The following is a 230686-nucleotide window of genomic DNA, read 5'->3' on the forward strand; positions in this document are numbered from 1 at the left end:
TGATTCACACATTTGCGAATGCAAGCGCTTATCTGGATGACATGATTGCAACCAGATAGGATGCTGCTTGGAGCCAGGGCCGCCGTGGCTGCGCTCTGCCTTTTCCATCCACTTTGGATGACCTGGGCAATCATCATAGTTATAGCTAGCAATCTTGCGGCTAAATATTTCAATTAAGCCAGATGGCGTGCCTAATGGGTTGATTTCAGGGTCATCACGGAACGCTTGGTGTCTAACCCAAGGCTCGCCTGGGCCAAAATCAAAGTAACCACTTTGCCAAAAGGTATTGAAATCAGGCATGTCCCATTTTTTGGCATTATCTTTTTTGCAATCGTTATACAGCATGGCTAGCCATTGCATTTCATTCATGCCGCGAGTGTATTGCTTCTCTTTGTCTGGGCCTAACATGCGGGCAAAGCGCGTGAAGATTTCAAAATCAGATAAACTAGAATATAACGGCTCCACCATTTTCTTCATGGCTATCACGCCGCGATTGGCATAAGCGCCATAGATATCAATATCGTTGCGCTCAAAGGTGGTACAAGCGGGCAGAACTATGTCTGAAAAGCGTGAACCCGCGTTCCAGTTAGTGTCTATGGTAACCACGCATTTTAATTGGCGGTAGGCCTCTTTCATGCGGTTACGTTGCTGGTGGTGATTCCAAGGGTTACAGCCAGAAAACACCATCATTTTGACATCTGGCAGTTTTACTTTACTGCCATTGGCATCAATCACTTTGCCGGGTTCTAAAATGGAGTCAACCCAGCGCGCTACTGGGATAACACTAGAATAGCCTTTAAAGTCTTCACTTGGGTAAATTGGTGTCATACCTTCATCAAGGTTACGCGGGAACGCGCCTGGCATCGCTGCCCCTGATGACGGAATGCCTATGCCTGAATAATGGTGGCCATAGCTTATGCCGCCGCCAGGTAAGCCAATTTGACCTATCATGGTGGCAAGCACGGCTGACATCCAATACGGCTGCTCACCATGTTGCTGGCGCTGAATACACCAACCCACCATGATTTGCACTCGACCTGTGGTCATAATTTTGGCGAGTTCACGGATTTTATCCGGGCTAATGCCACAAATAGGACTCGCCCATTCCGGGGTCTTAGCCACGCCGTCTTGTTCGCCTGTGATATAAGGCAAAAACTCTTCAAAGCCTAAGCTGTAGCCTTCAATAAACTCTTTGTCATAGCTGTTATTAGTTACCATCTCATGGGCGATAGCCAGCATTAAGGGCACGTCAGTTTGCGGATTAACGTACTGGTGCTCACATTCAAGATAATTTTGAGTTTTGCTGACTACAGGATCTATGCTGATCACCCGAATCTTGCCGTCTTTAACTAATTGCTTAAGTTCAGCTAAGTAGGCATAAGATTCGTGGGTTTCAGTATTCCAACCGACCTGTAAGTTTTTATAAGGGTCGTTCGACCACAGAATAATGGTATCTGAGTGCTCTAAAATCAGCGACCACGAGGTGCCTTGGGCATACACTTCCGTCGAACCTAAAACGTAAGGCAAGATCACTTGCCCCGCACCAGTTGAGTAATCCCCTACCTTTTTAACAAAGTTGCCATGCATAGCCACGGCTCTTTGCATATGGCTGGTGCATGAGTGCAACTGACCTACCGCGCGCCAACCGGTTTGGCCTGCGTGCAAACCTGATGGTCCATATTGAGTTTGTACTTGATTCAATGCCTCAATAAACATCGACAAGGCTTTGTCCCAAGTGACGCGTACAAAACGAAAATCGCCGCGAGTATCTGGATTGGCGCCAAAACCACCGGTTAAATAATCGAGGCGCACCATAGGGTAGCGGGCGCGGGAATTGTTATAAACCAAGCCCTTAATGCCATTAATCATATCACTTGGGTATTTATCGTAATCAAAGGGTAATACCTTATCTATCACCCCATTTTTACGGCTAATTTTAAAGGCGCCAAAGTGTGAGCCTGTTACCAAGTAATCGCTTGAGCCTGCTTCGCCTGCAGCGGCTAGGGCTTCAAAGGGGGACAGTAGCGAGCTGCCAGCGATAGATACGCACGAGACAGATAACAACCCTTTCAGAAATTCTCTTCTATTCATCTTAGTTTCCTACTAGTGCTGAGCGCTTTTATCGAAGGTGGATGAATGCTCTTGCAGGTATTTCTGCACTAGAGCTGTAGTATCTTGATCCATATTCACAAACGCGAGCATGCCTTGGAACATTCCAGGCCAAGTGTTGGCATCGAAGTGGTTAGGTGCAGGTTGGGTATGACAAACACTGCATGAAGTATTGTAGGTTTCAGCGGCGTAGCTCCACAGCGGCGCATCACTAGTCAATAAGTAATCCTTGTCTGTCCACATATCCGCTTCAACGCGTTGCCAGGTTAAACCGGTTAATGGGTCGACTTTTTCTTCAAAGACTCTAACTAAGCCTTCTTTAGCCGCGGCATCTTTTGATAATTGTGCAGTTAAGATATTGACGCCGAAGTCAGCATAAATAACGCGGCCTAAACCAACACGCTTACGCCAGCCTTTAATGGCCACTTTAACGCGATTATCTTTGCTCTCTAAGATGTTCACTTCGGTCGCAATGTTAATTGTGCCTTGATCTTCTTTTGAGCTTGCATCGAGATATAAAGGCTTAGTGAGCGCTGTGTAGTAGTCAGCATTGACTTGCAGGCTAGTAACACCGCGGCCCACTTGGGCAATCAATTCAGGTGCTCTGGCAGTACCCATGTTAGGTAAGTTATGAGCAATACCCTTATGACAATCAATACAACTTTGATCGATTTCAGCCGCATGCTTCATCTGTTTTACGGCAAGTGGCGACATAGTGTCCCATTTCATCGATTTATATTGATGGCAGTTTTTACAAGCCAATGAATTAGTCATATCGAAACGCTTCCATTCGCGGGCTGCCATTTCTAAGCGTTTGTTCTCAAATTTTTCATCGGTATCTATGGTATTGACTAGCCAGCCAAATACTTCTTTTGAGGCTTCCATCTTACGACCAATTTTCTGGGTCCATTGATGGGGGACGTGGCAATCAGGGCAGGTGGCACGCACTCCTGAATGGTTCGACCAATGCACTGTGTTTTGTAATTCTTTATAGGGTTTTTGCATGCCATGACAGCTAATGCAAAATTCTTCGGTGTTGGTGTGTTCCAGTGCTGTGTTAAAACCTCCCCAGAACACTATGCCCATCACAAAAGAACACAGAATAATGGTACCTAACGATAAATATTTGGCTGGCGAGCTTAAGGTTCGCCACAGATTGCGTAACCACTTCATAGACATGTCCTCAATAATTTATTTTTTAAAATCTAGTGGCCTGGAATTCCGTAGAAAGTTTGATAAAACCAGATAAAGAAGCCATAGGCTGAAATCAGACCGATAGTCAGAAGTGGGAACAAGATCACTACGACAAATCCTAGGGCTTTAAGCTCGCCCCCTTTGGTTGTCTCGTCTTGGTTTTTGTTTGTGTTATTCATAAATAGGACTCTCCGAAGCAACAATTTTGGCCTTCATCAATAATAGACTAAGAATATGAACCCGAATGTTCAGTGCTATGAATGGATCACGTCTAAATATGAAAAGATGTGAACAGAAGCTTTAGATAACTAAAATGCTGAGGGGAGGCGAAAAACTGTTGGATATTGCTCACTTTTGTCTATTACTAGTTTTCCTAAAGTGAAAATCAAGTACACTGCCGCCAACCAAGGTCATGACGCTATTATTGCGATTTTAATGATGGTTGCAGGTCATAAGCCTTTTGGTTTGTGGATCTCTCACCCACAGTAATGTGGGGCTCTAACCTGCCATGGCCTAGGTCAATTGACCCAAATTAAGAGATCGTACAAGGATAATCATGAATAATTCCGCTCCAAATAACACACCTACACCAAGCTGGCTTGAACGCCAATTTAATATCACAGCGCGTGGAACCACGGTAAAACGTGAATTGATTGCTGGTTTAACGACCTTCCTCGCTATGGTCTACTCAATTATCGTAGTGCCGAAAATGTTAGGCGAAGCTGGATTTGACACCGGCGCGGTATTTATTGCTACCTGTTTAATTGCGGCGTTTGGCTCGCTCCTTATGGGGTTATGGGCCAATTTACCTATGGCCATTGGCTGCGCTATTTCACTGACTGCCTTTACCGCTTTTAGTTTAGTGATAGGCCAAGGCATGAGTATCGGAGTGACCTTAGGGGCGATATTTTTAACTGGGGTAACTTTTACTGTTATTTCAGTCACTGGCATACGGCAGTGGATTTTAACTAACTTGCCGGCTGGTATTGCTCATGGTACAGGGATTGGTATTGGTCTGTTCTTATTGCTGATTGCCGCTAACAGTGTCGGTTTAATCGTGGGTAATTCCGCGGGCTTACCAGTAAAGCTTGGAAACATTGACTCACTAGGTGTGATAGCTGCAATCGTAGGTTTAGCTGCGACCATAGGGCTTGAAAAGAAGCGCGTACCAGGCGGCATACTGTTAGTCATCGTAGTGTTATCTATTTTTGGGTTAATCTTTGATCCTAATGTGGCTTACCAAGGCTTTTTTGCCCTGCCTAATTTTACTAACGAGCATAGCTTAATAGGGCAATTAGATATTATGGGCGCGCTTAACCCTGTGATATTGCCGATAGTGTTGGCGTTAGTAATGACTGCAATTTTTGATGCCACAGGCACCATTCGCGCTGTTGCTGGCCAAGCCAAGTTACTTGATAGTAAAGATCAAATTATCGATGGTGATAAAGCCTTAACCTCAGATTCAGTAAGTACCATTTTTGCTAGTCTCGTTGGTGGCTCGCCAGCTGCCGTCTATATTGAATCGGCAGCAGGAACGGCAGCAGGTGGCAAAACTGGCTTGACCGCCACTGTGGTAGGCGTGTTATTTTTATTGATGATGTTCTTAGCGCCATTGAGCTATTTAGTGCCAGCCTACGCGACAGCGCCAGCCTTAATGTATGTTGGGCTGTTAATGCTATCTAATGTTAGCAAGCTTGATTTTACTGACAGCATAGATGCAATGGCAGGCTTAACCTGCGCCGTATTTATTGTGCTCAGCTGCAACATTGTCACTGGCATTATGCTTGGCTTTGTGACTTTAACCATAGGGCGCTTACTGGCGGGTGAGTGGCGCCGTTTAAATGTCGCGGTAATCACTATTACCGTCGGTCTTGCCATCTTCTACTTAGGTGGTTGGGCAATTTAACTCCCTCGATTTATTGTGCTGCTAAGCCTTGGTGATAAAGCTTTTCAGCACATCTTTCCACGTCAAAATCCCTACCAGTTGATTATCTCTAAGTACAGGCAAACAACCTATATTGCGCTCGACCAACAGGCTTGCCGCTTGGGCTAAGCTGCTGTCAGCCGTAATGGTTATCACTTTTCGACTCATGATTTGATGGACTCGTTTGTTGAGACACACAAGTTCACTGTCTTTAGCTAGCGGGTTATCAACGTTGGGATTGAGTGCGCGCAATAAGTCTCGCTCGGATACCAGACCAACTAACTGGTGATTCTCGACCACGGGCAAATGATGCAGCTTACTGTGATTAAATATGTCTTTGACTAAGCTAATTTTGTCATCCATTTCCACTGTGACTAGTCTATTACTCATCATGTGACTTACTTGCATATTTTCATCCTGAAAATAGGGATTAATCGCTATGATTAAACCAAAAACATTAATTAGTTCATAACTATACTATGGCTTTACTAAAAATGGGGAGTATGGAGGTATGGGCTAAGTGTAGCGGAGATAATGCAAAAATTGGCTGCCTAAATTACTCGTTGAGTTAATTTAGGCAGCCAAAATGACAGTTGATATTTATCTAAGACGATTTAGACGCACGACTTAAAAGAATAAGTGCGCCATACCTGCAATCACTGGCAGTGTGATTAAGGTACGCAAAATAAAGATCATAAACAGTTCAGCAAAGTTGACCGGAATCTTACTGCCTAACAGTAACGCGCCCACTTCACTCATATAAATCAGCTGAGTCACTGACATAGCGGCTATCACAAAGCGAGTCATATCGGATTCAATCGATGCTGCTAAAATCGATGGAATAAACATATCGGCAAAACCAACCACGATAGTTTTTGAGGCTTCAGCGGCTTCTGGAATCTGTAATAATTCTAAAAATGGGATGAATGGCATACCTAACCAAGTAAAGATAGGTGTGTATTCGGCCACAATTAATGCCAAGGTACCAATACCCATGACTACTGGCAGTACGCCAAAAATCATATCAACGGCATTTTTAACACCTTCATTAAGGAACTGTTTTACGCCGCCAGAGTTCTGAGCTCTTTGCATGGCTAAATCTAAGCCCCAGCCTAATAATGACTTATCGGTTGGTTTAAGTTCGGCGACTGAGCTTCTTGGCGTGCCATCAATATAAGCATCTTTCTTGCGTGATAACGGTGGCAGTCTTGGTACGATAATCGCCGCAGCAAGTCCGGCTAAACACACAGTTAAGTAGAAAGGAGCAAACATGTGGGCCAAATTCACCTGCGAGATGATGACCAATGAAAAGGTAATTGATACCGCAGAGAAAGTAGTACCAATTACGGCGGCTTCTCTTTGGGTATAAAACTTCTCTTCATATTGCTTAGTGGTCAATAAAATCCCGACACTGCCATCGCCTAACCATGATGTCATGCAATCAATGGCACTACGTCCTGGCAAGTTAAACAAAGGTCTCATGATTTTAGTAAGCAAGGCACCTAACAGTTCAAGTAAACCAAAGTTAAGCAGCAGCGGTAGCAGCATGCCGGCAAACAAAAACACGCAGAATAAAATCGGCAGTAAGTCATTAAGAACTAATGAGCCAGTACTGCCAGAAATAATGGCTTCTGGGCCGACTTTTAATAAGCTCATGACAATGAAGATAGCGCCTAAAATGCGCACTATGATCCAGAGTAAATGCACACTAAATAAGTCACGAATGAAGTGGTGACGCTCAAACCATTTAGGTTGCCATAATTTAAACAGCACACTAAATAACGCCGTCATACATACCACGACAGTAATTATGCTAGGTAACCATGCACCTAAGGCTGCGAGTAAGCCTTTAGCAATTACGGCGACAGGAATAGTAATGGCATCTTGATAACTCACAGGGATCATAAACAGCAAGATCCCGATGAAAGAAGGGACGATGAAGGTCAACATCGTCTTTAAGCTATATTTTTGTTGTTCTGTAGCCACGGCAGTAACCCTTAAAAAAGACTAAATACAATGCGGATATGCGTTAGATGTGCATCTTCATTCAGTCAGTAACTCAGTAAAAATAGACTGATAAATCCTTATCAACCTGCGTCGTGCTAAGGCTTTGGCTAGTAAATTTAGCGCAACCTCGATAGCGAATAATTATTGTCATAAAGTGACTAGATATATTTTACTTAAAAAAAGTTTGATGGCACTAATTAATTTTAATAATTTCACAATGTTAAGATAATGCGGGTCTAACCGCTCAAATAGTACTCTATTTGGTTGGCTGTAGTCTTGTGGCTTGTAGATTTATTGGGCAATAGGAGCCAAGTGCTGCCGTCGGGAGTCAGTATCAATGTAAATACTGACGCATAAATTTGAGTTAATCTTGCTTGGAAATGGACTTGCCATCAATTTAGCTGTGAATATTTAACGGTGAGAATTTAACTATGAGTACCGGTGTTTTTCAAAATACTGAACTTGAACTTGAACTTGGACTTGAACTTGAGCGCGGCTGATTGAGAACTTGAGCAGATTTGCGGCGTAGCATAGTAAGGTGCTTTTAGTGACTCCCAAGCAGGGATTAGACTTCAAATGAAAAAGGGCATAAATAAGCAAATCTACAGTGGCTTATTTATGCCTTTGGCTGCATCTACTACTGAACACTTGATAAATAGTGACTGCAATAGTGGCCTAATTAACGATGGATTAGCTGTTAGCTATAGATGCTTGCAGTGAAATACCTGGTTGTTTAAACCAAAATCCGTTGGAGTCTTGCGCTTGGCTTGCGATGCTCTCGCCGCGCATTAGCTTTTGCGCATCATTAAGGCCAGTCTCGCTATCAACTGATACTCTAAAATATTCAACGCCAAGGGCTTCAAGTTGCTGCCATTGGGCGGATAAATTACAGCGGCTGGCCGATTGGGTTTGAATGCCATTTAAGCGCAATAATTGTTGCTGCTCTTGGGTGGCGATATCTATGCCTTGCGGGTAATTGATGCACAAGGTTTGACAGTTATCCTTATTAACCCCAGCTTGCTTGGCGCTAAAACAGCGCGCGGAATGGGCTAAGGGTAAGTGACCTAACCCTAACACTTCAGCGCGTAAACTTGGCTGCGCGCTTAATGTATCCGTTAACCACTCCTTATCTAACTCATAAGGCATAACAAACCTTTGCATGCCAAAGCTTTGTAATAGCTTTAATGTCGCAGGGTTATAGTGATTAATTTCAGCACCTGCGATAAAACCGACCTTAGCTTGCCTTGCCATAGCAACGGCGGCCATATCGTTGGCTTCAATCATAAATTCGCCATTATCGATGATCTGTTTTAATTGGCTGAGTTCAGAACCCGCTTCCAACAAAGCTTGGGTAGTTAATACCACTTGCTTGCCACTGTCTTTTAAGTCGAGCGCCATGGCCCAATAATCTTTAAATTTTAATTGGCGTCTTTTGCTGCACACAGCTTCGCCTAAATACACTAATGATATGTTAGTGGTGGCGACGGCTTGATAAAAACGTTCAGTACGATTTTTGTCCCAGCAATAGAGTAAGGGACCGAGTGACACTTTCATGGTGGGCTCCATTATTGCCATTGCTTTTGATAAGCGCCAAGGGTAGTCACTTGACCTTCGGAGAGATGTGCGAGCACTTGATCCCACTTGGGCAGCACTTGATAGTGGCTTGGGTCAGTCAAATAGCTATCTATGGCTTGGCGCCAAGTTTTAGTGACTTGTGAAACATAGGCCGGGCTTCTCTGGCGGCCTTCAATCTTGAGTGAAGCAATCCCGGCTTGTGCCAATTGCGGCAATAATCGCAAGGTATTTAAGCTAATGGGCGCTTCTAACCAGTGCTCGGCATTGGCATGTTCGCTACTAAGGTAGCGGCCCTTGCATACGACGGGATAGCCTAAAGGCTCAGTCACCGGGGTATTATCAATTAAGACGCCATTAAGATGGGTAGTGCGTTGACCTTGCTGCTCTTGCCACTTGACACAATTTGCAGGCGAGCAACTGCCGCCGGTATTGGGGGATTGGCCTGTAACATAGGATGATAAATGGCAGCGGCCTTCCGCCATAATGCATAAACTGCCAAAGGCAAACACTTCTAAAGACACTGGGCTTGCTGCTGCCAAGGTTTTGATTTGCTTCATCGTCAGCACTCTTGGCAATACCACGCGTTCAATGTTGAACAATTCATGATAAAGCTCAATGCCAGCTAAGTTATTGACGCTGGCCTGCACAGATAAATGCAAGGGAATATACGGATAATGCTGGTGGGCATAATCGAGCAGCGACATATCCGCAATGATGAGGGCATCAACGCCATGATCGGCAGCAAAGTCTATGGTCTCAAGCCATTTATGCTCGGTTCCAGGCATAGAAAAAGTATTGATGGCCAGATGCAGTTTTTTATCTTGCTGCTTAACCAGTTGCACCGCTTGCTTAAATTGGTCCTGACTAAAATTAAGTCCAGCAAATGAGCGCGCATTGGTTTCATTCTTAAGGCCGATGTACACGGCATCGGCTCCGGCATGGAGAGCCGCTTTAAGCGAGGCAAGGTTGCCTGCAGGGCAAAGTAATTCCATGAAAACTCCAACGAGAGGTGAATAATCCACCTAATTAATAGGCTTGGGAGAAATGAAACTTAGTGTAAAAGGCTTTAACATTCAGATGTTTGATTTAAAACAGGAATACTTGTATTAAGCTCAGGTAAACTGCCTAGCTATTTAGTTTGGAGATCCCCTATGTTTGTCAGCGAGCAAGTTGCAAAGAGACTGTTATCTTTGGCTCCTAATGCCTTGTCATTACCGATGAAAGTCGTGCCATTTGCCCTTAAAGCCAAAATAATCGCGCGCTTATTATCGTTAAGCGTTAGTCGCCAGTTTAACCCGCAGGAATTATCTTTTTTGCGCAATCGACCTGTGGGCGTGACTGTACGCGACTTAGATCTTAACTTTGTGGTGACTTACCATGGCGATTTTACTATCCAGCAAAGTGGTGACGCGGATGTATTTTTTAGTGCTAACAGCCGTGAATTATTATTAATATTGGCCGCCAAAGAAGATCCTGACACTTTGTTTTTCCAGCAAAAATTATCAATGCAAGGCAACACTGAATATGGTTTAGCCGTGAAAAATTTATTGATGAGTTTAGAGCTGGACTCGCAGCCCATGGCATTGAAACAAGGGATTTTGGCGCTGACGGCAGTGTTGTTATCTCTAGAAGCGCAAGCTGGGATTGAACACGCGTATTTATAAAGGCATTAAGGGCGCTACATCATTTGGCGTTAAACTGAATGATTAACGCCAAACTATAAATTATTCAACGACTTTAGGGGTATGGCTTGCAGTCCCTTTCGCCGAGTGCAGTTGACGCAAATGCTGCTGCTCGCCTTTACGTTTAACCTTAGCGTCATCTATGACTATGATTTCTTCAATAACAACCAAACTTTTGACTTGTTCTACATGTCTGTCGTGCTGCTGCTGACCTTTACGCTTAACGTTTTCGGTGTGCGAAGTTTGCGGCGTTTGCTCATTAGCCAGTAAAGTACCGCTAATTAAAGTCGTTAATAACAATAAAGGCTTAGTGAATTTCGCCATGGGTGTCTCCAGTTCTCTCTAATAAAGTGAGGTTATTTTAGTGAATAAATACTTAATATGCTCACATTTTATTCCCTGCAAAAACTCACTGTTGCGGTAACATCAGCCGCTTACTGGTTGTTATCCGCACGCCATTGACTAAAACAATTAACACTAAAATAACTATTCCAACGGGGTCAATACTCGGTAATTGATTGAAAAATATTTGGTCAGCCAAGATAGTTAGCAGACATGTTGCACTTGATAGTAATAACGCCCACGCCAGCATTAGTCGACATTTCATAGCATTCCCGCTTAAATTAGCCCTTAACTCCTATGATTAATATTCGCACATTTGTGAGCAAGATCAATAAAATTAACCGTTGGCGCGAGCGAATTTGCTAATTATAGCTACAAAAAAAGCCCTCGAGAGGGCTTAGTTATGCAAAAAATCTGACTTAATGTTTACCAGTAATGCGGGCGTATTTGAGTAATAACTCATCTTGAGACTCAACGCGCGTTGAGTCTGGGTCGATGCAATCAATCGGGCACACAGATACACAAGTCGGTTTATCATAATGGCCAACGCATTCAGTGCAGAGGTCGGGATCTATCTCATAGATCTCCTCACCCATAGCAATGGCCTGATTCGGACACTCAGGCTCACACATATCACAGTTGATACAAGAGTCGTCGATGATTAATGCCATTACTCTTGGACCTTATGTGGATTACGAGTATCCATACCTTCAGGTAAATTGCGCAGTAATATGCCTTTTTCAATATCAAAATCATTCGGCACTGGCATATACACCATGTGTCCTGAACCTAACCCAGCCTCAACCGCTTCACCTTTACGGTTTAACAGACTATCTAAGGTTAAATTGATATTGCCTTGGGGTGTCATTAATTCAACGCTATCGCCAAGCACAAATTTGTTTTTCACATCGATTTCAGCCATGCCTTGATCGTTGCGTTTGCCCGTGAACTCACCGACAAATTGCTGGCTATCACTAATAGAGTGGCCATAGTCATAATTTTGATATTCATCATGCACGTGACGACGCAAGAAGCCTTCGGTATAACCGCGATGTGCTAAGCCTTCTAAGCGAGCCATTAAGCTGCCATCAAAGTTGCGACCAGCGCAGGCATCATCAATAGCTTGTCGATATAGCTGTGCTGTACGGGCAACATAATAGAAAGACTTAGTGCGGCCTTCAATTTTAAGTGAGTCGATACCCATCTTAGTCAAACGCTCTACGTGTTGAATTGCACGCAAGTCTTTTGAGTTCATGATGTAAGTGCCGTGCTCATCTTCAAACGCTGGCATATATTCGCCAGGGCGACCTGATTCTTGCAGCAGATACATGTTATCGCTTGGCTGACCTTCACCTAAGGTTGATGCTGGGTGAATGGCAACGATATCGCCGCTATCATCTTGCTTGGCATCATGGATGTCGTATTTCCAGCGGCAAGCATTAGTGCAAGTGCCTTGGTTAGGGTCACGCTTATTGATATAGCCAGATAATAAGCAGCGGCCTGAATACGCCATACATAAGGCGCCGTGCACGAATACTTCGAGCTCAATATCTGGGCAGCGTTGGCGAATTTCTTCAATTTCATCTAAAGACAATTCACGCGATAAGATCACGCGCTTAATGCCTTGGGTTTGCCAAAACTTAACCGATGCCCAGTTAATGGCATTGGCCTGCACTGATAAATGCACCACTTGATCAGGGAAGGCTTCTCTGGCCATCATAATCAAGCCAGGATCTGACATGATAATGGCGTCTGGCTTCATAGCCACAACAGGTTCCATGTCCTTGATATAAGTTTTCAGCTTGGCATTGTGAGGAGCAATGTTGCTCACCACATATAATTTTTTCCCTAACGAATGAGCTTCTTGAATGCCTTGAGCCAGGTTCTCCATCTTGAAGTCATTATTGCGAACTCTAAGGCTATATCTTGGTTGCCCTGCATAAACGGCGTCGGCTCCATAGGCGAAGGCGTAACGCATGTTTTTCAGTGTCCCGGCAGGGGACAAAAGTTCTGGTTTAAACATAATCACTCTCAATAGGGTTAGTGCTGGCGGATCTTGGACCCGAGAATATCAATAGTAGAGGGTTACAGGCATAAGCAAGCTAGTGACGACTGAAACTGAGGCTACTGTGATAGGGCGGGCATTTTACTCAATGATACTCCCTTGATGCAAATATAACACCGAAAGCTGAACGACTAAGGCGCAAGATAGCCGCGCCCGCGCTGCATTTGTTGTAAGTGTTGAGTGAATATTAATAAAATGCAGTCAATTGCTGAAATCTACTGCTTTATTGCTGATATAATTCAGGGAGGAAGCCGTAACAGAGGACGTTACATGTCGATTGAACAGCAACTATTAGTGCGGTTATTGCGCAAACTTAAAGATGATACTTTGGTGTTACCTACCTTGCCTGAAGTCGCAATGCGTGTCCAAGAAGTGACAGCGCGCAGTGATAGCAGCCTTAAACAAGTAGCGGAAGTGATAGGCCAAGATGCGGCAATTAGTGCCAGGCTTATCAAGATTGCTAATAGTGCTTTATATAGCCGCGGGCTGGCGGTGGATAATATTAACGGTGCGGTTAATCGTATTGGTTTACAACAAATTCGCGCTATTGCCACCTCAATCGCCATGGAACAGCTGTTTATTTCTACCAATGAAATGGTGTGGGAAGTGATGGATGAAGTCTGGCAAACCTCGATTAATGTGACAGCTGCATCTTGCGCCATTCTCCATCGGTATCAAAGTAAACATGGAAAACAAGGCTTTAATGTCGATACTATGACGTTAGCTGGGTTAGTCCACAATATTGGCGCTTTACCTATTTTGACCGAAGCTGAAGCCGATCCTGAGTTGTTTGATGATATTGATAAATTGCGCCAAGTGGTTAAGAAGTTACAAGGGCCGATAGGCCGTTCAGTACTGTCATCCTGGGAATTTTCTGAAGAAGTGATGGAAGTGGTCTCGCGTTGGTCAGATTTAAGTTACAACTCTAGCACTATCTCTTATATCGACTTTATCCGTGCTGGCGCATTTTATACTGGAGAATTGCGAGCAGGTGAGCAATTTAAGCAACGCATGGATGCTTATGTTGAACGAGGTTTACCTGTGAGCGAAGAGGAATTACAAGATGAAAGCTTTGTGCAATTATATGAATCTATTAAACAAAGCTATGAGTAAATCCTTGTGTGGATGATCCTGCCCTTAGTAGTGGTCATAGTGGCACTCATTGGATTGTGCTGGTTGCAATCTAACAAAAATACATACTATGGTGATTTAGTTGCTTTGCTTCATCGTAAATTGCAGCGTATTCCCAGCCAAACTCTGAGTCATACGCGTGAGTTTACCCAGGAAGATAACGAGTTACTGTTGCGTGTCGATGAGCTACTAAATAATCGCCATGAACTGCCAGGCATTGATAAGTTAACTGGGCTTACTAATCGTTTAGGCCTTAAACGTCATTTAATGACGCGTATGCCAATAATGACTGGCGTGTTGGTTTTACTCGATATTTACCGGTTTCGTTATGTTAATGATTTATTTGGTTTTGATTTTGGTGATCGTTTGATTAAGGCGTTCAGTGAGCGCTTAGCCAAGTTAACTAGCAACAGCGAAATCACAGCACGGCTTGATGGTGATGAGTTTTTAATTTACTTTAATCAGCCCATGGCGCTTGAAACCATTAAAGAATTACGCCATGACTTACAGCTGCCGTTTGCCATTAATGGCACTCCCATAGTATTAAAACTCCAGCTTGGCTACCTTGAATTATCTGAGCATCATCATGATGTGAGTGTGATGCTGCGTCGTCTTGATTTAACCTTAAAACAGGCGCGCGTCAGCCGCGATAAACTGTTCGTCTATCAAACTGGGATGGATCAATTACAACAACGCGAGTTGCAACTTATTCACGATTTACCTAAGGGATTAATCAGCAATGCTTGCTACTTGGTGTACCAGCCCAAGTGGGATTTACGGCAGCAATGCTGTAATCAGGTAGAGGCTTTATTGCGCTGGAACCATCCAGTGTTAGGCCAAGTATCGCCCGCTGAGTTTATTCCTTTAGCTGAATATACAGGCATGATTGAATTGATCAGTGAATGGGCGCTTGAGCAAGTGATATTGCAGCAACAACGCTGGCAGCAAACTGGGCTTGATGTGCAAGTGGCGGTTAACTTGTCCACTCGCGATCTGGATAACTTGAGCCTGTCCCAAGACTTATTGGTGAGCTTAGTTAAACGCGGGGTATCGCCGCGCCACATTATGATTGAAATCACCGAAAGTCATTTGATGGCCGATATTGATAAAACCTTAGAAGTCTTGAATCGCCTACGGGGCATTGGTGTGCAATTGGCCATCGATGACTTTGGTACTGGTTACTCTTCATTAGCCTATTTAAAGCATTTGCCAGTGGATGAAGTCAAAATCGATAGAGCTTTCTTGCAAGATGTTCTGTGTGACCCTCATGGCGCCGCCATTTTAGAAACCAGTATTCAATTGGCCAAACAATTGGGATTTGCGGTGACAGTGGAAGGGGTTGAAACTCAAGCGGTTTGGGACGTATTAGTCGATATGGGGGCGGATAAAATTCAAGGTCAATGGTTTAGCTCGCCACTTACTGCCGTAGAACTTGAAAGCTACTGGCAATCTTTGCAAACCAAAATGAAGATTTCTTGACTCTAAAATCTGGCTTTGAGACTATCTAGTCAATTCATTAGATTTTTCTCATAAATCTGATGTCTAGCCAAGATTAAGTACATTAAACCTCAAGTATTCAAGGTATTATTATGGCTGAAAAAATTGTAGAAGTAAGCACTCACATGGGCGCTGGCTGGAAAGTAACAGCGCAAGTGCGCGAGCATACCTTAGTGATTGACCAACCGACGGCAACTAACGAAGGCGCCAATCCTCTAGAAACCTTTTTATTCTCACTCGCTGGCTGTATTTCTGCCATTGCCAAAATGACAGCGCGCGATGAAAAAATTGATTTACGTGCCATCGACATTCAAGTGAAGGGCGTAATGAATCCAGCAGGTTTGTTAGGCCAAGCCACGGATGATCCGGTGGGCTTTAAACATATTAATATTGAAGCGGTTATTGATGCGGATTTAACTGATGCTGAAAAATCAGCATTTTTAGATAGAGTGTGTCATCGCTGCCCAGTGCATGACAACTTATTGCATCCAACCTTAGTGACTCATAGTGCGGTTGAAGCTTGAGGATTGAGGATTGAGGCGACAGCTTTATAGCTTAACCCGCGCGTTATTATTGCATGGCGACCTTAGGTCGCCATGTGTGTTTTAGATGGGTAGTCACTCAAGCCTGAATCTTAAGGTTTAATCTTCTTTGGCCACCACGCCTTACCCAATCGCAGCAAGATTAAACTGAGCGCCACCCAAGCGCAGCCAATTAAGGTATCAAACAAGCGCCAGCGGATAAGGTATTCATCTCCGCCTTGATTCAGCATGGCTAAGTCGACAATCACCAACACTATGATAGTGATGACGCAGCTAAAGGCGGCATAACTCTGACGTAAGCAAGTTGGCATTATGATGGCAAGCAGCATGACTAAGGCGACTAAGGCATTACTGGGTAGGCCAATAATAATCAAATAAGTGATGCCAACCCCAAGCAGGGTGCCAAGGATACGTTGACGCACTTTAATCCAAGTGCTGGCATCATTCACGTGCATGACAAATAATACGGTTAATCCTACCCAAGCCGCATGCTCGGCATGTAGCCACTGGGCTGATAGCATGGCAAGCAAAATGGTAATTGGTAACGTAAAGCCAAACAGCGGCCCGTTAGTGTCGCCCGCTAAGATATGATGCCATTCATCACTGGGTGACCACTCAGTGGCATCCGATGGCAGCAGCCATTGCTGCAACAAGGTTAATCCGAGCGCTAAAAATGCTCCAGCCAAATAGGCCATGGCAGTTGTCAAGGTCGCAGGTAATCCCATTTCAGCCAGTAATAGCGCCGCTGCGGTAAATTTCCCTAACAAACTTAAATAGGCTTGCTCGGCTGTGGGTTGGCCAGCTAAAAACCCTATGATGACAAGTGCTGCCATGGCGAGTTCTTTATGGCCCACTAATAATACCCCAAGCATGCCAGCCAAGATCATCAGCGACATACCGCCAACAATAGCAAGGGCTTGTCGTTGCGGGCGGCGGCGCGGATCTAAGCGTAAGGCAAACATGGCACCAAGCGCGACAAAGGCAAATTGCTCCATCTTAAGTTGATGGCCAAGCAGCAAAGGTAAGCCCATAGCTAAAGCAAAGACGCCGCCGCGGATCCACTCATCGTAATTTGGTCGAGTTAACACTAAAACCCCCTATGGTTAATGCGCCAGTATAGGAGGTGGACAGGGCTGTGCTGAGTAAAATCTAGCGGCATAGCAAAAATTTAATCTTGATGAATATGGTTAATGTGCAATTAAAGTAGCAGTGCAGCGGTAATAGGATGAAACTGCTGACTGGCATTAATGAGTGAGTGGGCCGTTAAACTTGGCACTCCATACACTTGAGTATCGGTCGCGTATTTATTGTGTATGTGAGTCAGCAAGCGATCAAAATCACCATCGCCAGACAGTAAAATCACTTGGTCAACCTGTGATGCCGCTTCCATGATATCGATAGTAATGCCGACATCCCAGTCCCCCTTAGCCGAACCATCACTGCGCTGAATAAAGGGTTTGAGCTTAACCTCAAAGCCAATATGTTTGAGCGCTTCTTGAAATTTTATTTGGCCGTCATTGCCGCTATCAATCGCATAGGCATAAGCAATATCAATTTGTCCTTGCGCGCTAATAAGCTGCCAGAAATGGCGGTAATTAAATTGCCGACCATAGGCCTCGCGGCAGGTGTAATAAATGTTTTGTACATCCACAAAAATGGCGATTTTTTTCAAGAAGGAAACTCTAAAAGGTAAAACCTAGTTTGACTATATCATATTCATGGTAGGTTCTGATTATCCTTACTATTTATGGATAAAAATCAACAAGCTTATGGCAGCGTTTGACCAGTACAGAATTAAGCGGCTCTTAATTCTTACTGTAATAGCTTCTTAATGTAACCTCTTAATGGGCAAGCCGATTTAGCTTGATGAGACGCGGCGCATACGCTGCTGTTTATATTGCTTAGCGGCTTTAGGAATAGGGGTCGCTTTGCCTGTTTCTAACCATTTTTTGAGGCGGTTGGCATCGGCAATATGGGTTAACTTGCCATGGGCATCAAGTACCACAAATGCAACTTGGCGTTTATCCATTTCAGTGCGCATTACTAAACAATGACCTGCGGCATTAGTAAAACCAGTTTTGGTTAAGTGCACATTCCAGCCCGCGTTTTTCACTAAGCGATTAGTGTTATTAAATACCAACTTATATCTTGGGCTAGTAAAAGAGACGGTTTTGTTTGGGGTTGAGCTTAATTTTCCTATCAAGGGATAGTGCTTACTGGCTTTCAATAGTCGCACTAAATCATTGGCGCTAGAGACGTTTTTAGGCGATAAACCTGTGGGTTCGACGTAGCGAGTGCTCTTCATTCCTAAGGCTTTTGCCTTTGCATTCATGGCCTTAATAAAGGCCTTATACCCACCAGGATAATGATGCGCTAAGCTAGCCGCGGCGCGATTTTCAGATGACATCATGGTCAGCAATAACATGTCACGGCGCGAGAGTACGCTGCCAATCTTCACTCGCGAATAAACCCCTTTCATCTCCTTGGTTTCTTTGATGTGGATATTGAGCTTTTCATCTAAATCTAATTTGGCATCTAACACCACTATGGCGGTCATTAACTTAGTGACCGAGGCAATGGGCATGACTAAATTGGGATTGCTGGAATAGAGCACTTCATTAGTATCAAGATCAACCAGCATAGCGCTCACCGAGGCGACTTCTTGCTGCGATTTCGGCGTGCTTTGCTTGCTTGCCGCCACACTTGGGCTTGCGACTAGCATGTTAAAAAATACCATTATGACTAGCATGCTAAGTGACCTAGCCAACCACGGTGAGAGCCATTGAGATGATAAACAAGGAGTGCGGTATGAGGTCATTATGAGTCAGCCATTAGCAAATGATTGAGATTCTAAAACTAAAGTATAAGGTAGCTTAATGTAAAAATCTGGTTAAACAAGAGGTTGGTGTAAAATAAATGTGTTAAACAACAGCTGCTAATGCACTGAAAGATAATGGTTATAACTACAGCTATAACACCTAAGTGTTAGTGGCTGCTTATGGCAAATGCTAGTACTGCTATACCTTTTTGGGTTAGCAATAACTAAAGTGCTTAAATTGTGCACTGGCGCGGGTTTGCTGGCTTGAATATGATTTGTGTGGGATTTGAAGGTTAATGTTGTTGGTGCGGAATTTTGTGGTGGATTCATTGTGTGTCTTTGTGAATTTTGTTAGTCTTTGTTTTTAGATATTGCATTTATAAAGTTGATTTTTAAGCTAAATGTCTTTTTATTGTTCACTGTTAACAGCGCGTCAGCTCAAATGTGATTAAGAGTGACGCTTTTCTTGCTGTAAAACACTAAGTCTTTTGATGGCATGTTAAGTTTGTGGAGTGATGTTTGCGTAACCTAAAGAATGAGATGGACTTCGACAATACTCGCGATGCGCGATTTGGTTACCATCAAAGTGAACAGCCAAAGGCCAGTGGGCCTAAGCCAGCTAAACCCCCAAAAAAAGCGGCGCGAACGTCCCGTAAGCGCAGTTATCTGGGCTTTTTGCTGTTCCTACTCTTGCTGGCACTCAGTGCGTTGGTTTTTTTTGAGGTAACAACCTCACATTATCAAAGCCAATTTATCCATAAATTCGCGACGCGATTGACTTATGAAGTGCAAGATAAGCCTAGTGATAATGTGATCTATCCAAGTTATGGTCCCTTTGATCATCGCCATGGTTACACTAAATTACCTGAATATTTAAAACGCTTGCATGAGCGTAATTTCCGCGTGACTTATCAAACTACGTTTTCGCCAGAGTTAATCCAATACACTCAGTTAGGATTCTTCCCGCCTTACCATGAAAAAGCCCAATCAGGGTTAACCTTAATGGATTGTAAACTCGATCAAGTCTACAGTTTTGCCTATCCAAAACGGGTTTATCAAGATGGCGAAACCATACCGCTGCAGGTCATTAATACTCTCCTCTTTATTGAAAATAGAGAATTATGGACAAGTGAACCGCACCTCAATCCTGTCATTGACTGGCCGCGATTTGTGGTCGCAGGCTTTAGTCAAATTGCTGAAATGATGGGCTTAAATGTCTCAACCGCAGGGGGCAGTACCTTAGCTACTCAAATTGAGAAGTTCCGTCATTCTGAGCATGGCCTTACTTCAAGCATTCAAGATAAGTTGCTGCAGATTGGTTCGGCCAGCGTGCGGGTCTATCAGCAAGGCGAAGAAACTGCGCCAGCGCGGGCGCGCATTGTGCAAGATTATTTAAATACAGTACCGTTATCATCTGCGCCTATTCATGGTGAAGTGCATGGCGTCGGCGATGGTTTATGGGCTTGGTTTGGCACGGATTTTAATCAGGCCAATGCCTTACTGTTACAAGAGCAAACACCTAGTAATGCCGCGGCGCGCGGGCAAGTGTTCCGGCAAATCGTGGCATTAATGATTGCTCAGCGCCGCCCATCGTATTACTTGCTCCATGGTCATGAAGATTTAGAGCGCCTTGTGGATAGCCATATTCGCTTGTTAGGCCGCGCCTCATTAGTTGAGTCTGAGTTAACCACAGTGGCACTTGAGCAACGCTTACAATTTAATGATTTTAAAAATAAGAAACGTCCGCAAATCACTACCGACAAAGGCGTTAACAGTATACGTATCCGCACTGGCAGTATGTTAAATACTAGCTTGTACGATCTTGATAGAACTGACCTTGATGTCTACAGCACCTTGCAAGGCGACTTACAGTTACAAGTCAGTCAATACTTAACTGGCTTAGCCAAGGCGCCTAATGCTGAAGCTGTGGGGCTGCTCGGTGAAAAATTGCTAACCCCAGGTCAGCTCAGTAACGTGGTCTACAGCTTTACCTTGTATGAGAGCACGCCTGAGGCTAATCAAGTACGGGTGCAAACCGATAGCTCTAATCAACCCTTTGATATTAATGAAAGCAGTAAGCTTGAATTGGGCTCAACCGCTAAATTACGGGTGCTGGCCACTTACTTAGATATAGTGGCAGAACTGCATGAGCGCTTAACCCCTATGGGGCGCAGTGCGCTCATGAACATAGAAATTGAAGCTAAAGACCGCATTACCCGTTGGGTGGTGGATTACTTATTAACGGCGCAAGATAAAAGCTTAACCGCCACCTTAAATGCGGCCATGCAGCGCCATTATTCGGCCTCGCCCAATGAACGCTTTTTTACTGGCGGCGGCTTACATGTGTTTAATAACTTTAAGCGTGAAGAAAACTCTAAAAACCCGACCATTTATGAGGCGCTGCAGCAATCAATCAACTTACCTTTTGTGCGTTTGATGCGTGAAATTGTCAATTACACTAGTAGTTTTCATAATGAAGGCAGCATAGCGCAACTGCTTAAAAACGATAAAGATCCACGCCGTGAAGAATACTTAAAGGCATTCTCCGCCCGTGAAGGCACAGTGTTTGTTAACCGTTTTTATCGTAAGTATAAAAAAATAGAACCAGCGCTGCGCTTTGAAACCTTGTTTGATGGTTTGCCTAAGGCTGAGCAGCAACTGGTGGCCGCTTATCGCTACTTATTACCCAATAACAGCCTAGAGCAATTTACCGCCTTTTTGGCGGAGCGTTTGCCTGAGAAGAAATATACTGAATCTAAGTTAAATGCACTGTACAACAAGTACGGCCCCGATAAGTTTAACTTGGCAGATCAAGGCTATATCACCCGCACACATCCGTTAGAGTTATGGGTGCTGACTTACCTTAATGAAAACCCTGAGGCAAAGCTTGCCGATGTAAGACAAGCCAGTCAGCCGAAATTGCAAGAAGTGTATCGCTGGCTATTTAAGACTCGCCATAAGAATGCCCGCGATGTGCGCGTGCAAGTAATGCTAGAAGTTGAGGCTTTCTTAGATATTCATCAGCGCTGGGTAAAAATGGGCTATCCGTTTGACTCTATGGTGCCATCGTTAGGTTCAGCCTTAGGATCATCGGGGGATAGACCGGCGGCCTTAGCGGAATTAATGGGAATTATTCAAAACGAAGGTAAGCGTTTACCCACAGTGCGTATCAAGCAATTGCATTTTGCCGATAACACTCCTTATGAAGTGAGCTTAGTGCATCAAAGTCAGCTTGAATTAGTGCCAGGTCAGCAAGTGATGCGCCCTGAAGTCGCCGCTAGCCTTAAAAATGCCCTGACTAACGTGGTTGAAAATGGAACTGGCCGGCGCTTAAAAGGTATCTTTAAGACCGAAAATGGTGAAATTATGCCTATTGGCGGCAAAACCGGTACTGGTGATAACCGCATTGTGACGCAAATGACCATGAGTAATAAGAAGGCTGCTACCGCCATGAACCGTACTGCGACCTTTGTGTTTTATCTTGGTGATAATTACTTTGGTACGCTAACCGCCTTTGTACCGGGCGCTAAAGCCGATGACTTTAGCTTTACCTCGGCGCTGCCGCTACAGGTGATGAAAGGTATGATGCCGATTTTAGCGCCTTATGTGCAGACTAAGGCATCTATGTGTGAAGTGTTTTAGTGGCCTTAAGATGTTTTAGCTCATAGCTAACAGACTCTTGCTACTACGCAGATGTCGCGCTATTAACCTTTAAAGACGGCCTCATGGCCGTTTTTTATTGATATCAATGTGCAGTAACGTAAAGCACTACTCAGTTAACTTGCCAACGTTAAGGCTTAACTTATGCGTCTGCTTATATGTTGGGTTTTATAACTAGTTAATATGGGCGGCTTAATAGTCTGATTGTTTGGCTTTGACGCAGATTAGACTATCGAGCTATCGAGCTATCGAGCTATCGAGCAATCGAGCTATCGACTGTTGCTGCCGACTTACTTTGATTGGCTATTTAAGCTTGATGTAAGACCTGCTTGAATAAGCTAAGGCCTATCGTCTTGGCGAAAAAAAGGGCCATTGCTGTGGCAATGACCCTGTGTAACCTTATGGTTTTAGCTAGTTAAGCCAGGCAAACCTCAGCCATGCTGATTAACTCTTATGAGTAACGGCATCTGCTGCTGGATTCGCTGCCGTTTGTGACTCAGCGGCTTTGTTAGCGGCTTGCGTTGCCATTGCCTGCGCAAGTTTAGCGGCAATAAATCCAGGTGAGTGGCTATGCACTGAGATTAAGCGGTACATGGCAGGGATAATTAATAAACTCACTAAGGTCGCAAAGGCCATACCAAAAAATACTACAGTGCCAACTGATATGCGGCTCTCCGCGCCAGCGCCTGTGCTGATAATCAGCGGAATAGCGCCCACTAACGTAGTGAAGGCTGTCATTAAAATTGGGCGTAAACGGCGGCTTGAGGCTTGAATTACAGCATCATCAATGGCAAGTCCCTTGTCTCTTAATTGGTTGGCAAATTCGACAATCAAAATACCGTTTTTGGTGACCATGCCAATCAGCATAATCATGCCAATTTGGCTATAAATATTAATGCCTTGGGAGGTAAACCACAGACCAAGGAAGCCACCAAACACCCCCATAGGTACAGTGAGCATAACCACTAACGGGTTAATAAAGCTTTCAAATTGCGCCGCCAGCACTAAGTAAGCGACTAATAACGCTAAACCAAACACTATTAAGATACTGCTTTGATTTTCTTTATAGTCTTTCGATTCACCGCTATAGCCAATGTTAATGTCGGCTGGCAATTGTTCTATGGCTTGTTTATCAAGAAAATCGAGCGCCTGACCTAAGGTGTAGCCTTCGGCTAAGTTTGCTTTTAGGGTGATGGATTTTTGCTTATTGCTGTGACTGAGTTTTTGCGCCGAAGCCACTTCATCGACCGCCACTAAGTTATTGAGTGAGACTAAATCACCAAATTGACTGCGCAAATAAATGCTATTAAGCGAATCGGCATTATTAAAACTGTTTTCACTGCCGCGCAAATAGACATCGTATTCTTCGCCGCGCTCCACAAAGGTGGTTTCTTTGCGGCCACCTAGCATAATTTCTAAGGTGTCGGCGATATCTTTCACACTGATGCCAAGCTCAGCGGCGCGTTGCTTATCTACCGTGACCATCAATTCAGGCGTGGTTTCGGCGTAATCTAAATCTATGCCTGTCATCATGCCGCTATCCATGGCTTGCTGTTGCAGCAATTGCGCCCAGTGATACAGCTCAGTGTAATCACTGCCGCCAATCACCAATTGCACGGCTTCACTCGATTGACCACGAAACCCAGGCATCATGGGCCAAACGCGCACATCGGGTATATCTTTAAGTGCACCCGCTATTACGCCTAAGGCTTGCTCGGCATGTAAGTCTCTGTCTTCCCAGTCTTCCAGTAACATGATGACAAAACCGGTTTGATCGCCAGCGCGGCCACCAAAGGCTGGGGCTTGCACGCTGAATGATCGCAAAATCCCTTGATCAAGTAGCGGCATTAAGCGGCCTTCGACTATGTCCATATTGGCGCTCATGCGGTTATAACTTGTGCCTTCAGCGCCTTTAACAAAGGCAAACACTACGCCTCTATCTTCCTTGGGCGCTAATTGCGAAGGCACTTGCTGAGCTAACAGCACGCTGCCCACTACGCATAAAATAATCACCAGCGGCGCGCCGTAGCGCCAACGTAAGCTATAGGCCAGCAGGCGCTGATAACTAAGCTCTAAGCGATCAAATGAGTGATTAATGCGCTGGGTCAGGCGATTGGGCGCGACATTGGCTTTAAGTAAATGGCTAGATAACACTGGGGTTAAGGTGAGGGCGATTAAGGATGAGAACATCACAGCTACCGCTAGCACCACCGAAAACTCAGTAAATAATAAACCAACCATGCCATCCATAAAGGAGATAGGTAAGAACACCATCACTAGCACTACTGTGGTGGCGATAACCGCAAAGCCCACTTCTCTGGTACCTTCAAAGGCGGCCACTAACGGTGGGCTGCCTTTTTCAATGTGATGGAAGATGTTTTCCACCACCACAATGGCATCATCCACCACTAAACCTATGGCTAAGATCAGTGCCATTAAGGTTAACAGGTTAATGGAATAGCCTAAGGCATAAGTGACGATAAAGGCAGATACCAGCGAGACTGGCACAGTCACCGCAGGGATTAAGGTGGCGCGCGCTTGCCCAATAAACAGATACAAGACCAAGACTACTAATAAACCTGTGACCACTAAGGTGGAATAGACTTCTTCAATGGAGCGCTTAATAAAGACAGTGCTGTCGTAATTGACGTTGAGCTCAGTACCAGCAGGCAAGTAGTTTTGCATGCGCTCAACTTCCGCCTTAACCTTTTGCGCCACGCTGAGTGGGTTCGCATCAGACTGCGCCACTATGCCTAAGCTTAAATTGACTACACCATCGCTTTTATAGGTAGAGTTTTCATTCTCTGCTCCTAAATAGACATTGGCGACATCTTTGAGATACACAGGCTCTTTACTGCTGGGGTTCACCCGCAGATATTCAAAATCGCTCGCGCTTTGATACAGCCTTTGGGTGCGCACCGACATTACGCTGGTATCATTGCGAACTTGGCCTGCGGGCGCTTCAATATTTTCGCGCTGCAGCGCCGCGCTAATATCACTTGGGGTAATGCCGCGCCCAGCCATTAACACTGGGTTTAACTGCACATACATGACTTGATATAAGGCGCCGGATAAGTTCACTGAACTCACGCCGCTAATGAGGTTAAATCTGTCTTCTAAGACGCGCTGGGCGTAATCCGTGAGCTGAGTTCTATCCATGACTTCAGAGCGCAAATTGACATAAATAGCAGGCTCTCCGGAGCCATTATCTTTAGAGACTATGGGGTCATCCGCTGATTCTGGTAGGCGCCTTTGGGCTCTTGCTACGGCATCTCTGACATCACTCACGCCTTCGGTGAGATCAGATCCAAGCTCAAAAATCACAGTAATGCGCGACATGCCATTACGAGTGACAGAGGTGATTTCATCTATGCCGCTAATGCCAGTGATTTCATCTTCAAGGGTTTGGGTAATTTGGTTTTCAATAATGCTGGCAGACGCACCTTTATAGGTGGTCATGACCGACACGACAGGGCTTTCAACGTCCGGCATTTCTCGCACAGCAAGTTTTGTGAGCGATACTAAGCCAAATACGCACAATAACAGTGATAGCACTATGGCAACCACAGGGCGCTTTACTGACACATCAGAAAGTAACATTAGCTCGCTCCATTCACTTGGGCGGCGCCCGCAATTGCATTTTGGCTGGCGGCGGTTACTGATTCATGCTCTGGGACTAATGCCTTAATCGATAAGCCGTCGCGCATATTAACTAAGCCTTGCACCACAATTTCATCGCCAACGTTAAGGCCTGATTCAATCAGAACCGAATCACCGACTCTATGACCTAATATCACTTCTTCGCGGCTCACTACTTGGTTGTCATTGACGACATACACAAAGCGCTTAGTACCTGAATATTCTAGTGCTTGCACTGGAATGACAGGCGCTGTAACCGGTGCAAAGGTCAGCAGCGCTTGCATCATCATGCCCGGCATTAATTGTTTGGCGGGATTGTTAAACTCAACCCGTAAGGTCAGGTTTAAAGTGTTGGCATTGATTCTTGGGTTGATGGCCTTAACTGTGCCAATAAATGCTTGCTGCGGCCAAGCAGCGCTGCTGGCCTGAATATTCATGCCTAGTGATAATTGTGATAAATACTTTTCAGGGACGGCAATATCAAGTTTTAAACGCGACAAGTTATCAATACTGACTAATTCAGCGCCAGCAGTCACCATTTTGCCGGGGCTGAAATCAATGAGGCCTGTGTGACCTGCAAATGGCGCGCGCAGATAATGATAATTGGCATTGCTCTTGGCGGCATCTAAGCGGGCGCTGGCAATGTCCACTTGAGCGTGCTGGGCATCAATTTCACTTTGGGTAATAGCATAGCTGCTGCTGAGCTTAATAAAGTCTCGCAGTTTGCGCTCTTCATCGTGCAATATGGCTTCTGCTTCTGCAACCGTAGCGCGGACGTGGCTATCTTCAAGAGTAATGAGTAAATCACCCGGTTTTACTGGCTGATTTTCAGCAATATGCACTTTATCTATTTTGCCGCTAATTTGCGGGGCTACCCACACAGATTCATAGGCTTCAAGTTTACCTATGAGTGAGAGTTGTTGCTCTAAACTCTGGCTCGACACAGTTGCTGTGATAACGGCTACCGGTTTTTTATTGGCTGCTGCCGCGGACATGCCACGTTTTTCAGCTCCTTGACCTTTAGCCGGCTGACTGTTAGCCAATAACGTATCCTTAGCATAATAAGTTATGCCTAAGGCTGTGATACCTAAGATTATTAGCAGCAGCGCAAGTGTATTTTTCTTCATGTGAGCCAGACTTCTCCTGAACAAAGCGTCCCCAACTATCGGGATTAAGTGACACTATTGTAAAGAAAATTGGCGCGCCATAGGGTAAAGCAATGTAAAGCAAATTGGGTTTTGTGGGTAAAGTGTGATCTTGATCGGCTAAATGAGTGGGTGGGCAAGGGTATTTGCTTACGTTCGTTGGCAATGTGTTTTTCGGTCGCAGTTTTTTGTCAGGGTGCCTTGCGCGGCTAATCTCTTAGCCTAGGCTCTTAGTCGAGGCAGATTTTGCTTATTTTATTAACAATAGTTAATGCTTGATGGTTAATGAATAAGTGGCCGACTGATGCTAACTAAACTCATTGATTTAACTTAGGTAGACGCAAGTTAGTCATAGTTAATAATAAGGCCAGCAAAATGCTGGCCTTATTTAATACTCTTGCTAGTTCAGTTAACTAATACAATGAATTACTTAGACATACGCTTGTACTTGAGGCGATGCGGTTCAACGATATCGGCGCCATAAGTGGCTTTTAACCAAGCTGAGTATTCGGTGTAGTTACCTTCGTAGAAGTTCACTTGGCCTTCATCGCGATAATCAAGAATATGAGTCGCGATTCTGTCAAGGAACCAACGGTCGTGCGAAATCACCATAGCGCAACCTGGGAATTCCAATAAAGCTTCTTCCAGTGCACGTAAGGTTTCAACGTCTAAGTCGTTGGTTGGTTCGTCGAGTAATAACACGTTACCGCCCGCTTGCAGCAGCTTAGCTAAATGCACGCGGTTACGTTCACCGCCCGACAAGGAGCCAATGATTTTTTGCTGATCGCCACCACGGAAGTTAAAGCGGCCGACATAAGCGCGGCTTGGAATTTCCATGTTGTTGATACGCATGATGTCTTGACCACCTGAGATTTCTTCCCAAATAGTGTTTTTGTCATTCATCGAATCACGGAACTGCTCAACCGAGGCTAACTGTACGGTTTCACCGAGTTCAATGGTGCCACTATCAGGGGTTTCTGCGCCAGATAACATCTTGAACAAGGTAGATTTACCGGCGCCGTTAGCACCGATAATGCCGACAATGGCGCCTTTAGGGACTGAGAATGATAAGTTATCAATCAAGACGCGATCGCCATAAGACTTAGTGAGGTTATTCACTTCAATCACCTTGTCGCCTAAGCGCGGTCCTGGTGGAATGAACAACTCATTGGTCTCGTTACGCTTTTGGTAATCGTTGGTGTTCAGTTCTTCAAAGCGGGCCATACGCGCCTTGCCTTTAGATTGACGACCTTTAGAACCTTGGCGTACCCATTCAAGTTCTTTAGCTATGGTTTTTTGACGAGCGCTTTCTGTGGCCGATTCTTGCTTCAAACGGGCATCTTTTTGCTCTAACCATGAAGAATAGTTGCCTTCCCACGGAATACCTTCACCGCGGTCCAGTTCTAAAATCCAGCCAGCAGCATTATCAAGGAAGTAACGGTCGTGGGTAATAGCGACCACAGTGCCCGTGTATTCTTGTAAGAAGTGCTCAAGCCAAGCGACAGATTCGGCGTCCAAGTGGTTGGTTGGTTCGTCTAGTAGTAGCATTTCTGGCTTTTCAAGCAGCAAGCGACAAATAGCTACGCGGCGACGTTCACCGCCCGATAATACTTCGATTTTTTCATCCCAATCAGGCAGACGCAGGGCATTGGCTGCGCGCTCTAAGATGTTATCTAAGTTATGGGCATCTTGCGCCTGAATGATAGCTTCAAGTTCACCTTGCTCTTTGGCTAAGGCATCAAAGTCAGCATCTGGTTCAGCATATAAGGCATAGACTTCATCAAGGCGAGTCAGGGCATTTTTGGCAACGGCTACGGCTTCTTCAACGGCTTCACGCACAGTTTGCGTTGGATCAAGCTTTGGCTCCTGCGGCAGATAACCAATCTTAAGCCCCGGCATTGGCCGCGCTTCACCTTCAATCTCAGTATCAATACCGGCCATGATGCGCAGTAAGGTTGACTTACCTGAGCCGTTAAGACCCAAAACACCAATCTTGGCGCCCGGGAAAAAGCTTAAGGAAATATCTTTTAGAATTTGCTTTTTCGGCGGCACAATCTTGCCGACTCTAAGCATGCTATACACAAATTGAGCCATGTAATTTCTCGGTTTTTTGATAATGGAGCGAGTTTACTAAATTGCCTCTTTTGCTGCCAGTAGCAAGGTGAGTTTGCGCTTAATTTAAGCGCTTGTGCAGTCATTATTAGCAAGTCTATTAGTCGTCATAGTTAATCGCATAGCCATTGGTGCTTGAGCAGCAATGGCTATGCTTACCTAAGGGGCAATTAACGCGGTCTTGATGAGGCTCATACGTTTAGGGTCTTGCTTATTCGCTGCGCTAAACAGCAAGCGCGTTTGCATGCTTTGGCTGTTAACTAAATAAAAGTCACCAGCATAAGTGTCGCTTTCTACATACACCACTAGATGCTTATTATCATTAGTGCGACTGGTGATGATGACAGGTGCGCCCTTAAATTTAGCCATTAAGGCTTGATGCAGTTGACTGTCTGGATTGGCAGGATTAAAGAAAATGTGTTGAGGAGCCACTGTCGTTTCTATTGGTGTTTTGGATTTTGATTGTTGAGTCGCTGGCGGCGCATCGATTCTGACGCCATACACTTGGTTGTCATGGATAAGCGCGTAAGTTGATGCTTTTAGCGCAGGTTGCAAAAGTTTTTCAGCTCCCGTTGGCACTAAATATTGGTATAAAGCTGGCGCTTGCTCTGCCTCACTTTTTACAGCGTACATATGCTGATTATCTTCACTAAAACCTAATGGCGTAAAACTATTGCCTGGATTGATAGCAAAGGGATGCCATTTTTCACCATAGCCTTGGCTGTAGAACACCTTGGTTTTACCATCATCGTCAATGCCAGAGACTAAGCGCGGATTACCCTGATGGTCGAGTACAAAAGTATTGTCATCAAGAGATGAGCGTTTAATGGTGCGCTCGCCGCCAGTATAGACATTGATTTTAGTGACTTCAGTGCTGTTGCCTAAGCGGGTGGATTCAGTTTTGGCAATTAAAATGTGCTCATCATCGGCGCTTAGGCGGGATAGCCAATGGGCTGAGTAGCCAGAAATGATAATGCCGTTTTGCGAGCGCTCACCAAATATCATTTGTCCTTGCCCGCCATCATAGTTAACGGCGTAAAGTTCACTAATCATGTGCGGCGCTATTTTTCCCGTGCGTTCATTAAGCTCTATTACTACTCGCTGTGGATTAACCCAGTGAAAGTTGCCGATTTGGCTATCTTTGGGGGCGAAGTGATAGATGGGCGTGAGGGTATCTGTGGCTAATATCGTGAGGTTTTTTTGATGCGTATCATCAATCAGCGCCGCTAAGTATTGGCCGTCAGGGGATATTTTTACGTTGTAGGCATGGGGGATATTGGCTAGCGGTTCTGCCGCGAAGGCATGGATGCTAAGTAGCATCAGAGACAATAACCTTAGCATCTAGTTTGCTCCTATTTTATTGTTTTTGTTATGTAGATCAGCTTGTTAATCAGCACTTTGGGTAAGCGTTAAGTTTTTTATCGACGATTGATGACGTTATACTTTGCATTCAGCTTGACAATCTTTTTCATGCAAACATTTCACATTTATTAAACTTATCATTGATTTATGCCTTTTTTCAATGATTGATTGCCTGAGGGTTTCCTACCTCTTTGGTCTTATTCGCTGATATCGCAGGCCAAAGAGTCGCATGTGATTGCTAGCCCGCATTTACCTATGATCAGCAATAGAAGCAGGTTATGTGCTGTAATGGTTAAAAATATTAATGCCTTGTTGCGCATTGGTGTCGCTTATCTTGTTGAAAGTCGTTAATATTTGCTGCCGAACCTTGTCGGTATGCAATAGGAATGCACCAAAGTGGGTAATCTTAGACGTAGCCGTTATCGCCCGATTTTCCTCTTAAGTTTGATTTTAATGCTTAACGCATGCGCCGCACCTTTGCTGTTAATGTCACCGCAAGGGCAATTGATGTGGGCGTTGTTTAAACCGTTAGTGGGGTTAGACCCTAATGATGTGGGCTTATTTGAGCAGCCTTTGATTAAAGATAGGATGCAAGCTTTACTGGGATCTCAGTATGAAAATACTATGCAGGTACTAAGCACAGCCACAGAAATTCAGCAGCAAGGGCCACTGTTTTATGTAATCGCCAATCACAGTCCTATTCCTGAATTTGCCGAGGAGGCTGGATTAGTGTGGAACGCAGATACCAATCAATTGGCGATTATGTTGGTGACAGGCGGCTCGCCGCAAATTATTGCAGAGCAACTGGTCGATAAAAAGATGGCTATCTTTGGCGGCGAACAAGTGGCGGGATTGGCGCCCATATGGCCAAGTGAATTAATGGGCTTTGCGGAACTCGCTGCGCCTAATTAAGGTCAATCGAGCTGATTGGCATTCATTGCCATTATTTAGGCCTTAGGGTGCCATCACGCTAAGGCCTGTACTTATTAGTACTATTGCTATTAAAACGACAGTTAATAGTTTTAATCTTTCGCCACTGCTTAAGTAAGCTGCCAACAGCACTTTTGCTGGTTTTACCAATGGTTTGCATCTGCTTAAAGCTTGGCGCCATGGCTTGCGTTTGTTCCAGCTCGTTAATCATCACCATCCACAATTTGGCTGTCATTTGCGCATCGGCTAAAGCGCGGTGAAATACGCCATCATTATCTATCCTTTTAAAACGTACTAAATCCCCAAGCTTATGGGTGGGCGCCTCAGGAATGAGACGGCGAGCAATGAGCATGGAGCAAGCAAATTGGCCAGAATAGCTATGATTTATCCGCTCAAATTCAGCATCTAAAAAACGTTTATCGAACGAAGCGTTATGGGCCACGAGATGGCTGTCTCCCATAAAGCGCGCAAATTCACTCATCACTACATCGCTTTGGGGCGCAGTGCTTAGCATAGCGTTAGTAATGCCGGTATAACCTTCAATAAAACTGCTAACGCGGCAACCTGGATTAATCAGTTGCTGAAAGGTATCAACAACCTCGCCGTTAACTAATTTAACGGCGCCAATTTCGATGGCGCGATCACCTAAATTGGGCGATAAGCCTGTGGTTTCAAAGTCGAGAACGATAACCGAATGAGCAGGTGTAGCTGGCATAACAAGGAACCCTGATGGTGTGCATAAGTGAATAACGCGCGCAGTATATACTGCAATTGCGGCTTAAGGTCAGTTTTCAGAACACAGCGTTCAGGGCTAATGCAAGTATTTTCATGCGCTTCGGTCTGGGATTGTGACCCATAGCAGAGTAAACTAGCCGCCATTCGAGACGTATCCTACCTAATACCAAAGTTCACTTTGCTGCCGGAGTCGCTAATGCTGAAGAAAGACATGAATATTGCTGATTATGATCCACAATTGTTCGCCGCAATCGAGAACGAGACTCGTCGCCAAGAAGAACATATTGAGCTGATTGCATCAGAAAATTACACCAGCCCACGAGTCATGGAAGCGCAAGGTTCGCAGCTGACTAACAAGTACGCCGAAGGTTACCCAGAAAAGCGTTATTACGGTGGTTGTGAGTACGTTGATATCGTTGAAACCTTAGCCATTGAGCGCGCGAAAGAGTTATTTGGTGCCACCTATGCAAACGTGCAGCCGCATTCTGGCTCACAAGCTAACAGCGCAGTGTACATGGCGCTGTTGCAACCGGGTGACACTGTTCTTGGCATGAACTTGGCCCATGGCGGTCATTTAACTCATGGCTCACCAGTTAACTTCTCTGGCAAGCTGTACAACATCATTCCTTACGGCATAGATGAAACTGGTCATATTGATTATGACGAGATGGAACGCATAGCGATTGAGAAAAAGCCAAAGATGATGATTGGCGGTTTCTCTGCTTATTCAGGCATTGTCGATTGGGCAAGAATGCGTGCCATTGCTGATAAAATTGGCGCTTACCTGTTTGTGGACATGGCGCACGTAGCAGGTTTAGTGGCCGCGGGTGTTTATCCAGACCCATTACCGCACGCTCATGTTGTGACATCAACCACTCATAAAACCTTAGCGGGTCCACGCGGCGGTATTATTTTATCAGCCGCTAACGATGAAGACCTGTATAAGAAGCTGAACTCAGCCGTATTCCCAGGTGGTCAAGGTGGCCCGTTAATGCATGTTATCGCGGGTAAAGCGGTCGCCTTTAAAGAAGCACTAGAGCCAGAGTTTAAAATCTATCAACAGCAAGTAGTGCAGAATGCTAAAGCCATGGTGGCCGTATTCCTTGAGCGTGGTTACAAAATCGTCTCTGGCGGCACTGATAACCACTTAATGCTGGTGGACTTGATTGATAAAGGCATTACCGGTAAAGAAGCCGATGCGGCTTTGGGTCACGCTAACATTACTGTTAACAAGAACTCAGTACCTAATGATCCGCGTTCACCGTTTGTGACCTCTGGAATTCGTATCGGTACGCCAGCTATTACTCGCCGCGGTTTTAAAGTAGATGAAGCCAAGTTGCTGACAGCTTGGATCTGTGATGTGCTCGATGACGTCAACGATTTAGCCAAAATTGAGCAAGTAAAGCAGCAGGTGCTTGAATTGTGCGCTAGGTTCCCAGTTTACGGTTAACCTTGGGGTTGAAATGCGATAGACTCTAATGGCCGCCTTTTGCGGCCATTTTTTGTTTGTCGCTATCTTGCCCGGAGGCAAAATGCATTGTCCTTTTTGCAGCGCTACAGAGACTAAAGTTATCGACTCGCGTTTGGTGGCCGACGGTCATCAAGTTCGCCGTCGCCGCGAATGTACGCTGTGCCATGAACGCTTTACCACCTTTGAAGGCGCCGAATTAGTCATGCCGCGCGTGATTAAACGCGATGGCAGTCGCCAGCCATTTGATGAAGAAAAACTGCGTGGTGGAATGCTCCGTGCCGTAGAAAAACGGCCAGTGTCTATGGATCAACTCGAACAAGCCCTGACCAAGATTAAATCGCAACTTAGAGCGACCGGTGAGCGCGAAGTAAAATCTGAAATGATAGGTAACTTGATGATGGACCAATTAATGGTACTGGATAAAGTTGCTTATATTCGTTTTGCCTCAGTGTACCGCGCGTTTGAAGATGTTTCAGAATTTGGCGAAGCCATCGCTAAATTACAAAAATAGTAAATAAGGTTAGCTCAGTGAATAATCCCTGGTCTTTGCAAGATGTCGCTTGTATGAATCGCGCCTTACTCTTAGCCGCTAAGGGACGCTATACCACAGCGCCTAACCCCAATGTGGGCTGCGTCATCAGTTTGCAAGGCCAGATTGTCGGTGAAGGTTATCATCAACGCGCCGGTGGCCCTCATGCTGAAGTATTTGCACTGCGTGAAGCCCAAGGTAAAACTCAAGGCGCTACAGCTTATGTGACCTTAGAGCCTTGCAGCCATTATGGCCGCACCCCGCCTTGCGCTTTAGCCTTAATTGAGGCCGGCGTTACGCGAGTCGTGATTGCTATGGTAGACCCTAATCCACAAGTTGCTGGTAAAGGCGTGGCCTTACTGGAGCAAGCTGGCATAAAGGTTGACATCGGCCTTGGGAGCGAGGCATCAAGGCAGTTAAATCTAGGCTTTTTGCACCGCATGGAAACAGGCCTTGCCCGAGTTAGTATTAAGCTTGCCGCCAGTTTAGATGGTAAAACTGCCTTAAGAAATGGCGTATCTAAATGGATCACAGGTCCTGAATCAAGGCGTGACGTGCAGCGCATGCGCGCTCGTCACGGGGCGCTGATTACTGGTATAGAAACTGTTTTAGCCGATGATCCAACGCTTACTGTGCGCCATCAAGAGTTAGGCGAATTAAGCAAGCATTTAGCGGCAGAAGATGTGATTCAACCTGTGCGCGTGGTACTCGACAGTCAAGCGCGCTTGCCCGCCAGCGCCCGTTTATTTAGTGCGCCAAGTCCGATAATTTTGGTGTCTGTGGCAGATTATGCTGATAGCACTAAGCAAAATTGGCCTGCACACGTCAGCCATTGGCGCTGTCATGGCGATGATGATGGCCGCATTAATTTGCGCCTCTTGATTGAAAAACTGAGCGTGCAGCACCATTCCATTATGATAGAAGCGGGCGCAACCTTAGCGGGCGCCTTTATTGACCAAGGTTTGGTCGATGAACTGGTGTTATATCAAGCCATTAAAATTTTAGGTAGTCAGGGACGCAATCTAGTCAATCTCTCTGATTACAGTTGTCTAGATGACACGCCGCGCTGCCAATTGCTCGATGAGCGCGCCATAGGTGCAGATAGACGCTTAACCTTAGGTTTCCTTTTAAAATCAGCCCATACAGGCGAGTAACTAAAGATGTTTACAGGAATTATTGAAGCGGTAGGGACGTTACGTCAGTTAAACCGCCGGGGTGATGATATTCGCCTCAATGTCGCCAGTGGTAAGCTTGATTTAAGCGATGTGAAATTAGGTGACAGCATTGCCACCAATGGTGTGTGTTTGACTGTAGTGGAATGCTTAAGCGATGGTTATGTTGCCGATATTTCAGCCGAAACCGTAAGTTTAACCGGCTTTGCCCATTATCAAGTAGGCACTAAGGTAAACCTTGAAAAAGCTGTTATGCCAACTACCCGCTTAGGCGGTCACATGGTCAGCGGCCATGTAGATGGCGTTGCCCGTGTGGTTGAGCGCAGCATTCGCGGCAAAGCGATTGAATTCTGGTTAGAAGCCCCCGCATCGTTAGCGCGTTATATTGCGCATAAAGGTTCAATTACCATTGATGGCGTGAGCTTAACTGTCAATGAAGTGATGGATGCCCGTTTTCGTTTGACGATTGTGCCGCATACTGCAGGTGAAACCACCTTAGTGAATTTGGCAGTAGGGGCGAGCGTTAATATAGAAGTGGATTTAGTGGCGCGCTATTTAGAGCGCTTGTTACAGGCTCCAGCCGAGGCATCCTCCTCTGGAGTGACCATGGAGTTACTGGCAAGATCGGGATTCATGCGCTAAGTCGCCCCATTTTGTTAAGTGCAGTCAATTCTTTATTTTATAAATACAAATAGGTCTTAACGATGGCGCTACACAGCATAGAAGAAATCATTGAAGATATCCGTCTTGGTAAAATGGTCATCCTTATGGATGATGAAGACAGAGAAAATGAAGGCGATTTGATTATGGCGGCCGAAAAGGTCACGCCACAAGCTATCAACTTTATGGCCACTTATGGCCGTGGTCTGATTTGCCAAACCATGACTAAGGCGCGTTGTCAGCAGTTAGATTTACCGTTAATGGTGACTAACAATAATGCTCAATTCTCGACCAACTTTACTGTGTCGATTGAAGCCGCCGAAGGCGTGACCACAGGCATTAGTGCCCACGATCGCGCTGTGACTGTATTAGCTGCTGTTGCTAAAGACGCTAAAGCCTCTGATCTAGTCCAACCTGGTCATATCTTCCCATTAATGGCCCAAGATGGCGGCGTATTAACCCGCGCTGGTCACACTGAAGCTGGTTGCGATTTAGCGCGCTTAGCGGGGCTTGAAGCCTCCGGCGTGATTGTTGAGATTTTAAATGACGATGGCACTATGGCGCGCCGCCCAGATTTAGAAATTTTCAGCGAAAAACACGGCATTAAAATCGGCACCATTGCCGATTTAATTGAGTATCGCAATAACACCGAAACCACAGTAGTGCGTGAAGCTAAGTGTCATTTGCCAACGCGTTTTGGTGAGTTTGAGATGGTGACTTTTCGCGACACTATTGATAACCAGCTGCACTTTGCCTTAATCAAGGGCGATGTATCAACTAACCCATTGGTACGCGTGCACTTACAAAACACCTTTAATGACGTGCTGTACTCTGAGCGCGATCAGTCGCGCAGCTGGCCATTAGATAAAGCCATGGCGCGAATTGCGGCTGAAGGTGGCGTGTTGGTATTGCTCGATGGGCAACAACACACCTCAGATCTGCTGGCTAAAGTGAAAGCCTTTGAAGCTGAAGATAAAGGTCAAGCTCAAGCCGCCGCTAAGTGGCAGGGTACGTCGCGCCGCGTGGGTATTGGTTCGCAAATCCTTGCCAACCTTGGCGTAACTCAGATGCGTTTATTGAGTTCACCTAAGAAATATCATTCGCTTTCAGGCTTTGGCTTAGAAGTTACCGAATACGTGGGTGAATAATCCCGCGTCGGAAAATCCATATTCCATTAAAATTGCATGATCAGGGCGCTATCCTCTGTGGTATGATGGCGTCACTTTTCGTCTCGGGTACGCACCGAGAATCGTGCTTTGCTAAATTTTAGGTAAGATAATGAACATAGTACAAGGTAATATCGAAGCGAAAAATGCCAAGGTGGCTATCGTTGTTTCTCGTTTTAATAGCTTTCTGGTTGAGAGTTTACTCGAGGGCGCAGTAGATACACTGAAGCGTTTCGGTCAGGTTCAGGAAGATAATATTACAGTGGTGCGTGTACCTGGTGCGTTTGAGTTGCCATTAGCGGCTCGTCGCGTTGCGGCCAGCGGTAAATTCGATGGCATCATCGCCTTAGGTGCGGTTATTCGTGGTGGCACACCACACTTTGATTTTGTTGCCGGTGAATGCAACAAAGGTCTAGCGCAAGTGTCATTAGAATTTGATGTACCGGTATCATTCGGTGTATTGACTACAGATACCATAGAGCAAGCTATTGAACGCTCTGGTACTAAAGCGGGCAACAAGGGTGGCGAAGCTGCTCTGGGTCTGCTGGAAATGGTCAATGTACTTCAAGAACTTGAACAACAGCTGTCATAGTAGGAAAAAACATGAAGCCTTCTGAGCGCCGTAAGGCCCGCCGTTTAGCGGTGCAGGCCATTTATTCATGGCAATTAAGTGGTAACAATATCGCCGATGTCGAGCATGAGTTTTTAACTGAGCAAGAATTGGGCGGTGTTGATGTTGCTTATTTCCGTGAGCTATTTGCTGGCGCGGCAACTAAATCAGGTCAGTTGGATGAGATTATCATCCCACACCTAGAGCGTCCTTTGGATGAAGTGTCTCCGGTTGAGAAAGCCATTTTGCGTTTAGCAACATATGAGCTGACTTTCCGTAAAGACGTGCCATACAAGGTTGTGATTAACGAAGCAATCGAACTGGCCAAGGCCTTCGGTGCGGAAGATGGTCATAAGTTTGTTAACGGCATCCTAGATAAATTGGTTGCTCGTAAATAAGAATAAAAACGGTATCTTCGGATACCGTTTCCTTTATCAGGAGCAGACAGTCTGCCTGTCTGATAGTCAGTGAAAGAATTCCAGCTCATAGAAAAGTATTTCCAAGGACGGGGACCGCTACGCAAAGACGTGGTGCTGGGCATAGGTGACGATTGCGCCTTGCTGAAACCTGCCATACGAAAATCCATTGCTATCTCTTGCGACACCTTAGTCGAAAACACCCACTTTTTCCCTGATATGCCGGCACAAGCCCTTGGCTATAAAGCCTTAGCGGTTAATTTGTCAGACTTAGCTGCCATGGGCGCCGAGCCTGCGTGGATGACGCTCGCCTTAACTTTGCCAGAAGTGGATGAAGCGTGGATAAAAGACTTTAGTGAAGGTTTTTTTGAAGCCGCCGATTACTACTCCATTGCGTTAGTCGGTGGGGACACCACTTGTGGTCCCAAATCTATTACAATAACAGTGCAAGGGCTAGTGCCAGAAGGCGCAGCATTAACCAGACAAGGCGCTAAAAACGGTGATTGGATCTATGTGACCGGCACCTTAGGTGATTCTGCCCTCGGTCTTGATATTATTCGCGGCGCCGTTGATGTGCGCCCTGAATATCGCCAAGCACTCATTACTCGTCATTATCATCCAACCCCAAGAGTGCTCGCCGGCCAGTCACTGCGCAATATTGCTACTAGTGCCATCGATATTTCTGATGGGTTACTCAGTGATATCGCCCATGTGCTTAAAGCCTCTAACTGCGGCGCAGAAATTGAAATTAATGATTTACCTATGTCGCAAGGGCTTAAAGATTGCGTTAGTGAAGAGCAAGCCCGCCACTACGCACTGTGCGGTGGCGAAGATTACGAGCTGCTATTTACTGTGCCCGAGAGTCAAAAGGGCGCTCTGCACATGGCCTTAACTCAGGCTGGGGTTCGATTTACCTGCATAGGTCAAATACGTTCCGGCAAAAAATTGAAATTAACACTCAATGGCGCGCCTTTTGAGGCAAGCTTCACTGGATTTGAGCATTTTAAATGAAATGGTTAGCGCAAGATCCCGCGTTAAAGAAATTATCCTTAAAAAACCCAGTGCACTTTTTGGCGTTGGGTTTTGGCTCTGGATTAGCCGCTAAGGCGCCTGGTACCTTTGGTACCTTAGCCGCCATTCCGGTATTTCTATTATTAGCGCCTTTAGGTTTATATGGCTATTTAGCCGTGACATTGGCTGTGATAATCGCAGGTATTTTTATTTGCGATCGCGCCGCTCACGATATGGATGTGCACGATCATGGCGCCATCGTTTGGGATGAAGTGGCCGGTCTACTCATTACCTTAATCGCCGTGCCAATGCAATGGCAGTGGATAGCGTTAGGCTTTGTGTTGTTTCGGGTGTTTGACATTATAAAGCCTTGGCCGATTCGCTGGCTTGATGCCAAAGTCGAAGGCGGTTTTGGCATTATGATTGATGATGTCGTTGCGGGTATTTTTGCCTTTATCTCATTGCAGCTGTGTATTTATTGGTTTGCTTAAGTGCTAGCGCCCCATAGTTAATGAAAGATGTCGCCGCTGGCGGCATTTTTTTTGCCACTTTTTTACTTACCTTATTGCTGATTACACTGGCTTAACGCTGATGGGGAAGGGAGTATTGCTTATTGCGGGATGAATAGTGGTAGCTATGAGCACTCGAAGCATGAGCTTTAAGATAAATGCCTGGTGAATATAGAGCTAATAAAAGAGAACCAGGCATTTATCGGCAGGATTATTTCAAGCGATTAAGTCGTGACTGACAATCATCCAGCAAATAATCACTGATCTCACGGTACATATCTTGGCATTGGCACTGTTCAAGCAATAACTTAATGGTGACCAGTGCATGCTCGCTGCCATTAATCTTTTCAGTTAGCAGACCAAAGTAAATTTGTTTTTCGGCATCTTTGCGTATGGTTAATGCCCCTACTTGATATACCACTTCACCGCCTTGAGCATGCCACTTGGAAACTCTGTCTAACGCAATTTCACAGGCATGATTGATTTCTATGTGTTGTCTCCAATCACACTCATTGGGGCTGTCTATCTGAGTTTCGCTACGGACTGTGTAATTAACAACGTGGGTAATAGCTGTCATAAGTCTTGCTCCTGCAATGATAGGTTCACACTCAGCATGGATCTTTAGCTGAACTGGGTCAATCTAAGTTTGGGTGTTTTTTACTATAGTAGACTCGCTTGCTGCTACTTCCCGCCGTAAATAGTTGCGCTGGGTAGCACCATTAGCCTCACTGAATGGCTTCAGTGAGGCTTACATCGCTTATAAGGCGTTAGTGAAGATTTGACAAATTTCGGCGTGGGTAGCCTGTTTAGGGTTAGTAAAACCACAAGCATCTTTCAGTGCGTTTTCAGCAAGGGTTGGAATATCATCGGCCTTAACGCCAAGCTCAGTTAAGCTCGCTGGAATATTAACGGCTTTGGCTAAGGTTTTTATTGCACTAATGGCGGCCTGCGCGCCCGCGCCTGCTGTCATGGTTTGAATATCGACACCCATGGCTTTAGCCACATCGGCTAAGCGCTCTGCTGCCACTTCGGCGTTATAGGCTTGCACATAAGGCAGTAACAAGGCGTTACACACTCCATGAGGTAAGTCATACATGCCGCCTAATTGATGCGCCATGGCATGCACATAACCTAAGCTGGCATTGTTAAAAGCCATGCCAGCTAAGAACTGGGCATAAGCCATTTGCTCACGTGCTGCAATATTCTGACCATCGTTAACGGCGGTTTCTAAATTGGCTGCAATCAGCTCAATGGCCTTAATCGCGCACGCATCAGTAATAGGGTTAGCGGCAATCGACACATAAGCTTCAACGGCGTGTGTGAGCGCGTCCATACCTGTAGCGGCAGTCAGTGCCGCAGGCTTTTTAAGCATCAACTCTGGGTCATTGACCGACAGCACAGGCGTAGTGTTTTTATCCACAATCGCCATTTTAATGTGGCGAATTTCATCTGTGATGATGCAGAAACGCGTCATTTCACTGGCTGTGCCCGCGGTGGTATTAATCGCAACCAGTGGCAACTGCGGCTTAGTTGATACGTCTACGCCTTCATAGTCCTTGATAGAGCCGCCATTGGTGGCCACTAAAGCAATACCTTTAGCGCAATCGTGAGGTGAGCCGCCGCCCAGAGAAATAACAAAGTCACATTGATATTTGTTGAGGAGGGCAAGACCCGCCTCCACATTACCCATGGTTGGGTTAGGTTGCACACCATCAAAAATGGTGGCTTGAATGTCTTTTTGATTGAGCTTGTCGGTTAATGTCGCAACTAAGCCAATACTCACTAACGGTTTGTCGGTAACTATTAGCGCGTGTTTGAATCCTAAGGTGCAGATATCACCAATCGCCTCATCGAGTGCGCCTTGACCTAATACGTTTACAGCAGGAATAAAAAATTTAGCAGCCATTATAGACCTCATTAAAGTAAGTAAATTTGCTACGTCATAGCTTTTAGCAAAACCATCACGTAGCAATATTTCCCATCTAGCCAATCCCTTATGTGATTAAACTAACAGCTTGGTCGCCCCCTTTAGTTGATGGTGCTCACAGTTTTTGGGGGAAGGAATATTAAGGTGAAGGTTTTTGTAACTAGGTAACAAAAATCCACTATTTGGTAGTGAGGTCACTAATTAGCGCTAGAGTGTGGTCGCCATGGGGCAAAAACTGCTGCAGTTTTTACTGCGTAGGCGGATGGCTTGGTCTCTGGTACAATTAGCGCTGTCTTTTTTTAACGAAAACCTCCATGAACTTTGCTGAACTTGGCTTAAATGCCGGCACGTTAGAACGTCTAGAATCCTTGAATTATCACACGCCGACCGATGTGCAGCGTGAAGCTGTGCCTGCTATTTTAGCGGGTAAAGATGTCATAGCTCAGGCGAGTACTGGCACAGGTAAAACCGCCGCATTTAGTTTGCCACTAGTGCAACGCTTAGTGACGGCTGCCAGTGAGCCTGAGCCGAGAGTATTAATCTTGGCGCCAACGCGAGAATTAGTCGCGCAGTTAGCGGAAAAGCTAGCGATTTACTCGGCCGGTAGCGGTCTTAACATCACCGCGCTTTATGGCGGCGCCAATATTCAGGTGCAGCGCAAACAATTAGCCTCTGGCTGCGATATTGTGATTGCAACCCCTGGGCGCTTATTTGATTTACTTGGCCAACAAGCCATTAGTCTTGATGCCATTGAATATTGGGTCATAGATGAAGCCGATCGCATGCTCGATATGGGCTTTGTTCCTGATGTTGAAAAGCTGTCACGCATCTTGCCAGGCAAGAGACAAACCTTGTTATTCTCAGCGACCTTTGATGATTCAGTGCAAGGCTTAGCGGCTAAAATTACTCACAATGCCGAGCAAATTGCACTGACCAGTCAGCGTGTGCCGAGTCTGTTAAGTCAGCAATTATTGTTACTGGCGTCATCGCGCAAAGCCGAATGGTTAGCTGAATACGTAGGTAAAAACAATCTACAGCAAGTGTTAGTGTTTACTAGCACTAAGCAAGCCGCTGATGATTTAGCTAAAGAACTCACCCTTGATGGCATTCGCACCCAAGCGTTTCATGGCGATAAGACCCAAGGCGCGAGAATGCGCGCACTTGAAGCCTTTAAAACCTTAAATTGCCGCGTATTGGTGGCCACTGACTTAGCCGCGCGCGGCTTAGATATTACTGCCTTGCCATTAGTGGTTAACTTTAGTTTGCCAGATAGCGCTGAAGATTTTATTCACCGCATTGGTCGCAGCGCCCGCGCAGGTCAAGCTGGTATGGCGATTACCTTAATTAGCCCATCTGAGCGTTTAGCTTGGCAAGAAGTGGCAGCACTGCTTGATGACGCGCCAGAAATGGTTACCCCAGAAGGCTATGCGCTCAATAAGGACAGTGTGCATATTCAGCATCAAGCCGCGCCAAACCCTGCGAAAAAAGTATTTCATCACCGCAAAAAACGCGCCGCGACTAACTCACAAGGCATTAAGCCTCATGGTAATAAGTCTGGCAGCAAGTTTAAAAATGATAAGCCTCAAGGCGGCAGAACCTCAGGTGGCGATAGCGGTCAGCAAGGTAATAGAAGCGGTAAATTTAGTCGCAATAATAAGCCGTCATCTAAGTAAGAGAGCCGTTATCAATGAGACCAATGGATATTGCCGCCGGTGAGCCGCTATTAAACGAGCCGATTAGTCGCTTGTTTTGGCGTTATAGCATACCCACCATTATGTCTATGCTAGTCACAGGTGTGTATGTGACCATAGATGGCATCTTTATTGGTCACTATTTAGGTGAGCAAGGGTTAGCTGCGTTAATGCTCGCTTACCCTGTGGGCGCTGTGCTCTATGCTATTGGCGCTATGGTAGGCATGGGGAGCGCCGCTTTAGTCTCCATCAACCTAGGCCAAGGCAATAAGGACAAGGCGCGCCATTTTGTGGGTAATGCCTTAAGCCTCTGCTTAATTGCTGGCTTAGTGATGGCGGTGTTTGGCAGTCTAGCTAGTCGCGACATTTTGATTTGGCTGGGCGCCGAAGGCGATATCTTAACGGGTGCTTATGACTACCTAGTGTGGTATTTCCTGCTTGGGGTGTTTCCTATACTGTCGCTGACCTTTACCTCGTTACTGCGTAATGATGGTCGCCCGGGCTTTGTTACTTGTGTGCTGATAGCGGGCGGTTTGCTCAATATCTTGCTAGATTGGCTGCTTATCGTGGTCTATCCCATGGGGTTAGCAGGCGCTGCCATTGCCACTATGCTGACTCAAGCCATGACAGGGCTTGTGTGTTTGCAGCACTTTTTCTCAAGCAAGACTGAGCTGCGCATCCGCTGGCACAAGCTGCGTTTAACCATAGATAATTGCCTTAATATCGCGCGGGTAGGATTTCCGAGCATGTTGATGACCTTGTATTTATCTGTGGTACTGACCTTACACAACATGGCGTTTTTATGGGTAGGCGGGCCCATTTTAGTGGCAGCCTATGGGGTGGTGAGTTACACCGAAGCTATCTTCTATTTAATCTTTGAAGGCATAGCGTTTGGTACACAACCTATCTTAAGTTATAACGCCGGTGCTGGTCGCTACGACAGGGTTAAACAAGCGCGCAAACTGGCCTTTAGCGTGACCTTAGCCACTGCCTTTATTGGTTTGTTGCTGATTTATGGTTTCCCGCAGGCTTTAGTGTATTTGTTTGCTGGCGATAATGAAGTCTTAACGCCCATTGCTGTTGAAGGTATGCGCTTGTATTTTTGGGGCTTGCCTATGGAAGGGTTATTGTTAGTGGGCGCAAGCTTCTTCCAAGCCATTAATTGCAGCCGCGAAGCCTCGATTTTGACGGCCAGTAAATTAGTGCTGATTGCTGTGCTTATTTATGGTTTAGCTTGGTCGTTAGGGGCTACCGGCGTGTGGTTAGCCATTCCTATTTGCTCATGCATTTTAGCTGTGTGGATGTGGTTTGCGATTAAGCGTCAAGATGGGCTGCATGCGTAAGACTAATGTGAGTGTTAATGGCAACTTGCCAGTGCATAAGTTTATAAAAACCTAATTTATCTACATGCAGCGCATAAAAAAACGCCCCAAGCTTTGGGGCGTTTTTATGAGTGCAATTGTAGTTACTCGCTTACACAGCTAAGGCTTACACTAAATAGACGTTCAAGCTGCAAGCGCCGTGGGCGCCAACTACTAAGGCTTGCTCGATATCCGCGGTCTTAGATGGTCCTGCAATAAACACCCCAAACTCACCGCTATTTAAGCTAATGCGTTCCATGGCGCTATGCATATTAGGCACTAAGGTATTGGCCTTAACCACTAATAACAGGTTTTCACAAATAAACGGTGTGACTCTGTGACCTTGTGGCTGCTTAACCCAAATGGCGCCGTTTTCGGCTACGGCTAGCTCACCACTTAAAATCGCATAATCAATATCTTGCAGTTCATGGGCTGTGGTTGGGATGTCACGGTTGCCAGGGATTTCTGAGCATAATGAAATCACTTGCTTACCTTCTGCGGTAAGCATTGCTACCTGCTCTTGAATTGCCGTCATGCCATCTTGGCTATGCAAGGTACCAGCTACTGTGGCTAGCGAGTTGGCAAATTGACCGACTAAGTCATCAATCCGAGCCGGCACATTAATGGTCGGCATGGCCACTGGGGTGGTCGCCGAGTGGGTTAATGCCTGTAAAATTTCCAGTTTGCTCGACATGACTTAGCTCCTATTGTTTTTGTACCAGCGCTCAAAGCTGGATTCTGGTGCAACTGGTAACTCACGATACTTGCCCCAAGCGCCTGAAAACGGCTTGAGCAAAGAGTGAGGTAAAATACGTAGTGAGGTTCTAGCAATACCCATAGAGGCGTTCAGTAAGGTTTCGCTCGCCATCAACTTACCTACTAATGGCATATAACTTGATTTGCCATAAGGTAGGGTGCCAGCCTCAGCTTTAAGGCGGCGATGATGATGAATGATCTTATCTAACGGCACCTTGGTTGGGCACACAAACGAGCAACTGCCGCATAAGGTACAAGCCCAAGGGATGGAGTTAGTGTCATCGTGCTGAGCGCCAACGGCTATGCCAATAGGGCCAGGAATGGTGTAGTTATAGCTAAAGCCACCACTGCGGCGATACACAGGGCAAGTGTTAAGACAGCCACCACAACGAATACACTTAAGCGATTCAGCTAAAATCTTATCTTTTAGCATGTCGCTGCGACCGTTATCCACGATAATGACGTGCATTTCGCCATTTTCTTGCGGGCCGCGGTAAAAACTTGAATAAGTCGTAATCGGCTGGCCAGTAGCATTACGTGCTAAGGTGCGCAGCAGTACGCCTGAGCTTGCAAGGTCAGGTAATACTTTATCAATACCCATGGAGTGCAATTGTAACTTGGGCAAGTTAGCACCCATATCGGCATTGCCTTCATTGGTACAGACAACCACAGCGCCTTGGTCAGCAATGGCCATATTTACGCCTGTCATGGCGGCATCGGCACTTAAAAATTGCTCACGTAAATGGGCTCTTGCGGCGCGGGTCAGGTAAGTTGGATCTGACGCACCTTTCTCTGTGCCAAGCTTTTCATGGAACAGCTCACCCACTTCTTCTTTTTTAAGATGAATGGCAGGCACGACAATGTGCGATGGCGGCTGCTTTTTCAGCTGAATAATGCGCTCACCTAAGTCAGTGTCGATAACTTCAATGCCGCGCTCTTCTAAATAGGGATTGAGGTGACATTCTTCTGTCAGCATTGACTTAGATTTCACCAGTTTTTTAACCTGATGCTTAGCTAAAATGCCGTGCACTATTTGGTTGTGCTCATGGCCATCTTTCGCCCAGTGCACTTGAATGCCATTGGCTAAACAGTTTTTTTCAAACTCTTCTAAATACTGGCCAAGGTTACTTAAGGTATGAAGTTTAATCTCGCTACCTAAGGTGCGCAGTTGCTCCCACTCAGGCAAGCTGCCCGCGGCGCGGTCGCGTTTTTCGCGCAGCATCCATAAGGCTTTAGAATGCCAATCGACTCTGGCTTCATCTTGGCAAAATTTAGCGGCACGCTCGGCATGAGTGAGCCCTTGGTCTGCATGTGTCATCGACATGGAATTCTCCTTACAGGGCCGCGTTCAGCACTTGGGCTATGTGGCGGGTTTGAATGAGTAAATGTTGGCGACGCATCATGCCATCAAGATGTAACAAGCAAGAAGGGTCAAAACCTACGGCATAGACAGCGCCAGTATCGGCGTGAGCTTGGGCTTTATCTTTGCCCATTTTGGCAGATACTGCGCCTTCATCGACCGCAAAGGTGCCACCAAAACCGCAGCACTCGTCATGGCGTTCTGGATAGACGATTTCAATGCCAGCAATTGGCGCTAACACAGCTTCAACTTTATTAAACTTAGGGCCCATAGATTCAGATGGGCTAGCTAAGTTGAGCATGCGAATACCATGGCAGCTTAATTGCAAACTGATCTTATGCGGGTAAGGGCGGGCAAATTGCTTGATAGGCGCGACATCGTGCAGAAATTCAGTTAACTCATACAGTTTATCAATTACAGCTTGCGCTTCAGGTGATGAGTCAAATTCATGGAAGTTTTCTTTGGCGGCCACAAGGCAAGAGGCAGCAGGGCAAACAATGGCATCGCACTCAACCCCTTTAAAGGCATTGAGTAATTTTAAGGTGGTTTTCTTAGCTTCGTCGTAACAGCCCGAGTTAGTCATAGGTTGACCGCAGCAGGTTTGGCCTTCGGGTAGGATCACTTGATGGCCTAATTTTTCAAGTAGTTCTAAGGTAGCTATCGCCACCTCTGGCATCATTTGATTGACTAAACAAGGTATAAACAGAGCAATTTTCATGGTCACATCCAGCATGTTGTGGCGATAACTCGCCTAGGTGTCTTGTGAACTCGAGTCGCGCGTGATTATTAAGAACTAAGCGTCTGCATATTAGCACTCGCTGACTCGCTAATTTATCGGTGTTAAATATAGCGTAAAACCTTACAAATAATAGTGTTGTTTTGGTAAAGAATCCTGGCTATTTTTGCAAAAATGAGAAAGCGGTAAGTCAATGAAATTAAAGTGATTTAATCTATGATTGGATGGTTTTTATAAAATTCACAACTAGAAAATATAAAAGTGAAACACAGGCGCTAGGGCCTGTGTTTCTTTATCACTTTAGTTGCTGTTTAGCGGGTACACTCTTCGAGTAAATAGGCTAAGTGGCGATAAGAAATACCACTGTGCTGGCTAAGTCCGACTTCACAGGTGCGGTTAGCGTAGTAACCTTCGCTGATGTCTTGCGGCAGTAACTTTTTGATATTGCGCAGGGCACTGGCATTGATTTCAGGTTTATACAGGCCTTTTTCGCCAGCATAACCGCAGCACTCAATTCCCTCTGGGCGCACAATTTCTTTGGCGCAGGCATTGGCTATGGCCAACATCTTATCTTCCATATGCATATGCTTAGCCGAGCAACCTAAATGCAGTGCGACTTGCGCTTTGGGCGTAACACTCAGCTTTGGCAGCAAGTTATCGTGCATAAACTCCACCATATCGATTAATTCGATATTAGGATTCCCTTGCAAGGTGCGCTTAGTGCAAGACAGAGCATCTATGATCACAGGTAATTTGCCTGAGCCTGAGATTTCACTCATGGCTTGGATGAGTTGCAAACGCTTAGCATCGGCATTTTTAAAATCACCCTTAGATTCCCACATTTGGCCGCAACATAAGTCTCGGGTATTGTCTGGAATAATGACGTTATAGCCACCGCGCTCCAGCAAGGTGATGATTACCTCTGACAAGCTGCGCTTATCTGTATCTTCTGGCGTCACGCCAAAGGTGCGACCGCCACAAGCGGGGAAATAGACTACGGTTTTTTGGTCGGCTTTTGGCATGCTAGGTGTAGCTATGCTGGCGCCTTTGGGGAAACTTGGGTTCCAGTAAGGCACTTCTTTAGTGACCATGCGCCCCACATTCATCAACCCTTGGGTAAATTTATCGCCTGTGAGCTTATGGATAGTGCCAAGGACATTAAAGCCAGTGCTTATCACTTGATTGACGACACCATAGTGCTTGGCTTGAAAATCTAACACTTTTTGCTCAGTGCTAGTGATGTAAGGCGTGCGCAGTTTACGCACCAATTGCCCCATTGCATTATCGACAGGGCAGGCGATAGTACACAGCTGACAAGCCGCGCAAGTATCCAGCACATCATATTTAGCGGCAGCGCGCATTTCAGCGGCGGCAGTTTTATCACCGCTTTGCTCTAAACGCTCGATTTCGCGTAAGGTGGCAATGCGTTGGCGCGGCGACATATTGAGCGCTGAAGTTGGGCAAGTTTTCTCACAAAAACCGCACTCGATACAGCGGTCAATATAATCATCCACCACAGGGCAAGGCTTAATGTTTTTGACATGCACTTGGCTGTCATCATTAAGAATTACCCCAGGGTTTAACAAACCTTCTGGGTCGAACAATTGCTTAATGTTTTTCATCAACACATAAGCATCATGGCCCCATTCCATTTCCACAAAGGGCGCGACCGCGCGGCCAGTGCCGTGCTCGGCTTTCATTGAGCCATCGTATGTATTAATCACCATATTGGCCACATCTTGCATAAAGTGATCAAAACGTTCGATATCGGCCGCTGAGGCAAAGGTCGGGGTGATAATAAAGTGGAAGTTACCCGCTAATGCATGGCCATAAATCACGCCTTCTGGGTAGCCGTGCTTATGGAATAATTCAGTTAAATCGCGAGCGGCAGCGGCTAAATGCTCAAGTTCAAACGCCACATCTTCGATAATGACAGAGGTGCCTTTGGGGCGAGCGCCACCAATAATAGGGAATAAGCCTGAGCGCATGGCCCAATATTTACCGTAAACCGCAGGATCGCGACTAAAGCTGATTGGGCGCTCAGTGTCGATATGCGCAAGCTTAGCAATCACATCAGCCGTATATTGGCTAAGGGTATCGGCGTCATTGGCGCGCGATTCAATCAACAAAATAGCGGCGCCGTCAGGCAAGTCGCTGAGCCACTCTGGCATGCCAGGCTTACCTGTGATGGACTTAATTGACGCCCAATCAAGTAACTCCACCGCAGCAACACTGTCACCGACTAATGGCGGCACAGCGCGGGCGGCATCTTCCATATTGAAAAATACGGCTAAGGCTGAAGCTTTACATAAAGCCTCATCAACTGTGTGATAAGTAACTTCTTCAACAAAGGCTAAGGTGCCCTCAGAGCCCACTATCAGATGATTGATAATATCGAACGGGTCATTAAAATCGATGAGCGCATTGAGGCTATAGCCAGTCGTGTTTTTAATGGCGTATTTCTTGCGGATACGGCTTGCGAGCTGAGTGTTAGTTTGCGTCATGTGCGCGAGCTCAGTTAACTGCTTCAGCAGTAAACCATGGCTTGCGGCAAAGGCGGCTTTTGAATGCGAGCAGCCCGTATCCAGCAGGGCGCCATCAGCAAACATTAGCTTGGCGGCCGCTATGGTTTGATAGCTGTTTTGCGCTGTGCCACAACACATGCCAGATGCATTGTTACACACTATGCCGCCCACTTTAGCTGAGGCTAAGGTGGCTGGATCTGGACCTATCTTTTTATTGAAAGGTTTAAGCTTGGCGTTGGCATCGGCGCCAATCACGGCGGCGCCGAGGCGTATTTGGGTCTTATCTTCATTGACTTCCATGGTACGAAAGCCATCAAATCCCAGCATTAATAAAATGCCGTCACCCACAGCTTGACCAGAAAGACTGGTACCTGCGGCTCTAAAGGTTACTGGAACCTTATACTCGCGGGCGGTGGCTAAGGTTGCTTGGACATCGGCTAAGGTATCGGCATGCACTACCCACTGCGGCACTATGCGAAAATAACTCGCATCGGTTGACCAGGCAAAACGGCGCACCGGGTCATTAGTGACCTTATCGCCGAGTACGCTGCGTAATGCATTGAAAATCACTTCAGAATTCATCAGTTGAAATATTTCCTGTAGAAGAGATAGTTAAATATGCGAGCCTAGGCTTAAGTTACTTTAGTTAAGTGCTTAAGTTAAGTGGCTTAATTTGAGTGGCTTAGACTCGCACATCATTTATTGTGTCTCGTTAAAAACCGCCCCAAATATACGCCAAGGTGCCAGCTACTAAAGCGTAGGCCAAGGCTACAGGCATGGTTTTACGAATAATTTCTGATTCACGCCCAGCCATACCCACAACCGTGGCAGCGGCAACGACGTTCATCACACACATCATGTTACCGGCGTTCGCGCCTATACCTTGCAAGGCTAAAATCATGGCGTGATTGGCGCCAATATTATCGGCAACACTGTATTGCAGCCCAGAGAACATCATGTTGGAGAAAGTAGCGCTGCCTGAGAGGAAGGCACCAAAAATACCGACGATAGGTGCCATCCAGCTCCATACCGCGCCCATGGAGTTAGCCAGTAAATCCGCCAGAGCCACAGGCATAGAAGCAAGGCCTGAGCTGTTTTCGCCTGAGTTCAAGAAGATTTTCACCATAGGCACAGAGGCACCAAGGGAAATAATGGTAGGCAGCATAGCTTTAGCTGAATCAGACACTGATTGCTTGATAGCGACTTTATTCATGTTAAACAGCCAGAAACCTAAGATACACACGGCCACAAAGAAAGCGCCTGGGGCATACAGGGTGGCAAAGCTTGCCTTAAGTTCTGTCCCTAACAGGCCGGTCCAATTAATGTTAAAGCCAGATAAGAAGCTCTTAATTGGCGCAACTGTGCGCGATAACACCAATAAGGCTGCCATCACTAAATACGGCGTCCATGCGGCAAGCTGTGAAAACTTGGCGGCTTTAAGCTCAGGTTTACCTGCGCTCGCGTTGGGCTCACCATCATTTTCAGCAAAATCAAACCAAGGGGTTGCTGGTAATAACCAGCCTTTTTTCGCCACTGGGATAACGAGCGCCATACCGATTAAGGCGCCAATCACAGATGGGAACTCAGGGCCGGCAAAATAGTTGATTAACCAGGCTGGTATTGTGAAGGACAGACCGGCGAACAGGGCAAACTTCCACACTTGTAAGCCTTCTTTAAACGACTTATTGCGCCCAAAAAAGCCGGTCAGCATAGCGGCCATGACCACAGGAATTAAAGTGCCGACAAACAAGTCTAAGGTGATCATGTGCATAGCAATGAACTGCGCATAATCATTAAAATTGCCGCCGTGCGCTGCAATTTGCTCGGCAGCCATGTTGACGCCGCCTTGGGTTAGGCCTTGCTCCATACCAAACAGCACAGGTAAACCAATGGCGCCAAAAGAGACTGAAGTTGAGTCAGCAATTAAAGCCACTACCGCGGCTGCGATTGGCGGAATGCCGAGCAGTACCAGTAATGGCGCGCCGATAGCAGCTGGGGTACCAAAACCGGCTGAGCCTTCAATAAAGGAGCCGAACAACCAACAAATAATTATCACCTGCACCCGCGCATCGGCGCTGATGTTAGTGAAACCTGCGCGTATAGTATCCATGGCGCCAGAATGTTTAAGGGTATTAAGTAAAAACACCGCGCCAAAAATAATTGAGAGCGGTGTTAATGCCGATAATAAGCCTTCAACTATGGAGGCAGATAAGAAGCCTACGTCCATTTTCCAAATAAAGACGGCGGCTAACGCAGTCAGTATTAATGAGATTGGCATAGCTTTAGAGGCGGGCATTCGCATTAACACTAAAAATAACATCACGCTTATCACAGGGGATAAACTGGCAAGTATTTGTAAAATCGTCATTTGGGTCTCAGTTTCTTGTTTATTGGTTTAATGCATAGTGAGCGCTGCCAGTATTAATAGGGTTACTTGCTCTGGCTTGGCTTGACATACTCTATTGTTTTATTAAGGCAAAATTGATCTAGATTAATTTCTTATGGGTTGATAATTAAAACATATGTAAAGTGTGATCATCCTCTAAATCGCCCCGGGAGGTAGCGCAAGATTTAGCGTTTGATGCCATAAATCGACCGTTAATTTACCTTTAATTATGAGCGCTGCATCATTAATAATTTATCACTCGTGATCGTTATCACTAAATTAGTGATAACGGTAAGTTAGGGAATATAACTAATTGATAATACGAATTAATATTATTGGTAAGTGAAAGGAAGATCGCAGGAAAGTCCCACCCAAACTGAGTCTCAGTAAAAGGTGAGTGATGGCTATATCAAGTGATGGTTATGTTAAGTGGATAGTTAAAGCAGGGCGGGTAATAAACATAACCACTAGCGCAAGCTAAGCAACTGATTCAATAGATGGCAGTGAACAGTCAACTTAAGCTAGCGCTTTAATGGCTATAGCGTTTATTGCAATTACACTCATTGTAATAACAGTAAGTGCAATAATATTCGGGGTTAGAACAGCTTGCTCCCCCAGCCTAATTTAGTGCGCAGTACATGAAAGTAATTATGATTGGTTGGGTGCACTAAGGTTAACTTCTCTGGGCTGCGCTTAATGATGATTTCATCCCCTGGCAGCACAGCTAAATGCACGTGGCCATCACAACTCACTTCGAGGTTATCGGCATTGTCAGGTGAGACTAATAACTTAATGGTACTGTTAGCATCCACCACAATCGGCCGGCAAGACAGGGTATGCGGGAACATAGGCACTAAGATCATCGCCTGTAAATTCGGGGTTAAAATGGCGCCGCCTGCCGATAATGAATAAGCCGTTGAACCTGTCGGCGTTGACACTATCATGCCATCCGCGCGTTGGCTGTACATGAACTGATCGTCGATATACACTTCAAATTCAATCATATGGGCAATTTTGCCCGGATGCAGTACTGCTTCATTGACCGCTGAATTACACGCCTTTAATTCATGATGGCGATACACTTTCGCTTCCAGCAAGAATCTTTGCTCGGTAATGAACTGGCCGTCTAATACTTCGGCTAATGAGGCTTCAAAATCATTGGGGGGTAAGTCGGTTAAAAAACCCAAATTGCCACGGTTAACGCCAATTACGCCAATATCAAAGCGCGCTAATACTCGAGCCGCCCCGAGCATATTGCCATCACCACCAACGACTATGGCAAGATCGCATTGTTTGCCAATCTCAACGATTTCAGCCGCTGTCACATGTTGGCCAACTTCCGCCGCCACTCGCTCTTCAACCAGCACACTATAGCCTTGGACAGTGAGCCAATGATGCAGTCGCTTTAATGTCTTGTTGGTGCCCGCATGATGGGGTTTACCGATTAGACCAATTGTTTTGAACTTGTTTTTCATAGAGTTTACGCGCTTTGTGGCCTTAGCCCTTGAAACGACAGAATTGATCCCCATAATAGGCTGTGAGTTTGCAGAAACAAAGCATTTTTGCTGGAGTTAGGAATGACCAACGAATCAAAACAGGCGCAAGCCGACAATGAAGAAGTGATTACTGAAGAAATGGTAATCAATCAGGAAGGCGCTGATGAGTCGAATTTAATTGACGAATTAACTCAGGCTAATTTTCGAGTTGAAGAGTTAGAGCAACAATTGCTTGCTGCTGAAGCTACTGTCGTTGAACAGAAAGATTCAGTCGTACGCGCTGCTGCTGAAGTTGACAATATTCGTCGCCGCTCAGCCGTTGAGGTAGAGAAAGCGCGTAAGTTTGCACTGGAAAAGTTCGTTTCTGAATTATTACCTGTGATTGACAACATGGAGCGCGCATTAGCTGCGGGCAATCCAGATGATGAAGCCACTAAGGCGATTCATGAAGGTGTTGAGCTGACCTTAAAAACCTTAACTTCGGCCGTGGCCAAGTTTGGTGTGGTGCAAGTCGACCCTATGGGTGAAGCGTTCAACCCTGAGCAACATCAAGCCATTGGCATGCAGCCAAGCACTGAATTTGCGGCTAACACCGTAATGATGGTGATGCAAAAAGGCTTTATGTTAAATGAGCGTTTATTGCGCCCAGCTATGGTCATGGTGTCACAAGGCTAAGCCCAAGGCATCAACCTAAGACATCACAGAGTTGAGTGAGTTAATTAAATTCCTCAACGGTTAGCGCCACAAAATTAGCGCAACAAAAAGGACAGCTTAAGCTGTCCTTTTTTATTTGCTTATTTAAGCGTTTTTTACACTTGAGCGCTTATTTGAGCGTGGCTATTTAATGCTTAAATAGCCTTAGACCTAAATGGCCATATACGCCTTGATTTGCGCTAACATGCCTACGCTATCAAGCTGTAAGTCATGCTTGATTTCATCAGGGCCACCATGCTTGATAAATTCATCCGGCAGGCCGATTTGCAGTACCGGTTTACCCACTTTGTGTTTAGCCAGTAATTCCAGCACGCCGCAGCCTGCCCCGCCCGCGATGGCATTTTCTTCAATAGTGACTAATACATCATGGCTGCGCGCAAGTTCAAGCACTAAGGCTTCATCTAAGGGCTTCACAAAGCGCATATCGGCCACACTGGCATCTAACTCATCTGCCACGATTAAGGCATCGGCTAAGGTTGTACCAAAGTTAATCAAAGCAATCTTCTGTCCTTGACGCACTAAGCGACCTTTACCAATTTCCATGGCTGTCATAGCTTCAACTTGCTCAGCACCGGTCGCACTGCCACGAGGATAGCGCACCGCACTTGGGCCATCTTGATAGCAGTAACCTGTGTACAGCATTTGGCGACATTCGTTTTCATCGCTTGGCGTCATGATCACCATGTTAGGGATGCAGCGCATAAACGAGATATCAAACGCCCCTTGATGGGTTGGGCCATCGGCGCCAACAATGCCACCGCGATCGATAGCAAACAGTACCGGCAATTGCTGCAAGGCAACATCGTGAATGAGCTGATCGTAACCGCGCTGCAAGAAAGTCGAGTAAATGGCAACTACGGGCTTATACCCTTCACAGGCAAAACCTGCGGCTAATGTCACCGCATGTTGCTCGGCAATGGCCGCATCAAAATACTGCTCAGGGAAGCGCTGTGAAAATTCCACCATACCTGAGCCTTCACGCATGGCAGGGGTAATGGCTAACACTTTTTCATCGGTGGCGGCAATATCACATAACCATTTACCAAACACTTGTGAAAAGGTTGGTAAACCTTGTTTAGTGGCCGGTTTTTTAAACTGACTTGGGTCAAATTTAGGCACAGCATGCCAGCCGATAGGGTCTTGCTCCGCTGGGGCGTAGCCTTTACCTTTTTTGGTCATAATATGCAGAATTTGCGGCCCTTTGAGGTTACGCATATTACGCATGGTTTCGACCATAGCATCGACATCATGGCCATCAATCGGGCCGATATAGTTAAACCCTAACTCTTCAAACAAGGTGCCAGGAACTACCATGCCTTTAAGGTGTTCTTCAGTGCGCTTAGCCATCTCTTTGATGACAGGCATACCTTTAAGCACCTTCTTACCACCTTCGCGTATGGTGGTATAAAAGCGGCCAGACATTAATTTAGCGAGATGATTGTTGAGGGCGCCAACGTTCTCTGATATCGACATTTCGTTATCATTGAGCACCACTAACATATCTTTATGTAAGTCACCGGCGTGGTTCATGGCTTCAAATACCATGCCGCCTGTCATGGCGCCATCGCCAATCACAGCCACGACTTTACGGCCAGCAGCTTCTTTATCCGCGATAACCGCCATAGCTGTTGCCGCACTGATAGAAGTGCCTGAGTGACCCACACTGAAGGTGTCGTATTCACTTTCTGGGCGCCATGGAAACGGATGCAATCCATTTTTTTGACGTATGGTGGGCATACGGTCACGGCGGCCAGTCAAAATCTTGTGCGGATAGGCCTGATGACCCACATCCCACACTAAACGATCAAACGGAGTGTTATACACGTAATGCAGCGCGACAGTTAATTCAACTGTCCCAAGGCCTGAGGCAAAGTGACCGCTAGAAATGCCCACGGATTTTAACAGAAACTCTCTGAGCTCATCTGCCAGTTGCGGTAACAATTCCTGAGGCAGTTTTCTCAGGTCTTCTGGGGTATCGGCTTGGGCCAATAATGGATATTGAGATATGTCCAGAGTCATAGTGAGATTCATTGTCTCTATGTTATGTTCTTCGCGCGATGATATATCGGGCGAAGTTGGCAAGAAGCTGGCTATTGTACGGTAACTTAGTCAGCGCTGATAGTGCATCCTGGATTAGCGCATCGGCGCATTGCTGCGCGCCGGCTAACCCTAAGAGCTTAGGATAAGTACTTTTATTGGCTTCAGTATCTGAGCCTTGGGGTTTACCCAGCTCTTCGGTCGTCGCCGTAATGTCTAAAATGTCATCGTGCACCTGAAACGCTAAGCCTACGGCATTGGCATAATCAAGTAAGGCCGCACTGGTGGCGTCATCGGCATCGGCGCAAATCAGTGCCATTTCAACGGCGCAGCGAATTAACGCGCCTGTCTTCATGGTATGCAGCTGCGTTAAGGTCTCAAGATCAATGGTGCGATTGGTAGAATTAAGATCTATGGCTTGACCGCCGCACATGCCTTGAAAACCAGATGCTTTGGCTAAACAGCGCACTAACGCCAATTGCTGCGCAGGACGCAGGGGTAAATCTTGGCGACTAATGATTTCAAACGCTAAGGTTTGCAGCGCATCGCCCGCTAAAATGGCATTGGCTTCATCAAAAGCAATATGCACCGTCGGTTGGCCGCGGCGTAAGTCATCATCATCCATGGCTGGTAAATCGTCATGAATGAGCGAGTAAGCATGAATACATTCAATGGCAGCGGCGCACGGGTCGAGTTTAGCTAAGTCGACATTAAGCATTTCGCCAACGCTGTAGACCAAAAATGGCCGAATGCGTTTGCCCCCTAACAGGGCTCCATGGGTCATGGCGGCTTGTAATGGCGCATCGATACTCGGCAAACCTGCCAAATGTTCAGTTAATTGCTCATCGATACGAGCTTGGTATTTTTCTATCGCAACAGCTAGCACGTTAGGCCTCATCACCATCAAAAGAACTGAGGGGAGCATTCCCGTCATTGGCCATCAGGATACTGACTTTTTGTTGGGCTTGATCCAACTTGTTTTGACTTTGACGAACTAAGGCAATGCCGCGTTCAAATTGCTTTAAAGCGTCATCGAGCGAGATCTCGCCTTGCTCAAGATTGGCAACAATTTGTTCAAGTTCAGCCAGCGATTGTTCAAAACTTAAATTTTCAGGTTTTTTAGCCACGTCAGTTTCCTCTGTTTTAGCGGGTGACAAGGTATAACAGGGCGGATATAGGGTCAAATCGAGTCATTGGATATTTGCACGAAAGCACGCTTTAGCTCTGATTTTTTTTAAGAAAAAGTAAAAAGTAGCTAAACTTGCTCCAAGGACTTCCGATATAACGATGACAGCGAATAGGGATTTTGCCGTGACTCATCATTATCACATGAATACTAGCCCTGTCGTAATAGCGCTATTAATGACAATTATACCCCTAGTGGTTAACAAACAGGGGACTTTTTGAGTTAGATGGCATGGAAAAAGCATGCGGATAACTTGATTTTAGGGCGTTAGTGCCAAGGGAATGGGGGAGAAACTGTGGATTTAGCAACGCTCATCGGCCTTATTGGCTCATTCGGTTTCATCATTATGTCCATGATACAAAGTGGCGGCATAGGAATGTTTATTGATATTCCTTCGGTAATGATTGTGTTTGGTGGGTCGTTTTTCGTCGTGATGATGAAATTTAATATGCGGGCTTTCTTTGGGGCTGGGGGCATTGCCGCCAAAGCCTTCTTCTTTAAAATTGATAAACCGGAAGACTTAATCGAGCAATCAGTCACCATGGCTGACGCTGCCCGTAAAGGCGGTTTTTTGGCGCTAGAAGAAGCGCAAATTAGTAATCCGTTTATGCAGCGCGGCGTCGATATGCTGGTGGATGGTCACGATGGCCAAGTAGTACGCTCCGCTCTTGAGAAAGATATTACCCTCACGGAAGAGCGCCATAAACTTGGCGTCAAAATATTTAGAGCTATCGCCGACGTAGGACCTGCCATGGGCATGATAGGTACCTTAGTCGGTTTAGTGGCCATGCTAGGTAACATGTCAGACCCTAAATCCATTGGACCTGCGATGGCGGTTGCTTTATTAACCACGCTTTATGGCGCCATGTTATCTAACATGTTCGCCATTCCCATTGCTGATAAGCTCGAAATACGCATGGCGGAAGAAGTCATGAACCGTAACTTGATTATGGATGCCGTGCTTGCCATTCAAGACGGACAAAACCCTAGGGTGATTGAAAGTTTCCTTAAGAATTACTTATCTGAGAAAAAACGTAAAGTTGATACCACGGGCGGAGAATAGCCATGGGTAAGTGCGTATGTCCACCGCCTGGAGCGCCGGGCTGGTTGGCGACATTTGCTGACCTGATGTCGCTGCTTATGTGCTTCTTCGTATTGCTGTTGTCATTTTCTGAAATGGATGTGATCAAATTTAAGCAGCTGGCAGGTTCGATGAAGTTCGCCTTTGGGGTGCAAAATAAAATTGACGTTAAAGATATTCCTAAAGGAACTTCTGTCATTGCCTTGGAGTTTCGCCCAGGACGCCCTGATCCCACGCCCATTGAAATAGTGACGCAACAAACCAATGAAATGACTGAACCTGTGCTCGATTTTCAAGCTGGTGAAGATGACAGTGCTGGTGGTATGCAGGAGCAGCAAGGTGAACAGCGCGGTGGGGAATCCGCTGCCAGTGGCCGCGAAACCGCTATGGATGTGACCCAAAGTAGCCAAGGCGAGAATCAGGCGCAACAAGAGCAAGTGAATAATGAAGCCAAGAAAATTGCCGAGAAATTAGAAAAAGAGATAGTTGATGGTGCCATTGAGGTGGAATCATTAGGCCAGCAAATTATTATCCGCATTCGCGAAAAAGGGGCGTTTGCCTCAGGCTCTGGCTTTATTCAACCTAAATTTAAACCTGTGGTGCAAAAAGTCGGTGAGATCTTAGTAGATATCCCTGGGATTATTACTGTCTCAGGCTATACCGATGATATGCAAATCAGTAACGAGCTCTATAGCTCTAACTGGGACTTATCCAGTAAGCGCGCTGTGGCTGTGGCTCATGAGTTTTCTAAAGTCAAAGGCTTTGAGCAAGGGCGGATGAAAGTGGTGGGTATGGCATCGACCAATCCATTGGTTGCCAATACCAGTGAAGAAAATCGCTCTAGAAATCGGCGGGTGGAAATCGGCATAGAGCAAGGCAAAGCCAAAGAGTCCGATGAAATTAGTGTGGCTAAATAAGCAGAGTAATGTGTGGGTAAATATAAACAAACAAGCCAGAGCACCAGTGCTCTGGCTTAATTTTTAGTGATAACTATGAAGAGACTGCGCCTTTTGCAGTGATTTTGTTATAATCCCCACATTGCCGTATAAAAGAGTTGTCTAGTCCCATGAAGTTTGTCGTTAAGATTTACCCAGAAATTATGATGAAGAGCAAGCCAGTGCGCATGCGCTTTATTAAGATGCTTGAAACCAATATCCGCAATGTATTGCGTCACATAGATGAAGGCGCCAAGGTGCAACGTCAATGGGATCGCATAGTTGTTATGGTGCCGCCGACTAAGCCTGAGCTGCTGGATGTGTTCGCTGAACGCTTAACTTGTATTCCAGGTATTGCCCATAGCTTGCAAGTGGCTGAGCACACTTTCACTACGGTTGATGATATTTATCAAATCGTACTGCCTATCTATCGCGAAGAACTGAAAGGTAAGACATTCTGCGTACGCGCTAAGCGTAATGGTCAGCATGAGTTCACCTCAAGCGAAGTGGAGCGTTATGTTGGCGGTGGCTTAAACCAGTTTACTGAAGCCCTGTGCGTTAAGCTTAAAGATCCTGACATGACAGTGCACTTAGAAATCGATCACGAAAAACTGTACGTGGTTGAAAAGCGCATTGAAGGTTTAGGCGGTTTCCCTATCGCGACTCAAGAAGATGTGTTGTCGCTGATTTCTGGTGGTTTTGACTCTGGCGTGTCGAGTTTCCAATTCATCAAGAAAGGTTGCCGTACTCATTACTGCTTCTTTAATCTTGGTGGCGCGCAGCACGAAATCGGCGTTAAGCAAGTGGCTTATCACTTGTGGAAAACTTACGGCGAATCACACAAGGTTAAGTTTATCTCTGTGCCATTTGAGCCAGTAGTGGCTGAAATTTTAGAGCGCATTGATAACGGCCAAATGGGCGTGATTTTAAAGCGCGTAATGATGCGCACCGCCGGCAGAATTGCTGATCGCATGGGTATTCAAGCGTTAGTGACAGGTGAAAGTGTTGGCCAAGTATCAAGCCAAACCTTAACTAACCTCAATGTGATTGACCGCTGCGTTGATAACTTAATTTTGCGTCCGCTGATTGCCATGGATAAGCAAGATATCATCAATGAAGCGCGCCGCATTGGCACTGAAGACTTTGCTAAAACCATGCCTGAATATTGCGGCGTGATTTCTCAGCGTCCAACGGTAAAAGCAGTATTAAGCAAAATTGAAGCAGAAGAGCTTAAGTTCTCTGAAGACTTAATCGATAGAATTTTGGCTGATATTGAAATCATCGATATTAAGGAAATTGCTGCCAATATGGATACTAAAATCACTGAAACTGAATCAGTAGATACAGTAGCGGCCAATGAGATTGTCATTGATATTCGCGCGCCTGAAGAAGAAGACAAAAAGCCGCTGGAAATTGATGGCGTTGATATTAAAGTGATTCCTTTCTTTAAATTAGCGACTCAATTTGCAGACCTTGATAAGTCTAAGACTTATCTTTTGTATTGTGAGCGCGGCGTAATGAGTAAATTGCAAGCCTTGTATCTGCTGGAGCAGGGCTATGACAATGTGAAAGTTTACCGTCCATAAGACAGTCCATTTTCAGCTCGCCTAATCGCGAGTGAATAACTAAAACCGCAGCCACGCTGCGGTTTTTTTATAAAAAAATATCCGCCAGTAGTCACCATTAAATCCCTAGCCCACTGAATTGTTGGGAGGGAGTGATTTAAAAAACTAGTCAATCCCCCCGCGGCAATGCCACAATACGGATTAGAAAAACTTATACAAAGACAGGGAATGGAATAGTATGTCAAGACGTTTGCCGCCTCTCAATGCGGTTAAGGCATTTGAAGCCGCAGCCCGCCATTTGAGCTTCACCCGCGCCGCCGAAGAGCTGTTTGTGACTCAAGCCGCGGTCAGCCATCAAATTAAGGCATTAGAAGACTTTTTGGGGCTTAAATTATTCCGTCGTAAGAATCGCTCATTATTATTGACCGAAGAAGGTCAAAGCTATTTCCTCGAAATCAAAGACATCTTTATTCATCTTGGTGAAGCCACCGACAGGTTACTGGCGCGCTCTGCGATTGGCTCGCTGACGGTGGCTATGTCACCAAGCTTTGCCATTCAGTGGTTAGTGCCGCGTCTTGCCAAATTCAGTGAGAAAAACCCTGACATTGACGTGCGGATTAAAGCCGTGGATTCAGATACCGCCAGCATTACCGACGATATCGATGTCGCCATTTATTATGGCCAAGGCAATTGGGCCGGTATGCGCAGCGATAAACTGCGTAATGAAGTGCTCATTCCTATGTGCTCACCTTTACTGCTTAAAGGCCCTAAACCATTAACTAAGCCGAGTGATTTAAAATTTCATACCTTATTGCATGATACCAGTCGCCAATATTGGCAAGCGTGGTTTAGGCAAACTGGCGTGACTGACATTAATGTTAATCAAGGGCCGATTTTTAGCCATTCATCCTTAGTGCTGCAAGCGGCCGCCCATGGTCAAGGCGTGGCGCTGGGGTATAGCGTCTTGGCTAAGCCTGATATTCAAGCGGGGCGCTTAGTGTGTCCTTTCCCCGATGTATTGCTGAGTAAGGATGCCTATTACTTAGTGTGTCATCAAAGCCATGCTGAGCTGGGTAAAATTGTCGCCTTTAGAGAGTGGATGCTAGATATGTTTGCAGAGGAGCTACGCAGTGAAATGCTTCCTGGATAAGATTGCGGATGATATTAGCCGTGGCGATGCTTGCTACCTTGGGCCAGAATCTCCTGATACGTTAATTTTGCTGGCCCATGGCGCTGGCGCGGATAGTTTTCACCCTTTTATGGAAGCTATGGCGCAAGGTTTAGCCGCTCAAGGTTTTGGCGTATTTCGCTTTGATTTCCCGTATATGCGCCTGCGTCGGCAGTTAGGGTCGCGCCGGCCACCGGATCGCGCCCCTAAGCTGTTGGAATGCTTTAGTCATTATGTGGATATCGCGAAACAAAGTTCAGCCACCAAAGTAGTGTTAATGGGGAAATCCATGGGTGGGCGTATGGCCGCCACCCTGGCCAACGAAGTTAACGTTGATGGCGTCATTTGTTTGGGCTATCCCTTTGTCGCCTTAAAAGGCAAAGAGCCACGGCTGGCGCCATTGCAAGCGCCGTTATGCCCAGTGTTAGTGCTGCAAGGTGAGCGCGATAAGTTTGGCGGTGTTAGCGAAGTGGCGCAGTGGCCGTTAGCGCCTAATGTGCAAGTGCAATGGATTACTGACGGCGATCATAGTTTTGTGCCGCGCAAGTTATCAGGCACCACCACAGACGCTAATCTACAGGCTGCCATAGTGGCTTCAAGTGAGTTTATAGGACGATTAGCATGATAAAAGGTTTGATGATATTGGCGGCGCTGAATGGTTTATTGGCCGTGGCGCTCGGGGCATTTGCCTCCCATGGGTTAAAACATATGATCAGCAGCGAGATGATGACAATTTTTGCCCTTGGGGTGCAATATCATTTCTATCATGTGTTTGCCATGGCGTTAGTGGCCCTGTGCGGGATCAGCATTCACTCTAAATTGCTCTATTGGAGTGGCGGTTTGTTTATGGCCGGCATTACCTTCTTTTCAGGCTCCTTATACGTTTATGCCTTAATGGGCACTAAGTGGATGGGGCCGATTACCCCCCTTGGCGGCTTTTGCTTTATGTTAGGTTGGCTGCTGCTGGCATTAGCTGTGTGGCGCAGCCGCGTAACGGTGGATGCAAGCTAGGTTAGAAGCATTGGAAATGGATGGCGGGTAAGCGCAGACAAATTCTACAATAGTGCTATAATGCCCGCCGTTTTGATTGTGACTATGCCCTGATTGCGGCTCGAGAAAAAAATGAAGAATTTGGTGTTATATTGCCGCGGTGGCTTTGAAAAAGACTGCGCAGCGGAAATTCAAGTCCGTGCGGCTGAGTTAAACATTGGTGGTTTTGTTAAAACCGTGACCAACCAAGCCTATGTAGTCTTTGAATGTTTTGCCGAGGATGATGGTGAAGTTCTGGCGCAAAAGTTATCGTTAGATTCTCTCATCTTCGCGCGCCAAATGTTTGCCGCGGGCCCATTACTGACTGATTTACCAAGTGATGATCGCGTATCACCTCTTGTTGAAGCATTAGCAAATATCAGCAAGGCTGGTGAGCTTAGGGTCGAAACTCCAGACACCAATGAAGCTAAAGAATTGTCGGCATTTTGCCGCAAATTCACTGTGCCTTTACGCCAAGCGCTGAAGAAACGTGACATCTTGCTAAATAAAGAAAGCCCTAACCGTCCAATTATCCACGTGTGTTTTGTGGCGCCAGGTCAGGCTTATGCTGGTTATTCATTCAGCAATAACAGCTCACCGCATTTTATGGGCATTCCCCGTTTAAAATTCCCAAGTGATGGTCCAAGCCGTTCAACCTTGAAGTTGGATGAAGCTTTTATCCATTTTCTTAAGGAAGAAGATCACGAAACTCGCTTGCATTCAGGCATGAAGTCAGTGGACTTAGGTGCTTGCCCAGGCGGCTGGACTTATCAGTTAGTACGCCGTGGCATGTTTGTTGCCGCTGTGGATAACGGCCCTATGGATGAAAAGCTGATGCAAACCGGCCAAGTAAAGCATTACCGTGAAGACGGTTTCCGCTTTGAGCCGCCACGCAAAAATATTTACTGGTTAGTGTGTGACATGGTGGAAAAGCCAGCGCGCGTAGCTGAACTCATGGAAGCTTGGGCAATTAATGGCTGGTTTAAAGAAGCCATCTTTAACCTTAAGTTACCTATGAAGAGCCGCTATAAAGAAGTCAGCACCATTCTGGCGACCATGAGCACTATTTTAACTGAGAACGAAATTCCGCATAAGTTAGCTTGTAAGCACTTGTACCACGACAGAGATGAAGTGACAGTGCACTTGTGGCTGCGTCCAGAAGTGCAGTGCGGTTTCTAATCTAACGCTTAGTCGTTAGATGTGAGCGAAAAAAAGGATGCCTAGGCATCCTTTTTGTTTGCTAGGTTTTTGTTATATGTATAGGTTGTCTAGCTAAATGTAATTAAGTAAAGTAAATTTATAAGGTTGTATCTAAAGGCTCCCATTTATCCGAAGAAACTAAACTGTTTAAAGCAGGCCTTAAGTGCGTCAATCTACAAATCAGACTCTAATGGCTGTCTCTTGATCAGATCTCATAGCGTTTCTCCGGCTTCAAATAGGGCTTTGGCTAAGCGATACCCCTTTACCTGAGCCTGAAGATCATCCCATCCCTCCCAAATCGTGGACCAGCTGGCCATTCCCGTGCGCTTGCTATCATTAAAGCCTCCTAGTTTGGCCAAGGATTGATAAGCCCACTTCATATTTGGGGCTTCTTTGCCTTTATGTCCCCTTGGCTTGTAGAGCTGCATCAGTACTCGCCATTCATCATTCTCTAAGACATTGCTGCAGCTTTGATTTTCCATGCTTTGCGCTGCTTCGATTTGCCCTCTTTTTCTCAGATAAATTGGCTGGCTCATCACTTCCCGAAGTTGCAGTAGCCGCACACCAATAAAGCAAAGTATCGAGGCCGCTCGCTCAAGGTTGTCTGGCGATGTCATGCGTAACCTTTCAACCCCCGCGCCGGTTTTCCACGCCTTATGAAAGTCCTCAATGCGCCATCTAGTGGTATAAATATCAATCACATGAAGTTGCTGCGCCAACGTGTCAATCGGCTCACTGGTCAGTAGCATCCAAGATAGTCCATCTTCACCTTGGGGAGGATTGAGCTCTTGTGCGTACACCACATTAATCGCATGCTGCTGACGATTATGTTTGATGTTAACCGCACTGGCTTTGAGGGTGAGTTTGGCTGTTCGCGAGGGACGATTCTTGCTTTTCCCACTGGCTTCCTTTATGCCTTTTTGTGGGATGGCGATGGTGTATCCGCCGGTAACGGGATGACTATCCATGTGCTCAAACAGCTTAGCCTCGTATTCTACTAGGTTTCTTGCATGTTTTGCCCGCACCACAAACCGTTCACTATGTGATTGTTTATCCGATAAATAATGCATGATATCCGCTTCTCTATCACACACTGAGATCACTCGCGACATGTGAGCCTGCAAGCGTTGCCGCGTAAAATAGGATGCATCGGCCCATTTACCGCTCTCTTTTTCATCGGCCTCGTTGGGATTATCAGGTCGACACCACCAATCTTGGTGGATCAAGCCCAAGGTCCGAGAAGTATGGCTATCCAGTAGCAAGACAGAATGAACCCACCAACCACGAGACTTATCGGTAGGTTTGCCTAATTTCCCTAATTCAGACGCCACACTGTGCTTATAACTCAGGGCTGTCGTGTCTTCGAGAGCAAGTATTTCATTTATATTTTCAATCGCTTGGGCGGTGCGAGCAAAACCGGCGGCTCTGATCATAGATGGGCTAACATTATCATTGCGGATCAATCGATAGGCTCCTTCGAGTTTGGCATCTTCACCATTACAAGATCTGGCAACCGATTTACCGCTGCCAACCGCCATGTGTTCAGCGACGACGGTTAACCTTGCCGCTCGTCGTTTATCACCTAGCTCAGCATGATGAAAGTGATCATATGCCCATTTGTTCGGGTTAAAAATTGACATTAAAAATGATGAAGTGAGTGAATTTGCATGATCTGATCATCGCCAGTCAAGAAAGTTCCATTTTTTGCTAATAATTTGTGTAGAAGAGACAGCTCTAATGGTAGTCAAAACATATAATGCAGAAGAAACTTGATGCATTGCTAGCCTTTTGAGACCGTATTCTCTTATCTCTTCCCACATGGATTTCGACATTTAAAATTTTATGGTAGCTTAAGTTCCTCAATTTCTGATAGTTATAGCTATATGGTTTACATAGAAAGAATAGTTAGAAAGATGAACCAGGGGCAGACAGGTCCATATCTCTGTGTCGGAAATAATGGCATGCATTATATTGTAAAGGGTCCGAATACAACTTACCGAGGTTTAATCCGTGAATTTGTATGTGGAAAGCTTGGCAAAGCGATCGGATTACCAGTACCTGACTTTGAAATTGTATATGTTGATCGTTCTTTACTGGAATATGGGAACTATGAGCTAAGTGAAGGGGATTGGTTCGCTTCAAAATATGAAGAAAACATCCAAGATGTCCCCTATCAAAGGTTAAGTGACTTAGATGCCAATGGCTTGAAACTACTGTTTCTTTTTGATTATTGGATAAAGAATGATGACCGAACCCTTACTGAAAGTGGTGGCAACCCCAATTTATTTATACGATCGGATCTTACTTCTTTTATCGTACTTGATCATAACTTGGCTTTTGCAGCAGACTATGATGATTGCTTTGAGGAACGTAAAAACCTCCATGTTAGTGCAAGTATTTGGTTTTCTCAGCAAATGTCTTTATTTGATAAAGAAAACTACGAAGAACTGCTCGGCAAATGCTTTGAACAACTAGATCCAATGTTGGATGCTATCCCAGATGAATGGCTCGAAAACTGTGGAGATGATGGTATTGTAGATGGGATTCGAGTAACATTGGCGCGCTTCAAAACCGCAGAATTTTGGGAGGGTATAAAATGAAAAATTTAGTCCGTTATTCAGTAATTCGTTTTATGCCTTTTACTGAAACTCAAGAGTTTGCAAATGTTGGTATTATTATTCATGCCCCGCAAACAGGTAGTGTGCTTTTTAAGTTAGCTAACAAACGATTTAGTCGTGTTTCTCAATTTTTTGATGATCTTGATGGTCAGCTTTATTCTAATGCGATTGAAATGTTTTTCTCTGAACTTCAAAGAATTAAAGATTTCTCTAAAGGCATGCGTGGTAAAGAATTAGCAGGTTTTATTGATGAAGTTACGAGGCAACGAGAAGGATTTTTAACTTTTAGTCAAACGGGTGCTCTGTTGACTGAGGATCCATTAGAGCTTGTTTTAGAAAAGTTGTTTGAACAATACGTTGGCAGAAACTTTAACACGAAAGAACATCGTGAAACGCTTTTAGTAAGAAGCCTGAAGAAAAAGTTGGATAATATCAGTAAGTATCCGTTTACTAAGAGCAAACTTAACGCTAATTATGTTTCTTTTGAATTGCCATTGGTTGCTTCAGATACTTTTACAACAAAAGCTATCAAGCCTTTGAGTTTTTATCAGGATAAGCCTCTGAAATTGATAGACCATGGTGAATTTTGGATATCTAGAGTTAAGCATCTCTTAAACTCTAAAACGCTAACTGCGAGTAACTTCCTTTTTGCAATAGAACGTCCTGAATATAAAGATAAAAATCTCGAGGCAGCTTTTAATTCTTTGTCAAATGAAATGAAGTCTTTGGGGGTTAATGTTTATGATGTTAATGACTTACATAGTATCGAGAGTTTCGCAAGATTTGACTCTGAATGTGCAGAGAATTTCCAATTATCGCATTGATTGCTTTACCATTTTAAATGGTAAAGCTAATAAATTGTTTGATAATGATTTTAATATTTAGCGTATAAGTTATGTGTTGTTTTTTTGTTGTAGAATGACTTGAGTAACGCAAAAAGGATGCCTAGTGCATCCTTTTTGCATTACTGGGTCAAAATTCGGGAGTAGAGGCTTAACCCAATCTATCCATAACCGCTTGGGTGAAATCGGTAGTGCCGTGGGTGCCACCTAAGTCGCGGGTGGTTCTATCGCCGCTGGCAATCACTTCGGATACCGCTTTGCGGATTTGCTCTGCCTTATCGGCCATGCCTAAATATTCCAGCATCTGAATCGAGGCCAAAATCACTGAGGTTGGGTTGGCTAAATTCTTGCCAGCAATATCTGGGGCGCTGCCATGTACGGCTTCAAAAATGGCGGCATCTTTACCTATGTTAGCGCCAGGAGCCATGCCTAAACCGCCCACTAAGCCTGCGCACAGGTCGGATAAAATATCGCCAAACAAGTTGGTGGTGACTATTACGTCAAAAATTTCAGGGCTCATCACTAGCTTCATGCAAGTGGCATCGACAATCATTTCGTCAGTAATAATATCTGGGTAGCGCAAAGCCACTTCGCGGGCGACTTTCAAAAACAAGCCAGAAGTAGATTTCATGATATTGGCTTTGTGCACTATGGTGACTTTTTTGCGGTGCTCTTTGCGCGCCAGTTCATAGGCGAAGGTGGCAATTTGCTCGGCGCCTTGACGGGTAATCACGCTAGTAGCTTCGGCTGTGCTGCCGTCGGCCGAGATTTTTTGGCCTAAGCCTGAGTACATGCCTTCGGTGTTTTCACGTACTGTGATGATATCTATGTTGTCGTATCTAGCTTGGGTACCGGCAAATGACAATACTGGGCGGACGTTGGCGTACAAGCTAAATTTTTTGCGTAAAGTGACGTTGATTGAGGTAAAGCCTTCACCCACCGGGGTAGTCAGTGGGCCTTTGAGGGTAATACGGTTTTTTTCAATCAAATCTAAGGTGCGCTGTGGCAGTAATTCACCGTGTTTTTCTAAGGCAGCTAATCCAGCATCGGCGAATTCATATTCGAAGTTACAACCCGCTTTATCGAGAATTTTAATGGCGGCATCAATAATACTTGGACCTATGCCATCGCCTGGGATGACAGTAATGGTTCTTTTTGACATGAAACGTCCTTTTACTGTTAATTGTTACTGCTTGTGTTGAGTCATGTTTTTATATGACTTAAAGTTGGTGCGGTTGCTGCTATCTGCTTGCTATTTTAAACACTTTTATACATTTTTCACAGGATTTGCTGAGTTAAGTCACAGTATTTAGTGCGCCTAAGTGGTGTCAAACCATAGCAGACATGCTGATGTAAGGCCAAAGTGCTAAAAAATCTTTAGTCTAATAACAATAAAAGAGGCTCCCTTTGAAGTTATTACCCTTAACCTTAATCGCAAGCTTAGTCTTGGCTGGCATAGCGCCAGACTTGAGTATCGCTGCGACCGCGCGCACCCTTGAGTTAACCGATGTGATGCAGTTTAAATCGCTCGCTGCGCCGCAGTTATCAGCCAATGGTGAAGTGTTGGCGGTGGAAGTGAGTCCTGATCGCGGCGATAGCGAAGTACTCATTAAGCGCACAGATAATAGCGTTAGCTATCAAATTGCTAACGCGAGTAACCCGCAAATTAGCCGCGATGGTCGCTTTGTGGCAGTGAAATTACCCTTAAGCTTATTTGATCAAGAATCTAAAGATAAACAGACCCTCAAAAAGTTAACCGCGGGCATGGCGCTACTCGATACTCACACAGGCCACAGACAAACCTTTGCTGGGGTCGAATCCTTTGCCTTTAATCCAAGTGGCACAGTATTAGCGATTTGGTTTGAGGCACCTGAACCAGATAAAAAAGCCGTTAAGAACGAGTTAAGTGCTAACGCTAGCAAGCAAGAGGTTAAAGATGCTGACGGACATAAGCCAGCTAAAGATGATATCGGTCGGCCTTTGACCTTAGTGCTGCTGGATAGTGCGAAGCAAGTGCACTTTGATGCCGTAAGCCGCTACGCCTTTGCTAAACATAGCCCTAAGGTGCTACTGGCTGAGGTAAGCAAAGAGGGCAGCCATATCATGCTGGTGGATGGTATCAGTGGTGATAAATCATTTGTGTATGAGGCAGCTAGCGCAACTGGCAGTATCACTCCTATCGTTGGGGCGCTTGCTATTAGTGATGATGGCAAGCAGCAAGCCTTTACCTTGGGCGATAGCCGTTTGCATATTGATGCGCGTCACTATCAATTGTGGTTAACCCCGCATGAGCGCCTCATGCCGATAAAGACAGATGCTAATTGGCCACTTAATCGCTACGCTCAGCTGCGCTTTAATGAGGTGGGCGATTATTTATTCTTTGGCCGCGTGCCTGAAGTGAGTCGCATTTTGCCGCTCGCTAAAATTAGCCAGCAAGCTGAGCTGTTTAACATTGATAAAGTCACCGCCCAGCGTGAACTTAATGTATGGCATGGCGACGACCCGCGCATTAAGCCCCATGAAATTAAGCAATACAACAGCAAGCTTGAACATAACTATTGGGCGGCATTGAACACTAAGAGCCTAACCGTGCAGCAATTAGCCGATAGTGAAGTCGCGACTGTGCATTGGCCGCAGATGGGTAATCAAGTGCTGATGAGTAGTGATAAGCCCTATTTAACGATGATCACTTGGGCGGGGTTTTATCGTGATTATTATCTGTTTGATTTAACCACAGGTTCGCGCCGCTTAGTGCTAACTCAGCAAGACAGCGACCAAGCGCCAAGTCTGTCACCTAATGGCCGCTATCTAGTGTATTTTCATCAAGGCCAAGTCAAGCTTTACGATGTCGCGGCGCAGAAGCATTCAGTATTAACCGCAGCTATTAGCACGCCTTTTGCCGATGAAGATAATGATTACCCTAAGGCTGCCCCGGGTTATGGGGTCGGGCCTTGGCTTGATGATGACTCGGCCGTGCTTGTGTATGATAAATACGATGTTTGGCAGTTATCTAGCTTAGGGAAAGCGCCGCTTAAGCTCACCTCAGGACGTGAGGCGGCAGAACAATATCGAGTGCAAGCCTTGGTGGATGATGTCATAAGCGCTGATAGTAAGCGCCCCGCCACAGTGCGCGCTGGCGAGGCTGTGTTAGTGCATGCTTATAATGAGCGCACGAAAAGCGATAGCTTGCATCAGCTTAACGTTGGTATTCTCGGTACTAAAGCATTAGCAGGCAGTGCTCCTCAATCCGCCAAAGTAAAAATTAAGCTACTGGCGCGCGCAAGGGATGCTGATACGCTAGTCTTTAGCCAAGAACGCTTTGATTTATATCCAGATTTATATGTCAGCCCATTACTTAAGCCGCAGCAAGCTGTGCGCCTGACTGAGCTGGATAAGCAGCGCCAAGCCTTTGACTGGGGAGCGGCGCAATTAGTGCAATGGCAAGGGGCGGATGGTAAACCTCTTGATGGCGTGCTTATTACCCCAACCAACTATCAAGCGGGTAAACCTGTGCCTGTGTTAGTGTATTTTTATCGCTTTATGAGCGATAGATTGCACGCCTTTCCTGAGATGAAAATTAACCATCGCCCCAATTTTGCCTGGTATGCCGCTAACGGCTACGCCATATTTTTGCCCGATATTCGCTTTGAAATCGGCGCCCCTGGGCATTCATCCACTTTGGCCTTAACCTCGGGCGTACAAAAGCTGATTGATATGGGCATAGCCGATGCTAATGCTGTGGGGATCCATGGCCATTCATGGGGCGGGTATCAAACGGCGTTCGTGGTGACTCAAACCCCTATGTTTAAGGCGACGGTGAGCGGCGCACCTGTGAGTAATATGACCAGTGCCTATTCAGCCATTCGTCACGGCACTGGCCTTGCGCGTCAATTTCAATACGAAACTGGCCAAAGCCGCATAGGTGATAGCTTGTTTGAGTCGCCGCAAAAGTATATTGAAAACTCACCAGTATTTTATGCTGACCGCATCACCACCCCTATGATGATAATGTTTGGCGATAAAGATGATGCTGTGCCGTGGGAGCAAGGGGTTGAGATGTATTTAGCCATGCGCCGCGCTGGCAAAGAAGTGGTTATGCTGCAATATCAAGACGAGCCACATCATTTGAAAAAGTACCCAAATAAGCTCGATTACAGCATAAAAATGAAACAGTATTTTGACCATTACCTTAAAGGTAGCGCCGCGCCGCAGTGGTTATCTGCTGGTGAAGCCTATCAACCTAGGCCCAATGCTGAGGAATAGACCGTAGGTTTTGGTTGGTTCGGGGGCAAGCCTGATAATCAACCCAATAGAGAAATAAAGGCATAAAAAACCTATAAAAAAGAGTGGCTGTGTAGCCACTCTTTTTATTTTAATTTTTTACGTTTAGCGTCTAAAGCGTTAAGGCGCGTGATTACTTAGCCAATTTACTTTAATTGGCGAGTGCAAAGGGGCTATCAAGAAACGATTGGTAACTGTCATTGCCCCAAGCCGTGAGCTTGTTATCTAAAAATAGCAGCGGCGTACATTCATCACGGCTGGTTTTACCGTCCGATGACACATGCTGAGTGCGGTAGAACAATACAGTTAAGCTGCCATTAGTTACAGGCTTGGCCTCAGAGATGTCGGCAGGGCCGAGCAAAGTAATGATCTGCTGTTTCTCTTGGCCGAGTTCAAGTTTGGCTATGGTTTGCTGATTAAATAGTTGCCTATCATCCCAATCTAAATCTTGCGGCTGCGGCTCATACATAAACACCACCACAGCGACAAATACGACATAAGCTACAAAGAGGGTGGCAACCACCCAAGCGAGTTTGAATTTCATAATGATATCCTTAAACAATATGGTTTAAAGATAACGCGAGAATCACCCAGTCACAAAATGCAATTGTTACCTTTTGTTGCAACTAGTTAACAACTGCCGTTTGGATGGTTGTGAACAATACAGTGTTTAGCAGCGAAATTGATTAAGGCTGACCGCGAGCGGTAACTCTTGATTCAGTTTGGCGAGCTTATAGCTAAGCCTTGCTAGCTCTTTGCCAGCAATCAGTTTTTGCTGCAGTTTATCTGGCACTTCATCGATATGCTGATACAGATTCGCTAAGTGCTGATACTGCTTTAACAATTCTGCGGCGGTTTTACCGCCTATGCCTGTGATCCCAGGGATCTTATTGCCGCTATCACCCGCCAGCGCAAAAAAGTCGAGTAACTGATTAAGCTCTATGCCCAATTTGGCGCACAGCGCCGCGTGATCAAATGGCGCCTTAGAAAAGTAATCCCACTGGCGAATATGCGGATGCAGCAACTGACTAAAGCCTTTATCGGTGGAGACTATGATGGCATGGCCTTGATGGGCCGTAAGCTTGCACGCTAAGGTGGCGATGACATCATCGGCCTCACTTTCTGCCTGTAAGCCGTAAAATCCTTGCGCTGTGAGGGCCTGCTTTATTGCGGGCAAGACTTGCGCGAGATCTTCAGGCATAGGCTTACGCCCTTTTTTATAGTCTGGGTATAAATGTTTGCGCCAAGAAATAGCATCACCATCCCACACTATTACTAAGTGGCTAGGTTGATGCAAACGTTTAAGTTTTTCACAGGCATGTTCTAGGCGCAGTTGTAATTGAGCCCCATCAAGCGGGGCTCCCATGGTGGCATGTAATCGTCGGGTGAGATTCATGCCGTCTATGATTAATAAATTGTTCATTTCACTATTTTATAACAGGGCACATAGGCACTGCCGGGAAGCTTCATTCGTTGTTGACTGACAAAGGCTTGTAATAACTTATCCATGCGTTCCATTAATTGTGGATCGCCATGAATTTCAAAGGGTCCCTGCTGCTTTATGAGCGCTAAAGTATCGGCTTTCACATTGCCGGCCACAATAGCAGAAAAGGCGCGTCTTAGGTTAGCCGCTAACTTAGCTTTATCTTCACAATCAAGCTGTAATGCTAAATTAGCCACTACATCATGGGTTGGAATAAAAGGTAATTGAAATTCTGGTTCAATTTTAAGCGCCCATTGGTATTGATAAGCGTCTTTAGTTGCGCGTCGATAGGCTTTGATTTGATCCATGCTTTGCTTCATGTAAAAAGCCACAGCACTTGGATCATCAACAATGATTTGGTACTTAGCTTGTGCCTCTGACCCTAAAGTAGCGTGAATAAAGGCATCAATCTCTTCAAAATAGGCGCGGCTTTCTTTGGGCCCAGTTAATACCAAGGGGAAGGGGATATCTTCATTCTGCGGATTAAGTAAAATCCCCAGTAGATATAACAGCTCTTCAGCGGTACCGGCGCCCCCTGGGAAAATCACTATGCCATGACCAAGGCGCACAAAGGCTTCAAGGCGTTTTTCAATGTCTGGCAAAATCACCAGTTCATTAACTATTTGATTGGGCGGCTCGGCCGCTATGATGCTGGGTTCAGTTAGGCCAATATAACGGGCATTATGCAGGCGCTGCTTAGCGTGGCCTATGGCGGCGCCTTTCATGGGGCCTTCCATAGCGCCAGGACCACAACCAGTACAAATGTCGAGCTTTCTTAGTCCCATTTGATAGCCGACTTCGCGGGTATAGTTGTATTCAATCTCGTTGATACTATGACCGCCCCAGCACACTACTATGTTGGGGTCGCGATTGGTGGGCAGCACTTTAGCATTGCGCAAAATATCAAACACGACATCGGTAATATGGCTCGAATTACTGAGGTTAATATGATTAAGGCTGTCGTATTTATTGCTGACATAAAGTAAGTCGCGCAGTACAGAAAACAGGTGTTCTTGCAGACCTAAAATAATCTCACCATCCACAAAGGCTTGCTCGGGCGGATTGATTAATTCCAGTTGTAAACCGCGCTCACGGGTGAGGACGTTTACTTGGAAATCTCGGTATTTATCAAATAATACTGAGGCGTTGTCGGTATGCATACCTGAGGCGAGTACCGCTAACGAACAATTGCGGTACAGTTGGTAAAGATCGCTTTGAGAACTTTGTTTAAGGCGCTGAACTTCTAATTGCGACAGTTGGTCCATGCTGCCTTTGGGGCTGATTCTCACTATCATAAGCCACTCCTTGCTGAGTGAATATCACTTCACGGTCCCATGATTAGTCGATAATGACGCGGTCTCGATGTTGGTGCTTGGCTTGGTAAAGAGCGGCATCGGCTCGCTCAAAGGTATCTTGGATGGTTTCTGAGCTAGCAAGCTGCGCTGCGCCTATCGACACCGTTATTATCACGGGTTGTTGTTTAAATTTGAATTGAACATTTTTTATTTTTTCACGAACACGATTAAGTAATTGCTCAATATCATCTTGGCATACTCCTGGTATTAACAACACAAATTCTTCACCGCCATATCGGGCCACAAACTCGCTTTCCCTGAGACTTTGACGCAGGGCGGTGGCTATGACTTGCAGCGCTTTATCTCCCGAGGTATGACCATAGGTGTCATTAATCTCTTTAAAATGATCGATATCGAGTATGGCGAGCCACAAGGTATGTTGCTGGCGAATGGCGCTGCGATATTCAATTTCCATTTTTTGATCAAGCGCGGCGCGGTTCGGCAATTGGGTTAAGCAGTCGAGCATATTGATTTTTTGCTGCTCGAAAAAGCGCTCTTTATAGCTTGTGGCCTCATTGTTAAGGTTGTCGATTTTTTTATGGAGGCCATCCATGGTCTTTTGCAGCAATAGCTGCTCGCGCTGCTCTATGGCATCTTTACGCGTTAAGGTGTTGTGGATGCAGGCCAGTTGTTCAGTCACTAGTTGCTTAAGTTGCTCTATCGGCTGTGAGGTTAAGCTTTGGCGACTTAAGTCATCAATGCGGGTAAAGATTTCGTGGTTTAATTGGGTCTTAAGCTGCGAGCTGCGTTGATACTGAGTCATGCTTTGACCGACGGCATCGCGCACTGTGGTTAAGGTATGATTGAGCGCGAATAAAAACTCTTGGGACGCGGTTTTTTCTTGATAAATAGTGTCGATGACTAAGGTTAATAACTGCTGATAAGTGAGTAGCAGTTGGTCGGCATTCAAGTCATGTTTGAGGATAGACACAAGGTCATTTATTTGGGTTTGCTGGGGGGCTGGGAACTCAATTTTGGCAAGCAGTTCAAACAAATCCTCGGCCAGTAATTGATACTTAGGTAAGACATTCAGCTCAGTATTGGCCGGTAGCTGGCTACTTAGCAGGCTGTGAAACTGCTCCAGCAATAGCTCAAGTTTAGGTATGTATTCCCATACATTGCTATAGGGCTGGCTATTGGCTTGGCGAAAATAGCTGAGTTCATGACGACTGGGACCTTCTAACTGCTGCACGCTTAACAGTTCTTGGGTCAGGTCATTTATATGGCTGCGCCCTGATTCAAGCCGCACTAATACTTCACTGGCATGCCCCTTAAGTAAGCGTTGCAAATCAATAATATCGGCGGCGACAAACTCAAATTTGTCGTAACTATTGAGCTGGTTTTTAAGCTTATTGAGGCGATTATCAAGCTCAGTGTTGTGGCCCTTACAGGCGCTACTTAAGTGATTAATCAGGGATAATAAGGTTTGTAGTTTGGCGTCGCGGTCAGCTTCTAACTGCAGCATTGCTTCTTTAGCCAGTTGCAGCTTGTGCTTGAGATGTGCCGCTTGCGTGTTGTTGGTCAAATTATCCATAATTTTTCCGAGTCACCTAAGGTATCAGTCTCTTAACTGTGAGTGAAACTAATGTAATAGTATCTAAAGCTCAATGAAGTGCAAATGTAACCTACGGAAAATACATAAAAATTCATCTGAGCTTTGAAATTTACGCATCTCACTCTGTGCTCTGTGACTGCGCGCCACTACTTGGCCAAGTAATTTGCTGTTTATCACAACTGCAAGTCACCCGAATTAAGCCGCGATTGATGGCTTGGGTTAAACGCATATACAGCTGAGTGGTAAAAATAGTGGGCGGAGTGAAATCTAAGGTATGAAAACTCACAAAGGCTTGATGCTGCTGCAAACTTAAGGCGCCAGCGCAGGCAAATTGCAGACATTGATACAAGGTTTTAGCATTAATCGGCACATCTTTATTGGCTAGAAATGGCAGGTTTACCAGCCCTAACGACCACTTCTGCGCTGATGTCCACGCTGACTCTATGATGCTAACAAGTTCATCGGGCGTCAGTACTTGCTGGCTGTAAATTCCGATGAGACCTGGCCTTAAGGCAAAGATTTCAAGCTCGGATAATGCGGCCAGTTCACCCAGTTGCTGCTGAAAATAGTGACTGAAATCCTCTTGCCCCAGTAACAAATCCTGATTGGGATTCGATTGGACTGTCATTAAGGCAATCGTGCCTGGCTGGCTTAACCAAGAATTTTCAAGGTTGGCAATAAATGAGTTGTACCCAGGGTATAAGGTAATAGGTTCTTGCAGCGCTTGGCGTGTTAAGTAACTTAATTGTTTTGCGTTTAAATAATGCTTACGCCAAATGGTGGCTAACACTAATAAGGCGGTTAACAGCCCAAGGGTACTAAACAGCGCCGCAATTTGGGCGAAATGCATGTTTCTTTCTTGCTTAGCTACGCGGCTCTTGGCGGTATCTAACTCAATTTTTAAGCGCTGTTGTTGCAGCGCCGCATTCACATCATCGTGGGGCTTAGCCTGCTGTATTAATTGTTTATTTAGCACTAATACTTGTTTACTCAAGGTGAGGGCTTTAGTGATTTCGCCTGAGCGCTCTAATGCCAAAATTAAATGCTGTTTGGCCTCGACTTCCACCTCAAGATTGTTACTTTCAAGGGCCAAGGTAATCGCCTTGTTGGCGTGCTTAATGGCTTCTTGATAGTTTTGTTGTTTATTGCGAATTTGCGCCAGCAATACCTCGTTATGAATCAAATAATGGTTAGTGTTTTTATTGGTAAACGTTTGATTTGCTTGTAATAGTGATGAGATTGAAGCGTTTAAATCGCCAATATTGGCATAAGCCTCACCCAGATTATGATAATTTAAGGCCATGAAGATAATGTTTTGACGGCGCTTATCTATGGCTTGGGCATTAAGGTAATAATCAATGGCTTGTTGCCATGATTCTTGTTTGGCATAAATCATGGCGATGGCGCTCATGGCTTGTGACAAATAGGCATCATCCTTTAACACCATAAAGCTATCGGCGGCCATGTGGGCATGCTGGAGAGCATCTTCCAGTTGGCCAAGCTCTCGGTAAACCTTAGATATTCGAAAATTAATCAGGGCTAATAATTTGGGCGATTGGGTAGTGCTGGCCAATTGGTGCGCTTGGGAGAAGTATTGCAGCGCTTGTCTATGCTGCTCAAATTGGGTGTGAAACTTGCCAAGGCGTGAATTGGAATATGCCAATAAGTAGGACGATGATAAGTGCAGCGCGCGCTCACGCATGGCTTCAAGGTGCTGTAATGCAGGTTGTTTTTGATTAGTTAATAACAACAAGGAGCCGAGATGATCATGAATAGTGAATCTAAGCAGCCGCGCTTCTTGCGAGCTGTTCTCTTTAATTAACGCTAGCGCGGCTTGATAGTGAGTTTCTACCTGTGGGTAGTTGTATTGCTCTTTACCTATGATGCGCCCTTTGAGCACTTCAATTACAGCTTGTTGGTATGGGGTCTTGGCAAATGACGCTAACATCTCAATCAGCTTCGAGTTATTAGGATGGCTTGACGGCACAGTCACCCCAGGCTCCATGCTTAAGCGAATAAACAGATAGTATTGGCGGAACAAGGCGTCTTGATTTAGCCCCCAGCTGCGGTGACTCAAGCGGGTCAGGCTTAATGGTTTACTGTCACTATTAAGTTGTAGATTTAAGTTGTCATATAAGGCTTGCGGTGTTTCTCTGACGGCAATTTCATCGTCAATAGTTACGCTTGCGTGAACTTGACCTGCGAACAAGACAAATAAAACAATAAACCATTGAATGGCAAATAAGGGCATCAGCTATTCCAAATAAGGTGGTGCATTATGTTAATTGTGTTAATTAATGCTGAGGTGATTGATTTTACTTGTTATACTCCAGCAACTTTGTAAGAGGGATGATAACAGAAGGGTTAAGCCATGAAACCTGATTTTCGCGTATTTGTTGCGATAGGTACCTTTTTTAGCTTTGCCGCCTACAGCGATGTCCAATATAACATTGATTTGACTCGGCCTGAGCATCAACTGGCTAATGTAGAAGTTATTTTTCCCGAAACTGTGGCGTCAGCCCTCACCATTAACTTGCCCGTGTGGCGCACTGGTAAGTATCAAATACTGCCGTTGGCTGATGGTTTGCGTGAATTTAAGGCCTATGACGCCCAAGGGAAACCACTGAGTGTTAACCGAGTGGCGAGCGGTGAGTGGCAAGTTGAGTTAACTGCGCCCACCAGTGTGCGAGTGACCTATCAACTGCATGCCGATTTACTGGGGACTCGGGTGCGCCATATTGATGCCAGCCATGCATTTTTAGATGCCAGCGGTGTGTTTGTTTACAGTCCAGAATTTCGTGAAGATAGCCTGCGCGTTAATATGCAAGTGCCTAACGAGTGGCGCAGTTATTCCGGCATGACCTCAGGCTGGCAGCCTCACTCTTTTGTGGCGCCCAATTATGATGTGCTAGTGGACTCGCCCATTGAAACCGGTATTAGTCAGGTGCGCACATTCAGTGCCGATGGCCGCGATTATGAGCTCGTGGTGTGGGGCGAAGGTAATTACGATCTTGATCAAATAGCGCTCGATCTTAAAAAACTCAGTGGCAGTGCCAGCGCCATTTGGGATGATTATCCGTTTGAGCGCTACGTCTATATGGTGCATGCCACGAGCGGCGAGCGCGGCGCCACTGAACATTTAAATTCCACCATTATTCAGTTGCCTAGGTTTAATTTTAGGGAGCGCAAAGACTATCTCGGCTTTATCGGCACAGCGTCTCATGAATTTATTCATACGTGGAACGTGAAGCAATATCGCCCTGAAGGTTTAGCTAAGTATCGTTATCAGCAAGAAACTATCACGCCCTTGTTGTGGCTTTCTGAAGGCTCCACCAGTTATTTTCAATACCAGTTATTGCTGCGCGCTGGCGTCATTACTCATCAAGAGTTTATGGAAGACTTAGCCAAGCGGATTAACGATAACCTTAACCGCCCCGGTGCTCGGCAGCAGTCGGTGGCCGAAGCCAGTGAATCCACTTGGGTCGAGCAAGGCGGCGATTACGGTACTAACCATGGGGTAAATATTTATTCCGAAGGTTACTTAGTGTCATTAGCCTTAGATTTTAATCTGTTAGAAGATACTGGCCTTAAGCATTCTTATCGCGATGTGCATCAGCGTTTATATCGTGACTACCGCTTACCGGCGGCGTTTGGGGTGGCAGATGTTAAAGCTATCTTAGCCTCGTTAGCGGGTAAATCTTACGACGCTTGGTGGCAAACCCATATCGATAGCCCGTGGCAAGCCAATTACCCTGAACTGCTGGCCATGGCGGGCTTAAGCATTACTTATGGCAAAGAAGAGGCGGTTAAGGCTAACTTTGGGGTTAAAGCCGCCAAAGACAGTTTGAAGCTTGAGCATGTTAAACGTGATGGCGCGGCGTGGCGCGCAGGCCTGCATGAAGGCGATGAACTGGTGGCCATTAATGGCCTTAAAGTCACCCCTGATGGCTTAACTAAGCGGTTTGAAGATTTTGAGCCGGGCGATAAAGTGGAGCTCAGTTATTTCAGTAACGATAACCTTAAAACCACCACAATGATTTTAGAGGAAAAATCACAGGGCAAGCTTGAGATTAAACCTATGGCTGGGGCGAGTGATAGTCAAAAAGCCTTTTTCAAGGCCTGGCTTGGCATCGATTGGCCGTATAAGTAATTAGGCTTAATTGACTGCGTTTATCTATTGACTGCGTTTACCTAAGGTCAGCTCGCGCTGGCCCTTTTTATGGGCGTGCGCTGAATTGATGAATTGATAAATAGATGAACTCTAACAATAAGCGTTGGCTGCAAACTCTCACGACAAACTTTGCTCACAAACTCTGACTATAAATCCAGCAGTCAATTTGCTAAGTTATTGTCACAAAAATAAAACAATAGTTTAGGGATGCTGAAATTATGACGTACCGCCCGCTTTATTTACTCTGTAGTCTACTGCTCACTGCGCCGTTATTCTCCTTGGCAGCTGCTGATGGTGCTGCCAACACCCAAGCGCTAGGCGCTGATTTAAGCTCAGCAACTGGCCTTGGCTATTATCGGATGCCAGATATCCATCAAGATACTTTAGTGTTTACCGCTGAAGGGGATATTTGGAAACAAACCCTTAATCAAGGCGCTGCCACTCGGTTAACCAGTCAAGCGGCGCTTGAATCCCATCCGCATATTTCGCCAGACGGTAAGCTGCTTGCTTTTGTCGCCAATTATGATGGCGCCGATGAAGTCTATGTGATGAGCATCAATGGCGGCGTGCCTAAGCGCGTGACCTTTGAAGATCATCGCGTTCGCTTGCAAGGCTTTACTCCAAGTGGCGATATTTTATATGCCACAGATAAAACCGTTGGACCATCAAACCGCTGGCTGCTCAAAACTGTGTCGCCTCTCAGCTTGATAACTCAAGATGTGCCGCTAGTGGATGCCATCGAAGGCGATATTGCCAGTGACGGCAAGCGGGTGTTCTTCGTGCGTTTTGGTCTGCAAGCCAGCGGCGATAATGCTCAGGTGTATCGCGGCGGCGCTAAGGGCGAGATTTGGCAATATCAGTTAGCGACAGACACTGAGGCCACTCGTTTGCTCGCTGAACATCAAGGCTCACTGCGCCAACCTATGCTGTGGCAGCAGCAAATGTATTTTATTAGTGATGAGAGTGGCTTAGATAATATTTGGCGCTTAAATCTTGATGATAATCAGCTAACGCAAATCACCCATTACACAGATTATCCTATCCGCCAAGCCAACCTTAAACATGGCAAACTGGTGTGGTCGCGAGGCGCTGATATTGAAGTGCTGGATATCGCAAGCGCAAGCGTTACTCAGCCTGCCATTAGTTTGCAATCCGATTTCAGCCAAAAACAGCCTAATCGCATTAGCGATCCTTTAGCCTATTTATCCCATGTCAGTTTTGCTGCCAATGGCCGCCAAGCCATAGTCACAGCGCGCGGGAAAATAGCGGTAGTGGGTGAAAAGGGGCGGCGTTTAGTGAGCGTTGCCAGCCCAGATAATGCCCGCATGAGTCAAGCCATTATGAGCCCAGATGGGCAGTGGATTTATGCTATTGGCTCCCAAGCCGGACAGCAGCAATTGTGGCAATTAGCCGCTGATGGCAGTCAAGACGCCACTCAGCTGACCGAAAAGGGCGATACCTTGCGCACCGCCTTAGCAGTATCTCCCGATGGCCGCTATTTATTGCATGATGATTATCAAGGCAATATTTGGTTATTCAGCATTAAGGCGCGCACCAATCAGCTCATTTTATCGGGCAGTGAAGGCTTAGGACCGCACCCTGATTTAATCTGGTCACCCGATAGTCGCTTCATTGCTATCACTCAGGCTAAAATTGGCCAGCAAAGGCCGCAAATCCTTTTGTACTCGCTAGTGGATAAACGCACTGAGTATTTAACCTCAGATAAATACGAGTCGTTTTCACCAAGATTTAGTGACGATGGCAAGTGGCTGTATTTCTTATCTAACCGTGAATTTAGCTCGAGTCCTACTAGCCCGTGGGGCGATCGAAACATGGGGCCAGTGTTTGATCGCCGCAGCCAAATTTTTGCCTTAGCCTTAACTAAAGAGGCGCAATTTCCATTCGCGCCCGTGACAGAGTTAACCCCTGAGCCAGCGAAATCTACGAGCGATAAAACCCCATCACCACTTGTTAGTGTGGACTGGGAGGGATTAGCGCAAAGGTTATGGCAAGTGCCGGTCGCGAGCGGTAATTACCAGAATCTGCAACCCACAGATAAAGGCTTATATGTATTAGATAGCGACAATAAGCCTGACAGTCAGCCCAGTTTGCAGTTTATTAGCTTTGAGGCAGGTAAAGCCAGCGCGACTAAAGTGGCTGATAACATAGCCTATTTTGCGCTGTCACCAGATAAAAAACGCTTGTTATTACAGCAGCAACTACCAAAACCCAGTTTAGTCATTGTGGATGCCAGCGATAAGTTACCCAGCTCTCTGACTGAGGCGACCCTATCATTAAGTCCGTGGCAATTGAGCTTAGATCCTGTATCTGAGTGGCAGCAATTGTTTGATGATGCTCACCAAATGCATCAACATCAGTTTTATGATCCTAAGATGCGCGGCCTTGATTGGCAGGCCGTTAAACAAAAATATCAGCCATTATTGGCGCGGGTAACCGACAGATATGAGCTCAATGACTTATTTGAACAAATGATGGCTGAGCTTAATTCACTCCATAGCCAAGTGCGTGGCGGCGATGTCAGTAAGCAAGCGGATTTACCTAAAGTCGCAAGTTTAGGTGGGCAACTTAAGCAAACGGCGAATGGCGTGGTGTTGGCATCCATTTATGGACATGACGCAGAATTGCCTAATGCCGCGCCGCCTTTGGCAAAACCTGGGGTGAATGCCAAAGTCGGTGATATGTTGGTGGCGATTAATGGCCAGCGGGTGCGCTCTATGGCCGATGTTAGCCGTTTACTCAGTAATCAAGTGGCGCAACCTGTGTTACTCACCTTAAGTCGCGCGGATCAAACCCATCAAACATTAGTCACGCCTATCTCCGCCGAGGATGATGCCAAACTGCGTTATCAAGACTGGGTGGTGGCCAATCGTCATTCAGTATCAAGCAGTACGACCAATAAGGTCGGCTACTTGCATCTTTATGCCATGGGGCACAATGATATCAATGATTTTGCCCGAGAGTTTTACACCAATTATGACAAACAGGGCTTAATTATTGATGTTAGGCGTAACCGTGGTGGCAATATTGATAGCTGGATTATTGAGAAATTATTGCGCCGCGCCTGGGCGTTTTGGCAGCCCACTCAAGGCACGCCTTACGTCAATATGCAGCAGACATTCCGCGGCCACTTAGTCGTGCTTACCGATCAGTTAACCTATTCAGACGGTGAAACCTTTGCGGCGGGTATTAAGGCCTTAGGGTTAGCGCCGCTCATTGGCAAGCAAACCGCCGGCGCTGGGGTGTGGTTATCTGGGCGCAATACGCTTGCGGATAATGGCATGGCACGAGTGGCTGAATATCCGCAGTACGCTATGGATGGTCGCTGGATAGTCGAAGGCTTAGGCGTGAGTCCAGATATTGAAGTCGAAAACTTACCTCATGAGAGCTATAAAGGTGAGGATGCGCAGCTGCAAGCGGCAATGCGTTACTTAAATGAAAAAATTAACGCCGAACCTGTGCCCGAGCTTAAGGCCTTGCCTTTACCTAAGGGCACTAAAGCGCAAGATATTAACTAGTTGCATCTAGGCGTTAACAGATAGCGTTAACTCTTAGCGCTAATGGATAGCGCTAAGAGTTAACGATAACAGCGCCCCCATGTAAGACGTGGCACCAATAAAGCCAAAGCATAATAAAGGCCTGCACTGCAGGCCTTTATTTATGCTAATGACGAGTTAGATTTAAGCGGCAGTGATTAATAGTTGCCGCTATTGATTGTTGGCCAGTAACTTAAAGCAATCATTATTAGCGCCGCGACGGCAAGCAGTAAGGTCCATACAATCAAACCGTAAGCCCCTGCTGTCATTATCATCATTAAGGCGCTAACGCTTAATAGTATAGAGGCTAAGTATTTGCACTTGGTCCGCGCCTTGGCGTTAAGCTTAATGCCAAAGCGTTTGGCTACGCCTTGCTGGCTCACCACTGAAAATAAGCCCATGGCAACTAGCATGACACTAAAAATGATGAGGCTCATGATTGTGCTCCATTAAGCTTAGGGTTAGCTGCTCGTTTGGCCTTAACGGCAAGATTAGCGCTGTTGCCTTTAGCAGTAACATTCACATTTTGGCGCTGCGCATAAGCATACCAAGCGGCGCCAAACAACATGCCAGCTATCAGTAACGCAAGTATATCTACCCGTACTAACGGCCATTGGCCAAGGGCGATATTGCTGATGAGGTGCTTAGATGTCAGGGCATTAATGACGGGCACGGCCAGCCAAGCAAGCGCTGCCAGTAGTAAGCCGCTAAACCATGAACCAAGGCCGAGTAAATTCAAGAGTAGCCAAGCGCCAAGGGCGATAAAAAAGCAATGCACTTCCCAATCGGCGCGCTGGGCTAAGTCTGGTAACAATAGGCGATTACTCAGTAAAAACACCGCAGTTGCCAGCGGTAAGCCGCTAATAAAGCCTAGATTTAAGCGCTGCACTAGGCTTAAACCAACATTGTCAGCCGCGCTCATAGTGCGTTTTTGTAGGCGCTTTTTCACCCATAAAATATTGCCTGAGGCTATCATCAAGCAGCCTAATAACCCGGCAAACCCTAATAATAATCGTAAGCCATTGTTGGCAAAGCGACCTGTATGCAGCGCCAGTAAAGTGTCATAGGTTTCAACTATGATGGATGACGAAAGTGGCGTTTGGCTAATCAGCTCACCGCTTACGCCGTTAAACACCCATTTAGGTTCTTTTTCAGTAATTTGCTGCTCGGTATTAGCTTCAATCACTACCTGACTGTTAACGCGCCCTGGGTGCTGCACACTAATGCGGCGCACAGGTAAATTGGCCCATAAGTGCTGATTGTTGTGAATTAGGCTAGCTATGTCGATGACGGGCTCAGCACTCATTTCGAGACTTGCCTCAGTGCGCACAGTGGTTGGGTCCACTTGTGCATGCATCTGCTGCCTATCGCCCTTAAATTCTAAGTCCAGCGGTAGCGGCATGTATAAAAACATTAACGCAATCAATCCAGTAAAACTAATCACTAGATGATAAGGCAAACCAAACACTGAGCTAATCGTGTGGCTGTCTAGCCAAGATCTATGGCCTTTATTGAATTTTAATGCGAAGAAATCTTTAAAGAAGCGCTTATGAATAACAATGCCGCTGATAAGCGCAAACAGCATAAAGACAGTGGCAATACCTATGAGGTAGCGGCCAAGATTGCCGGGCAAATAATGCAAATCAAAATGCAGGCGATAGAAGAAATTGCCGCCTTTGCTATCGCGAGTATCGGTAATCACTTGATTGTCATGGGTAATAAAATGACTGACGCTTTTACCGCGGGATTTGCCTTCAGGTTTAGGCTCGCTCCAACCCACGCTGATATAAGGTTGGCGTTGGCGCGGCAATTGAATGCTCCAACTGGCGGCGTGACTGGCATTAGCGCTTAAGTAGTGCTGCGCTTGTTGCACTTGGCTGCTAACACGGCTGCTAGCGTAATCTTGCAACACGTCTTGGTGGATCTCAGGCTTACTCCACACATTAAAGTCATAGCGAAAATAACTTAAGGTACCAGCAAAAAATACCAGTAGTAATAGCCAAGATAACAGTAAGCCAAACCAGGTATGGATCCACAGCATGGAGCGATAAAGGGTTTCTTTCATAATGGCATGGCCTCAAATGGAGCCAAGCAGCGAACTGTGGCGAGAGATAACAGGCTTAAGCCAGTAAGTAACCCCAGCACTTTAGGTAAAGAGCGCAGGCAAAGACTTAGCAAACTTAAAAGGATGAAGATAACAAAGGCTAACATGGTCACTAGATAGACTTTATCCAGTGGCGCGAGCGTTAATACCTGATGCAGCGCCGCGCAAATAGCGAGCGTGCAGCCATAGCTGCCAATGCTGGCTGCAAGCAGTCTGAGGCTAAACGATAATGTGGAAGACTGTAATCTAAACACCAACAAATCCAAACACCAACAGCAAAAGAGGACTTATTGTAAACAAACAAAACTCAATTGATAACTATTTTCATTATCACTTGCACTGCGAGTGCTCAAATGTGTGGCCATGGGCACATATTTTTAACCCAGAACAATGGCCGCAAGCCTTGTTGGTTTGAGCTGACGCATGATAATTGGCTGGGATTTCTTAATCGAAAATTCATCAACTTAACTAAGCTTGGCTATACTCTAGTTTATCCAATTATGGAGATGCTGGATGTTAGGGATAATGTCATTTAGGAGTCAATTATTACTAGGGATGGGGTTATTGCTACTCGTGCCTATCGGTTGGCTATGGCTGCAATTCCAGCATCAAGCGCAAACGGGTCATACTCAACATCAAGCCCTGATTGACTATCGCGCCCAAGACGTGGGCGATGCCTTAGGTAAACAATTAATTGCATGGCAACAACAAGCCATACTGGCTACCACTGCGTTTGATGAGCTTAAGTTTGCCGAAGATATCAGTGACAGCGATAAGTTAGGACAATTAGCTCAGCTTTTCCCCGAATTTGATTTTATCGGCCTCTATGATACCGCTCACCAATTGGTGACTCATCACGCCAATGCGCAGTTACTTGATGACCCAAGCGTACATGCCTCTGTGCTACCTGCCTCTTTATCTCTGTCTGCGGCTAAGGTGAATCAAATCTACGCCGAGGTTTGGCAGCAAAACCCGCGCATCACTCACAGTGCCCCGAGCTTGTATGCCTTAGTGGTTAACGACAAGGCGTGGCAGCAATTAGCATTTATCACTAAAGCCAAAGTTGGGGGTCATTATTTATTGTGGCTGATTGATGCAGAACGCTTGTTATCCTTTCTAAAAGTGCAGCAGCAACAAGACAAAAAGGCCTTTGGCTGGCAATCGCTATTATTAAGCGATGATAAGGGGTTGCTGCAATGGCGCATTGATTATGCGGCGCGTGAATCGAGCACGCCAAGCGAGGGCGGTAAGCTCAATTCACCCACAGTCGCCTTTTATCCAAGCTTACAGCCGCTGCATCCTTGGCATTTACAATTGGCGATGACGCCATTGCAAGCCTCCCCAGAATTATTACAGCAAGACTGGTTTTGGCGCTCATTGCAGCTGCTCATCTTATTGCTCGTGTTAACGGCAGCATGGTTTATTTACATCACCCGCGGCCTTAATCGCTTATTGCAGTTATCGCACTATGTCATAGAGCAAAGCGGGTCAGCTAATGCGGCGCCGCAAAGCATGAATTTAAAATTACCGCGCGCAGTAACAGCGGCTTGGCAGCCGTTGCTAGAGTTACTTAAACAATATCAAACCATGCAGCAAGATTATCTTAAGCTACAAGATGCTAATCGTTATCTTCGCCAAGACTTACAGCTTAAAGATGGCGCTATGGCGACATCGACCATTAGCCTAGCGATCCTTGATACCGCAGAATTTCATTTCCCTGTGGTTTATGCCAATCAAACCTATAGCCAAGGACATGACAATGCGGTGGGCACTATCATTGGGCAAACGTGCCGTTATTTAGACAGTGAATTTACCCCAGCATCAACGGTAACCACGCTCACTCAAGCCATCGCTAATAGTGAGTGCGCAGATGTGTTACTTAAAGATGCCACCAACCCTAATAATCCTTCTTGGCTACATGTGCACTTTGCGCCCATTAATACCAGCGAGCACCTTAAACGCTACTATGTGGCGGTAGGCACAGATATCACCCAACTCAAGGCTTATGAAAAGCGGGTGCGCGATTTAAATATGTCGCTGGAGCAAAAAGTGAATGTCCGCACGTTAGCCTTGCAGCAAGCCGAGCATCAACTGCGGGCCACCTTAGATACCATGAGTGATGCGCTGTTAGTGGTTGACCCTGATGGCACTATTAAAGAGGTGAATCGCACCGCGATAAATCTGTTTGGCTTTCGCGCAGAAGAGATCTTTGGCCAGAACTTAGCGTTAGTCATGGCGGACTGCGATCATATCCCGAATATCGATGCTTGGTTTACTAGCTTGTTAGTCGGCACCACTAAAAAAATGCGTTCGCAAGTGGAAACACTCGCCATTAATAAGAGCGGCGCCCTGTTTGCGGTAGAAGTATCTGTGACCTGCGTGCGCAGTAAATACCAGCAAACTTACACTATGGTGCTTAGGGATATTAGCGACAGAAAAGCCGCCGAAGTACGTTTGCGTAACGCCAAAGATGAGGCGGAATTAGCCAACCGTACTAAGTCAGAGTTTTTGGCCAATATGAGTCATGAACTGCGCACCCCAATGAATGCTGTCATCGGCATGACAGAAATAGTGCTAGATACTGAGCTGACGCGGGAGCAAAGACGCCATCTCACGACAGTCTCTAAATCAGCGCATTCTTTGCTGGGCTTATTAAATGACATTTTAGATTTAACTAAATTAGAGCGCGGCTCAGTGGAGCTTGAGCGTTTAGCCTTTGATATACGTCGTACCTTAGGTTCTGTGATTAATCTCATGGAGCTACAAGCTCTGAAAAATGGCTTGAAAATTAGTTATCAAGTGGCCGCTAACGTGCCCAATTTAGTGGTTTCTGATCCCGCCAAACTGAGGCAAGTGCTGATTAATCTTATTGGAAACGCCATTAAATTTACCGAAAAAGGCGAGATTAAAGTAAGTGCTTACCTGACCGATAGTAGCCAAGGCGGCCTAGTCAATTTTGTGGTGGCAGATACTGGCATTGGAATTTCAAACGATAGGCTAGAGCATATTTTTAAACCTTTTGTGCAATCAGATGGCTCTATTTCGCGCCGTTATGGTGGCACCGGGCTTGGCACAACCATTTCCCGCGAATTGGTGGAAAAAATGGGCGGGCAAATGTGGGTTGAAAGTGAGCTTGGTGTTGGCTCGCGCTTTTATTTCACCATTTATGCACCGGCGGCCAAAGATCAAACTAAGGTGCAGTTTCAAGAAGAAAATCCGCTTACCTGCTATCGATTGCTTGAGCCGTTAAAAATCTTGTTGGCAGAGGATGTGGCGGTTAATGCCGAATTAATTCAGACCCGTTTAGGCCGAGAGAAGCATCAGATTGATTGGGCAAAAGATGGTCTTGAGGCAGTGGAATTATTTGAGTTAGCCGAAGGTCAGTACGATCTGGTGTTAATGGATATTCATATGCCCAATATGAATGGCTTTGAGGCCCATAAACGCATTAAGGAATATGCAGCTAAGCAAGGGCGCCCAGTGCCAGTAATCGCCTTAACGGCAAGCGGCATGCGGCGCGATGTTGACCAATGTCTTGATGAGGGCATGGATGGCTTTGTGATAAAGCCAGTTGATTTTGCACATCTTAATAGTGAAATGGCCAAATTAGTTCCTTTGCATTTTGAGCTATCCAGCGCTGATAGTGTGCTCACTCCAGCGCAAGAAGCACTCGAACAACATGACAGATTTGTTAATGTCCGCCACTGTATTCAAGTCGATAAAGCCTTGCATAATTGGGGCGATGAGAGCCTGTATTTAAAAATGTTGCGGGAATTTCCAAGCCATTGGCAAAGCTTGGTCACTGAAATTAATCAATGCCTAGAAAAGAATGAGTATCAGCGAGCTAAGGGCGCGACTCATAAACTTAAAGGGGTCGCAGGCGGGCTTGGCATGGCAAATTTGTATGATGCTACGCGACTACTCGACGATGCCTTAAGTGACTCGGCGCCAGGGGCTAAATTATTAGGCTTATTAAGCGAGTTAGAAGATGCCTTGTTTGCGGTCACATCAGCCATTAACAAGTTACCGCTTGAGCCGCAAAAAAATCTAACGTTAGACTCGAATATTGAGTTGATAGAGATTGATGAATTATTAGCAAGATTATTGATTTTTAGGGAAAAACTAGAGCGAGGCATGCTTGATGATGCAGAGCTTGAATGTTTGAGCCAGCAGTTACTCGGCTATGGATTAACCGAGTTAGCGGGTTTGCTGGTGGAGTTAACCGAAGATTTTGATTTTACCGGCGCAATTGGGGTTATAGATCAAAGTGCAGAACAACTAAACCAGCAAATGGAGCAATCCCATGGATAGAAAAATACGGGTTCTTGCTGTCGATGACGAACTGGCAAATTTAAAATTACTGCGCAGTATTTTAGGCTCAGATGAGTATGATGTGGCCTTCGCCTTAAATGGTGCAGATGCCATTAAATTATTAGAGTCAGATATTTACGATGTAGTGTTATTGGATATCATGATGCCAGAAACCGACGGTTATAAGGTGTTAGAGCGCTTGCGCCGCTGGGATCGGATTTGGCGCACGCGGGTTATCGTGTTATCAGCACTTGATGATGTGGAAGGCAAGCTCAAGGCATTTTCCTTAGGCGCGGTGGATTATGTCACTAAACCCTTTAATAAGAATGAGTTAATCTCAAGAATTAAAGTGCGGTTAATGCAACCGACCGCGCTTGAAATGATAAGTTTGTCTATTCGCATGTTAAGTCATGAACTTGCGCAAAATAAAGAAGCCATAGTCGCGCTTAATAGTGATGCCCCGAGCTGCTTGCCGATTTTAACTAAAACCGAAAAGCGCCTTAATCAATTACTCTTGTATTTTCATCTTAAAAAGACCGAAATTCGCTTAAATGCCGTGCCAGTTAAGCGCTATTTGAGTGACTTGCTGACGTCGGTAAAAAACCAACATGCCATTGAGGCCAATATCGAAAGTACCTCTGGCTTAACGCTGGCGGCGGATAACAGTCTGTTAGATAAGATGTTTAGGGCGGTGCTTAGCTTTATGTCCGGGCGCTCAAGCGACACAGTTCAACTTTCGGTGCGTGATTTGGACACACATGCCGATTTTATCTTTAGTCATAAAGGCCCTATGGTGTCCATGGATGCCATTGAAGCATGGAGTGACCCCTTGGCCGATACACATGATACCTCTGATGTGTTCGTGAGTTTTGCCATGGCCAATGCCTGCGTCATAGCCCATAAGCATGGCGGTAAGATCAGTTGCCAATCGCAAGCTACTCATACCCAAATCCATATTGTGTTACCACTACGGGCAGGGTCACAATAATATGACTAACATCTTGGTGGTGGATGATATTAAAGAGAACTTATTGCTGTTTAAGGCGATTTTGGAGTCAGCGAATTACTGCGTGTATTTCGCGCAATCTGGCAAAGATGCAATTAGTCGCCTAGAGAACCTTAAATATCCCGCCATAGATATTATTTTGCTTGATGTGATGATGCCTGACATGACAGGGTTTGAGGTCTGTAAGCACCTTAAACACAATCCGCGCACCGCTAAAATTCCGGTTATTTTTGTCACTGCCTTAGTCGATGAACCCAATGAAACCTTAGGTTTTGAGGCGGGAGGCGTTGATTATATTACTAAACCTATAAGCGCCGCGCGCGTGCTCGCCCGGGTTAAAAACCATTTATCCTTAGTGCGGTTTGAAGAATTAGAATCAACCCGTTTATTGATTATTCAAAAGCTTGGCCGCGCCGCCGAATATAAAAATAATGAAACTGGTTACCATGTCATTCGTATGAGTCATTACAGTCGTTTGCTTGGGCTTGCCTATGGTTTATCGGACATTGATGCGGATATTTTGTTTCATGCCGCGGCTATGCACGATGTTGGTAAAATCGGCACGCCGGATCATATCTTGCTAAAACCTGGGGCGCTTGATGAAAGTGAATGGAATATCATGAAGCTGCATCCGATTATCGGCGCGGAAATTATCGGGGATCATGATATTCCCTTATTAAAAGCCGCGCGCGATATCGCCTTAACTCATCACGAAAAATGGGACGGTAGTGGTTATCCCTTTGGTTTAGCAGGCGAAGAAATCCCTTTATTTGGCCGCATAGTTGCCATTGCCGATGTATTTGATGCTCTAACTAGCTGCCGCTCCTATAAGGATTCTTGGTCACTTACCGACACCTGCCAAGCCATAGCCGATGGCGCAGGCCTGCAGTTTGACCCGACCTTAGTTGCCTTGTTTTTACAGCCACAAATGCTTGAAAAAGTAAAACAAGTGCAAATCGACTGGCAAGAAAGCCATCCGAATGACAGAAGTTCTAGCTGCGCCTAATAGCTAGTCACAGTTAATTTTAAGGGGTAACCGCTTATGGTAAGCAATAGCCAAACCATTAAAAAGTAAGATGTTCTCCCATCCTTAAAGCAATAGTCGATATTGTTATCATGGGTCTAAAGTAAGTGATTGGTCTTTAGATTTATCAATCAGACTAATTACCTGAATTAAAATCCCAAGTTAGCCCTTAGATAAACGCTCATCACAGTTCAGTCAGACCGTGAATTAATCCATGAATTTCAAGTCAACCTGTGAGTGACACTGCCAAAATGGCTCAGTAGCCATGATACACTCTAGCTATTCGCGCTAAGTGATTGGCAGTTAATGCCTTTTAGGTAACCACCAGAGTAGAGTCAAGATGAGCCAGCGTTTTTATAATGATCATGCCAGCACGCTGGCCGAGCAGTATCACTCCACCAGTTTTAGCGCTGTGCATCAAGCATGGCTCAATGTGCTTGAACATGTACTTATCACTGCCGGCTGTGCTCCATCATTTGGTTGTTGCTTGCTGGATTTAGGTGCTGGCGCTGGCCGCGATGCTAAGTATTTGGCCGAGCTGTCAACCAATGAGCATCCTGTGCAAGTCTATGCCATTGAACCTGCCCAAGCGTTGGCGGCTATCGGTAAGACACATACCGCATCGCTACAATGCGAGCATCCCTTGCCTGTTATTTGGTTGGATGATGCCTTGCCAACGCTTGGGCTGACTCAGGCATTGGCTATCAAGTTTGATTTGATTTTACTTAGCGCCGTATGGATGCATATTGAGCCAAGTGATAGAAGTGATGCTCTGGCAAATCTTGCCAGCCTTCTTAAGGCGCAAGGTAAACTCATTATTAGTTTGCGCCATGGCGATAGCCCTGATGAACGAGTCATGCATCCAGTGAGTCTTGATGAATTAACTCGTCTTGGTGAGCCACTAGGTCTGCATTTGCTGCAATCTTCTGCGCTAGAGCAAGACCAATTAGGCCGCAACCAAGTGCAATGGCAAACAGTAGTACTAACTATGGAGGGTATTAAGGCGTAATGACACAAGTAAATGCCACCAAACAGCTGGAGTTTATTGGCTACCTGCAACGGCTGTTGGTGGAAGGGGACTTTGTTGCTACCTACAAGTTTGCCTTACTGCATGCCTTGGCAGATATTTGTATCGAACGGCCACACCTTGATGATAAGACGTTGGGAAATCGCATTAGCATAGATGAATTAGTTGAGAAATTTATCGAGCTTTACTGGCAGCATTCACTCCCTTATGGCAGCCAAGGCCCACAATCCGTAATCTTGTGGCAAAACTCGGGTAGTCAGTCTGCACTTATCAATGCCTTGGCTGAGTTTCGCCGCCAAGGGGTGAATAGCATTACACAGTTAAAAGGCCACCCAGATTGGCGCAAACTCATGAGTAAAACCCGCACCACCTTTAAAAATGGCCCTTTGTGGCGCTTACAATTATTGGCTGGCCAAGCTGAGTGTTTTTACTACCCGCACCATAGCGAGCAAGACCATATAGTGCTCAATCCCGGCATAGCTTATTGTTTCCGCCGTTTTCATGATTTAGTGGTGTCATTGGCGCGTAGCCATTGGCTGCAAAAGGTATGTGATTATCCTGCCAATCATCAATTGATTGGCAGCCAAGGCAACTTGTCAGAGTTTTTATTTGGAAGCGATCGCAATGCTCTTAGCAAGGCAAGGCCTGTGCTGGCAGATATTCAGTCTGGCTGCTGTTTTTACTGTCAAAAACCGCTAAACGAATCAGGTGAAGTTGATCACTTTATCCCGTGGGCGCGTTACCCAAGCGATCTTGGTCATAACTTTGTGTTAGCCCATAGCCGCTGCAACAATGCCAAGCGCGATCATTTGGCCGCAATAGTTCATCGCGACCGCTGGTTTAGCCAAAATATTATCGAACACGGCCCAAGTATCAATGCTGAACTCGGTCGTTATTTCACGTGTGACAGTTTGCGATCTCAAGCCATTAGTACTTGGGCCTATCAACTAGCTGAACACAATAACGCCCCATTGTGGCGCGAAGGTAAAATATTTAGCGCTTTTGAATCAATAGCCATAGATCAAAGTGGCGCTGCGTAAAAATGATTATCTAGTTTCACTGCCGCTACATATAACGCAGTGACTTAATGTTTACTTATGCCATAGGTTTAATCGAGACTAGCATCAATCAGCATCAATCAGCATCAATCAGCATCAATCAGCATCAATCAGCATCAATCAGCATCAATCAGCATCAATGAGTCAAGTACCCCTTGGCCGCTGTGTACGCCAGCTTCATTGACCTTGGCAGATTTGCTGCGAATTAAATAGCCGGCAAAACTTGAATTTGGAACCTGGCTGGCAAGGCTTGAACTTGGCATAGTCGTCATTGGCTTAGCTGATTCTTGCGGCAAAGTACAATTTGCTAGCGCTGGCTTACCGTCAAACCACACATTAAACATTCCCATTTCTGCGACTAAATCATGTACCACTTCAAGCTCGCCATGGCGCACCACTAAGGTTGGCGTAATACTTGGGCGCGGATGAATACGGCGCATCAATAACCATTCGGGATAATCAGCAGGGCTTAACTGAGCGAGTTTACTTGCTATATCGGCGCCAAATAGGCAGTGACCACCGCCTTCACCTTGGTTTTTTAACACCCAAGCATCAAGTGGGGCCGAGTTTACCTCATGAATACTGTTGGCATTGATGGCTAGCATGTCACCCAATATGGGTTTGATGAATGTGGCTTGCTCCAGAGTTAAGCCAAATTCACTGAAGCTTGAAGGCGTTAAGTGCGATAACAGCATTTGCACTCGTTTGCTGGTGGCAAGTTGCTGACTGACGGTGGCATTAACGGCGACCTTATGCCTTTCTATCAATACTCGAATGGCCATAAAATCTGAGTAGTTAGCGGTCGTGTTTGGCTTAAGATAATCCTTAAACTGATAACCTGTGCGTAAATACACAGTATCAATACTGCCGACCCCATTGAGCATTAGTCGGTGCTGCGCGCCGGTTGTGAGTTGCCCTTCAAGCTCACTAAACGTGCGGCGGATAGTGTGAATGCCTAATTGCTGCAATGCTTGCTCGAGTAAATACTGATCAAACACATTGTCTTCATCTTGCTGCACTAGCATCAAGAATCTTGCTGGTCCGTCATCATTAAAGGCGTGTTTTATCTTGAGGGTTGCAGCGGCTATGGCACTGGCTAAGCGCTCTATGGCTGGGTTTTCAATGAGTGCTGATTTTTTAATGTGTAAAGGCTGCGCTTGCTTTAGATGTTGTGCTGAATTTTGAGTTTGGTTTTGGTTTAGCTCGACATGGCCTTGGCTAAGCAAAAATTGGTGCAACTTATGGGCCATGGCCCCAAATGGCCCCATGCCCGCGGCTATGCTGTTGGCTTCAACCAGCCTTGGGCCAAACACTTTATCATCTAAAAAATCGCTGCGGATCACAAGTAAAGGGACGCGCTCAGGCTTAGTGCTGGCTTGATAAAGACTGCGGTGCATCTTAAGTAAGGCAGCAAAAAAGGGATCATTGGCTGCCACCGGGCTGATGGCTTGATCTAAAAAGCTATCTTGGCGTGACACCGCATCCATCAACTTCGCGATTAACTCACTAGCGGCTTGTAATTGTTGATAGTTTTCAAGACTAATACCAGTTGGCGTTAGGCTAAAAGGCACGTGGCGGGCAGTGCTAGGTGATGCTTTAAATGCCATGCCATGAGCCAGTGCCCACTTAATGGCTTCATCTTTACTTGTGGCTGACATCTTCATTGTTAATCACCTAGGGTTATCTAAGAGTCGCATAATATTAAAAATCGCACGCTGTCGCCATGGTTAACATTATGCTATGCATGGCGGCAATCCTCTGATTTTAAAGAGAGCTTTCATTTAATGTAAGCCTTCTTAATCAAACTCGTCATGCTTAATATCTGTGTTCAAGCACGCTGCGGTGTTAAGTTTTGGCTTATTAATCATTTCCAATATTATCGAATAATAGTAGTAAGTACGGTGGCTGACAATACTTTATTTCTGGAATAGCAGAATTATAGATACACTATGATAAGACGCGCATGTCGCATGTCGCATGTCGCATGAAGTGCTGAAGTGCTGAAGTGCTGTAATGTTGCAGTGCTAAAAGTGAAACCGTCTTAGTGCCAGCGCGATTAAGCACAGGCGCACTATTACTCTGGCAAAGTGCTACACACTTAATTCTTACCGTACGCGCTTGGTATTGTGCTGCCGGATTTATGCTCGCATTACTATAGATATTTCTGGTACTATCGAATTAACTAACTGCATAGAGTCGCTTATGAATATTGATAGCGCTGCTAAAGTACTGAAAGAATTAGGTCATCCTACTCGTCTGGCGCTATTTAAAATCTTAGTGAAGGGCGGCCATGAAGGCGTAGCTGTTGGCGAAATTCAGCAATTATTGCACATTCCCGGTTCTACCTTGTCGCACCACATTAGTGCCTTAGTGTCAGCAGGCATTATCTCGCAGCGCCGTGAAGGCAGATTACTGTATTGCGTGCCGGATTATCAGTTGCTACAAGGCTTAGTGAATTTTTTGCAGGACGAATGCTGCACTGGTAACTAAGGGCGTTAGCGAGCCCATTCATTCGTTCGCGCTTTGTTTATTTATTTGGCTATACACATATGTGAAATATCATATATTATAACTTGGTAGTGCTTAATAGTGATTGTATTCATGCTTGCATTGATGCTTGCAAGCATAAAAGTCACGGCATTAACGGCTTAGTCTACAAAGGGATTTGTAAAAAATTAGGATTGTAATGAATGATTAACCCCACTCAGTTTTTTAAATGTTTGGCTGATGACACCCGCTTACGTTGCCTGATGTTAATCCAGCAAGAAGGCGAGCTATGCGTGTGCGAATTAACCCAAGCGCTGCAAGATACTCAGCCTAAAATATCGCGTCATTTAGCGCAGCTGCGTCAATGTGGCTTATTACTTGATAGGCGCCAAGGACAGTGGGTGTTTTATCGAGTTAATCCTGAGTTATCTAGTTGGTGCCTTAGCGTGTTAGCTGAAGCTACAGTTAATAATGCGCTGTTTCTTAAAGATAATATTCACTCGTTGCATACTATGGGTGGTCGGCCAGATAGGATTAAATCCTGTTGCTAATGCTGCTGACAATGGCACGCGTTATAGGCATGGCTTTCTTGGTTTTTATTGGCATGGCATGACTTTGGTATGGTATGAGTTTGGTATGAGTTTGGTATGAGTTAATTGATAAAGCCCTTGTTAAAGCACCTGTTAAAGACGCTGATTAACGCGTAACTGAGTTACGCGCGATGTAATGCAGTTTTTATGTGTAAAATCTAGAGTTAAACATATGATATTTCATATATTTATTCTATGTTTGGAGTAAAGCCCTATTGCTTGAGCGATAGATGCTTAGCATGGCGATAAAGACTTAGCATGGCTGCGCAGTTAACTATCAGCAATGACATGTACACAGAGAGAAAGGATATAACTATGACCATCAAAATTGGGATCAATGGCTTTGGGCGCATGGGACGTTTAGCGCTGCGCGCCGCATGGAATTGGCCAGAGCTGGAATTTGTACAAATTAATGATCCCGCCGGGGACGCCGCCACATTAGCGCACTTGCTAACCTTTGATTCCGTGCATGGCCGCTGGCAGCATGAAGCCAGCAGTGACGGCGATGAGATAGTGATAGCGGGTAAACGTATTATTTGCAGTCGCAATCAAGCCATAAGCGATACCGATTGGTCTGCTTGCGATGTAGTGATTGAAGCCTCGGGCAAGATGAAAACCACCGCCGTGCTGCAAGGCTATTTAGCCCAAGGCGTTAAGCGCGTAGTAGTGACAGCGCCAGTGAAAGAAGAGGGCGTATTAAATATTGTGATGGGGGTTAATCATCAACTCTATGATAAAGCCATACATCCTATAGTTACTGCCGCATCTTGTACGACTAACTGTTTGGCGCCAATCGTTAAAGTCATCCATGAAAATCTTGGCATAGTGCATGGCTCTATGACCACAATTCACGACATTACCAATACCCAAACCATATTGGATGCGCCCCATAAAGATTTACGCCGCGCGCGCGCCTGCGGTTTAAGTTTAATTCCAACCAGTACAGGTTCAGCTACCGCCATTACCCATATTTTCCCTGAACTTAAGGGTAAGTTAAACGGCCATGCGGTGCGTGTGCCCTTAGCTAATGCCTCACTGACCGATTGCGTATTTGAAGTGAGTCGGCCAACCACTGAGCGCGAAGTGAATCAATATTTACAAGCGGCGGCGAGCGGCGCATTGCAAGATATTCTGGGTTATGAAGAGCGGCCATTAGTATCAGTGGATTATAAAACTGACCCGCGCTCAAGCATTATTGATGCCTTATCGACCATGGTGATCAATGGCACTCAGGTCAAGTTGTATGCTTGGTACGATAACGAGTGGGGATACGCCAATCGCACGGCTGAACTGGCCTTAATGGTTGGCCGCATGGATAAAGCTAATTAACCACAGGACAAGATGGCTATGTTGACGACATTATCTGCGCAAATGCGCCAATATTGGGTGGTTACTGGTAACTACTGGGCATTTACTCTTACTGATGGCGCGCTGCGCATGTTAGTGGTGCTCTACTTTTATGGATTAGGTTATAGCCCGCTCAACATTGCCATGTTGTTTTTGTTTTATGAGATTTTTGGGGTCATCACTAATCTCGTGGGCGGTGTACTCGGCGCCCGCATTGGTCTAAATAAGACCATGAATATTGGTTTGTTTTTGCAAATAGCTGCCCTAGCTATGCTGCTGGTGCCAACGGATATGTTAAGTCTGGTGTGGGTGATGAGCGCGCAAGCCTTATCTGGCATAGCTAAAGATCTCAATAAAATGAGCGCCAAAAGTAGCATTAAGCTGCTAGTGCCAGCGGATGCGAACGGGCAATTGTATCGCTGGGTCGCCATACTCACAGGCTCTAAAAACGCCTTAAAAGGCGTCGGCTTTTTTATGGGCGGCGCCTTACTTAGCCTCTTGGGTTTTCAATTGGCTGTGCTCACTATGGCGCTAGCATTAGTGCTGGTATGGGTATTTAGCTTAGTGAGCCTTAAGGCCGATTTAGGCAAAGCCAAACATAAGCCCAAGTTCACTGATATTTTGTCAAAGAGTCCAGCAATTAATCGCTTATCAGCAGCGCGATTATTTTTATTTGGCGCCCGCGATGTGTGGTTTGTGGTGGCGTTACCTGTGTACCTTACCGCTAATCTTGGTTGGGATCATTGGTCGGTTGGCAGTTTTTTAGCGGTTTGGGTGATGGGGTATGGTCTCATTCAAGGCTTAGCGCCGCGGATTACCGGCATGAGTCATGGACAATTGCCTAATGGCAAGATGGCCGCTAGCTGGGCGGCGATACTCACGGCTGTGCCATTCTTGCTCGCTTTAGCGCTGATAGCTGATTTTCATGCCCGCACCATATTACTCATAGGCCTGATGTTATTTGGCGCGCTCTTTGCCATTAATTCATCACTGCATAGCTATTTGATTGTCAATTATGCAAGCGATGATGGCGTGTCACTGGATGTCGGTTTTTATTATATGGCCAATGCCTTGGGGCGCTTAATTGGCACCTTATTATCGGGCTGGGTCTATCAAACCTCAGGCCTTGCCGCCTGTTTAGTGATTTCAGGGCTATTTACCGGTGTCGCCGCCATTATTTCCCTTAAATTGCCGCGGCAATAAGTCCTTGTTTGATGGCGAAACTTGATGGCTAACTCATATCGACATGAATGCGAGTTAAGCTAATAGGCGCGAGTTATAAGTTGAAGCTAGTTACCATCAGCGAGGTCGCCAATTATTTCAGCTTGTTTTTGGCTGGCTCACCTGAGCAATAGTTTAGGCATCATCTTCAGGAAACCTATCCACTTCAGGTAACTCATCAATGTGCTTCATCCATTCAAGCCTTTCAGCAACCTGCATTTGCAGTATTGGCGGCAGTGCATTTGGGTCGTCTAAGGTTGCAGATTGAATATCCACAATCCCGGGCATAACGTCGGCATTGCGATAAAACAAACCGCTGCCACACTCTTGGCAAAAACTGCGCATAGCGGCGCCCGATGAATTAATGGTTTTGGGCTCTCCTTTTATTAATACCAGTGATGATTCATAAAATGATGCCCAGGCCACTAGCGGCGCGCCAGCACTGCGCTGGCAATCTTTACAATGGCATAGCGCAATCAAGATTGGGCTTGCTGTCAGTTGGTATGTAATAGCGCCGCATAGGCATTGACCTTGGTAGTTCATTGAGACCTCGTTACTGTACTTGAGCACGACAAGTTTGATGTTTATTCAGTGCATGGCAATGCTAATCAGCCTGTTCATGGCAAACACTCAGTTTATGGCGAACATGGCATAGGGAAGCCGTAACCAACCTTGTTAATGACTTAAGCTAACGTCTAGTAAAAAAGCCAGAAACTGCGAGTTCTCTAAGGTCATTATTATTGTTGAAAATGCTTATATGCCGCACCGTTTTTGGAATTTGTGTTGAGTTGTACGAAAAGGGGAATGCGGGTAATGAGGTTGTCAGCATGGTTAAACGTTGGGCACACACGAGTTAGTGTGAAGGTGCATGAGTTAATCACTAATACGCAAGGGCTAGCTTTAGGCAGGGAATGGGAAAAAGGTGTGTGACTCACCCATTTGTTTTAGCGCTTTCCGCTTAAAACATTAGATAAAACATCAGATAACGTTTATTTGGGGGCGATCGACTCAACGACATTGTTAACAAATTTGATTACCATTTGTAGCAACCCGCAGATTACAGCAATCATCAATAAACTTCTGTCATAAATGAAAGGAGAACATGACTCTCTTTTTTATCACTACGAAAGTGCAATAGCTTCGGACTGCAGCAATATTTTAAATATGTGTCGCCACTTTGTCGCCACCTTATATTTAAGTAATAAAAAAGCGGCTTAACCATCAGGTTAAGCCGCTGTTTCTATTAGGTTTATTTGGTGGAGGCGGCGGGATTTGAACCCGCGTCCGAAAAACCTACGCTCAAGGCGCTACATGTTTAGTCTTTCTTTTATTTAACCGTTTATCCTCCGAAAGACAGGATGACACCCGGTGAGCCTAGTACTATTTCGCGGTTCACCCCTAGACAGAGTTCCCTCGCTAGCACGATGTAAGATGACCGTCAGATCCACTGCCCATGTGCAAGACGTGTGGGTGACGGCTAGCGGCCTTAAGCTGCTAGAGCGTAGTTATCGTCGTTTGCAACTATAACTTTGCGGCTTTTTACGAGGCCAACCGCCCCTCGACATGCTCCCGGAGTTTCGCGAATCCCGTCGAATCCAGAATCGCCCCCGTGATTTGAAGTGTAACTCGTTGAGTTGAAATGTCTACTACTGAATTACATCCTCACTGCTAACTGTCCATTAACTGAACAATAAGCGGTTTATTTGTCCTTCATGACTCGGGCTTTTTCAATCGACCATTCGCGCTGCTTAGTATCTTCGCGCTTATCGTGATCTTTTTTACCTTTACCTAAGCCAATTTCAATTTTAACCCAAGCTCGGTTGCGCCAATACATGGAAATTGGAATGATGGCATACCCTTGACGCTCTACTTGACCCGCTAAACGGTCGAGCTCGCGGCGATTAAGCATTAACTTACGCACGCGGATTGGGTCACAAACCACATGAGTTGAGGCTGTATTTAAGGGTGTTATGTTGCAGTTATGCAAAAATGCTTCGCCATTTTTGAGCAGCACAAAGCTTTCCGACAAGTTAATTTTGCCAACACGGATAGATTTTACTTCCCAGCCCATCAAAGACAGACCCGCTTCCAGTTTTTCTTCGATTCGATATTCGAAGGTTGCACGCTTATTGCGAGCAATCGTTGCTGGTGGGTTTTTAGCGGATTTTTTTGAGTTATTCTTAGCCATAGACCGCAATTATACACGCCGAGGGTGAATTTGGAATTGGCAGTATAACAATATTTTAGGCAATGGCTTAGGTTGAAAATTTGGTTGCTGGCTTTTTCGCCACTCTCTATGTGTGGTTGGTATATTTTGCTGTGAGCATGGTAAACTATTGGCCGCATTAGCAATTGGATTTTGGACATAAGCATGCCTAAGTTGAGTCGCAGTGCCTTGGTGAGAGCCAGTGCGTTGCAAATGTATGAGTTGGTCAATGATGTCGAGTCTTATCATGAGTTTTTACCTGGCTGTGTTGGCGGTAAAGTCATTGAGTTTGATGGTAAAACCATGTTGGCTTCGGTAGATGTCGCCAAAGCGGGTATCAAGAAAACCTTTACGACTCGCAATCAAGTGATCCCAGGTAAGCGCATTGAACTCAGGCTTGAAAATGGCCCGTTTAAACATTTGCAAGGCTATTGGCAATTTACTGAATTGACTGATGATGCTTGTAAGGTCGAGTTTGAATTAGATTTTGCCTTTTCTAGCCCGTTAGTGGCGCTGGCTTTTGGTAAAATATTTGAAGAGTTAGTCGGTTCTATGGTGCAAGCGTTCAGCCAGCGGGCCAAGGTTATCTATCCAAGGTAAGTTATGAATCCTAATCTAGATAAATTTAGTGTTGATGTTATTTATGCACTGCCAGACAGAGCCAAGGTAGTGAGTGTGATGGTCAATGGTGAGACCACAGTGCTTGAAGCTGTGGTTCAAAGCGGCATAGTCAATTTTTTCCCAGAAATCGATATCAATACCGTGAAGCTTGGCAGTTTTAGTCGCATGGTAAAATCTAGCGAGCTGTTAGTGCCAGGGATGCGGGTAGAAATATACCGCCCCTTGATTGCCGATCCTAAAGATGTGCGCCGTCGCCGCGCTGAGCAAGCCAAAGATGATGGTCGGCTTAATAAGATTACTGGCGCTAAACTTTAAGCAATGACTTTGGTCATTAGCTTTTAGCGTTAATGATGCACTTAGGACTATTTGCTGTGAGTTATCGCTTAAAGGGTGGCTGAAACACTATGGCCGCCATAGTGATTGTCACTCAGTAAAGTAGATAGACACCAAACAATAAGGCCCGCAATTGCGGGCCTTATTGTTTCAGTCATGACTATTCATTATTCACTATCTGTGGTCACAGACTGCTGTGATAACGGCTTTTCTTCTTCAATCAGTGGTTTAGCATCACCACGAGATTGCGGAATCAAAGGTTCAGACGCCGGTTTATTGGTCATAGGTAAGCGGCTTTGCTCAAGCGGGGTGGCAAAGTCAGTATTCAGTTCATAATCACCCGTGACTTGGCTCAGGTTGCCATTAGCATCGAAGTTTAAAATCAATTCTTTGTGAATGATGCTGGCATCGCGGCCACTTTTGAAATGATAAACATAGTACCAAGTGTCATTAGCAAAGCTATCGCGCAGCACTGGGCGACCTAGAATATACTCGGCTTGCTCCTTGGTCATATCAATCCGCAGCTTTTCAACTTGTTGCTGCTCGACATAGTTACCTTGGGGAACGTCGGGCTTATACACTAGCCAATCAAACACACTGCAACCACTGATGCTGAGGCTCAATACGGTCAGGGCTAATACTTGTCTGGTACGTTTTATGGTTATCATTGGTCACTGCAAGCTATCGAGAATGGCCTCAATCATAACTAAGCAAAGGTATGACTGACAAGGGTTAATAGCATCAAGCCTTGAAACTGAGGCGATTTTTTAGCGCCTTGCTTGAGCTTGCTAAATTGCTGCCTAGTTTTTACCGACATTCAAGTCGTTGCCTGTAAAAGGCTATGGCTGCTACACATCTGCTTAAAGCGATTGGCTAATCACTTGCTAGACCATTGAGTAGTTAGCTATGCGCAGTAATAAGTATGATTAGCGAATGAGAGTATCGTGATACCAATCTTTGGCGCTGTAGAGCTAATTATCGAGGGCCGTTAATCATCTAATCCTGCCGCTTAACATGTATTTATTATGCAAGATCAATGATCTGACAAGGAATCAATGGTTTTATATAGAACCCAGACGCTATGTTAAATCAGTAACTGTGACCTAGCTAGTTTGGGCTAAATAAACCACACCCGCCGTCGGCACTAAGTCTTTAGTCTAAAATTGCATATTTATTAATTTATTTTGCAATTTGACCAATAAAATTTTGAATGTTGGCAAATTAACATTTTGTCTGTTCAGCGCCTTATGCTGCCTTTCGATAATCAAGTTGACGTAAAGGTAAGATTTAAACGCTCGTTTGATTGATGGGTGTGGGCATTCAAATATAAGCTATTGTTTTAGGTTAGATAACTTAGTTGCCGCTAGAGATAATCCTAAACACCTTAGTCTCTAATCTCCTCAAATATCCCATAAATAAGTGTAATCATATAATTACACAGTGAAATTATATTACGGATTTAATAACAACCGTTCCTTGCTGGTGCAGTTGTCAGACAAGTCACTCGCTATCGTTTTAACCTTAATTTTCATCTTAATAAAGTTGATTAAAAACAGATGCTTGAGTCACCTTTGTTCTTTGGTATTACCAATTTAATTCGCACGCCACATAAGTAAAGTGATTGCTAATGCTGTTGCCGGATTGTTGCTTTAACAAATATTCAGCGATAGGGTTAGTACTAATTCAACATTTGCAGGTTGAGCTGCTAATGCGGTGAAGTTTCATGGTTTAGGTGCCACTAGCATGAGGTGGATATATCCACCACGCCAAGCACAGCCACCTAAGCGCTAGCAGCTAAGCCGAGCTTGCGAACAACCTAGTTACATTAGTTACTCATGAATTAAGGTATTAAGAGGTATAACAATGACGGCGACATCTATGACTATGAGCGAACAACAGTCAGCACTAAAAATTGTTGGCAAAAATATACCTGGCGTTGATGCTGTGTTTACTGAAGGAGCCTTGTCGTTTGTCGAAGGCTTATGCCAGACCTTTATGCCAGAGCGCGATCACTTGCTTGAAGTGCGTAAACAAAAACAATTGCTGATTGATAATGGTCAACTGCCTGATTTTTTACCGCAAACTCGATCTATTCGCGATAGTGAGTGGCAAATCCGTGGCATTCCCCACGACTTACGTGACCGCAGAGTCGAAATCACTGGGCCGGTTGAGCGTAAAATGATCATCAATGCGCTCAATGCCAATGTAAAAGTGTTCATGGCTGACTTTGAAGACTCATTAGCGCCGTCGTGGGAGAAGGTGATTCAGGGGCAGATAAACCTGCGTGATGCCGTTAATGGCACTATCACTTATACCAATGAAGAAACCGGCAAGTTATATCAGTTAAATGATAAGCCAGCAGTGTTGGTTAGCCGCGTTCGTGGTTTGCATTTGCCAGAGAAACATCTGCAATTTCAAGGGAAACCAATTCCTGGCGGACTACTGGATTTTGCCTTGTATTTTTATCATAACTATCGCCGCCTACTGAGCAAAGGCTCAGGCCCTTACTTCTATATTCCTAAATTGCAAAGCCATGAAGAAGCGCGCTGGTGGGCGAAAGTGTTCGCCTTTGCTGAAGAGCGTTTTTGTTTAGCACCCGGCACCATTAAATGCACCTGCTTAATTGAAACCTTACCCGCCGTCTTTGAAATGGACGAGATTCTGTATGAATTACGCTCCAACATAGTCGCGCTTAATTGCGGTCGTTGGGATTATATTTTCAGTTATATCAAAACGTTAAAAAACCATAGTCATAGAGTGCTGCCAGATCGCCAGCAAATTGGTATGGATAAACCGTTTTTAAGTGCTTACTCGCGGTTGTTAATTAAAACCTGCCATAAACGCGGCGCACTAGCCATGGGCGGCATGGCCGCCTTTATTCCGGCCAAAGATGAGCAAACCAATCAAGCTGTATTGGCCAAAGTTAAAAAGGATAAAGAGTTAGAAGCGCGTAATGGCCATGATGGCACTTGGGTGGCGCACCCTGGTCTTGCTGATACGGCCATGGCGATATTTAACGATTACATCGGCCAAAATCATACCAATCAATTGCATATTACCCGCGATGTAGATGCTCCAATTTTAGCGGCAGAACTGTTAGCGCCGTGTGAAGGCGAGCGCACGGAAGAGGGCATGCGCCTTAATTTGCGCATCGCGCTGCAATATATCGAAGCTTGGATTGGTGGCAATGGCTGCGTGCCGATTTATGGCCTGATGGAAGATGCCGCGACTGCCGAAATCAGCCGCACCTCTATTTGGCAGTGGATCCGCCATGGCAAGCAATTATCCAATGGCAAATTAGTCACCAAAGACCTGTTTAAATCCATGTTGGTGGAAGAGCTCGCCAAGGTTAAAGAAGAAGTCGGCCAAGAAGCGTTTACTCGCGGCCAGTTCACTAAGGCTGCCGTACTGCTTGAACAAATCACTACCTCAGATGAGCTGGTAGATTTCTTAACAGAACCCGGATACCAATTATTAACCGAATAATGCATGACCAAGTTAATGGGCGCGAACGGTTCGTGCCCATCCCCCAGTCTGAAGGAGCAAGTCTATGAGTCAGTCACAACCAAATCGCCAGCAACAAATTGATGCGTTAAAAAAAGATTGGGCAGAAAACCCACGTTGGCAAGGTGTTCGTCGTCCTTATACCGCTGAAGAAGTGGTGAGTCTGCGGGGGTCATTTGTACCTGAAAATACTATTGCGCAGCGCGGCGCCGCTAAGTTGTGGCATTTAGTGAACGGTGGCGCTAAAAAAGGTTATGTTAATTCACTCGGCGCTTTAACTGGCGGCCAAGCAGTGCAACAAGCCAAAGCTGGGATTGAAGCGATTTATCTGTCTGGTTGGCAGGTAGCGGCCGATGCCAACTTAGCTGGCACCATGTATCCAGATCAATCTTTATATCCAGCCAACTCAGTGCCTGCGGTAGTATCACGCATCAATAATTCATTTCGCCGCGCTGATCAAATTCAGTGGAGCAATCAAATTGATGAAGGTAAGCCTGGTTACACTGATTATTTCCTGCCGATTATTGCTGACGCCGAAGCAGGCTTTGGCGGCGTGCTTAACGCCTATGAATTGATGAAGGCCATGATAGATGCGGGCGCCGCTGGCGTTCATTTTGAAGATCAGCTGGCCTCAGTGAAGAAATGCGGCCACATGGGCGGCAAGGTCTTAGTGCCAACTCAAGAAGCGGTGCAAAAACTGGTGGCGGCGCGTTTAGCGGCCGATGTCAGCGGTACCCAAACCTTAGTGATTGCGCGCACCGATGCTAACGCGGCTGACTTATTAACCTCGGATTGCGACCCGTATGATCGCGACTTTGTGACTGGCGAGCGCACTAGCGAAGGCTTCTATCGCGTTAATGCCGGTCTTGACCAAGCGATTTCTCGCGGTCTTGCTTACGCCCCTTATGCGGATTTAATTTGGTGTGAAACCGCAAAACCTGATCTTGATGAAGCGCGCCGTTTTGCTGAGGCGATTCATGCCCAGTACCCAGATCAATTACTGGCATATAACTGCTCACCATCGTTTAACTGGAAGAAGAATTTAGATGACGCCACCATAGCGCGCTTCCAGCAAGAGCTGTCGGACATGGGTTATAAGTACCAGTTCATCACCTTAGCAGGTATCCATAACATGTGGTACAACATGTTCGATTTGGCGTACGACTATGCCCGCGGCGAAGGTATGAAGCATTATGTGGAAAAAGTTCAAGAAGTAGAATTTGCTGCCGCAGCTAAAGGTTACACCTTCGTGGCACACCAACAAGAAGTAGGTACAGGTTACTTTGATAAGGTCACTACCGTTATTCAAGGTGGGCATTCTTCGGTGACGGCATTGACTGGCTCAACTGAAGAACAACAATTCTAACTATTTGTTTCTATATCGAAATAGTTAATGCTTTTGAAGTGAATTTGCGGCCTTAGTGCCGCATTTTTTTTGGGCTTTCCTATACTCATAGAACTTGGATGCAATAGTAGAGCAGTGGATGCCAGTAAAACACACCTCAAATCGCCTCGATTACTGGATAAACTATCTAGGCGAACAAGAACTCCCTGCATTATGTTCAAGTATTCGCAGCCTTGAATCCTTAGCTGATGATAATGTCAGTCCTCTTGCCAATATCAGCCGCAGTGTCATGCATGATAATGCGTTAACGTCGCGCATTTTACGGGTAGTTAATACTGTTACTTATCATAAGGGTGGCCCACCCATTACCACCTTGAGCCGCGCCGCTGTGGTGCTGGGCTTTGATGTGATGCGCAATATTTGCCTAACCGCTAAGCTTTTAAGCACCACCATTGAAAAAGATTTAGTGACAGGCTCAGTGTATCAGATGCTACTTAGGCAAATGGCGCGCTCGTTTCAAGCCGCCATGATAGGACGCATGATGCAGCAGCAACAAAAAGAGCCGCTGCGGGAAGAGGTCTTTATTGCTAGTCTGCTATTTCATTTGGGAGAAACTGCTTTTTGGAGCAGCGCTCAGCCAGAAGTGAAGTCGTTAGCCATTAAGCTACAAATGTGCCTCTCGGACGCCGAGCAGCAACAAGCTATTCGCGAAGTGATCGGGGGGCGATTTAATCAATTAACGCTTGGATTAGTCACGCAGTGGGGACTTGGCGCCTTGCTGCAAAGCGCGCTTAGTCAACATCAAAGCTGTCCACCTGAATCCTTAAGCATCATTAAGGCTAATGAATTGAGCGCCGCATTAGAGCAAGGTAATCCCGCTGAGATCGAAGCCTTAATCATTCAATGCGCTGAGTTATTAGGGGAGGATATTCATGAGTTTACTGAACGTTTAGATAAGTGCTTAAAAGCCACGATTAAATTAACTCATGCATATGGCGCCAATGAATTAGTGGAATATTTAGCGCCCAATATTGACAGTTTACACCCGAAAAATAATCAGAGTGAAGCGCTACAAGTTGCCAGCGCCCAGCATAAACAAATTCAAATTTTATCTCAGTTAGCGGCACTGGCTGGCGCTAAAGCTGACTTTAATCCCATCTTGCAATTAGTGCTCGAAGGCTTAGTCGATGGCGTGGGGCTTAAGCGTGCCTGCGTGTTGTTATTAACTAAAGATAAGCGCGGTTTGACGCCCAAAATGGCCTATGGGGATGATTGCAGCAGTCTTAAGGCAGAGTTAGCGTTAACCATTGACGAAAACCCATTGATTGGTCGTGTTATCGAAGATAAAACCATGATGTATTATGGTCAATCTCAGCAATGGCATGAGTATTTGCATCCTCTTGCAAGCATTACCCTTAAAGCTAATTCACTCGCTATATTAATCAATCGCCATCGTAATAAAAGCTGCGGTATAGGCGCCATAGTGCTAGAAAATAAGGTGATAGGTTTAGTGTATTTTGACAATAAACAGGGGTTAACTGAATCGCAGATACAAGGGGCTGTATTGTTTTGGCAACAGGCTAATTTATGCTTGAATTTGGCCTATCAAAGATAATGCTAGAGTTTGGTTAACTCTGGTAACCATTCACAAGGGTCGAGTCGATAATAGCGCCGTAAACATTGATATAACTTAGGATGTTCGGCATTGAGTTGATGGCCTTGCTCAAAAAAGACTTCAGTACATACCGCAAAAAATTCGGCTTCATTGGTAGCGCCATAGGCATCGATGAGATGAGCTTGCTGATGTGCAATCGCTTGCTGCAAGGCTGCGTATTCTCTAGCCATGACCTCAGACCACAATTGATATTCTGCAGCATTGTTAAGTTGCGGCGCGCCGTTAGCTTTACCATTGATTTGATCTAATTGATGAGCAAATTCATGGAAGACTACATTGCCAGCCATGCCTGGGTGAGTCGCATCATTGAGTACATTCGCCCAAGCTAAGATGACTTTGCCTTGCTCCCACGACTCGCCACTTAATACGTGACTATGGCGATGGGCGACGCCAAAGCCATCGAGCTGTTCAGTTTCGACAATAAAAGCTTCCGGGTACACCAAAATAGTGCTGAGCTTGTCATAGTAATTGGTTTCTTGTTCTTTATTGAGCAGAAGCAAACAAGCTTGCGCCGCTATGGTCACCTTGATGGCATCAGTAATAACGAGCTCATTACAGCCAATAAACTGTTTTTCTTCAATAAATAGAATGATTAATTGTTTTAGCCTTAATTGCAGATGTGCTGGTAACCAGAAAAAATAGGGAACATGGGTCTTAATGATTTGGCGCCACGCCTTAGGGAATGGCCTTGCCATAATGCGGCGTCTAACGCGCGCTTGACGAAATGGAGCCGTTATAATCCAAGCTATTACCGTAAGGGCAATGATGAGTAAGAATGTGATAGTGACCATAACGCCTTCTTAATTAGCCGTCATGGCAGTGGGGGGGACTTAAGCGATAGATTATAAATAGCATAAAAATAGCAGTTATAGCTATCTTGCTACGACTACAGGTACAAGTTAATACATGCTGACACTACTAATGAGGAGCTTAATTAAGCTCCTCATTTAGGCCATGATAAGGCGCACTGAGTTGCGCTCTTTGCTGCGGGCTTAATTGATAATGGGCTTGAATAAGTTGCCTGATGATTTTTGACTTTGATTGCTGCTGCTCGCCGGCCATGATGGACAGTTGTTTAATGGCATCCTCAGATAAACTAAAAGTCGCATTACGGTTTTTCGCCAGTGTTTGCGGGTCTTGCAAACTCACTTCGAGTGGTAACTCTAATGCTAACGGCGTGATTAAACGCAGTGGTTGCACCGGCAAAGGTGCTGGTATCGCTGCTATATCCTTACTGTGTATTGGTTTGTCATAAATAGCACTGACATGCATATTGTTGCCATGTAATTGCCCCATGGCATATAAGTTAGATTCCTCGATAAAGTCTTCAATACTGACTGATGTTGGCGGCAAGCGCTGACGGTTAGCTGACGATACGGCTTTCTTGAGATCGGCCATGCCCATAAGCGCCTCCATTGGTCGTGGGTTTATTGTTACGGATGTCATCAATCAGGCTTTCTGTGCTACTAAAGCCTAAAAACTCCAGCACTATGGCGCGAATTTCCGCTGCGGCTTTACCTTCTTTGTCGATTTCAATGACAGATAATCCTGATTCTTCGCTGTCATCATAAATATTGCGGCTGTAAGTGATGGCATCGAGCACATGGATGTCATAAGTGCGGCACACTTCTTTGGCTTCTAAAATTCGGCCCGCTTGATTGGGTAAATTGGGACACTGGGTCATAACAAAGCATGCATGCAGATCGGGATTCACCATGGAGCAGGTTGCCACCACATCATCCATGTGCAATACCGTTTTAAGATCGCGCCGTTTAGGTCGCAGTGGCATTAATACATGTTTCGCCACCGACATGCTGGCGCGCAGAGCTAAGTTATCTTGGCCGCCACAGTCGATAATCACAAAGTCATAGTGCTGTTGTAAACTTAATAGATCGTTACGAATTTTACCGTAGAGCTGCACGCAATTGATGGGGATAAGTTCAGGGTTATTATTACGCGCTTGGATCCAATCTGAGGTGGTGCGTTGTGGGTCGCAGTCAACCATGATGACAGATGCATGGCAATCTCGGCTAAGAAAGACGGCAATATTCTGTGCTAGGCAACTTTTGCCACTGCCACCTTTTTCTCCGCCAACCAATATAATCATAGTAAGTTCCTTTTATCGACTTGGGATCTTAGCCTGCTTCAGATAAGCTAAATGGGTCTAAAGATAAGTCATATTCCTTGTTATTGACTGTAGTGGTGAGTTTCACACTTGGCAATCTCGCTTTGTTTGACGCAGTCAAGGATAAGCGCTGGTGGCGATGATTTGGCTGCCACAGACGCTAAGTCAAAATACTGACGGTTAAGCGGCATGCGAGATTGGTCTAATTAACCCCATGTTTTTCTATGGTTTTGTATTATTTAGCTACGCAGTGAATGAATTGCAGCAACTATTAGCGCCACTATCTTAGGTTCCCTTATGCTTATTTAGTTGCCTTAGGCATGTTTGTTATTTGTAAATTTTCTAAGTTATTTTTTCATTAAGGATATTCAGTGTCAGGTGCGAGTGAGCAACAATTAGTCGAAGCCATTAATCAGGTAATGCCTTTTGGTAAGTACAAAGGTCTTAAATTATTAAGGTTACCAGAGCCTTATCTCGTATGGTTTCATCGCCAAGGGTTTCCCCCGGGAAAACTCGGTGAGCAATTAGCGTTAATGTACGAAATTAAGCTCAATGGACTCGAAGCGCAATTTCAAGGCTTCTTAATTGATCGCTGATAATTTATCCAACTGATTGGCGAATGTGAGATCTGGACAGAATTTTAGTGGCAAGTGACTGCAGGGATTGCGCAGAATATGGTATTGCTTAGTCATAGTAAGGCTGTCATTGGGTCAGTCACAGAAGGATGCCTCTAATGAAATTAAAATTATCTGGAATGTTTGCTGCAGTTGTTATGGCGTGTTGTTCAATGTCAGCCCTTGCTGATGAAGCGTATCAAGGCAAAGTACTTGAAACCATGAATGCTGGCGGTTATACCTATGTACAAGTACAGCAAGGTGACACGAGTATTTGGGCTGCGGGTCCTCAGGTGGCTGTGAGTCAAGGTGATGTGGTGTCATTATCTGGTCAAAGCTGGATGAAAGATTTTACTAGCAAAACCTTAAACCGTACTTTTGATAAGATTTTATTTGTCGGTAAAATCGACAAGCAATAATTTCAGTTCGGGTTTTCTAGTTAATAAAAGCAGCTATTTAGCTGCTTTTATTTTGGCTATAGGTTTTTATACTTCAACTAGGTAGATGGGTTATGTCAGTGGCATTAATGACACCAGATTTTTACATTATTGCTTACCATAAAGATTATGCCTTGGCGGTGAGCGAGTTATTTCATCAGGCAGTACAAGGGATTGAGCATCCAAGTTATTCATTGGCACAAATTAATGCTTGGTCCAGTGCGCCGCGTTCAGCACGTCATTGGCATCAAAGGTTATCTCGCAGCCAATCTTGGTTAGCTGTACTGAAAGAGCAAGGTACTTGTATTGGTTTTATTAATGTGGAATCAGGCTTTAGAGAGCTTGGCTATATTGATAGTTTATATATTGACCCAGCCTATCAAGGACTAGGCGTCGGCAGCCAATTAATCGCTAAAGTGATTACTTGGGGACAAGATGCTAGGCTTTCACAGTTAACCCTTGATGCTTCTTATTTATCGCGGCCGTTATTTAGTAAACATGGATTTGTGCAACAACAAAAAATCTATCAAATTAAATCCGGGCAGATTATCCCAAGTTTTCAGATGAGTCTTGAATTATGACATCCTTTAAGATTTGCGCTTATGTTCCAGCCGACATTCCGCACCTGATTTAGGAATAAATTTGTCGATAGCGTTCGCCTAGCACGTCGAGAATGATCTGTTGGTCCACCGTGAGTCCCGTAACTTGAGGTGGCGCTTCTCCCAACTGGTATTCGTGTACCCCGCCAAAGCGTAAAAAAATCCACCGCGCTGTCGGTTTTTGCGTGGGTTTCTTTTTCATGTCCGCCACACTGCGATTCTGCTCTACTAAACCCTGCCGGATCCGGTGCTCTAGCGCCGCATAAATCATCAGGCTACTGGTCATCACCATCAGCAATGCTTCGATACGTTCCGGTTTTTTAAGATACAACGAGGAGGTTAAAAATTCGGGACTTTTCAGAAAGCGAAACCCACGCTCGACGTTTTGCTGGGCTTTATAAATTGCCAACAGCTCAACCATGGTGAGCGTTTCACTGTGATCATTGGTCGCGAGGATGAACACCCCTGTCTGGTTGCGCGCTTCTGCTACCCGCGCCAAGCTACTTGCGGCTAACCCCTTGATGTGAAATTGGTAGCTCACCGGCACTTCACCCTTTTGCGGCCTTCCGCGCCCAGCATAGAGAGGTTCACTCACGACCTCTGCTTCCAGTTGCAGCAGATTTAAGCTGGCAGCAAAACGGGCTAATTCAGCCTGCGCATCGGCCTCGCAGGCAAAACGCTGGGCACATAATTTGTTGAAGGCTTTCAGCTCACGCGTGCTGTCTTTAAGTAGATTTTTGGCTAATGTTTGCTGCTCACGGTGGCTAGCCTGTTCGCTGCGCACCAGCAACCAACGCTGCGCGACGTCGGCATAATTGGCGCTTTGCCAACAGCCATGATAGCCATTGCCCAGCGCGACCAGCGACTGGGTGCCAATGGTTGCCACGGCCCGCTTGGCCTCATTGAGTGTGACAGGCACTCGAGTCACGAACAACTGTTGCTGTTGAGCCAGTAGTTGCAAGGTATCAGCGCAATACAGCGCCGCATCGCCGACCAGGTAACGACTCTCCTGCGCGGCCTTGAGACTGCTCAAGTGGCGCCGTACGGTCTGGGCAAAGGCCTTGGTATCATTACTATTACCACTCAAGGCCTGCATGTAGATGGGCAGGCCGGCCTGATTTTCGCAGATAAGTTCTAGGATAACCTGGTTCAGCTCGGGCCGATGGTCGCGGCTATAGCCACGTACCAATTGCAACTTACCGAGCTTTTCGCCATCGGTTTGGTCATAGGCGCCATCGACGTGGAAGCTGGTGATATCGAGGTGCACTGCCGTACTTTTGAGCTCCAATCGCTCTACGACCTGTTCCGCCATCACCTGATAAAGCGTGCTGACATCGGCCTCAAAGAGGGCATCAAGGCAGCGGCCGAGCACGTCATCATTGAGGTCATCGGCACAGATCCCCGGGCCAATCAGACGCTCTACAGGCTTGTTGGCAAAGAATTGCGGGAACATGTGCAAGGTCGAACTATGAAAGCCAAGACCATTCAGTATCATCGCCACCAACGCTTCACCATGTGAAACTTTGTAGGGCGGCGTTTTGGGGAGCACCGCATCAATCATGCGAGCAATGCCGAGTTCTTGGCAAAGTGCAGCCACCAAACCAAGGTGGTCGAGGTTACGAATAGCGATAGCGGGAGTGGGCATAATGATCTACCTGCAAAAAGTAGTAATAGATCAGAATGGCCGATCGCCGTCAAGTTTTTTTAAATCGAAAATTAGGTGCGGAATGACGGTTCCAGATGATGCTTCATTAATTGCTGAGGCCTTTCGTGCTCGTTTGTTGTCTAGCGTAAATTAAGAAGGGGCTAGCAAAGCCGGTAGTTATGTTAAGGACGCGCGCATATCAACCGACTTTTGGCATGAGCATTTGCAAACGCAATACACTTGGGTTGCCAAAGAACAAACGCAAGTCATAGGGCTGGTGAGTGTGTACTTTAAACAAGATAAACCCTATATCCAGTTTTTGTTTACTAAAGCAGGTGAACATGGCGTAGCCACTGCGCTGCATCAAGCCATGATGCAGCACTTAACACAGCAGCAAATAGAGACAGTTTATGTCGATGCCGATGTCAACAACGCTAGCTTTTTTGATCGCCGCGGTTTTGAAAGATTGACTGATGACAGCTTTGACTCTGCAGCGGCTGTGTGTCTACATAAAAGTATTTCGTAAACAAAGCATTGCGTAAGCAAGGCCATATTAATCAAAGCGCTATAAACCAAAGCTTTGGTAAAATAAGTTAATCTATCAATACGCTGATGCGATTAACCCTTATTGAGTGATTAGCCTTTGATGGCTGAAACCAGTATCGATTCGTTATGGCTAATATAGTTAACCGTCGGTAACGCATGGCTGGTTAAATCAGCATATTTTAAAAAGTCGATAAAGGCCGAAGGCAAGGTTATATTCGGCACAGTTTGCTGCCATTCCCGTCGCAATAATGGATCGTAGCCTTCTTTCCCCATAACGGTATAAGCGCTCGATACTCCAGTGTAAGCATTATCCGGCTCAACTTGGCGCCAGCCAGCATCACTTAAATATTCTAACCGCGTAATTCGCTGCCCTAATGGCAAGCGGCCATCGTAATCAAAGCGCAATCCCCAAGTGTAAGGAAAACTGCCAGTACCAGTGCCATAGACACTATTGTTAGTGGCGGCATTAATGGCGGACTCTAACGCCATTTGTAAATACTGACCTTGAATGTGATAACGCACCAGCGGAATTTCAAAGGGTAAAATACTACCCAAAATATCTGCGCGCGACACAGGCCCTGCGGCCAATGATTGTCTCACGCCGCCGGCATTATGTAAGGCAAAATCCACGGCCAAGTCTTGCTTGGTTTGGTTATACAAGCTTTGACTGACTAACGGTGCTAACTGACTGCCATGGGGAAACGCGCGCCCCGGTAAACGGTTATGCACGAAAGGGCGGGGAACTTGGCAGATAATGTCTTGGCGTAACTTAACTAAGGCCGGTTGATAGCGCTGTTTGACTATTTCATCAATTTTAGTGAGTGCTTGCTGACCTAGCATTAGCGGGTGTTTATGCACTTTAGCGCAAACATTGGCATAGTCAGCTTGACTGAGCGGTGACTCGCAGTCGAGTAACAACTGCTTGTCCTGCATAAAGTAATTGCCACCTTCAAGCAGTATAACCTTACCGCTATCATCAAATTCAATATCGGCCATGCCTAAGGTTTCAGCATACTTGCCAGCGTGAACTATTGGTGTGCGGTTATGGGTTTCGCCATACACTAAATTGCTTAGCCCAAGGTCACTAAAATTGCCTTGCAGCGTATGGCTATGGCCGCCCACAATCAGGCTTATGCCTTCAACATCTTGGGCTAAGCGTCTATCTCCGTCTATGCCAAGATGACTTAACACTATGATGTGATAAATACCCGCTTGATGCAGCTTAGCTATGGTATTGCGGGCAATTTCATGAGCGCATAAAAACTGAGTATCAGCGTCGATATTGGCAATTTTAGCCATGTCGGTCAGCGTGATCCCAAAAATAGCTAACTGCTTATCTGCTAAAGGTTTTAATAACACTTTGGCACAATTATCTTGTGGATCTACATCAAATAGACGTGGATGGCCATGTAAGCTAGATACTGAGGCGTTGGCCTCGGTCAACATATTGCCTGCCAGTAAAGGGAAATTAATGGTGTTTAGAAAATTAACAATCGGCGCACTGCCGCCATCAATATCATGGTTGCCTAGCACCATGGCATCTGGTTGCAATTCGTTAAGCAAGTGAGCGTTTGCTAACCCTTTAAATTCACGGAAATAAAGGGTGCCTTGAAAACTATCGCCGCCATGCAAAAACAAAAACTCTTGCTGGCATTGTTTGGCTTTCTCTCTGGCTTGTTGGAGTTGATAGCCAATTCTGGCCGCGCCACCGCTATGACAGCTAATCCGTACGGGCGAGCCTTGATGATCCACAATAAACTGCACCTTGCTAGGTTCAAAGTGGGAGTGGGGATCATTGATATGGGTTAGAGATAATCGATAACGCATGAAGAAATGCTCAGAACGAAATGAGATGTAGAAGGCGGGGAATTTCCCCGCCACAGTACTTAGTTGGAAACTTGTTCAAAATCACCATCATCGGATAAACGTATGCCTTTATCTTGCATACGGCGTTTCCATAATCGACGGGCTAATTGCTGCATGTCAGCGGCAGGATCGTTTAAATCAACGATTTCAAGACCCAACATAGATTCGATAATATCTTCTTGAGTGACAATCCCCAAGCCAGAACCATACTCATCCACCACCATGGCAATTTGGGTATTACGCTTAATCATGCGCTCAAACAGCGGCAAAATTTTTGCGGTTTCAGGCACGGCCATCAGACTACGCTTAAGCGCATCAATCGGCTCATCTGGCGTGTCGCGGCTCGCTAATAAGATATCAGTGCGATTCACATAACCGACGATATCATCATGATCGTTAGCGTACACAGGAATGCGAGTAAAAGGTTTATTGATATGTTGGTCAATAAACTCTTGCTGACTCATGCTGATTGGCAGAGAAAACATCACGGTTCTTGGCGTCATGATAGCTGTTACTGGCACATCTCTGGCCTGCAACATTTGAGTTAGAATTTTCGACTCTTGCGCTTCTAGCTCACCATTCTCATGCCCCATTTTGGCCATGGCACTCATTTCTTGACGAATATATTGGCCATCGTCGCCTTTACCCATTAACTGCGTCACTTGCTTAGACATCCAAATTAATGGCAGGGTGAGTTTTTCCATCCAATACAAAATATAGGTAACGGTTGGCGCTAATGAACGCCAGTAGTTTGCCCCAATAGTCTTTGGAATGATTTCGGAGAAGAACAGAATAATAAAGGTTAATACGCCGGAAAACACCCCTAGCATATCATCGCCAAATACTTTAGCTGCTTGCGCGCCTGCGACTGCAGCACCGACAGTGTGGGCTACTGTGTTTAGCGTCAAAATAGACACTAAAGGCGATTCGACATTTTCTTTTTGCTTGCTTAATTTGGCAGCCGCGTTGGGATTAGTTTGAGTTAAGTTGGCAATATAGCTAGGTGTTACAGACAGTAATACCGCTTCGAATACGCTACACAGAAAAGAAACAAACACAGCGACAAGGATGATTATGATGAGGGTAATCATAACGATTAAATTACAACTCCGAAATTTAGGCCAACATTGACCGAGAGCAATCTTACCATAGAATCATAACCCACATTGACAAAAATCACCGCTGACTAGCATTCCCCTACATTAATACTTGAGCGCAAGAGTCGTGCGGCTAGCGTCTAATAAGCATGGCGGCATCATTCCCTGTGCGGGGTTTATCGAGTGCTAATCGCCCGATAGCCTAACTGTGACTAGCGTAATAGGGCCTGCATGAGTATAATTCGCCGCCCCGTGGCCAGAATTCGTTGTTGAGGTTAGCCAAATGAGTGAAAAGAAGATCAATTTATTAGACCTGGATCGTAAAGCGATGCGGGCATTAATCGCGGAAATGGGAGAGAAGCCATTCCGTGCTGATCAATTGATGAAATGGATCTATCATTTTGGTGTCAGCGACTTTGAAGAAATGAACAATATCAATAAGGTATTGCGTCAAAAGTTGGCTGCTCGCTGCGAAATTATCGCGCCTGAAATTTCTAGTTTTCAAAAATCTGTTGATGGCACTATTAAGTTTGCTATTAATGTTGGCGAAGGTCAGGAAGTTGAAACTGTTTATATTCCTGAAGAAGACCGCGCGACTTTATGTGTGTCATCACAAGTGGGTTGTGCGCTGGAATGTACTTTCTGCTCGACCGCCCAGCAAGGCTTTAACCGTAACTTGACTGTGTCTGAAATCGTCGGTCAAATCTGGCGTGTGTGCCATTTCTTAGGTTTTGCTAAAGAAACCGGTGAGCGCCCTGTGACTAACGTAGTGATGATGGGTATGGGTGAGCCGCTGCTCAACTTAGCCAATGTGATCCCGGCCTTAGACATCATGCTGGATGATTTCGGTTTTTCATTATCTAAGCGCCGCGTAACCGTATCAACCTCAGGGGTTGTACCTGCGTTAGATAAATTAGGTGATGCGATAGATGTCGCTTTAGCCGTTAGTATTCATGCCCCCAATGATGAACTCAGAAATCAACTGGTACCGGTTAACAAAAAATACCCGCTCAATGAATTTTTAGCCGGTATTCAGCGTTATATCGCAAAATCTAATGCTAACCGTGGCCGCGTGACTGTTGAATATGTGATGCTCGATCATATCAACGACAGCACAGACCAAGCCCATGAATTAGCTAAGTTGATGGCAGACACACCTTGCAAGGTGAATTTGATCCCATTTAACCCGTACCCAGGTTCGCCTTATGGTCGCTCGTCTAATTCTCGCATCGATCGCTTTTCAAAAGTATTAATGGAATACGGTTTGACTGTGATTGTGCGCAAGACCCGTGGCGATGACATCGATGCTGCTTGCGGTCAGCTGGCGGGTGATATTCGTGACAGAACTAAGCGTCTGGCAAAAAAACAAATGCAACAAAGCCAAATTTCAGTCAGAATAGACTAACTCTTTGTTTACGTTTAATTAGGGCAAACTTACTATGCAGCATAAGTCAAAGTTACTGATGACATGGGTTGTAGCTGCTGCTCTTTCTGGTTGCGTAACTGAGCAAACTTATTCAGGCACAGATATTCAAGTTAAACAGCGCACGTTTGATCCCGTGGCCGCTGCGAAAGAAAGAGTTCAACTAGGTTTGACCTATTTACAAAAAGGGAATAGTCAACAAGCCAAATTTAACTTAGATAAGGCAGTGTCTTTTGCGCCTAATCTGGAAGAAGTCCATGTGGCCATGGCGTATTATTATCAATCAGTGGGTGATGATAAACGTGCCTTGGCCGCCTACGAAGATGCCGTTAAAAGCTCGAAGGTCAGCGGTGATGCGTTAAATAATTTTGGCGTGTATTTATGCCAACAAAAACAATATGCCCAAGCTGAAAAACGATTTTTACAGGCGATTGCACAACCAGAATATACCAGAGCAGCCTCGAGTTATGAAAATTTAGGGCTGTGCAGTCAAGAAGCTGGACAATTGACTAAAGCGCAGGACTACTTTAATTCTGCACTTAAATATGACCCCCGACGCATTACGTCCTTGCTGGCGTTAGTTGAAATCCCATTAGCTCAACAAGATTTTGTCGAAGCTAAACAGTCTTTAGGGAGATTTCAACGTGTAGCTGCAGATACGCCGCAAAGTCTTGAGTTGGGGATACGGATTGAACAAGGTCTGAATGACTCGGAGGCGGCTAAGCGATATGGGATCCAATTGCTAGCCACATTTCCTTCCTCCAATCAGGCCAAAGAGTATCGGAATAGTTTACAGCAATGACACAATCACACACTGAAATATCCGAACCAACCCCAGCCGTTACCCCCGAGGTAATACCGCCAGCGGGTCCAATATTACAAGCGGCGCGTTTAGCTAAAAATTTGTCGGTCGCCGATGTCGCCACCCGCATGCATGTACGGCCCTCGATAGTTGAAGATATCGAGCGTGATTGTTTTGACAACATAGCTTCGCCTATTTATGTCAAAGGTTATGTTAAAAACTTTGCTCGTATTGTTGGCGCCGATGAAGCGGCCATTAAAGCGAGTATTTATGCGCAGTTGCCGAGTGAAGAAAAGCCGGTGATGCAAAGTTTTTCGCGTAAAACCACCATTAAAGCGCGCGATAGCCGCTTGATGTTAGTCACTTGGTTAATTGCGTTTGTGTTATTGGCATTAATGGTGCTGTGGTGGGTGCAAAAATCCAATACTGACACCTTAGTTGATTTATCTAAGCCAAGTATTGAAGAAGTGGCGGCGATTCATTCGACGCCAAGCTTAGCCGACGATGCCGATTTACTGCTCGCGACTGAGGCCGATGCCTTAGCTCCTGGAATCACCGCTGAGCAATTACAGCCTGAAGATACCGCTACTACAGTAGACGCGCCTATTGATGGCGCCGCATCATCCCCAATCAATGCTGGCGCACAATCTGCGCCAGCATTAACACCCTCTGCGGTTACTGCGCCAGCCACAAATACACAATCAACTGCACCAGTTATCAATTCAGCGGCAAACTCTGCCGCGACGCCAATGATTACCCCTGTAACGCCACCGGCAAGTACTGCAGCCACTGATGTGAATGTGAGCACAGGTCAGGGCGAACTGAGCCTTAGCTTGAGTGGTGATTGCTGGATGAAAATCATTGATGGTAGCGGTAAGACCTTAGTCAATGGGGTTAAAACAGCCGGTTCAGTGATGAATTTACAAGGGGATACGCCGTTTAAAATCATTATTGGCGCTCCTAACGCAGTGACCATGACCTTTAATGGCGCCCCAGTTTCTTTATCTGCCTATCAAGACAAGGTTGCCCGTTTTACGCTGCCAAGTCCTATGAGTGAATAAGCGAGTATTAGATGTTTAGTGAATCTCCTATCAAGCGTCGTCAATCCAGCCGGATTTATGTCGGTAACGTGGCTATTGGTGATGGCGCGCCGATTGCTGTGCAGTCAATGACTAACACTCGTACCACAGACGTTGAAGCCACGGTGGCGCAAATCCGCGCTCTTGAAAAAGTTGGCGCTGATATTGTGCGTGTGTCTGTGCCGACCATGGATGCCGCTGAAGCATTTAAGCTGATTAAACTGCAGTCCAATGTGCCGTTAGTGGCTGACATTCATTTCGATTACCGTATCGCTTTAAAAGTGGCTGAATACGGGGCAGACTGCCTGCGCATAAACCCTGGCAATATCGGCAATGAACAGCGCATTCGCTCTGTGGTTGAATGCGCCCGCGACATGAATATCCCTATTCGCATTGGCGTTAACGGTGGTTCATTAGAGCAAGACCTAATGGACAAATACCGCGAGCCAACGCCAGAGGCGCTGGTAGAATCAGCCATGCGCCACGTGGATATTTTAGATCGTTTGAATTTTGATCAATTTAAAGTCAGCGTTAAAGCATCTGACGTGTTCTTGGCGGTGGAGTCTTATCGCTTACTGGCAAAACAAATTATTCAGCCGTTGCACCTTGGCATTACTGAAGCGGGCGGGGCGCGCGCGGGTTCAGTTAAATCAGCGGTTGGCTTAGGCATGCTACTGGCAGAAGGCATTGGCGATACGTTGCGGATTTCACTGGCCGCCGATCCTATTGAAGAAATTAAAGTGGGCTTTGATATTTTAAAGTCACTGCGCATTCGCTCTCGCGGCATTAACTTTATTGCTTGCCCATCGTGTTCAAGACAAGAATTTGATGTAATTTCAACGGTTAATGCTTTAGAGCAGCGTTTAGAAGATATAGTGACACCTATGGATGTGTCTATTATTGGCTGCGTGGTTAATGGTCCAGGTGAAGCTCTTGTTTCTCACATAGGCTTAACTGGTAGTAACCGTAAGAGTGGTTATTACGTTGATGGTGTGCGCCAAAAAGAGCGCTTAGATAATGAAGATTTAGTTGACCAACTCGAAAAGAAAATTCGAGCTAAAGCCAGTTTACTGACTAACCGAATCCCAACGAGCGACGCGTAACACCCGCTGAGTTATCTTTTATCCCCCTGAGCCGATGCATAGCATCGGCTCATTAGCTATAGGTGCTCGCCTTTTTACCAGCCAGCGGTCTTTGCAAACTAGGTTAGCAGAGTATTGATACGCCTAGAGTTGCGGCGCTTTCCTCGCCGTTAACCTCGCCTTTTGCGCTGGTTTAAGTATATAATGCGGGCGGTTTTTAATTTACAACGATATCGACGAGTCTAACGTGGCAAAACAGATCCAAGCGATTCGCGGAATGAATGACATTCTGCCAACACAAAGTCCTATTTGGCAAAAAGTAGAAGCAGTTTTACGCCATACCGTAGCATCTTATGGTTACAGTGAAATCAGAACTCCGATTGTTGAAAGCACAGATCTATTTAAGCGATCTATTGGCGAAGTGACCGATATCGTTGAAAAAGAAATGTACACTTTTGCCGACCGCAACAGTGATAGCTTAACTTTACGTCCAGAAGGCACAGCCTCAACCGTACGTGCCGGTAACGAGCATGGTTTGCTGTATAACCAAGAGCAGCGTTTATGGTACATGGGTCCTATGTTCCGTCACGAGCGCCCACAGAAGGGTCGTTATCGTCAATTCCACCAGTTTGGTGTGGAAGTCTACGGCATAGGTAGCGCTGACATTGATGCTGAAGTGTTATTGTTATCAGCCCGCTTATGGCGTGAGCTGGGTATTACTGAGCATGTAACATTAGAGCTCAATACCTTAGGCGACTCGGCTGAGCGCGCTCAGTACCGCGATGCCTTAATTGCTTTCCTTGAACAGTTTAAAGATCAGCTGGATGAAGACAGTCAGCGCCGTATGTACACTAACCCGCTGCGCGTGTTAGATACCAAAGATCAAGCCGTCCAAGCCTTATTAGTCGGCGCGCCAGCCTTGATGGATTATTTAGGTGAAGAATCTAAAAATCATTTCCAGCAGTTGTGTGAACTTCTTGATGGTGTTGGTATCCAATACCGCATCAACCCGCGCTTAGTGCGTGGTTTAGATTATTACAACCGCACCGTCTTTGAATGGGTCACAGAGAGCTTAGGCTCACAAGGCACAGTATTGGCAGGCGGTCGTTACGATGGTTTAGTGGGTCAATTAGGCGGTAAAGATACCCCTGCCGTTGGCTTTGCTATGGGACTAGAGCGCATTGTGCTCTTGCTCGAAACTCTCGAATTGACCCAAGATATTGGCCCTGCGGTTGATGTTTATGTGATGGCATTTGGTGACGCATGTTTAATTGCTGCGACTCAATTAGCAGAAGAGTTGCGAAACACTCACCCAAGCCTTAAGGTGATGACTCACTGCGGTGGTGGCAACTTTAAGAAGCAAATGAAGCGTGCTGACAAGAGTGGTGCTCAAGTGGCGCTTATTCTTGGCGAAGATGAATTAGCTGCAGGTAAGGTAGCGCTTAAGTCGCTGCGTACCAATGACATGCAACAACTGATTGATAGAAGTCAATTAGCTCAGGTGTTAACCGGTCTGATTTAATAAATAAAGAATAAAAACGTAGGGGATGCGCGTGGAAATTTATAGCTCAGAAGAACAACAAGTCGACGCAATCAAACAGTTTTGGACAGACTATGGCACCTCCATTTTATTAGGTGCTGTGGTGGGCTTAGGAGGCTTATATGGTTGGAACTATTACTCTGACCAGCAATTACAAGCCGCTGAAACTGCTTCAGAACATTACCAAGCTTTAGTGGTAGATCAAGCCCATAGCGCAGCTTTCATTACCAAGGCAGCGCAGTACTCGCAAGAGACTAATCAAGTGGGTTATCAGGCCATGATGGACCTGATGTTAGCTAAAGCTGCCGTTGAAGCTGGTAAGTTTAGCGAAGCAGAAACTGCGTTAAAGCAAGTGATTGCTGATAAGCCTGGCGCTGGTTTGGACATGATAGCGACTATCCGTCTGGCTCGCATCCAAGCGCAGCAAGAGCAATATGCTGTGGCCTTAACCACGTTAGAGCAAGTGACAGATTCAGCTTTTGCTGCTCAACGTGATGAATTAAAAGGTGATTTTCTGGTGCGCCAAGGGGAGCTGGATAAAGCTCGCTTAGCTTATCAAGCGGCCGCGGATGTTGGCGGTTTGAATGCTAGCCCAGTACTGCAAATGAAAATTGATAACCTCAATAAGGCATAAGGAAAAGGCCGATGACATCCTGGTGTAAAACCCTATTGGCAGCCGCTATGGCAGCCTCATTACTGACAGCATGCGCGTCTAGTGATGTAGAAGAAGAGCCCGTTAGCGAACTGACAGAGATTAATGCCACTGTCTTTCCAACCATTAGTTGGAGTGCCAATGTTGGCGATGGCGTCGGGGCGTTTTACTCCCAACTTCAACCTGCTGCAGGTTACGGTAAAGTTTTTGTCGCTGACAGAAACGGCATAGTGATCGCATTTGATGAAAACACAGGTCAAGAAGTTTGGACTCAGGATTTCACTCAGGCCTTTAACGATAAGCCGTTAGTGAAAAACAAAGGTGCACGCTTATCCGCTGGTATTACCGCCGCGCGCGATAAAGTGTTTATCGGCAGTGAGTCTGGCTACTTAGGCGCGCTCAATGCTGAAACTGGCGCGGTTGAGTGGTATGCCGAGACCGATGGCGAATTAATGTCAAAGCCTACTGTCGCTGAAGATGTGGTGGTGGTGAATACTGGCTCTGGCGCTTTACAAGCCTTTGAAGTGGCAACCGGTAAAGACTTATGGCGTTTTGAAACCAATTTACCGGCGTTAACGCTGCGCGGTACAGGTTCTGCGTCTTATGAAGCCGGTGGTTTCTTTGTGGGTACTGCTGATGGCAAAGTTGCCGTCGTAGTTAAAGCCAATGGTCAACCTGCGTGGGAACAAGCTGTGTTCTCACCAAAAGGTGGCAACGAATTTACTCGTATGGCCGACGTAGATATGACGCCGCTAATTTTGGGCGATAATCTTTACGCAGTCAGTTATAATGGCAACCTAGTGTCGATGGAGCTACGTTCAGGCCGTGTGGTTTGGGCGCGCAAATACTCTAGTTTCCATAATTTAGCGAGCAGCGGCTTACAGTTATATTTAGTTGATGACAGCAGCCGTGTGTATTCGGTTGACCGTCGCAATGGCCTTGAAAGCTGGAGCAATTCAGAATTAACTCATCGCGAATTAACTGCTCCGGTAGTGTTTGGCGATTACTTAGTGGTTGGTGACTTTGAAGGTTACCTGCACTTTTTGGACCGTGCTAACGGCAAGATCGTTGGCCGTATCTTGATTGATGACGATGGACTGTACAGTCAACCTACTGTGGTTGGCGACAAATTATACGTACAGGGTCGCAGTGGTAAAATTGCGGCCGTAACACTTCCATAAATCAAAGCGTATTTTGATAAAGCCCCTGGAAGTTTTCCGGGGGTTTTTTATTGAAGAAAATAATGAGGCAAGAACATGATTCCTGTAGTGGCACTGGTAGGCCGTCCCAATGTGGGCAAGTCAACCCTATTTAACCGTCTGACTCGCACCCGGGATGCGCTAGTGGCTGACTTCCCTGGTCTGACTCGCGATCGGAAATATGGCCGCGCTTACCTGTCAGGTTACGAGTTTATCGTGGTTGATACTGGTGGTATTGATGGTACTGAAGAAGGCATCGAAACCAAAATGGCTGAGCAATCACTTGCCGCCATTGAAGAAGCCGATGTTGTACTGTTTTTGTGTGATGCTCGCGCTGGCTTAACGGCTGCCGATATTGGTATTGCTCAGCATTTACGTAGCCGTCAAAAAGTAACTTTCGTGGTTGCTAACAAAGTTGATGGTATTGATGCTGATTCTGCGTGTGCTGAGTTCTGGGCATTAGGCCTAGGCGAAGTGTATCACATGGCGGCTGCCCAAGGCCGCGGTGTGACTAACATGATTGAATACTCACTGGCGCCTTATGCAGAAGCCATGGGCATTGTTCGTGATGAAGATTCAGAAGAACAAGCTAATGAGCGTTTCTACACTGAAGAAGAAGCGGAAGCTGAGCAGGCTAAACTGCAAGATTTACCGATTAAGCTTGCCATTATTGGTAAGCCTAACGTAGGTAAGTCGACGCTGACCAACCGTATTCTCGGTGAAGAGCGTGTGGTGGTGTACGATGAGCCAGGTACCACTCGTGACAGTATTTACATTCCTTTGGCACGTGATGATCGTGAATACATTATTATCGATACCGCTGGGGTTCGACGTCGCAGTAAGGTGCATGAAACCATTGAGAAGTTCTCAGTGATCAAGACCTTGAAAGCGGTAGAAGATGCCAACGTAGTATTATTAGTGATTGATGCGCGCGAAGGTATTGCTGAGCAAGACTTAGGCTTATTAGGTTTCGTCCTGAACGCTGGTCGCGCCTTAGTGATTGCCATCAACAAGTGGGATGGTATTGATCAAAATATCAAAGAGCGCGTTAAAACTGAATTGGATAGACGCTTAGGCTTTATCGATTTTGCGCGTATTCACTTTATTTCGGCGTTACATGGCACCGGCGTTGGTCATTTATTTGAATCCATCAACGAAGCCTATGACAGTGCGACTAAGCGTGTCGGTACCGCTATGCTGACCCGTATCATGCAAATGGCGCAAGATGATCACCAACCACCTATGGTTAACAGTCGTCGCGTTAAGCTGAAATATGCTCACGCCGGTGGTTATAACCCACCAATCGTGGTTATCCATGGTAATCAGGTCAACAAGTTACCTGATTCTTACAAGCGCTATATGATGAACTACTATCGTCGTTCATTGAAAGTGGTGGGTACCCCAATTCAATTGCGTTTCCACGAAGGTGCGAACCCATTTGAAGGCAAGATTGATAAGTTAACCATGAGCCAAGAGCGTCGTCGTAAGCGTACTTTGTCGATGATCAAAAACAAGAAAAGCTAAGTCATAGACTTAATCAGTTTTACTTGTGCATTAAGGTGGGTCTAGCAATAGAGCCACCTTTTTTTTATGGGTGATTTTCGGGGCGGCAATCTTTTCACGCTTTACAGCGAGTACTTATCTATTCATTTACTTATCTATTTATGGTTATGCCTATGGCGTAAGCTTGAACCCGCTATAGTGTCCTAGTAGATGAGCTATGCGTGGGCGAAAGGTCAGTGCGTGACTTACCTAATTCATGTGAGTATTCCCTGATGATATTTTGCCCGTGAGAAATATCTGAATCAACGGCTTTGACTCGTGAGCTTTTATTCATTCTTGAACAAGAGAACTCGGACGAGTCAGGTTAATGCTTATTGCTTGCGTCGATACTAACGACTAACGACTAACGGCTTACAGTTTTGTGCTTAATGATTTGTGCTGATGCTAAGTGCTGAAGGATCCCCTCATAAATCGGCCATAGCATAGCCATATTTGAGTAACTGATTGGCGAATAATACCCACGCCGCCAGCAATTCTTTCTCCGTGATTTGATAATCAGGCCGCCTGAGTACCTCCAATCCCAAGCGAATCGTTGAGAGTACCGTTCGATGCCCAATGGTATTGGCCTGAAAATGCTTATCCCAGCCCTGTTGCTGTGCATGTAAACCAACTAGCCACAACAGGCATTGAACCATTAACGCAATCAGTAGGATGATGTCGAATCGCTCTGGACTGTTGGTACGACTTTGGCGTAAGCCAAAGCCTGAGGTCACGAAAGGTTTCCTCTATTTGCATACGTTTGGCGTACAGGTTTACCAGCTGTTTTGGGCTGCGAGATTCTGGTGGTAAGTTGCTGGCTAACACCCAAGGTTCTCTCGCCGCTGTTGAGTACGTTTTTGCTGATGGATGGTGGCAATTCGTCCTGGTTGAACGCTGATTTGTACGGCCCTTAGGTTTGCTACGATACAGCGTGAGATGGCAATTGATAGGGTTAGTTTTGGTCAAGGTCTTACAACCCAGGCTCTTCGCTTGACCGTTGGCCAAGTCATGTGTACTGCGCACTGCACGCCAATTTTCGGCACCAATATCTGCAAATTGAACTGTACCGCGAATACGGCTTAGCCAAAACCAACCATGTGCCTCAACCTCTTTGTACCAAGGCACTTTGAACCCCGCGTCAGTCACGATGAGAGGGTTACCAGAACAGATAAGGCTGGCATGCCATTGGTAGACCGCTAACCGCTCTTGATGCAGATGCGTGTTGCCGAGCAAACGATCAATGCGCTTGATGTTGTGCTTGGTTCGAGCCGTGGTTGGTAAATTTCGACCTAACTCAGTCAAGGTCAGTGTCTTACATTCAATCAGTGCCTTAGAGGCCAGCATCAAACTGTTTAATCGTTTTAGGTGAAGTTCTGGGCAGTATTGGTGTAAAGAATGTTGTAGGATATTGGCTTCGCGCATCTTGTTGTCCAAGTGTAGTTTTTGACGAAACCATTTGATCATGCAACAAGATGCGCTTCCACCCTAATTTGATGATTTATTTGTAAATTATCAGGGGATTCCTCAGTGCTAAGTGTTGAGCACGACTCAGTTATGGGGTAATGCTTAAAGCATGTGGGTATTACAGGCATAAAAAAAGCGCCCAATGGGCTAATGCCGATCAGTTAAGACAGATCGCTTGACGATCTCACTGAAAGGATCAAAATCCGATGACCCCATGTCATCGGATTTTTTTATGCAACTTTCAGAAGCTTTGGCGCGTACTCATATCAATCGCCATACCGAATTCACCTGTCTGGCCGATGTGCTTGAGCCTGATTTAATTCAGTCGTGCCTTGATTCACATGGTGTTGCCAGTTTACGGCGACGTAAGTTACCTATGGATGCCATGATTTGGGCGGTGATTGGTATGGCTCTGTTCAGAGGCGAGTCCGTCCGCTCTCTCATCAATAAGCTTGATATCGTCTTACCTCAAGAGGTGGATTACGTGGCTCGCAGCGCTGTCACGCAAGCGCGCAAGCGCCTGGGCTCTGACGTTATTCAGGATGTGTTTAAGCGAAGTGCCAAGACCTGGCATGAGAGAGCAGAGCATCCACATTGGTGTGGACTCAACCTCTACGGTGTCGATGGTGTCGTGTGGCGAACACCTGATAGTGAGCAAAACAATCAGGCCTTTGCCAAAACCGCCAACGCTGCTGGTGATGCTGCCTATCCTCAAATTCGTATGGTTTGCATGATGGAATTAAGCAGTCACTTGGTATTGAACAGTGCCTTTGATTCTGTTGCTGTCAGTGAAATGAATTTAGCCGCCGAACTGATATCCAGCATACCCAATAACAGCCTAACTCTGTTTGATAGAGGCTTCTATTCGTTGGGGCTTTTGCACGCCTGGCAACAGGCTCAACCTAACAGCCACTGGCTGCTGCCGTTGAAGAAAGGCACACAATATGAAGTGATACGCTCTTTAGGAAAACACGACCAATTGGTGCAGTTAACCACCACACCTCAAGCCAGAAAGAAGTGGCCTATGCTGCCTGACAATATTGAAGCTCGCTTACTGACGAAGACGGTAAAAGGTAAGTTGGTTGCCATTTTGACCTCATTAACTGACCCCTTGCGTTATCCAGGGGCTGAGATAGTGGATTTATATGCCCATCGATGGGAGATAGAAGTGGGCTATCGGGAGATGAAGCAGCATCTGCTGGAGAGTCGCTTTACGTTACGCAGTCAATTACCTGAGCTGGTTATCCAAGAATTGTGGGGGGTACTGTTGGCCTATAACCTCATCAGATACAAGATGGTGTTGATGGCTAAAAGCTTACCGTCGTTACATCTGAACCAATTGAGCTTTAGAGATGCGTCGAGTTATATCATTTTAAAACTGACTCAGCTGTCATCTCAAACGCCAGGGAATGTCCCGAGAGATGTCTTGGACATAGTGCGTAATGCGAGACAGTTCAAGCTTGATGGGAAACGGGATAGAGCCTATCCACGTGCGTTAAAAATGAGTAAAAACAAGTATCCCATTAAGCCTAAGAAAAATGCCGCTCACACTAAGTGAACGGCATTACCCAATGGGCGCTTAATTAACAGGGGATATTATGCAAAGGCCAGGAAAGGCGAGATACATAACAAGATACCTGTAGCGATAATCACGTATAAGCCTACACCTTTGTACTTGTGCAGTGCTGGCACTTGGTACACTAAGTAAGCTGGGATTAAACAGCCAACCATACCGAAGATTGGGCTACAAATCGAGGTGAAGCTCAGTACTGGGGCGTTAAGAACAATTGCGCTCCAAGACAGTAAGATAGTGAAGATCATGATGCCGTAGCCCACTTTCTTGCTATCAATCTTATCTTCTGGCATTACGCGGCGCAGTACGTTCATGGCTAAGCCTTGACATGCTTCACGGAAACCTAAGTACACACCAAAGTAGGCGGTCATTACTGCGAAGATGTTTAAGGTTAAGCTTAACAGTTTCAGAGTTGGGCCTGGTACACCTTGGGCAACCATAGCTAAGGCTGAAATGTTTTCTTCAGAGGCTTTAACCGCTTGGTCATGACCCATGGCTAAGGTAAATGATACTGCGTAGAAGAATACCACTACGAATAAGATACCAAAGGCGATGTTCATGGCACGCATAGCTTTAAAGCGAGCGACTTCAATCGACTTTTCCCGTGAGCGATATGAAATCACCATAGGGCTTAAGCTTTGAATGAATAAGATAGAGGTCAAGGTAAATGGCAGCATGATGATGGCATCTTTCATCCAATCGCCAGCGGCTGGAATGGTACCTATGTTATTCATGTCCCACTTATCAACCATCATCAGACCTAATAAAGCCACTACGCCTAATTTGGTCAGTACCATTAAGGTTGAGATCTTAAACAGCAGGTTTTCGCCGCGAGAGGCTAACGCCACCAAAATACAGATTAAGGCTAGACCGTAGAATGGGTTGTTAGACAGCAACTCTTTGGTGACACCAAAGCTTTGCAGGAATGAAGCACTGTCATTGGTGATAGCGGTTGAGTAGACAAACACCCAAATCACTAACATGATGAAGTAAAGTGCGCCCAGTAACATGCCCCAGTTTTTGCCTAAGTAGCCAGAAATGACACTTGGGTAATCCTGACACTCTTTAGACTCTGCTAAGGTGTTAATGAATAAGCGTTGGAACATATACATGGCTGGGTAGCCGATCACGGCAGACAGTAGGAATACCCACAATCCCATTAAGCCAACTTGTACAGGTAAGAAAACAATGCCGGCGCCAATCGCCATGCCAATGCTCATAATGATCCAGCCCCAATCCGTGCTATCAAAACGAGTCGCTTCTTTCCAAGCGGCTGTATCTTGACGACTAATCTCTTGCGGCCGTGCTGTCGTAGTCTGTGGTTTCATATAGTTACCTTATATATCTCTTACGAGGTATTATTTTAGTGTTGCGTCGTTTTTTGCAAATATATTTGAGAGTAATTATTTACACAACCTAAATTACTCAAATTTTTATGCAAACCTGACGAGGCTCACATTAGTCCGTAAACTGCTATTCTCCGCACTTTAATGCAACTTGCTCATAAATTATTGAAACTTTAGTTGCATTTTATTGTGAGTGTGCAAATAATATTGCAACTGAACCGATGGGTTCATTAAAAAATATTTGCAAGGATATCATTTATGAAAAAAATTATTACTGCTGCAACTGCTCCTGCTGCCATTGGTCCTTATTCTCATGGCACTAGCTATAACCAAATGATCTTCACCTCAGGTCAATTACCTGTGTGTGCTGTTAAAGGCGGCGTAGTAGAGGGTGGTATCACAGAGCAGTCAGTGCAATCGTTAGAGAACCTGAAAAGCGTGATTGAAGCTGGTGGCGGCACAATGGCAACGGTTTTAAAAACAACTTGTTACTTAGCTGACATTACTGACTTTGCGGCTTTTAATGCGGTATATCAGCAGTATTTCCAGCAAGACTGCCCGGCGCGTAGCTGCTTTGCCGTTAAAGACTTACCACTGGGCGTTAAAGTAGAAGTTGAAGCAATTGCTCACGTTTTAGCATAAGCATTTAGCATTCGCCTGACGATTCAGCGACTGAGTCGTTCGGGCAGTTCTCATTGATTAATAAAGGCAACACACTATGAAAGCGCAATGGCAGCAATATATTCGCATCATCAATCAAGTCGTTAAACCCGCGCTAGGTTGTACTGAACCTATTGCCGCAGCTTATGCGGCTGCCTTGGCCCGCGCTGAATTAGGATGCGAGCCAACATCACTTGAAATTTTAGTCTCAGATAATTTATACAAAAACTCCATGGGAGTATTTGTGCCTGGTACCGGCAAAATTGGTTTGGCAATTGCTGCTGCCTCAGGCGCTATCGGTGGTAATAGTGATGCCGGTCTTGAAGTGCTAGCTAACATTGAGCCGCATCATGTTGCGGCTGCGCAAACTCTGATTGATAACGGTCAGGTGAGCGTTAATCGCACGGTTACCGATGAGTTTATCTATTGCTCTGTCAAGGCTTATGGCCAAGGCAACACTGCCAAGGTGGTGGTGAGCGGCGGTCATACCATGGTGGTATTGAAAGAATTTAATGATGAAGTCCGCTTCACTTTAGCGCAAGGCAGCGCTCCTGCGACGGCTGCGATTTGTGATGGCGTGGATATTAGCATTGACAGTATTTATGAGTTCGCGACGCAAGTGCCGTTTGAGTATATTGAATTCATACTGCAAGCCTCGGTGCTTAACGGGATTTTGTCTGATGAAGGCATGAACAACGCCTACGGCTTAGAAGTTGGGCGTACCATGCAAAAGGCGATGGACGACGGCTTAATGAGCAATGATTTAATCAACCGCATTGTCATGAAAACCGCGGCCGCGTCCGATGCCCGCATGGGCGGCGCGACTTTGCCTGCCATGAGTAACTTTGGTAGTGGTAACCAAGGCATTGCCGCAACTATCCCTGTGGTGATTACCGCCAAGCATTATCAAGCGGATGATGAAACCTTAGCGCGCGCCTTAATCATGAGTCACTTAGGTGCCATTTATATTAAGTCTCACTATCCGCCATTATCGGCATTCTGTGGTAATTCAGTCACCAGTGCCGCGGCTGCTATGGCCATGGTGTATTTGGCCGGTGGCAGCTTTGAGCAATCGTGTTTCGCGATTCAAAACGTCATCAGTGACAGCTCAGGCATGGTGTGTGATGGCGCCAAAGCCTCGTGCGCTATGAAGGTCAGTACTTCATCATGCGCGGCTGTGCGCTCATTTTTAATGGCGCTTAATAGCCAAGTGGTTCAAGGGCAGGGTATTATTGCCGACAACGTTGAACAAACGATTAAGAATGTTGGCCTGATGGTGACTGCTGGCATGACAGCCACAGACACTACCATCATAGACATAATGTCAGCCTAAAGAGTGAGGTATAACACCGGTGAAATTGCACGACTTAAGTCAGAGTGACTTTGATATCTTAGCCGCATTAGAAAACGTGGTTGATGGAATTGCAGCCATGTATGGCAAACATACCGAAGTGGTGCTGCATAGTCTCGATGCAAGCGATCCATCGGTGATCAAAATTGCCAACGGCCATGTGACTGGCCGTGAGGTCGGGGCGCCGATCACTAACTTAGCCTTGTTAAAACTCAAAACGGGCCAAGATATTTCTAATTCCTACATGAGCCAAACAGTCAACGGTAAGACATTGCGTTCAATCACTACCGTCATTAGAAATAAGCATAATCGCGCCATAGGTTTGCTCTGTATCAACTCAGATATGGACGCGCCTATGCAAGAAGTATTGCGGACCATGCTGCCTGATTGCAGTCATGATTCAGCGCCAACTCAAGAAGTGTTTGCCCGCAATATTGATGAAGCGCTGCATAGCACTATCGATGGTGTTAATTTGGAAGTGAAAAATAATCCAGCCATACCGCCATCGAAAAAGAGCCGCGAAATTGTATTTAATCTGCATGAGCTTGGGATTTTTGAATTGAAAGATAGCGCCCAAGTGGCCGCTTCGCGCTTAGATATTTCAGTGCATACCATTTATCGCTATTTGCGAGAAATTAAGGCGTTGCAGCACTAACACTGAATCTAACTAAACAAAAGGCTCACAATGTGAGCTTTTTTGTGGGCGGTTAGTTTTGGGGGTTTAGTTAATTATCTTAGTGACGGTAGCCACTAGCTGGCCATGATTTAGCCTTGAGTGAATCGATTGGCCAACAGTGACCATAGCGCTGCTATCTACCACAGTGCCTTGCTCATCGGTAGTAATGCTGTAACCGCGTTTTAAGGTGGCCAGCGGGCTCACGGTTGACAATAACTCGGCGCCTTTAGCGAGACGCAATGTCGATTCCGTCATTTTTTCTGCCATGCGCTGCTCAAGTTGTTTATGCAAATACTGCAGCTGTTTAGCTTGCAGTTGTAACTTGTGCTGAGGAGACTGGCTCAACATAGCGCTCTGTTGCTGCTGTAAGCGCATCTGCTGGCGATTAAGCTTGTGGGTGATGGCAGTGTGCAATCTAAAATACATCTCGTCAAACTGCTGGCTAAGCTGCTGTAATCGACGTTTAGGATCTTGGCGATACAATTTTTGCTCAGCAATTTCCATGCGCTGGCCCAAAAGAGCATACCTATGTTGCCAGGCGCGCTGTAAATGATGTGTTAGCTGCAAGAGTTGCTGCTGCTTGTGCTGCTTGTCGTTAGACAGTAACTCTGCGGCAGCAGAGGGCGTTGCGGCGCGGGCATCGGCCACAAAATCACTAATGCTAGTGTCCACTTCATGGCCAACGGCACTCACTACCATTAAGTTGGACTGATAAATGGCGTGCGCCAATGATTCATCGTTAAAACACCATAAATCTTCCAGTGAACCGCCGCCGCGGGTCAGTAGCAGTACATCCACTTCTTGCCTTTGATTGGCAATTTCAATCGCGCGGATTAATTGCTTAGGGGCGGCATCGCCTTGCACTTGGGCGGGATAAATTACTACTTCGATGGCCGGATCGCGCCGCTGCAACACATGCAACACATCACGAATGGCAGCGCCAGTGGGGGAGGTTATCACGCCAATGCGCTGAATGTTGCTTGGCAAAGGGCGTTTAGTCTCGTGGGCAAATAAGCCGGCGCTTGAGAGTTTTTGTTTCAGCTGCTCGTACTGAGCGGCTAATAATCCATCGCCCGCCATTTGCATGCTATCGATTAATAATTGGTAATCTCCGCGCGGCTCATAAACACTAATATTGCCGCGAACTAGCACTTGTTGGCCATTTTTAGGGGCAAAGTGAACGCTGTTGTTTTTTCCCTTAAACATGGCGCAGCGAATTTGTGAACGGCTATCTTTTAGCGTTAAATACCAATGACCTGAGGCGGGTGCACTAAAGTTTGATATTTCGGCAGTCAGCCAAATTCTGCTCAAATTTCCTTCCAGCAATTCACGTACATCAGCATTTAATTGTGAAACGGTATAAATATCTTTTTTAATGATTTCCATGGAATTCCGCAGTGAAAAGCGATTAATTGACAATTTTGCATTTACGAAGGCCTAAGTGCAAGGTATACTCTCGCCGCAATATTTCACCTCTTAATTCCAAAATCTCTTGGGGAGATGTTGCCATGCTAAGACTTAAAAAAGAAGCCCTCACGTTCGATGATGTTTTACTCGTTCCTGCCCATTCAACGGTTCTCCCAAACACTGCCTGCTTGACTACTCGTCTGACCGACAAAATTAGTTTAAATATTCCTTTAGTGTCTGCTGCCATGGATACCGTGACTGAATCACGTTTAGCCATTGCGATGGCGCAAGAAGGCGGTTTAGGTTTTATTCATAAAAACATGAGTATTGCCCAGCAAGCAGAAGAAGTGCGTAAAGTTAAGATTTATGAGGCGGGTGTTGTTGCTCAGCCAGTGACGGTAACTCCTACAACTACCTTAGCTGAACTGAAAGCCTTGACCGAGAAAAATGGTTTCGCCGGTTACCCAGTAGTCACCGAAAGCCATGAATTAGTCGGTATTATCACAGGTCGTGACGTTCGTTTTGTGACTGATTGGAGCAAAACTGTCGAGCAGGTCATGACGCCTAAGTCACGTTTAGTGACAGTGGCAGAAGGCACTAAGCTTGATCAAGTGCAGCAACTGATGCACAGCCACCGTATCGAAAAAATCTTAGTAGTTGATGCTGATTATTGCTTAAAAGGCTTAATCACAGTTAAAGACTTCGAAAAAGCTGAACGTAAGCCAAACGCGTGTAAAGATGAGTTTGGTCGTTTACGAGTAGGTGCTGCCGTTGGTGCTGGCCCTGGTAACGAAGAGCGTGTTGATGCGCTGGTACTTGCTGGTGTTGACGTATTACTGATTGACTCTTCTCACGGCCACTCTGAAGGCGTTCTGCAACGCATTCGTGAAACTCGCGCTAAATACCCAGACTTACAAATTGTTGGCGGTAACGTTGCTACTGCTGAAGGCGCATTAGCCTTAGTTGAAGCCGGCGTTAACGCGGTTAAAGTCGGTATTGGTCCTGGCTCAATTTGTACCACTCGTATTGTAACTGGTGTGGGCGTACCGCAAATTACTGCCGTATCTGATGCCGCTTACGCGCTGCGTGACACTAACATTCCTGTGATTGCCGATGGCGGCGTACGTTTTAGCGGTGACTTAGCTAAGGCGATTGCAGCCGGTGCTTCTTGCATCATGGCAGGCTCTATGTTTGCAGGTACTGATGAAGCGCCAGGCGAAACTGAGTTATATCAAGGCCGTGCTTACAAGTCATATCGCGGTATGGGTTCACTGGGCGCCATGAGCCAAACTCAAGGCTCATCTGATCGTTACTTCCAAAGTGACAATGCTGCTGACAAATTAGTGCCAGAAGGCATTGAAGGCCGCGTACCTTACAAAGGTAAACTCAAAGAAATCATTCACCAGCATATGGGCGGCTTACGTTCATGTATGGGCCTGACGGGTTGCGCGACCATCATTGAATTAAATACTAAAGCTGAATTTGTGAAAGTAACCTCTGCCGGCATGGGTGAATCCCACGTGCATGATGTAACCATTACCAAAGAAGCGCCAAACTACCGCAGTTTGGGCTAATGTGCTCTGGGCGACTGATGGTCGCCCTTTTTTCAAGCACAGTTTACGTAAGCAAATTAAGCACAGTATTTAATCCTGTAGTTAACTCGTATTTGGCTCTGCTAAAGAGCGAAACCAATTATTGAAGGTAGACCATGACTGATATTCATCAGCACAAGATTTTGATCTTAGATTTCGGTTCTCAGTACACTCAGCTGATTGCCCGTCGTGTACGTGAAATTGGCGTGTATTGTGAATTGTGGGCTTGGGATGTGACTGAAGCGCAAATTCGTGAATTTGCGCCAAGCGGCATTATCTTAGCCGGTGGTCCTGAAAGTGTGACTGAAGCCAATTCACCGCGAGCGCCTGAATATGTGTTCAATGCTGGTGTACCTGTTTTAGGTATTTGCTATGGCATGCAAACCATGTCAGAGCAGTTAGGCGGCAAGGTTATTCAAGGCGTAGGTGAAGGTGAATTCGGTTATGCTCAGGTCGAAATGCTGAGTGACTGTAAACTGTTTGCCAATATTGAAGATGGCATCAGTGATTCAGGTAATTCTCTGTTAGACGTGTGGATGAGTCATGGCGATAAAGTGGCTGAAATCCCAGCAGGATTCGTGCAAGTTGCTAAGACTTTGACCTGTCCATTTGCGGCCATGGCTAACGAAGAAAAGCGTTTTTATGGCGTGCAATTCCACCCTGAAGTCACTCATACCCGTCAAGGATTGAGAATGCTTGAGCAATTCACACTCTCAATTTGTGGTTGTGAAGCCGTGTGGAAACCTGCCTCTATCATTGAAGATGCCGTTGCGCGCTTAAAAGAGCAAATTGGCGATGATGAAGTTATTTTAGGTTTATCAGGCGGCGTAGATTCATCTGTGACGGCTATGCTGCTGCACCGCGCTATCGGTTCAAAGCTTACTTGTGTATTTGTTGATAACGGCTTATTACGCCTCAATGAAGCACAGCAAGTGATGGATATGTTTGGCGATCATTTTGGCCTCAACATAGTGCATGTTGACGCAGAAATGCGTTTTCTTGATGCATTAGCGGGCGAAAACGATCCAGAAGCTAAGCGTAAGATCATTGGCCGTGTATTTGTTGAAATCTTTGATGAAGAAGCCTCAAAATGCGCCAATGCTAAATGGTTAGCGCAAGGCACTATTTATCCAGATGTGATTGAATCTGCTGGCAGCGCCACAGGTAAAGCCCATGTGATTAAGTCGCACCATAACGTGGGTGGTTTACCTGCTGATATGGAAATGGGCTTAGTAGAACCTCTGCGCGAATTGTTTAAAGATGAAGTACGCAAAATCGGTCTGGAACTCGGTCTGCCATACGACATGCTGTTCCGTCACCCATTCCCAGGCCCAGGCTTAGGTGTGCGCGTTCTTGGCGAAGTGAAAAAAGAATACTGTGATTTACTGCGCCGCGCCGATGCCATCTTCATTGAAGAATTGCACAACGCTGATTTGTACAACAAGGTGAGCCAAGCCTTTACTGTGTTCCTACCAGTACGTTCAGTGGGCGTGATGGGCGATGGTCGTAAGTATGATTGGGTGGTGTCACTGCGCGCCGTTGAAACCATCGACTTTATGACAGCGCATTGGGCACATCTGCCTTATGACTTCTTAGGCCGAGTATCAAATCGCATCATTAATGAAGTGAATGGTATTTCGCGCGTGGTTTATGATATTTCTGGTAAGCCGCCTGCAACTATTGAATGGGAATAATCCCAAGCCTGAGAATGCTTAATCGCTATCAACGCTAAAACTAAAAAGGAAGCCTTAGGCTTAATGCCACTCGCTTAAGAGCGAGTGGCATTTTTACTTGGATATTTCACTGTTTTCTTTAGCACCACACGCGGGTAGCTGGGCCGCTTCCTCTTTGGGGGTAAAATCAACCTTTTGCCATTTTCCCTCAGTCGTTTTAAGTGCTGTGGGATCGCTCCCGGACTCCCTCTGTCACTCCAACCAAACTCATCCTGTATTAAAAACAGAGCATTAATGAAACTTATCCTCTGTGGCTCAACTTTATGCTGCACTGCCATTGCGGCCATCTCTAGCCGAACAATATTGTAGGTCGTTAAGATCCCCCATAATTCTTGATACACCCCATCCTTCTTCTTACTGCGCAGGACAGGTTTATTTTCCAGTTGATATTGCTTTAGCTCACCATAACCCCTCTCTATCTCCCATCGCTGCCAATACACCTTGAGTAAATCGTTCACTGGATAGCTGTTGGGGCATAGGCAGGACGTGATAAACCCTTTGATATCACCTTTGGGTGACGGAATAAGGATAAGGCGGGCTTGCCAGCTCTCCCCCAGATAAGGCGCTTGCTGTTTAGCTTGGGGTGATACCGGCATCTCAACCAGATGGTCATACTCTGAGAATGACTCGATAATTTGATAGCGGGTCTTAGACTTTATCGGGGTTAACCAATGGGTGTTTGCACCGCTTCCTTGCCAGCTGATGAGCAATTCGGCAGACATAAACCCACGGTCAAACAACGTGAGCGAATTCTCGGGAGCTGAGCCAACCAATTGCTGTGCATAGTGAATTTCACTGTGGGTAACAGGCCCGAAAGCCGCATCAGAAAGTAAGTGGCTACGAGTAGACATTAAGGTGACCGCCAGCACAGAGGGAAAAGAAGCCGTGCTTTGTGCAAAGCCAAAGTGATGGTTTTCTTCAGTGTTATGCGTCTTAAAATACGTCCCATCAACACTGAGCAATTTCAATCCCGCTATCTCATCAAATTCGCACTGTGTTTCCCACTGTGCAGCGGTTGTTTTGAACAGATAACGCATGGGCTCTGAACCCAACTTTTCTTTGGCTTTGATGATACTACTGGTCGCCAGTGGCGGGAGCTCCCCCTTGGAGTCGGGAAATGCCAGTGAGAGCGTATCACAGACTTGCTGAATCGAGCGGTTACGCATCAAACCAATGCCTAGAACCAACCAAACAGCTTGCTCTGCAGGGAAACGGCGGGTTCGAAGCGAGGCCCTGCCAGTTTGTTGCACAGCCTCAGCCACCCAATCCATGGGAACATGTTTGGCGAATACATCAATATCTTGCGCTTGGAAAAATTCAGCGGTAACGAGTAGCTCTTTAGAAAATTCAGACATAAAAAAATCAGCTGCAACTTAGGTTGCGGCTGATTATGAAGCCCTTGAAAGATCGTTCAACTACTTAAAACGATCGGCATTAAGCCTTAGGCTTCCTTTTTTATGGCCACAATTTTATGTTCACAAGCTTATTGGTACGACTTTATTGCCTTGCGCGCAATCGCTCAGGATTTGCGATTTAGCTGCCGTCACCACATCTGCTAGTGCTTGCTCTGCTATCTCGCCATAAGCAATGCTCAACGTGATACGCAGCGGTTGGCCGCTAAAATGAATGAACTCGTCTGTGACTAATAAGCGCAAATGTTGCGCCTTAAGGTTAACGTCCGTTAGCGCCATATTGGGTAAATACACTAATAACCAGCCAGGTTCCAGCGGTGATAACCAGTCTTGCTGCCTAATATTTTCAGTGACAATTTGCGATAAGCTTAATTGCACAAACTGCGCCGCATTGATGCCGAGCTCCTTTTCAATGCTATCGAATTTATCTATGGCAATCAGCAGGATGGCGACCTTGCTGATTGAGGTGGACGATGGTGCTGATGTTAATGATTTACGGGTTTGATAGAGCTTGGCGTGTTGACTGACTTTACTGCGTAAATCTTGCTGACTCATTTTGCCAATGAGCTGCCCCTGAACTTGCATAGATTGAATTAAACGGTAACAGCCCTGACTTAAAGTAATGCCGCCAAGCATAGCAAATACAAGTGGGAAAAAATCAAAATACGCCAGGCTAATAACAAAGGTATTATCAAATAAATACAAGAGATTAGCTATATAAAGGCCAGATGCGCCTAAGGTGAAATTGGAATAAATGTGCGGATAAGCGCTTAACTTTTTGGCTTGCAGCAATAAGCCTAACTACACAGTTAAACTTATCAGTAAGCACAGAATAGTTAGGCTATGACTTCCGCCATCGACATTTTGCCATGGCGACAATTCCGTGGTCGCAGCCAGTAGCGCCACATCGATAATAGTGATTAACACTAACGCTATTGGCCACGATGCCCACATAACAAGTTTCCTAAACAGACGTTGGCCCCTAGTGGCTTGTTTTTAAGTGTAGATGCTTGTTAATGAGTACTCACCTTCTTAGGCTAAGCAAAGGTTTAGGCAAGCATTGAAAACGCGATATACTGAAGTTATGGCGAATAGATACCAAGAATCATGAATATCACTCTTCAAGATCAACAAGATAAAAAATGGATGCGTTTGGCAATCGAGATAGCTAAGCGGGCAGAATTGCGCGGTGAAGTGCCGGTGGGGGCGGTTTTGGTGAGAGACGATCAACTCATTGCTAGCGGTTACAACCTCAGCATTACCTTAAACGATGCCTCGGCTCATGCGGAAATTCAATGTTTGCGCGCGGCGGGGCAGGTGCTAGATAACTACCGCTTACCTGATACAACCTTATATGTGACGTTAGAGCCTTGTTCTATGTGCGCTGGCGCTATGGTGCATGCCAGGGTAGCTCGTTTAGTGTTTGGGGCTCACGATCTTAAAACCGGCGCGGCTGGCAGCCAAGTTAACTTAGTGCAACATAGCCCGTTTAATCATCAGTTGGAAGTGACATCAGGTGTACTTGCCGCTGAGTGTAGCGCCCAAGTGAGTGCGTTTTTTCAGCGGCGTCGACGTGAGAAAAAAGCCGAACAATTATTGAAATTGAAAAGTATTAATCCTGAGTCTGAATGAAATTAAAAAACTGATTATGACGATGTAAAATGCGTTGCTGTCTCGATTTTCGCAGGGTACGGCGACGAGCTGAAGCATTATTTATTGATCTACGTTTCATATTTTACCTTAATGTCTAAGCTCAACGGGCTAACACTAGCAAGTGTTAGCCCTGATAGCAATATCAAGAGCGTTACAGCTAGCGCTAGCGCATGGGTAGCTTACGACATTAATTCACTGGCAGAATAATTTCTTCCTCTGCACTTGGCAATAAAGGTAAGGGCGCTTCTAAGTCATTGAAGTCAGCTTGTGCTTGCTGTTCGAGCTTTTGATTTTGCTGATTATCAAGCCAAATCAAGGTGTCATAATAACGGCGAATATTATCAACATAATGCGCCGCTTCATTACCCCGAGCATAACCGTAGCGGGTTTTACTATAATATTGGCGCTTTTGTAGCAAGGGCAGCACTTGTTTGACATCCGTCCAAGCATTGGGATTTTTGCCCATAGACTCGGTAAGCTTACGCGCATCTTCTACATGTCCCATGCCAATATTGTATGACGCGAGTGCAAACCACATGCGTTGATCTTCAGGTATGGTGCTTGGCAGTCGATTTAGAATATCCAATAAGTACTTAGCGCCGCCTTGAATGCTTTGCTCGGCATCGAGACGGTTTTCTATACCCATTTGCTTGGCGGTGGGGAGGGTGAGCATCATCATGCCGCGTACGCCTGTTGGGGAGCGCGCTCTAGGATCCCAGTGAGATTCTTGATACGCGGTAGCGGCTAATTTGCGCCAATCTAAGGCATCGGCGTATTTTTCAAATAATGGACGATAGACTGGCAACCTGTTTTCAACGGCGCGGATAAAGGCGCGGGTATCGACATAATCAAAGCGCTCTACATGGCCAAAATAACGTTCTTGCAAGCGGGCTAAGGTGCCGTTGCTTTGTTCTTGATCCCAAAACCCCAACAGTTTTGCCATTAAGGCATCGCTGCCTTTAGGGCGGAGTAACCAGACTATGTTTTGACCGGTTTGCAGCGTTGGGCCTGCGCGCAGTTCAGGTAAAAAACGGCGATTAATTTGCAGGGCGCTACTGTCCGCTATGGTGTAATCAATGGTTTTATCCGCAATCATCTGCAGTAATTCATCAATGTCTTGCTCATTGGTGGTTTGCCAACTGAGTTTAGGGTTTTCTTTTTGCATCTCCAATAAGGTTTCAACATAGGCGGAATCTGAAAGCACAGTCAATTTGCCGTTAATATTCGCTATGCTATCGATATTCTTTTCACCTTGTCGATATACCAGCACTTGATCTACTTGGTACAAGGGCGGGCTTATGCGGTAATTAAGCCGACGTAACTGGGTATCTGTCATGCTGGCCGCAATAATATCGATTTCTTTATTATTGAGTGCGGAGTAAAGGGCTTCGAGATTACTGTAAGGCTGCATATCGAGCGGGATTTGTAGGTAGTCGGCAAACATAGTTGCCATTTCATAATCAAACCCTGTGATTTCTTGGCCATTGTTCATATAAATTTGACGGCCATAGACAGTTCCCACCTTTAGGCTCTTGAGCTCTTCAGATGGTGACTCTTGGGGTTCAATGTCCACTATCGGTTGGCAGGCACTAAGGCATACTAACACCAATAATGGCAGTGTCCATGTAAGCAGGTTTTTCATCATGGTTAATAATGCGCCAGCAAAAATAAAAAGCAAATTTGGATGTTATTTCTCGACAATTCAGCCATTTCTGGGCTTTAGACTCTAGTTTTTCGGAATGTTTTAATTGCAGGAAATAGTTTTCTGCCAAGGGCGGGGTTTATAACACAAGTTAGGGGCGTTTGTCCGCTCTAGGCTAATGATTTATGCGGCCTGTTTCCTTATAATAGCGCCTCCTTTGACCCTACAATCAAATATTAATAAAGGTGAATAGAAGTGATGGAGATCATCCGCGGAGCCCCAGCTTTATCAGAGTTTCGGGTGCAGAAGCTGATGGAAGCCTGCCAACAAGCACAGCTTCCAGTACGTCAGATTTATGCAGAATACATTCACTTGGCCGACGTCAGTTCGCCACTCGATAATGAAACCCAACAGCGACTCGCTCAACTCCTAACTTACGGCCCAGCCATCGCCCCCCATGCCCCAGAAGGGCAACTGTTATTCGTCACTCCTCGTCCTGGCACCATATCTCCTTGGTCTTCAAAAGCAACTGATATTGCACATAATTGCGGCTTGTCTCAAGTTGTGCGATTAGAGCGCGGTATTGCTTATTATGTGGTAATGGACGATGTGACTGCGCTGCAATTGCAGGCAATTAAGAGCTTATTACACGACCGCATGATGGAAGTGGTGTTAGCCGAGTTTAGTCAAGCACAAAGCTTGTTTATGCAAGCGAGCCCAGCCCCTTATCAAAGCGTTGATATTCATGCCGATGGCCGCGATGCGTTAGTGCGCGCCAATCAGCAGATGGGACTTGCGTTAGCCGAAGATGAAATTGATTATTTAGTCGAAAACTTCCTGCGTTTAGGCCGCAATCCGCACGATATTGAATTAATGATGTTTGCCCAAGCAAACTCAGAGCATTGCCGCCATAAAATCTTCAATGCTGATTGGACGATTGATGGTGTCGCGCAGCCAAAATCATTATTTAAAATGATTAAAAACACCTTTGAAACTCATCCTGAGCATGTGTTATCGGCTTATAAAGATAACGCCGCGGTGATGACAGGTTCTGTGGCTGGTCGTTTCTTCCCTGATAGTGACGGCGTGTATCGTTATCATGTTGAGCCAATTCATGTGTTGATGAAGGTTGAGACTCATAACCACCCGACAGCCATTAGTCCATATCCTGGCGCGGCTACAGGTTCAGGCGGTGAAATTCGCGATGAAGGCGCAACAGGGCGCGGCTCTAAGCCAAAAGCGGGGTTAACAGGCTTTAGTGTGTCTAACCTTAATATTCCAGGCTTTGCACAGCCGTGGGAACAAGCTTATGGCAAGCCAGATAGAATCGTTACTCCCCTTGAAATCATGCTTGATGGTCCATTAGGCGGCGCGGCCTTTAATAATGAATTTGGTCGTCCGGCACTGCTTGGCTATTTCCGCACTTATGAGCAGGAAGTCAGCAGCCATAATGGTGTTGAAGTGCGCGGTTATCATAAACCTATTATGCTCGCGGGCGGCTTAGGTAATATTCGTGAAGAGCATGTGCAAAAAGGCGAGATCACGGTCGGTGCTAAGCTGATTGTGTTAGGTGGCCCAGCCATGAATATTGGTCTTGGCGGCGGCGCAGCTTCCTCTATGGCCTCTGGTCAGTCCCATGAAGATTTAGATTTTGCTTCAGTGCAGCGCGAAAACCCAGAAATGGAGCGCCGCTGTCAGGAAGTTATCGACAGATGCTGGCAGTTAGGCGCAGCTAACCCAATTCAATTTATCCACGATGTTGGCGCCGGCGGTTTATCTAATGCCTTACCAGAGCTGGTGAATGATGGCGGCCGCGGCGCTCAGTTTGAACTGCGTAAAGTGCTAAATGATGAGCTTGGTATGAGCCCATTAGAAATTTGGTGTAATGAATCGCAAGAACGTTATGTCATGTCGGTGGCACCTGAACATTTAGCAACCTTTACTTCCATTTGCGAGCGTGAACGTGCGCCATTTGCTGTAGTAGGTGAAGCTACGCTTAAGCAAGACTTAGTGCTTAATGATGAGCACTTTGATAATCAGCCCATTGATTTACCGCTTGAAGTCTTATTAGGCAAAGCGCCTAAAATGAGCCGTCAGGCCGAGACGGCCAAAGCCGTATCTCCAGCTTTAGATACCACAAGCATCGAATTAGCTGACGCTGTTACTCGGGTGTTGAGCTTACCGACGGTGGCCGATAAAACCTTCTTAATCACTATTGGTGATAGAAGCGTGACTGGCTTAGTCAATCGCGACCAAATGGTCGGCCCATGGCAAGTGCCGGTCGCCGATTGCGCGGTCACTGCGGCAAGCTTTGATAGCTACCATGGTGAAGCCATGTCTATGGGTGAGCGCACGCCGCTTGCACTGTTAGATTTTGGCGCCTCAGCGCGTATGGCGGTGGCTGAAGCCATTATGAACATTAGTGCTGCCGATATCGGCGCGCTTAAACGCATTAAATTGTCGGCGAACTGGATGTCAGCGGCAGGTCACCCAGGTGAAGATGCGGGCTTGTATGAAGCGGTAAAAGCCATCGGGGAAGAGCTATGTCCACAGCTGGAATTAACCATTCCTGTGGGTAAAGACTCAATGTCAATGCGCACTGCTTGGCAAGAAAACGGTGAGAAAAAAGCCGTGACTTCACCTATGTCGTTAGTGATCACCGCCTTTGGTGTAGTTGATGATATTCGCTTAACCTTAACGCCTGAGCTTAAAACCGATGCAGGGGATACTGTCATCTTATTGGTTGATTTAGCTAAAGGGCAGCAGCGTTTAGGCGGCTCGTGTTTAGCGCAAGTTTATGGTGAGCTGGGTGATACAGCGCCAGATCTTGATTGCGCAAGTTTACTGCGCGCGAGCTTTGATGTTACCCAAGCCTTACTTAAGCAAGGGCGATTGCTGGCTTATCACGATCGTAGTGACGGCGGTATTTTCACTACCTTATGTGAGATGGCGTTTGCCGGTAACACTGGCGTGACAATTGACGCGAGCGTATTAGGCGGCGAGCTTCTCCCTGCTTTATTTAATGAAGAATTAGGCGCTTGTATTCAAGTCAAACGCACTGATGCCGACGCTATTATGGCGCAGTATCAAGCACAAGGTCTTGATGTATCAGTAGTTGCTGAACTTAACTCTGATGCCAAGTTAGTGATTAACACCGCCAATGAGTGCGTGTTTGAGCAATCGATTTATGCGCTGCGCGGCGCTTGGTCTGAAACTAGCTTTAGAATGCAGCAATTGCGTGATAATCCTGAGTGCGCCAAGCAAGAGCATGAATTGCGTCAAGATTCGAGCAATCCTGGTTTAACTGTGGATTTACGCTTTGATCCTAAGCAAGACGTAGCGGCGCCTTATATCATCAAGGGCGTAGCACCTAAGATGGCGATTTTGCGCGAACAAGGCGTGAACTCGCAGCTTGAAATGGCAGCGGCCTTTGATCGCGCAGGCTTTGAGAGTCATGACATACATATGTCAGACGTGCTTCGTGGCCGTATTGCACTGAGTGATTATCAAGGGCTGGTGGCTTGCGGCGGTTTCTCTTACGGCGACGTATTAGGGGCGGGCGAAGGCTGGGCTAAATCGATTTTATTCAACGATCGCGCCCGTGAGCAATTTAGTCAGTTCTTTGCGCGTAACGATAGCTTTGCCTTAGGTATCTGTAATGGTTGTCAAATGTTATCTAACATTAAAGACATCATTCCTGGCGCCGAGCATTGGCCAAGATTTGTGCGTAACCGCTCAGAGCGTTTTGAAGCGCGTGTTGCCTTAGTTGAGGTGCAGCCTAGTCCATCGCTGTTCTTCAATGGTATGACTCATTCGCGGATGCCAATTGCGGTATCTCACGGTGAAGGCCAAGTGGAGTTTGCATCAAATGCTGCGTTACTTGCTGCTGAAGCCAGTAATACAGTCGCGCTGCGTTATGTGGATGGCACAGGTCAAGTGACTGAGCGTTATCCACTTAATCCAAATGGTTCAGTCAATGGCATTACCGGTATGACGACCCAAGATGGCCGCGTGACCATTTTGATGCCGCATCCTGAGCGTGTGTTTAGAACCGTGGCTAACTCATGGCATCCGCAGCAATGGGGTGAAGATAGCCCTTGGATGCGCATGTTTAGAAATGCGCGGGTAAACATTGGCTAAAAACTTAGACTAAAGTCATCGACTTATTTAGCAATGAATGGCGTGAACAAAAAGTGAGCTTGGCGGCTCACTTTTTTATTGGATTTTTGCCAGCAATCGAGACGAAAGTAAGTGGTTATAGTTTTATATTTCAGCTTGTTAGCTATGTTTACAGTGATATTCGCTGAGTTTATATGTTTTTTTAATCGCATAACTTTATTTCAATAGTTATCGCACTACATTGCCGGCTTTTTCACTTAGGACTATAGGTTATCAATCGGTTGCGAAAGCTTGATGGTGTTTACCTATAATTGAGTATTAATGGCTAAGGGGCGCGACTGTCACACTGGGTCATTAGGCTAACCAACCTGAGTTTGCCGCCAAAAAATTGGTACTGCTTGATGAATCATTAATTGCAGCAGACAGTTATAAAGGCGGTTGTGCTGACAGGTGTTTGAATGTAGCACTGCAAGGGGTTGGGTTTGAACTAGATTTTTTGGGGCTATTTAGCACCGTTTGGTAGGTTTATTGTACTGTGGCGACTCAAAAGTGCGTGGTTTAATGCGGTTTTAATGAGTTAGTCGCGTGAGCTTTAGTAACAATCTTGTAGCAAATTAATGAAAAAGCCCTAAGGTGAACACTTCACCTTAGGGCTACTGCTGCGCTAACAACACAAAATCTTGAATGGTTTAACAACCCAGATTAAAGCTCTCTAGCGGTATAAAGTTCTACGAAAACACGCTTATAGCTATTGATGAAACGCTCAAATAATTTAGTCATGACATTTTCTCCACACAGTTTAGGGTCATTGTGCGCGGAATAAGCCATTAGCACGTATACTTAGGTAGTGCTTGAGCGTCTCCTTAACACGGGGCATATAGTAATCTTTGCTCACTGAGTGTTCAAACGAGAAAAAATCCACTTTAGCATTAGTAAAACTAATCCAATTGTTAACTTAAGTTTATTTAGTGAATGTTTTTTAAGTGTAAGCTTATGTATTTAAAGGGGTAGTATTATTTGGTATAGAGACATCCCCTAATTTACCTTTATGGAAATTGTTGCAAATATATGTATTTTTGTATTTATGGAGGGTTCGCACTGTATTTATGGTGTAACCGTTGAAATGGATCTTTTTATTTCCCCTTCTCGGCTCGCCTATCTCATATTACTAAGTTTGTCAACTTCGGTGTCGAGGGAAGTGTGTGTCGCTTCGCAAAAACAGTTGATAACACAGGGTTTTGATTGATATGCATCAAACTTCAGTGGTATAAAATCGGTATAATTTTGTTTTGGTTGCTTAAGTTAAGTGATTGAAATAATAGATAAAAAACTTTTGCGCTGGCACTTATGAAGGTATGGATGTCTCATAAGTGTTTGAAATCGTGATCTATATCTGCGTTAAGTGAGTAAACTTCTCGTTATCGAGAGAAAAAAGCTTAAGCATTCGCAAAGGACATTTTGGGTGGTTTGTGGACGCTAATTGGTACCATGTGCGAGGCAACTTGAATCTGTCAGGTTGTTTTCCAGATGGGATTAATTTGTGAACTCTGACTAAATTCTGACTTTAATACTTACGTACGGCATTGATTACATATAAGTAACATTCGCCAAGTAAGGAGACGCAAATGATTGTTGAAGAGGTTGTAGAGCTATCGCGCTTACAGTTCGCGCTAACAGCTATGTATCACTTCCTGTTTGTACCTTTGACTTTAGGCTTAGCCTTTTTGCTGGCTATCATGGAATCACTGTATGTGATGACAGATAAACAGATTTATAAGGACATGACTAAATTCTGGGGTAAGTTATTCGGTATTAACTTTGCTTTAGGTGTTACTACAGGTTTGGCGATGGAATTCCAGTTTGGTACTAACTGGTCTTACTATTCCCACTACGTGGGTGATATTTTCGGCGCTCCACTCGCGATTGAAGGCTTGATGGCGTTCTTCTTAGAATCGACCTTCGTGGGTATGTTCTTCTTCGGTTGGGATCGTTTCAGCAAGCGTCAACATTTAGCCGTGACTTGGTTAGTGGCCCTTGGCAGTAACTTGTCAGCCTTGTGGATCTTGGTAGCTAACGGTTGGATGCAAAACCCAGTGGGTTCAACGTTCAACTACGAAACCATGCGTATGGAAATGACCAGTTTCGCTGATGTGCTGTTTAACCCGGTAGCCCAGGTTAAGTTTGTTCATACTGTGGCGTCTGGTTATGTTGCTGGCGCTATGTTTGTTCTGGCCATCAGTGCTTACTACATTCTGAAAAAGCGTGATTTACCTTTTGCTCGTCGTTCATTTGCGATTGCTGCTAGCTTTGGTTTAGCGTCAATCCTGTCTGTGATTGTACTGGGTGATGAATCTGGTTACGAAACTGGCGAAGTTCAGCGCGTTAAGCTTGCTGCTATGGAAGCTGAATGGCACACAGAGCCAGCTCCTGCTGCCTTTACTGTGGTTGGTTTCCCTAATCAAGACACCATGGAAACCGATTACGCCATAAAAATTCCTTATGTAATGGGAATTATTGCGACTCGTTCTTTAGATACTCAAGTGACTGGTATTCGTGAGCTTATTCAAGAGCACGAAGTACGTATTCGTAATGGTATCCCTGCATATGCAGCGTTAGAGCAATTACGTAGTGGCAACGAAACTCCTGAAGTGCGTGCTGCGTTTGAAGCCGGTAAAAATGACCTTGGCTATGCCATGTTACTTAAGCCGTACACGGCCAAGATTATCGATGCGACTGACGAGCAGATTATTGCTGCAGCTAAGTCGTCAATCCCGAAAGTTGCTCCGATTTTCTGGTCTTTCCGTGTCATGGTTGGTTTAGGTTTTGTGATGTTGTTTGTCTTCATCGCCGCCTTCTGGCAGAGCACGCGTCACCGCATCGAAGAGAACAAGTGGGTACTTAAGGCTGCATTATTCAGCTTGCCATTACCTTGGATTGCGATTGAGTGTGGTTGGTTTGTGGCTGAATACGGTCGTCAACCTTGGACCATCTCTGAGGTGTTACCAACCTTTATGTCGGCTTCAAGCCTGACCCTTAGCGATATCTGGATCAGTATCATCACCATTACTCTCTTCTATACCGTATTACTGGTGATTGAAGTGTTCTTAATGTTGAAGTTTGCGCGCCTTGGCCCAAGCAGCATGAAAACTGGTCGTTATCACTTTGAACAATTAGCTCCTACGAAATCGTAACGGATCTATAAGGAAATCACGATGTTTGATTATGAACTATTGAGATTTGTGTGGTGGGCCTTGGTGGGCGTGTTGCTCATCGGCTTCGCCGTCACAGACGGATTTGATATGGGTGTGGGTGCATTATTACCTATCATAGGTAAAGACGACACTGAGCGCCGTATTATGATTAACACCATTGCGCCGCATTGGGATGGTAACCAAGTTTGGTTAATCACAGGTGCGGGTGCATTATTCGCTGCTTGGCCAACCGTGTACGCGGTATCGTTCTCAGGTTTCTATCTGGCGATGATGATAGTGTTGTTCGCTTTATTCTTGCGTCCAGTAGGCTTTGACTATCGTTCAAAGATTGAAGATCCAAGATGGCGTAAGTCATGGGATTGGGCCTTGTTCGTGGGTGGTTTTGTACCGCCGCTGATCATAGGTGTCGCTTTTGGCAACTTGTTACTGGGCGTACCTTTTGAGTTCGACCAATTCTTACGTGCTTATTACCATGGCAACATCTTTGGTCTGCTGAATCCGTTTGGATTATTAGCCGGCTTAGTTAGCGTTAGCATGTTTATGATGCAAGGCGCCACTTGGTTACAAATGAAGACCGAAGGCGAATTGCGTGCTCGTGCTGCGAAAGCGGCTCAGTTAGCTGCTATTGCCTTGTTCGTGCTGTTTGGCGCGGCCGGTTTCTGGTTAGCTAATGGTATTGACGGTTATGTCATCACTTCTGTGATTGATACTGCCGCAGCATCAGATCCTACCAAGAAGACAGTAGTGGTTGCTGCTGGCGCTTGGTTAGCTAACTATGACAAGTACCCAATCACTATGCTGTTCCCTGCGTTAGGTATGCTGATGCCATTACTGGTATTAATTGTTAGCCGCCTGAACCGTAGTGGTTTTGCCTTCTTGTTCAGTTCAGTGGCGATTGCTGCGGTTATCTTAACTTGTGGCGCGGCTATGTTCCCATTCTTGATGCCATCATCACTGGATCCGAACATAAGCTTGACCATGTGGGATTCTACCGCATCGCAAATGACCTTAACTGTGATGACATTTGCTGCGATTATCTTCGTACCGATTGTACTGGGTTACACTGTGTGGACTTACATCAAGATGTATGGCCGCTTAAGCCGTAAGCACATCGAAGATAACTCAACGTCTTTGTATTGATAAAAGGATAGCGAAACTATGTGGTATTTTACTTGGATACTCGGCATTTTGTTGGCATGTTCTTTCGGTATTATCAATGCATTATGGCTTGAGAATACAGAGAATATGGATCGCAATAGCGACGACAATAACTAAGTTAGAGTGACTGCTAAAAACCCGCCTAGTGCGGGTTTTTTATTATCTGGATGTTATGATTTTTGCCTTTAGCGGGTTAACTGCTAGGCTAATTCAGGCGTGCCGAGGCAATGGCATAGTGAGTATTAGTCAAACCACAGTAGGTTAGTAGAGGAGTGAGTTATGTTAGGTGAGAGCCATGCGCTAAATCTTGAATTTCCGCAGTACCAAGCATTAATCGATGAACTGAAACTAAGCCTTGCAGGATTTGCTGAGCTAACAAGGCAATACAATACATTAGATAATAAAATCCGCAGCCTAGAACTTGCCAATATACCGACCTCAGATGCGAACTTTCTGAAATTAAAATCCGAACGTGTGGCGTTAAAAGATGAGCTTTATGGCATCTTGCACTCTAAAGCGGGTTAACTCACCAGGGCCCAAACGGGCCCTTTTTTATGGTGAATGATTTACTTGCTAGCGTTATCCCTGCGTCTTTTAAACCATTCCCATTGGCGCTATTAGGCTAGTTGCGTTCAATTAGGTGAGTCCCTGTTAACTAGGCCAATGCTGGCTGATTTTGTGTTTTAGGTTTAACCCATAGCGAGTAAATCACAGGCACCCAAATCAGTGAAATTAAGGTGGTCAGTAAAGTGCCGCCAGCAATGGCGATGGCAAAGGGCGGCCAGAAGCCGCCACCTGCAAAGATTAACGGCAAAAAACCACCCACAGTCGATATAGTGGTGGACGCTATATGGCGACCACAGCTACTCACTGCCTCAATAATCTTGCTGCTAGTTAGCTCATGTGGCGCGATTTCTTGCAGCTCTGCCAATATGATAATCGCCGCGTTAATGGCAAGTCCCATGAGCCCTAACAGCGCCACAATGACAGTAAAGCCAAAAGGGTAACCAAACACATAGACGCATAGCAGCCCTAAACCTGCCGATTGCACCGCACTTAACAGGATAATCAGTGCCATACGGTATGAGTTAAAAGAGAGTATTAAGGTCGCTAATAAGGCCGTGAGCACTAACACTAGGCTCGACATTAAATTGCCTACCGCTTCATTGCGTTTGGCGCTTTCACCGCCTATTTCGAACCTATATCCGCTTGGGATAGATAATTGATTAATGGCAGGGATAATATCTTGCAGCACCTTGGCAGGTAGCACGCCGCTGACAATATAAGCTTCTATGGTGTTAAGGCGATGACCATCACGTCTGGTAATGGCGCCGCGACTTAATTCTATCTTCATAGTGGCTAAGGCGTTCAGTGGAATATTGGTGCCATTTACCGAGGTTAAATTGACATCCATTAAGGCGCGCTCATCACTGCGGGTGAGTTGATCAAGCCGCACTCTTACCGGCAAAGATTCCGTGGTTTCTAACACACTGCCACCAATCACGCCTGTGGTTGCCATTTGAATTTGATTGGCTATGGTCGTTAAGTCGAGCCCACTGATTAAACTCGCATCTTCATTGATATCTAACCACAATTTTGGCGTGCCAGCGCTTAGGGTGCCGCGGCTTTGCAACACTTGTGGATGCTTGGCCAAAATTTGGCGAATGTCCTCGCCAAGGGTATTGAGGGTATCTAAATTGGGTCCATAAATTCTGACTTCTATGGGGGCATTAAAGGGAGGGCCTTGCTCCAGAGTTCGCACTAATACCATGGCATTGGGGTAGTTAGCATCTAACTGCTGTTGCAGCATAGGGATTAAGCGATTGGCTACTTCGCCACTCTCAACTTTCACCATGGCTGGGCGTAATTTGCTGCGCCGTTTTGCCTTTGGGTCAAGTTGTAATAAAAAGAGGGAGTATTACCGCCGACCATCCAATCTATCCGCATAATATCTGGGTTGCTGCGAAGTTCCTTATCCATAGTCATAATTTCGTTAGCACTGGCAGCGACGCTATGATGGGATGGAAAATAGATCTCAATTTGAAACATGTCGCGATCGGATGGCGGGAAAAATTGCTCCGTCATTTTGCCCGCGGCGAAAAAGCCTGAGAGTGGCAATAACCCAATAATGAGCGCTGAGGCTATCGGCCGCTGCAATGCTATGGCTAAACTTTTATGGAAAGCTTGTCTTACCCTTGGCATCTCTAGGCCTTGTTGATACCAAGCGGTTTGCTGCTCTTTACTGCCAAAGCGGCCGGCAAGTCCAGCGATTAAGGTGTGGGAGATTATATAAGAGCCAAGCAGTGACACAATAACGGTAATGGCTATGCCGCCGACAAACTCGCCCGCGGCCCCTGGCATTAAGACTATCGGTGCAAAGGCCAGCATAGTAGTAATAGTGGAGCCTGCTAATGGTACCCATAAGTGCTTTAAGGTATTGCGAACAGCATCAATCGCGCTTTGGCCTTCGCGCCGGCGCTGCGCAATTGCATCAACTATCACTATGGCATTGTCGACCATAATGCCGAGGGCCACTACTAATCCTGTCACCGACATTTGATGTATGGGCAGGGAGACTAGCTGCATACAGACTAGTGTAAACAGTACAGTTAATGGCAAAGACACGGCCACGATTAAGGCATTTCTTAAACCTAGGGTGAGCAGTAAAACGAGTAAGATTAGAAAGAAGCCTTGAGTCAAGCTAATGACTAAGTCGCCCAAACGTATGTTGGTATAGCTGCCTTGCTCAAATAACCAATCGACCTTGATATTGGCAGGCAGTGCTTGTTCAAAATCAGTCACAGTAGCGCGCACTGCATCTAACCAATGATCAACCCGAGTATTATTTAGCATACGCGCGCCTATCATTACGCCGCTTTCACCTTCTAGCAAGGCTAGATCATTGAGCGGGGTTTTCAGGGCGCGACTAATGTTAGCGACATCGTTAAGTCGAATCACTTGGCCATCGTCGGTGATTTTTAACGGCACTTGCGAGATGCGGGTGACTGAATCAAGTTCGCCAGACACTTCAATCAAGGCGCGAAAATGCAGGTTATTAATTTCACCGGCGGCAATTTTAGAGTCTGCGCGCTGCAAAATAGCGGCAACAGCTCCAGGGGTTAAACCTAAGCGGTTAAGTTGACTGCCATTAAGCTCGACTAAAATCTCTTCTTTGGGGTCGCCATAAAGGCTTACAAAATCTGTACCTGAAACTAAGCGTAATCTGTGCTCTAGCTCTTTAGCGTAGCGGGTGACTATGGCAATACTGTCTTCACTGGCCGTGTCGCCTTGCCAGCTTAAGCCAAAAATCACAGTGTTGGCGTAACCAAACTGATCGTTAAGAATGGCATGTCCTGCGTCGGTCGGTAGTCTCGCGGCGGTATCGGCTAATAAGTCTCGTGCCCTTGACCACACAGGGTCTGTATCTGTGACTGTATCTTTAAGTTCAAGTTGAATGACAGAAATGCCTGGGCGCGAGGTGGATTGGATGAGTTTAACTTCCTCCACTCGCCGTAACTGAGTCTCAATAATTTCAGTGACTAGCACTTCAACGCGCTCGGCAGAAGCACCAGGATAGTGAGTGATCACTGAGGCAAAGCGGTTAGTGATATGCGGGTCTTCCATGCGCGGTAAGCTAACTAAGGCGCCAAGCCCTGCCACTATCAATATGGCTATGATAAGACTCGTAAGCCTGCCGTTATTAATCAGCGTATTAACCATGGCTTACCCCTTGATGCGCGAAGGCGTGACGGCTTGACCGCTGACTAACTTATGTTGCCCTGCCGTCACAATTTGCTCACCAGCCGTTATTGCCCCTGTGATATAAGCTTTGTCGTTATGACTATATAAAATATGGACATCACGCCGTTCAATCAGCCAATGGTTGGTGGGCGTCGTTGCGACATTTGGCTGTAATTGTGGTTGTGGCTGTGTTTGCTCTAACTCAGTTTCTGTCGCTGCAGGCGTTGGTTGCACTAAGGCTAAAATATTCCAGCGCCCACGAATACCATCGGTGAGCGCGCCAATGGGCACCCAAAACCCAGGGGTTGCTGTCCAAGAAGCAGAGGTGAGATAGGCAAGCTCGCCATTATAGACAGTGGCATCTTGGGGCAAGGTAATTCTTAGTTCAACCGTGCGGCTAATGGGATTAAGCTCGCCGCTAATGCCCGCCAGCACGCCAGCAAAATGCTGTTCGCCCACTGTGAGTGGTAAGGTTTGGCCGACACTCAATTTAGAAGATACTTGGCTTGGTACGCCGATATAAGCGGTCGGCTGGTTTTGACCAATTAAGGTAAAAATGGCGTTGCCTTGATTGACGACTTCGCCAAGATTGGCAAATTTTTGCGCCACTACACCATCAAATGGTGCAGTTAATACTGACTTTTCCAGCTGCAATTGAATGCGCTGTAAGTTAGCTGTTTGCTGGCGTTGATTGGCGAGTAACTTATCAACGCGGCTTTGCAATTCATCAAATTGCTGCTCAGCAATGTATTGTGAGTTCTTTAATTGATTGGAGCGCGAGACGGTGCGCTTGGCTAAGTCGATATCAATTTGATTTTGCGCGAGCGCCGCTTGTAATTCGCGCTCCATGGCTTGCAATACGCGGGTATCAAGGCGCGCGAGCACTTGATGACGTTTCACGCTATCACCGCTATCCACACTGAGTAGTTCAATTTTCCCCGGTTGCTCAAAGCCTATGTCAGTGGTGTTAGCGGCGCGCACTGTGCCTGTATATTGCTGTTGCTGCTCGTAGCCTGAGACTTGGGTAAGCACTTCGCTAGTAACAGGTACCGCAGGTTTAATAGTGACAGCAATTACCTCAGGTTGGCAGCCAAACAAACAGGCACTTAAGCTCAAGCTTGCCAATAGGGCCAGTGAAGATTTGATGCTCATGGATAGCGCTTTCACTCTTGGCTGAATGTTTGACATGATGGCGGCACCATAGATGTTGCAAATTGGTTAACTAGACTTGCAAGTCTAGTTTGACAAGACTGGACTGTCTAGTCTATTTTGTTAAAAAGTAGTGTTAATTGTGTATTCGTATAGGTTGTTCATGGAACTTAGCAATCAGGCTCACACACATCATCCCAATCGCAGCGATACTAAGCGGCAGCAAATCCTAGATGCTGCTATGACGCTGTTTTGTGTTAAAGGTTTTAGCCAAACCAGCATGAGCCAAGTGGCTAAACAGGCTGATGTTTCTAAGCAAACTGTCTATGCCCACTTTGGTAGTAAAGATGAATTATTTGTGGCCGCCATTGGCGCTAAGTGCGCTATCCATCAGTTAACTGGTGATTTGCTTAAAGATCCTAAGCAAGTTGAATCTTCCATTCGTCATTTTTGCCAAGCCTTTGCGGCTATGATTATTAGCCCTGAAGCCGTTGCTGTATTTAAAGCCTGCGTGGCGCAATCTGACAGTCATCCTGAAATTTCAGCGCTGTTTTATGAGGCTGGGCCTAAGCATATCGTCGGCTTATTAAGCCACTATTTACAGCAAGTTGAATTGCATGGCTCGTATCACTTTGGTGATTGTCATCATGCCGCGGTGCGCTTGTGTTTAATGCTATTTGGCGAACAAAAAATGCAGATGGAATTGGGGTTAACTATTAGTGATAGTGCCGAGCAAAGGCAGCAATATATTGATGAAACCGCTACTATGTTTTTGCGCGCTTATGAGGGCGCGCCAAATTAGTGCCATGTAAATGCTTAGAGTAACTTACTGTTAATCTTGAATATGTATTCTGAGTAATAGTTGTTGAGTAACAGCTTTGAATTAAGACTGAGGGATTTATGCCCCAACATAGGACGGGAACAATGATTTTTGCGCGATCTCATCAAACAAGAATAATGCCAGCGCGACTCTTGTTACTCGGTATGACAGCAGCAAGCCTGCTGGCTCCCGCCGCATGGGCCAATGGGCCACAGTATAGCCCGTTTACTTTTTCAGTCAGTAGCATTACCACTCAAGAAGCCTATGTCGGCCAAGATCAACTTAAACGCAGTGCTTATCAGTTTGGCTTAAGTGCGAAAATGCCTTTATCGCGTCAATGGTCAATGGGCGCCAGTATCGGCTACGACAGCTTAGGATACCGCTGGCAATCACTCATGCGCGGCGCGCCGCTCATTGCCAATAGCGTTAATAGTTTTAATAGCATTAATCGCTACAACTTAGGTTTATCGCTCAGTTACCGCATGGATGAGCATTGGATTTTTTTGCTGGCCCCTAAAGTGCAATTTGCCGCAGCCAATACTGCCAGTACGTCAGAGGCCATGAGTTATGGCGTCGTGACTTCGGCCATGTATCGCTTCGAGGATGGTAATATTTTGGGCCTAGGTGTGGCCTATTTAAATGATATTGATGAAGTGCAAACCATTCCTTATATCGCGGTGCGCTGGCAATTGGCTGAAAATTGGCAATTGGCGAACCCATTTGAAACCGGCTTTAGTGGTCCTGCGGGCCTTGAAGTGAGTTATCAAGCCAGCAGCGATTGGCAATTTGGCGTAGGGAGCTCGCGGCGAACACAACGTATTTTATTGCTAGACGCTAATAAGCAAACACTGCAAATTGATGAATGGGTTGGCTTTGTGCGCGCTGGTTGGGAGTTAAGCCCAAAAGTAAATATTAACGCTTATCTTGGTTATTACTTTGGCGGCGAAATGGAAGTTAATGTTCCGGCTGTCAAACTCGACATTAGCAATCAAGCGGGCGGCGCCTTGGCCTTTGAAGTGAAGTTTTAATGGTGCAATAGTGTAAGTATTTGATGTAAACCTTAGTGTTTAGATAACCTAATGGGTTTTGATGCGCTGATTCAGTGGGCGCAATCGGCTCATCCCCCACCATAATAAACAATAGGAGCCATTAGGCTCCTATTGTGACAGTCAAATTAGGTTAATTATGGGTAGTTCCAAGTTGGCGTTAATATGTTTGGCCTTCATTTAGGGCTTCATATTTATCTGAGAAACTGTGTGCCCTGAATCTAAGTGTTTAGAATCTAAGTTCACTCAACATCAGAGCCCCAACCTTAGCTCACCCAAGCCTAGTTAACTTTATTCGCCTAACATAGCTTGTTTGAGGCTCTTTTGTGCGGGCGCTTGGCCTAACCAAATAGCCAGTAATGCGTGGCTGAAATCATCGCCCTTAATCGTGGCAAGCAAAGTGCCATTTTTAGAGCAGCTAACGCCAACACCTGGTTGCACTAAGAAACTGAATTGGTCGCCAGGAGTGATAGCTTCACTGAATAACCCCATAAACTCATTAATGCGCGCTTGCAGCGGCGCAGTGTTGTTGGCGGTGGCTAAGTCAAAGCCTTCGGTGATGGCATCTTTCATTTTGTCTGAGCTGATTAAGCCTGAAGTAATATCAAGATTAATCATTACATTGGGCTGAGTTAACACAGATGCAAGGTCATGAGCCGGCGCGCTTAAATACAAGCTGCCAACGTACAAATCCATGAAAAACTTACTGCGCACACCGGCGCCATTGAGTTGCAATTCGCTTTGCTGTACTTGCACTTGATCAGCAAGCTTGATACCAGCAATTTCCATAGCGTTAACCATAGGAGATGCCAGTAAACTGGCGGCTAAAGTAAAGGGTAGGAGGGACTTCATAAACGCCTCTGTTATTATTGAGTCTTGTTGGGAGTTGATGAGCTAGCTGCGGCTGCCCATCTTATAATTACCGTTTTGTTCAAACATGACGGCTTGTTTTGATGATGGCGAGACCAAGAGTGGACTGTCATCAAAAAATAGGAAGTTTTTCCAGTGACGGGCGAATACATCCCATCTAGTTTCAATCACTTGGTACTTTTCATAACAGAAGTACACTAAGGTATCATCTGGCCATTCAATAAATTCGGCCAGCATGCTCGGCAAGCTATTGTCATCGCTATCCCACACAGATTGCCATTCATCGGTCGCCTTGAAGGTTTTTGGCTTCATCGGCCAATCTTCTTTATGAAAAAACTCAGGACTAACACTTTTGGTGCTAATCAACTGTTGCCATACCTGCATGGCACTTTTTTGACTCAGAGGTTTGATCCAAGCTTTATCCTGTTCATCCACAGGCAGCTGATGGTGGTTAAAAATCCATTTGCGCGGGTATTCATCCAAAGGGATATAAGTATGAGTCAAGCCAAGCTCCAAAAGTTGCGGCGCCCTTGGCTTTGATGCCAAAGATGCCAAAAAATTACTCGCTATTATACGCAGGCGAAGGCGAGTGTCCAAGTCTGAGCTTGAGTTCATTGCGCTTAGGCTTAGCGCTCTGCTTGATTACACTCTGCTGACAGTCCTGTTGCTCACAGAGCTTTGGTTTGCAGTGCTTTGGCTTACAGCTTCCTTGGCTTATTGCGCGCTAGCCAATTGAGCTTGGTAGTTTTGCAGCTCATAAAGGGCATTTAAGGCGACAGGATGCTCTGGCATTAAAGTTAATATGTGAGTAAAGACATCAATCGCGCCTTGAATTTCGCCCAATTCCGCCAGCATGTTGCCAAGCTTGATATAGGTGACTATATCCTCAGGGTATTTATCCAAATAATCGAGATAGGTGTTAAGCGCTAGCTGATTATTTCCCGCGAGCTTTTGTACATTAGCTAAAAATGGCAAATATAAATCGCTGAAACTAAGGAGCTGATACAAGTATTTTTCGGCTTCATGCAGTTGCTGACTTTTTAAGGCCATCATGACCAGTTGCTTGATTTCCACTTCACTGCGCGAGTCACCTAAGGCGCTTAATGTCGCAAAGGCATTAGTGTATTCTTGCGTCAGTTCATAATAATAGGCCAGTGCGCGAGCCTGCAGGTTTTTGGCGCGCACATCTTTTTCTAAATACCAATCAAGCGCTTGATAGACTAAATACAAACCTTCCGCATTGCCGGTTTTAAAGAGGTGCTGGATTTTCTCAGGAGTGCGATTAAGAGTAAGCGCAATCGGCGCACCAGACGCATTTCGCCCGACATCTTGGCTAAAGGCTGCTTGGGTGTGCATGTTCATATCAGCGATTAACTGCTGCTCGCCATCTGTTAATTGCTGGGCGCGGGCAGGGTGCTTAGCCAGCCAAATGAGGTAGCGAGCTGGTTGCTTTTGACTTAACCATGCCTGACAAAGACTGGCTAAGTCAGCATTAGGGTTGTGCTCAGAAATCCGAGTGAATAGTTTTGCTTGGGAGAGCGTTATTAACTCAAGTAAATCTGCGCTTGTGGTCACTATGGCCTGATAATAAAGGCGATGACGCGCTGCAATATCTGCCATTTGCCATTGGCTTGATTCGCTAGTTGTTAAAAACGCATTGAAATAGCGATAGCCATAAAACTTAATAAATGGCATTAAGGTGCGATAGCGCTTATTAAGTTTATGTTCAATCTTGTCGAGCTTGGCATGGCTTGAGTCTTGAAAGTGATTACAAATAGCCAATGCTTGTTGGGCATGTTTCTGGATGGCGTTAAGATCAATAGTCGCGGCGCTAAGTTGCTGTGTTATGGCGATTAATGAGGCTTTATCTAACATGTTTGGCGTAGTGGCAACTTGCGCTAATTGCTTGGCTTTATCTTCAATCGGGCTAAGCACTATGTTTTCTGGCGTTACATGACAAATACCTGCCACCTTTGCGGCGCTGGACGCTAAATTAATGACGCGAGCCTTGTTTATGGTAGCAACTTGCTCTTCTAACGAGCTAATCGCTTTAAATAATTGAATCGTAGTTTCAGCCAATTGCCCTGAGTAGGTTCTGACCCATTCACCAATAAAATCAAGCTTTGGCCCTAATGAGCCATGAAAACTACCCGAGGCATGGCTAACCCCAAGGGCTGAGTGGCATAAATCGACGCCGGTCAGTAATACTTGAGTGCAACCAAGCTCAACGGCAAGCCCAATCGCTGTGTTGGTAACTGTGGGGCCTATGGTGGCTAAGTTATCTTCGGTTTGCCACGGCAATTGGTAACCGGTATAAAAATGACTATAACGCCACTGACCTACTAGGGACTCTACCGCATGATCGCTATGAATGAGTATGCTAGTGCTAGGCAAATTAAACATGGCTTTACTGACTAAAAAGCTGACGTCTTGCGGGTCAACCGTCACCACTATGTCGATATGAATTCCCGCTTGATGTATTTGCTCGACGGCGCGCGACACCACAATCACAATCAATTTATCTTGATTGGCAGCGATCCAAGCTATTGACTCATCAAGTGATGGACCGCCGCCAATCACTATGGCGGTTTTACCTAGAAACAGTTGGCGCAATCTTGCCACTGGGTAGCCATTGTCAGCCATATTTATAAATTGCTTCACCACAAAGTTACTTTGTTTATGATGCTGCGCATGCTGAAAAAATGTGTGCTCGATAATTTGTTGGCAATCACTTTTTAAATCGAGATAGTCACTGAAATACGATTCCCTGCAACCTAAGGATTGTATGAACTCGAACTGATTTTTGGCGATGTAGATGCTGTATTGGTGTTGACTCAAATGATCGGCTAATTGCGCTGGGGTAATGATCAGCAGTTTGTCGGTCAACTCCGGCTCAATATCTATGGTGAGCACGGCTAAAATGTCAGTATGCTCGACAAAAATATAGCGACTGCCGCTTGCTAGACCTTGGGTTAATAAGTAGTTCGCCAGCAAGCCAGAATCTGTGCCCAAAATAACAAAGAGGGTATCGGTGCTCATTAGCCGCGTATATTTATTGGCGTATTGACTGGCAGCGCTTTGGTGCTCAAATTGTTGACGTTGGACGGCCGTTAAATAGACTTCATCGAAGGCATTAATACTGAAGTGCTGTAATAAAGGATTGGCCAAAGTCATGTTGTGCTCCAAAAGTTATTAGTGTGAGTCAAAAAAATGACGTTATAGGTATAGCAACTTGCGTGCCTTTTTATTTAAATCTAACGCTCGATTTAATATCGCTCGTTACTTTTTAATTGTTATCGCCAATTCTCACGGTTAACATCATTTTTCGGTCTTGAAAGATTACTCCCTCATCATCCCCACGTTGCTAATAATTGACTGCGAGTGAGTTTTCATTTTGGCATGTTCTATGCTTTAGTTTTATCAGCACATCACTATAGCCAAACTATAGTTAATCAAACCTAGTGTGGTTGATATCGATTCCAGAGGCTGAATTTTATGTTTAACAATAAATCAATTTTGATTACTGGTGGCACAGGCTCGTTCGGGCACATGTATACCAAAATGCTTCTGGAAAAGTATTCACCAAAACGGTTAATTATTTTTTCGCGCGATGAACTTAAGCAATTTGAAATGCAGCAAAAATTTAATGCGCCTTGTATGCGCTATTTTATTGGCGATGTGCGCGATCGCGATAGATTAACTCAAGCCTTTAAAGGAGTTGATTATGTGATCCATGCGGCGGCATTAAAGCAAGTGCCGGCGGCTGAATATAATCCAATGGAATGCATTAAAACCAATATTAACGGCGCGGAAAATGTGATTCAGGCGGCGATTACCAATGGTGTTGAAAAGGTGATTGCCTTATCGACGGATAAAGCGGCCAATCCCATTAATCTTTATGGGGCAACTAAATTAGCCTCAGATAAATTATTTGTGGCAGCCAATAATACCGTAGGTGATACTCGCCCTAGGTTTGCCGCCGTGCGTTATGGCAATGTGGTGGGTAGTCGTGGCAGCGTGGTGCCATTTTTTAAACAGCATATTGCCAGTGGCGCTAATTATTTACCTATTACCCATGAAGATATGACCCGCTTTTGGATAACCTTGCAAGATGGGGTGGATTTTGTATTAAAAAACTTTGCCAGAATGCAAGGCGGCGAAATATTTGTACCTAAAATTCCATCGGTGCGGATTACTGATCTAGCTGCCGCTTATGGCGCGGGTTTAGAGCAGCGAATCGTCGGTATTCGTCCTGGGGAGAAAATGCATGAAATTATGTGCCCAGGGGATGATTCTCACCATACCATAGAGTTTGACGATCATTATGTCATTACCCCAAGCATTAAGTTCTTTGGTAAAGAAATTAATTACCGCCTAAATAAGTTAGGTGAGCGAGGGCGCGATGTGCCTATGGGGTTTGAATATCATTCTGGTAATAACAGCCATTTTTTAACGACTGCTGAAATATTGGCACTGGATGGCGGCCAATGATCCCCTATGGCCAGCAAGACATTAATCAGGCTGATATTGATGCTGTACTTGCGGTATTAACTTCATCCCACTTAACTCAAGGGCCGCAAGTCCCCAAATTTGAAGCGGGGTTATGTCAAGTTACTGGCGCTAATTATGCGGTGGCGGTAAATAGCGCCACCTCAGCGCTGCATATTGCCTGCTTAGCCTTAGGTGTTAACGCGGGCGATACAGTGTGGACCAGCCCTATTACTTTTGTGGCGTCGGCTAACTGCGCCTTATATTGCGGCGCCAAGATAGATTTTGTCGATATCGATATTAATAGCGGTAATATGTGCCCGGTGGCACTCGCTAACAAACTAAAATGGGCAGAAGCCAATGGCTGCCTGCCAAAAGTCATTATTCCTGTGCATTTAGCCGGTCACAGTTGCGACATGCAGGCCATTGCGCAATTAGTTCAGCCTTTGGGTATTAGCATTATTGAAGATGCGTCCCACGGCATAGGCGGCTGCTATCAAGAGGCTATGGTAGGGCGTTGCCAATACAGTGATATTTGTATTTTTAGTTTTCATCCGGTGAAAATAATTACCTCAGCTGAAGGCGGCGTGGCCACCACTATGGATGAGCGTTTAGCCAAAAAGATGATGATGGCGCGCAGTCATGGCATCACTAAAGAGGCCTGCGACATGCTAAGGACTGATGAAGGTGATTGGTATTATGAGCAGCATAGTCTTGGGCTTAATTACCGCATGACAGAATTGCAAGCCGCTTTAGGTATCAGTCAGTTATCTCGCTTAGCAGAATTTGTGGCTAAACGTAATCAACTGGCGCTGCAATATCAAAGCCTGTTAGCGCCGCTGCCGTTATCTCCCGTATTGCCACTTGATGGCAGCATTAGCAGTTATCATCTGCAAATTGTGCGTCTTGACGATAGTTCCATTCGCTGCCGGGTGTTTGATGACATGCGCGCCCTTGGCATTCAAGTGCATGTGCATTATTTCCCTGTGCATCTGCAACCTTATTATCTGAATTTAGGTTTCAGGGCTGGTCAATTTCCACAGGCAGAGCAATTTTATCAGCATATTTTAACCTTGCCTTTATTTCCTGGGTTAACAGAGCTTGAGCAAACATTCATTGTCGACTCTCTTAGCCATATGTTAAGTCAACAAGAATTATCCAAGATAAAGAGCTGCAAAAGTAAATAAATCACTGGCTGGTTGGCTAATTTCAGCGCTTAGTGAATTTGCAATGAATAGGGATGTTATCGTGCTTAATTTTATCTACATAGTGGGTGGTGGTACTTTTGCAGTAAAACTTGCAAAAGTAATGCTAGATGCTGATATAGACTTTGAGTTTATTGATGAAATGGCTAGCAGTCCTTTGATGGGGAAACCCGTCTATAAGGCCTGTGACATACCCAATGTCAATGCCCAATTTATTATCGCCATTTCTTTGCCTGAATATGCGCAGCGTGCCATCGATAGGTTGTGCACGGCAGGGGTACCTAGAGCTAACATTCTTGCTTTATATTATGAGACTGCCGCGAATGTATTAGAGTACATGTTGAGTGACAATCGTGCTAAATGTCTTGATTTAATCTTAACCCAATCGGGTAATTTCCAAGATATTGAACAATGTTATTTCGCAGCAAGTTATCAAGAGTTAGCTGAGGATAACAGTCAGCTGAAAAAAATAGGTTTCTATTATAACGGCAAGGGCGGCGGTTTTAGATCCCATGTCTTAAATTTGCCGCAAATACTTGCCAAGGATTACAAGGTTAGAGAGTTTAGTGACCAAGCGCCTCACTGGAGTGCACTTGACGCTTATCACTTTATGAGTGAACCCAGTATGCTAGGGAGTGCTTGGCCAGATCTGGTGATTAATCCACACTTTTTTGAGTGTTCGCCAGCTCATATTCCTAAACTCACCATGATGCATATGGCATATGATTTTTTAGTGTATAAAGATTTAGTCGCCCGTGTCATGGCGCAGCCCCAGACCCATTATTTATTTATACCTTCTAAACCTAGTATGGAGTTGCATAAAAAAATATGTCGTGATTATGGCTTAACTAATAATCTGGTATTGATTCCTGGCGGATACCCTAGATTAGATAATAGCATTGCTCAGTTAGAACAATTAAAGGCGACAACGACTGAACAATTAACGGCTAACACTTCACAAGCGATTATATACCCGACATTCCGCACCTGATTTAGGAATAAATTTGTCGATAGCGTTCGCCTAGCACGTCGAGAATGATCTGTTGGTCCACCGTGAGTCCCGTAACTTGAGGTGGCGCTTCTCCCAACTGGTATTCGTGTACCCCGCCAAAGCGTAAAAAAATCCACCGCGCTGTCGGTTTTTGCGTGGGTTTCTTTTTCATGTCCGCCACACTGCGATTCTGCTCTACTAAACCCTGCCGGATCCGGTGCTCTAGCGCCGCATAAATCATCAGGCTACTGGTCATCACCATCAGCAATGCTTCGATACGTTCCGGTTTTTTAAGATACAACGAGGAGGTTAAAAATTCGGGACTTTTCAGAAAGCGAAACCCACGCTCGACGTTTTGCTGGGCTTTATAAATTGCCAACAGCTCAACCATGGTGAGCGTTTCACTGTGATCATTGGTCGCGAGGATGAACACCCCTGTCTGGTTGCGCGCTTCTGCTACCCGCGCCAAGCTACTTGCGGCTAACCCCTTGATGTGAAATTGGTAGCTCACCGGCACTTCACCCTTTTGCGGCCTTCCGCGCCCAGCATAGAGAGGTTCACTCACGACCTCTGCTTCCAGTTGCAGCAGATTTAAGCTGGCAGCAAAACGGGCTAATTCAGCCTGCGCATCGGCCTCGCAGGCAAAACGCTGGGCACATAATTTGTTGAAGGCTTTCAGCTCACGCGTGCTGTCTTTAAGTAGATTTTTGGCTAATGTTTGCTGCTCACGGTGGCTAGCCTGTTCGCTGCGCACCAGCAACCAACGCTGCGCGACGTCGGCATAATTGGCGCTTTGCCAACAGCCATGATAGCCATTGCCCAGCGCGACCAGCGACTGGGTGCCAATGGTTGCCACGGCCCGCTTGGCCTCATTGAGTGTGACAGGCACTCGAGTCACGAACAACTGTTGCTGTTGAGCCAGTAGTTGCAAGGTATCAGCGCAATACAGCGCCGCATCGCCGACCAGGTAACGACTCTCCTGCGCGGCCTTGAGACTGCTCAAGTGGCGCCGTACGGTCTGGGCAAAGGCCTTGGTATCATTACTATTACCACTCAAGGCCTGCATGTAGATGGGCAGGCCGGCCTGATTTTCGCAGATAAGTTCTAGGATAACCTGGTTCAGCTCGGGCCGATGGTCGCGGCTATAGCCACGTACCAATTGCAACTTACCGAGCTTTTCGCCATCGGTTTGGTCATAGGCGCCATCGACGTGGAAGCTGGTGATATCGAGGTGCACTGCCGTACTTTTGAGCTCCAATCGCTCTACGACCTGTTCCGCCATCACCTGATAAAGCGTGCTGACATCGGCCTCAAAGAGGGCATCAAGGCAGCGGCCGAGCACGTCATCATTGAGGTCATCGGCACAGATCCCCGGGCCAATCAGACGCTCTACAGGCTTGTTGGCAAAGAATTGCGGGAACATGTGCAAGGTCGAACTATGAAAGCCAAGACCATTCAGTATCATCGCCACCAACGCTTCACCATGTGAAACTTTGTAGGGCGGCGTTTTGGGGAGCACCGCATCAATCATGCGAGCAATGCCGAGTTCTTGGCAAAGTGCAGCCACCAAACCAAGGTGGTCGAGGTTACGAATAGCGATAGCGGGAGTGGGCATAATGATCTACCTGCAAAAAGTAGTAATAGATCAGAATGGCCGATCGCCGTCAAGTTTTTTTAAATCGAAAATTAGGTGCGGAATGACGGATATACGCCCCGACCTTATCGGCGCTAATGACATCCGCTGAAACTAAATATACTTATTCAATTTTTGATGCCCTCGATTTTATCCCAGCAATTTTAGCGGCATTTCCCGATAAGCATATTATTTTCAGGCCACATCCCGATGATCTCTCGATAATCAAACAAGGCGTTCAGACTCTGCGGACAAATGCTTTTAGACAACTGCTGGCATTATGTGAAACCGAACCTAGATGCCATCTCGATGCTAATCAATCTAATTATATAGAAACCTTTGCTAAAGCTGCCGTATTAATCACAGATACATCAGCGATTGCTTATTCTTTTGCATTAACGACTAAGCAACCTGTGGTGTTTTATTCAGCGGATCAAGCGCAAGTAAAACGCTTAATGCCAGATGTTGCTTACATAAATGACAGAGAAAAAATTGGTTACTGCGTTGATTCAGTCAGTGATTTAATTCACGCGTTAACTCAGTGCTTTGAGGTAACCGATGATATTGAGCGGGTCAAGTTTTGTGAGCAAGTGGTTTATCACCGCGGAACTTCTATGCAATATCTTCTTGATAATCTTGATTACCTGTTATCTGGGAAGAAACATCCTGATTGGTGGTATTGGCTTGATAATTGCTAAATAAAATATAACTGTCACAACAAAGGATAGAAATCATGAAAACTGAATGGGATTATTCGAGTTTGGCTAATGCATATTTAGAGCGCCCTGATTATTCACCCGCCGCGATTGATGCCATGCTAGCCGTTAGCCAAGTACAAACCAATGATAGCGTTTGTGATGTGGGGGCTGGTGTCGCACATTTGACACTTATGTTGGGAGCCAAGCAGTTACAAGTGACAGCCGTCGAACCTAATGATGCCATGCGCGCGAACGGTATCAAGCGCACTGAATCATTCAGTAACATTAAGTGGCATGAAGGCACTGGCGAAAATACCGGCCAAGCTTCTGCCCAGTTTTCCTTGGTGACTTTTGGTAGCTCTTTTAACGTGTGTGACAGACCTAAGGCATTAGCTGAAACCGCCCGTTTATTGACGCCTGGTGGTTGGTTTGCCTGTATGTGGAATCATAGGGATTTAAAGGAGCCTATTCAGGCTGAAATAGAATCGATTATTACAGGCATTATTCCTTCATACGGCTATGGCACGCGCCGCGAAGATCAAAGCCAAATCATTGAAGCCAGTAACCTGTTCGGCGCCGTTGTGCACTTAGATGCCAAAGTCGTGCATCAACAATCCGTAGAGAAATGCATTGAAGCTTGGCGTTCCCATGCAACCTTAGAACGTCAAGCCGCGGCAAAATTCCCTGTGGTCATTGATGCCATTTCAAAATTCTTACTCGGGCTAAAGAAAGAATCTATCTCTATTCCCTATTCAACCAATATTTGGATGGCCCAACTTAAATAATAGGTGATAGGCAAATGAGTCCACTGACAAATATTACTAGCCTCGCCAATGAGGTTAATTATGGTCTAAATACGCCTATCTATATTGTTGGTGGCGGCTCATTTGCGATTAAGCTTGCTAATGTCTTGATTGACAATCAGCTCGAATTTGAATTTATTGACGAGTTTGCGTCATCGCTTTTACTTGAACGCAATGTCTATAAAGCCCACTCAATCCCAAGCCCTCTAGGGATATTTTTTATTGCGATTTCGATAGATGAATATGCACTGGCGGCTATATCAAGGCTAGCGCAGCAAGGGGTAAAAAAAGAGCAATGCCTGCCTCTTAAATATGACTCAGATAGTATTATGCTGGGGCATATGTTTACCCATAATCGCCATAAATTACTTGAACTACTCGCTCAGCCGTTATCAAGCGTCAAGGAACTTGAATCCTCTTTTTATATAGAACGTAACCAATTTTTTGAAAGCTCAAGCGCCCAAAAAAAACATCTAATAGGCATTTGCTGTTTAGGACGAGGGGGAGGGTACTTAGGTCACTTGGGTCATATTCCAACTTGGTTAGCGGCGCATCATAATACTGTGACGTTAAGTGACTCAGAGCTGGATCTGCAGGGCACTATGCCAAGGTTTTTAATGGGCCAGAGTGCCATGAATGCTGAGACTTCACTCGATCTCGTCATTACCGCCCATGTCTTTCCTTGCAGCCCCAGGCAGACTAAAAAACTAAGTTTTTGTCATATGATTTATGACTTCTTGCTGTTTAATCAGCAAACCTACGAGCATTTACAGCAAGCGCAAACTCATTATGTATTTTTGCCTTCCAGCGCTAGCATGAAAATGCATCAAGACATTTGTCTACAGAATAAGTTTGAAAATAATATTGTGTTAATTCCTGGGGGCTACCCAAGGCACGATAATAATATGCGTCAATACCATGACGTTTGTGCGACTCAATTGCCAGTAGATAGCATTTTATATGCACCCACCTTATCATCATTGCCAGCTGGTAATGAAACCTATGCTTGTTATTCCATTATTTCGGCCTTGCAGTTCGTACCTGAAATTTTGGCCAGATTTTCTGATAAAAAATTAATATTTAGACCCCATCCTGAAGATTTAGCATTAGTTAAATATTCTTTGAGTCATCCGCGAGCTCAGGCCTTTGCCGAGCTATTGGCTTGGTGCGAGCAGCACCCACGATGTGAAATTGATGTGAGTCAGCAAAGTTATCTTGAAAGCTTTGCACGCTCAGCCTTAATTATCTCAGATACTTCATCTGTGGCTTTTTCATTCGCACTGTTGACGGGTAGGCCTGTTATTTTATTTTCTAGCGATCATCACTCTTTGATTCAAGACTATAACCAATGTCAGTTTATTCTTGATAAACCTAAATTTGCTCACTTAGTAAATAATGAGAATGATTTATATCAAACTATCTCTGAGTTGCTACTTAGCACTGATAAGTCGCTTGCACATACAGATTTCTGCAAAAGCAGCATATTTAATTTAGGCCATTCTGAAGATTATTTATATCAGCACTTTGATTATATTCTGCAAGATAAGCGCCACCCTGATTGGTGGTATTTACGCGATCATATTGAGGCTCATTAGACATGGATAAGCAAAGGGTATTTTGGGTGACTGGATTGCCTGGCGCAGGTAAAACGACCTTAGCTAAGGCGTTAGTTAAGCGTCTTAAGCTTGAGCAGAGCAATATTGTTCATTTAGATGGTGATGATTTACGCGCCGTATTTAGTAACTATGACTTTAAGCGTGATGCTCGCCTCGAACTTGCGATGAAATACGCAAGAATGGCTGAATTACTGGCAAAACAGGGCTTAATTGTCGTGGTATCAACTGTCTCGTTATTTCATGCAGTACAAAACTGGAATCGTGAACACTTACCTGGTTATGTCGAAATTTTTGTAAACCCAGGTGATGATATTTTGCAGCAACGCAATCAAAAGAATCTCTATGATCACAGCCAAAATGATAGCCAGCATATTGTTGGCCGCGGCATAGATGCTGAGTTTCCGCGGTCGCCCGATCTCGTGGTCGATGATATTGATATCGCTGAGTTAGCATCTGTGGTGGATGCCATTGTGCAGCGTTTTTTAAGTTATTAATTTCATCTTTCTGCAAGGAATCGCATTGTGAAATCATGGACATTTTTGAGTAAAGGACGCACGTTAGCGCAGTTGCAGGGTAATTTGAACCATGGTGCAGTATTGCCATTAATCATCATTTCCTATCAGCAATTTGCTGCCAGTTCCACTGAGTATTTTAAGCAGCTATTTAGCATATTAGGTGCTGAAAAATTAGTGGTTCGCAGTAGTTACAGTCAAGAAGATGGTTATCATGGCTCAATGGCAGGTATGTTTAGTAGCGTATTAAACATAGATAATCCCGAGCAGTTGCAGCAAGCTATAGTCGATGTTTTTGCCAGTTACCCTCAAGGGTTTGCGGCGAGTGAAGAAGTATTGATTCAGCCTATGGCCACAGGCATAGTGCATAGTGGCGTCATTTTTACAAGGGAGCCGACTACTGGTGCATCTTATGTCGTCATTGCCGATGATGCCTCAGGTAAAACTGATACTGTCACCTCTGGCGCTAAGGCTGAGGTGGATACTTATTTTATAAAATATGCTGTGCCCCCAAGTATTCCACTGTTAAAAACCCTGATGCCTTTGGTTGAAGAACTTATAACAGTATTTACTCATGACAGATTAGATATTGAATATGGCATTAATGATGCTGGCCAAGTGTGGTTATTTCAAATCAGGCCACTGTGCATGCCTGTCACTGTTGATGCCGATAATTCACTGGCACGGGTGGATAGTATTGCGAATAAATTAACCATGTTAATGAAACCGCATCCATTCTTATTTGGCAGCACCACGGTATTTGGGGTTATGCCTGATTGGAATCCCGCTGAAATTATAGGTCTGTACCCTAAGCCTTTAGCCTTAAGTTTATATAAAGATTTAGTTACCGACAGCACTTGGGCTTATCAGCGCAATAATTACGGCTATAAAAATTTACGCAGTTTCCCACTGATGATAGATTTTTTAGGCTTGCCTTATATAGATGTTAGGGTGAGTTTTAATTCATTTTTACCGAAGGATTTAAGTCCCAATCTTGGGCATAAATTGGTTGATTACTATCTACAATGTTTAAAAGATAACCCTAAGGCCCATGACAGTGTTGAATTCGATATAGTGCTTTCTTGTTATACGCCATCGATTCAAGCAAAAATGCAAACCCTGATTGCTGCTGGGTTTTCAGAGGCCGAGTGCGGTGAATTATCATCGCAATTACTCAGTTTAACTAATCGCATTATCGATCCTCGCACCGGTTTGTGGATCCAAGATTTACATCGCATTGAAAAGCTAAAATCTTTACATAAAACCACCATTGAAGGCTTTACTGATCCCGTGTCTAGAATTTATTGGCTGCTGGAAAATTGTAAGCGTTATGGCACCTTACCTTTTGCTGGCTTAGCGCGTGCGGCCTTTATTGCGGTGCAATTACTACAATCTTTGCGAGATGAAGCGATTCTGACTCATGATGAATATGATAAGTTTCTAGCATCGCTCACTACCGTCAGCGGCACTATGCAGTCAGATTTGTCGCGTTTATCTAAACATCATTTTTTACAAGAATATGGCCATTTACGGCCTGGCACTTATGATATTACCTCGCCGCGTTATGATATGGCATTTGATAAGTATTTTGTCTCGAGTCAACAATCTCAGCCGAGTGCCACCACAGAACACGGCTTAATGCTGGATGCGCGCACTTATGAAAAAATCAATACCATATTAATTGACCATGGGATTAATCATAGTGCTGACTCCTTATTGCACTTTATTAGGTGTGCAATTGAAGGTCGAGAATATGCCAAATTCGTCTTCACCCGCAGTTTAAGTGATGCCATTGAGGGCTTAGCATTGCTCGGGCAATCTCATGGGTTTAATCGCGACGACATGGCATTTACCAATGCTAATATTATTAATCAATTGATGACAGGCAGTCACTCGCAATATGAGGTGATTAAAAACAGCATTGAGCTTGGTAAGCAGCTTTATGCCAATGCCGAATTGGTGAAATTGCCACCGTTAATAGATTCTCCCCATAATGCCTATGAATTTATGACGTCTAAATGCGAGCCAAGTTTTATTACCCGTCAAAAAGTCATTGCTCCTCAAGTAACCTGCCAAGATGGCGTGGATTTGAGTGGTAAAATAGTATTAATTGCCAGCGCAGACCCTGGTTACGATTGGATATTTACTCATCAACTGAAAGGATTTGTCACTGCGTTTGGGGGATGTAATTCCCACATGGCGATTCGTGCCGCTGAGTTAAATATTCCGGCAGTTATTGGTGCTGGTGAATATAAATTTAACCTGTGGAAACAAGCTAATTTCCTTGAGCTAGATTGCGCTTCTAACAGCGTGAGAATGATTCAATGATGCCAGTATTTGTGGTCATGCAGACAAATCTTCAGGCGTATGGGGAAGTGCATGACACCTTAGATAACAGATGGGCAGGATTTTTTATTCAAGCAGGAATTTTACCTATTTATTTGCCGAATAACCTAGATGTTGCCACCGCCATGCTAAGCAGTGATATTGCCCGCGGGGCCATATTTACTGGCGGCGGGGAATATAGTCTAGATGCTAGCGATACGCGCAGTCAGCTTGAACGCTTAGTGATGGATTGGAGTGTGCAACATGGCTATCCACTTATCGGTGTGTGCCGAGGGATGCAGGCTATGCTGCTTTACAAAGGCGCGCAATTACGTCCATGTCTAGGCCAAGTCTGTGCTCAGCAACAAATATTATTCTGCCAACAAGTTATCAAGGTAAATAGTTACCATCAATTTGAGTGCATCAATATCCCTGCTGAATTTGAGGTGATAGGGACAGGTGATAATGGCATGGTAAAAGCGGTAAAAGGTAAGCAATTATCTTGGTTGGCAATTATGTGGCACCCAGAAAGATTAATGCCGCAACGCAAGCAAGATCTGCAATTATTCAATCAATTTTTGACACAAGGTGCAGTATGCAAGGATTAATACTCGCGGCAGGACGGGGCTCGCGCCTGGGGGAGCTTACATCATCACAACCTAAAGGATTAACCCCAGTATTAGGCGTTAGTATGCTTGAGCGCCAACTGCAGGCCATGAAAGCTGCGGGCTTACATGAGATTGCCGCCGCCTCTGGTTATAAGAGCGACATGATAGCGCGCTATATTCCGCAGTTATTTCATAACCCGCACTGGCAAACATCGAATATGGTGACGTCCTTATTAGGTTGCCGTGAATTTTTACAAGCCGATACCAGCATAGTGAGTTATTCAGATATCATTTATCCTTCGCGGGTTATTGGTCAGTTAGCGCAAGCGGACGGGGATATAGTGGTGGCCTACGATCCTAATTGGTTGCAGCAATGGCAATTACGCTTTGATAATCCTCTTGATGATGCAGAAAGTTTTTCGCTCAACCCAGATGGCTTGTTACAGGATATTGGCCAAAAGGCGAGTACGATTGAGCAAGTCCAAGGGCAATTTATGGGCTTATTTAAGCTAACAGTGGCAGGTTTTGCATTAATTAGCGCTAGCCTTGCCAAGCTGACTACAACTGAAATTAATAAACTCGATATGACGGCATTATTAAGTTTATTACTGAGCCAAGGCGTTAACATTCATGTGATGGCCATTGCTGATTTTTGGTTTGAAATCGACTCAGCCTATGATTTAGCCCAATGTGAAGCTTTCATGCTAACTCATCAGGTGGAGTTAGCTTAGGGCATAATCAATGCCCTTAAACAAATCACCATAGCCCTATGTCTTAAGGTCTTAATACATAGGGTTGTGGTATTAGCTCTACGCTGTTTGCCTAAATCAGATGAATATTACTGAGTTGCCACTGCGCCGCCAGATTGTGCATTTTCTCTCGGGTGGGGGCGTAAATGGGCGCTATGTATACCGGGTGTTTGAAATGCTGTAATTCAGCGCTGGATGAAATGACTTGATCATGAAAGGTGTGGCCTGCTAATTCATAATCAAATAGACAAATCTGTTGCTGCTTAATCGCCGCAATCATTTCTGGATAGCGCTTAAGCCATAAGTAAAAATCTCCCCCTATGCCCCATATACCTACTATCTGCTGTTGCGCTAACTGGTCTTTAACTTGGTTAATGAGCGCTTGTTGGCATGCTTGATATCCCATAAAGCGCTGCTCTACGGCAAGTCTGGCATTGTGATTCACGCGGTTAATTTGGTTTGTCTGCCCATGGTCACATTTTTTAAGCAGCAGCATTATTCGTGGAATATTACCTGTGGTGACTTGTTGCTGTTTAATTATCGTTAAACCTGCGCTAGCAGCCATTATTTGCAGCGAATCTTTGGTGTAGTAATGAATATGCTGGGCGTGCACTAAATTGGTATAAGCGAGCGCAGCAATATAAGCATCCGGGCTACAATCTGGCACTTCAATAAATATATGGCCCTCGGGAGCTAAGCAGTCTCTAAGGTGCCGTAAATAAGCCACTGGATTGATTATGTGTTCTAACACATGGGTACTAATGGCAAGGCTTATTGGCTGGTGGTCAAAATGAGGTTTAATTTCTTCTAGCTGATTTAAGTCGGCACGGATATGAGCAATGCTGCTTGACTTAATATGATGGTGGAAATCAACACTGGCTAGTTGCAGCTGCTTATCTGCAAAGTGCTTTTCTAAATAAAGTAAGGTAGCGCCAGCCCCCGCACCAAAATCGACAATGTGGGCGCACTTGCTAAGATATGGCGTAAAGAATTCCGCCATATCTTCATAGGGGGATTTAGCGCCTTGGGGCGTATCACACCACATATCAGGCTCTAGCGTGCTGGAAAAATAGAGCATCTTGAAAATGCCATCGCTATAAGCAATGACTATTTGCACATGGCTGCAATGCTGGCATTCGCCAATAGGGAACTCCATGGCTTGGCGCGTGAGTTCGGTGGCACTTTTGTCCCACACTCCGGAGAATAAAGTATCGATTATTTGCCAGTCGTGATGGCCACATAATTGGCACGGCGTGGTCGCCAGCAAACTATTCATTGATTAGATTCCTTTGAAAAATGGGTCGACGACTTGTTGCCACTCTTGGCTGATGGCTCGCATTTTTATTCGGGTTTCAGCAAGTAGCGGGCACAGAAATGTTGGGTGAATGGCGTTAGCTAACTTACTGCTGCAAGCTATGGTTTGCCCATGATAGTGCTTACCTGCTAATGAGTAATCAAACAAGGCAAGTTGGCGGCTAGCAATGAGTTCAAGCAAATCCGTATGTTCACTGATTAATAGATAAAAATCCGCGCCTATGCCCCATAATCCTGCCTTGCCATGACGGGTTATGGCCGCGCGCACTTTGGCAGCCAATTGTGCCCGCAATTGCTGGCATTGGTGCTGATAATGACTAACAGCATTCACTGTGCTAACTGTATGGCTTTCAGGTTGAGTAGAGTCATGATTCAAGGCGATGTCGTTGGCTGCTTGCAGTAATACTTGCAGCCTTGGAATATAACCTGTGATCACTCTTGCCTGTTTAATGAGGCGCAGGCCAGCTTGCTTGGCGGCAAATTGCAGGGAGTCCAAACTAAAGTAATGAATATGCTGCAAGTTAACTAAATTACTCATGCCTATGGATGGCAGCGGATGCGGCGCTGAAAAATCCGGCACTTCTATAAAAATTGCGCCTTTGGGGCTAAGTTGCTGCTTGATACCGCGCAAAAACTCCACAGGATTAATCACATGCTCTAACACGTGCGACGCCATGGCTAAATCTATGCCTTGTGGCCAGGCATCAGAAGTTAGCTGCTCAAGGTTATTTAAATCAAAGGCAAGGTAGCGAATATTGGTTTGCGAAAATCTATCGTTAAAATCTATGCCCACTAACTCACTGTCTGGCAGTGCAGCTTGCGTCGCCGCTAACAATTTGCCTTCACCGCAGCCAAAATCAACCACGGTTTTAGGCGATTGCTGAGTTAAACCTAGTAGGTTATTTATGTCATCTAAGCCTGATAAGGCAAAGTTAATCATCTCTTGATAGGGGGCATGGCTTGCTATCAGGGATTCATGCCACATCACAGCTTCTTGGGCGGAATGAAAATAGAGCTTGGCAAACAAGTCGTTAGTATATTGAACGCTCACTTGCACATGACCACAATGCTGGCATTGAGATAAAGGGTATAGCGAGTGTTGGCGCTTGAGCTCAAGCTCAGTGGTATCCCATAACCCAAAGGCTATGTGGGAAAATGTCTGCCAGCGCTCTTTACTACACAGTTGACATGAAGCTGTGGCCATATATTCCCTTAATTAGTAATGCCGCCATCTATGGTCAAGGTTTGGCCGGTAATAAAGGCCGCGCCATCAGACAATAAAAAGCTTATGGCAGGCGTAATATCTTGCACTGTGCCAAGGCGTTGCAGCGGCGTGCGCCGCACTATTTGCTCGCGCTTGCTATCCGATAAGAGGGATGACATTTCAGTATCTAAATAGCCAGGGGCAATGGAATTAACCGTGATCTTGCGCCGCCCATTTTCTCGTGCCAGCGCCCGCGTTAGGCCATCAAGGCCAGCTTTTGAGGCTGAATAAGCCGCAAGGCCGGTGTAACCTCGGCTACCGATAATCGAGCTGATATTAATTATCCTGCCGCCACTGTTTTGCCGCAAAAATACCCGCAGCGCTTCTCTGGCAAAATAGATGGCGCCATTTAAGTTAACTTGCAGTAAGGCGTCGGTGTCGATATTGGGAAAAGTAGCCAGTACGCCTTCTTTGGCAATTCCGGCATTATTAATTAAGGCCCACAAGGGCGCATCGCTTGCCCACTGACAAGCATTATTCACAAAAGCTGTGGTTTGCTCGGCATTGCCAACGTTACATTCAAACCATTTAAAATCTGGGTGTTCTAGCTCTAAACTGCTTATGGCTGCGGTTTTGGTGCGGCTGCAACAAGAGACTTTATAACCTTGGTAGAGCAAATGGGTGACTATGCCAAGCCCTAGGCCGCGGCTGCCACCAGTGACAATAATATGTTTCATTGCAAAAACCTCTGTTTTTTGCCTGCGCTAGATAAGCTGATGTTATCGCTAAAGGTGATGATTCTCGGTCTTGCGGCAGGTTCAAGTTGTAAGCAGAGCTCGTTAAGCGCCTTAGCGGCAAGGGTTTGGTTAAATGCACATAATTCAACACACACTAATGCGCCTGTGATGGGGTTTGCTTTGGCGTAGACTCTGGCATCGCTAATCTCAGGCAGCTGCATGATTTGGCGCTCGAGCGCTTCAAGATTGACTTTGACGCCGCCGACATTCACAAGATTATCTATGCGGCCAGTAAACAAAACTCTGTCTTGGCTGATGTCGATACAGTCACCTGTATCTATCTCAACTTGGCCCTTAGTTAATCTTAAGGTTGAGCCTGCGATTAATTGCCAGCCATGAGTGGCGCCATTGCTGTTATCACAAGTAGCACTGGCATTAGCCGCGTTTTCCAGCCAAGCGCGCGGAAAACCTGCGCGCCTATCCTTTACGGTAAAAACCACTCCGGCTTCAGTCGTGGCGTAAATATGGCGAATTTGTGCGTTGGGATAGACGTTATTGATAGTATCTAAGGTGCGCTGATCGGCAATTTCGCCGCCTAAGGTAATGATAGTTAATGGCGGCAGGTATGTTTGCCAGCTTAATAGTAGGGCGCGCAGCATAGATGGGGTGGCGCTAATCGCATTGATGTTATGTACATGCGCGAGGTGCGCTTTCGCTTGCAGGCTAGCATCAAGGGCGGCAACTAAGGTGTCTTCACTCACTATGGCTTGCAAAATTACTTGTAAGCCCGCGTAACTCATAGGGTGATAACACAGTAGCCAAGTATTTGCTGGCTTTGGTGCTATTGGCTTAGCTTGTATTAACTTAGCGTGTATTAAGTTAGCCGCGCTGTGGCTTTGACTGTCATTTTGGGGATGAGGGCGCTCGCTAGGTAGCAATTTTGCTAAGGCGTGAAACACTAACTTGGGCTGGCCTGTGGTGCCGGACGTCAGCAGACCAATAGCAAAATGCTTAGGCACAGAATGAATATCGAGTGCTTGCTGAGTTCGATTTAAAATCAGCGGAATATTGTTTGATTCAGCGTAGTGCATCGCTTGGATCATCAGCGCCACTATTGGTGTTGTGCTTGCAGTTGAGCTTACTGGTGTTGAACATCTTGGTTTTGCTAATGAGCCAACGCCAACGGCAATGCCACTAGGCGCCAGCGCTATATAGGTTGTGGTTATATCCACATGGCATAGACAGTGCTCGTCAGCACCAAGATCATCAGCACTAACGCTATGCAGTTGCAAATTATCAGGATTGAAATCATGGGCATAAAAACGCTGGCCATTTTCAATCAAGGCAAATTGACTGTCGCTACTAAGCAGGCTTGCCATGCTTCTTTGTATGCTGGTCGTGATAGCGAACATTAGGCAGCAGCGCCTTGATAGAGCGCAATTAAGTCAGATAGGCTATGAAACGACTTAAAACCGTCTCTAAATGGGTCAACGCCGGTGGCGAGTTCGACACTCACAATTAAGGTGGCAAGATCCAGTGAATCCATAGGTAAATCGGCTAAGAATGCCAAATGGAGTTGCAGTTCCGGGCAGGTTTCGCCTTTGCTTTCAATTATCTGCTTAGTTTCATTCAAGATGATGGCTTCAAAGTTACTCATGCATTATCCCAATCATTAAATGCGGCGGCTATTTTATCTAGATTAAAGTGCTGTTTTTGCGTCAGCCAATCTTGTTTTAGTTGCTCAAACACATGGACATCCAAAAACTGACCATTTTTAACTATGTGCTGCTTAAGATGCCCCACTAATCGCGTTTTATGTAAAGTTTGGAGCTTTACCACTTTGTCGTTAGCATCAAGCACATAGTTGACAATTTTATTCAGCTTTAGCTGATGAAAAACATAGTTACAGATATAAGTGTGCATAGTCGCGCCGTATTTGAGCCTAGGCTCGCGCTCATAAATGTAAGAGCCAGTACTACAGCGCTGATGAGTAACATCAATATCGCTAAAGCATAAGAAACCAATAGGAATATCATCATCTTGGATCATATAACCGCGATAATCCTTGCGCCCGGCTAGCGATGCAATCCAAGCTTGCTGCTTAGCTAACGATGGCTGCTCAAGGTCGGTAAACATGTGCTTACTGATCTCAGGTGACGTGCGCCATTTAAGCAGTAGCGCGGCATCGTCAATATCCACTCGTTTAAAATGTAAGGGCATGTTTGGCCTCTTAGTTGGCTAAATAGCCACCTTCAACGGGTAACGTCACGGCATTGATCCATTTGGCGGCGTCACTCAGTAAAAACGCCACGGCATTGGCCACGTCTTCGGGTTGACCTAATCCCATCGGGTGCTGATTGACCATATGTTGAAACTGCGCCTCGGTCATACTGGCCTTAGTGCGCTCGGCCATGTCGGTGGCCACCAGTGCGGGGGCAACGCAATTAACGCGAATATTGTCTCGCAGTAATTCCATCGATAGGCCGCGAGTTAATGACATTAATCCTGCTTTACTCGCGCCATACACTGTATTGCCGGTTTGACCTATGAGGCCAGCAATGGAGGCCACAAAGACGATGGCGCCTTGTTTAGTGCGATCGCGTTTGAGCCTAAAGCCTTGAGTGATGGCCATGGCACTGGCTAAATTGACGTGCATAGTGTCATCAAAAAACGCTTGATCAAACAGACGTATGGGCTTAGTGACTTGCACGCCAGCACAATGCACAAAGCCATCGAGATAACCATGTTCAGCGGTTAAGGTCTTAATCCAGTCACATAATTTATCGGTATCTGTCATATCAAAGGGGGCGCACACATGGCCGCCGCCCACTAAGCTTTCGGCAGTATGTTGCAAAGTTTGGATGTTGCGCCCATTGAGTATGACCTTAGCGCCAAGCTCGGCTAATAACACGGCGCACGCCCGGCCTATGCCAGAGGATGCGCCAGTAACCAGCACGCGCTTACCGCTAAAGTCCATCGGCTGAATGCTCATAGTATTGCTACCTGCGCTCCATTAAGCGGCCAAATGTTCATCCACTAGCGCCAGTAAATCTGCCACTGTGGTAATACTCTCTAATTTATCGCCTTGAATAATGATGTCAAAATGCTCATCGGCCATGGCAATCACGCTTAAAAAGGCCAAGGAATCCCATTGTTCGATATCCATTAACACTTCATTGCCTTTAAGCTCGCCTGGATTAAGCTCGAGGATTTCTTCTAGATTGTTTAAGAATTCTTGTTTGTTCATAGGGTTCACCTTTCGTTAGTGTGGGTCAGGGGTTTAGCGTCTAAGTTGTTCGTGTTTACCTAGCTGCCGATAAGACTCTATCGACCAAGGCGCGTTATTGTTTAACCTAATGCGCCGCGCGCTGCACCACTTGGGCATTGAGTTTGGCAAGCTCAGGCTTATCTATCAGCACTTGGCAAATTTCAGCTGGGGTGGCGCTGAGCCAATTTGGTCCTAACGCCTTAATCACTTGCTCTACCAAATGAAAATCGGCAATCTCATCCACGCACAGCCTAAATTCTTGCCATTGGCGGTTACCTGTTTCAATGCTGGCGATAAGCGCATTGGGCTCAGAGTATAAAAATAAGGTCACATGCTCGCGCTCGGCGCAGCTTGTAGCCTCTTTATAAGCGCGGGTTAAACTCGCCATGCTAAACACTTCGACATCAAAGCCGCGGGGAAAGTAATTGAGGCTGACATGAGTGTATTGATGAGGCGAGCCTTGCTGATGCTTGATAACCGCTTCATCAATTAAACTTGGGCAAATCAGCGGGCAGTCAGCGGTTAAGCGAATAATAATGTCGCTTGGCTGGGCGTTGGCTTGTAATGCTGCCTCATAAAACCGACTTAATACATTGTGCTCATCACCGCAAAAATAGGCCTGCTGCTGGGCTTGGCAATAGTTCACAATCGCCTTGTCAATGTCTGCCGTGCTGGTGGCAATAATATGGCAATCAACCGTGCGCGCCTCTTTAACCCTGCGAATATGGTATTCAAGCATAGGTAGCGCCTGTGTTAGCTCAGACACTGGCGCTTGCTTTGATTCAGTGAGCATTTGTTCAGCGAGCATATGTTCAATGGGCATAAGCACCTTGCCCGGCAAACGACTTGAACCCATGCGCGCTTGTGTGATGCAGATAACTCGCATTTATGCCTTCCTTATGAGAGCTATGGATAAATGCTCTTCACGCAGCGGCTCACCAAAGGCGATATCTTGGCTGGCTATTTGCCCAAGAACTTGCGGCAAATAGCGGGTGTGCAGGCCGTGGGCGGGTCTTACTGAACGGACATTATCTGGGGTAAACACTTGGCCTTTGCTAATCGTTTGGCTGATGTACAGTGAGCGCCTAAAATCGCGGCCGCCGATTTCACTCGGCTTAATGTCATAGCCTGCTTGGCCCAACGCCTTAAAGGCTTTATTGGTGTCACGGGTTAATTCAATGAAAGCTGTCGGCTCTAATGAAAAGGCGGCATCCACTGAACCATCACTCTTATCTAAGGTGAAATGCTTTTCAATGAGGCTGGCGCCAAGGGCAACCGCAGTAATAGCCACAGTGCTTTCAATGGTGTGATCGCTTAAACCTATAGGAAAGTCAAAACGTTGGCACAAATCAGTGATGGTGCGTAAATTACAATCTGCAATTGGGGTCGGGTAACCGCTAATGCAATGCAATAAGGCTAATTGGGTGCCGCCAGCGTCTGCCACGGCATTCACTGCCTCCTCAATTTCGGCCAAGGTCGCAAGGCCGGTTGACATTATGATGGGCTTACCGGTTTTGGCCGCCGCAGTAATTAAACCAATATCATTGATTTCAAAAGAGGCAATTTTATAGGCTGGGCAATCAAGAGATTCAAGCAAGGCAATGGCACTGGCATCAAATGGCGATGAAAACAGGGTGATATTATGCATTTTGGCGCGCTGAAATAAGGGCTCGTGCCACTCCCAGGGGGTGTGCGCCTCTTGATATAAATCATACAGGGTGCGCCCCGCCCAGAGCCCGCCAGTTAACTGAAAATCCGCGCTATCGTGATTGAGGGTAATAGTATCAGCGCTATAGGTTTGAATCTTGATGGCATCAACCCCCGTTGCGGCGGCGGCATCTATCATGGCCAATGCTTGGGATAAGCTACCTTTGTGATTACCAGAAAGCTCAGCAATTACATAAGGAGGGCATTGGCGGCCGATAGTGCGGCCATTGATAGTGATAGTTTGGCTAAACATGGGTCATTTCTCCCTTGGTGTCATCCTTAATCGACTCCTTAGCGCTTGCTGTCATATCAAGGTGCCACGCATTGTGAAAGTGGCGAATTCTGTCTTCGCATTGACCCAATAACCCTGGGGGGGTGATGCTTGGCATATTGGCTTGGCATGATTCAGCCACCAATCTGTCTTCTTCTAAAATGGTGTGATTGAAGCTGGTAAAGTTGGCGTTTATCGCCACTTTTACGGCTTGACTGGTCTCACTGCCATCGAGTCGTTTCATCATGCGCAGCTCAAAATTAAGCTGTGACTCGATGGGGGATAAGGGATCGTAAGTTTGCACTGACATTAACGAGCCATTGGTGAGTCCTATGGCTAAATTGGGGTAAATAAAGAAGTGGTTGTATTCAGTAAATTCTTCACTTTGCGCCAGTTTTAAATGTTTGCGTGCGCCAGCCCACCATTTTTTAGGTGTGTCTTGCAGCGGCGTATTGCCTGTGGTGTGGCCATTAAAATACTCAATGTCACATTCTGCTTTAGCAAATTTGGCAAAAGTGTCGGGATGAGTGCCTGCGACGTGATACACCTCTAATACCGTTTCGCAGGCAATCTTCCAGTTGGTGCGCCAGTGATAATTGCCGGTATGGACAGGGTCACTAAAATCCGCTGAAATGCGGCTAAGAATGTAGTAATAAGGGCCTAAATAGTCTGACAAGCTCGGGCCAGTTTTGGCCACGCGCACAAACACCATGGCGCCGCAATACTCGACATTAAACTGTCTTAAGGCTAACTGTTTTTTGGCGGCGTCATCTAAGCCAAAATCAGTGCGGTTTTGCGGCACGCCAGCTAACGCGCCATCACTTTTATAGCTCCAGCAATGATAGGGGCAAACTAATGGGCGGTTGCCGCGACCAGTTTGCAAGCTCGCGCGGCGGTGGCTGCAGACATTGAGTAATGCGCTGATTTGGCCGTTAAAGTTTTGCACTACCACTGGGGTATTGCCGATTTTTACGGTGATAAAGTCATTATGCTTGGCTAACTCATCGCTAAAACCAACAAATATCCAGTTATTCTCAAACACTTGAGTCAATTCAAGACGATAGTATGTGTCGTCATAGTAGTGTGTTGGATGAAGGCCTTGGATTGCTATCATGTCGGTTCCGTCTCTGCTGTAAGTCGACACATAATTGATTGATGACCCGCTGACAACCTTGGCTGTCAATCAATTGACGTGCAATATCACTCATAGTTTGTCTCAAGCATTTTTTATGCCAAAGACTAAGTGCTTCGGCGTTGATAACATTCAATAAATCGTGATTAATGGCCGATTGGCTGATTGAGCCAGGGGGGGGGACTTGAGTGACTGGGGAATGGAAGCCACTCGTATTAAAGCCATTGGCATCAAAGCCACTAGACACAAAAGTACGGACATCAATGGCGCGATACCAAGTGTTATTAAGCGGGGAGGTCATGGCGGCCACTTGATTATCCACAGTGACTAACGCCAAGGTGGGCACACCTTGGCTGGCTAATTCACCTAAGGTGCCGCCTGCGGCTGAAATCGCTAAACCAGATTGCATCATGATGGCAGCGACTGATGGCGGGTCGCATATTAGGCTTAGGTTAGGCTTATGTTTGGCCAGTGTCGTGAGCGCTGCTTGGTCTTGATGGGTCTTACCTAATAAAAGCTGCATCTGCACGTCAGGTAAGGCCGCCATTAAGGCAGTCACTAAAGGCAGTGCCAGAGATTTAGTGTCGGTGCCGCCTAAGCTAATCAATATATTCGGGCGCTGTGCAATCATCTGATAGTGAGTTTGTGCAAACTCTTGCCTGAGATAAGTGAATGTTGGCCCAAGGCAAAGCTGCGCCTTGGGCGCTAACGCTTGATAATAGGCGGCGCTGCAGTTAGGCGCGGGGTTAATGATTAAATCGGCCAGGATCGGCGCGTTATCAAGGGCATCATCAAGTTTAACTAAGTAAGTGTCTAATAAGCGCAATTGCTGCCATTCAGCCAAGGTTAAAGCGTAATCATCGATAAAGAGAGCACTAAAACCTAAGCGCTGGAGTTGCTGATGATTAATGGGGGCATCAATTTGCACTGTGGTGAAATTGGCTTGCTTGAGTTTGTTAAGCAGGGCTTCTGAGCAAGTTTTATAAAGGAAGGTTACATCAAAATAAATGGCTGCCACTTCAGCAAGGGCATATAAACGCATGATATGGCCTGCGCCAATAAGATGAGAATTATTGGCGTAAAATGCAATGTGCGCTTTAGCCGGCAAGAAAGCCCCCATCCACGGCCAAGGTAATACCTGTGGTATTGCGACTTAAATCACTGAGTAAAAAGTACACGCTATTGGCCACATCTAACGGTGTGCTAAGCCCTAAGGGATGCGCGTTTTTAAGTAGCTGACTTTGCTGCTCACCTAAGGTTGCAAATTGCAGTTCAGCCTTGGCGCCACTGACGATGGCGGGCGCCACGCAGTTGACTCTTATATGTTTACTGGCAAGCTCCAATGCGGCGGATTGCACCATAGAGGCTAACGCCGCTTTTGAGGCTGCATATAAGGTGCGCGCCTTTAAGCCGCGCTGACCTGCCGCTGAGCCGATAAATACAAAGCTGGCATCCGCATTAAAATGTTTAGCTTTAGAAAAGGCGGCGGTAAGTAGGACTGCCGCTGAGAAATTGACATCAAAGTATTGATGGATTTGTGTCGCGCAAATCCCTCTAAGCGGGCTATAACCTTGAAAGCTTGCGCTATGAACTAGACCATCGATGGCGCCATATTCAGAGACTAAGTTTTTGGCCCAAGGCGCAATATCATCAAGCTTAGTTAAATCAAACGGGGCGATAACATGTTGGCCGTTAAGCGTTGCGGCGGTATCAATCAAGGTTTGCTCACGCCGCCCCACTAAAATTAAGCGGGCGCCGCAAGCATCGAGCTTTTGACAGATGGCGAGCCCAATATCTGAATCTATGGCTGCGCCTGTCACTAGATAGCATTTATTACTCAAATCCATGATGATGGCGGAACTCCTGTTCACCGCTGCATTAATGTTTACTGCACATCCATATTGGCAGCGGAACCCTTACTTACTGCAGTTCTAATACTTACTGCAGTTCTAATGCTTACTGCAGTTCTAATGCTTACTGTTGCGTTAGGTTACTGCTGTATTAGGGCTAACGGTTCAAAATCATCCTGAATTTCAATGATTTCAGGCGCAACTATGGGGCCGATATCTGTGATGATAGCGCCCCATGACCAACCGACCCCAAAACCGCCGAGCATGACTTTATGAGTACCATGGCTAAAAAAGTCAGTTAACTTATGACAAATAGCCAGCGGCACAGATGCACTCGAAGTGTTACCAAAATCCTTCATATCTATTAGATATTTGTCTGCTGGCACTTGAGCTTTTTTACGTAAGTGCTCAAGAATAAATTGATTCGCTTGATGCATGACCACCATATCTAAGCTATCGGCTTCAATCTTGGCCAAGGCTAAAGTGTCTTTAATTAACTTAGGTACTACCTTGAGGGTGAAAGAGAACACCGCCGCGCCATTTAAAGATAATCTTGAGTCTTGATAGAGTTGCAGCTCTTCTTCTTTCGAGCGCGGCTCGAGCTCAGGCATATTGGGTACTCGGCGTCCGCCTGCTTTCACTGCGATATGCTGTCCACCTGTGCCATCTGTGCCAAATACGGCATAGGAATTTGGCCAGTTTTCATCATATTGCAAGGCGGTGGCGACACCTGCATCGCCAAACAATGGCAAGGTGCCTCTGTCATCGGGCAATAAGTGACGACTAGAAGTATCACCACATAACACTAAGGCGCGCTGACCGCTGGAGCTATTTAATAATTGGCTGGCTATCCAAGTGGCATAGACAAAGCCAGAGCAGCCTAAACTCACGTCTAAACACGCTGCGCTTTGGGGTAAGCCTAATCTGTGTTGCATTAAACAAGCGGTGGCGGGCAGGGCGTAGTCAGCATCTTGGGAGACATAAATTAACACGTCAACTGAGCTTGGATCCCAGTCTAAGCGTTTCAGTAAGGTTTGGGCTGCGGCTATGCACATATCTGACGCGCATAAATGTTTGGGGAGAATGCGTCGACTATGTATGCCGGTGCTGGCATAAATCTTATCCGCTTCTTCTTGGGTAAATAGCCCTGGCGTCTCCACAAATGAGTGTCTATGAGGAGGAACCGCACCTTGCATCCCTGCAATTTTGACTGAACGAATGACAGCTTCCATAAATAACCCTACTGAATAATCGAATAAAGTTGGTTTTAACTATAACAGTGAATAATATAGCTTGAAAGTCTCATGCTTTCGGCAAAAGTGCACTAACCTTTTGCTATATAGTGAAAAATTCAGGGATAGAAATGGCCACTACTAGAATTAATAACATAGCTATCTCAGGGATTGTCTCAGTCTTACCCCCACTTTCGTGCATAAATATTGACTCATCCTCTGAGAGTGCAGCGCAAGAAATGGCGCGCATAGTCGCGTCCACTGGCATACATGCGCGCCGTGTTGCCGCGCCTCAGCAAACGGCATTAGATCTTGGCATTAAGGCATGCCAATCATTAATGGATGAGTTGCAATGGCATGTGGATGACATCGCCTTGTTAGTGTTTGTCACTCAAACCCCTGATTTCCCGCTGCCAGGCAATGCCATTCAGTTGCAACACAAATTAGGTTTATCAAAGGCGACTATCGCCTTTGATGTGAATTTGGGCTGTTCTGGCTTTGTCCATGGCTTGTGGCAAGTGTCGCAGTTACTGAACGGATTAACTAAAGGCAAGGCCTTGCTGGTGGTTGGCGATACTACTAGTCATCAATATAGCGAGACTAATCGCGCCGTGGCCACCTTATTTGGCGATGCCGTTAGCGCCATTGCCATTGAAAAGTCTGACGATTGTGATGGCATGGTGTTTTCTTTTGGCAGTGATGGCGCGGGCGCGCCGTATTTAATTCAGCCCCATGGCGGCGCGCGCAGCCCGGGCAACGCGCCTGAATTATTTATGGATGGCATGCAGGTTTTTGTATTTACCTTGCGCGAAGTGCCAGCCTCTATCCATGCATGCTTGGCGGCAAAGGACTGGCAAATTAAGGATGTAGATTACTGCGTGATGCACCAAGCCAATGAAATGATGCTAAAGCGCTTAGGGGATAAGTTAGGCTTACAGCCACAGCAGTTAATTATCTCCATGGGGGAGGTGGGTAACACCAGCTCCGCCTCCATCCCATTGGCCTTATGCTTAAGCCTAAGTCAGCAGCTTACCTCGGGGGCGACTAAGTTATTACTCTCAGGTTTTGGAGTAGGTTGGTCATGGGGCGCAGTGGCTTTGACTGCGCCGCCAATGAAAGTGTGTAAGGTCATAGATTTACGCGATGAGATAAGTCACTTAACCATAGAGTGAGGCCACTTATAAAGCATAAGGCTAAAACTGCTGAGATTTGCCGTGTCAGCAGTTCCGATTTTCACCAAAAACAGTTAATCTGTCGCATCTTCTTTAGTTAGTTAGAATCCTGAGTATGTTAAGCAATCAATCCACCCGATTAAATAAATACATAAGTGAAAGTGGCATTTGTTCACGCCGTGATGCAGATAGATATATCGAGCAGGGCAATGTGTTTATTAATGGCAAGCGCGCGACTGTGGGCGATCAGGTCGAGTTTGGCGATGTGGTCAAAGTCAATGGTCAGTTAATTGAGCCGCGTGATGCTGATGACTTTGTATTTATTGCGCTCAATAAGCCGGTCGGCATTGTGAGTACCACTGAAGGCAGTGAAAAGAATAATATCGTTGATTTTGTGAATCACAGTGAGCGTATTTTCCCTATCGGCCGCTTAGATAAAGATTCACAAGGTTTGATTTTCTTGACCAGTAACGGTGATTTGGTCAATAAAATTTTGCGTGCTGGTAACAAGCACGAAAAAGAATACCTAGTTACCGTGAATAAGCCGCTGACCGATGAAGCGATTACCGGCATGAGTGCTGGCGTGCCTATGCTTGGGGTGATCACTAAAAAATGTAAGATTGAAAAACTCTCGGCCCAAAGTTTTAAAATCACCTTAGTGCAAGGCTTAAACCGCCAAATTCGCCGCATGTGTGAATACTTTAATTATGAAGTGACTAAGCTTGAGCGCGTGCGCATTATGCACGTAGATATGAAAGGGTTGCCTGTGGGCGAATGGCGCGATTTAAGTGAAGATGAGCTGCGCATTATGCTAGATGCGGCTAAAGGCTCGTCATCAGAAGCCGCGCCCAATAAGAAGAACATTCAGGCTCAGCAAAAGGCCAAAGCTAAGGCTAAATCGCCAGAACGCTCAAAAGAAGCCATTCAAGCCTTAATTCCGCAAACGCCTGGGTCGCACCGCGCTAAGCCAAAATCGAATAGCAATCCTAAGCATAGAAATCAGCGCTTAGGTAAAAAGAAATCATAAGTCTAATGCTGTAGTTTTTTAGTGTGCATTCACAAAATGCACACTAATAAAAAACCACCTTGATAGTGATTATCGCGGTGGTTTTTTTATGCGCCTAAAACGCGGGCGTTCTAGACATTAAATAATAACTGCAGCGGTTTACCCCACCTTAAACTTAGCCACGATATAATTTAAATCGCTGGAGATTTTAGCCAAGTCAGAGGCTTGGGTCGACACTGAATTAGCGCCCTCTGAGGTACTTTTCGCTAAAGTATTCACTTGGTCAACGCTCTTGTTAATGGTTATTACCACGGTATTTTGCTGCTCTGCCGCCACCGCGATTTGATGGTTCATATCACGAATATTACTGACGGATTGAGTAATGGCAATTAAGGCTTCATGGGTTTCATTGGCTTTTTCTGAGGTGCGAATAGCCTCGGTTGCACTTAGCTTCATTGAATCGACCGAGCGTTTAGATTCAGATTGTAAGCGACTGATTAAAGTTTGAATTTCTTCAGTGCTTTGTTGGGTGCGACTGGCAAGTGAACGTACTTCATCGGCCACCACAGCAAAGCCGCGGCCTTGCTCGCCGGCTCTCGCCGCTTCAATGGCCGCGTTTAATGCCAGCAGGTTCGTTTGCTCGGCAATGCCGCGAATCACATCCAAAATACTGCCAACGTTTTCAGTTTCTTTCTCTAAGTTTTCAATGATATTGCTCACATCACTGATGTTAGTCACTAAGGTATTAATACTGGTTCGGGTTTCTTCTAATGCTGATTGGCCTTTGTGCGAACAAGCATCGGCTTCAGTGGCAGCGTCAGAAGCATTTTGTGCATTTCTAGCAATATTAAGAACCGTGTGTGTCATTTCCTGCATTGCCGCCGCGGTTTGCTCTAATTGACGCGCTTGGGATTCTGAGTTACTAACGGTTTCATCAGTCACTTTAACTAAATTACTGGAGGTTGCCCCTAAGGTCGATGATGAGCTACTGAGCTGCTGCACTATTTGGCGTAAATTGGTGCTGACCGCTGTCATAGCTCCATAAATCCCTGTTGCCTCACCGCTTCTATCAAAAGCTTGAGTTAAGTCACCATCAGCTATGTTACGGGCAATACGCTCAATATCCGCAGGCTCGCCGCCTATGGGTTTACGGATAGCCTTAGTGACTAAGACGCTGAGTAAACTGCCGACTAAAACGGCAATGACTGAGACTACTAATACAATATTGATAATGGATTCAATATCGGCTTGCACTTTAGGGCCTAAAGTATCGCGTGAGTCTTTAATCGACTTATTAAAATCTGTGATATTGGTAGTAATTTTAGGGCCAATAGTATCCAGTCCTTCAACAATGGCTTTGTTTTGTGAGCGAGTAATTTCAGCCAGTTGATTTAAGCTCTCTACATAAAATTTGAGCGCCTGTTCAAATTCAGTGGCTTGATTATTAACTATGCTAGGGCCAAGGGAGCGTTTTAGGCTAGTAAATAACTCTAACGTGGCGGCCAGTTCAGTTTTGGCGCGCTCTAAATCTTTATCGCTATTACTAAGAATAAATTTGGTTGCGTATAAACGGCCTAATAATAGTTTTTCTTGCACCTGCGCCGCGAGAATGGGATTCGCATATTCTGAGCCTTGGCTGTCGGTCATAATTTTGGATATTATGGTCCGCATACTAAAACCATACACGTCGAGCTTTTCAGACATCAGAGTTTGGCGTTTGTTGGTGTCAGTGACAGTGTGATCGAATTCGAGTTGGTACTCATCAATTAATTTCAGTGATTCCTGCAATTCTTTAAGGCGAATGGCATCATCTTCATTGGACAGTAATTTGTCTAAGTTGGCTTTAATGGAGGTAGTGTTATTTTTAACATCATCAATTAAGGCAGCGTCATTATTTTTTAAGTAATTTAATACTGTGAGGCGAGTATTTAATACTTCATATTGCACCACACTGGCATCGTTTGAATCTTTGGCTAGCGCGCGATAAGTCATAAAATTCTCATAGGTATTGGATAAGCCAATATACCCAGCAGTAGATATAACTAGCATGAGCGCTATGATGGTGAGGTAGGACATCGACAATTGTTGACCCAGTTTCAACCCTGAAAGCATACGTAACTCCATTTAGTCCAAGTTTTTAACGTGCAGTATTGGAGTTTTAGTGCATGCATGGCTATTTTTCCAATATTACAGCGGCTAAAGACGGTGTTTTTCAAGATAGTTGTCACTCTTTGCTTAAATATTAAGCTGCATTTATTACGCCTTCTATTGGTGCTTTATCTGGGTTTAGGGTCACGGCTCCAACCGCCTCACAATTTCTCACGTCTTTAGACCAGCGCGTCGGTCTTCTTGCCTTTGCCGCTTCAAGCACTTCCTTACGCTTGGCTAAAATCGCGTTATCTAGCTGAGCATGACGTTGTCCTGGTGAGACAAAATTGAGCTGGCTGTGTTTATGCTCATCGTTGTACCACTTCACAAACTTCTCAACCCATTCTCTTGCGCCAGCTAAACTGCTAAAACCCGATTTTGGCCACTGTGGTCGGTATTTTAAGGTTTTAAATAACGACTCTGAAAAGGGGTTGTCGTTACTCACCCGCGGCCGACTTAATGATGCCGTAATACCGAGTTCTTCTAGCTTGGCTTTCATGGTCAGTGACTTCATCGGCGCCCCATTATCAGAGTGCAGCACTAATGGCGTATTAAAACATTGCTCGCGTAACATGCAGCGTTGGATTAGCGCGGCTGCGTACTCACCGCATTCTTGTTCGTGAACTTCGTAACCCACTATTTTTCTACTGTAAATATCTTCAAACATGTACAGATAATAAAACTGGCCTTTGACGGTTGAAGCCAAATAAGTGATGTCCCACGACCACACTTGATTGGGCCCATCAGCCCGATAACTTAACGGTTTACTTCGATTAACAGCAATCTGGGTGCGACCACGATGATTAAGTTGATTATTGGCATGTAACACTCTGTAAAAGCTTGATTCTGAGGCGATATAAATCCCGCTATCTAATAATGTCGGCACAATTTGCGACGGTGGTAAGCTGGCATACTCCTCTTGATTACACACACTTAATATCTGTTGTCGCTCATGTGCTTCGAGTTTATTTGCCGGTTCTGGTCGAGCCGCTATTGGTCTTAAATCGGCTTGCACTTGGCCTGCTCGATACCAACGTCGATAAGTGCGTTTACTGAGTCCAGTTTCAGCACAAGCCTTGTAAAGGCGAGCACCATTGATATACGCCTCTTGAATTAAGGCAATCAATTCTATGCGCTCAGGCAAGGGAGTTAGCTCTCCTCGCTGTCGTCCCCCCAGAGCGCATTGAGCTTTTTTCTGAGCACCAGTAACGCAGCAGCTTCAGCCAGCGCTTTCTCCTTGTAGCGCAATTCTCGTTGCAATGATTTGATTTCGGCTTTGTCAGCCTTGGCCTGCTGTTTAATGGTTTTGGTTTGTACTTCTGAGGTTTGAAAACCAGCTAAACAATCCTGTTTCCACTGCTGTACTTGTTCGCGAAACAAGCCTTTTTCACGGCAATACTGACTTAACTCGGCTTCCGATAGCGGGGCTGTTTCAATGAGTACCGCAAACTTAGCTTCAGCTGACCAGTCATCAGTTGTTAATGTTTTACCTGGCACGGGGCGACCTTCTTTTCTGACAATATCTCGCCAATGATACAAGGTTTGCACCGCAATGCCTTCTTCCCGAGCAACCTCTGCGACCGTTAAATTGTGAGGCGGTAATAATTTTTTAAGGATCGCCTCTTTACGTTCTGGTGAATACCGAGCCATATCGTTCTCTTTTGCCGCACCCTGTCTTTAAAAATAATGATTATTTAAGGGTGACAACAATCCTGACACAGGGGGAAGATTTAAAACCTTATGCCAAAGTAAGTAGTCAGCAGGTGCTAAATCAATATGAACATTGGAATAAAAAGCGGAATAAGTGGGTATGATTGCCACAAGGCTGGCCTTTACTGTGGTAGGGGAATATCGATAGTGCTGATTCTCGCCGCCAGCGGATAAAAAAGAGTTAGCGCAAGTATTGAGTCACACTAACTCTTTTGATAATGAATGGGGCTAATTTATCCGAATGTCATTAATGGCTGAATCTATTCAGTGATGCACTAATCGCGCGTTGGCTTAATTAAACTGCATTTCTGGTACATGGTCTGGCACTATCAATTTACCGGCGGTTTTACTGATAATTTCATCAACGCTGACACCCGGGGCGCGCTCTAGTAAATGAAAAGCCCCATCTTTAATTTCAATAAAGGCTAAGTCAGTCACCACTCGTTTAATGCAGCCAAACCCTGTCAGCGGTAACTCGCATACTGGCAAGAGTTTAGAGTTACCGTACTTATCGGCGTGCATCATGGTGACTATGATATTGTCGGCGCCAGCCACTAAATCCATAGCGCCGCCCATGCCTTTAATCAGCTTGCCTGGGATCATCCAGGATGCAATTGAGCCATTAACGTCCACTTCAAAGGCGCCCAAAACGGTTAAATCCACATGCCCGCCGCGGATCATGGCAAAGCTTTCGGCGGATGAAAAAAATGAGGCACCTTTCACCGCCGTCACAGTTTGTTTGCCAGCATTGATTAAGTCGGCATCTAGGGTTTCTTCGGTCGGGAATTCGCCCATGCCAAGTAAGCCATTTTCAGATTGCAGCATTACTTGCATATCTGCTGGAATATAGTTGGCCACTAAGGTGGGAATACCTATGCCGAGATTCACATAAAAACCATCGTGTAATTCTTGGGCAACCCTTTGTGCCAGTTGCTCTCTGGATAATGCCATGCTGCCTCCTTTACTCTGTGATTGCTTTGATGGTGCGCTGTTCTATGCGTTTTTCAAAACTGGCTTGAATAACCCTATCAACATAAATGCCTGGGGTGTGAATATGATTAGGGTCAAGCTCGCCAGGCGCGACAATATGCTCGGCTTCAACCACGGTAATTTTGCCTGCGGTTGCCATCATAGGGTTAAAATTAGCGGCGGTATTGCGGAAGATTAAATTGCCCATAGTATCGGCCTTCCACGCACGGATTAAGGCAAAATCCGCGGTTAAAGAATGCTCTAATACATAATGGCGGCCATTGATTTCACGGGTTTCTTTACCATCAGCTATGGGCGTGCCAAACCCTGTGGCGGTGAAAAACGCCGGAATACCCGCGCCGCCCGCGCGAATTTTCTCAGCAAGAGTGCCTTGGGGCGTTAATATCACTGTTAATTCCCCGGAGAGCATTTGGCGCTCAAAGGTGGCATTTTCGCCGACATAAGAGGCTATCATGGTCGAGATTTGTTGATGTTTAAGTAATAAACCTAAACCAAAATCATCCACCCCCGCATTGTTAGAAATGGCGGTTAAACCGGTAATGCCAATCTTAACCATGTGATTAATTAGCCCCTCAGGGATACCGCATAAGCCAAAACCACCCACCATAATGGTCATGTTATCGCTTAAGCCATCAAGCGCTTGCTCATAGCTGTGCACTACTTTATTAAGACCTGCCATAAGAGTTCCTTTTCTGGCGGCACATGCCGCGTATCATAGGTGTATTTCATTTACTTATCCAAGCAGCGCATTAGCGACTTTTGAGCCACTTTTTTTACTAAGGTGGCGGCTAATGGCGTGGCCTGCTTGAGCTAATTGTTCAAGGTCAATGCCAGTCTTTAGGCCTAAGCCATGGAGCATATACACTAAATCTTCCGTGGCGAGATTACCCGAGGCGCCTTTGGCATAAGGGCAACCACCAAGGCCTGCCACCGATGAATCAAACACCCGCACGCCAGTGTCTAAACAGGCCAAAATGTTGGCAAGGGCTTGACCATAAGTATCATGAAAATGCAGGGCCAATTGCGCTATGGGTACTTGCTCACTAACAGCTTGCACCATGTTACGGGCATCATGGGCTGTGCCAATACCTATGGTGTCGCCTAACGAGATTTCATAGCAGCCTAAGTTGTAAAGAATGGCAGACACTCGCGCTACTTCACTTAGCGCTATCTTGCCTTCATAGGGGCAGCCTAAGGTGCAAGACACATAACCGCGCACTTTCACCCCTTGAGATTTAGCTAATTCAATTAACGGAATAAAGCGCTCGATGGAGGCTTCAATCGAACAGTTAATATTGCGCTGACTAAAGCTTTGTGAAGCCGAGCCAAAAATTGCCACTTCATCGGCGTGAGCGCTTAGTGCCAATTGATAACCGGTAATATTGGGGGTAAGCGCGCTATAACGCACCCCTGCTAAACGCTCGATATCCCGTAGCACTTGGGCTGAGTCGGCCATTTGCGGCACCCATTTGGGCGAGACAAAGCTTGCAGCCTCAATGCGCTTCACCCCCGCATGGGCTAAGGCATTAATGAGCTGCACTTTAGCCGCAGTAGGAACGGCGACTTCATTTTGCAGGCCATCGCGGGCGCCGACTTCAAATAGGCTGACATGATTATCATTGCTTACCATATTAAGCCTCTTGCGCCTTGGCTGATGCAGGCTCTGTTAGTGTTAGCTCTGCTGATTGAACTAAGTCCGCTGGGCGCAGTTCTACCAATAAGCTGCCATCTTTCACTAACTCGCCTTTGGCATAAAAAAAAGCGCTAACAGTGCCATCAAAGGGCGCCGTGATTGTGTATTCCATCTTCATGGCTTCCATCACTAACAACCCTTGGCCAGCCACGACTGTGTCACCTGCGGCCACTAAATGCGCCGCTATGGTGCCATTCATCGGCGCTTTGAGCTTATCTTCGGCATTGATTTTTTGTTCATGCACTTGGCGCTGTACGGCTTTGAAATGATGACTGCCGGTGGCTAAAAACAAGGTGAAATCATCGCCCACCTGACTAAACGCCAGCTGCATTTTATGACCATTAATCTCAGCTAATAAGTGCTGCCCACTTAATGTGCCCGTGAGCTCATAAACCTTGTCTTGGATGACTAACTGATAACCATCTTGCTGCTCATTTACGCGTAATTGCTGTAAATGATTGGCATCATCAAGCAACACAATAGTATGCACGCCGTGGCTATTAATTCTAAAACCGTTGCCAATATTCCAAGGTGAATGCGGGTCGGTGGCGGTTTTATTTAAAGTCTGAGCCTGCTTGCGCGCTAATACTTGATAGAGGGCGGCGCAGGCTAACGCTTGGGCGTGATGGTTGTCATCCTCAACTTGAGTCAGTAAATCATCACCAAAACGTTCAATAAAATCGGTACTAAAGTTGGCCGCGGCAAACTCAGGGTGGGTGGCAATCTTAGTGAGAAACTCCACATTATGCTTAAGGCCGGCAATATGATACGACTCAAGGGCGTGGGCTAAGCGCTGCAAGGCGCGTGGGCGCGATTCATCCCAGACTATGAGCTTGGCAATCATAGGGTCGTAAAAGTTACTGATGACATCGTGCTCGCGCACCCCAGAATCAATGCGCACATTGGGGCTTAATTTAGGCTCGCGCAGAAATTCAAGTTTGCCGCTCGCAGGTAAAAAGTGGTTGTGCGGATCTTCAGCATAAATACGCGCTTCAAAGGCGTGGCCACGAATCTGCACTTGCTCTTGGGTCAATGGCAGGGGTTGCCCGCTTGCCACTAACAATTGCCAGTGCACCAGATCTTGGCCGGTGATCATCTCAGTCACGGGATGCTCAACCTGTAAGCGGGTATTCATTTCCATAAAATAGAAACGGTTATCGCTGCCGAGTAAAAATTCCACCGTCCCGGCGCCCACATAGTTAATGGCTTTGGCCGCGGCAACGGCGGCTTGCCCCATCTGCGCTTTAAGCTCGGCTGATAATCCCGGCGCAGGGGCTTCTTCGACGACTTTTTGATGGCGGCGCTGAATCGAGCAGTCTCTATCGCCCAAATAAATGGTATTGCCAAAGGTGTCGGCAAAGACTTGCACTTCAACGTGGCGCGGCTCACGTAAATAGCGCTCAATCAGCAGTTTATCATTACCAAATGACGAGCTTGCCTCGCGGCGCGCAGAATCGATAGCGCTGTTAAGCTGCGCTGCGTGCTCCACAATCCGCATGCCTTTACCGCCGCCGCCAAAAGCAGCTTTAATGAGTAGCGGAAATCCTATGTCATTGGCATTGCTAATCAGTACGGCATCACTTTGATCGTCGCCATGATAACCCGGCACTAAGGGCACTTGGGCGTTACTCATAATGATTTTGGCGGCGCTTTTACTGCCCATAGCTTCAATGGCGGCGCTACTGGGGCCAATAAAGCGAATGCCAGCAACTTCACATTGGCGGGCAAATGGCGCATTTTCTGATAAAAAACCGTAGCCTGGATGAATAGCCTCTGCGCCTGCTTTTTGGGCTATGGCTAAAATCAGCTCGCCTTTAAGATAAGACTCACTGGGGGCGCTGGCACCTATATAAAAGGCTTCATCGGCCATGGCAACATGGCGCGCGGCTTTATCTGCATCTGAATACAGCGCCACTGTGCGTATGCCTAATTTTTTGGCCGTGGTTATGATGCGACAAGCAATTTCGCCGCGATTAGCAATCAAAATCTTAGTGAACATATTACTGGGCTCCACTGTCTGTGGCGGGCGAAGGTATGGCGCCCTCTTGGCTGCTATCCAAAGGTCGCCAGTTGGGCGCGCGTTTATCAAAAAAGGCATTTAAGCCTTCTTGGCCTTCCGCGGACACGCGAATTCGAGCGATACGTTCACTGGTGTAATCTAAGGTGTCCTGATTGATGGCACCGTCTTCAATATGGCGCAATAAACGCTTCACCCACGCCATGGCTTGCGGACTATTGGCCAGCAAGTGTTGCAGGTGGGTGAGTGCCGCTTGCTCTAAGTTATCGCTAAGCTGGTGGACAATATTAAGAGATAGAGCAATATCAGCATCAAAGCGCTCGGCCGTTAGCATATAGCGCCGCGCTTGGCGTTGCCCCATAGCGCGCATCACATAAGGGCTAATAACCGCAGGGATGATCCCAAGCTTAACTTCGCTTAGGCAAAAGCTGGCATTTGGAGTAGAAATAGCGATATCGCAGCAACAAATCAGCCCTAAGGCGCCGCCATAGGCTGCGCCTTGCACTAGCACTAAGGTGGGTTTAGGAAACTGATCTAACATATGCATTAAGGTCGCTAATGAGCGCGCATCGTTAAGATTATGCTCAAAATCCAGGTGCGCTTGTTTGCGCATCCAGTCTAAATCGGCGCCAGCGCTAAAATGCTTGCCGCTTGCGCGCAGCACTAATACTTGGCACTGAGTCTCACGGCTAAATAAGGCTAAGGCGCTAATCATTTCCGCTATCATCTTGTCATCAAAAGCGTTATGCAGCGCAGTGCGATTGAGGGTTAAGATGCCAACGCCATCATTTAAGTGGCATTCAATGGCGCTAAATTTATGATCGCTAAAGGCTTGTTGGCTAGCGTCTAAATTAAAGGGATTGCTAAGTGTGTTCATTGTCATTGCCTCTTTGGCTTAATTACATCCGAAACACACCAAAATGGGTGTCGGCAATTGGCGCATTTAAGGCCGCAGAAAGGGCTAGACCGACCACGTCTCTGGTTTGCACTGGGTCAATAATGCCATCGTCCCATAAGCGCGCGCTGGCATGATAGGGATGACCTTCCTTGTCATATTGGGCGATAATTGGCGCCTTAAACACTTGCTCATCGGCCTTGCTCCACTCTTGCCCTTGGCGGGCTAAACTATCGCGGCGCACTGTGGCTAAAACCCCAGCGGCTTGTTCGCCGCCCATGACTGAAATTCTGGCGTTAGGCCACATCCACATCATAGTGGGCTCAAAGGCGCGGCCGCACATGCCATAATTGCCCGCGCCATAGCTGCCACCTATGATCACAGTAAATTTAGGGACGTTAGCGCATGACACGGCCATCACCATCTTGGCGCCATGCTTGGCTATGCCTTCATGCTCGTATTTTTTGCCTACCATAAAGCCTGTGATGTTTTGCAGGAATAACAGCGGAATTTTGCGCTGACAGCAAAGCTCGATAAAGTGCGCGCCTTTTTGGGCCGACTCAGAAAATAAAATGCCGTTATTGGCCACTATGCCGACTAAATAGCCATGAATTCTGGCAAAGCCGCACACTAAGGTTGCGCCATAATTGGCTTTAAATTCATCAAAGTCTGAATTATCCACTAAGCGCGCTATCACTTCTTTGACGTCAAACGGCTTTTTAAGGTCGGTACCCACTATGCCGTATAGCTCGTTAATATCGTATTTAGGCGGCAACGTCGGGGTTAATGGGCTCAGGATGGTTTTGCTATGGTTAAGGCGCAGCACGGCGCGTCTTGCCAGCTCCAAGGCATGTTCATCATTGTGGGCTAAGTGATCGGCAACCCCTGAAATTTTAGTGTGCACTGCCGCGCCGCCAAGCTCTTCGGCACTGACTTCTTCCCCTGTGGCGGCTTTTACCAGTGGCGGACCTGCGAGGAAAATAGTGCCTTGCTCGTTCACTATTATCGACTCATCGGCCATGGCTGGAACATAGGCGCCGCCTGCGGTGCATAACCCCATCACCACAGCAATTTGCGGTATGCCTTTGGCTGACATTTGTGCTTGGTTGTAAAAAATGCGGCCAAAGTGATCGCGATCGGGAAACACTTCATCTTGGCGCGGCAAGTTAGCGCCGCCAGAGTCCACTAAATAGATGCAAGGCAAGTGACAGCGACTGGCTATCTCTTGGGCGCGCAGATGTTTTTTTACCGTAAGTGGATAATAAGTGCCGCCTTTTACTGTGGCGTCATTGGCAATAATCATGCACTCAATACCACTTACGCGGCCAATCCCAGCCACTACGCCAGCCGCTGGCACTTCTTCATCGTACACTTCAAAGGCAGCAAACTGGGCTATCTCTAAAAACGGGGAGCCAGCATCCAGCAGTTTATCTATGCGCTCGCGCGCTAATAATTTGCCTTTGGCGACATGGCGCTCAATGGCAATCGGGCCACCGCCTTGAGCAATAATGGCCAGTTTGGCTTTTAAATCGGTAACTAAGGTAGCCATGGCAGTATGCTTGGCGATAAATTCTTCGCTGCGGGCATTGATGCGGCTTAGCAATTGACTCACGGTAAGTTCCTTCTTTTGCTGTGGCTAATCGGCGGTTGTTTAGGGCGCCAGTTTCATCGAGTTAAGTTGATTGCATATAACTGGCGCAGTAGTCACTCGCCAGCATTGACTACTTAGACTCGTTAAACAGCTCGCGGCCTATGAGCATGCGCCGGATTTCTGAAGTGCCTGCGCCAATTTCGTAAAGCTTGGCATCGCGCAGTAAGCGCCCAGTGGCGTAGTCATTAACATAGCCATTGCCGCCTAAGAGTTGAATGGCATCTAAGGCTAATTTGGTGGCAAGTTCCGCGCTATAAAGAATGGCGCCAGCGGCGTCTTTTCGACTGGCTTCGCCGCGATCGCAGGCTTTGGCAACGGCGTACACATAAGATTTTGCGGCGTTCATGGCGGTATACATGTCGGCAAGCTTGCCTTGCACTAATTGGAACTCGCCTATGCTCTTGCCAAACTGTTCGCGCTCGTGAATGTAAGGTATCACTATGTCCATACAGGCCGTCATGATGCCTAATGGCCCGCCGCTTAATACCACGCGCTCATAATCTAGGCCGCTCATCAAGACTTTTACCCCTTGATTAAGGCCGCCTAAGATATTGTCTTCTGGCACTAAGCAATCTTGAAAGACGAGCTCGCAGGTATTGGAGCCGCGCATGCCCAATTTATCGAGCTTTTGCGCTTGGCTAAATCCGGGAGAATCCCGCTCAACTATAAAGGCGGTAATGCCGTGGGGGCCTTTATCGGCATCGGTTTTGGCGTAAATCACATAAGTGTGAGCATCAGGGCCATTAGTGATCCACATCTTGCTGCCATTAAGCACATAGTGTGCGCCTTGCTTGCGGGCGCTTAGTTTCATGGAAACCACATCAGAGCCGGCATTAGGCTCACTCATGGCGAGCGCGCCGATATGCTCGCCGCTAATCAGCTTAGGTAAGTAGCGCTGTTTTTGTTCCTCATTGCCATTACGGGCAATTTGGTTGACGCATAAATTAGAATGCGCGCCATAACTTAAGCCGATAGAGGCCGATGCCCGCGAGATTTCTTCCATCGCCACTACATGAGCTAAATAGCCCATGCCAGCGCCGCCATATTGCTCAGCTACCGTGAGACCAAGCAATCCCATATCACCCAAAACTGGCCATAATTCATTGGGAAACGCATTGTTTTTATCGACCATGGCGGCTTGAGGCGCAATTTCAATGGCGGCAAATTGATTGACGGCTTCACGTAATAAATCAATGTCTTCGCCTAGGCCGAAATTAAAGGGACGGTAGTGAGTATTCATGGCGGGTCCTTGAGGTCTTGTTGATGCTTATTCGGTTGTTATATTTATTATTATTGGTTTAGTTATGGTTTGGTTGTTGCGAGCACGGCAACTAAAGCTTGCTCGGTGTTTATGGCTTAGTCGCCATTGGCAAGCGCTGCGCGGCACTGCTGCTCGGCGCTACTTAATTCCATTAACACCACCTTGATATCGTCCATCTGTTGCTGCAAGGCCGTTTTCTTGTCGCTAATTAAGGACAGCATGGTATTAAGCTGGGACACACTGTTTTTATCGGCGTCATACAATTCAAATAAAATACGGGTTTCCGATAATGAAAAACCTAAGCGCTTGCCGCGTAAAATCAGCTTGAGTCTGACCTTATCTTTGAGGTTATAAATTCGGGTTTGGCCACGACGCTTGGGTTTGAGCAGCCCTTGATCTTCGTAGAAACGAATACTGCGGGTGGTGATATCAAACTCCTTTGATAACTCACTAATTGAATACGTAATTTTCTGACTTTGCGGCATTGTGTATCGCACATGTAAATGAATTGCTAACACCTTATATGAAGTTTACGTCAAGGTAAAGATTTTGGGTGAAATCTTGCTGCTATTTCGCCCATATTCATGCTTGTTGCCATGGCTTATCAATGGTTTAACAATGGCTTAAATCATGACTTAAATAGAGTGTTAGTCAGATATTAACGCGAGCACATAAGGGCGCGGCACCAGTAGGGATATAAGCCTTAGACAGGCAGTTGAGATGCTAGCCTAGGCTAACGTCTAATAGTGATACCCAGTCACCTAAGTCAATAATGGCGTTAGATAAGCGGCTGTGGGCTAACAGACTAAGGGAGTTGGGTATGGCAAGTTCTGATAATGGCTATCAAGATGAGCATTTAGTGGCGAGCGCACTTTTTGCCAATCAAGGCGTGCACCATAAAATCCATCAAGCGTCATTAGATCATCGCGAGCTATTTTGGGCTGAGGCCGCTAAGACCATTGATTGGATTACGCCGCCAACTCGTATTTTAGATTCAGGCCGCGCGCCGCTGTATCAATGGTTTAGCGATGGCGAGTTAAATACTTGCTATAACGCGCTCGATCGCCACGTCTTAGCAGGCCGCAGTGAGACAATAGCCTTACAGTATGTGAGCCCAGTGACTAACACCCATCAAGCCATCAGTTATGGCCAATTACTCGATAAGGTGAGTCGCTTGGCAGGGGTATTAACCTCACTTGGCATTACTCATGGCGATCGCGTGGTGATCTATATGCCCATGGTGCCAGAAACGGCTATGGCCATGCTCGCCTGCGCCCGTATTGGCGCTATCCATTCTGTGGTGTTTGGCGGTTTTGCGGCCCATGAATTGGCGGCGCGTATTAACGATGCCAAACCCAAACTGGTTATTAGCGCGTCATGTGGGATGGAACCATCAGGCCCAGTGCACTATAAGCCGCTCCTTGATCGCGCGCTGGAACTCGCTAGTCATAACGTCAGTCACACTATTATTTTGCAGCGCCCGCAGACGCAAGCGGCATTAGAGTCACCTAGAGATTTGGATTGGCTCGTTGCGCTTAATGCGGCTACCCCAGTGGGCTGCACGCCAGTCAAAGCCACAGATCCTCTGTATATTTTATATACCTCAGGCACGACCGGCCAACCTAAAGGGGTGGTGCGTGACAATGGTGGTCATGCCGTGGCGCTTATGTGGTCGATGGCCAATATTTTTGATATCCACCAAGGGGATACTTTCTGGGCGGCGTCAGATGTCGGCTGGGTGGTGGGCCACTCTTATATTGTCTATGGCCCGTTACTTATGGGCGCGACGAGTTTGTTATTTGAAGGCAAACCTGTGGGCACGCCAGATGCGGGTATTTATTGGCGCACTATTGCTAAGTATGGGGTGCGCAGCTTCTTTACGGCGCCAACGGCCATACGGGCGATTAAGCGCGAAGATAGCCAAGGATTATTGTGCCAGCACTGTGATTTATCCTCACTGCGGCAAATGTTTTTAGGCGGTGAGCGCTGCGATCCTAATACCTTGTTATGGAGCCAAAATTTCCTTAAAAAACCAGTGATCGATCATTGGTGGCAAACGGAAACTGGCTGGCCTGTAGCCGCGAATATGATGGGCGTTGCCCCTGTGACTATTAAGCCTGGGTCTCCTGCTTTACCTGTACCTGGCTATGAGGTGCAAGTGGTAGATGAAAATGGTGATGAGGTTGCCGCAGATACTTCCGGCAATATAGTGATTAAGTTGCCGCTACCGCCAGGGACCTTAACTAGCTTATGGCAAAACGATAAGCGTTATATCGACAGTTATTTGAGCATGTATCCTGGCTATTACTTAACAGGGGATGCGGGTTACAAAGATACTGATGGCTATCTTTATATCATGAGCCGCATTGATGACATTATTAACGTGGCGGGTCACAGATTATCGACCGGCCGCTTTGAAGAAGTCTTATGTCAGCACCCTTATGTTGCCGAAGTTGCTGTTATAGGTGTTGAAGATAAGCTTAAAGGGCAAGTGCCTTTAGGGTTAGTGGTGCTGAAACTTGGCGTCGATATTGATGAAAGCACACTTTATGATGAGTTAATTCAGCTAGTTAGACAGCAGATTGGCCCTGTAGCCTCATTTAAGTTGGTGAGCGTTATTCAAAAATTACCTAAGACACGCTCAGGTAAAGTATTGCGCGGCACTATGCGAAAAATGGCAGACAATCAGGAGTTTACCATTCCTGCGACCATAGAAGATCCGCAGGCACTTGAATTAGTGCGCCACATATTAACTCGCCTAGGTTATGCCGATGCGTTAGTGGCTGAGGCTTAAATCTAAGCAATAGTTAAAGGCGAGAGCAAGTATTAGTTAAAGCTTATCCCATAGGGGTAAGCCTTAACCTATTGCAAGTGAGCGGTTTTTGCTTAAATTGTGTGCAAATCGATGCTGGGTATCAAGGCTATCGGATTAAGTCACTATGAATTAAGTGGCACATGGTTATAATCCCCGTCAAATTTGGTGTTACCACCTCAGTACCCGTGGGAAAAATAATATGAAAAACCACAGCAAGTTAAATGATATCGCGGTAATCGGTCTTGGCGTGATGGGTAAAAACCTCGCGCTTAACATTTCAGATAATGGTTATAAAGTCAGCGCCTTTGATGTTGATAACCAAAAAATCCATTCCCTCGTTAGCCAAGCTCAAAGTGAAAGCCCGCAGTTAGACCCTCATAGAATTCAGCCATGCCTCGATGTTAAATCACTGCTTAATAGTCTTGAAAAGCCCAGAGTCATAGTCTTGTCTGTTCCCGCTGGCGCGCCTGTTGATGGCGTGTGCGCGGCGTTAATTGAAGCTGGCATAGCAAGCGATGACATAGTGATCGACACAGGCAATAGCCTTTGGACTGATACTGTGGCGCGCGAACAAAGCTATCAAGGCCAGTTTATTTTCTTTAGCTCAGCGGTTTCTGGCGGAGAAGTTGGCGCCCGCTTTGGGCCGTCATTAATGCCTAGTGGCAATCTTGATGCTTGGGCGCGAGTGGCCCCAATTTGGCGCGCCATCGCCGCTAAAGTAGATGGCGCCACGGGTTTACCCATTGAGCGCTTTGAGCCCGGCAATCCAGTGACAGAAGGCGAGCCTTGCACGACTTATATTGGCCCGAGCGGCGCTGGTCATTATGTCAAAATGGTGCATAACGGCATTGAGTACGCCGATATGCAGCTCATTTGTGAAGCTTATCATTTACTCAGTGCTGGCCTTGGCATGGCAGCTGTTGATATTGCGGCGGTATTTGCCCGCTGGAATCAAGGCAGTTTAAATAGCTACTTAATGGGAATTAGCGCTGAGATTTTAAGGCAAGCTGACCCACTAAGTGATAAGCCGCTGGTGGAAATGATCTTAGATTCCGCCGGGCAAAAGGGCACAGGTTTGTGGACTGCGGTTAGCAGCTTACAGATTGGCTGCCCAGCACCTACCATAGCTGAAGCCGTGTATGCTCGCGCCGTCAGTACTCAAAAGGCATTACGCACTGAGCTTAGCACTCGCTTGCAAGGAGTTAATGCCAATACCAGTACTTTGACAGATGACGAGCGCAGCGCATTTATTGATGCCCTTGAAGATGCGCTTTATTGCGCCAAGGTGTGTTGTTACGCCCAAGGATTTCAATTAATGGCGATGACAGCGGCGGAGCAAGGTTGGCAGCTCGATTTTGCTGAAATTGCTAAGATTTGGCGGGCAGGTTGTATTATTCGCGCGACGTTCTTGCAATCTATTACTGAGGCTTATCAAGCAGATAGTAAGCTCAGTCACTTATTGATGGCCGATATTTTTGCAACTAGCTTGTCAGATAAGCAATATCAATGGCGTAAAGCCGTAGCGAGCGCTGTGATGCAAGGCATTCCCGTCCCCTGCATTAGCTCAGCGCTGGCCTATTATGACAGCTACCGCGCTCCGACCTTACCCGCCAACTTGTTGCAAGCGCAGCGCGATTATTTCGGCGCCCATAGCTTTGCCAGAATCGATGGTCCAGTCCAAGACAAATTCCATTTCGATTGGAGTGGCTCGCGCACCTTAAATAAGCTGTAAGTCGTCAATCAGATGACTCAAGCGCCTTGGCTTATGCCACAGGCGCTTTTTTTATTTAGGGTTTTATTATTGGTGCATGACCTAGCTGTGCATCAGTTATTGCTGCGCAAATTCAAACCCAAACCCACAATCCACCCAATACGGCTGTTAACTTTTTGTTTACAACTGCTGGGTGCGGTGCAATATTAACTAAACTTGGCGATTATTAAGGGTAAGTACACAGATTGAGTCATTCGCCAGCTAAGTTAATAAGACCCTGAGCCATCGAACCCTAATCATCCAGTTCAGGCTTTCAAATCCAAAATAATAAGAATAAAGGATTTAACATGAAACTAGTGGTCGCACTTTTGAGTCTCGTTTTAACTGCTTGCTCCAGTATTCCTTCGTTATCTAGCCTGCAATTTTCACTCATGAATGATGACTATATTACCAAGCTCAATGCCGATGATATTCGCGCTAAAGTTATTTCGACCGGCGATGACATTAAGCTTGCCGCCCCAGTGCTAACTTTCACGGCTAAAACTAATCAAAAATTCCATTTCGAACTCGTAAGCGACAGCGTGCAACGCTTTGAACCGAGTAAGGGATTTTTCTTCGCTTCTTTGCCAAAAACTGAATATCTCTATCGTCTATCTGCGCAAGGGCGAGCTGAATTTATCAAGATGCAGCAGTTAGTTAATTCTGGTCAAGTGTCTAATTTGGAATACCATTTAGACCTGCCGCAAGCAGAGACTCATGTGGCAGCTAATGATTTAACCTTGGCGCTTAAGCTTGAATCGCAACAAAATTTTATTACTTTGCTCGATGAGTGGGAATTTGCTAAATCGAGTGAAGTGGCGCGTTAACTGCCTTAAGGCAATCGCGGTATCTGCTTAGGCTCACTTGGGTTAGAGCAGTGCGAACATAGTCAGAGTGCAATCAAAAGAGACTGCCACTGTGCCTGAATGAGATTAATACTGGCCTTAGCCAAGTAAAAACCGTCTTAAGGGGCAATTGTTACTGGTTTCTGGGGCGATGGCGCAGTACTATGCCTGCAAGAAGTCGTTGATAGTAACCTTTAGGCGGAAAGTAATGAAATTAGATAAGATTGACAACAAATCTAAGCGTTTACGTAAGAAACTGTACCTCGGTGAGTTTGCCGTATTCGGCTTTCAATTGCAGTGTCAGCTGTCATGCACCACAGATTCGCAGTACGATGCCTTCACTGACGAATTATTTGTATTTTTAGAAGCGCAACAGTTATGCACTGTATGCGGCGCCTCTAAAGGTCGTTGTGATGCCATCGTATTACCAGAAGCCCGTTATGGCGCTCCTGAAGCTTCTGCCATTGCTGCACTGAAAACTTGGTTAGAGAACCATTCTATGGTGTCTGAGCCTATGTTAGGTGAGTTGCAAGACTTAACCTACGATGAGTTTGAAGTGGTTTAATTAGCTTATGGCTAAATGGCTGCTTGGCAGCCCATAGCGTTAAAAATAGCACGTCTTGGACGTGCTATTTTTTTGTCATTTTTTTAGGCTTTTAAAGCCTAATCAAGTGGTTACGCTATGGCATCTGGACAGCTTGCGCCACCAATGACAAGGTAACTTGATAAGATTTCACAAAGGATGACATAGGTAAAAACTCAAACTTTGAGTGGAAGTTATGGGCGCCAGTGAAGTAATTAGGCGTCACTATGCCCATGGCCGATAACGCTGAGCCATCGGTGCCGCCGCGCATAGCGATAGTTTTTGGGGTGACATCTAATTGCTTAAATGCCGTATAAATCGATTTTACCGCGGGATGATTGGCATCGGCTGTGTTGGCGATATTGGCATAAGTGTCTGTGATTTCAAGTGTAATGCTTGCGCTCGGATAGCTTGCTTGGGTGCGCGCCACCGCTTGAGTTAACACTTGTTTTTTATCGGTAAACTTAACCACATCATGATCGCGAATGGCGGCATCCATGTGGGCGCGGGCGGCATTAGCCTGCATATCGGTAAACCAAATATAACCTTCGCGCCCTTCGGTGTGCTCAGGTCTTTGCAGCGGATCGCATTGATCAATAATATGTTTTGCCACCAAAATTGGATTAACTAACACATTTTTGGCCGACATAGGGTGCGCCGTGACCCCTTTAATATCTATGCGGGCATGCGCCGCGTTAAAGGTTTCATAGACGATTTCACCGCACTCGCAGCAATCTATGGTGTAGGCGTATTCTGGGAAAAAGCGTTGTAAATCTATGAGCTTAACCCCTTTAAGTCCCACTTCTTCATCAGGCACAAACGCGAGATAAATATCGCCATGGGGAATATCATGGCTCAATAAATGCTGCGCCATTTCCATGACTACGCTAATGGCGGCTTTATCATCGGCGCCAAGCACACTAGTGCCGTCACTAAAAAAAATATCATCATTAAGATATTGATTGATTTCAGGATGCGCGGTTTTATCAAATTCAATATTCAGCTCGGAGTTCAAGCATAAGCTTTGGCCTGTGTAATGAATTTTTTGCGGTTTAATGCTGGATGATAAGCCGACATCCACAGTATCTAAGTGAGCCACAAAGCCGATGGCGGTGGCTTTGGTATCAGCATTCAGATTGGCTGGGATTTTAGCGGTTAAAATCCCATGACTATCAACCTCACAATCGCTAATGCCCATGGCGATTAATTCATCGTGAAGCAAGTGCGCCAACTGTAATTGGCCTGGGGTCGATGGTACTTGCTCTTGATTAAAGGCACTTTGGCTGTCGATGGCGACATAGCGTAAGAAGCGAGCTTCTAAACGGCTTTCAATACTCATGGGTACTCCAAACATTGAAAAAACAATCAGTTTCTATGGTTTTTAGGGATGTTATTGCATTTAGTTACTCGCTGGATAGGTGTAACCTGAGTTAAATCCCAGCGGTATATCTAATCCCCAAAATAAAAATAAGGTGGCGGTTAATACGATTAATAGGCCAACGCTGTAAGGTAACATCATACCTACAATAGTACCCACACCAGTGTCTTTTACATAGCGCTGACAATACATGATGATGAGCGGATAAAAGGCAAACATAGGGGTTGAGACGTTAATGGCCGAATCAGAAATCCGAAACGCTGCTTGGGTGAGTTCAGGTGAAATGCCGACCGCCATCAACATGGGCACAAAAATCGGCGCTAAAATTGCCCATTTAGATGAGGCTGAGGTGATCACAAAATTCAACACCGCAGTTAATAAGATAATACCGACCACAGTAAAGCCTGCGGGCATATCAAGCATCTTTAAAAAGTCGGCGCCAGAGACAGCAATTAAGGTACCTATGTTTGACACTTTAAAGGCGTATAAGAATTGCGCCGAGAAAAAGGCAAACACAATAAAGCCAATCAAGGTCTTAACGACACGCTCCATGGCCTGGGTCACATCATTAGCGTTGTTAAATTTCCCGACGGCGTAGCCATAAACCAGTCCTGGCAAAGAAAACACTACTAAGATAATCGGCACAATCGCTTGCATTAAGGCGGCTTGGGGTGAGGTTAAACTGCCATCGGGCGCTCTTAATAAAGAGTCAGCCGGATAGGCGAGGGCGAAAATGAGCGCGCCAAAGCCTAATAGCCACAAACTTGCCTTCACAAAGGCTTGATGTTCTTTCGCTGATAATTTGGCATCAACATCTGAGGTATCGATTTCGCAATTAACTGGCCACATTTGTTTAAGGCGCGGCTCGACGATTTTATCGGTAATGTACCAACACACCCCAATGACACCGACTGTGCCGCCGAGGCTGACAAAGTAATTACATAAGACATTGACGTGGTAATTAACATCAATAATGCGCGCCGCATCTTGGGTAAAAGATTGCATCACAGGGTCTATGATGGATGGGGTAAAGCTCGCGGTAAAGCCGCCCGCAAGACCGGCAAAAGCCGCGGCAATGCCGGCCAATGGATGGCGGCCTGAAACATAAAACATCATGGCGGCCACTGGCATTAAAATGACATAGGCACTGTCAGACACTACATGTGAAATCACCCCAATTAACACTAATGATGGCGTTAATAACGACATAGGCGTGAGTTTCAGCATCTTTTTAATCAGCACATTCACATAACCTGAGCCTTCAGCTATGCCTATGCCTAAGGTGGCCACTATGGTCATGCCAAGCGGCGGATAATTAACAAAGTTATTGACTAAGGCTAAGGTGAAATCAATAAGTCGCTGCGGCGTAAACATGTTATTGACGATAACGGCTTCGCCTGACAATGGATGCACATAATCAAACTGCAGATAGGACAAGCCAAGGCTTAACAGCATGCACAGGATTAAGGCATACACAAATAACATAGTGATATTGGGGAGGGCATTACCAGCACGCTCGACAATATCAATAAACCCCCGCGATGATGGGGAGGTGTTTGGGATAATGACAGACATAAATCACTCACTCTTATTCTATTTTTTGTGAGCACCCGATAGACGAGATCAAAGTTCAGCGTGTGGAAATAAGGCGATGGCTTAAGCGCTTGGTGTTAACCCTTGAGATAAGCACTTAGATGCAGATACTTAGATGTCGCTGTCTTAATAGTGGTGCCTTGTTATAGGTTCCGTTGTTCGGAACTTGTCATAGCTATTTGTCATAGCGACTTGTTATCAGTAGTTAGCGCTACGCCCTAAAACATACAGCAAAGCCTAAGATGAAAGTGGATTTTTATCTGAAAATGCGAGCTTTATCTTGCATCTAAAGCTAATTTCGAGAATAAATGCTTAAGTATGTCGTACTTAATAAGGCGCTTAATTAAGTGCTTAATAATCAATGGCTAAAGTGATTTTATATTGTAGCGGCGTGGACATGTGTTTGAACTGGGGAAATCACTGACTTGCCACTTGCTATGGTTAATCTCGCTTTTAACCTAGAAAGTGGCAATGTCTGTATTTGTCTGTATTGAACTTGAATTGAGCCTAAATCTAGCGGCCTGCAGCTAGCAAGCCATCAGCTGATTAAGCGCCATAGGCTTGGATTATTAAACCAAGACTAAAGAGTCCTGAGAATATCATGGTCAATTTTGCGGTTTGACCCAGTAATGGATTGAGCGCTTGGCCATCGGTCACTAAAAAGTCTCGGGCTAAGCCGCGGGCCATAATTAACGATAACCCTGCCAGTAATACCGGAATGCCGCCTAGCAAGCCTAATAAAAACCCACCAATAATCAAAGCAAAGGGTAAATACACTAAGGCTTGATAAAGATTTTTTGCCGCTTTATTGCCAATTCTTACCGCTAAGGTGCGCTTACCTGCCTTAGTATCTGTGGTGATATCGCGGGTATTGTTAACCAGCATAATCGCTGCATTAAATAAGCCAATGGCCGAGCCTAACAGCCAAGCATCAACAGTTGTACTTCCCGCTTGAATAAAATAGCTGCCAACCACGGCCACTAATCCAAAGAAGACAAAGGCGGCGACTTCACCTAATCCGTGGCTCGCTAATGGGTAAGGGCCGCCGCTATAGCTAAGGGCGCCTAATACCGCAAAAATGGCAAGCGCGGCGACCACTGGGCCGCCATGCCATATCAAGATAAAGCCAATTAAAATGGCGGTGATTAATGCCGCTATCATGCCATTGCGAACTGTGGTGGCTGGCAGTAACCCAGATTGAGTCACGCGCACAGGCCCTAAGCGCTCGTCAGTATCGACACCACTTTTAAAATCAAAGTAATCGTTGGCGAGGTTGACTGCAATCTGCAGTAATACCGCGCATAAGGTTGAAATCAAGGCGATGGCAAGACTAAAGCTTGGCAGGCTAAGGGCTAACATATTACCGACCAGCAAAGGACCAATCGCTGCGGGTAAGGTGCGTGGTCTGATGGCTAACAACCAAGGATTCATAATGTGGGATATTCTTCTTCGTTAATTAAGGATAAAGCGTTACATGTGTTAGTTGGCTTGGGCCAAGATGGCTGATGATAACATATTTCAGCCTCATTTTATGTGAATGTGATGTGAGTCGTAACACTTTGATGTAATGATAAATAAATGCTGCTGAGTTCAAAGTTTACTGGCTCTGTTTATGTTCTAGTAAGGCAGGAGTCAGGGTTAACTATGGATGGTAGACAGATGCGATTTGATAACCAGCAGATAGTCATTTCTGGTGCGGCCAAGGGACTGGGACGCCATTATGCGCTCGCGCTTGCTCAACGTGGCGCCACACTTATTCTTATCGACGAACTTAGTGTTAACGCCCCAGAAGTGATTGAGCTTGTGCTTAAAATTAAAGCATTGGGTAGCCAAGCTCATTATTTTGAGCAAAGCTTTTTAGCCTTAACCCAAGCCGATGAATTAGTCAGTAAAATTGTAGCCATAAGCCCGCATATTGACGTGCTCATTAATGGCGCCAGCCTTGATTATTATAGTGATTTTAATCAACTCGATCCCGCTAAGTGGCAGCAGCAATGGCAAACCACCGTCAATTTTAGCCTGCTGTTAACCCACGGCTTATGGCCTGTGATGAAGGCGCAAGACTATGGGCGGGTATTAATGCTCACCAATATTAGTGGCTTGTATGGCTCCGACCATTCAGTGGCATTAAGTTCGGCCAATATGGCGTTACTGGGTATGGTCAATAGCCTCGCCATTGAAGGTGAACAGAGCAATATTCATGTCAATAGTTTGTGTGCCCTTGCCGTTACTGAAGTGCCAGAAAAACACTTAGCGGCGCGGGTTAGGCCTATTTTTGGCACAGAAACCCCCATTGCCGCCATGCTATTTTTGGTTAGTACCCGCGCGCCGTCAGGGCAGCATTTACTGGCTGCTGCAGGCAGCATTAGTCGCGGCACGTTTGCTGAATATGCGAGCGAATATTTTTTTGCGGAGGAATGCACGCCTGAAATCATTGCCAGTCGCTGGCGCCATCCAAAGACTTGCCGGCTGCTTGAGGTTCATACCTCGGCTGAGAGTAAAATTTCCGCTTGGTCATTTCGCGGCGCGAAAGAGCACAATATTAAACTGGTTTAACTTTGCTAGATCTTTAAGCGGCTTAAGCACCTCAGGCTTGCCTTTGCTGGCGCTGACCTTTATCTTGAGGGCAGCATTAGTGTAATAGGTATTGATATGAGTCAGGTGTTGGACGATTTACTCGCCTTATTGGCGTTGGAACCGATAGAACAAGGGTTATACCGCGGCCAAAGCCAAGATTTAGGCTTTGGGCATGTGTTTGGCGGCCAAGTCATGGGGCAAGCCATCAGTGCTGCTCGGCAAACTGTCGCTGGCGATCGTAAAATTCATTCGTTTCATTCTTATTTTCTGCGCGCTGGCGATGAGAAGTTACCCATAGTTTATGATGTCGAAAATATGCGTGATGGGGGCAGCTTTAGTGCGCGCCGCGTTCAGGCTATTCAAAAAGGTCGACCAATTTTTTATATGACTTGCTCATTTCAAACAGCAGAGCAAGGCTTTGAACATCAAGACCCTATGCCTGCAGTGGCAGGGCCTGAAGGTTTACTTAATCAGCAAGAGTTAGCGTTAACCTTACGTAATAAGGTGCCGCCTGCAATCTTAGAAAAATTCATGGCCGACGCGCCGATCGAAATGCGCTTAGTGGACGCGTTAGACCCTGTGGCGCCCACTGCCACTGATACTAAGCGCCATGTGTGGTTTCGGGTCAATGGTGCGCTGCCAAGTGATGACAGCGTCCATAATTTGCTGCTGGCTTATGCCTCAGATTTCAATTTCTTAGTCACGGCGCTGCAGCCCCACGGCGTATCGTTTTTAACCCCAGGCATGCGTTTAGCTACGATTGATCATGCCATGTGGTTTCACCGCCCATGCGATTTACAAGATTGGATCCTCTATAGTGTGGATAGCCCAAGTGCCAGCAATGACCGCGGCTTTGTGCGTGGCCAATTCTTTAACCGCCAAGGTCAGTTAATTGCATCTTGCACCCAAGAAGGCTTGATTCGTCAGCTAAAAGGATAAGGCTCAAATGAAAAAATATTTCGCCAGTGTGTTATTGCTCGTCTCGAGCTTAGTATTAAGCGGCTGCGTGACAGTTGAACCGCCTCAGCCTGTAGTGATTAATGGCGCGGCCGGTTATTTAGAAAAAATCAGTTTGCCGCCAGGCAGTGTGATTAATATTGCGATTATTGATTTTAATACTCCAGGATCGATCATTGCGCAAAAGAACTTTAATGTAGCGCGCGTTCCTGTACCGTTTAAGTTTTTATTGCCGGCCGATTCCATTAAATCCAACATAAATTATGGCGTGGTGGCTATGATCCAATATCAAGGGCAAGTGTTATTTCAGACCTATGATAAATATCCGGTGATCAATAATGATAAATTCACCACCGAAGTTATCATGAAGCCGGTATATCCAAACCAGCCTTAACGATGTAGCGTTTGCCATAAAAGCTAATTAAGTCAGCAATAATGACCGTGCGTTTTGTTCGATATATTACTCGAGCAAGATGCGCGGTTTTTTTATGCAAGTTGTTTGTTTTGCGATCAGTATCTCGTTGTTAGCGTTTGGTTTTTGTACTCCATAGGTTTATTGATCTGCGTCAAGTTTGTTAACGACTTTTTCTGGCAGTGTAGCGCTAGATGTTAATTAAGTTGCAAATTTAGCAATCACATTGTGATGATGGAGTATAACAATGAAGAAAGTATTGATGGGATTGATTGGCGCCAGTTTATTGTCAGCACCTGTACTTGCGCACCAAGCGGGAGACATCATAGTGCGCGCTGGTTTTGCCGTGGTAACGCCTAATGAGTCGAGCCCAGATGTATTGGGTTTAGGGGAATTTAGTGTCGATGGCAATACCCAGCTAGGGTTAAACTTTGGCTACATGATTACTGATAATTGGGCAGTGGAATTATTAGCGGCCACACCATTTAGTCATGATGTGTCTTTGCCTGATGTTGGTGTGATTGCAGAAACTAAACATTTACCACCTACCTTAGTGGCACAATATTATTTTGGCGAGGCGGGTAGTCAGTTCCGCCCCTATATTGGCGTTGGGGTTAACTTCACCAATTTCTTTGATAATGAATTTACCGCTACGGGTAAAAGTTTAGGCTTAGCGGATTTAAGCATGAGCAACTCCTGGGGCGTTGCGGCGCAAATTGGCGCCGATTATAAAATCAATAAAAACTGGTTATTCAACGCTTCTGTGTGGTACGCACAAATAAGCACAGACGTGAGCTTTAATGCCACGCCAACCCCGATTAAAACCGATATTGACCCATGGGTTTATATGCTGAGCCTAGGTTACGTATTTTAAGATGTGATATTTAGCTGCTTAACTAAAATGGCGCCTAGGCGCCATTTTTTATGAGTCCATAAGTATCAGTAATGAACTATTTACTCTCGCCTTTCTTTTTCCAGCGGCGAGTATTGTAAATATACTCAGGTAATATGTTGCTAAGCCAAGCCATTAGCATCCAACGTTTAGTCACATAGGCGCGGCGTTTGCCTTTATTTAATGCCTTGATGATTTGCCCCGCCACTGTTGGCAGGGGAGCAGACCAGAGGCGACTTTGATGCATAGCCGCTTTATCTAATAAGCCTAATTGAATATCTGTGATGGTGAGCGGCAACTTTAGGCGCTGGGCATGCATAGATAAGCCTTGCAAGTAATTGGCAGCAAAAGCTTTTGAGGCATGATAAGCCACAGATGAGCCGCCGCGCTGGCCTGCGATTGAATTAATCGCGCCTAAATGGCCATAGCCTTGCTGTTTAAATAGCGCAAAGGCCGTGTTACAGATAGCGGCAAAGCCTTGCACATTGATAGTGATCATTTGCTGCTCTGCCGCCCATGGCAAGCTTGGGTGATAAAGATTGACGCCGGTATTCACCAGAATTAAATCAACACCATCCATCTGTTGCCATGCTTGCTTAAGGGTGGCAATCGCAGCGTCGGCATTGTCTAACGCTAATTTTTCAAGGGTGACTGGTGTTGGTAATTGTTGCACCCATTCAGTCAAATTTTCAGGATCTGCCACTAATAAGTGCAAAAGCACCCCTTGCTGCGACAGTTGACGAACGATTTCTTGGCTTAATTGCGAACTAGCGCCAACAATGATGGCTTTGGCTTGAGTCATAAGGATATCTGGCTGAAAGTGTATCGCTTATGATAGAAACATCTGCCAGCATGAACAAGAATATTATCTCTGCTTTATGGCTAGCGCTTAGTCAGTTAGAATCGACGCTGAAAATCTTTCATCTTAGATTGTCAAAGATACTGCTAAATTGAAGCTTAGAGGTATGGACATCTAGAAGTCTTATTATATGATTAAGGAGCTAACATGAAATCCTATCTGAAAATGTGCATTATTCCTTTGCTGGCGACATTAGGTTTAGGCGGATGCGCAACCCCAGATGCCATGGTAGAAGTGCAAGGTGAAGTTTGGTATCGCGAGCGCATGGCACTGCCACCAGAAGCTGTGTTAACTGTGCAAGTGCAAGATGTGTCTAGAGCCGATGCGCCAGCACAAATCTTGGCCGAGTTAGAACGCAATGACGTAACAACTCCTGCACCGTTTTCCTTCGTGATAGGAAAAGATCAATTTGAAGCGGGCCATACTTATACTATCGCCGCCAAAATTACGGTTAATGGTCAATTGATGTTTATCAATACTCAGTCATATCGTATTGATTTAAATGCCAATGAACCTATGTCGGTTATGCTTAATCGAGTTGGCCAGTAAATTAAATACTGCGCCGACTCCTCAACAGGAAGAGGCGCACTATGCCGGTAAAAATTCCGGATAATCTCCCCGCAGCCGAGATCTTAACCTCGGAAAACATTTTCGTGATGTCTGAATCACGAGCGGCATTGCAAGATATCAGGCCGATGAAGGTGCTGATCTTGAATTTAATGCCGAACAAAATCGAGACGGAAACGCAATTATTACGTTTACTCGGTAACACCCCCTTGCAAGTGGATGTTGATTTACTGCGCATTCATGATAAAGAATCAAAACACACCCCAAGCGATCACATGAATAACTTCTATCGCAGTTTCGAGGAAGTCAGTCATAACAATTACGATGGCTTAATCATTACTGGCGCGCCGCTTGGGCAAGTGGATTTCACCGATGTGACTTATTGGCCGCATATCACTGAGATTATTGATTGGTCGCAAACTCATGTTACGTCTGTATTATTTTTATGCTGGGCAGCGCACGCAGGTCTCTATCACTTATATGGCTTAGAGCGCAAATTGCTCACTAAAAAACGTTCAGGGGTATTTTTGCATCAAAGGGTCAATGAGGCTGTGCCTTTACTGCGCGGCTTTGATGATGAGTTTTTTGTGCCGCATTCGCGCTACGCTGAAATTGAAATAGCAGAGCTTAATCAACATCAACAATTAAAGGTGTTAGCGCAATCAGCGCAAGCGGGCGCGTATTTAATCATTAGTGAAAATAACCGCAATCTGTTTGTGACCGGTCACCCTGAATATCAAAAACTCACCTTGAGAGATGAATATCAGCGCGATGTGTTGCAAGGATTAAATCCTGACATTCCCTGCCACTATTTCCCTGACGATAACCCTGAGTGTGAACCGCTGGCGCGCTGGCATTCTCATGGCAGTTTATTAGTGAGTAATTGGCTTAATTATTATGTGTATCAGATGACGCCTTATGATTTAAGCGATATGTCAGCGCTCACCCCATGGGAAGTGAATTAGGCTTTTAAATGAATTAGCCTTCTAACTAAGCAGCACTTGCTCAAATGCTGCTTAGTTGAATTTGAGGTTAAGCGGCGCTTACTCTCGTATTCAGCCTTAGCTTTGCAGCACTGAGCAGAGCACTACAACAAACATGTCCAGCCAGCACTGGCATAGTTCTCCCTGCCTTCTTAATTGCTCCTAAATAATCTTTCCATGTTGCAATAACGCAGTACTAAATTTTGCGCTTAAATTTTCGCTTAAATGCTGAACTTAAGTACTGAGCTTAAGTACTGAGCTTAAGTACTGGCCTAAGTTTCCCGCATCAGTACCTAAAAGCCTTAGCGTAGATCAAAGTTTAACCACAGTGGTTGGGTTAAATTCATACAGTGATGTTACATCTTCAGGTGCAATCTATATGCGGACGTTAGACTAATTAACACTTGCCTTACGTTCGCGTAAACGTCAAAGTATTATCAGTTGATTTAATGTACAGCTGTCTTGTGATTACTACAGTGTAAGGTCTGACTAACAGGCTTGATGTTGGCCGTGAGTCTAGCGCCTTTGCGCTTAGTGACTTGAGATAACTCAATAATATAAATGGATGTGGAGTACTTATGAGTGCGCAGACGGATATTGTGATTGTTGCGGCTAAGCGAACCCCTATGGGCGGTTTTATGGGCGCCTTGGCAGATAAAACCAGCCCAGAGCTTGGAGCCTTAACGATTGAGGCTATGTTGCACCAGACTCAAGTCTCCAAAGACTTGATTGATGAAGTATTTTTTGGCTGCGTGTTACCTGCCGGGTTAGGCCAAGCGCCTGCGCGGCAAGTGGCGTTAAAGGCAGGTTTACCTGCGAGCGCGGCGGCGACCACAGTCAATAAGGTTTGTGGTAGCGGCATGAAAACCGTGATGATGGCGGCCGATGCGATTAAAGCCGGTTCCGCCAAGATAGTCATAGCTGGCGGCATGGAGAGCATGAGCCGCGCGCCATATTTACTTGATAAGGCTCGCGCTGGCATGCGCATGGGCCATGGCAAGACTTATGATCACATGTTCCTCGATGGCTTAGAAGATGCTTATACTGGCGCTGCCATGGGCACTTTTGCGCAAAAGTCCGCGGATGAATTTGGTTTAACCCGTGAGTCCATGGACGCTTATGCCTTAACCTCATTAAAGCGAGCCTTGAGCGCCATAGAGTCCGGCGCCTTTGATGCTGAAATAGTGCCTGTAACAATAAGCTCTCGCACCGGGGATATCGTCATTAGTTGTGATGAGCAGCCTGCCAATGCCAAGCCTGAAAAAATCCCAAGCCTGCGTCCTGCTTTCAGCAAAGATGGCACTATTACTGCTGCTAATTCCTCGTCCATTTCTGATGGCGCCGCCAGCGTTATGCTGATGACGCGCGCTAATGCTAATGCCCTCAATTTACCGATTTTAGCCAGTATTTTAGGTTACAGCACCCATGCGCAAGCGCCTGAATTATTCACCACAGCGCCTGTGTATGCCATGCAAAAACTCGCCACTCAGCTTGGCATGCCACTTAATGATTTTGATTTATTTGAAATCAACGAAGCCTTTGCCATGGTCACTATGCTGGCCATACAAACACTTGAATTGGATGCCGATAAAGTCAATGTCAACGGCGGCGCCTGCGCTTTGGGCCATCCCATAGGTTGCTCGGGCACACGCATTATCGTGAGCCTAATTCATGCACTGCGTCAGCGCGGCTTAAGTATCGGCATGGCCAGTTTATGTATCGGTGGCGGTGAAGCCACAGCGCTCGCCGTTAAGGTGGAATAACGTAATCTAGTTGCAGCCTCGCTAATCCATTGCTTGTAGAGCATGGGGATAGCGAGTCTGGAGTAACGGTTTTATCAGTGCCTTATAACCCGTGCCCTATAGCAAGAGCCCTATAACAAGACTCAGTCACGTCAGCCCACTATAGGCGCGGAGCAATCGCGCCAACACAATAATCATCATGGGCTGCTTAAAAGGAAAACATCATGTCTCAGCAAGTATTACATTTTATCGATGGTCAGTATGTGTCTGGCGCGAGTCCGCGGGTCATTACTGTCACTAACCCTGCCAATAACCAAGCCATAGCCAGCCTCAATTGCGCCAGTGATGAACAGGTGTTAGCTGCCATTGCCAGCGCTAAATTAGCCTTTAGCACTTGGCGCGACACCCCAGTCTCTGAGCGGGCGCGGGTCATGCTGAGATACCAGCATTTATTGAAAGAGCACCATGATGAATTGGCCTCGATTTTAGCCCAAGAAACCGGTAAGACCTTTGAAGATGCCAAAGGCGATGTGTGGCGCGGCATAGAAGTGGCCGAGCATGCCTGCAATATTGCCTCGTTATCTATGGGGGAAACCGTAGAAAACGTTGCTCGGCAGATAGATACTTATTCTTATACTCAGCCATTAGGCGTGTGCGCTGGTATTACCCCGTTTAACTTTCCTGCCATGATCCCGTTATGGATGTTCCCGTTAGCTATCGCTTGCGGCAATACCTTTGTGCTTAAACCATCTGAGCAAGACCCATTAACGCCGCTGCGATTAGTGCAGTTGTTTGAAGAGGCGGGCGCTCCTAAAGGGGTATTGCAGCTCTTGCATGGTGATAAAGCTGTGGTCGATATTTTATTGTCGCACCCAGATATTAAAGCCATTTCTTTTGTGGGCTCAGTGGCGGTTGGTCAATACATTTATAAAACCGCCACCGATAATCTTAAGCGCGTGCAAGCCTTTGCGGGCGCTAAAAATCACTGCGTGATTATGCCTGATGCTAATAAAGAGCAAGTGATTAATAACTTAGTGGGCGCTTCGGTCGGCGCGGGTGGTCAGCGCTGTATGGCGCTATCGGTAGCCGTGTTTGTGGGCTCAGCCAATAGCATAATACCGCAGCTGCGTGACGCGCTCGCCAAGGTTAAACCTGGGGTGTGGAATGATAAAAATGCCGCTTATGGTCCATTAATTAGTCCTGCCGCTAAGGCGCGCGTGCTTAATCTCATTCGCGAAGGCAAAGAGCAAGGCGCGCGCTGTTTACTTGATGGCAGTGAAGCAACAGTTGCTGGCTTTGAAGCGGGTAACTGGGTAGGGCCTACCTTATTTGATCAAGTAACCACAGACATGAGCATTTACACTGAGGAAATTTTTGGCCCAGTTTTATGCTGCATGTGTGTTGATACCCTTGAGGAAGCCATAGCGCTCGTCAATGCCAGCCCTTACGGCAATGGCACCTCAATATTTACCGCCAGCGGCGGCGCCGCGCGTAAGTATCAACATGAAATCGAAGTCGGGCAGGTGGGGATTAACGTGCCTATTCCTGTGCCATTACCGTTTTTCTCATTCACAGGCTGGAAGGGCAGTTTTTATGGCGATCAGCATGCTTATGGTAAACAAGCGGTGCGCTTTTTTACTGAAACCAAAACTATTACCGCCCGCTGGTTTGATGACGATATTAGCCGCTTAGCCAATGTCGCTGATTCAGCAACGCCATCTGACTCATCGAGCGCGCCGAATATGACGATTGCTCTTAAGTAATTGGGTATCAACAAATCGATTGGAGAATGTTTATGGATTTTAATCTTAATGACGACCAACGTCAGTTTGTTGAGCTTGCGAGTCAATTTAGTCAGCAAGAATTAGCGCCTTTTGCGGCCAAGTGGGATGAGGAGCATATCTTCCCCAAAGCGACCTTACATAAGGCGGGCGAGTTGGGATTTTGTGGTCTCTATTCACCAGAATCTGAGGGCGGTTTGGGCTTGTCGCGCTTAGACTCCTCGTTAATTTTTGAGGCATTAGCCGAAGGCTGCACTGCCACGACTGCCATGCTGACTATTCATAATATGGCCACTTGGATGATCACTACTTGGGGCACGAAAGAGCTGCGCCAAGCGTGGAGCGAAGCTCTCACCTCAGGGCAAAAGTTAGCCTCTTACTGTTTAACTGAGCCTGGCGCTGGCAGTGATGCTGCCGCCTTAACCACCAAAGCTAGCCGAGACGGTAATGATTATGTGATTAATGGCGTCAAGATGTTTATTTCAGGGGCCGGCGCCACTGAAATGCTAGTGGTTATGTGCCGCACTGGAGAGATTGGCCCCAAAGGCATTTCTGCCATTGCTGTGCCAGCAGATACCGCTGGGATTATTTATGGCAAGGCAGAGAAAAAAATGGGTTGGAACGCCCAGCCCACACGCTTAGTGACTTTTGATAATGTGCGCGTGCCGGTTTCTCACCTGTTAGGCGCTGAAGGCCAAGGCTTTACCTTAGCCATGAAAGGACTTGATGGCGGGCGCATTAATATCGCGACTTGCTCGGTGGGCACAGCGCAAGCAGCGCTTAATAGAGCGACTCAATATCTTAATGAACGTCGGCAATTTGGTAAGCCGTTAGCGGCGTTTCAGGCGTTGCAATTTACCTTAGCCGATATGGCAACCGAGTTGGTGGCGGCGCGGCAAATGGTGCGTTTAGCGGCCAGTAAATTGGATGAACAAGACCCCGAAGCCACCGCCTATTGCGCTATGGCCAAACGCTTTGCCACAGATGTTGGCTTTAAAGTCTGTGACAGCGCCCTGCAATTGCATGGCGGTTACGGTTACATTCGTGAATACCCATTAGAGCGTTTTTTCCGCGATGTGCGCGTGCATCAAATTTTGGAAGGCACCAATGAAATCATGCGATTAATTATCGCTAGACGTTTATTAGATGAGCAAGCTAACCCAATTCGTTAAGGAAGCATAATGACGCAAATAAAAATGACAGTGCAAGAGCACATCGCCATTCTCACCATCAGTCAGCCGCCGGCCAATACTTGGACGACTGATGGCCTTATTCGTCTGCGTAATCTGGTACTTGAGCTTAATAGTGATCCCGATATCTATGCCTTAGTGTTAACCGGTGAAGGGGATAAGTTCTTTTCAGCCGGCGCCGATTTAAGCGTGTTTGCCGATGGCGATAAAGGTACGGCTGCCATTATGGCCATGGCCTTTGGTGATGCCTTTGAAACCTTAAGTGAATTTCGCGGGGTGTCGATTGCGGCCATTAATGGTTATGCCATGGGCGGGGGCTTAGAAGTGGCGTTAGCTTGCGATATCCGCATTGCTGAGGCGCAGGCCATTTTGGCCTTACCAGAAGCTGCGGTAGGTTTATTGCCATGCGCTGGTGGCACCCAAAATTTAACGGCGTTAGTGGGCGAAGGCTGGGCTAAACGCATGATTTTATGTGGTGAACGCCTTGATGCTAAGCGCGCCGAAGCCATAGGCTTAGTTGAGCAAGTGGTGGAAAAGGGCGAATCTTTCAATGCCGCTATCGCCATGGCTATGTCGGTGGCGAAACAAAGCCCAAGCAGTGTCGCCGTCTGTAAACAGTTAATTCAAGCGGGTCGCGCCATGCCGCGTAACCAAGCGCTGCCCATAGAGCGAGAACTCTTTATCGGTTTATTTGATACTGAAGATCAAAGCGAAGGCGTTACTGCCTTTTTAGAAAAGCGCCCAGCGCAATGGAAGAACTGCTAATGGCCACTAATGATGTAGTTTTTCAAAGCCTAGGCACAGCTTGTGGTAAACACATAGGGATAGCGACACTCAATGTGGAAGCGGCGCTTAATGCGTTAAATCTCGACATGGTGAAAGCATTAATGCGCCAATTGCGGGCATGGCAGCAAGATGACACCACAGTGGCGGTTATTTTAGATGGCAGTAGCGATAAGGCCTTCTGTGCGGGCGGCGATATTCGCGCCCTTTATCAAGCGGCAAAAGATAGCGACGGCAACATAGCTGATGCCGTCACTGAATTTTTTAGTGAAGAATATCAGCTCGATTATTTAATCCATACCTTTGGAAAACCTTTGCTGGTGTGGGGCGATGGCATAGTGATGGGCGGCGGTTTAGGCCTGATGGTGGGTGCCAGTCACCGAGTTGTGACTGAGTTTTCGCGTATCGCCATGCCAGAAGTCAGCATAGGTTTATACCCTGATGTTGGCGGCAGTTATTTCTTAAATCGCATGCCGGGTAAGCTTGGGTTATTTGTGGCGCTAACTGCTTACCCGCTCAAAGCTGCCGATTGTTTATATACCGGCCTTGCCACGCATTATTTATTGCGCGATGACAAACAGTTACTACTGGATAAATTAGCTGAAGTTAATTGGGGCATGAATACTAGCCTCAATAAGCAAAAGTTCAGTGATGTCTTAGTGGCGCTGCGTAATCAATTAGGCAGAACCTTAACCATTAGTCCGCTTAAAAAGCATCAAGCGCTGCTTGATGAGCTCATGAGCGGCAGTTTGTTAGAGATAGATAGCAAACTCAACGCGCTTAGCGCCGACTTTGATTGGTTAGCTAAGGCGCGGGCTAACTATTTGGCCGGCAGTCCACTCAGTATTCATTTAGGTTTTAAGCAATCGCAATTGGGCACAGATAAGTCACTGGCGGCTTGCTTTCGTCAAGAGCTGGATTGGAGCGCCAATTGCACACTTCATGGTGATTTTATTGAAGGCGTGCGAGCGTTACTGATAGATAAGGACAAGATGCCAGTATGGCAAGTGAGTCAAGTGTCAGAGGTTACGGATGCCATGCTAAGCAAGCTACTGACCTCCCCATGGCTAGAGAGTCACCCACTTAAACATTTGTAAGCAATGATAAGGACAGTTATGGCAAGCATTGGATTTATTGGATTAGGTAACATGGGTGGGCCTATGGCCGTTAACTTGCTGAAAGCGGGGCACACGGTTACAGGCTTTGATTTAAGCCAAGAGGCGTTAACTCATTTTGCTGAGCAAGGCGGCTTACTGGCAAAATCGGCCTGCGGCGCTGCTGCCGGCGCAGATGTAGTTATTACCATGTTGCCAGCAGGTAAACATGTGCTGAGCTTGTACCTAGGCGATGACACCCACAAGGGCTTACTTGACATAGTGGGCCCTCACTGTTTACTCATAGATAGCTCCACCATAGAAGCCGATGCCGCGCGCACTGTGGCCGCGGCAGCAAATAAGCTTGGTCTAGATTTTATTGATGCCCCGGTGTCTGGCGGCACAGCAGGGGCTGCGGCTGCGACTCTCACCTTTATATGTGGCGGCAGTGATAACGCCTTTGAGCGCGCTAAACCTGTACTTAGCAATATGGGCATGAATATATTTCATGCAGGAGGGGCGGGCGCGGGGCAAGTCGCAAAAATCTGTAACAACATGCTGTTATCAGTATTAATGATAGCGACCAGCGAATCTTTAGCCTTAGGTATAGACAATGGACTTGATCCTAAGGTGTTGTCTGACATAATGAAAGTAAGCAGTGGTGGTAATTGGACGTTAGATAAATATAATCCCTGTCCTGGAGTCATGCCGCAAGTTCCGTCGTCAAAAGGTTACCAAGGTGGCTTTATGGTGAACTTGATGGTGAAAGATTTAGGTTTAGCGATGGCTACTTCATTAGCCAGCGGTTCGAGTACACCTATGGGCGCTTTAGCCCGCAATATATATGTCAGCCATGCTCGTGAGGGCAATGGTATGTTAGATTTTTCTAGTATTTTTGAGCACTTTGCTAATCAGGTAAAGTGACTTATGAGGGATGCATATGGAGTTAACCAATAAAGTCGTAGTGATCACTGGTGGTGCTGGTGGTTTGGGGCTGGCGATGGCGAATGAATTTGCCGCCGCGGGCGCCAAATTAGCGATTATTGATAGCGATCAAAACAAGCTTGAAAACTCTTGTGCCGACTTAGCTGCTGCTAACCCTGGGGTTGAAGTACAAGGTTATGCACTTGATATTACCGATGAAGAAGATGTGGTATCGGTATTTCAGTATATTTTGGAAGATTTTGGCCAAATTAACGTCTTGATTAATAACGCTGGAATTTTGCGCGATGGCATGCTGCTAAAAGCCAAAGACGGAGTGATCACCGACAGAATGTCATTGCAACAGTTCCAATCTGTTATCGATGTCAACTTGATTGGTAGCTTCCTGTGTGGCCGTGAAGCGGCTGCCGCCATGATTACCTCTAAGCAAGCTGGGGTGATTATTAATATCTCCAGCATTGCGCGTATGGGCAATATTGGTCAAAGCAATTACTCAGCCTCAAAGGCAGGTGTTGCGTCCATGGCCATGGGCTGGGCAAAAGAGTTAAGTCGTCACAATATTCGCGCCGCTGCCATTGCGCCAGGCGTGATAGCGACCAACATGACGGCAGGCATGAAGCCAGAAGCTTTAGGTCGATTAACTCAATCTGTGCCAGTTGGGCGTTTAGGTGAACCGTCAGAAATCGCCAAAACCGCACGCTTTATCATAGAAAATGATTACATCAATGGCTGCGTGATTGATATTGACGGCGGCTTGACCATGTAATCTTGGTTTTTGGTAATAAATAAGGCTCGCATTGGCGGGCCTTATTTATATGTGTCAATGGCTTGCATATTTTATGTTGACAAGTTTTTTGTTCAATTTAACAATGACCCAGTTTACAGTTGGCCTATATAGTTCAATTAAGAGTGCTATTGGCAGAGGTTTACCGCGGTAATTGACACACACTTGGAGTACAGATGGGAGCACTAGCACAACTCATTGAGCGCTGGACTAAGCGAATGCTGCTCGTGGTGGGTATTGCTGGCGTGCTGGTGATTTATTTAGGCTTTTTGTATCTTTTAATTAGCGGTCGCTCGACTGAATCTATTTCTTGGCTATTTTTACTATCGCCTTGGGCGTGTATTTTCTTTGGCTTATCAACGCAAGATCAACTGGCGACCTTGCACTGGTTCAAAGCTAAATTCAGCCGCAAATCAAAGGGCTGATGTAGCGCAGGTTTAACTCGCATTGTATTTTTGGCACTGCATCATACCGCATTGATTCATACCGCTTGTTTCATCGCGTTAGTTGCTCGCATTTTGCTTCGCAGGTGTCTTCCAAACTTTTACCTAAACCATTGATGATGGCGCAATCATGACCATCATCACCGCGGCATTGCTGAATTAATTGACCTAACTCGCCAGCTAAGCTTTGCAGTTGCACTATGCGCTGATTGACTTCATCTAAATGAGCTTTAGCCAAACGTTGCACTTCTTTGGCGGTGCGCTGCTGGTTTTGTTTAAGTGATAATAATTCGCGGCACTCATCTAAACCAAAGCCTAGTTGACGGCAATGGTTAACAAAGGCCAGTGCGGCAACATCAGAGTCTAAGTAATCGCGATAGCCATTGTCAGTACGCCGAGCTTGGATTAAGCCTATGTCATGGTAATAACGTATGCTCTTGATAGACATGCCAGTTTTGCTTGCTACTTCACCAATTTTCATCAATTAATGCCTCTAGGCTTGACTCTCCACTTGGGGGAGACTTTACTCTGTCGCCATTAGTTATTCAACGGCCCTTAGCTGGAGTCAGTATGTCGAGTATTCATTTTCACATTGCCAATATGAAGTGTGGCAACTGCGCCAAACGGATCCAAGCGTTATTTAACGATAATCCGGCATTTGCCGAGGTTGTGGTTACCACTGAGGTAGCAACTAAATCCGTGAGTCTGAATGGTGATATTAGTTTGGGCGCTGCCAAAGCGGCGCTGTCTATCGGCGGTTATCAATGGACTGTCCTGCCTGATGCGCAAGCACCAAGGTTAGAAGCAGATGCAGCAGCTACACAAGTTCAAACTGAGACAACTGCGCCGGCGCTAGCTGAAGCATCAAACTTACTGCAATTTCATGTGCCTAAGATGAATTGCAATAATTGTCTTAACAAGATCCGCGCCGCCTTAAATGAGGCGCGTGACATAAGCGCAGATTTCGAGCAAAAAATCTTAAGCGTTAAGAGTGACTTGAGCGCGAGCGCCTTAATGGCAAGCTTAGCCACCGCGGGATATCCTGCTGAGCTGATTAATGATGCAACTACTGCG

190 protein-coding genes, 1 other RNA gene and 3 pseudogenes (1 of these 194 running past the window's edge) are annotated in these 230686 nt (G+C 45.9%); 102 read left to right on the top strand and 92 right to left on the bottom strand.

The window, feature by feature from the left end; genetic code table 11:
- The 3 genes in view from torA to FJQ87_RS06605 are tightly spaced (at most 32 nt apart) and all read right to left on the bottom strand, a layout consistent with a single transcriptional unit that may run on beyond the window.
- A protein-coding gene (torA, locus tag FJQ87_RS06595; RefSeq protein WP_140931719.1) for a trimethylamine-N-oxide reductase TorA crosses the window boundary here: on the bottom strand, nucleotides 1-2091 show its 5' portion. It extends 408 nt beyond the left edge of the window; only the first 2091 of its 2499 coding nucleotides appear in the window; the start codon lies at nucleotides 2089-2091; the stop codon falls past the left edge of the window.
- 12 nt (nucleotides 2092-2103) lie between these two features.
- Nucleotides 2104-3282: a pentaheme c-type cytochrome TorC gene (gene torC / locus FJQ87_RS06600; RefSeq protein WP_140931721.1), complete on the bottom strand. Its 1179-nt coding sequence runs from the start codon at nucleotides 3280-3282 to the stop codon at nucleotides 2104-2106.
- A 32-nt stretch (nucleotides 3283-3314) separates the two neighbouring features.
- The gene (locus FJQ87_RS06605; protein ID WP_140931723.1) at nucleotides 3315-3482 is read right to left on the bottom strand and encodes a periplasmic nitrate reductase, NapE protein; all 168 of its coding nucleotides are present in this window, start codon (nucleotides 3480-3482) and stop codon (nucleotides 3315-3317) included.
- Nucleotides 3483-3657: 175 nt separating this feature from the next.
- On the opposite strand from FJQ87_RS06605, the gene FJQ87_RS18925 reads away from it, so the two are divergent.
- Both FJQ87_RS18925 and FJQ87_RS06610 read left to right on the top strand, forming a co-directional pair.
- Nucleotides 3658-3792 carry a hypothetical protein gene (locus FJQ87_RS18925; protein ID WP_276613160.1) on the top strand — a complete coding sequence of 45 codons (135 nt, stop codon included), beginning with the start codon at nucleotides 3658-3660 and terminating at the stop codon, nucleotides 3790-3792.
- Nucleotides 3793-3859: 67 nt separating this feature from the next.
- The gene (locus FJQ87_RS06610; protein WP_140931725.1) at nucleotides 3860-5209 is read left to right on the top strand and encodes an NCS2 family permease; all 1350 of its coding nucleotides are present in this window, start codon (nucleotides 3860-3862) and stop codon (nucleotides 5207-5209) included.
- A gap of 21 nt (nucleotides 5210-5230) precedes the next feature.
- Here FJQ87_RS06610 and FJQ87_RS06615 read toward each other — a convergent pair whose 3' ends face one another.
- The 4 genes from FJQ87_RS06615 to FJQ87_RS06630 form a co-directional block, all read right to left on the bottom strand.
- On the bottom strand, nucleotides 5231-5635 hold the full coding sequence (locus FJQ87_RS06615; protein ID WP_140931727.1) for a CBS domain-containing protein: 405 nt from the start codon (nucleotides 5633-5635) through the stop codon (nucleotides 5231-5233).
- Between the two features lie 219 nt (nucleotides 5636-5854).
- Nucleotides 5855-7213, bottom strand: coding sequence for a YjiH family protein (locus FJQ87_RS06620; RefSeq protein WP_168195151.1), 1359 nt, complete (start codon nucleotides 7211-7213; stop codon nucleotides 5855-5857).
- Between the two features lie 711 nt (nucleotides 7214-7924).
- On the bottom strand, nucleotides 7925-8788 hold the full coding sequence (locus tag FJQ87_RS06625) for a U32 family peptidase (RefSeq protein ID WP_140931731.1): 864 nt from the start codon (nucleotides 8786-8788) through the stop codon (nucleotides 7925-7927).
- An 11-nt stretch (nucleotides 8789-8799) separates the two neighbouring features.
- Entirely contained in the window at nucleotides 8800-9801 is a 1002-nt protein-coding gene (locus FJQ87_RS06630) for a peptidase U32 family protein (protein ID WP_140931733.1), read from the bottom strand.
- Between the two features lie 159 nt (nucleotides 9802-9960).
- Between FJQ87_RS06630 and FJQ87_RS06635 the strand changes: the two genes are divergently transcribed.
- A complete protein-coding gene (locus FJQ87_RS06635) occupies nucleotides 9961-10473 on the top strand; it encodes an SCP2 sterol-binding domain-containing protein (RefSeq protein WP_140931735.1) in 513 nt (170 codons plus the stop codon).
- A gap of 60 nt (nucleotides 10474-10533) precedes the next feature.
- Here FJQ87_RS06635 and FJQ87_RS06640 read toward each other — a convergent pair whose 3' ends face one another.
- The 3 genes from FJQ87_RS06640 to yegQ form a co-directional block, all read right to left on the bottom strand.
- Nucleotides 10534-10815, bottom strand: coding sequence for a hypothetical protein (locus FJQ87_RS06640; protein ID WP_140931737.1), 282 nt, complete (start codon nucleotides 10813-10815; stop codon nucleotides 10534-10536).
- 437 nt (nucleotides 10816-11252) lie between these two features.
- The gene (locus FJQ87_RS06645) at nucleotides 11253-11504 is read right to left on the bottom strand and encodes a YfhL family 4Fe-4S dicluster ferredoxin (protein ID WP_140931739.1); all 252 of its coding nucleotides are present in this window, start codon (nucleotides 11502-11504) and stop codon (nucleotides 11253-11255) included.
- The gene (yegQ, locus tag FJQ87_RS06650; RefSeq protein ID WP_140931741.1) at nucleotides 11504-12856 is read right to left on the bottom strand and encodes a tRNA 5-hydroxyuridine modification protein YegQ; all 1353 of its coding nucleotides are present in this window, start codon (nucleotides 12854-12856) and stop codon (nucleotides 11504-11506) included. The genes FJQ87_RS06645 and yegQ overlap by 1 nt, the downstream gene beginning before the upstream one ends.
- Before the next feature lie 312 nt (nucleotides 12857-13168).
- Here yegQ and FJQ87_RS06655 point away from each other — a divergent pair, with 312 nt between their 5' ends.
- The 3 genes from FJQ87_RS06655 (at nucleotide 13169) to FJQ87_RS06665 (ending at nucleotide 16050) form a co-directional block, all read left to right on the top strand.
- Nucleotides 13169-14011 carry an HDOD domain-containing protein gene (locus FJQ87_RS06655; protein ID WP_140931743.1) on the top strand — a complete coding sequence of 281 codons (843 nt, stop codon included), beginning with the start codon at nucleotides 13169-13171 and terminating at the stop codon, nucleotides 14009-14011.
- A gap of 63 nt (nucleotides 14012-14074) precedes the next feature.
- On the top strand, nucleotides 14075-15508 hold the full coding sequence (locus tag FJQ87_RS06660; protein WP_240778858.1) for a bifunctional diguanylate cyclase/phosphodiesterase: 1434 nt from the start codon (nucleotides 14075-14077) through the stop codon (nucleotides 15506-15508).
- Nucleotides 15509-15618: 110 nt separating this feature from the next.
- The gene (locus FJQ87_RS06665) at nucleotides 15619-16050 is read left to right on the top strand and encodes an OsmC family protein (RefSeq protein WP_140931745.1); all 432 of its coding nucleotides are present in this window, start codon (nucleotides 15619-15621) and stop codon (nucleotides 16048-16050) included.
- A gap of 110 nt (nucleotides 16051-16160) precedes the next feature.
- Here FJQ87_RS06665 and FJQ87_RS06670 read toward each other — a convergent pair whose 3' ends face one another.
- The 3 genes from FJQ87_RS06670 to pbpG all read right to left on the bottom strand — a co-directional run bounded on the left by FJQ87_RS06670 (nucleotide 16161) and on the right by pbpG (nucleotide 18817).
- Nucleotides 16161-17156 carry an FUSC family protein gene (locus FJQ87_RS06670; protein ID WP_240778859.1) on the bottom strand — a complete coding sequence of 332 codons (996 nt, stop codon included), beginning with the start codon at nucleotides 17154-17156 and terminating at the stop codon, nucleotides 16161-16163.
- 110 nt (nucleotides 17157-17266) lie between these two features.
- Nucleotides 17267-17740 (bottom strand): NYN domain-containing protein, encoded by a 474-nt coding sequence (locus FJQ87_RS06675; RefSeq protein WP_140931747.1) that lies wholly within the window; start codon nucleotides 17738-17740, stop codon nucleotides 17267-17269.
- A gap of 186 nt (nucleotides 17741-17926) precedes the next feature.
- Nucleotides 17927-18817, bottom strand: coding sequence for a D-alanyl-D-alanine endopeptidase (gene pbpG, locus FJQ87_RS06680; RefSeq protein ID WP_140931749.1), 891 nt, complete (start codon nucleotides 18815-18817; stop codon nucleotides 17927-17929).
- Nucleotides 18818-19405: 588 nt separating this feature from the next.
- Here pbpG and FJQ87_RS06685 point away from each other — a divergent pair.
- A complete protein-coding gene (locus FJQ87_RS06685; protein ID WP_240778860.1) occupies nucleotides 19406-22528 on the top strand; it encodes a transglycosylase domain-containing protein in 3123 nt (1040 codons plus the stop codon).
- 462 nt (nucleotides 22529-22990) lie between these two features.
- On the opposite strand, the gene FJQ87_RS06690 is transcribed toward FJQ87_RS06685, so the two are convergent.
- From FJQ87_RS06690 to FJQ87_RS06705, 4 genes are all read right to left on the bottom strand, one after another.
- The gene (locus FJQ87_RS06690) at nucleotides 22991-26146 is read right to left on the bottom strand and encodes a multidrug efflux RND transporter permease subunit (RefSeq protein ID WP_140931751.1); all 3156 of its coding nucleotides are present in this window, start codon (nucleotides 26144-26146) and stop codon (nucleotides 22991-22993) included.
- Nucleotides 26146-27312, bottom strand: a complete 1167-nt coding sequence (locus tag FJQ87_RS06695) for an efflux RND transporter periplasmic adaptor subunit (RefSeq protein ID WP_240778861.1) — start codon at nucleotides 27310-27312, stop codon at nucleotides 26146-26148. Before FJQ87_RS06695 ends, FJQ87_RS06690 begins: the two co-directional genes overlap by 1 nt.
- Before the next feature lie 444 nt (nucleotides 27313-27756).
- A complete protein-coding gene (gene ettA / locus FJQ87_RS06700; protein ID WP_140931753.1) occupies nucleotides 27757-29424 on the bottom strand; it encodes an energy-dependent translational throttle protein EttA in 1668 nt (555 codons plus the stop codon).
- 177 nt (nucleotides 29425-29601) lie between these two features.
- Nucleotides 29602-30783 carry a hypothetical protein gene (locus tag FJQ87_RS06705; RefSeq protein ID WP_140931755.1) on the bottom strand — a complete coding sequence of 394 codons (1182 nt, stop codon included), beginning with the start codon at nucleotides 30781-30783 and terminating at the stop codon, nucleotides 29602-29604.
- 474 nt (nucleotides 30784-31257) lie between these two features.
- Between FJQ87_RS06705 and FJQ87_RS06710 the strand changes: the two are divergent.
- Nucleotides 31258-31608: pseudogene (locus FJQ87_RS06710) on the top strand (hypothetical protein); the annotation flags it as partial.
- A 166-nt stretch (nucleotides 31609-31774) separates the two neighbouring features.
- On the opposite strand, the gene FJQ87_RS06715 reads toward FJQ87_RS06710, so the two are convergent.
- The gene (locus tag FJQ87_RS06715; RefSeq protein WP_140931757.1) at nucleotides 31775-32449 is read right to left on the bottom strand and encodes a 3'-5' exonuclease; all 675 of its coding nucleotides are present in this window, start codon (nucleotides 32447-32449) and stop codon (nucleotides 31775-31777) included.
- A 216-nt stretch (nucleotides 32450-32665) separates the two neighbouring features.
- On the opposite strand from FJQ87_RS06715, the gene glyA reads away from it, so the two are divergent.
- From glyA to FJQ87_RS06760, 9 genes are all read left to right on the top strand, one after another.
- Nucleotides 32666-33919: a serine hydroxymethyltransferase gene (gene glyA, locus FJQ87_RS06720; protein ID WP_140931759.1), complete on the top strand. Its 1254-nt coding sequence runs from the start codon at nucleotides 32666-32668 to the stop codon at nucleotides 33917-33919.
- An 82-nt stretch (nucleotides 33920-34001) separates the two neighbouring features.
- Nucleotides 34002-34451 carry a transcriptional regulator NrdR gene (gene nrdR / locus FJQ87_RS06725; protein WP_140931761.1) on the top strand — a complete coding sequence of 150 codons (450 nt, stop codon included), beginning with the start codon at nucleotides 34002-34004 and terminating at the stop codon, nucleotides 34449-34451.
- Between the two features lie 53 nt (nucleotides 34452-34504).
- Nucleotides 34505-35623 (top strand): bifunctional diaminohydroxyphosphoribosylaminopyrimidine deaminase/5-amino-6-(5-phosphoribosylamino)uracil reductase RibD, encoded by a 1119-nt coding sequence (gene ribD, locus FJQ87_RS06730; RefSeq protein ID WP_140934020.1) that lies wholly within the window; start codon nucleotides 34505-34507, stop codon nucleotides 35621-35623.
- A gap of 6 nt (nucleotides 35624-35629) precedes the next feature.
- Nucleotides 35630-36283: a riboflavin synthase gene (locus tag FJQ87_RS06735; protein WP_140931763.1), complete on the top strand. Its 654-nt coding sequence runs from the start codon at nucleotides 35630-35632 to the stop codon at nucleotides 36281-36283.
- A gap of 62 nt (nucleotides 36284-36345) precedes the next feature.
- Complete coding sequence (gene ribBA, locus FJQ87_RS06740) at nucleotides 36346-37449, top strand: bifunctional 3,4-dihydroxy-2-butanone-4-phosphate synthase/GTP cyclohydrolase II (RefSeq protein WP_140931765.1); 1104 nt, start codon at nucleotides 36346-36348, stop codon at nucleotides 37447-37449.
- A 130-nt stretch (nucleotides 37450-37579) separates the two neighbouring features.
- Nucleotides 37580-38059, top strand: coding sequence for a 6,7-dimethyl-8-ribityllumazine synthase (gene ribE, locus FJQ87_RS06745; protein WP_140931767.1), 480 nt, complete (start codon nucleotides 37580-37582; stop codon nucleotides 38057-38059).
- An 11-nt stretch (nucleotides 38060-38070) separates the two neighbouring features.
- Nucleotides 38071-38475 carry a transcription antitermination factor NusB gene (nusB, locus tag FJQ87_RS06750; protein ID WP_140931769.1) on the top strand — a complete coding sequence of 135 codons (405 nt, stop codon included), beginning with the start codon at nucleotides 38071-38073 and terminating at the stop codon, nucleotides 38473-38475.
- 69 nt (nucleotides 38476-38544) lie between these two features.
- Nucleotides 38545-39504, top strand: coding sequence for a thiamine-phosphate kinase (gene thiL / locus FJQ87_RS06755; RefSeq protein ID WP_140931771.1), 960 nt, complete (start codon nucleotides 38545-38547; stop codon nucleotides 39502-39504).
- Complete coding sequence (locus FJQ87_RS06760; protein ID WP_140931773.1) at nucleotides 39501-39995, top strand: phosphatidylglycerophosphatase A; 495 nt, start codon at nucleotides 39501-39503, stop codon at nucleotides 39993-39995. The genes thiL and FJQ87_RS06760 overlap by 4 nt, the downstream gene beginning before the upstream one ends.
- A gap of 229 nt (nucleotides 39996-40224) precedes the next feature.
- On the opposite strand, the gene FJQ87_RS06765 is transcribed toward FJQ87_RS06760, so the two are convergent.
- Both FJQ87_RS06765 and yiaY read right to left on the bottom strand, forming a co-directional pair.
- Nucleotides 40225-40590, bottom strand: coding sequence for a cytoplasmic protein (locus FJQ87_RS06765; protein WP_140931775.1), 366 nt, complete (start codon nucleotides 40588-40590; stop codon nucleotides 40225-40227).
- 180 nt (nucleotides 40591-40770) lie between these two features.
- Nucleotides 40771-41919, bottom strand: coding sequence for an L-threonine dehydrogenase (yiaY, locus tag FJQ87_RS06770; protein ID WP_140931777.1), 1149 nt, complete (start codon nucleotides 41917-41919; stop codon nucleotides 40771-40773).
- Between the two features lie 335 nt (nucleotides 41920-42254).
- Here yiaY and FJQ87_RS06775 point away from each other — a divergent pair, with 335 nt between their 5' ends.
- Both FJQ87_RS06775 and FJQ87_RS06780 read left to right on the top strand, forming a co-directional pair.
- Nucleotides 42255-43613: a DEAD/DEAH box helicase gene (locus tag FJQ87_RS06775; protein WP_140931779.1), complete on the top strand. Its 1359-nt coding sequence runs from the start codon at nucleotides 42255-42257 to the stop codon at nucleotides 43611-43613.
- 14 nt (nucleotides 43614-43627) lie between these two features.
- Nucleotides 43628-44974 (top strand): MATE family efflux transporter, encoded by a 1347-nt coding sequence (locus FJQ87_RS06780; protein ID WP_140931781.1) that lies wholly within the window; start codon nucleotides 43628-43630, stop codon nucleotides 44972-44974.
- A 145-nt stretch (nucleotides 44975-45119) separates the two neighbouring features.
- Here the strand turns inward: FJQ87_RS06780 and FJQ87_RS06785 are convergent, their stop codons facing one another.
- From FJQ87_RS06785 to nadK, 6 genes are all read right to left on the bottom strand, one after another.
- Nucleotides 45120-45686, bottom strand: coding sequence for an LUD domain-containing protein (locus FJQ87_RS06785; protein ID WP_140931783.1), 567 nt, complete (start codon nucleotides 45684-45686; stop codon nucleotides 45120-45122).
- A 3-nt stretch (nucleotides 45687-45689) separates the two neighbouring features.
- The gene (locus FJQ87_RS06790) at nucleotides 45690-47066 is read right to left on the bottom strand and encodes a lactate utilization protein B (protein WP_168195242.1); all 1377 of its coding nucleotides are present in this window, start codon (nucleotides 47064-47066) and stop codon (nucleotides 45690-45692) included.
- Nucleotides 47067-47082: 16 nt separating this feature from the next.
- Nucleotides 47083-47826 (bottom strand): (Fe-S)-binding protein, encoded by a 744-nt coding sequence (locus FJQ87_RS06795; protein WP_140934021.1) that lies wholly within the window; start codon nucleotides 47824-47826, stop codon nucleotides 47083-47085.
- Between the two features lie 329 nt (nucleotides 47827-48155).
- A complete protein-coding gene (locus tag FJQ87_RS06800; protein ID WP_140931787.1) occupies nucleotides 48156-50951 on the bottom strand; it encodes an FAD-binding and (Fe-S)-binding domain-containing protein in 2796 nt (931 codons plus the stop codon).
- 130 nt (nucleotides 50952-51081) lie between these two features.
- Complete coding sequence (locus FJQ87_RS06805) at nucleotides 51082-52737, bottom strand: L-lactate permease (RefSeq protein WP_140931789.1); 1656 nt, start codon at nucleotides 52735-52737, stop codon at nucleotides 51082-51084.
- Between the two features lie 614 nt (nucleotides 52738-53351).
- Entirely contained in the window at nucleotides 53352-54230 is an 879-nt protein-coding gene (nadK, locus tag FJQ87_RS06810; protein ID WP_140931791.1) for an NAD(+) kinase, read from the bottom strand.
- A 102-nt stretch (nucleotides 54231-54332) separates the two neighbouring features.
- Between nadK and grpE the strand changes: the two genes are divergently transcribed.
- Nucleotides 54333-54926, top strand: coding sequence for a nucleotide exchange factor GrpE (gene grpE / locus FJQ87_RS06815; protein ID WP_140931793.1), 594 nt, complete (start codon nucleotides 54333-54335; stop codon nucleotides 54924-54926).
- A 189-nt stretch (nucleotides 54927-55115) separates the two neighbouring features.
- On the opposite strand, the gene dxs is transcribed toward grpE, so the two are convergent.
- Genes dxs through xseB form a run of 3 tightly spaced genes read right to left on the bottom strand, consistent with a single transcriptional unit; the run spans nucleotide 55116 to nucleotide 58129 of the window.
- Nucleotides 55116-56984, bottom strand: coding sequence for a 1-deoxy-D-xylulose-5-phosphate synthase (gene dxs / locus FJQ87_RS06820; RefSeq protein WP_140931795.1), 1869 nt, complete (start codon nucleotides 56982-56984; stop codon nucleotides 55116-55118).
- 22 nt (nucleotides 56985-57006) lie between these two features.
- Nucleotides 57007-57888 carry a (2E,6E)-farnesyl diphosphate synthase gene (gene ispA / locus FJQ87_RS06825; protein ID WP_140931797.1) on the bottom strand — a complete coding sequence of 294 codons (882 nt, stop codon included), beginning with the start codon at nucleotides 57886-57888 and terminating at the stop codon, nucleotides 57007-57009.
- 1 nt (nucleotide 57889) lies between these two features.
- Nucleotides 57890-58129 carry an exodeoxyribonuclease VII small subunit gene (gene xseB / locus FJQ87_RS06830; protein ID WP_140931799.1) on the bottom strand — a complete coding sequence of 80 codons (240 nt, stop codon included), beginning with the start codon at nucleotides 58127-58129 and terminating at the stop codon, nucleotides 57890-57892.
- A gap of 354 nt (nucleotides 58130-58483) precedes the next feature.
- Here xseB and pomA point away from each other — a divergent pair, with 354 nt between their 5' ends.
- From pomA to rlmM, 7 genes are all read left to right on the top strand, one after another.
- Nucleotides 58484-59251, top strand: coding sequence for a flagellar motor protein PomA (pomA, locus tag FJQ87_RS06835; RefSeq protein WP_140931801.1), 768 nt, complete (start codon nucleotides 58484-58486; stop codon nucleotides 59249-59251).
- Between the two features lie 2 nt (nucleotides 59252-59253).
- Nucleotides 59254-60186: a flagellar motor protein MotB gene (locus FJQ87_RS06840; protein WP_140931803.1), complete on the top strand. Its 933-nt coding sequence runs from the start codon at nucleotides 59254-59256 to the stop codon at nucleotides 60184-60186.
- A gap of 149 nt (nucleotides 60187-60335) precedes the next feature.
- Nucleotides 60336-61790: a tRNA uracil 4-sulfurtransferase ThiI gene (gene thiI, locus FJQ87_RS06845; protein WP_140931805.1), complete on the top strand. Its 1455-nt coding sequence runs from the start codon at nucleotides 60336-60338 to the stop codon at nucleotides 61788-61790.
- A 217-nt stretch (nucleotides 61791-62007) separates the two neighbouring features.
- Nucleotides 62008-62919 carry a transcriptional regulator GcvA gene (locus FJQ87_RS06850; protein ID WP_140931807.1) on the top strand — a complete coding sequence of 304 codons (912 nt, stop codon included), beginning with the start codon at nucleotides 62008-62010 and terminating at the stop codon, nucleotides 62917-62919.
- 13 nt (nucleotides 62920-62932) lie between these two features.
- On the top strand, nucleotides 62933-63562 hold the full coding sequence (locus tag FJQ87_RS06855; RefSeq protein WP_140934022.1) for an alpha/beta fold hydrolase: 630 nt from the start codon (nucleotides 62933-62935) through the stop codon (nucleotides 63560-63562).
- Nucleotides 63559-63948, top strand: coding sequence for a DUF423 domain-containing protein (locus tag FJQ87_RS06860; protein ID WP_140931809.1), 390 nt, complete (start codon nucleotides 63559-63561; stop codon nucleotides 63946-63948). The genes FJQ87_RS06855 and FJQ87_RS06860 overlap by 4 nt, the downstream gene beginning before the upstream one ends.
- Before the next feature lie 111 nt (nucleotides 63949-64059).
- Nucleotides 64060-65145: a 23S rRNA (cytidine(2498)-2'-O)-methyltransferase RlmM gene (gene rlmM / locus FJQ87_RS06865; RefSeq protein WP_140931811.1), complete on the top strand. Its 1086-nt coding sequence runs from the start codon at nucleotides 64060-64062 to the stop codon at nucleotides 65143-65145.
- A 233-nt stretch (nucleotides 65146-65378) separates the two neighbouring features.
- Here the strand turns inward: rlmM and FJQ87_RS06870 are convergent, their stop codons facing one another.
- Nucleotides 65379-66806, bottom strand: coding sequence for an IS4 family transposase (locus FJQ87_RS06870; RefSeq protein ID WP_140931813.1), 1428 nt, complete (start codon nucleotides 66804-66806; stop codon nucleotides 65379-65381).
- A gap of 243 nt (nucleotides 66807-67049) precedes the next feature.
- Here FJQ87_RS06870 and FJQ87_RS06875 point away from each other — a divergent pair, with 243 nt between their 5' ends.
- Nucleotides 67050-67766 carry a HipA domain-containing protein gene (locus FJQ87_RS06875; RefSeq protein ID WP_140931815.1) on the top strand — a complete coding sequence of 239 codons (717 nt, stop codon included), beginning with the start codon at nucleotides 67050-67052 and terminating at the stop codon, nucleotides 67764-67766.
- Nucleotides 67763-68608 carry a DUF3037 domain-containing protein gene (locus tag FJQ87_RS06880; RefSeq protein ID WP_140931817.1) on the top strand — a complete coding sequence of 282 codons (846 nt, stop codon included), beginning with the start codon at nucleotides 67763-67765 and terminating at the stop codon, nucleotides 68606-68608. The genes FJQ87_RS06875 and FJQ87_RS06880 overlap by 4 nt, the downstream gene beginning before the upstream one ends.
- Nucleotides 68609-68777: 169 nt before the next feature.
- On the opposite strand, the gene FJQ87_RS06885 is transcribed toward FJQ87_RS06880, so the two are convergent.
- Complete coding sequence (locus tag FJQ87_RS06885; protein ID WP_140931819.1) at nucleotides 68778-69788, bottom strand: isocitrate dehydrogenase; 1011 nt, start codon at nucleotides 69786-69788, stop codon at nucleotides 68778-68780.
- Nucleotides 69789-70033: 245 nt separating this feature from the next.
- On the opposite strand from FJQ87_RS06885, the gene FJQ87_RS06890 reads away from it, so the two are divergent.
- A complete protein-coding gene (locus FJQ87_RS06890; RefSeq protein ID WP_140931821.1) occupies nucleotides 70034-72889 on the top strand; it encodes a prolyl oligopeptidase family serine peptidase in 2856 nt (951 codons plus the stop codon).
- Between the two features lie 169 nt (nucleotides 72890-73058).
- Here the strand turns inward: FJQ87_RS06890 and FJQ87_RS06895 are convergent, their stop codons facing one another.
- The 5 genes from FJQ87_RS06895 to FJQ87_RS06915 form a co-directional block, all read right to left on the bottom strand.
- Nucleotides 73059-73451, bottom strand: a complete 393-nt coding sequence (locus FJQ87_RS06895; protein WP_140931823.1) for a DUF3192 domain-containing protein — start codon at nucleotides 73449-73451, stop codon at nucleotides 73059-73061.
- A gap of 126 nt (nucleotides 73452-73577) precedes the next feature.
- Nucleotides 73578-74330 carry a flap endonuclease Xni gene (gene xni, locus FJQ87_RS06900; protein WP_140931825.1) on the bottom strand — a complete coding sequence of 251 codons (753 nt, stop codon included), beginning with the start codon at nucleotides 74328-74330 and terminating at the stop codon, nucleotides 73578-73580.
- Nucleotides 74327-75685: a nucleotide 5'-monophosphate nucleosidase PpnN gene (gene ppnN / locus FJQ87_RS06905; protein WP_140931827.1), complete on the bottom strand. Its 1359-nt coding sequence runs from the start codon at nucleotides 75683-75685 to the stop codon at nucleotides 74327-74329. The genes xni and ppnN overlap by 4 nt, the downstream gene beginning before the upstream one ends.
- Nucleotides 75686-75728: 43 nt before the next feature.
- Complete coding sequence (locus FJQ87_RS06910; protein WP_140931829.1) at nucleotides 75729-77279, bottom strand: GGDEF domain-containing protein; 1551 nt, start codon at nucleotides 77277-77279, stop codon at nucleotides 75729-75731.
- A gap of 139 nt (nucleotides 77280-77418) precedes the next feature.
- Nucleotides 77419-79551, bottom strand: coding sequence for a hypothetical protein (locus tag FJQ87_RS06915; protein WP_140931831.1), 2133 nt, complete (start codon nucleotides 79549-79551; stop codon nucleotides 77419-77421).
- Nucleotides 79552-79671: 120 nt separating this feature from the next.
- Between FJQ87_RS06915 and FJQ87_RS06920 the strand changes: the two genes are divergently transcribed.
- Entirely contained in the window at nucleotides 79672-81450 is a 1779-nt protein-coding gene (locus tag FJQ87_RS06920) for a PDZ domain-containing protein (protein WP_140931833.1), read from the top strand.
- Nucleotides 81451-81689: 239 nt separating this feature from the next.
- Nucleotides 81690-85007 (top strand): S41 family peptidase, encoded by a 3318-nt coding sequence (locus FJQ87_RS06925; RefSeq protein ID WP_140931835.1) that lies wholly within the window; start codon nucleotides 81690-81692, stop codon nucleotides 85005-85007.
- A gap of 176 nt (nucleotides 85008-85183) precedes the next feature.
- Here FJQ87_RS06925 and FJQ87_RS06930 read toward each other — a convergent pair whose 3' ends face one another.
- From FJQ87_RS06930 to FJQ87_RS06940, 3 genes are read right to left on the bottom strand one after another with little or no spacing between them, the layout of a single operon-like run.
- The gene (locus FJQ87_RS06930; RefSeq protein WP_140931837.1) at nucleotides 85184-85462 is read right to left on the bottom strand and encodes a DUF3325 family protein; all 279 of its coding nucleotides are present in this window, start codon (nucleotides 85460-85462) and stop codon (nucleotides 85184-85186) included.
- Nucleotides 85459-87090, bottom strand: coding sequence for a PepSY-associated TM helix domain-containing protein (locus FJQ87_RS06935; RefSeq protein WP_140931839.1), 1632 nt, complete (start codon nucleotides 87088-87090; stop codon nucleotides 85459-85461). The genes FJQ87_RS06930 and FJQ87_RS06935 overlap by 4 nt, the downstream gene beginning before the upstream one ends.
- A complete protein-coding gene (locus FJQ87_RS06940; protein WP_140931841.1) occupies nucleotides 87087-87383 on the bottom strand; it encodes a hypothetical protein in 297 nt (98 codons plus the stop codon). The genes FJQ87_RS06935 and FJQ87_RS06940 overlap by 4 nt, the downstream gene beginning before the upstream one ends.
- A 271-nt stretch (nucleotides 87384-87654) precedes the next feature.
- Between FJQ87_RS06940 and FJQ87_RS06945 the strand changes: the two genes are divergently transcribed.
- The 5 genes from FJQ87_RS06945 (at nucleotide 87655) to FJQ87_RS06965 (ending at nucleotide 95537) form a co-directional block, all read left to right on the top strand.
- Nucleotides 87655-91440: an ATP-binding protein gene (locus FJQ87_RS06945; protein WP_168195152.1), complete on the top strand. Its 3786-nt coding sequence runs from the start codon at nucleotides 87655-87657 to the stop codon at nucleotides 91438-91440.
- Entirely contained in the window at nucleotides 91433-92428 is a 996-nt protein-coding gene (locus tag FJQ87_RS06950) for a response regulator (protein WP_140931845.1), read from the top strand. Before FJQ87_RS06945 ends, FJQ87_RS06950 begins: the two co-directional genes overlap by 8 nt.
- 1 nt (nucleotide 92429) lies before the next feature.
- A complete protein-coding gene (locus tag FJQ87_RS06955; protein WP_140931847.1) occupies nucleotides 92430-93452 on the top strand; it encodes an HD domain-containing phosphohydrolase in 1023 nt (340 codons plus the stop codon).
- A gap of 358 nt (nucleotides 93453-93810) precedes the next feature.
- Complete coding sequence (locus FJQ87_RS06960; protein WP_140931849.1) at nucleotides 93811-94479, top strand: class I SAM-dependent methyltransferase; 669 nt, start codon at nucleotides 93811-93813, stop codon at nucleotides 94477-94479.
- The gene (locus FJQ87_RS06965; protein WP_140931851.1) at nucleotides 94479-95537 is read left to right on the top strand and encodes an HNH endonuclease domain-containing protein; all 1059 of its coding nucleotides are present in this window, start codon (nucleotides 94479-94481) and stop codon (nucleotides 95535-95537) included. Before FJQ87_RS06960 ends, FJQ87_RS06965 begins: the two co-directional genes overlap by 1 nt.
- 134 nt (nucleotides 95538-95671) lie before the next feature.
- On the opposite strand, the gene FJQ87_RS06970 is transcribed toward FJQ87_RS06965, so the two are convergent.
- On the bottom strand, nucleotides 95672-97219 hold the full coding sequence (locus tag FJQ87_RS06970; protein WP_206194374.1) for a glutathione synthase: 1548 nt from the start codon (nucleotides 97217-97219) through the stop codon (nucleotides 95672-95674).
- 538 nt (nucleotides 97220-97757) lie between these two features.
- On the opposite strand from FJQ87_RS06970, the gene FJQ87_RS06975 reads away from it, so the two are divergent.
- The 4 genes from FJQ87_RS06975 to arsJ all read left to right on the top strand — a co-directional run bounded on the left by FJQ87_RS06975 (nucleotide 97758) and on the right by arsJ (nucleotide 101182).
- Nucleotides 97758-98045 carry a metalloregulator ArsR/SmtB family transcription factor gene (locus FJQ87_RS06975; RefSeq protein ID WP_140931853.1) on the top strand — a complete coding sequence of 96 codons (288 nt, stop codon included), beginning with the start codon at nucleotides 97758-97760 and terminating at the stop codon, nucleotides 98043-98045.
- 200 nt (nucleotides 98046-98245) lie between these two features.
- A complete protein-coding gene (locus FJQ87_RS06980; protein WP_140931855.1) occupies nucleotides 98246-98593 on the top strand; it encodes a metalloregulator ArsR/SmtB family transcription factor in 348 nt (115 codons plus the stop codon).
- 354 nt (nucleotides 98594-98947) lie between these two features.
- The gene (locus tag FJQ87_RS06985; RefSeq protein WP_140931857.1) at nucleotides 98948-99961 is read left to right on the top strand and encodes an ArsJ-associated glyceraldehyde-3-phosphate dehydrogenase; all 1014 of its coding nucleotides are present in this window, start codon (nucleotides 98948-98950) and stop codon (nucleotides 99959-99961) included.
- Nucleotides 99962-99973: 12 nt separating this feature from the next.
- Nucleotides 99974-101182, top strand: a complete 1209-nt coding sequence (arsJ, locus tag FJQ87_RS06990; RefSeq protein ID WP_140931859.1) for an organoarsenical effux MFS transporter ArsJ — start codon at nucleotides 99974-99976, stop codon at nucleotides 101180-101182.
- Between the two features lie 153 nt (nucleotides 101183-101335).
- Here arsJ and FJQ87_RS06995 read toward each other — a convergent pair whose 3' ends face one another.
- The 3 genes from FJQ87_RS06995 to smpB all read right to left on the bottom strand — a co-directional run bounded on the left by FJQ87_RS06995 (nucleotide 101336) and on the right by smpB (nucleotide 103388).
- Nucleotides 101336-101743: a GFA family protein gene (locus FJQ87_RS06995; protein WP_140931861.1), complete on the bottom strand. Its 408-nt coding sequence runs from the start codon at nucleotides 101741-101743 to the stop codon at nucleotides 101336-101338.
- A gap of 711 nt (nucleotides 101744-102454) precedes the next feature.
- Nucleotides 102455-102809: a transfer-messenger RNA gene (gene ssrA / locus FJQ87_RS07000) on the bottom strand.
- A 90-nt stretch (nucleotides 102810-102899) separates the two neighbouring features.
- A complete protein-coding gene (gene smpB, locus FJQ87_RS07005) occupies nucleotides 102900-103388 on the bottom strand; it encodes an SsrA-binding protein SmpB (RefSeq protein WP_140931863.1) in 489 nt (162 codons plus the stop codon).
- Between the two features lie 183 nt (nucleotides 103389-103571).
- On the opposite strand from smpB, the gene FJQ87_RS07010 reads away from it, so the two are divergent.
- Nucleotides 103572-104006, top strand: coding sequence for a type II toxin-antitoxin system RatA family toxin (locus tag FJQ87_RS07010; protein ID WP_140931865.1), 435 nt, complete (start codon nucleotides 103572-103574; stop codon nucleotides 104004-104006).
- 3 nt (nucleotides 104007-104009) lie between these two features.
- On the top strand, nucleotides 104010-104342 hold the full coding sequence (locus FJQ87_RS07015) for an RnfH family protein (protein ID WP_140931867.1): 333 nt from the start codon (nucleotides 104010-104012) through the stop codon (nucleotides 104340-104342).
- A gap of 185 nt (nucleotides 104343-104527) precedes the next feature.
- On the opposite strand, the gene bamE is transcribed toward FJQ87_RS07015, so the two are convergent.
- Complete coding sequence (gene bamE / locus FJQ87_RS07020; RefSeq protein WP_140931869.1) at nucleotides 104528-105028, bottom strand: outer membrane protein assembly factor BamE; 501 nt, start codon at nucleotides 105026-105028, stop codon at nucleotides 104528-104530.
- Nucleotides 105029-106223: 1195 nt separating this feature from the next.
- Between bamE and aceB the strand changes: the two genes are divergently transcribed.
- From aceB to FJQ87_RS07035, 3 genes are all read left to right on the top strand, one after another.
- Nucleotides 106224-107846, top strand: a complete 1623-nt coding sequence (aceB, locus tag FJQ87_RS07025) for a malate synthase A (RefSeq protein WP_140931871.1) — start codon at nucleotides 106224-106226, stop codon at nucleotides 107844-107846.
- 64 nt (nucleotides 107847-107910) lie between these two features.
- Nucleotides 107911-109230, top strand: coding sequence for an isocitrate lyase (gene aceA / locus FJQ87_RS07030; RefSeq protein WP_140931873.1), 1320 nt, complete (start codon nucleotides 107911-107913; stop codon nucleotides 109228-109230).
- Nucleotides 109231-109348: 118 nt separating this feature from the next.
- Nucleotides 109349-110824: an HDOD domain-containing protein gene (locus tag FJQ87_RS07035; RefSeq protein WP_140931875.1), complete on the top strand. Its 1476-nt coding sequence runs from the start codon at nucleotides 109349-109351 to the stop codon at nucleotides 110822-110824.
- A 2-nt stretch (nucleotides 110825-110826) separates the two neighbouring features.
- On the opposite strand, the gene FJQ87_RS07040 is transcribed toward FJQ87_RS07035, so the two are convergent.
- The 3 genes from FJQ87_RS07040 to FJQ87_RS07050 all read right to left on the bottom strand — a co-directional run bounded on the left by FJQ87_RS07040 (nucleotide 110827) and on the right by FJQ87_RS07050 (nucleotide 112991).
- Entirely contained in the window at nucleotides 110827-111675 is an 849-nt protein-coding gene (locus tag FJQ87_RS07040) for a M90 family metallopeptidase (protein ID WP_140931877.1), read from the bottom strand.
- A 139-nt stretch (nucleotides 111676-111814) separates the two neighbouring features.
- The gene (locus tag FJQ87_RS07045) at nucleotides 111815-112288 is read right to left on the bottom strand and encodes a ribbon-helix-helix protein, CopG family (RefSeq protein ID WP_168195153.1); all 474 of its coding nucleotides are present in this window, start codon (nucleotides 112286-112288) and stop codon (nucleotides 111815-111817) included.
- Nucleotides 112248-112991, bottom strand: coding sequence for an AAA family ATPase (locus tag FJQ87_RS07050; RefSeq protein ID WP_140931881.1), 744 nt, complete (start codon nucleotides 112989-112991; stop codon nucleotides 112248-112250). Before FJQ87_RS07050 ends, FJQ87_RS07045 begins: the two co-directional genes overlap by 41 nt.
- 389 nt (nucleotides 112992-113380) lie before the next feature.
- Between FJQ87_RS07050 and FJQ87_RS07055 the strand changes: the two genes are divergently transcribed.
- The 3 genes from FJQ87_RS07055 (at nucleotide 113381) to FJQ87_RS07065 (ending at nucleotide 114641) form a co-directional block, all read left to right on the top strand.
- Complete coding sequence (locus FJQ87_RS07055) at nucleotides 113381-113605, top strand: DUF3820 family protein (RefSeq protein WP_276613161.1); 225 nt, start codon at nucleotides 113381-113383, stop codon at nucleotides 113603-113605.
- A gap of 158 nt (nucleotides 113606-113763) precedes the next feature.
- Nucleotides 113764-114042: an NrfJ gene (locus FJQ87_RS07060; protein ID WP_240778906.1), complete on the top strand. Its 279-nt coding sequence runs from the start codon at nucleotides 113764-113766 to the stop codon at nucleotides 114040-114042.
- Nucleotides 114043-114134: 92 nt separating this feature from the next.
- Nucleotides 114135-114641 (top strand): GNAT family N-acetyltransferase, encoded by a 507-nt coding sequence (locus tag FJQ87_RS07065; RefSeq protein ID WP_240778863.1) that lies wholly within the window; start codon nucleotides 114135-114137, stop codon nucleotides 114639-114641.
- A gap of 49 nt (nucleotides 114642-114690) precedes the next feature.
- On the opposite strand, the gene FJQ87_RS07070 is transcribed toward FJQ87_RS07065, so the two are convergent.
- A complete protein-coding gene (locus FJQ87_RS07070; protein WP_140931885.1) occupies nucleotides 114691-116304 on the bottom strand; it encodes an IS1634 family transposase in 1614 nt (537 codons plus the stop codon).
- Nucleotides 116305-116500: 196 nt separating this feature from the next.
- Between FJQ87_RS07070 and FJQ87_RS07075 the strand changes: the two genes are divergently transcribed.
- Nucleotides 116501-116830, top strand: a complete 330-nt coding sequence (locus tag FJQ87_RS07075; RefSeq protein ID WP_140931887.1) for a GNAT family N-acetyltransferase — start codon at nucleotides 116501-116503, stop codon at nucleotides 116828-116830.
- A 110-nt stretch (nucleotides 116831-116940) separates the two neighbouring features.
- Here FJQ87_RS07075 and FJQ87_RS07080 read toward each other — a convergent pair whose 3' ends face one another.
- Complete coding sequence (locus FJQ87_RS07080; RefSeq protein ID WP_140931889.1) at nucleotides 116941-118677, bottom strand: bifunctional metallophosphatase/5'-nucleotidase; 1737 nt, start codon at nucleotides 118675-118677, stop codon at nucleotides 116941-116943.
- Nucleotides 118678-118736: 59 nt separating this feature from the next.
- Nucleotides 118737-119807 (bottom strand): hemolysin family protein, encoded by a 1071-nt coding sequence (locus FJQ87_RS07085; RefSeq protein WP_140931891.1) that lies wholly within the window; start codon nucleotides 119805-119807, stop codon nucleotides 118737-118739.
- A gap of 289 nt (nucleotides 119808-120096) precedes the next feature.
- On the opposite strand from FJQ87_RS07085, the gene FJQ87_RS07090 reads away from it, so the two are divergent.
- The 8 genes from FJQ87_RS07090 to der all read left to right on the top strand — a co-directional run bounded on the left by FJQ87_RS07090 (nucleotide 120097) and on the right by der (nucleotide 129114).
- Nucleotides 120097-121218 (top strand): bifunctional tRNA (adenosine(37)-C2)-methyltransferase TrmG/ribosomal RNA large subunit methyltransferase RlmN, encoded by a 1122-nt coding sequence (locus FJQ87_RS07090; RefSeq protein WP_140931893.1) that lies wholly within the window; start codon nucleotides 120097-120099, stop codon nucleotides 121216-121218.
- A gap of 34 nt (nucleotides 121219-121252) precedes the next feature.
- Nucleotides 121253-122038 (top strand): type IV pilus biogenesis/stability protein PilW, encoded by a 786-nt coding sequence (gene pilW / locus FJQ87_RS07095; protein WP_140931895.1) that lies wholly within the window; start codon nucleotides 121253-121255, stop codon nucleotides 122036-122038.
- Nucleotides 122035-123099, top strand: a complete 1065-nt coding sequence (locus FJQ87_RS18680; RefSeq protein WP_168195155.1) for a RodZ domain-containing protein — start codon at nucleotides 122035-122037, stop codon at nucleotides 123097-123099. The genes pilW and FJQ87_RS18680 overlap by 4 nt, the downstream gene beginning before the upstream one ends.
- 11 nt (nucleotides 123100-123110) lie before the next feature.
- Nucleotides 123111-124220 carry a flavodoxin-dependent (E)-4-hydroxy-3-methylbut-2-enyl-diphosphate synthase gene (gene ispG / locus FJQ87_RS07105; protein ID WP_140931897.1) on the top strand — a complete coding sequence of 370 codons (1110 nt, stop codon included), beginning with the start codon at nucleotides 123111-123113 and terminating at the stop codon, nucleotides 124218-124220.
- A 226-nt stretch (nucleotides 124221-124446) separates the two neighbouring features.
- On the top strand, nucleotides 124447-125721 hold the full coding sequence (hisS, locus tag FJQ87_RS07110) for a histidine--tRNA ligase (RefSeq protein ID WP_140931899.1): 1275 nt from the start codon (nucleotides 124447-124449) through the stop codon (nucleotides 125719-125721).
- Nucleotides 125722-125752: 31 nt separating this feature from the next.
- Entirely contained in the window at nucleotides 125753-126373 is a 621-nt protein-coding gene (locus tag FJQ87_RS07115) for a tetratricopeptide repeat protein (protein ID WP_140931901.1), read from the top strand.
- A gap of 11 nt (nucleotides 126374-126384) precedes the next feature.
- On the top strand, nucleotides 126385-127572 hold the full coding sequence (bamB, locus tag FJQ87_RS07120; protein ID WP_140931903.1) for an outer membrane protein assembly factor BamB: 1188 nt from the start codon (nucleotides 126385-126387) through the stop codon (nucleotides 127570-127572).
- Between the two features lie 75 nt (nucleotides 127573-127647).
- Complete coding sequence (der, locus tag FJQ87_RS07125) at nucleotides 127648-129114, top strand: ribosome biogenesis GTPase Der (protein ID WP_140931905.1); 1467 nt, start codon at nucleotides 127648-127650, stop codon at nucleotides 129112-129114.
- 443 nt (nucleotides 129115-129557) lie between these two features.
- On the opposite strand, the pseudogene FJQ87_RS07130 reads toward der, so the two are convergent.
- Nucleotides 129558-130554: pseudogene (locus tag FJQ87_RS07130) on the bottom strand (IS4 family transposase).
- Nucleotides 130555-130828: 274 nt separating this feature from the next.
- Between FJQ87_RS07130 and FJQ87_RS07135 the strand changes: the two are divergent.
- Entirely contained in the window at nucleotides 130829-132154 is a 1326-nt protein-coding gene (locus tag FJQ87_RS07135; protein WP_140934026.1) for an IS4 family transposase, read from the top strand.
- Between the two features lie 38 nt (nucleotides 132155-132192).
- Here the strand turns inward: FJQ87_RS07135 and FJQ87_RS07140 are convergent, their stop codons facing one another.
- Nucleotides 132193-133497, bottom strand: a complete 1305-nt coding sequence (locus tag FJQ87_RS07140; RefSeq protein ID WP_140931907.1) for an amino acid permease — start codon at nucleotides 133495-133497, stop codon at nucleotides 132193-132195.
- Between the two features lie 276 nt (nucleotides 133498-133773).
- Between FJQ87_RS07140 and FJQ87_RS07145 the strand changes: the two genes are divergently transcribed.
- The 3 genes from FJQ87_RS07145 to FJQ87_RS07155 all read left to right on the top strand — a co-directional run bounded on the left by FJQ87_RS07145 (nucleotide 133774) and on the right by FJQ87_RS07155 (nucleotide 136181).
- Complete coding sequence (locus tag FJQ87_RS07145; RefSeq protein WP_140931909.1) at nucleotides 133774-134157, top strand: Rid family detoxifying hydrolase; 384 nt, start codon at nucleotides 133774-133776, stop codon at nucleotides 134155-134157.
- Between the two features lie 76 nt (nucleotides 134158-134233).
- Nucleotides 134234-135508 (top strand): L-serine ammonia-lyase, iron-sulfur-dependent, subunit alpha, encoded by a 1275-nt coding sequence (locus FJQ87_RS07150; protein ID WP_140931911.1) that lies wholly within the window; start codon nucleotides 134234-134236, stop codon nucleotides 135506-135508.
- A gap of 19 nt (nucleotides 135509-135527) precedes the next feature.
- On the top strand, nucleotides 135528-136181 hold the full coding sequence (locus FJQ87_RS07155; RefSeq protein ID WP_140931913.1) for a PAS domain-containing protein: 654 nt from the start codon (nucleotides 135528-135530) through the stop codon (nucleotides 136179-136181).
- A 66-nt stretch (nucleotides 136182-136247) separates the two neighbouring features.
- On the opposite strand, the gene xseA is transcribed toward FJQ87_RS07155, so the two are convergent.
- Nucleotides 136248-137588 carry an exodeoxyribonuclease VII large subunit gene (gene xseA / locus FJQ87_RS07160; protein WP_140931915.1) on the bottom strand — a complete coding sequence of 447 codons (1341 nt, stop codon included), beginning with the start codon at nucleotides 137586-137588 and terminating at the stop codon, nucleotides 136248-136250.
- Nucleotides 137589-137710: 122 nt separating this feature from the next.
- Between xseA and guaB the strand changes: the two genes are divergently transcribed.
- Both guaB and guaA read left to right on the top strand, forming a co-directional pair.
- Nucleotides 137711-139183 carry an IMP dehydrogenase gene (gene guaB / locus FJQ87_RS07165; RefSeq protein ID WP_140931917.1) on the top strand — a complete coding sequence of 491 codons (1473 nt, stop codon included), beginning with the start codon at nucleotides 137711-137713 and terminating at the stop codon, nucleotides 139181-139183.
- Between the two features lie 134 nt (nucleotides 139184-139317).
- The gene (gene guaA / locus FJQ87_RS07170; RefSeq protein ID WP_140931919.1) at nucleotides 139318-140895 is read left to right on the top strand and encodes a glutamine-hydrolyzing GMP synthase; all 1578 of its coding nucleotides are present in this window, start codon (nucleotides 139318-139320) and stop codon (nucleotides 140893-140895) included.
- A gap of 74 nt (nucleotides 140896-140969) precedes the next feature.
- On the opposite strand, the gene FJQ87_RS07175 is transcribed toward guaA, so the two are convergent.
- From FJQ87_RS07175 to FJQ87_RS18685, 3 genes are all read right to left on the bottom strand, one after another.
- Nucleotides 140970-142289, bottom strand: coding sequence for an IS4 family transposase (locus tag FJQ87_RS07175; RefSeq protein ID WP_140930444.1), 1320 nt, complete (start codon nucleotides 142287-142289; stop codon nucleotides 140970-140972).
- A gap of 120 nt (nucleotides 142290-142409) precedes the next feature.
- Nucleotides 142410-143138, bottom strand: a complete 729-nt coding sequence (locus FJQ87_RS07180; protein WP_140931921.1) for a diguanylate cyclase — start codon at nucleotides 143136-143138, stop codon at nucleotides 142410-142412.
- A 9-nt stretch (nucleotides 143139-143147) separates the two neighbouring features.
- On the bottom strand, nucleotides 143148-143300 hold the full coding sequence (locus tag FJQ87_RS18685; protein ID WP_168195156.1) for a hypothetical protein: 153 nt from the start codon (nucleotides 143298-143300) through the stop codon (nucleotides 143148-143150).
- 153 nt (nucleotides 143301-143453) lie between these two features.
- On the opposite strand from FJQ87_RS18685, the gene tadA reads away from it, so the two are divergent.
- Nucleotides 143454-143978: a tRNA adenosine(34) deaminase TadA gene (gene tadA, locus FJQ87_RS07185; protein WP_140931923.1), complete on the top strand. Its 525-nt coding sequence runs from the start codon at nucleotides 143454-143456 to the stop codon at nucleotides 143976-143978.
- A 208-nt stretch (nucleotides 143979-144186) separates the two neighbouring features.
- On the opposite strand, the gene mltF is transcribed toward tadA, so the two are convergent.
- On the bottom strand, nucleotides 144187-145641 hold the full coding sequence (gene mltF / locus FJQ87_RS07190) for a membrane-bound lytic murein transglycosylase MltF (protein ID WP_140934027.1): 1455 nt from the start codon (nucleotides 145639-145641) through the stop codon (nucleotides 144187-144189).
- A 258-nt stretch (nucleotides 145642-145899) separates the two neighbouring features.
- Between mltF and purL the strand changes: the two genes are divergently transcribed.
- The 5 genes from purL (at nucleotide 145900) to FJQ87_RS07215 (ending at nucleotide 154655) form a co-directional block, all read left to right on the top strand.
- Nucleotides 145900-149781 (top strand): phosphoribosylformylglycinamidine synthase, encoded by a 3882-nt coding sequence (purL, locus tag FJQ87_RS07195; protein WP_140934028.1) that lies wholly within the window; start codon nucleotides 145900-145902, stop codon nucleotides 149779-149781.
- Nucleotides 149782-151385: 1604 nt separating this feature from the next.
- On the top strand, nucleotides 151386-152951 hold the full coding sequence (locus FJQ87_RS07200) for a cytochrome ubiquinol oxidase subunit I (protein ID WP_140931925.1): 1566 nt from the start codon (nucleotides 151386-151388) through the stop codon (nucleotides 152949-152951).
- Between the two features lie 21 nt (nucleotides 152952-152972).
- A complete protein-coding gene (gene cydB / locus FJQ87_RS07205) occupies nucleotides 152973-154112 on the top strand; it encodes a cytochrome d ubiquinol oxidase subunit II (protein WP_140931927.1) in 1140 nt (379 codons plus the stop codon).
- Nucleotides 154113-154130: 18 nt separating this feature from the next.
- Nucleotides 154131-154247, top strand: coding sequence for a cytochrome bd-I oxidase subunit CydX (gene cydX, locus FJQ87_RS07210; RefSeq protein WP_140931929.1), 117 nt, complete (start codon nucleotides 154131-154133; stop codon nucleotides 154245-154247).
- Nucleotides 154248-154409: 162 nt separating this feature from the next.
- Entirely contained in the window at nucleotides 154410-154655 is a 246-nt protein-coding gene (locus FJQ87_RS07215; RefSeq protein WP_140931931.1) for a DUF465 domain-containing protein, read from the top strand.
- Nucleotides 154656-154785: 130 nt separating this feature from the next.
- Here FJQ87_RS07215 and FJQ87_RS07220 read toward each other — a convergent pair.
- Nucleotides 154786-157850 (bottom strand): annotated as a pseudogene (locus tag FJQ87_RS07220) (efflux RND transporter permease subunit).
- A gap of 3 nt (nucleotides 157851-157853) precedes the next feature.
- Nucleotides 157854-159059 (bottom strand): efflux RND transporter periplasmic adaptor subunit, encoded by a 1206-nt coding sequence (locus FJQ87_RS07225; RefSeq protein WP_240778864.1) that lies wholly within the window; start codon nucleotides 159057-159059, stop codon nucleotides 157854-157856.
- Between the two features lie 124 nt (nucleotides 159060-159183).
- Here FJQ87_RS07225 and FJQ87_RS07230 point away from each other — a divergent pair, with 124 nt between their 5' ends.
- Nucleotides 159184-159822, top strand: coding sequence for a TetR/AcrR family transcriptional regulator (locus FJQ87_RS07230; protein ID WP_140931933.1), 639 nt, complete (start codon nucleotides 159184-159186; stop codon nucleotides 159820-159822).
- Nucleotides 159823-159977: 155 nt separating this feature from the next.
- A complete protein-coding gene (locus tag FJQ87_RS07235; RefSeq protein WP_240778865.1) occupies nucleotides 159978-160868 on the top strand; it encodes an autotransporter outer membrane beta-barrel domain-containing protein in 891 nt (296 codons plus the stop codon).
- A gap of 309 nt (nucleotides 160869-161177) precedes the next feature.
- Here the strand turns inward: FJQ87_RS07235 and FJQ87_RS07240 are convergent, their stop codons facing one another.
- The 3 genes from FJQ87_RS07240 to FJQ87_RS07250 all read right to left on the bottom strand — a co-directional run bounded on the left by FJQ87_RS07240 (nucleotide 161178) and on the right by FJQ87_RS07250 (nucleotide 164930).
- Complete coding sequence (locus FJQ87_RS07240; RefSeq protein WP_140931937.1) at nucleotides 161178-161738, bottom strand: chalcone isomerase family protein; 561 nt, start codon at nucleotides 161736-161738, stop codon at nucleotides 161178-161180.
- A 42-nt stretch (nucleotides 161739-161780) separates the two neighbouring features.
- Complete coding sequence (locus FJQ87_RS07245) at nucleotides 161781-162260, bottom strand: DUF2947 domain-containing protein (protein ID WP_140931939.1); 480 nt, start codon at nucleotides 162258-162260, stop codon at nucleotides 161781-161783.
- A gap of 210 nt (nucleotides 162261-162470) precedes the next feature.
- A complete protein-coding gene (locus FJQ87_RS07250; RefSeq protein ID WP_140931941.1) occupies nucleotides 162471-164930 on the bottom strand; it encodes a 6-hydroxymethylpterin diphosphokinase MptE-like protein in 2460 nt (819 codons plus the stop codon).
- A gap of 321 nt (nucleotides 164931-165251) precedes the next feature.
- On the opposite strand from FJQ87_RS07250, the gene pseB reads away from it, so the two are divergent.
- From pseB to FJQ87_RS07265, 3 genes are all read left to right on the top strand, one after another.
- The gene (gene pseB, locus FJQ87_RS07255; RefSeq protein WP_140931943.1) at nucleotides 165252-166247 is read left to right on the top strand and encodes a UDP-N-acetylglucosamine 4,6-dehydratase (inverting); all 996 of its coding nucleotides are present in this window, start codon (nucleotides 165252-165254) and stop codon (nucleotides 166245-166247) included.
- Entirely contained in the window at nucleotides 166244-167431 is a 1188-nt protein-coding gene (pseC, locus tag FJQ87_RS07260; protein ID WP_140931945.1) for a UDP-4-amino-4,6-dideoxy-N-acetyl-beta-L-altrosamine transaminase, read from the top strand. Before pseB ends, pseC begins: the two co-directional genes overlap by 4 nt.
- Nucleotides 167432-167492: 61 nt before the next feature.
- Nucleotides 167493-168440 carry a hypothetical protein gene (locus tag FJQ87_RS07265; RefSeq protein ID WP_140931947.1) on the top strand — a complete coding sequence of 316 codons (948 nt, stop codon included), beginning with the start codon at nucleotides 167493-167495 and terminating at the stop codon, nucleotides 168438-168440.
- Nucleotide 168441: 1 nt separating this feature from the next.
- Here the strand turns inward: FJQ87_RS07265 and FJQ87_RS07270 are convergent, their stop codons facing one another.
- Nucleotides 168442-170055: an IS1634 family transposase gene (locus FJQ87_RS07270; protein WP_140931885.1), complete on the bottom strand. Its 1614-nt coding sequence runs from the start codon at nucleotides 170053-170055 to the stop codon at nucleotides 168442-168444.
- An 89-nt stretch (nucleotides 170056-170144) separates the two neighbouring features.
- Here FJQ87_RS07270 and FJQ87_RS07275 point away from each other — a divergent pair, with 89 nt between their 5' ends.
- From FJQ87_RS07275 to FJQ87_RS07305, 7 genes are read left to right on the top strand one after another with little or no spacing between them, the layout of a single operon-like run.
- Nucleotides 170145-170771 (top strand): CDP-glycerol glycerophosphotransferase family protein, encoded by a 627-nt coding sequence (locus FJQ87_RS07275; protein WP_276613166.1) that lies wholly within the window; start codon nucleotides 170145-170147, stop codon nucleotides 170769-170771.
- 35 nt (nucleotides 170772-170806) lie between these two features.
- Nucleotides 170807-171556, top strand: a complete 750-nt coding sequence (locus FJQ87_RS07280; RefSeq protein WP_140931951.1) for a methyltransferase domain-containing protein — start codon at nucleotides 170807-170809, stop codon at nucleotides 171554-171556.
- A gap of 14 nt (nucleotides 171557-171570) precedes the next feature.
- Complete coding sequence (locus FJQ87_RS07285; protein WP_140931953.1) at nucleotides 171571-173169, top strand: CDP-glycerol glycerophosphotransferase family protein; 1599 nt, start codon at nucleotides 171571-171573, stop codon at nucleotides 173167-173169.
- 2 nt (nucleotides 173170-173171) lie between these two features.
- Nucleotides 173172-173684 carry an adenylyl-sulfate kinase gene (locus FJQ87_RS07290; protein WP_140931955.1) on the top strand — a complete coding sequence of 171 codons (513 nt, stop codon included), beginning with the start codon at nucleotides 173172-173174 and terminating at the stop codon, nucleotides 173682-173684.
- A gap of 27 nt (nucleotides 173685-173711) precedes the next feature.
- Entirely contained in the window at nucleotides 173712-176030 is a 2319-nt protein-coding gene (locus tag FJQ87_RS07295) for a PEP/pyruvate-binding domain-containing protein (protein WP_168195157.1), read from the top strand.
- Complete coding sequence (locus tag FJQ87_RS07300) at nucleotides 176027-176635, top strand: gamma-glutamyl-gamma-aminobutyrate hydrolase family protein (protein ID WP_140931959.1); 609 nt, start codon at nucleotides 176027-176029, stop codon at nucleotides 176633-176635. The genes FJQ87_RS07295 and FJQ87_RS07300 overlap by 4 nt, the downstream gene beginning before the upstream one ends.
- Nucleotides 176623-177366 carry a phosphocholine cytidylyltransferase family protein gene (locus FJQ87_RS07305; protein ID WP_140931961.1) on the top strand — a complete coding sequence of 248 codons (744 nt, stop codon included), beginning with the start codon at nucleotides 176623-176625 and terminating at the stop codon, nucleotides 177364-177366. Before FJQ87_RS07300 ends, FJQ87_RS07305 begins: the two co-directional genes overlap by 13 nt.
- Before the next feature lie 91 nt (nucleotides 177367-177457).
- Here the strand turns inward: FJQ87_RS07305 and FJQ87_RS07310 are convergent, their stop codons facing one another.
- The 14 genes from FJQ87_RS07310 to FJQ87_RS07375 form a co-directional block, all read right to left on the bottom strand.
- Entirely contained in the window at nucleotides 177458-178660 is a 1203-nt protein-coding gene (locus tag FJQ87_RS07310; protein WP_140931963.1) for a class I SAM-dependent methyltransferase, read from the bottom strand.
- Between the two features lie 3 nt (nucleotides 178661-178663).
- Nucleotides 178664-179902 (bottom strand): class I SAM-dependent methyltransferase, encoded by a 1239-nt coding sequence (locus tag FJQ87_RS07315; RefSeq protein WP_140931965.1) that lies wholly within the window; start codon nucleotides 179900-179902, stop codon nucleotides 178664-178666.
- A gap of 8 nt (nucleotides 179903-179910) precedes the next feature.
- Complete coding sequence (locus tag FJQ87_RS07320) at nucleotides 179911-180639, bottom strand: SDR family oxidoreductase (protein ID WP_140931967.1); 729 nt, start codon at nucleotides 180637-180639, stop codon at nucleotides 179911-179913.
- Entirely contained in the window at nucleotides 180636-182018 is a 1383-nt protein-coding gene (locus tag FJQ87_RS07325; protein ID WP_240778867.1) for an AMP-binding protein, read from the bottom strand. The genes FJQ87_RS07320 and FJQ87_RS07325 overlap by 4 nt, the downstream gene beginning before the upstream one ends.
- A 32-nt stretch (nucleotides 182019-182050) precedes the next feature.
- On the bottom strand, nucleotides 182051-182296 hold the full coding sequence (locus FJQ87_RS07330; RefSeq protein WP_140931969.1) for a hypothetical protein: 246 nt from the start codon (nucleotides 182294-182296) through the stop codon (nucleotides 182051-182053).
- On the bottom strand, nucleotides 182293-182859 hold the full coding sequence (locus FJQ87_RS07335) for a GNAT family N-acetyltransferase (RefSeq protein WP_140931971.1): 567 nt from the start codon (nucleotides 182857-182859) through the stop codon (nucleotides 182293-182295). Before FJQ87_RS07335 ends, FJQ87_RS07330 begins: the two co-directional genes overlap by 4 nt.
- A gap of 10 nt (nucleotides 182860-182869) precedes the next feature.
- Nucleotides 182870-183631: an SDR family oxidoreductase gene (locus tag FJQ87_RS07340; protein WP_140931973.1), complete on the bottom strand. Its 762-nt coding sequence runs from the start codon at nucleotides 183629-183631 to the stop codon at nucleotides 182870-182872.
- 21 nt (nucleotides 183632-183652) lie between these two features.
- A complete protein-coding gene (locus FJQ87_RS07345) occupies nucleotides 183653-183886 on the bottom strand; it encodes an acyl carrier protein (RefSeq protein ID WP_140931975.1) in 234 nt (77 codons plus the stop codon).
- A gap of 106 nt (nucleotides 183887-183992) precedes the next feature.
- Complete coding sequence (locus FJQ87_RS07350; RefSeq protein WP_140931977.1) at nucleotides 183993-184793, bottom strand: glycosyltransferase family protein; 801 nt, start codon at nucleotides 184791-184793, stop codon at nucleotides 183993-183995.
- Nucleotides 184794-185867 carry a pseudaminic acid synthase gene (gene pseI, locus FJQ87_RS07355; protein ID WP_140931979.1) on the bottom strand — a complete coding sequence of 358 codons (1074 nt, stop codon included), beginning with the start codon at nucleotides 185865-185867 and terminating at the stop codon, nucleotides 184794-184796.
- Nucleotides 185860-186999, bottom strand: a complete 1140-nt coding sequence (locus FJQ87_RS07360; RefSeq protein WP_140931981.1) for an aromatic ring-hydroxylating dioxygenase subunit alpha — start codon at nucleotides 186997-186999, stop codon at nucleotides 185860-185862. Before FJQ87_RS07360 ends, pseI begins: the two co-directional genes overlap by 8 nt.
- Nucleotides 186959-188125 (bottom strand): UDP-2,4-diacetamido-2,4,6-trideoxy-beta-L-altropyranose hydrolase, encoded by a 1167-nt coding sequence (pseG, locus tag FJQ87_RS07365; RefSeq protein WP_168195158.1) that lies wholly within the window; start codon nucleotides 188123-188125, stop codon nucleotides 186959-186961. Before pseG ends, FJQ87_RS07360 begins: the two co-directional genes overlap by 41 nt.
- Nucleotides 188115-188864, bottom strand: a complete 750-nt coding sequence (locus tag FJQ87_RS07370) for an SDR family oxidoreductase (protein WP_140931985.1) — start codon at nucleotides 188862-188864, stop codon at nucleotides 188115-188117. Before FJQ87_RS07370 ends, pseG begins: the two co-directional genes overlap by 11 nt.
- A 143-nt stretch (nucleotides 188865-189007) precedes the next feature.
- Entirely contained in the window at nucleotides 189008-190099 is a 1092-nt protein-coding gene (locus FJQ87_RS07375) for a ketoacyl-ACP synthase III (RefSeq protein WP_140931987.1), read from the bottom strand.
- A gap of 131 nt (nucleotides 190100-190230) precedes the next feature.
- On the opposite strand from FJQ87_RS07375, the gene FJQ87_RS07380 reads away from it, so the two are divergent.
- Entirely contained in the window at nucleotides 190231-191271 is a 1041-nt protein-coding gene (locus FJQ87_RS07380) for a ketoacyl-ACP synthase III (RefSeq protein ID WP_140931989.1), read from the top strand.
- 115 nt (nucleotides 191272-191386) lie between these two features.
- Nucleotides 191387-192298: a 23S rRNA pseudouridine(2604) synthase RluF gene (gene rluF / locus FJQ87_RS07385; RefSeq protein ID WP_140931991.1), complete on the top strand. Its 912-nt coding sequence runs from the start codon at nucleotides 191387-191389 to the stop codon at nucleotides 192296-192298.
- A gap of 138 nt (nucleotides 192299-192436) precedes the next feature.
- Here rluF and FJQ87_RS07390 read toward each other — a convergent pair whose 3' ends face one another.
- The 10 genes from FJQ87_RS07390 to FJQ87_RS07435 all read right to left on the bottom strand — a co-directional run bounded on the left by FJQ87_RS07390 (nucleotide 192437) and on the right by FJQ87_RS07435 (nucleotide 205127).
- Nucleotides 192437-194389 carry a methyl-accepting chemotaxis protein gene (locus tag FJQ87_RS07390; RefSeq protein WP_140931993.1) on the bottom strand — a complete coding sequence of 651 codons (1953 nt, stop codon included), beginning with the start codon at nucleotides 194387-194389 and terminating at the stop codon, nucleotides 192437-192439.
- Nucleotides 194390-194519: 130 nt separating this feature from the next.
- Nucleotides 194520-196075, bottom strand: a protein-coding gene (locus tag FJQ87_RS07395; RefSeq protein ID WP_140929974.1) for an IS3 family transposase whose coding sequence is annotated in 2 segments (ribosomal slippage) — nucleotides 194520-195613 and nucleotides 195613-196075 — 1557 coding nt in all. Because the reading frame shifts where the segments join, the coding sequence is not laid out codon by codon here.
- A gap of 351 nt (nucleotides 196076-196426) precedes the next feature.
- Nucleotides 196427-197086, bottom strand: a complete 660-nt coding sequence (locus tag FJQ87_RS07400; RefSeq protein WP_140931995.1) for a 3-oxoacid CoA-transferase subunit B — start codon at nucleotides 197084-197086, stop codon at nucleotides 196427-196429.
- Between the two features lie 10 nt (nucleotides 197087-197096).
- Nucleotides 197097-197804, bottom strand: a complete 708-nt coding sequence (locus FJQ87_RS07405) for a CoA transferase subunit A (protein WP_140931997.1) — start codon at nucleotides 197802-197804, stop codon at nucleotides 197097-197099.
- A 54-nt stretch (nucleotides 197805-197858) separates the two neighbouring features.
- Nucleotides 197859-198755 carry a hydroxymethylglutaryl-CoA lyase gene (locus tag FJQ87_RS07410; protein WP_140931999.1) on the bottom strand — a complete coding sequence of 299 codons (897 nt, stop codon included), beginning with the start codon at nucleotides 198753-198755 and terminating at the stop codon, nucleotides 197859-197861.
- Between the two features lies 1 nt (nucleotide 198756).
- Complete coding sequence (locus FJQ87_RS07415; protein WP_140932001.1) at nucleotides 198757-200817, bottom strand: acetyl/propionyl/methylcrotonyl-CoA carboxylase subunit alpha; 2061 nt, start codon at nucleotides 200815-200817, stop codon at nucleotides 198757-198759.
- A gap of 1 nt (nucleotide 200818) precedes the next feature.
- A complete protein-coding gene (locus tag FJQ87_RS07420) occupies nucleotides 200819-201712 on the bottom strand; it encodes an enoyl-CoA hydratase-related protein (protein WP_140932003.1) in 894 nt (297 codons plus the stop codon).
- A 22-nt stretch (nucleotides 201713-201734) separates the two neighbouring features.
- Entirely contained in the window at nucleotides 201735-203342 is a 1608-nt protein-coding gene (locus FJQ87_RS07425; protein ID WP_140932005.1) for a carboxyl transferase domain-containing protein, read from the bottom strand.
- 109 nt (nucleotides 203343-203451) lie between these two features.
- The gene (locus FJQ87_RS07430; RefSeq protein WP_140932007.1) at nucleotides 203452-204621 is read right to left on the bottom strand and encodes an isovaleryl-CoA dehydrogenase; all 1170 of its coding nucleotides are present in this window, start codon (nucleotides 204619-204621) and stop codon (nucleotides 203452-203454) included.
- A gap of 116 nt (nucleotides 204622-204737) precedes the next feature.
- On the bottom strand, nucleotides 204738-205127 hold the full coding sequence (locus FJQ87_RS07435; protein ID WP_140932008.1) for a MerR family DNA-binding transcriptional regulator: 390 nt from the start codon (nucleotides 205125-205127) through the stop codon (nucleotides 204738-204740).
- 335 nt (nucleotides 205128-205462) lie between these two features.
- On the opposite strand from FJQ87_RS07435, the gene FJQ87_RS07440 reads away from it, so the two are divergent.
- The 4 genes from FJQ87_RS07440 to FJQ87_RS07455 all read left to right on the top strand — a co-directional run bounded on the left by FJQ87_RS07440 (nucleotide 205463) and on the right by FJQ87_RS07455 (nucleotide 210617).
- Complete coding sequence (locus FJQ87_RS07440) at nucleotides 205463-207436, top strand: propionyl-CoA synthetase (protein ID WP_140932010.1); 1974 nt, start codon at nucleotides 205463-205465, stop codon at nucleotides 207434-207436.
- A gap of 220 nt (nucleotides 207437-207656) precedes the next feature.
- On the top strand, nucleotides 207657-209189 hold the full coding sequence (gene gndA, locus FJQ87_RS07445; RefSeq protein ID WP_140932012.1) for an NADP-dependent phosphogluconate dehydrogenase: 1533 nt from the start codon (nucleotides 207657-207659) through the stop codon (nucleotides 209187-209189).
- Nucleotides 209190-209515: 326 nt separating this feature from the next.
- The gene (locus FJQ87_RS07450) at nucleotides 209516-210034 is read left to right on the top strand and encodes a hypothetical protein (protein ID WP_140932014.1); all 519 of its coding nucleotides are present in this window, start codon (nucleotides 209516-209518) and stop codon (nucleotides 210032-210034) included.
- Nucleotides 210035-210260: 226 nt separating this feature from the next.
- Nucleotides 210261-210617 (top strand): 50S ribosome-binding protein YggL, encoded by a 357-nt coding sequence (locus tag FJQ87_RS07455; protein WP_206194375.1) that lies wholly within the window; start codon nucleotides 210261-210263, stop codon nucleotides 210615-210617.
- Between the two features lie 115 nt (nucleotides 210618-210732).
- On the opposite strand, the gene pepT is transcribed toward FJQ87_RS07455, so the two are convergent.
- The 3 genes from pepT to FJQ87_RS07470 form a co-directional block, all read right to left on the bottom strand.
- A complete protein-coding gene (pepT, locus tag FJQ87_RS07460) occupies nucleotides 210733-211974 on the bottom strand; it encodes a peptidase T (RefSeq protein ID WP_140932016.1) in 1242 nt (413 codons plus the stop codon).
- Nucleotides 211975-212034: 60 nt separating this feature from the next.
- Nucleotides 212035-213588 (bottom strand): AbgT family transporter, encoded by a 1554-nt coding sequence (locus tag FJQ87_RS07465; protein ID WP_140932018.1) that lies wholly within the window; start codon nucleotides 213586-213588, stop codon nucleotides 212035-212037.
- Nucleotides 213589-214152: 564 nt separating this feature from the next.
- A complete protein-coding gene (locus FJQ87_RS07470; protein WP_140932020.1) occupies nucleotides 214153-215037 on the bottom strand; it encodes a 1,4-dihydroxy-2-naphthoate polyprenyltransferase in 885 nt (294 codons plus the stop codon).
- A 213-nt stretch (nucleotides 215038-215250) separates the two neighbouring features.
- On the opposite strand from FJQ87_RS07470, the gene FJQ87_RS07475 reads away from it, so the two are divergent.
- The 4 genes from FJQ87_RS07475 to ompW all read left to right on the top strand — a co-directional run bounded on the left by FJQ87_RS07475 (nucleotide 215251) and on the right by ompW (nucleotide 218426).
- The gene (locus tag FJQ87_RS07475) at nucleotides 215251-216162 is read left to right on the top strand and encodes an SDR family oxidoreductase (protein ID WP_168195159.1); all 912 of its coding nucleotides are present in this window, start codon (nucleotides 215251-215253) and stop codon (nucleotides 216160-216162) included.
- Nucleotides 216163-216258: 96 nt separating this feature from the next.
- Nucleotides 216259-217122, top strand: a complete 864-nt coding sequence (tesB, locus tag FJQ87_RS07480) for an acyl-CoA thioesterase II (RefSeq protein ID WP_140932024.1) — start codon at nucleotides 216259-216261, stop codon at nucleotides 217120-217122.
- Between the two features lie 7 nt (nucleotides 217123-217129).
- On the top strand, nucleotides 217130-217534 hold the full coding sequence (locus tag FJQ87_RS07485) for a YbaY family lipoprotein (RefSeq protein WP_140932026.1): 405 nt from the start codon (nucleotides 217130-217132) through the stop codon (nucleotides 217532-217534).
- A 265-nt stretch (nucleotides 217535-217799) separates the two neighbouring features.
- Nucleotides 217800-218426 carry an outer membrane protein OmpW gene (gene ompW, locus FJQ87_RS07490; protein WP_140932028.1) on the top strand — a complete coding sequence of 209 codons (627 nt, stop codon included), beginning with the start codon at nucleotides 217800-217802 and terminating at the stop codon, nucleotides 218424-218426.
- Nucleotides 218427-218502: 76 nt separating this feature from the next.
- On the opposite strand, the gene FJQ87_RS07495 is transcribed toward ompW, so the two are convergent.
- Nucleotides 218503-219246: an SDR family NAD(P)-dependent oxidoreductase gene (locus FJQ87_RS07495; protein ID WP_140932030.1), complete on the bottom strand. Its 744-nt coding sequence runs from the start codon at nucleotides 219244-219246 to the stop codon at nucleotides 218503-218505.
- A gap of 204 nt (nucleotides 219247-219450) precedes the next feature.
- Here FJQ87_RS07495 and FJQ87_RS07500 point away from each other — a divergent pair, with 204 nt between their 5' ends.
- From FJQ87_RS07500 to FJQ87_RS07545, 10 genes are all read left to right on the top strand, one after another.
- Entirely contained in the window at nucleotides 219451-219852 is a 402-nt protein-coding gene (locus FJQ87_RS07500; RefSeq protein ID WP_140932032.1) for a YbaY family lipoprotein, read from the top strand.
- Between the two features lie 41 nt (nucleotides 219853-219893).
- Complete coding sequence (gene metA, locus FJQ87_RS07505) at nucleotides 219894-220835, top strand: homoserine O-succinyltransferase (RefSeq protein WP_140932034.1); 942 nt, start codon at nucleotides 219894-219896, stop codon at nucleotides 220833-220835.
- Nucleotides 220836-221431: 596 nt separating this feature from the next.
- Complete coding sequence (locus FJQ87_RS07510; RefSeq protein WP_140932036.1) at nucleotides 221432-222616, top strand: thiolase family protein; 1185 nt, start codon at nucleotides 221432-221434, stop codon at nucleotides 222614-222616.
- 203 nt (nucleotides 222617-222819) lie between these two features.
- On the top strand, nucleotides 222820-224358 hold the full coding sequence (locus FJQ87_RS07515; RefSeq protein ID WP_140932038.1) for a CoA-acylating methylmalonate-semialdehyde dehydrogenase: 1539 nt from the start codon (nucleotides 222820-222822) through the stop codon (nucleotides 224356-224358).
- Between the two features lie 32 nt (nucleotides 224359-224390).
- Nucleotides 224391-225548: an acyl-CoA dehydrogenase family protein gene (locus FJQ87_RS07520; RefSeq protein ID WP_140932040.1), complete on the top strand. Its 1158-nt coding sequence runs from the start codon at nucleotides 224391-224393 to the stop codon at nucleotides 225546-225548.
- Between the two features lie 9 nt (nucleotides 225549-225557).
- Nucleotides 225558-226331, top strand: coding sequence for an enoyl-CoA hydratase (locus FJQ87_RS07525; RefSeq protein WP_140932042.1), 774 nt, complete (start codon nucleotides 225558-225560; stop codon nucleotides 226329-226331).
- Nucleotides 226331-227446: an enoyl-CoA hydratase/isomerase family protein gene (locus FJQ87_RS07530; RefSeq protein WP_240778868.1), complete on the top strand. Its 1116-nt coding sequence runs from the start codon at nucleotides 226331-226333 to the stop codon at nucleotides 227444-227446. The genes FJQ87_RS07525 and FJQ87_RS07530 overlap by 1 nt, the downstream gene beginning before the upstream one ends.
- Before the next feature lie 18 nt (nucleotides 227447-227464).
- On the top strand, nucleotides 227465-228367 hold the full coding sequence (gene mmsB / locus FJQ87_RS07535) for a 3-hydroxyisobutyrate dehydrogenase (RefSeq protein ID WP_140932046.1): 903 nt from the start codon (nucleotides 227465-227467) through the stop codon (nucleotides 228365-228367).
- 16 nt (nucleotides 228368-228383) lie between these two features.
- Nucleotides 228384-229151, top strand: coding sequence for an SDR family oxidoreductase (locus FJQ87_RS07540; protein ID WP_140932048.1), 768 nt, complete (start codon nucleotides 228384-228386; stop codon nucleotides 229149-229151).
- 194 nt (nucleotides 229152-229345) lie between these two features.
- Complete coding sequence (locus tag FJQ87_RS07545) at nucleotides 229346-229594, top strand: hypothetical protein (protein ID WP_140932050.1); 249 nt, start codon at nucleotides 229346-229348, stop codon at nucleotides 229592-229594.
- Between the two features lie 70 nt (nucleotides 229595-229664).
- Here the strand turns inward: FJQ87_RS07545 and FJQ87_RS07550 are convergent, their stop codons facing one another.
- Nucleotides 229665-230093, bottom strand: a complete 429-nt coding sequence (locus tag FJQ87_RS07550; protein WP_140932052.1) for a MerR family DNA-binding protein — start codon at nucleotides 230091-230093, stop codon at nucleotides 229665-229667.
- Nucleotides 230094-230686 lie beyond the last annotated feature (593 nt).

This window comes from Shewanella sp. SNU WT4 (assembly GCF_006494715.1).
Taxonomy (GTDB): domain Bacteria; phylum Pseudomonadota; class Gammaproteobacteria; order Enterobacterales; family Shewanellaceae; genus Shewanella.

Excerpts from the sequence above, each read along its gene's own strand:
- FJQ87_RS07420 (WP_140932003.1), bottom strand. The coding sequence starts at position 201,712 with ATGAACACACTTAGCAATCCCTTTAATTTAGACGCTAGCCAACAAGCC.
- FJQ87_RS06605 (WP_140931723.1), bottom strand. The coding sequence starts at position 3,482 with ATGAATAACACAAACAAAAACCAAGACGAGACAACCAAAGGGGGCGAG.
- FJQ87_RS07515 (WP_140932038.1), top strand. The coding sequence starts at position 222,820 with ATGTCTCAGCAAGTATTACATTTTATCGATGGTCAGTATGTGTCTGGC.
- FJQ87_RS07345 (WP_140931975.1), bottom strand. The coding sequence starts at position 183,886 with ATGAACAAACAAGAATTCTTAAACAATCTAGAAGAAATCCTCGAGCTT.
- FJQ87_RS06695 (WP_240778861.1), bottom strand. The coding sequence starts at position 27,312 with ATGAAGAAAAATACACTTGCGCTGCTGCTAATAATCTTAGGTATCACA.
- FJQ87_RS07530 (WP_240778868.1), top strand. The coding sequence starts at position 226,331 with ATGGCCACTAATGATGTAGTTTTTCAAAGCCTAGGCACAGCTTGTGGT.
- FJQ87_RS07085 (WP_140931891.1), bottom strand. The coding sequence starts at position 119,807 with ATGATTACCCTCATCATAATCATCCTTGTCGCTGTGTTTGTTTCTTTT.
- FJQ87_RS07010 (WP_140931865.1), top strand. The coding sequence starts at position 103,572 with ATGCCTAAGTTGAGTCGCAGTGCCTTGGTGAGAGCCAGTGCGTTGCAA.
- cydB (WP_140931927.1), top strand. The coding sequence starts at position 152,973 with ATGTTTGATTATGAACTATTGAGATTTGTGTGGTGGGCCTTGGTGGGC.
- glyA (WP_140931759.1), top strand. The coding sequence starts at position 32,666 with ATGCTGAAGAAAGACATGAATATTGCTGATTATGATCCACAATTGTTC.
- FJQ87_RS06785 (WP_140931783.1), bottom strand. The coding sequence starts at position 45,686 with ATGTCGAGCAAACTGGAAATTTTACAGGCATTAACCCACTCGGCGACC.
- FJQ87_RS07215 (WP_140931931.1), top strand. The coding sequence starts at position 154,410 with ATGTTAGGTGAGAGCCATGCGCTAAATCTTGAATTTCCGCAGTACCAA.
- FJQ87_RS06735 (WP_140931763.1), top strand. The coding sequence starts at position 35,630 with ATGTTTACAGGAATTATTGAAGCGGTAGGGACGTTACGTCAGTTAAAC.
- FJQ87_RS06995 (WP_140931861.1), bottom strand. The coding sequence starts at position 101,743 with ATGAACTACCAAGGTCAATGCCTATGCGGCGCTATTACATACCAACTG.
- FJQ87_RS07415 (WP_140932001.1), bottom strand. The coding sequence starts at position 200,817 with ATGTTCACTAAGATTTTGATTGCTAATCGCGGCGAAATTGCTTGTCGC.
- FJQ87_RS07550 (WP_140932052.1), bottom strand. The coding sequence starts at position 230,093 with ATGAAAATTGGTGAAGTAGCAAGCAAAACTGGCATGTCTATCAAGAGC.
- FJQ87_RS07080 (WP_140931889.1), bottom strand. The coding sequence starts at position 118,677 with ATGCGTTATCGATTATCTCTAACCCATATCAATGATCCCCACTCCCAC.
- FJQ87_RS06915 (WP_140931831.1), bottom strand. The coding sequence starts at position 79,551 with ATGCCCTTATTTGCCATTCAATGGTTTATTGTTTTATTTGTCTTGTTC.
- FJQ87_RS07335 (WP_140931971.1), bottom strand. The coding sequence starts at position 182,859 with ATGCCCTTACATTTTAAACGAGTGGATATTGACGATGCCGCGCTACTG.
- FJQ87_RS06970 (WP_206194374.1), bottom strand. The coding sequence starts at position 97,219 with ATGAAGATGTCAGCCACAAGTAAAGATGAAGCCATTAAGTGGGCACTG.
- FJQ87_RS07230 (WP_140931933.1), top strand. The coding sequence starts at position 159,184 with ATGGAACTTAGCAATCAGGCTCACACACATCATCCCAATCGCAGCGAT.
- der (WP_140931905.1), top strand. The coding sequence starts at position 127,648 with ATGATTCCTGTAGTGGCACTGGTAGGCCGTCCCAATGTGGGCAAGTCA.
- dxs (WP_140931795.1), bottom strand. The coding sequence starts at position 56,984 with ATGACTCTGGACATATCTCAATATCCATTATTGGCCCAAGCCGATACC.
- FJQ87_RS07090 (WP_140931893.1), top strand. The coding sequence starts at position 120,097 with ATGAGTGAAAAGAAGATCAATTTATTAGACCTGGATCGTAAAGCGATG.
- FJQ87_RS07310 (WP_140931963.1), bottom strand. The coding sequence starts at position 178,660 with ATGAATAGTTTGCTGGCGACCACGCCGTGCCAATTATGTGGCCATCAC.
- FJQ87_RS07040 (WP_140931877.1), bottom strand. The coding sequence starts at position 111,675 with ATGGTCACTATCACATTCTTACTCATCATTGCCCTTACGGTAATAGCT.
- FJQ87_RS07430 (WP_140932007.1), bottom strand. The coding sequence starts at position 204,621 with ATGAATACTCACTACCGTCCCTTTAATTTCGGCCTAGGCGAAGACATT.
- FJQ87_RS07510 (WP_140932036.1), top strand. The coding sequence starts at position 221,432 with ATGAGTGCGCAGACGGATATTGTGATTGTTGCGGCTAAGCGAACCCCT.
- FJQ87_RS06910 (WP_140931829.1), bottom strand. The coding sequence starts at position 77,279 with ATGGATAATTTGACCAACAACACGCAAGCGGCACATCTCAAGCACAAG.
- ispG (WP_140931897.1), top strand. The coding sequence starts at position 123,111 with ATGTTTAGTGAATCTCCTATCAAGCGTCGTCAATCCAGCCGGATTTAT.
- FJQ87_RS06645 (WP_140931739.1), bottom strand. The coding sequence starts at position 11,504 with ATGGCATTAATCATCGACGACTCTTGTATCAACTGTGATATGTGTGAG.
- FJQ87_RS07325 (WP_240778867.1), bottom strand. The coding sequence starts at position 182,018 with ATGGCAAGCCTGCTTAGTAGCGACAGTCAATTTGCCTTGATTGAAAAT.
- FJQ87_RS07305 (WP_140931961.1), top strand. The coding sequence starts at position 176,623 with ATGCAAGGATTAATACTCGCGGCAGGACGGGGCTCGCGCCTGGGGGAG.
- FJQ87_RS07060 (WP_240778906.1), top strand. The coding sequence starts at position 113,764 with ATGTTTGCTGCAGTTGTTATGGCGTGTTGTTCAATGTCAGCCCTTGCT.
- pseI (WP_140931979.1), bottom strand. The coding sequence starts at position 185,867 with ATGTTTAGCCAAACTATCACTATCAATGGCCGCACTATCGGCCGCCAA.
- aceA (WP_140931873.1), top strand. The coding sequence starts at position 107,911 with ATGAGTCAGTCACAACCAAATCGCCAGCAACAAATTGATGCGTTAAAA.
- ppnN (WP_140931827.1), bottom strand. The coding sequence starts at position 75,685 with ATGATAGTGAGAATCAGCCCCAAAGGCAGCATGGACCAACTGTCGCAA.
- FJQ87_RS06635 (WP_140931735.1), top strand. The coding sequence starts at position 9,961 with ATGTTTGTCAGCGAGCAAGTTGCAAAGAGACTGTTATCTTTGGCTCCT.
- bamB (WP_140931903.1), top strand. The coding sequence starts at position 126,385 with ATGACATCCTGGTGTAAAACCCTATTGGCAGCCGCTATGGCAGCCTCA.
- nrdR (WP_140931761.1), top strand. The coding sequence starts at position 34,002 with ATGCATTGTCCTTTTTGCAGCGCTACAGAGACTAAAGTTATCGACTCG.
- FJQ87_RS07270 (WP_140931885.1), bottom strand. The coding sequence starts at position 170,055 with ATGCCCACTCCCGCTATCGCTATTCGTAACCTCGACCACCTTGGTTTG.
- FJQ87_RS18680 (WP_168195155.1), top strand. The coding sequence starts at position 122,035 with ATGACACAATCACACACTGAAATATCCGAACCAACCCCAGCCGTTACC.
- FJQ87_RS06615 (WP_140931727.1), bottom strand. The coding sequence starts at position 5,635 with ATGCAAGTAAGTCACATGATGAGTAATAGACTAGTCACAGTGGAAATG.
- ribBA (WP_140931765.1), top strand. The coding sequence starts at position 36,346 with ATGGCGCTACACAGCATAGAAGAAATCATTGAAGATATCCGTCTTGGT.
- FJQ87_RS06850 (WP_140931807.1), top strand. The coding sequence starts at position 62,008 with ATGTCAAGACGTTTGCCGCCTCTCAATGCGGTTAAGGCATTTGAAGCC.
- FJQ87_RS06950 (WP_140931845.1), top strand. The coding sequence starts at position 91,433 with ATGGATAGAAAAATACGGGTTCTTGCTGTCGATGACGAACTGGCAAAT.
- rluF (WP_140931991.1), top strand. The coding sequence starts at position 191,387 with ATGTTAAGCAATCAATCCACCCGATTAAATAAATACATAAGTGAAAGT.
- FJQ87_RS07065 (WP_240778863.1), top strand. The coding sequence starts at position 114,135 with ATGTCAGTGGCATTAATGACACCAGATTTTTACATTATTGCTTACCAT.
- FJQ87_RS07250 (WP_140931941.1), bottom strand. The coding sequence starts at position 164,930 with ATGACTTTGGCCAATCCTTTATTACAGCACTTCAGTATTAATGCCTTC.
- FJQ87_RS06760 (WP_140931773.1), top strand. The coding sequence starts at position 39,501 with ATGAAATGGTTAGCGCAAGATCCCGCGTTAAAGAAATTATCCTTAAAA.
- FJQ87_RS07455 (WP_206194375.1), top strand. The coding sequence starts at position 210,261 with ATGAAATTAGATAAGATTGACAACAAATCTAAGCGTTTACGTAAGAAA.
- yegQ (WP_140931741.1), bottom strand. The coding sequence starts at position 12,856 with ATGTTTAAACCAGAACTTTTGTCCCCTGCCGGGACACTGAAAAACATG.
- FJQ87_RS06625 (WP_140931731.1), bottom strand. The coding sequence starts at position 8,788 with ATGAAAGTGTCACTCGGTCCCTTACTCTATTGCTGGGACAAAAATCGT.
- FJQ87_RS06955 (WP_140931847.1), top strand. The coding sequence starts at position 92,430 with ATGACTAACATCTTGGTGGTGGATGATATTAAAGAGAACTTATTGCTG.
- bamE (WP_140931869.1), bottom strand. The coding sequence starts at position 105,028 with ATGATAACCATAAAACGTACCAGACAAGTATTAGCCCTGACCGTATTG.
- grpE (WP_140931793.1), top strand. The coding sequence starts at position 54,333 with ATGACCAACGAATCAAAACAGGCGCAAGCCGACAATGAAGAAGTGATT.
- FJQ87_RS06840 (WP_140931803.1), top strand. The coding sequence starts at position 59,254 with ATGGGTAAGTGCGTATGTCCACCGCCTGGAGCGCCGGGCTGGTTGGCG.
- pbpG (WP_140931749.1), bottom strand. The coding sequence starts at position 18,817 with ATGCTAGTCATAATGGTATTTTTTAACATGCTAGTCGCAAGCCCAAGT.
- FJQ87_RS07150 (WP_140931911.1), top strand. The coding sequence starts at position 134,234 with ATGAAAGCGCAATGGCAGCAATATATTCGCATCATCAATCAAGTCGTT.
- FJQ87_RS07290 (WP_140931955.1), top strand. The coding sequence starts at position 173,172 with ATGGATAAGCAAAGGGTATTTTGGGTGACTGGATTGCCTGGCGCAGGT.
- xseA (WP_140931915.1), bottom strand. The coding sequence starts at position 137,588 with ATGGAAATCATTAAAAAAGATATTTATACCGTTTCACAATTAAATGCT.
- FJQ87_RS06765 (WP_140931775.1), bottom strand. The coding sequence starts at position 40,590 with ATGACAGCTATTACCCACGTTGTTAATTACACAGTCCGTAGCGAAACT.
- FJQ87_RS07350 (WP_140931977.1), bottom strand. The coding sequence starts at position 184,793 with ATGCGAGTTATCTGCATCACACAAGCGCGCATGGGTTCAAGTCGTTTG.
- nadK (WP_140931791.1), bottom strand. The coding sequence starts at position 54,230 with ATGAAAAACAAGTTCAAAACAATTGGTCTAATCGGTAAACCCCATCAT.
- FJQ87_RS07070 (WP_140931885.1), bottom strand. The coding sequence starts at position 116,304 with ATGCCCACTCCCGCTATCGCTATTCGTAACCTCGACCACCTTGGTTTG.
- pseC (WP_140931945.1), top strand. The coding sequence starts at position 166,244 with ATGATCCCCTATGGCCAGCAAGACATTAATCAGGCTGATATTGATGCT.
- FJQ87_RS07405 (WP_140931997.1), bottom strand. The coding sequence starts at position 197,804 with ATGGCAGGTCTTAATAAAGTAGTGCACAGCTATGAGCAAGCGCTTGAT.
- ribD (WP_140934020.1), top strand. The coding sequence starts at position 34,505 with ATGAATCGCGCCTTACTCTTAGCCGCTAAGGGACGCTATACCACAGCG.
- arsJ (WP_140931859.1), top strand. The coding sequence starts at position 99,974 with ATGGCTATGTTGACGACATTATCTGCGCAAATGCGCCAATATTGGGTG.
- FJQ87_RS06630 (WP_140931733.1), bottom strand. The coding sequence starts at position 9,801 with ATGGAATTACTTTGCCCTGCAGGCAACCTTGCCTCGCTTAAAGCGGCT.
- FJQ87_RS06920 (WP_140931833.1), top strand. The coding sequence starts at position 79,672 with ATGAAACCTGATTTTCGCGTATTTGTTGCGATAGGTACCTTTTTTAGC.
- FJQ87_RS07360 (WP_140931981.1), bottom strand. The coding sequence starts at position 186,999 with ATGATAGCAATCCAAGGCCTTCATCCAACACACTACTATGACGACACA.
- guaB (WP_140931917.1), top strand. The coding sequence starts at position 137,711 with ATGCTAAGACTTAAAAAAGAAGCCCTCACGTTCGATGATGTTTTACTC.
- mmsB (WP_140932046.1), top strand. The coding sequence starts at position 227,465 with ATGGCAAGCATTGGATTTATTGGATTAGGTAACATGGGTGGGCCTATG.
- FJQ87_RS07540 (WP_140932048.1), top strand. The coding sequence starts at position 228,384 with ATGGAGTTAACCAATAAAGTCGTAGTGATCACTGGTGGTGCTGGTGGT.
- ribE (WP_140931767.1), top strand. The coding sequence starts at position 37,580 with ATGAACATAGTACAAGGTAATATCGAAGCGAAAAATGCCAAGGTGGCT.
- FJQ87_RS18685 (WP_168195156.1), bottom strand. The coding sequence starts at position 143,300 with ATGTGGGCATCGTGGCCAATAGCGTTAGTGTTAATCACTATTATCGAT.
- FJQ87_RS07500 (WP_140932032.1), top strand. The coding sequence starts at position 219,451 with ATGAAATCCTATCTGAAAATGTGCATTATTCCTTTGCTGGCGACATTA.
- FJQ87_RS06665 (WP_140931745.1), top strand. The coding sequence starts at position 15,619 with ATGGCTGAAAAAATTGTAGAAGTAAGCACTCACATGGGCGCTGGCTGG.
- FJQ87_RS06640 (WP_140931737.1), bottom strand. The coding sequence starts at position 10,815 with ATGGCGAAATTCACTAAGCCTTTATTGTTATTAACGACTTTAATTAGC.
- FJQ87_RS07235 (WP_240778865.1), top strand. The coding sequence starts at position 159,978 with ATGCCAGCGCGACTCTTGTTACTCGGTATGACAGCAGCAAGCCTGCTG.
- FJQ87_RS06925 (WP_140931835.1), top strand. The coding sequence starts at position 81,690 with ATGACGTACCGCCCGCTTTATTTACTCTGTAGTCTACTGCTCACTGCG.
- FJQ87_RS07135 (WP_140934026.1), top strand. The coding sequence starts at position 130,829 with ATGCAACTTTCAGAAGCTTTGGCGCGTACTCATATCAATCGCCATACC.
- FJQ87_RS07485 (WP_140932026.1), top strand. The coding sequence starts at position 217,130 with ATGAAAAAATATTTCGCCAGTGTGTTATTGCTCGTCTCGAGCTTAGTA.
- FJQ87_RS07145 (WP_140931909.1), top strand. The coding sequence starts at position 133,774 with ATGAAAAAAATTATTACTGCTGCAACTGCTCCTGCTGCCATTGGTCCT.
- FJQ87_RS07320 (WP_140931967.1), bottom strand. The coding sequence starts at position 180,639 with ATGAAACATATTATTGTCACTGGTGGCAGCCGCGGCCTAGGGCTTGGC.
- FJQ87_RS06870 (WP_140931813.1), bottom strand. The coding sequence starts at position 66,806 with ATGTCAATTTTTAACCCGAACAAATGGGCATATGATCACTTTCATCAT.
- FJQ87_RS06930 (WP_140931837.1), bottom strand. The coding sequence starts at position 85,462 with ATGAGCCTCATCATTTTTAGTGTCATGCTAGTTGCCATGGGCTTATTT.
- tesB (WP_140932024.1), top strand. The coding sequence starts at position 216,259 with ATGAGTCAGGTGTTGGACGATTTACTCGCCTTATTGGCGTTGGAACCG.
- FJQ87_RS07240 (WP_140931937.1), bottom strand. The coding sequence starts at position 161,738 with ATGAAGTCCCTCCTACCCTTTACTTTAGCCGCCAGTTTACTGGCATCT.
- FJQ87_RS07375 (WP_140931987.1), bottom strand. The coding sequence starts at position 190,099 with ATGGAAGCTGTCATTCGTTCAGTCAAAATTGCAGGGATGCAAGGTGCG.
- tadA (WP_140931923.1), top strand. The coding sequence starts at position 143,454 with ATGAATATCACTCTTCAAGATCAACAAGATAAAAAATGGATGCGTTTG.
- FJQ87_RS07200 (WP_140931925.1), top strand. The coding sequence starts at position 151,386 with ATGATTGTTGAAGAGGTTGTAGAGCTATCGCGCTTACAGTTCGCGCTA.
- FJQ87_RS07035 (WP_140931875.1), top strand. The coding sequence starts at position 109,349 with ATGCCAGTAAAACACACCTCAAATCGCCTCGATTACTGGATAAACTAT.
- FJQ87_RS06945 (WP_168195152.1), top strand. The coding sequence starts at position 87,655 with ATGTCATTTAGGAGTCAATTATTACTAGGGATGGGGTTATTGCTACTC.
- torC (WP_140931721.1), bottom strand. The coding sequence starts at position 3,282 with ATGAAGTGGTTACGCAATCTGTGGCGAACCTTAAGCTCGCCAGCCAAA.
- FJQ87_RS07520 (WP_140932040.1), top strand. The coding sequence starts at position 224,391 with ATGGATTTTAATCTTAATGACGACCAACGTCAGTTTGTTGAGCTTGCG.
- thiI (WP_140931805.1), top strand. The coding sequence starts at position 60,336 with ATGAAGTTTGTCGTTAAGATTTACCCAGAAATTATGATGAAGAGCAAG.
- FJQ87_RS06885 (WP_140931819.1), bottom strand. The coding sequence starts at position 69,788 with ATGTCAAAAAGAACCATTACTGTCATCCCAGGCGATGGCATAGGTCCA.
- FJQ87_RS06880 (WP_140931817.1), top strand. The coding sequence starts at position 67,763 with ATGAAAAATTTAGTCCGTTATTCAGTAATTCGTTTTATGCCTTTTACT.
- FJQ87_RS06805 (WP_140931789.1), bottom strand. The coding sequence starts at position 52,737 with ATGACGATTTTACAAATACTTGCCAGTTTATCCCCTGTGATAAGCGTG.
- FJQ87_RS06795 (WP_140934021.1), bottom strand. The coding sequence starts at position 47,826 with ATGAAAATTGCTCTGTTTATACCTTGTTTAGTCAATCAAATGATGCCA.
- FJQ87_RS07450 (WP_140932014.1), top strand. The coding sequence starts at position 209,516 with ATGAAACTAGTGGTCGCACTTTTGAGTCTCGTTTTAACTGCTTGCTCC.
- FJQ87_RS06610 (WP_140931725.1), top strand. The coding sequence starts at position 3,860 with ATGAATAATTCCGCTCCAAATAACACACCTACACCAAGCTGGCTTGAA.
- nusB (WP_140931769.1), top strand. The coding sequence starts at position 38,071 with ATGAAGCCTTCTGAGCGCCGTAAGGCCCGCCGTTTAGCGGTGCAGGCC.
- FJQ87_RS07285 (WP_140931953.1), top strand. The coding sequence starts at position 171,571 with ATGAGTCCACTGACAAATATTACTAGCCTCGCCAATGAGGTTAATTAT.
- rlmM (WP_140931811.1), top strand. The coding sequence starts at position 64,060 with ATGAAGAATTTGGTGTTATATTGCCGCGGTGGCTTTGAAAAAGACTGC.
- FJQ87_RS06705 (WP_140931755.1), bottom strand. The coding sequence starts at position 30,783 with ATGCTAAGGTTATTGTCTCTGATGCTACTTAGCATCCATGCCTTCGCG.
- ettA (WP_140931753.1), bottom strand. The coding sequence starts at position 29,424 with ATGGCTCAATTTGTGTATAGCATGCTTAGAGTCGGCAAGATTGTGCCG.
- pseB (WP_140931943.1), top strand. The coding sequence starts at position 165,252 with ATGTTTAACAATAAATCAATTTTGATTACTGGTGGCACAGGCTCGTTC.
- FJQ87_RS06980 (WP_140931855.1), top strand. The coding sequence starts at position 98,246 with ATGATTAACCCCACTCAGTTTTTTAAATGTTTGGCTGATGACACCCGC.
- FJQ87_RS06860 (WP_140931809.1), top strand. The coding sequence starts at position 63,559 with ATGATAAAAGGTTTGATGATATTGGCGGCGCTGAATGGTTTATTGGCC.
- ompW (WP_140932028.1), top strand. The coding sequence starts at position 217,800 with ATGAAGAAAGTATTGATGGGATTGATTGGCGCCAGTTTATTGTCAGCA.
- FJQ87_RS06775 (WP_140931779.1), top strand. The coding sequence starts at position 42,255 with ATGAACTTTGCTGAACTTGGCTTAAATGCCGGCACGTTAGAACGTCTA.
- purL (WP_140934028.1), top strand. The coding sequence starts at position 145,900 with ATGGAGATCATCCGCGGAGCCCCAGCTTTATCAGAGTTTCGGGTGCAG.
- FJQ87_RS07140 (WP_140931907.1), bottom strand. The coding sequence starts at position 133,497 with ATGAAACCACAGACTACGACAGCACGGCCGCAAGAGATTAGTCGTCAA.
- FJQ87_RS07015 (WP_140931867.1), top strand. The coding sequence starts at position 104,010 with ATGAATCCTAATCTAGATAAATTTAGTGTTGATGTTATTTATGCACTG.
- FJQ87_RS07525 (WP_140932042.1), top strand. The coding sequence starts at position 225,558 with ATGACGCAAATAAAAATGACAGTGCAAGAGCACATCGCCATTCTCACC.
- FJQ87_RS07545 (WP_140932050.1), top strand. The coding sequence starts at position 229,346 with ATGGGAGCACTAGCACAACTCATTGAGCGCTGGACTAAGCGAATGCTG.
- yiaY (WP_140931777.1), bottom strand. The coding sequence starts at position 41,919 with ATGGCTGCTAAATTTTTTATTCCTGCTGTAAACGTATTAGGTCAAGGC.
- FJQ87_RS06985 (WP_140931857.1), top strand. The coding sequence starts at position 98,948 with ATGACCATCAAAATTGGGATCAATGGCTTTGGGCGCATGGGACGTTTA.
- FJQ87_RS07330 (WP_140931969.1), bottom strand. The coding sequence starts at position 182,296 with ATGAGTAACTTTGAAGCCATCATCTTGAATGAAACTAAGCAGATAATT.
- FJQ87_RS07495 (WP_140932030.1), bottom strand. The coding sequence starts at position 219,246 with ATGACTCAAGCCAAAGCCATCATTGTTGGCGCTAGTTCGCAATTAAGC.
- guaA (WP_140931919.1), top strand. The coding sequence starts at position 139,318 with ATGACTGATATTCATCAGCACAAGATTTTGATCTTAGATTTCGGTTCT.
- FJQ87_RS07045 (WP_168195153.1), bottom strand. The coding sequence starts at position 112,288 with ATGGGCATGGCCGATCTCAAGAAAGCCGTATCGTCAGCTAACCGTCAG.
- FJQ87_RS07370 (WP_140931985.1), bottom strand. The coding sequence starts at position 188,864 with ATGGATTTGAGTAATAAATGCTATCTAGTGACAGGCGCAGCCATAGAT.
- FJQ87_RS07340 (WP_140931973.1), bottom strand. The coding sequence starts at position 183,631 with ATGAGCATTCAGCCGATGGACTTTAGCGGTAAGCGCGTGCTGGTTACT.
- FJQ87_RS06655 (WP_140931743.1), top strand. The coding sequence starts at position 13,169 with ATGTCGATTGAACAGCAACTATTAGTGCGGTTATTGCGCAAACTTAAA.
- FJQ87_RS07380 (WP_140931989.1), top strand. The coding sequence starts at position 190,231 with ATGGCCACTACTAGAATTAATAACATAGCTATCTCAGGGATTGTCTCA.
- aceB (WP_140931871.1), top strand. The coding sequence starts at position 106,224 with ATGACGGCGACATCTATGACTATGAGCGAACAACAGTCAGCACTAAAA.
- pepT (WP_140932016.1), bottom strand. The coding sequence starts at position 211,974 with ATGAGTATTGAAAGCCGTTTAGAAGCTCGCTTCTTACGCTATGTCGCC.
- FJQ87_RS06965 (WP_140931851.1), top strand. The coding sequence starts at position 94,479 with ATGACACAAGTAAATGCCACCAAACAGCTGGAGTTTATTGGCTACCTG.
- FJQ87_RS07390 (WP_140931993.1), bottom strand. The coding sequence starts at position 194,389 with ATGCTTTCAGGGTTGAAACTGGGTCAACAATTGTCGATGTCCTACCTC.
- FJQ87_RS07300 (WP_140931959.1), top strand. The coding sequence starts at position 176,027 with ATGATGCCAGTATTTGTGGTCATGCAGACAAATCTTCAGGCGTATGGG.
- FJQ87_RS07175 (WP_140930444.1), bottom strand. The coding sequence starts at position 142,289 with ATGTCTGAATTTTCTAAAGAGCTACTCGTTACCGCTGAATTTTTCCAA.
- xni (WP_140931825.1), bottom strand. The coding sequence starts at position 74,330 with ATGAACAATTTATTAATCATAGACGGCATGAATCTCACCCGACGATTA.
- FJQ87_RS06875 (WP_140931815.1), top strand. The coding sequence starts at position 67,050 with ATGGTTTACATAGAAAGAATAGTTAGAAAGATGAACCAGGGGCAGACA.
- FJQ87_RS06690 (WP_140931751.1), bottom strand. The coding sequence starts at position 26,146 with ATGTTACTTTCTGATGTGTCAGTAAAGCGCCCTGTGGTTGCCATAGTG.
- FJQ87_RS07315 (WP_140931965.1), bottom strand. The coding sequence starts at position 179,902 with ATGGCCACAGCTTCATGTCAACTGTGTAGTAAAGAGCGCTGGCAGACA.
- FJQ87_RS07475 (WP_168195159.1), top strand. The coding sequence starts at position 215,251 with ATGGATGGTAGACAGATGCGATTTGATAACCAGCAGATAGTCATTTCT.
- cydX (WP_140931929.1), top strand. The coding sequence starts at position 154,131 with ATGTGGTATTTTACTTGGATACTCGGCATTTTGTTGGCATGTTCTTTC.
- FJQ87_RS07465 (WP_140932018.1), bottom strand. The coding sequence starts at position 213,588 with ATGTCTGTCATTATCCCAAACACCTCCCCATCATCGCGGGGGTTTATT.
- FJQ87_RS07440 (WP_140932010.1), top strand. The coding sequence starts at position 205,463 with ATGGCAAGTTCTGATAATGGCTATCAAGATGAGCATTTAGTGGCGAGC.
- FJQ87_RS07410 (WP_140931999.1), bottom strand. The coding sequence starts at position 198,755 with ATGGTAAGCAATGATAATCATGTCAGCCTATTTGAAGTCGGCGCCCGC.
- smpB (WP_140931863.1), bottom strand. The coding sequence starts at position 103,388 with ATGGCTAAGAATAACTCAAAAAAATCCGCTAAAAACCCACCAGCAACG.
- FJQ87_RS06935 (WP_140931839.1), bottom strand. The coding sequence starts at position 87,090 with ATGAAAGAAACCCTTTATCGCTCCATGCTGTGGATCCATACCTGGTTT.
- FJQ87_RS06895 (WP_140931823.1), bottom strand. The coding sequence starts at position 73,451 with ATGAAATTCAAACTCGCTTGGGTGGTTGCCACCCTCTTTGTAGCTTAT.
- FJQ87_RS06960 (WP_140931849.1), top strand. The coding sequence starts at position 93,811 with ATGAGCCAGCGTTTTTATAATGATCATGCCAGCACGCTGGCCGAGCAG.
- FJQ87_RS06715 (WP_140931757.1), bottom strand. The coding sequence starts at position 32,449 with ATGCCAGCTACACCTGCTCATTCGGTTATCGTTCTCGACTTTGAAACC.
- FJQ87_RS07050 (WP_140931881.1), bottom strand. The coding sequence starts at position 112,991 with ATGATTATATTGGTTGGCGGAGAAAAAGGTGGCAGTGGCAAAAGTTGC.
- FJQ87_RS07470 (WP_140932020.1), bottom strand. The coding sequence starts at position 215,037 with ATGAATCCTTGGTTGTTAGCCATCAGACCACGCACCTTACCCGCAGCG.
- mltF (WP_140934027.1), bottom strand. The coding sequence starts at position 145,641 with ATGAAAAACCTGCTTACATGGACACTGCCATTATTGGTGTTAGTATGC.
- FJQ87_RS07280 (WP_140931951.1), top strand. The coding sequence starts at position 170,807 with ATGAAAACTGAATGGGATTATTCGAGTTTGGCTAATGCATATTTAGAG.
- FJQ87_RS06800 (WP_140931787.1), bottom strand. The coding sequence starts at position 50,951 with ATGAATTCTGAAGTGATTTTCAATGCATTACGCAGCGTACTCGGCGAT.
- FJQ87_RS07225 (WP_240778864.1), bottom strand. The coding sequence starts at position 159,059 with ATGTCAAACATTCAGCCAAGAGTGAAAGCGCTATCCATGAGCATCAAA.
- metA (WP_140932034.1), top strand. The coding sequence starts at position 219,894 with ATGCCGGTAAAAATTCCGGATAATCTCCCCGCAGCCGAGATCTTAACC.
- pilW (WP_140931895.1), top strand. The coding sequence starts at position 121,253 with ATGCAGCATAAGTCAAAGTTACTGATGACATGGGTTGTAGCTGCTGCT.
- FJQ87_RS07400 (WP_140931995.1), bottom strand. The coding sequence starts at position 197,086 with ATGGCATTATCCAGAGAGCAACTGGCACAAAGGGTTGCCCAAGAATTA.
- FJQ87_RS06790 (WP_168195242.1), bottom strand. The coding sequence starts at position 47,066 with ATGACACATGCAGACCAAGGGCTCACTCATGCCGAGCGTGCCGCTAAA.
- FJQ87_RS07435 (WP_140932008.1), bottom strand. The coding sequence starts at position 205,127 with ATGCCGCAAAGTCAGAAAATTACGTATTCAATTAGTGAGTTATCAAAG.
- FJQ87_RS06780 (WP_140931781.1), top strand. The coding sequence starts at position 43,628 with ATGAGACCAATGGATATTGCCGCCGGTGAGCCGCTATTAAACGAGCCG.
- FJQ87_RS06975 (WP_140931853.1), top strand. The coding sequence starts at position 97,758 with ATGAATATTGATAGCGCTGCTAAAGTACTGAAAGAATTAGGTCATCCT.
- gndA (WP_140932012.1), top strand. The coding sequence starts at position 207,657 with ATGAAAAACCACAGCAAGTTAAATGATATCGCGGTAATCGGTCTTGGC.